General features: G+C 42.2%; 195 protein-coding genes, 1 pseudogene and 1 other annotated feature (2 of these 197 running past the window's edge). Of the genes and pseudogenes, 39 read left to right on the top strand and 157 right to left on the bottom strand.

Features of this window, described 5'->3' with window-relative positions:
- Positions 1 to 1,470 (top strand): annotated as a pseudogene (locus IGI86_RS02900) (helix-turn-helix domain-containing protein); it begins 17 nt to the left of the window's first position.
- A 160-nt stretch (positions 1,471 to 1,630) separates the two neighbouring features.
- Here the strand turns inward: IGI86_RS02900 and IGI86_RS02895 are convergent.
- The 13 genes from IGI86_RS02895 to IGI86_RS02835 form a co-directional block, all read right to left on the bottom strand.
- The gene (locus IGI86_RS02895) at positions 1,631 to 1,993 is read right to left on the bottom strand and encodes a DUF7006 family protein (RefSeq protein WP_077453629.1); all 363 of its coding nucleotides are present in this window, start codon (positions 1,991 to 1,993) and stop codon (positions 1,631 to 1,633) included.
- Between the two features lie 53 nt (positions 1,994 to 2,046).
- Positions 2,047 to 3,507, bottom strand: coding sequence for a helix-turn-helix domain-containing protein (locus IGI86_RS02890; RefSeq protein WP_081119042.1), 1,461 nt, complete (start codon positions 3,505 to 3,507; stop codon positions 2,047 to 2,049).
- A 14-nt stretch (positions 3,508 to 3,521) separates the two neighbouring features.
- Positions 3,522 to 4,619, bottom strand: coding sequence for a non-hydrolyzing UDP-N-acetylglucosamine 2-epimerase (gene wecB, locus IGI86_RS02885; protein ID WP_430617733.1), 1,098 nt, complete (start codon positions 4,617 to 4,619; stop codon positions 3,522 to 3,524).
- Between the two features lie 31 nt (positions 4,620 to 4,650).
- Complete coding sequence (locus IGI86_RS02880; RefSeq protein WP_413132625.1) at positions 4,651 to 5,682, bottom strand: glycosyltransferase family 4 protein; 1,032 nt, start codon at positions 5,680 to 5,682, stop codon at positions 4,651 to 4,653.
- On the bottom strand, positions 5,679 to 7,094 hold the full coding sequence (locus IGI86_RS02875) for a lipopolysaccharide biosynthesis protein (RefSeq protein ID WP_140966640.1): 1,416 nt from the start codon (positions 7,092 to 7,094) through the stop codon (positions 5,679 to 5,681). The genes IGI86_RS02880 and IGI86_RS02875 overlap by 4 nt, the downstream gene beginning before the upstream one ends.
- A gap of 8 nt (positions 7,095 to 7,102) precedes the next feature.
- Positions 7,103 to 8,356, bottom strand: coding sequence for an O-antigen ligase family protein (locus IGI86_RS02870; RefSeq protein ID WP_269924645.1), 1,254 nt, complete (start codon positions 8,354 to 8,356; stop codon positions 7,103 to 7,105).
- Positions 8,353 to 9,099: a WecB/TagA/CpsF family glycosyltransferase gene (locus IGI86_RS02865; RefSeq protein ID WP_156237224.1), complete on the bottom strand. Its 747-nt coding sequence runs from the start codon at positions 9,097 to 9,099 to the stop codon at positions 8,353 to 8,355. The genes IGI86_RS02870 and IGI86_RS02865 overlap by 4 nt, the downstream gene beginning before the upstream one ends.
- Positions 9,099 to 9,746 carry a sugar transferase gene (locus IGI86_RS02860; RefSeq protein ID WP_140966643.1) on the bottom strand — a complete coding sequence of 216 codons (648 nt, stop codon included), beginning with the start codon at positions 9,744 to 9,746 and terminating at the stop codon, positions 9,099 to 9,101. Before IGI86_RS02860 ends, IGI86_RS02865 begins: the two co-directional genes overlap by 1 nt.
- A 13-nt stretch (positions 9,747 to 9,759) precedes the next feature.
- Complete coding sequence (locus tag IGI86_RS02855) at positions 9,760 to 10,401, bottom strand: CpsD/CapB family tyrosine-protein kinase (RefSeq protein WP_081119035.1); 642 nt, start codon at positions 10,399 to 10,401, stop codon at positions 9,760 to 9,762.
- The gene (locus IGI86_RS02850; RefSeq protein ID WP_077453638.1) at positions 10,401 to 11,135 is read right to left on the bottom strand and encodes a YveK family protein; all 735 of its coding nucleotides are present in this window, start codon (positions 11,133 to 11,135) and stop codon (positions 10,401 to 10,403) included. The genes IGI86_RS02855 and IGI86_RS02850 overlap by 1 nt, the downstream gene beginning before the upstream one ends.
- 40 nt (positions 11,136 to 11,175) lie before the next feature.
- The gene (locus IGI86_RS02845; RefSeq protein ID WP_430617732.1) at positions 11,176 to 12,429 is read right to left on the bottom strand and encodes a nucleotide sugar dehydrogenase; all 1,254 of its coding nucleotides are present in this window, start codon (positions 12,427 to 12,429) and stop codon (positions 11,176 to 11,178) included.
- Positions 12,426 to 12,920 (bottom strand): hypothetical protein, encoded by a 495-nt coding sequence (locus IGI86_RS02840; RefSeq protein WP_008377972.1) that lies wholly within the window; start codon positions 12,918 to 12,920, stop codon positions 12,426 to 12,428. The genes IGI86_RS02845 and IGI86_RS02840 overlap by 4 nt, the downstream gene beginning before the upstream one ends.
- A gap of 76 nt (positions 12,921 to 12,996) precedes the next feature.
- Complete coding sequence (locus IGI86_RS02835) at positions 12,997 to 16,605, bottom strand: immunoglobulin-like domain-containing protein (protein WP_429968632.1); 3,609 nt, start codon at positions 16,603 to 16,605, stop codon at positions 12,997 to 12,999.
- A 660-nt stretch (positions 16,606 to 17,265) separates the two neighbouring features.
- On the opposite strand from IGI86_RS02835, the gene IGI86_RS02830 reads away from it, so the two are divergent.
- Positions 17,266 to 17,469, top strand: coding sequence for a hypothetical protein (locus tag IGI86_RS02830; protein WP_005232004.1), 204 nt, complete (start codon positions 17,266 to 17,268; stop codon positions 17,467 to 17,469).
- A gap of 196 nt (positions 17,470 to 17,665) precedes the next feature.
- On the opposite strand, the gene IGI86_RS02825 is transcribed toward IGI86_RS02830, so the two are convergent.
- Positions 17,666 to 19,156 (bottom strand): helix-turn-helix domain-containing protein, encoded by a 1,491-nt coding sequence (locus IGI86_RS02825; RefSeq protein ID WP_008377968.1) that lies wholly within the window; start codon positions 19,154 to 19,156, stop codon positions 17,666 to 17,668.
- Between the two features lie 180 nt (positions 19,157 to 19,336).
- Here IGI86_RS02825 and IGI86_RS02820 point away from each other — a divergent pair, with 180 nt between their 5' ends.
- Positions 19,337 to 19,912 (top strand): recombinase family protein, encoded by a 576-nt coding sequence (locus tag IGI86_RS02820; RefSeq protein ID WP_005232006.1) that lies wholly within the window; start codon positions 19,337 to 19,339, stop codon positions 19,910 to 19,912.
- A gap of 166 nt (positions 19,913 to 20,078) precedes the next feature.
- Here IGI86_RS02820 and IGI86_RS02815 read toward each other — a convergent pair whose 3' ends face one another.
- Complete coding sequence (locus tag IGI86_RS02815; protein WP_430617731.1) at positions 20,079 to 22,739, bottom strand: bacterial Ig-like domain-containing protein; 2,661 nt, start codon at positions 22,737 to 22,739, stop codon at positions 20,079 to 20,081.
- 297 nt (positions 22,740 to 23,036) lie between these two features.
- On the opposite strand from IGI86_RS02815, the gene IGI86_RS02810 reads away from it, so the two are divergent.
- From IGI86_RS02810 to IGI86_RS02800, 3 genes are all read left to right on the top strand, one after another.
- Complete coding sequence (locus IGI86_RS02810) at positions 23,037 to 24,542, top strand: helix-turn-helix domain-containing protein (protein WP_086333014.1); 1,506 nt, start codon at positions 23,037 to 23,039, stop codon at positions 24,540 to 24,542.
- A 458-nt stretch (positions 24,543 to 25,000) separates the two neighbouring features.
- Positions 25,001 to 25,867: a LysR family transcriptional regulator gene (locus IGI86_RS02805; protein WP_008377960.1), complete on the top strand. Its 867-nt coding sequence runs from the start codon at positions 25,001 to 25,003 to the stop codon at positions 25,865 to 25,867.
- Between the two features lie 504 nt (positions 25,868 to 26,371).
- A complete protein-coding gene (locus IGI86_RS02800; RefSeq protein WP_008377957.1) occupies positions 26,372 to 26,524 on the top strand; it encodes a hypothetical protein in 153 nt (50 codons plus the stop codon).
- A 51-nt stretch (positions 26,525 to 26,575) separates the two neighbouring features.
- Here the strand turns inward: IGI86_RS02800 and IGI86_RS02795 are convergent, their stop codons facing one another.
- The 4 genes from IGI86_RS02795 to IGI86_RS02780 all read right to left on the bottom strand — a co-directional run bounded on the left by IGI86_RS02795 (position 26,576) and on the right by IGI86_RS02780 (position 29,640).
- Positions 26,576 to 27,109 (bottom strand): IbrB-like domain-containing protein, encoded by a 534-nt coding sequence (locus tag IGI86_RS02795; RefSeq protein WP_034871891.1) that lies wholly within the window; start codon positions 27,107 to 27,109, stop codon positions 26,576 to 26,578.
- Positions 27,036 to 27,527, bottom strand: a complete 492-nt coding sequence (locus IGI86_RS02790) for a hypothetical protein (RefSeq protein ID WP_050790962.1) — start codon at positions 27,525 to 27,527, stop codon at positions 27,036 to 27,038. The genes IGI86_RS02795 and IGI86_RS02790 overlap by 74 nt, the downstream gene beginning before the upstream one ends.
- Positions 27,528 to 27,563: 36 nt before the next feature.
- Positions 27,564 to 28,871: a DUF3440 domain-containing protein gene (locus IGI86_RS02785; protein WP_008377955.1), complete on the bottom strand. Its 1,308-nt coding sequence runs from the start codon at positions 28,869 to 28,871 to the stop codon at positions 27,564 to 27,566.
- 244 nt (positions 28,872 to 29,115) lie between these two features.
- Entirely contained in the window at positions 29,116 to 29,640 is a 525-nt protein-coding gene (locus IGI86_RS02780; protein ID WP_430617730.1) for a hypothetical protein, read from the bottom strand.
- A 954-nt stretch (positions 29,641 to 30,594) separates the two neighbouring features.
- On the opposite strand from IGI86_RS02780, the gene IGI86_RS02775 reads away from it, so the two are divergent.
- Positions 30,595 to 30,783, top strand: a complete 189-nt coding sequence (locus tag IGI86_RS02775; protein WP_005227564.1) for a hypothetical protein — start codon at positions 30,595 to 30,597, stop codon at positions 30,781 to 30,783.
- 413 nt (positions 30,784 to 31,196) lie between these two features.
- Here the strand turns inward: IGI86_RS02775 and IGI86_RS02770 are convergent, their stop codons facing one another.
- On the bottom strand, positions 31,197 to 32,123 hold the full coding sequence (locus IGI86_RS02770) for a LacI family DNA-binding transcriptional regulator (protein ID WP_008377949.1): 927 nt from the start codon (positions 32,121 to 32,123) through the stop codon (positions 31,197 to 31,199).
- A gap of 225 nt (positions 32,124 to 32,348) precedes the next feature.
- Positions 32,349 to 33,356 (bottom strand): AraC family transcriptional regulator, encoded by a 1,008-nt coding sequence (locus tag IGI86_RS02765; RefSeq protein ID WP_430617729.1) that lies wholly within the window; start codon positions 33,354 to 33,356, stop codon positions 32,349 to 32,351.
- Positions 33,357 to 33,530: 174 nt separating this feature from the next.
- Between IGI86_RS02765 and IGI86_RS02760 the strand changes: the two genes are divergently transcribed.
- Together IGI86_RS02760 and IGI86_RS02755 are read left to right on the top strand one after the other, a co-directional pair.
- Entirely contained in the window at positions 33,531 to 35,867 is a 2,337-nt protein-coding gene (locus IGI86_RS02760; protein ID WP_430617728.1) for a family 78 glycoside hydrolase catalytic domain, read from the top strand.
- Positions 35,860 to 37,074 carry an MFS transporter gene (locus IGI86_RS02755; protein WP_430617727.1) on the top strand — a complete coding sequence of 405 codons (1,215 nt, stop codon included), beginning with the start codon at positions 35,860 to 35,862 and terminating at the stop codon, positions 37,072 to 37,074. Before IGI86_RS02760 ends, IGI86_RS02755 begins: the two co-directional genes overlap by 8 nt.
- Before the next feature lie 78 nt (positions 37,075 to 37,152).
- On the opposite strand, the gene IGI86_RS02750 is transcribed toward IGI86_RS02755, so the two are convergent.
- The 4 genes from IGI86_RS02750 to IGI86_RS02735 form a co-directional block, all read right to left on the bottom strand.
- The gene (locus IGI86_RS02750) at positions 37,153 to 39,510 is read right to left on the bottom strand and encodes an HAD-IC family P-type ATPase (protein WP_430617726.1); all 2,358 of its coding nucleotides are present in this window, start codon (positions 39,508 to 39,510) and stop codon (positions 37,153 to 37,155) included.
- 365 nt (positions 39,511 to 39,875) lie between these two features.
- Entirely contained in the window at positions 39,876 to 40,607 is a 732-nt protein-coding gene (locus IGI86_RS02745; protein WP_430617725.1) for a class I SAM-dependent methyltransferase, read from the bottom strand.
- A gap of 274 nt (positions 40,608 to 40,881) precedes the next feature.
- Positions 40,882 to 41,394 carry a ClbS/DfsB family four-helix bundle protein gene (locus IGI86_RS02740; protein WP_005232023.1) on the bottom strand — a complete coding sequence of 171 codons (513 nt, stop codon included), beginning with the start codon at positions 41,392 to 41,394 and terminating at the stop codon, positions 40,882 to 40,884.
- Between the two features lie 27 nt (positions 41,395 to 41,421).
- The gene (locus IGI86_RS02735; protein WP_086372615.1) at positions 41,422 to 41,838 is read right to left on the bottom strand and encodes an effector binding domain-containing protein; all 417 of its coding nucleotides are present in this window, start codon (positions 41,836 to 41,838) and stop codon (positions 41,422 to 41,424) included.
- Between the two features lie 93 nt (positions 41,839 to 41,931).
- On the opposite strand from IGI86_RS02735, the gene IGI86_RS02730 reads away from it, so the two are divergent.
- The 3 genes from IGI86_RS02730 to IGI86_RS02720 all read left to right on the top strand — a co-directional run bounded on the left by IGI86_RS02730 (position 41,932) and on the right by IGI86_RS02720 (position 43,959).
- Positions 41,932 to 42,840 (top strand): helix-turn-helix transcriptional regulator, encoded by a 909-nt coding sequence (locus IGI86_RS02730; protein ID WP_034878067.1) that lies wholly within the window; start codon positions 41,932 to 41,934, stop codon positions 42,838 to 42,840.
- On the top strand, positions 42,830 to 43,399 hold the full coding sequence (locus IGI86_RS02725) for a helicase (protein ID WP_430617724.1): 570 nt from the start codon (positions 42,830 to 42,832) through the stop codon (positions 43,397 to 43,399). Before IGI86_RS02730 ends, IGI86_RS02725 begins: the two co-directional genes overlap by 11 nt.
- A 98-nt stretch (positions 43,400 to 43,497) precedes the next feature.
- Positions 43,498 to 43,959 (top strand): GNAT family N-acetyltransferase, encoded by a 462-nt coding sequence (locus IGI86_RS02720; protein ID WP_430617723.1) that lies wholly within the window; start codon positions 43,498 to 43,500, stop codon positions 43,957 to 43,959.
- A gap of 122 nt (positions 43,960 to 44,081) precedes the next feature.
- On the opposite strand, the gene IGI86_RS02715 is transcribed toward IGI86_RS02720, so the two are convergent.
- Positions 44,082 to 44,924 carry a class I SAM-dependent methyltransferase gene (locus IGI86_RS02715; protein ID WP_430617722.1) on the bottom strand — a complete coding sequence of 281 codons (843 nt, stop codon included), beginning with the start codon at positions 44,922 to 44,924 and terminating at the stop codon, positions 44,082 to 44,084.
- A 380-nt stretch (positions 44,925 to 45,304) separates the two neighbouring features.
- Positions 45,305 to 45,448, bottom strand: a complete 144-nt coding sequence (locus IGI86_RS02710) for a hypothetical protein (RefSeq protein ID WP_341873062.1) — start codon at positions 45,446 to 45,448, stop codon at positions 45,305 to 45,307.
- 502 nt (positions 45,449 to 45,950) lie between these two features.
- Between IGI86_RS02710 and IGI86_RS02705 the strand changes: the two genes are divergently transcribed.
- Positions 45,951 to 46,442, top strand: coding sequence for a PH domain-containing protein (locus IGI86_RS02705; protein ID WP_034878068.1), 492 nt, complete (start codon positions 45,951 to 45,953; stop codon positions 46,440 to 46,442).
- Positions 46,432 to 47,901, top strand: coding sequence for a PH domain-containing protein (locus IGI86_RS02700; protein ID WP_429966990.1), 1,470 nt, complete (start codon positions 46,432 to 46,434; stop codon positions 47,899 to 47,901). Before IGI86_RS02705 ends, IGI86_RS02700 begins: the two co-directional genes overlap by 11 nt.
- A 112-nt stretch (positions 47,902 to 48,013) precedes the next feature.
- Here the strand turns inward: IGI86_RS02700 and IGI86_RS02695 are convergent, their stop codons facing one another.
- The 8 genes from IGI86_RS02695 to IGI86_RS02660 form a co-directional block, all read right to left on the bottom strand.
- Positions 48,014 to 48,976 carry a transketolase family protein gene (locus IGI86_RS02695; protein WP_429966989.1) on the bottom strand — a complete coding sequence of 321 codons (963 nt, stop codon included), beginning with the start codon at positions 48,974 to 48,976 and terminating at the stop codon, positions 48,014 to 48,016.
- A 3-nt stretch (positions 48,977 to 48,979) separates the two neighbouring features.
- Positions 48,980 to 49,837, bottom strand: a complete 858-nt coding sequence (locus IGI86_RS02690; RefSeq protein WP_005232060.1) for a transketolase — start codon at positions 49,835 to 49,837, stop codon at positions 48,980 to 48,982.
- 22 nt (positions 49,838 to 49,859) lie between these two features.
- Positions 49,860 to 51,224 (bottom strand): PTS ascorbate transporter subunit IIC, encoded by a 1,365-nt coding sequence (locus tag IGI86_RS02685; RefSeq protein ID WP_086299099.1) that lies wholly within the window; start codon positions 51,222 to 51,224, stop codon positions 49,860 to 49,862.
- Positions 51,225 to 51,240: 16 nt separating this feature from the next.
- Entirely contained in the window at positions 51,241 to 51,522 is a 282-nt protein-coding gene (locus IGI86_RS02680) for a PTS sugar transporter subunit IIB (protein ID WP_005227537.1), read from the bottom strand.
- Entirely contained in the window at positions 51,519 to 53,558 is a 2,040-nt protein-coding gene (locus tag IGI86_RS02675) for a BglG family transcription antiterminator (RefSeq protein WP_430617721.1), read from the bottom strand. Before IGI86_RS02675 ends, IGI86_RS02680 begins: the two co-directional genes overlap by 4 nt.
- Before the next feature lie 363 nt (positions 53,559 to 53,921).
- Positions 53,922 to 55,184: a PTS sugar transporter subunit IIC gene (locus IGI86_RS02670; RefSeq protein ID WP_005232072.1), complete on the bottom strand. Its 1,263-nt coding sequence runs from the start codon at positions 55,182 to 55,184 to the stop codon at positions 53,922 to 53,924.
- A 14-nt stretch (positions 55,185 to 55,198) separates the two neighbouring features.
- Positions 55,199 to 55,924 carry a glucosamine-6-phosphate deaminase gene (locus IGI86_RS02665; RefSeq protein ID WP_008377914.1) on the bottom strand — a complete coding sequence of 242 codons (726 nt, stop codon included), beginning with the start codon at positions 55,922 to 55,924 and terminating at the stop codon, positions 55,199 to 55,201.
- 2 nt (positions 55,925 to 55,926) lie between these two features.
- A complete protein-coding gene (locus IGI86_RS02660; protein ID WP_008377912.1) occupies positions 55,927 to 57,252 on the bottom strand; it encodes a 6-phospho-beta-glucosidase in 1,326 nt (441 codons plus the stop codon).
- A gap of 145 nt (positions 57,253 to 57,397) precedes the next feature.
- On the opposite strand from IGI86_RS02660, the gene IGI86_RS02655 reads away from it, so the two are divergent.
- Complete coding sequence (locus tag IGI86_RS02655; protein ID WP_005232077.1) at positions 57,398 to 58,150, top strand: MurR/RpiR family transcriptional regulator; 753 nt, start codon at positions 57,398 to 57,400, stop codon at positions 58,148 to 58,150.
- A gap of 205 nt (positions 58,151 to 58,355) precedes the next feature.
- Here the strand turns inward: IGI86_RS02655 and IGI86_RS02650 are convergent, their stop codons facing one another.
- The gene (locus IGI86_RS02650; RefSeq protein ID WP_005227522.1) at positions 58,356 to 59,684 is read right to left on the bottom strand and encodes a PTS sugar transporter subunit IIC; all 1,329 of its coding nucleotides are present in this window, start codon (positions 59,682 to 59,684) and stop codon (positions 58,356 to 58,358) included.
- Between the two features lie 145 nt (positions 59,685 to 59,829).
- The gene (locus IGI86_RS02645) at positions 59,830 to 60,543 is read right to left on the bottom strand and encodes a GntR family transcriptional regulator (RefSeq protein WP_008377910.1); all 714 of its coding nucleotides are present in this window, start codon (positions 60,541 to 60,543) and stop codon (positions 59,830 to 59,832) included.
- A 167-nt stretch (positions 60,544 to 60,710) separates the two neighbouring features.
- Here IGI86_RS02645 and IGI86_RS02640 point away from each other — a divergent pair, with 167 nt between their 5' ends.
- Complete coding sequence (locus IGI86_RS02640; RefSeq protein WP_430617720.1) at positions 60,711 to 62,135, top strand: glycoside hydrolase family 1 protein; 1,425 nt, start codon at positions 60,711 to 60,713, stop codon at positions 62,133 to 62,135.
- Positions 62,136 to 62,653: 518 nt separating this feature from the next.
- Here IGI86_RS02640 and IGI86_RS02635 read toward each other — a convergent pair.
- Complete coding sequence (locus IGI86_RS02635) at positions 62,654 to 62,758, bottom strand: putative holin-like toxin (protein WP_017144486.1); 105 nt, start codon at positions 62,756 to 62,758, stop codon at positions 62,654 to 62,656.
- 367 nt (positions 62,759 to 63,125) lie between these two features.
- Between IGI86_RS02635 and IGI86_RS02630 the strand changes: the two genes are divergently transcribed.
- Together IGI86_RS02630 and IGI86_RS02625 are read left to right on the top strand one after the other, a co-directional pair.
- Entirely contained in the window at positions 63,126 to 63,959 is an 834-nt protein-coding gene (locus IGI86_RS02630) for an AraC family transcriptional regulator (RefSeq protein WP_008377906.1), read from the top strand.
- Positions 63,952 to 64,371, top strand: a complete 420-nt coding sequence (locus IGI86_RS02625; RefSeq protein WP_005232083.1) for a DUF2000 domain-containing protein — start codon at positions 63,952 to 63,954, stop codon at positions 64,369 to 64,371. Before IGI86_RS02630 ends, IGI86_RS02625 begins: the two co-directional genes overlap by 8 nt.
- A gap of 194 nt (positions 64,372 to 64,565) precedes the next feature.
- Here IGI86_RS02625 and IGI86_RS02620 read toward each other — a convergent pair whose 3' ends face one another.
- The 3 genes from IGI86_RS02620 to IGI86_RS02610 form a co-directional block, all read right to left on the bottom strand.
- The gene (locus IGI86_RS02620) at positions 64,566 to 65,108 is read right to left on the bottom strand and encodes a DUF3267 domain-containing protein (protein WP_005231440.1); all 543 of its coding nucleotides are present in this window, start codon (positions 65,106 to 65,108) and stop codon (positions 64,566 to 64,568) included.
- Between the two features lie 58 nt (positions 65,109 to 65,166).
- Complete coding sequence (locus IGI86_RS02615; RefSeq protein ID WP_008377898.1) at positions 65,167 to 65,484, bottom strand: hypothetical protein; 318 nt, start codon at positions 65,482 to 65,484, stop codon at positions 65,167 to 65,169.
- Positions 65,485 to 65,943: 459 nt separating this feature from the next.
- On the bottom strand, positions 65,944 to 67,068 hold the full coding sequence (locus IGI86_RS02610; protein WP_223273077.1) for a GGDEF domain-containing protein: 1,125 nt from the start codon (positions 67,066 to 67,068) through the stop codon (positions 65,944 to 65,946).
- 136 nt (positions 67,069 to 67,204) lie between these two features.
- On the opposite strand from IGI86_RS02610, the gene IGI86_RS02605 reads away from it, so the two are divergent.
- Positions 67,205 to 67,948 carry an EAL domain-containing protein gene (locus tag IGI86_RS02605; protein ID WP_061053741.1) on the top strand — a complete coding sequence of 248 codons (744 nt, stop codon included), beginning with the start codon at positions 67,205 to 67,207 and terminating at the stop codon, positions 67,946 to 67,948.
- A gap of 373 nt (positions 67,949 to 68,321) precedes the next feature.
- Here the strand turns inward: IGI86_RS02605 and IGI86_RS02600 are convergent, their stop codons facing one another.
- The 32 genes from IGI86_RS02600 to IGI86_RS02445 form a co-directional block, all read right to left on the bottom strand.
- Positions 68,322 to 68,669, bottom strand: a complete 348-nt coding sequence (locus IGI86_RS02600; protein WP_016611346.1) for a DUF7006 family protein — start codon at positions 68,667 to 68,669, stop codon at positions 68,322 to 68,324.
- Between the two features lie 125 nt (positions 68,670 to 68,794).
- Positions 68,795 to 69,190 carry a hypothetical protein gene (locus IGI86_RS02595; protein WP_061053740.1) on the bottom strand — a complete coding sequence of 132 codons (396 nt, stop codon included), beginning with the start codon at positions 69,188 to 69,190 and terminating at the stop codon, positions 68,795 to 68,797.
- Positions 69,191 to 69,363: 173 nt separating this feature from the next.
- Positions 69,364 to 69,693 (bottom strand): LPXTG cell wall anchor domain-containing protein, encoded by a 330-nt coding sequence (locus tag IGI86_RS02590; protein ID WP_008377889.1) that lies wholly within the window; start codon positions 69,691 to 69,693, stop codon positions 69,364 to 69,366.
- Positions 69,694 to 69,727: 34 nt separating this feature from the next.
- Positions 69,728 to 70,291, bottom strand: a complete 564-nt coding sequence (locus IGI86_RS02585; protein WP_008377887.1) for a hypothetical protein — start codon at positions 70,289 to 70,291, stop codon at positions 69,728 to 69,730.
- Between the two features lie 25 nt (positions 70,292 to 70,316).
- The gene (locus IGI86_RS02580) at positions 70,317 to 70,835 is read right to left on the bottom strand and encodes a hypothetical protein (RefSeq protein ID WP_034871937.1); all 519 of its coding nucleotides are present in this window, start codon (positions 70,833 to 70,835) and stop codon (positions 70,317 to 70,319) included.
- Between the two features lie 39 nt (positions 70,836 to 70,874).
- Positions 70,875 to 75,452 carry a hypothetical protein gene (locus IGI86_RS02575; RefSeq protein WP_430617719.1) on the bottom strand — a complete coding sequence of 1,526 codons (4,578 nt, stop codon included), beginning with the start codon at positions 75,450 to 75,452 and terminating at the stop codon, positions 70,875 to 70,877.
- Positions 75,453 to 75,825: 373 nt separating this feature from the next.
- Positions 75,826 to 77,301 (bottom strand): helix-turn-helix domain-containing protein, encoded by a 1,476-nt coding sequence (locus tag IGI86_RS02570; RefSeq protein ID WP_430617718.1) that lies wholly within the window; start codon positions 77,299 to 77,301, stop codon positions 75,826 to 75,828.
- Between the two features lie 235 nt (positions 77,302 to 77,536).
- Positions 77,537 to 79,774: an ATP-binding cassette domain-containing protein gene (locus tag IGI86_RS02565; protein WP_086332997.1), complete on the bottom strand. Its 2,238-nt coding sequence runs from the start codon at positions 79,772 to 79,774 to the stop codon at positions 77,537 to 77,539.
- A gap of 360 nt (positions 79,775 to 80,134) precedes the next feature.
- Positions 80,135 to 80,716, bottom strand: a complete 582-nt coding sequence (locus IGI86_RS02560; protein ID WP_086332996.1) for a GNAT family N-acetyltransferase — start codon at positions 80,714 to 80,716, stop codon at positions 80,135 to 80,137.
- Positions 80,717 to 80,882: 166 nt separating this feature from the next.
- Positions 80,883 to 81,359, bottom strand: coding sequence for an SAM-dependent methyltransferase (locus IGI86_RS02555; RefSeq protein WP_081118989.1), 477 nt, complete (start codon positions 81,357 to 81,359; stop codon positions 80,883 to 80,885).
- A gap of 86 nt (positions 81,360 to 81,445) precedes the next feature.
- The gene (locus IGI86_RS02550; RefSeq protein WP_430617717.1) at positions 81,446 to 82,264 is read right to left on the bottom strand and encodes a MerR family transcriptional regulator; all 819 of its coding nucleotides are present in this window, start codon (positions 82,262 to 82,264) and stop codon (positions 81,446 to 81,448) included.
- Between the two features lie 178 nt (positions 82,265 to 82,442).
- The gene (locus tag IGI86_RS02545) at positions 82,443 to 83,342 is read right to left on the bottom strand and encodes a PEP phosphonomutase (RefSeq protein ID WP_086332994.1); all 900 of its coding nucleotides are present in this window, start codon (positions 83,340 to 83,342) and stop codon (positions 82,443 to 82,445) included.
- Between the two features lies 1 nt (position 83,343).
- Positions 83,344 to 84,624 (bottom strand): PTS cellobiose transporter subunit IIC, encoded by a 1,281-nt coding sequence (gene celB / locus IGI86_RS02540; protein WP_086332993.1) that lies wholly within the window; start codon positions 84,622 to 84,624, stop codon positions 83,344 to 83,346.
- Positions 84,625 to 85,331: 707 nt separating this feature from the next.
- Positions 85,332 to 86,075: a hypothetical protein gene (locus IGI86_RS02535; RefSeq protein WP_008377866.1), complete on the bottom strand. Its 744-nt coding sequence runs from the start codon at positions 86,073 to 86,075 to the stop codon at positions 85,332 to 85,334.
- A gap of 483 nt (positions 86,076 to 86,558) precedes the next feature.
- Entirely contained in the window at positions 86,559 to 86,894 is a 336-nt protein-coding gene (locus IGI86_RS02530; RefSeq protein WP_034857870.1) for a nucleotide pyrophosphohydrolase, read from the bottom strand.
- Between the two features lie 291 nt (positions 86,895 to 87,185).
- On the bottom strand, positions 87,186 to 88,115 hold the full coding sequence (locus IGI86_RS02525) for a DUF5655 domain-containing protein (RefSeq protein ID WP_430617939.1): 930 nt from the start codon (positions 88,113 to 88,115) through the stop codon (positions 87,186 to 87,188).
- Positions 88,116 to 88,165: 50 nt separating this feature from the next.
- Complete coding sequence (locus tag IGI86_RS02520) at positions 88,166 to 91,078, bottom strand: AbiH family protein (protein WP_429946411.1); 2,913 nt, start codon at positions 91,076 to 91,078, stop codon at positions 88,166 to 88,168.
- Between the two features lie 7 nt (positions 91,079 to 91,085).
- Positions 91,086 to 94,235 (bottom strand): type I restriction endonuclease subunit R, encoded by a 3,150-nt coding sequence (locus tag IGI86_RS02515; protein ID WP_086332991.1) that lies wholly within the window; start codon positions 94,233 to 94,235, stop codon positions 91,086 to 91,088.
- 12 nt (positions 94,236 to 94,247) lie between these two features.
- A complete protein-coding gene (locus IGI86_RS02510) occupies positions 94,248 to 95,465 on the bottom strand; it encodes a restriction endonuclease subunit S (RefSeq protein WP_086332990.1) in 1,218 nt (405 codons plus the stop codon).
- A complete protein-coding gene (locus tag IGI86_RS02505) occupies positions 95,455 to 97,050 on the bottom strand; it encodes a type I restriction-modification system subunit M (protein ID WP_086332989.1) in 1,596 nt (531 codons plus the stop codon). The genes IGI86_RS02510 and IGI86_RS02505 overlap by 11 nt, the downstream gene beginning before the upstream one ends.
- Before the next feature lie 491 nt (positions 97,051 to 97,541).
- On the bottom strand, positions 97,542 to 100,235 hold the full coding sequence (locus IGI86_RS02500; protein ID WP_430617716.1) for an AAA domain-containing protein: 2,694 nt from the start codon (positions 100,233 to 100,235) through the stop codon (positions 97,542 to 97,544).
- A gap of 157 nt (positions 100,236 to 100,392) precedes the next feature.
- Complete coding sequence (locus tag IGI86_RS02495; protein ID WP_086332988.1) at positions 100,393 to 100,740, bottom strand: DUF6176 family protein; 348 nt, start codon at positions 100,738 to 100,740, stop codon at positions 100,393 to 100,395.
- A gap of 278 nt (positions 100,741 to 101,018) precedes the next feature.
- On the bottom strand, positions 101,019 to 102,410 hold the full coding sequence (sufB, locus tag IGI86_RS02490; RefSeq protein WP_005232103.1) for a Fe-S cluster assembly protein SufB: 1,392 nt from the start codon (positions 102,408 to 102,410) through the stop codon (positions 101,019 to 101,021).
- Between the two features lie 29 nt (positions 102,411 to 102,439).
- On the bottom strand, positions 102,440 to 102,934 hold the full coding sequence (gene sufU / locus IGI86_RS02485) for a Fe-S cluster assembly sulfur transfer protein SufU (RefSeq protein ID WP_430617715.1): 495 nt from the start codon (positions 102,932 to 102,934) through the stop codon (positions 102,440 to 102,442).
- On the bottom strand, positions 102,912 to 104,156 hold the full coding sequence (locus IGI86_RS02480) for a cysteine desulfurase (RefSeq protein ID WP_096742202.1): 1,245 nt from the start codon (positions 104,154 to 104,156) through the stop codon (positions 102,912 to 102,914). The genes sufU and IGI86_RS02480 overlap by 23 nt, the downstream gene beginning before the upstream one ends.
- Positions 104,153 to 105,457, bottom strand: coding sequence for a Fe-S cluster assembly protein SufD (gene sufD, locus IGI86_RS02475; RefSeq protein WP_016619703.1), 1,305 nt, complete (start codon positions 105,455 to 105,457; stop codon positions 104,153 to 104,155). The genes IGI86_RS02480 and sufD overlap by 4 nt, the downstream gene beginning before the upstream one ends.
- 13 nt (positions 105,458 to 105,470) lie before the next feature.
- Positions 105,471 to 106,244 carry a Fe-S cluster assembly ATPase SufC gene (sufC, locus tag IGI86_RS02470; RefSeq protein ID WP_005232112.1) on the bottom strand — a complete coding sequence of 258 codons (774 nt, stop codon included), beginning with the start codon at positions 106,242 to 106,244 and terminating at the stop codon, positions 105,471 to 105,473.
- A 304-nt stretch (positions 106,245 to 106,548) separates the two neighbouring features.
- On the bottom strand, positions 106,549 to 106,899 hold the full coding sequence (locus tag IGI86_RS02465; RefSeq protein ID WP_016611353.1) for a type II toxin-antitoxin system PemK/MazF family toxin: 351 nt from the start codon (positions 106,897 to 106,899) through the stop codon (positions 106,549 to 106,551).
- Entirely contained in the window at positions 106,892 to 107,116 is a 225-nt protein-coding gene (gene mazE, locus IGI86_RS02460) for a type II toxin-antitoxin system PemI/MazE family antitoxin (RefSeq protein ID WP_371860490.1), read from the bottom strand. The genes IGI86_RS02465 and mazE overlap by 8 nt, the downstream gene beginning before the upstream one ends.
- Before the next feature lie 186 nt (positions 107,117 to 107,302).
- Positions 107,303 to 107,845, bottom strand: coding sequence for a GNAT family N-acetyltransferase (locus IGI86_RS02455; RefSeq protein WP_430617714.1), 543 nt, complete (start codon positions 107,843 to 107,845; stop codon positions 107,303 to 107,305).
- A gap of 113 nt (positions 107,846 to 107,958) precedes the next feature.
- Complete coding sequence (locus IGI86_RS02450; RefSeq protein ID WP_086316848.1) at positions 107,959 to 108,444, bottom strand: hypothetical protein; 486 nt, start codon at positions 108,442 to 108,444, stop codon at positions 107,959 to 107,961.
- Between the two features lie 91 nt (positions 108,445 to 108,535).
- Positions 108,536 to 109,303 (bottom strand): helix-turn-helix domain-containing protein, encoded by a 768-nt coding sequence (locus IGI86_RS02445; protein WP_430617713.1) that lies wholly within the window; start codon positions 109,301 to 109,303, stop codon positions 108,536 to 108,538.
- Positions 109,304 to 109,404: 101 nt separating this feature from the next.
- Between IGI86_RS02445 and IGI86_RS02440 the strand changes: the two genes are divergently transcribed.
- Positions 109,405 to 110,937, top strand: coding sequence for an alpha-N-arabinofuranosidase (locus tag IGI86_RS02440; protein ID WP_430617712.1), 1,533 nt, complete (start codon positions 109,405 to 109,407; stop codon positions 110,935 to 110,937).
- A gap of 246 nt (positions 110,938 to 111,183) precedes the next feature.
- On the opposite strand, the gene adhE is transcribed toward IGI86_RS02440, so the two are convergent.
- The 8 genes from adhE to IGI86_RS02400 form a co-directional block, all read right to left on the bottom strand.
- A complete protein-coding gene (gene adhE, locus IGI86_RS02435) occupies positions 111,184 to 113,775 on the bottom strand; it encodes a bifunctional acetaldehyde-CoA/alcohol dehydrogenase (RefSeq protein ID WP_010748754.1) in 2,592 nt (863 codons plus the stop codon).
- A gap of 381 nt (positions 113,776 to 114,156) precedes the next feature.
- Positions 114,157 to 114,675, bottom strand: coding sequence for a GrdB-related putative oxidoreductase (locus tag IGI86_RS02430; RefSeq protein ID WP_008376052.1), 519 nt, complete (start codon positions 114,673 to 114,675; stop codon positions 114,157 to 114,159).
- A 17-nt stretch (positions 114,676 to 114,692) separates the two neighbouring features.
- Positions 114,693 to 116,048: a PTS cellobiose transporter subunit IIC gene (celB, locus tag IGI86_RS02425; protein WP_034872054.1), complete on the bottom strand. Its 1,356-nt coding sequence runs from the start codon at positions 116,046 to 116,048 to the stop codon at positions 114,693 to 114,695.
- 68 nt (positions 116,049 to 116,116) lie between these two features.
- Positions 116,117 to 116,449 (bottom strand): PTS sugar transporter subunit IIB, encoded by a 333-nt coding sequence (locus IGI86_RS02420; protein WP_086372588.1) that lies wholly within the window; start codon positions 116,447 to 116,449, stop codon positions 116,117 to 116,119.
- A gap of 39 nt (positions 116,450 to 116,488) precedes the next feature.
- Positions 116,489 to 117,436, bottom strand: coding sequence for a N(4)-(beta-N-acetylglucosaminyl)-L-asparaginase (locus IGI86_RS02415; protein WP_087664850.1), 948 nt, complete (start codon positions 117,434 to 117,436; stop codon positions 116,489 to 116,491).
- A gap of 124 nt (positions 117,437 to 117,560) precedes the next feature.
- Entirely contained in the window at positions 117,561 to 118,862 is a 1,302-nt protein-coding gene (locus IGI86_RS02410) for a Sapep family Mn(2+)-dependent dipeptidase (RefSeq protein WP_430617711.1), read from the bottom strand.
- 25 nt (positions 118,863 to 118,887) lie between these two features.
- Positions 118,888 to 119,616, bottom strand: coding sequence for a GntR family transcriptional regulator, LSA1692 subfamily (locus IGI86_RS02405; RefSeq protein WP_430617710.1), 729 nt, complete (start codon positions 119,614 to 119,616; stop codon positions 118,888 to 118,890).
- Between the two features lie 26 nt (positions 119,617 to 119,642).
- Positions 119,643 to 120,485 (bottom strand): YitT family protein, encoded by an 843-nt coding sequence (locus tag IGI86_RS02400; RefSeq protein WP_005227341.1) that lies wholly within the window; start codon positions 120,483 to 120,485, stop codon positions 119,643 to 119,645.
- Positions 120,486 to 120,732: 247 nt separating this feature from the next.
- Here IGI86_RS02400 and IGI86_RS02395 point away from each other — a divergent pair, with 247 nt between their 5' ends.
- On the top strand, positions 120,733 to 121,164 hold the full coding sequence (locus IGI86_RS02395; RefSeq protein ID WP_005227339.1) for an Hsp20/alpha crystallin family protein: 432 nt from the start codon (positions 120,733 to 120,735) through the stop codon (positions 121,162 to 121,164).
- A 130-nt stretch (positions 121,165 to 121,294) separates the two neighbouring features.
- Here the strand turns inward: IGI86_RS02395 and yajC are convergent, their stop codons facing one another.
- Complete coding sequence (yajC, locus tag IGI86_RS02390; RefSeq protein ID WP_005232170.1) at positions 121,295 to 121,636, bottom strand: preprotein translocase subunit YajC; 342 nt, start codon at positions 121,634 to 121,636, stop codon at positions 121,295 to 121,297.
- Positions 121,637 to 121,719: 83 nt separating this feature from the next.
- Positions 121,720 to 122,865: a tRNA guanosine(34) transglycosylase Tgt gene (tgt, locus tag IGI86_RS02385; RefSeq protein WP_005227333.1), complete on the bottom strand. Its 1,146-nt coding sequence runs from the start codon at positions 122,863 to 122,865 to the stop codon at positions 121,720 to 121,722.
- A gap of 198 nt (positions 122,866 to 123,063) precedes the next feature.
- On the opposite strand from tgt, the gene IGI86_RS02380 reads away from it, so the two are divergent.
- Positions 123,064 to 123,774: a DUF975 family protein gene (locus tag IGI86_RS02380; protein ID WP_005227331.1), complete on the top strand. Its 711-nt coding sequence runs from the start codon at positions 123,064 to 123,066 to the stop codon at positions 123,772 to 123,774.
- Positions 123,775 to 124,224: 450 nt separating this feature from the next.
- Here IGI86_RS02380 and queA read toward each other — a convergent pair whose 3' ends face one another.
- Complete coding sequence (gene queA, locus IGI86_RS02375) at positions 124,225 to 125,256, bottom strand: tRNA preQ1(34) S-adenosylmethionine ribosyltransferase-isomerase QueA (protein WP_194187897.1); 1,032 nt, start codon at positions 125,254 to 125,256, stop codon at positions 124,225 to 124,227.
- Between the two features lie 352 nt (positions 125,257 to 125,608).
- Between queA and IGI86_RS02370 the strand changes: the two genes are divergently transcribed.
- From IGI86_RS02370 to IGI86_RS02355, 4 genes are read left to right on the top strand one after another with little or no spacing between them, the layout of a single operon-like run.
- Positions 125,609 to 126,784, top strand: a complete 1,176-nt coding sequence (locus IGI86_RS02370; protein WP_005227327.1) for a betaine/proline/choline family ABC transporter ATP-binding protein — start codon at positions 125,609 to 125,611, stop codon at positions 126,782 to 126,784.
- A 3-nt stretch (positions 126,785 to 126,787) separates the two neighbouring features.
- The gene (locus tag IGI86_RS02365) at positions 126,788 to 127,423 is read left to right on the top strand and encodes an ABC transporter permease (protein ID WP_005227319.1); all 636 of its coding nucleotides are present in this window, start codon (positions 126,788 to 126,790) and stop codon (positions 127,421 to 127,423) included.
- Positions 127,423 to 128,343, top strand: coding sequence for an osmoprotectant ABC transporter substrate-binding protein (locus IGI86_RS02360; protein ID WP_008376082.1), 921 nt, complete (start codon positions 127,423 to 127,425; stop codon positions 128,341 to 128,343). Before IGI86_RS02365 ends, IGI86_RS02360 begins: the two co-directional genes overlap by 1 nt.
- Positions 128,344 to 128,347: 4 nt before the next feature.
- Positions 128,348 to 129,010 carry an ABC transporter permease gene (locus IGI86_RS02355; RefSeq protein WP_005227316.1) on the top strand — a complete coding sequence of 221 codons (663 nt, stop codon included), beginning with the start codon at positions 128,348 to 128,350 and terminating at the stop codon, positions 129,008 to 129,010.
- Between the two features lie 130 nt (positions 129,011 to 129,140).
- Here IGI86_RS02355 and IGI86_RS02350 read toward each other — a convergent pair whose 3' ends face one another.
- From IGI86_RS02350 to IGI86_RS02310, 9 genes are all read right to left on the bottom strand, one after another.
- Entirely contained in the window at positions 129,141 to 131,966 is a 2,826-nt protein-coding gene (locus IGI86_RS02350) for an endo-beta-N-acetylglucosaminidase (RefSeq protein ID WP_430617709.1), read from the bottom strand.
- A 175-nt stretch (positions 131,967 to 132,141) separates the two neighbouring features.
- A complete protein-coding gene (locus IGI86_RS02345) occupies positions 132,142 to 134,082 on the bottom strand; it encodes a glycoside hydrolase family 127 protein (RefSeq protein ID WP_429966962.1) in 1,941 nt (646 codons plus the stop codon).
- A gap of 49 nt (positions 134,083 to 134,131) precedes the next feature.
- Positions 134,132 to 134,764 carry a DUF624 domain-containing protein gene (locus IGI86_RS02340; protein ID WP_060792627.1) on the bottom strand — a complete coding sequence of 211 codons (633 nt, stop codon included), beginning with the start codon at positions 134,762 to 134,764 and terminating at the stop codon, positions 134,132 to 134,134.
- Positions 134,765 to 134,768: 4 nt separating this feature from the next.
- On the bottom strand, positions 134,769 to 135,662 hold the full coding sequence (locus IGI86_RS02335; RefSeq protein ID WP_016609627.1) for a carbohydrate ABC transporter permease: 894 nt from the start codon (positions 135,660 to 135,662) through the stop codon (positions 134,769 to 134,771).
- A 12-nt stretch (positions 135,663 to 135,674) separates the two neighbouring features.
- The gene (locus IGI86_RS02330; RefSeq protein WP_060792628.1) at positions 135,675 to 136,598 is read right to left on the bottom strand and encodes an ABC transporter permease; all 924 of its coding nucleotides are present in this window, start codon (positions 136,596 to 136,598) and stop codon (positions 135,675 to 135,677) included.
- A 102-nt stretch (positions 136,599 to 136,700) separates the two neighbouring features.
- A complete protein-coding gene (locus IGI86_RS02325; RefSeq protein ID WP_430617708.1) occupies positions 136,701 to 138,287 on the bottom strand; it encodes an extracellular solute-binding protein in 1,587 nt (528 codons plus the stop codon).
- 121 nt (positions 138,288 to 138,408) lie between these two features.
- Positions 138,409 to 139,959 (bottom strand): response regulator transcription factor, encoded by a 1,551-nt coding sequence (locus IGI86_RS02320; protein WP_430617707.1) that lies wholly within the window; start codon positions 139,957 to 139,959, stop codon positions 138,409 to 138,411.
- The gene (locus IGI86_RS02315; RefSeq protein ID WP_086294500.1) at positions 139,934 to 141,577 is read right to left on the bottom strand and encodes a sensor histidine kinase; all 1,644 of its coding nucleotides are present in this window, start codon (positions 141,575 to 141,577) and stop codon (positions 139,934 to 139,936) included. Before IGI86_RS02315 ends, IGI86_RS02320 begins: the two co-directional genes overlap by 26 nt.
- 40 nt (positions 141,578 to 141,617) lie before the next feature.
- Complete coding sequence (locus IGI86_RS02310) at positions 141,618 to 142,517, bottom strand: helix-turn-helix domain-containing protein (protein WP_060792630.1); 900 nt, start codon at positions 142,515 to 142,517, stop codon at positions 141,618 to 141,620.
- Between the two features lie 120 nt (positions 142,518 to 142,637).
- Here IGI86_RS02310 and IGI86_RS02305 point away from each other — a divergent pair, with 120 nt between their 5' ends.
- The gene (locus IGI86_RS02305) at positions 142,638 to 143,903 is read left to right on the top strand and encodes a glycoside hydrolase family 27 protein (protein WP_005227309.1); all 1,266 of its coding nucleotides are present in this window, start codon (positions 142,638 to 142,640) and stop codon (positions 143,901 to 143,903) included.
- A gap of 123 nt (positions 143,904 to 144,026) precedes the next feature.
- Here the strand turns inward: IGI86_RS02305 and IGI86_RS02300 are convergent, their stop codons facing one another.
- The 10 genes from IGI86_RS02300 to IGI86_RS02255 form a co-directional block, all read right to left on the bottom strand.
- A complete protein-coding gene (locus tag IGI86_RS02300) occupies positions 144,027 to 146,027 on the bottom strand; it encodes a glycoside hydrolase family 31 protein (RefSeq protein WP_430617706.1) in 2,001 nt (666 codons plus the stop codon).
- A gap of 33 nt (positions 146,028 to 146,060) precedes the next feature.
- Entirely contained in the window at positions 146,061 to 146,987 is a 927-nt protein-coding gene (locus IGI86_RS02295; RefSeq protein ID WP_430617705.1) for a helix-turn-helix domain-containing protein, read from the bottom strand.
- A gap of 137 nt (positions 146,988 to 147,124) precedes the next feature.
- Complete coding sequence (locus IGI86_RS02290; RefSeq protein WP_005232191.1) at positions 147,125 to 147,391, bottom strand: DUF6171 family protein; 267 nt, start codon at positions 147,389 to 147,391, stop codon at positions 147,125 to 147,127.
- A 4-nt stretch (positions 147,392 to 147,395) separates the two neighbouring features.
- Positions 147,396 to 148,841, bottom strand: coding sequence for an alpha-N-arabinofuranosidase (locus tag IGI86_RS02285; RefSeq protein ID WP_430617704.1), 1,446 nt, complete (start codon positions 148,839 to 148,841; stop codon positions 147,396 to 147,398).
- Between the two features lie 10 nt (positions 148,842 to 148,851).
- Entirely contained in the window at positions 148,852 to 150,474 is a 1,623-nt protein-coding gene (locus tag IGI86_RS02280) for a glycoside hydrolase family 43 protein (RefSeq protein ID WP_430617703.1), read from the bottom strand.
- An 18-nt stretch (positions 150,475 to 150,492) separates the two neighbouring features.
- Entirely contained in the window at positions 150,493 to 151,449 is a 957-nt protein-coding gene (locus IGI86_RS02275; RefSeq protein WP_429947010.1) for a glycoside hydrolase family 43 protein, read from the bottom strand.
- Positions 151,450 to 151,464: 15 nt separating this feature from the next.
- Positions 151,465 to 151,881, bottom strand: coding sequence for a hypothetical protein (locus tag IGI86_RS02270; RefSeq protein WP_008376104.1), 417 nt, complete (start codon positions 151,879 to 151,881; stop codon positions 151,465 to 151,467).
- Positions 151,882 to 151,889: 8 nt separating this feature from the next.
- On the bottom strand, positions 151,890 to 152,741 hold the full coding sequence (locus IGI86_RS02265) for a carbohydrate ABC transporter permease (protein WP_005227285.1): 852 nt from the start codon (positions 152,739 to 152,741) through the stop codon (positions 151,890 to 151,892).
- 12 nt (positions 152,742 to 152,753) lie between these two features.
- Positions 152,754 to 153,644 carry a carbohydrate ABC transporter permease gene (locus tag IGI86_RS02260; RefSeq protein ID WP_176257025.1) on the bottom strand — a complete coding sequence of 297 codons (891 nt, stop codon included), beginning with the start codon at positions 153,642 to 153,644 and terminating at the stop codon, positions 152,754 to 152,756.
- Between the two features lie 46 nt (positions 153,645 to 153,690).
- A complete protein-coding gene (locus IGI86_RS02255; protein ID WP_430617702.1) occupies positions 153,691 to 154,941 on the bottom strand; it encodes an extracellular solute-binding protein in 1,251 nt (416 codons plus the stop codon).
- Between the two features lie 315 nt (positions 154,942 to 155,256).
- On the opposite strand from IGI86_RS02255, the gene IGI86_RS02250 reads away from it, so the two are divergent.
- Positions 155,257 to 156,147 carry an ArsR/SmtB family transcription factor gene (locus IGI86_RS02250; protein ID WP_008376111.1) on the top strand — a complete coding sequence of 297 codons (891 nt, stop codon included), beginning with the start codon at positions 155,257 to 155,259 and terminating at the stop codon, positions 156,145 to 156,147.
- 71 nt (positions 156,148 to 156,218) lie between these two features.
- On the opposite strand, the gene IGI86_RS02245 is transcribed toward IGI86_RS02250, so the two are convergent.
- From IGI86_RS02245 to IGI86_RS02195, 11 genes are all read right to left on the bottom strand, one after another.
- Positions 156,219 to 158,042 carry an APC family permease gene (locus tag IGI86_RS02245; RefSeq protein WP_430617701.1) on the bottom strand — a complete coding sequence of 608 codons (1,824 nt, stop codon included), beginning with the start codon at positions 158,040 to 158,042 and terminating at the stop codon, positions 156,219 to 156,221.
- 217 nt (positions 158,043 to 158,259) lie between these two features.
- Complete coding sequence (locus IGI86_RS02240) at positions 158,260 to 160,965, bottom strand: YhgE/Pip domain-containing protein (protein ID WP_275626415.1); 2,706 nt, start codon at positions 160,963 to 160,965, stop codon at positions 158,260 to 158,262.
- A 15-nt stretch (positions 160,966 to 160,980) separates the two neighbouring features.
- A complete protein-coding gene (locus IGI86_RS02235; protein ID WP_223347157.1) occupies positions 160,981 to 161,205 on the bottom strand; it encodes a hypothetical protein in 225 nt (74 codons plus the stop codon).
- Between the two features lie 47 nt (positions 161,206 to 161,252).
- Complete coding sequence (locus IGI86_RS02230; RefSeq protein WP_422708578.1) at positions 161,253 to 161,927, bottom strand: HAD family hydrolase; 675 nt, start codon at positions 161,925 to 161,927, stop codon at positions 161,253 to 161,255.
- A gap of 46 nt (positions 161,928 to 161,973) precedes the next feature.
- Positions 161,974 to 162,774, bottom strand: a complete 801-nt coding sequence (proC, locus tag IGI86_RS02225; protein WP_008376116.1) for a pyrroline-5-carboxylate reductase — start codon at positions 162,772 to 162,774, stop codon at positions 161,974 to 161,976.
- Positions 162,775 to 162,835: 61 nt separating this feature from the next.
- Positions 162,836 to 163,537, bottom strand: a complete 702-nt coding sequence (locus tag IGI86_RS02220) for a GntR family transcriptional regulator (RefSeq protein ID WP_005232219.1) — start codon at positions 163,535 to 163,537, stop codon at positions 162,836 to 162,838.
- A 43-nt stretch (positions 163,538 to 163,580) separates the two neighbouring features.
- Positions 163,581 to 166,007 carry a DNA translocase FtsK gene (locus tag IGI86_RS02215; protein ID WP_430617700.1) on the bottom strand — a complete coding sequence of 809 codons (2,427 nt, stop codon included), beginning with the start codon at positions 166,005 to 166,007 and terminating at the stop codon, positions 163,581 to 163,583.
- Positions 166,008 to 166,171: 164 nt separating this feature from the next.
- Entirely contained in the window at positions 166,172 to 166,975 is an 804-nt protein-coding gene (locus IGI86_RS02210) for an amino acid ABC transporter substrate-binding protein (protein WP_005232224.1), read from the bottom strand.
- A gap of 13 nt (positions 166,976 to 166,988) precedes the next feature.
- Positions 166,989 to 167,621: an amino acid ABC transporter ATP-binding protein gene (locus IGI86_RS02205; RefSeq protein WP_005227272.1), complete on the bottom strand. Its 633-nt coding sequence runs from the start codon at positions 167,619 to 167,621 to the stop codon at positions 166,989 to 166,991.
- Between the two features lie 12 nt (positions 167,622 to 167,633).
- The gene (locus IGI86_RS02200; protein ID WP_005232226.1) at positions 167,634 to 168,278 is read right to left on the bottom strand and encodes an amino acid ABC transporter permease; all 645 of its coding nucleotides are present in this window, start codon (positions 168,276 to 168,278) and stop codon (positions 167,634 to 167,636) included.
- A 308-nt stretch (positions 168,279 to 168,586) separates the two neighbouring features.
- Positions 168,587 to 168,821, bottom strand: a binding site (T-box leader).
- Positions 168,822 to 168,947: 126 nt separating this feature from the next.
- On the bottom strand, positions 168,948 to 170,102 hold the full coding sequence (locus tag IGI86_RS02195) for a cobalamin-independent methionine synthase II family protein (protein ID WP_430617699.1): 1,155 nt from the start codon (positions 170,100 to 170,102) through the stop codon (positions 168,948 to 168,950).
- Positions 170,103 to 170,228: 126 nt separating this feature from the next.
- Between IGI86_RS02195 and IGI86_RS02190 the strand changes: the two genes are divergently transcribed.
- Positions 170,229 to 171,149 carry a LysR family transcriptional regulator gene (locus IGI86_RS02190; RefSeq protein ID WP_430617698.1) on the top strand — a complete coding sequence of 307 codons (921 nt, stop codon included), beginning with the start codon at positions 170,229 to 170,231 and terminating at the stop codon, positions 171,147 to 171,149.
- A 128-nt stretch (positions 171,150 to 171,277) separates the two neighbouring features.
- On the opposite strand, the gene IGI86_RS02185 is transcribed toward IGI86_RS02190, so the two are convergent.
- The 5 genes from IGI86_RS02185 to IGI86_RS02165 all read right to left on the bottom strand — a co-directional run bounded on the left by IGI86_RS02185 (position 171,278) and on the right by IGI86_RS02165 (position 178,706).
- The gene (locus tag IGI86_RS02185) at positions 171,278 to 173,644 is read right to left on the bottom strand and encodes a phosphoketolase family protein (protein WP_430617697.1); all 2,367 of its coding nucleotides are present in this window, start codon (positions 173,642 to 173,644) and stop codon (positions 171,278 to 171,280) included.
- Between the two features lie 196 nt (positions 173,645 to 173,840).
- Positions 173,841 to 175,265: an L-arabinose isomerase gene (araA, locus tag IGI86_RS02180; RefSeq protein ID WP_034878099.1), complete on the bottom strand. Its 1,425-nt coding sequence runs from the start codon at positions 175,263 to 175,265 to the stop codon at positions 173,841 to 173,843.
- 19 nt (positions 175,266 to 175,284) lie between these two features.
- On the bottom strand, positions 175,285 to 175,980 hold the full coding sequence (locus IGI86_RS02175; protein WP_005232231.1) for an L-ribulose-5-phosphate 4-epimerase: 696 nt from the start codon (positions 175,978 to 175,980) through the stop codon (positions 175,285 to 175,287).
- Between the two features lie 19 nt (positions 175,981 to 175,999).
- Complete coding sequence (locus IGI86_RS02170) at positions 176,000 to 177,595, bottom strand: xylulokinase (RefSeq protein WP_430617696.1); 1,596 nt, start codon at positions 177,593 to 177,595, stop codon at positions 176,000 to 176,002.
- Between the two features lie 4 nt (positions 177,596 to 177,599).
- Positions 177,600 to 178,706 carry a GntR family transcriptional regulator gene (locus tag IGI86_RS02165; RefSeq protein WP_430617695.1) on the bottom strand — a complete coding sequence of 369 codons (1,107 nt, stop codon included), beginning with the start codon at positions 178,704 to 178,706 and terminating at the stop codon, positions 177,600 to 177,602.
- 165 nt (positions 178,707 to 178,871) lie between these two features.
- Here IGI86_RS02165 and IGI86_RS02160 point away from each other — a divergent pair, with 165 nt between their 5' ends.
- The 3 genes from IGI86_RS02160 to IGI86_RS02150 all read left to right on the top strand — a co-directional run bounded on the left by IGI86_RS02160 (position 178,872) and on the right by IGI86_RS02150 (position 181,963).
- Entirely contained in the window at positions 178,872 to 179,711 is an 840-nt protein-coding gene (locus tag IGI86_RS02160) for an SHOCT domain-containing protein (protein WP_422705424.1), read from the top strand.
- Positions 179,712 to 180,041: 330 nt separating this feature from the next.
- Positions 180,042 to 180,746, top strand: a complete 705-nt coding sequence (locus IGI86_RS02155) for a helix-turn-helix domain-containing protein (protein WP_008376141.1) — start codon at positions 180,042 to 180,044, stop codon at positions 180,744 to 180,746.
- A 107-nt stretch (positions 180,747 to 180,853) separates the two neighbouring features.
- Entirely contained in the window at positions 180,854 to 181,963 is a 1,110-nt protein-coding gene (locus IGI86_RS02150) for an ABC transporter ATP-binding protein (RefSeq protein ID WP_008376142.1), read from the top strand.
- A gap of 129 nt (positions 181,964 to 182,092) precedes the next feature.
- Here IGI86_RS02150 and IGI86_RS02145 read toward each other — a convergent pair whose 3' ends face one another.
- The 5 genes from IGI86_RS02145 to chvE form a co-directional block, all read right to left on the bottom strand.
- The gene (locus IGI86_RS02145) at positions 182,093 to 183,613 is read right to left on the bottom strand and encodes an alpha-L-fucosidase (protein ID WP_430601341.1); all 1,521 of its coding nucleotides are present in this window, start codon (positions 183,611 to 183,613) and stop codon (positions 182,093 to 182,095) included.
- 220 nt (positions 183,614 to 183,833) lie between these two features.
- Positions 183,834 to 184,169 (bottom strand): PTS sugar transporter subunit IIB, encoded by a 336-nt coding sequence (locus IGI86_RS02140; RefSeq protein WP_005232241.1) that lies wholly within the window; start codon positions 184,167 to 184,169, stop codon positions 183,834 to 183,836.
- Positions 184,170 to 184,181: 12 nt separating this feature from the next.
- Positions 184,182 to 185,378 (bottom strand): multiple monosaccharide ABC transporter permease, encoded by a 1,197-nt coding sequence (gene mmsB / locus IGI86_RS02135; protein WP_005227258.1) that lies wholly within the window; start codon positions 185,376 to 185,378, stop codon positions 184,182 to 184,184.
- A gap of 1 nt (position 185,379) precedes the next feature.
- Positions 185,380 to 186,909, bottom strand: coding sequence for a multiple monosaccharide ABC transporter ATP-binding protein (mmsA, locus tag IGI86_RS02130; RefSeq protein ID WP_005232243.1), 1,530 nt, complete (start codon positions 186,907 to 186,909; stop codon positions 185,380 to 185,382).
- A gap of 146 nt (positions 186,910 to 187,055) precedes the next feature.
- Positions 187,056 to 188,156, bottom strand: a complete 1,101-nt coding sequence (chvE, locus tag IGI86_RS02125; RefSeq protein WP_086372573.1) for a multiple monosaccharide ABC transporter substrate-binding protein — start codon at positions 188,154 to 188,156, stop codon at positions 187,056 to 187,058.
- A 232-nt stretch (positions 188,157 to 188,388) separates the two neighbouring features.
- Here chvE and IGI86_RS02120 point away from each other — a divergent pair, with 232 nt between their 5' ends.
- Genes IGI86_RS02120 through IGI86_RS02110 form a run of 3 tightly spaced genes read left to right on the top strand, consistent with a single transcriptional unit; the run spans position 188,389 to position 192,383 of the window.
- Positions 188,389 to 189,393 (top strand): ABC transporter substrate-binding protein, encoded by a 1,005-nt coding sequence (locus tag IGI86_RS02120; RefSeq protein ID WP_194199303.1) that lies wholly within the window; start codon positions 188,389 to 188,391, stop codon positions 189,391 to 189,393.
- Between the two features lie 10 nt (positions 189,394 to 189,403).
- A complete protein-coding gene (locus tag IGI86_RS02115; RefSeq protein ID WP_430617694.1) occupies positions 189,404 to 190,852 on the top strand; it encodes a sensor histidine kinase in 1,449 nt (482 codons plus the stop codon).
- A complete protein-coding gene (locus tag IGI86_RS02110) occupies positions 190,830 to 192,383 on the top strand; it encodes a response regulator (RefSeq protein ID WP_430617693.1) in 1,554 nt (517 codons plus the stop codon). Before IGI86_RS02115 ends, IGI86_RS02110 begins: the two co-directional genes overlap by 23 nt.
- A gap of 77 nt (positions 192,384 to 192,460) precedes the next feature.
- On the opposite strand, the gene IGI86_RS02105 is transcribed toward IGI86_RS02110, so the two are convergent.
- Positions 192,461 to 194,533 (bottom strand): DNA topoisomerase III, encoded by a 2,073-nt coding sequence (locus IGI86_RS02105; protein ID WP_005232250.1) that lies wholly within the window; start codon positions 194,531 to 194,533, stop codon positions 192,461 to 192,463.
- Positions 194,466 to 194,843: a DUF1033 family protein gene (locus IGI86_RS02100; RefSeq protein WP_005227251.1), complete on the bottom strand. Its 378-nt coding sequence runs from the start codon at positions 194,841 to 194,843 to the stop codon at positions 194,466 to 194,468. Before IGI86_RS02100 ends, IGI86_RS02105 begins: the two co-directional genes overlap by 68 nt.
- 312 nt (positions 194,844 to 195,155) lie before the next feature.
- Between IGI86_RS02100 and IGI86_RS02095 the strand changes: the two genes are divergently transcribed.
- Positions 195,156 to 196,016, top strand: coding sequence for an AAA family ATPase (locus tag IGI86_RS02095; RefSeq protein ID WP_429947001.1), 861 nt, complete (start codon positions 195,156 to 195,158; stop codon positions 196,014 to 196,016).
- A gap of 496 nt (positions 196,017 to 196,512) precedes the next feature.
- Here IGI86_RS02095 and IGI86_RS02090 read toward each other — a convergent pair whose 3' ends face one another.
- Genes IGI86_RS02090 through IGI86_RS02070 form a run of 5 tightly spaced genes read right to left on the bottom strand, consistent with a single transcriptional unit; the run spans position 196,513 to position 199,772 of the window.
- Positions 196,513 to 197,265 carry a class II aldolase/adducin family protein gene (locus IGI86_RS02090; protein ID WP_061053679.1) on the bottom strand — a complete coding sequence of 251 codons (753 nt, stop codon included), beginning with the start codon at positions 197,263 to 197,265 and terminating at the stop codon, positions 196,513 to 196,515.
- Between the two features lie 17 nt (positions 197,266 to 197,282).
- The gene (locus IGI86_RS02085) at positions 197,283 to 197,534 is read right to left on the bottom strand and encodes a hypothetical protein (RefSeq protein WP_008376154.1); all 252 of its coding nucleotides are present in this window, start codon (positions 197,532 to 197,534) and stop codon (positions 197,283 to 197,285) included.
- A gap of 28 nt (positions 197,535 to 197,562) precedes the next feature.
- A complete protein-coding gene (locus IGI86_RS02080; RefSeq protein WP_430617692.1) occupies positions 197,563 to 198,954 on the bottom strand; it encodes a PTS galactitol transporter subunit IIC in 1,392 nt (463 codons plus the stop codon).
- A gap of 36 nt (positions 198,955 to 198,990) precedes the next feature.
- Complete coding sequence (locus IGI86_RS02075; RefSeq protein WP_005227245.1) at positions 198,991 to 199,290, bottom strand: PTS sugar transporter subunit IIB; 300 nt, start codon at positions 199,288 to 199,290, stop codon at positions 198,991 to 198,993.
- Positions 199,291 to 199,310: 20 nt separating this feature from the next.
- Positions 199,311 to 199,772 carry a PTS sugar transporter subunit IIA gene (locus tag IGI86_RS02070; protein WP_429961691.1) on the bottom strand — a complete coding sequence of 154 codons (462 nt, stop codon included), beginning with the start codon at positions 199,770 to 199,772 and terminating at the stop codon, positions 199,311 to 199,313.
- Between the two features lie 281 nt (positions 199,773 to 200,053).
- Between IGI86_RS02070 and IGI86_RS02065 the strand changes: the two genes are divergently transcribed.
- Together IGI86_RS02065 and IGI86_RS02060 are read left to right on the top strand one after the other, a co-directional pair.
- The gene (locus tag IGI86_RS02065; protein ID WP_008376158.1) at positions 200,054 to 200,815 is read left to right on the top strand and encodes a DeoR/GlpR family DNA-binding transcription regulator; all 762 of its coding nucleotides are present in this window, start codon (positions 200,054 to 200,056) and stop codon (positions 200,813 to 200,815) included.
- Positions 200,812 to 201,768, top strand: a complete 957-nt coding sequence (locus IGI86_RS02060) for a 1-phosphofructokinase family hexose kinase (RefSeq protein ID WP_430617691.1) — start codon at positions 200,812 to 200,814, stop codon at positions 201,766 to 201,768. The genes IGI86_RS02065 and IGI86_RS02060 overlap by 4 nt, the downstream gene beginning before the upstream one ends.
- Before the next feature lie 124 nt (positions 201,769 to 201,892).
- Here IGI86_RS02060 and mnmA read toward each other — a convergent pair whose 3' ends face one another.
- Entirely contained in the window at positions 201,893 to 203,011 is a 1,119-nt protein-coding gene (mnmA, locus tag IGI86_RS02055; RefSeq protein WP_026008140.1) for a tRNA 2-thiouridine(34) synthase MnmA, read from the bottom strand.
- Between the two features lie 368 nt (positions 203,012 to 203,379).
- Between mnmA and IGI86_RS02050 the strand changes: the two genes are divergently transcribed.
- On the top strand, positions 203,380 to 204,093 hold the full coding sequence (locus IGI86_RS02050) for a C39 family peptidase (protein ID WP_429961689.1): 714 nt from the start codon (positions 203,380 to 203,382) through the stop codon (positions 204,091 to 204,093).
- Between the two features lie 86 nt (positions 204,094 to 204,179).
- On the opposite strand, the gene IGI86_RS02045 is transcribed toward IGI86_RS02050, so the two are convergent.
- The 25 genes from IGI86_RS02045 to IGI86_RS01925 form a co-directional block, all read right to left on the bottom strand.
- Positions 204,180 to 204,698, bottom strand: coding sequence for an Asp23/Gls24 family envelope stress response protein (locus IGI86_RS02045; RefSeq protein ID WP_005232258.1), 519 nt, complete (start codon positions 204,696 to 204,698; stop codon positions 204,180 to 204,182).
- Positions 204,699 to 204,754: 56 nt separating this feature from the next.
- Positions 204,755 to 204,949, bottom strand: a complete 195-nt coding sequence (locus tag IGI86_RS02040) for a DUF2273 domain-containing protein (protein ID WP_005232259.1) — start codon at positions 204,947 to 204,949, stop codon at positions 204,755 to 204,757.
- Positions 204,950 to 204,960: 11 nt separating this feature from the next.
- Complete coding sequence (gene amaP / locus IGI86_RS02035; RefSeq protein WP_005232260.1) at positions 204,961 to 205,524, bottom strand: alkaline shock response membrane anchor protein AmaP; 564 nt, start codon at positions 205,522 to 205,524, stop codon at positions 204,961 to 204,963.
- A 205-nt stretch (positions 205,525 to 205,729) separates the two neighbouring features.
- Entirely contained in the window at positions 205,730 to 206,335 is a 606-nt protein-coding gene (locus IGI86_RS02030) for a metallophosphoesterase (protein ID WP_430617690.1), read from the bottom strand.
- 41 nt (positions 206,336 to 206,376) lie between these two features.
- Positions 206,377 to 207,222 carry an aldo/keto reductase gene (locus IGI86_RS02025; RefSeq protein ID WP_430617689.1) on the bottom strand — a complete coding sequence of 282 codons (846 nt, stop codon included), beginning with the start codon at positions 207,220 to 207,222 and terminating at the stop codon, positions 206,377 to 206,379.
- A 177-nt stretch (positions 207,223 to 207,399) separates the two neighbouring features.
- On the bottom strand, positions 207,400 to 207,741 hold the full coding sequence (locus IGI86_RS02020) for a DUF1831 domain-containing protein (RefSeq protein ID WP_005232263.1): 342 nt from the start codon (positions 207,739 to 207,741) through the stop codon (positions 207,400 to 207,402).
- 68 nt (positions 207,742 to 207,809) lie between these two features.
- Entirely contained in the window at positions 207,810 to 208,949 is a 1,140-nt protein-coding gene (locus tag IGI86_RS02015) for a cysteine desulfurase family protein (RefSeq protein WP_140965109.1), read from the bottom strand.
- A 199-nt stretch (positions 208,950 to 209,148) separates the two neighbouring features.
- Complete coding sequence (gene manA / locus IGI86_RS02010; RefSeq protein ID WP_170920124.1) at positions 209,149 to 210,102, bottom strand: mannose-6-phosphate isomerase, class I; 954 nt, start codon at positions 210,100 to 210,102, stop codon at positions 209,149 to 209,151.
- A 45-nt stretch (positions 210,103 to 210,147) separates the two neighbouring features.
- Entirely contained in the window at positions 210,148 to 211,164 is a 1,017-nt protein-coding gene (locus tag IGI86_RS02005; protein WP_430617688.1) for a serine hydrolase domain-containing protein, read from the bottom strand.
- A 119-nt stretch (positions 211,165 to 211,283) separates the two neighbouring features.
- Positions 211,284 to 211,985, bottom strand: coding sequence for a DUF624 domain-containing protein (locus IGI86_RS02000; protein ID WP_005227228.1), 702 nt, complete (start codon positions 211,983 to 211,985; stop codon positions 211,284 to 211,286).
- A gap of 37 nt (positions 211,986 to 212,022) precedes the next feature.
- Positions 212,023 to 213,654 carry an extracellular solute-binding protein gene (locus IGI86_RS01995; RefSeq protein WP_430617687.1) on the bottom strand — a complete coding sequence of 544 codons (1,632 nt, stop codon included), beginning with the start codon at positions 213,652 to 213,654 and terminating at the stop codon, positions 212,023 to 212,025.
- Between the two features lie 65 nt (positions 213,655 to 213,719).
- On the bottom strand, positions 213,720 to 214,613 hold the full coding sequence (locus IGI86_RS01990; RefSeq protein WP_430617686.1) for a carbohydrate ABC transporter permease: 894 nt from the start codon (positions 214,611 to 214,613) through the stop codon (positions 213,720 to 213,722).
- A 22-nt stretch (positions 214,614 to 214,635) separates the two neighbouring features.
- The gene (locus tag IGI86_RS01985; RefSeq protein WP_005232278.1) at positions 214,636 to 215,550 is read right to left on the bottom strand and encodes an ABC transporter permease; all 915 of its coding nucleotides are present in this window, start codon (positions 215,548 to 215,550) and stop codon (positions 214,636 to 214,638) included.
- 410 nt (positions 215,551 to 215,960) lie between these two features.
- The gene (locus IGI86_RS01980; RefSeq protein WP_008376185.1) at positions 215,961 to 216,782 is read right to left on the bottom strand and encodes a VOC family protein; all 822 of its coding nucleotides are present in this window, start codon (positions 216,780 to 216,782) and stop codon (positions 215,961 to 215,963) included.
- Positions 216,783 to 216,957: 175 nt separating this feature from the next.
- Complete coding sequence (argB, locus tag IGI86_RS01975) at positions 216,958 to 217,719, bottom strand: acetylglutamate kinase (RefSeq protein ID WP_061053674.1); 762 nt, start codon at positions 217,717 to 217,719, stop codon at positions 216,958 to 216,960.
- 35 nt (positions 217,720 to 217,754) lie between these two features.
- Complete coding sequence (gene argJ, locus IGI86_RS01970) at positions 217,755 to 218,945, bottom strand: bifunctional glutamate N-acetyltransferase/amino-acid acetyltransferase ArgJ (protein WP_194187881.1); 1,191 nt, start codon at positions 218,943 to 218,945, stop codon at positions 217,755 to 217,757.
- A gap of 78 nt (positions 218,946 to 219,023) precedes the next feature.
- Complete coding sequence (gene argC, locus IGI86_RS01965) at positions 219,024 to 220,046, bottom strand: N-acetyl-gamma-glutamyl-phosphate reductase (RefSeq protein ID WP_315040949.1); 1,023 nt, start codon at positions 220,044 to 220,046, stop codon at positions 219,024 to 219,026.
- Positions 220,047 to 220,192: 146 nt separating this feature from the next.
- Positions 220,193 to 221,338: an acetylornithine transaminase gene (locus IGI86_RS01960; protein ID WP_301389301.1), complete on the bottom strand. Its 1,146-nt coding sequence runs from the start codon at positions 221,336 to 221,338 to the stop codon at positions 220,193 to 220,195.
- A gap of 204 nt (positions 221,339 to 221,542) precedes the next feature.
- Positions 221,543 to 223,423 (bottom strand): ABC transporter ATP-binding protein, encoded by a 1,881-nt coding sequence (locus tag IGI86_RS01955; RefSeq protein WP_061053672.1) that lies wholly within the window; start codon positions 223,421 to 223,423, stop codon positions 221,543 to 221,545.
- Complete coding sequence (locus tag IGI86_RS01950; protein ID WP_008376197.1) at positions 223,420 to 225,147, bottom strand: ABC transporter ATP-binding protein; 1,728 nt, start codon at positions 225,145 to 225,147, stop codon at positions 223,420 to 223,422. The genes IGI86_RS01955 and IGI86_RS01950 overlap by 4 nt, the downstream gene beginning before the upstream one ends.
- Positions 225,140 to 225,808: a TetR/AcrR family transcriptional regulator gene (locus IGI86_RS01945; protein WP_005232294.1), complete on the bottom strand. Its 669-nt coding sequence runs from the start codon at positions 225,806 to 225,808 to the stop codon at positions 225,140 to 225,142. Before IGI86_RS01945 ends, IGI86_RS01950 begins: the two co-directional genes overlap by 8 nt.
- 266 nt (positions 225,809 to 226,074) lie before the next feature.
- Positions 226,075 to 227,106 carry an LPXTG cell wall anchor domain-containing protein gene (locus tag IGI86_RS01940; RefSeq protein WP_034872070.1) on the bottom strand — a complete coding sequence of 344 codons (1,032 nt, stop codon included), beginning with the start codon at positions 227,104 to 227,106 and terminating at the stop codon, positions 226,075 to 226,077.
- A gap of 128 nt (positions 227,107 to 227,234) precedes the next feature.
- Complete coding sequence (locus IGI86_RS01935; protein ID WP_016619647.1) at positions 227,235 to 229,247, bottom strand: glucose PTS transporter subunit IIA; 2,013 nt, start codon at positions 229,245 to 229,247, stop codon at positions 227,235 to 227,237.
- Positions 229,247 to 230,155: an N-acetylmuramic acid 6-phosphate etherase gene (gene murQ, locus IGI86_RS01930; protein WP_042890168.1), complete on the bottom strand. Its 909-nt coding sequence runs from the start codon at positions 230,153 to 230,155 to the stop codon at positions 229,247 to 229,249. The genes IGI86_RS01935 and murQ overlap by 1 nt, the downstream gene beginning before the upstream one ends.
- Positions 230,148 to 230,686, bottom strand: partial view of a DUF871 domain-containing protein gene (locus IGI86_RS01925; protein WP_034878114.1) — the 3' portion only. The gene runs 526 nt beyond the window's last position; the window shows 539 of its 1,065 coding nt (coding positions 527–1,065); its start codon lies off the right edge, out of view; its stop codon occupies positions 230,148 to 230,150. The genes murQ and IGI86_RS01925 overlap by 8 nt, the downstream gene beginning before the upstream one ends.

Below are 230,686 nucleotides of genomic sequence, written 5' to 3'. Positions count from 1 at the left end.
AAAGTTTTTCAGAAATCGATCATTGATTCGAAAAATACAGTTACTGAGTGAATTTGAAAAAAATGATACTTATAGCTTAAAAGGCTTAGCAACGATCACCCAAAGCAGTAAGCGAACCCTAATCACTGACATTCAAACGCTCCGCGAGTTCTTCAAAGATTCTCTTGCGATTCACTCAACAAAATTTGGGTATTCCATTGAAGAAATTGATCCCGACGGTTATTTAAAGCAAAAACAGCTTCTTGTCAAAGACGAACCCATTTTTCAACTGCTAGAAAGCTTTTTTTTCAACGAAAAGTATTCTTTACTTGATTGGAGTCTCGCATTAAACTTATCCGAGCAAGCACTGTTGAATTACTTTAAGAAAATCAATACTTACTTAGCACCTTTTCACTTGCAAATCGCCACAAATCCCGTCGTATTGATTGGTTCGGAAATCAACGTTCGCCAGTTCTTTTTTGTTTTTTATTATGAATCAGCGATTAACGTAAACACACTGTTCCCCTCGATTGACGTGCAAAATACTGTGATAGAAATAACTCGATGCTGGCAGGATAAAACCCAACTGGCTTCCGCCTTTTCCTATTTCTCTTATATTCTCTATATCGCTATTGAACGCAACAAAAATGGCTTACAGGTCCATCTTTCTGCAGAGCTGAAAAACTTTTACGACCAAAGCAAGCCATTTTTTCAATTAGAATCTTTACATGCCATTATTGAACGTTTCTTTGATTGTACGTTTCCTGAAGAAGAAGTCATCTTTTTATTTATCTGTCTGATTTGTCGGCAAAAAATCAACCAACCTGCCCTACTAACAAGTGAGCTTGTTTGCGAACAATGGCCTGAAATCAAACAACTAGCCCATGACTTTTATAAAGAAACTCGTGGCTCATCATTTGATGAAAGTAAGGACTTAGTATGGTTAGAGAGCTTTTTCATCCGACTGAAATTAAGAGAGCTACTCTCTCCAACAATGAATGTCGCCATCGATGATTTAACGCAATTCGTCAAGGAAAAATTCACTGATGAATACCAAAAAAACCAATTTTTTTAAGCCATCACGAACTTGTCAAACGATTCTACGATCCGACTTACCTAGATGATATTTGCGTCAGTCTGACGCTGCATATGGAAGCGATCAAAGAAGAAAATTGGGGGCGGCAACGAACGATCGCGATCATTTTCGAAGGAAATGAGTATGCTTGTGAATATGCGGAAAGTATCATCCGAAAATACTTGGCACCTTTTCATACGCTTTATTATCCTGACGCCGGCGAATTATCACCAAAATATCTCCAAGAAAAGAACATCGATCTACTGGTCACCAACTATTCCGAATACACCACAGAGTTTTTGCTTGAAGTGGAATGCGTGTTGTTGAAGTCATTTCCTGACGCTACCGATTGGAATCGACTACTTAAGCAAATCAATCCACGAATCTTGCGTTTGGTTGTATTAGACAATGTGTAAGTCAGATCGCTAGATTTTTCTTCCTATATACGTATACAACATAACGCTCTTCAGATAATCAGTTATACCAAACGATGCTAACTTTTTTCCAAATCAATCAAACACGATGATATATATTAGTTAAACTCTGACCGTCTTGATCGATCAGAGTCTATCTTTACTATTTTTCGCTGAGATAAATCAAGCCATGTGGCGCTTTTTGATTCGTCCCAATCCCTGCCATTTGTCTGTAATAAACATTTTTGTCTTTTTTGATCATTTCGACGATCTCTTCTTCTGCTAATTCGATTTCCTTAAAAAAATCATGTCGAAAAAAATCTAAAAACATTTGTAACTGAGCATCGATCTCTAACAAATCAGCGATTTGTTGGAGAACATTCTCGTATTTTGTATAACAAATTTCTTTGAATCGTGTCTGCAACTCGGTGCACACCTGTTTGATCAAAGGATATTCCTGTAAGTAACAAAGCTCACTATAATTTTTCAAATAGGCTTCTGGTGTCACATGTCCTTTTTTCATCATGATTGCATCATTCCTATCTTTCATCTGAATATATTTTTGCACATAGACAAGGGCTAAAGTTTAAAATCGATCAGTGACATGAGTCTGCGCCAATCAGTTGAGTTCGGGATTTTATTGAATAATAAATAGACTCCTGAACAAGAAAAATTCGACATATGCTCGTTATAATTGGTAACGATAATATCAAATTGGTTCGCTTCAAAATAGCCAGGATTAATATCTAACACATTAGGAAAATAGAGTTTTTGGTAGCTGCCAAGATACTTACGTGCTGTGACTTGAATCCGTTGAGAAATAAATTGATTTCCTTCCAATAGAAATGCGATTTTTTTGGGCTTTCCCCAGTACAATTCTTTGACACAGTCCATGTGAATCGTTAAGACTGCGCTGATATCCACGATCATTTCTAAAGACAAGCCTTTTAGATGCTTGAATTGCTTTTGTAAAAACGTGGTGTTTTGTGCCATCTCTTCGGGAAATTGTTTTTTAACAAATGAAATCAAATCTGGAATCACTTTATTCAAGACCGGGGAAAGTTTGTTCTTTAGTAAGACTGTAGCAAAAAAGGAATGAATCAAAACCGTGCTGTATTCAAACGCATAGGGCGGTACCACTACTTCCTTTAGATAGCGTTGGGTTAATTGCAGGATCTGAGAATCTCTGCCTAGCTTGTTGCAAAAATTTCTTTCCATCTCAATATCAAACACAGTCCGCTTCCCCATAGATAAAGCATAAAAGTAGATGATTTCTTTTTCGGCGATCGTTGTTTGTAAATGATGCGACAGCATCGTCTTTAAATTTTTCAGCTCGAGATAATACTCTTTGCGAAACTGTTTTACGATGGCTGGATCGATCGTGACGTAATGCCCATGAGAGGTTCTTTCTAAAATGATATATAGCATGTAACTGATTTCCTCAAAGGCGAGATTAGAGAAATTGCTGTCGAATTCTTCTTTTTTTAAATTTAGACCGATCTCATGAATAATCAACGGTGGAAATACGGTATGAGGAGTACTGTCGGATTCATAAAAAAAATTCAGAAAAAAGTGCCGGATATTGACTTCTGCTCCCACGAGATCGACGGTGGTTTTGTTCAACGTCAATTGATATTGCGCTAAAATGGGATCAATCTTTCTGAAATAACGCATCAGTGTGGCAGGAGAAATAAACAAAATGTCTGACCATTCATTGATTGTCAATATTTCACCTAAGAAAATGCTCTCAAAGATGCGAAACAATGGTTCATTACTGATTAAATTCCGCTTTTTTTCTAAGTAGCTCTCTGCATCAATAATTTGTAACTGATACCCACTATTTGTTGTCTCCATTTCAATCGAGGCTTCGAAGTAATCCTTTATATTTTGTAGATCTTCAATAATGGTTCGACTAGAGCTTTTGATCACTTTTGACAACCCACGAATTGGTACGTGAGAGGCATGCTCCATGTGTTCTAGCAGATGTAGCCACCTTAGTGTCGTTTTACTAATGACAAAAGATGATTGGAATTGTCTCATAGATTCGCCTTCCTCTACTCGAAATAACTTTTTAATTCAGCCACGATCCGCTCGCTCGCTTGCCCGTCTCCATAGGGATTCTTGGCTTGTGCCATTTGTTTGTACGCTGCCTTATCTGACAATAAATGAACGATTTCTGAATACACACGGTCTTCTTGAGTGCCAATCAGTTTCAAAGTCCCTGCTACCACCCCTTCTGGGCGTTCCGTCGTTTCACGTACGATCAAGACGGGGATACCCAAGGAGGGTGCTTCTTCTTGAATCCCTCCTGAATCGGTCAAAACAAGGTAGCTGCCTGCCAGTAACTGATAGAATGCAGGGGCATCCAATGGTTCAATCAGTTGAATGTTTTGCTGCCCTTCTAAATAGTGCTGGGCAAGTGTACGGACGCGGGGATTTTTATGCATGGGAAAGACGATCGTCAGATCTGGATAAGCAACAGCGATGCGTTTTAGTGCACGAAAGACTTGTTCCATGGGTTGCCCAATGTTTTCTCGTCGATGCATCGTAACTAAGAGGTTTTTTTTCTCTATGATTGGTTTTCGCTCTTTTTTTTGTGCCAACGTATGGTACAAAGCGTCGATGGACGTATTGCCCGTGACTACAATACGGTCTTGTGGGTGGCTTTCTTTTAAGAGATTGGCACGGCTTTGATCCGTCGGTGCAAAGAGAAAATCCGCTAGTTGATCAATCAACCGGCGATTCATTTCTTCCGGAAACGGATCATTCTTGTTACCTGTTCGCAGCCCCGCCTCCACATGACCAATCAAGATCTGCTGATAAAAAGCGGCCAGCGCAGCTGCGACTGCCGTCGTCGTATCGCCATGAACCAACACCACGTCTGGTTCTTCTGATTGAAAAATACCTTCGAGTCCTTCTAGAATACGACTGGTGATACTAGACAAGGTTTGATTTTCTCGCATGATAGCCAAGTCGTAATCAGGGGTCAGCTCAAACGCCGCTAATGTTTGCTCAAGCATTTCTCGATGTTGCCCTGTCACGACGATCTTCGATAGAAATCGTGGATCGTTTGCTAGTTTCTTGATGACCGGTGCCATTTTGATTGCTTCGGGTCGTGTACCAAAAATAGATAATACCTTTATTTTTTGCATCTTACTTCTCCTTTTTTCAGCAATTTGTGCATTAATCAAGTTGCTTTTTGTAGATCTTCTGCCAGCGCTTCATATACGCCGTTAAGGCATAGTGTTGCTCAATCGTTGCTCTGGCTTGTTGACTGATCTTGATTCGTTCTTCCTTGTTAGCTAACAGTTCACTCAATGTCTCGATCATTGCTTGAGTATCACCGGCAGCTACTAGGTAGCCATTTTCACCTGAGTGGATCAACTCCGGGATTCCCCCGACATTGGTCGCTACATTGGGGATACCTGCTGCCATGGTTTCTAAAATCGCCATCGGCAAGCCTTCGTGATAAGAAGGGAGAAAATGGACGGCAGCCTTGCGAAAAACAGCTGGTAACGCATCGGTTGCTACCCACTCATTTAAGAACACATTGGTCAGGGCTTCTTCTTGGAGCTGCTGGGCAACTTGTTGATTTTCTTGATCCCCAAACAACATAAAGCGAACCTCAGGGAAGGAAATAGCCATTGCTTTGGCAACTGCCAACAGATCAAAACTGCCTTTTCTTTGCCCGATCCTGCCAAGAGTAATGACCCATTTTGCGGTGGGGTCATAAACGGATTCCTCCGGCACCTCTACGGCATTTGGCAAGACCTCGATCGAGGTATCCGTAATTGTTTGGTAGAATGCTGCCCAGCTGCTACTTAGTACTACAAGCTGATTCACCCGTGATAACGTAAAACGGACCCACCACTTTGCCCATGAAGGACTGTTTTGATAAAACTGATCAAATTGCGAAGCATGCATATGAAAAATCGTCTTGCAATGTTTTGGTGCTAGCAACAACAGCAAACTCTTGCGATAGAAACTGCCCTTTTGCGCGACGTGGAAATGAAGGATCTGGCACCTTTCTTTTTTGATATGCCGACGAAAGGTAAGAAACGCTTTGAACTGCGTCCAATATTTTCCTTTTTCCGACCAGGTCGTATGAATGATGAAACGCACGTCCTCTGGCGCTTGTGCTTTTTGGAAATTATGAATGACCGTTGCGATCCCCCCTTTTGCTGCTGGATCTGGACCGATAAGTAAGATATTCATGCTTTGTTGATTTTCCTTTCTTGTACAAATCTAGTTACCTGCTTTAGTTCCTTGCGATAAAGAACAACGACGAAGAGCATCAGCAGCAAAACGAGGCTCTTTTCCAGCCAAAGAGTCCGATTGAATGCCGTAAACAGCGCAAAGCAATACAGCATGATCGAAAGGCTGATTTGGCGTTTGACTGAGAATCCCTGCCAATAGGTCATCGAAAAATATGTACGGGCAAAAAAGAAGACCAAGTACCCTAATGCCGTAGCACAAGCCGCTCCTGTGGCGCCAATTGTCGGTACGAGTAGGAGATGACCAAGGGAGGCGGCTAAGACCGCCAGCAAAGAGGCAGCAATATTCAAATGACTTTTCTTATAAAAAACGATCCCGAGATTGGTCGTTTCACTGATCGTCATCATCAAGGGATAAAAACATAACAAGGGAAACAAGTACTGGGCCTCTGAGTAGTCTTGCGACAATAAGATGACGATCGTTTCTTTGAAAAAGACCATCATTAAAAAGAAAATCGCCAAGACGAACATGATAAAGTGACTGACTCGTTCGTAATAAATCAATGGTTTGCCTTTTTTGAACCATTCATAGGAGGTGGGAATCCAAAAATTGGCAAAACTAACTTGTAGAATCATCAAGGCACTTGCCACTTTGAATGCAGCCGTGTAGATGCCCAAAGCGGCAAAATCAGCAAAATAGCGCAGCATCATTTTGTCGATAATCATTAATAGGCTATAGAGAAACGTACCGACCACGGTTGGCAAGCCAAAACGACTTAGCTTCTTGATCAGGTTGCGATCGATTTGGCGAATGAGCGGCCTAAAAAGCGCCAGGTTTGCCAGAACCAACAGACAATCACCGATGATTTGTCCTAGAAGCATGCCATAGACCACCGTAATGAACGTCGGCGGACCAAAAAAGAGAAACAGCAACGTGATGAACAAGACCATGAATTTCACCAAAATACTGTAAACGGAGAACTGGATCGCTTTGTTTTGCATTCGAACCGTTAATAAAAGAAACCGTTCAAAAATCAGTAGTCCCGACGAGAGAGCAAATAAATAAATCGCACGGGTGTACTGTGGAGATTCAAACAAAAGCTGCGAAAACGGTGCGGCAAAAACCACTAGGATCAGCTGGAAGATCAGCGATCCGAGCAACGGGACGAGCATCGCTTGTTGCAGCAACTCGCGTTTGTTTTCGTGGTCATGGTATTCCCTCGTGAAGGCTTGGTCGAAGCCGAGATAGATCACGTATATCAAAAAGGTCTGTGCCAGGAAAAACATACTGGTCTTCCCATATTCTTCGGGTGTCAAAAAGCTGGTCGTTACGGGCAAAAGCACCAGGTTTAAAACCGCCGAACCTAACGAACCGAGGGAGAAGAAGCCCAGCCTCAAAAGTAATTTTTTCAATCAGTTGTTCACTCTTTCTCTGTTAAAATAATGCCTCCACAAATCAATCCTAAAAAGGTGGAAGACAATGCCGAATACAAAACATGCCCAGCAAAAAAACTATAAAAAAGCACCACGATCAAGACAAAGCTATAAACCGATCGCTTTTTCGGCTGAAAGGCTAAGTAAACAAAATAGGCGAGCATCAGCAGCAATAACGCTATTCCTAGTAGGCCTTGCCCGAAAAGGGTGTCGAAGAAGTCCATTTCAATTAAGCCAAGACGACCAAAGTGGGCCAACCGGTATTCAAAGCCTTGGCCAAAGATCATGGTAAAGTGACGAGCCTCATCATTTAAGAAGGCGTTCATCCCACCAATCAAAAAATCACTTCTTGAACTAGAAAATAAGCGGATCAAGTCTCCATCGAAAAGATGATAAAAATACACCATGCGTAGATAGGTTCCTTCGACGGCTTGGATCAGCAATGGTAGTCCTTGAATAAGCAGCCAAGCAATCGTAATAAAACTCATAAACCAGATAAACAGTTGTTGCAGGAATGCTTTACGATCAATCCCTAGCACCAATCGGATTAAAAGATAGAACAAGACACCGACACCATAAAACACGCCGGTTTTCGTACCGACCAAGACCAAACAGACGAAATTTCCAGCGAATAAACTAGCCAAAAACAACGAAAACTTATGGGTCTGTTCTTTGATCGAAACAATTAGTGCCTGGACTGTAAAGGTGATGGAAACAATAAAGGCAAAGCTCGTATCATTATTGGCAAAGAAATAGCCTTTATACCCAGCATCAGAATTGTCATAAGTTTGGTAGCCTAACCCTAAAAAATAAGGAATCAGTAGCCCCAAGGTGAAGCAGACACTAATAACAATAAACAAGCTGTCGTAGTGCAGTTTGGAGAAGTCGTTTTTTCGTTGATAGACATAATAAGGAATCAGTACCCATAAGAGGTATTTGATATACACCGATAGATCCTCAATCACCCATTGCCAGCTGTACTCCAAAAAAAGCGCTTGTAACAGAAAAAGCGTAAGTGTCACAGCGATAAACCCATACGTTAAATACGTATAGTAGCTAAGGGGAATCTTTTCTGTCACGATCATAATCACTAAGAACAAAAAGAAAAGCAGACGGTAGAACACGCCAACGGGAAAAGGAATGCCCAGACTTAGAAATAAACCGTTTAAGACGTCGATTATCGGAAAAATGGCCACAATCCCCAGAAAGAAGCGGTGATGGCTTTGCTGTTTTGATTTCATGCGTTTCTTCTTTTTTCTCCCCACACATACTGTAAAAAGCGCAAATTTCCTATGATATAGCGATCAAACATCCTAACTGGCTCTTGAGCAAAGCGATAAAACCATTCCAACCCTGCCCGCTGCATCCACAAAGGTGCCCGTTTGGTTTTGCCTGCGACGATATCAAAGCTGCCGCCAACCCCCATCGCAAAGGGCACTTGCAATACTTCGCTGAATGTATCGAGCCAAATCTCTTTTTGCGGACTAGAAAAAGCGACAAACAGCAAGTCTGGTTTCGTCCGTGCAATCTCTTTTGCCACGTACAATGATTCGTCTTCGGAAAAATAACCATGGTGAAAACCCGCTATGTTGAGGTCGGGATAAAGCTGTTGGTCATGTTTGACGACGGCTTCTACGACTTCCGCAGTTGCTCCTAAGTAATAAGGCCGCCAGCCTTTTTCTGCTGCAAGCTTGACGAGTTCGCGAAAAAGATCGATGCCCGTTACCCTTTCTGGTACAGGACAACCTAAATATTTCGCTGCCCAGACAATCGACTGGCCATCAGCCGTGATCAAAGCTGCCCGATTGACGATCGATCGCAACGAGGGATCATTGCGCATCAAGTTTATTTTTCCCGCGTTAATTGAAACATGTTGTGCGGGGCCCCCTTGTTCGATCATTGCCTCGATTTTAGAAATGGTTTCTTGAAAACTTAGAGAATCTAGATTGCTTCCTAAAAGTGACACACGTGTTTGTTGCTCCATTAGAATGCTCCTTTGGGTAAGAAAACAACGCCAATCGTTTTCATAATAATTTTCAAGTCCAATAACCAGCTTAGGTTATTGATGTAATAAAGATCCAATGCGACCATCTCCTGAAAGCTTAATTCGTTTCGTCCACTGACTTGCCACAACCCTGTGCAACCGGGTGTGACAGACAATCGTTGCTTGTCTTTTTCTGAATAGCTGATGACTTCTCTTTCTAAAGGAGGACGGGGACCAATCAGTGCCATCTCCCCTTTCAAGACATTGATCAGTTGGGGCAATTCATCAAGACTCGTTTTTCTCAACAAACGGCCTAGCCGCGTCACTCGTGGATCTTTTTTTAGTTTAAACATGGCCCCTTCAATTTCGTTTTTATCAAGATACTGTCCTAATAATTGATCGGCATCAGGTACCATCGTTCGAAATTTGTACATCACAAACGTGGACTCATTTTTCCCAACACGGACTTGCTTAAAAATGATCGGTGCGTGCCAGTTAGAAAATTTGATCCCTATACAAATCAGCAGTAACAGCGGGCTAAGGATGACTAATAAGCCCAAGCTAAAGATGGTTTCTATTGATCGTTTCCAACGTACATAGCCAGTAACCCGAACTGTTGGCTGTTTGTCTAAAGCGGGTCTTTCCACAAAGTTCCCCTCCTTAATAATAGTAATTTTCGGCTGTATCCGTGCCATTCACGACGACACCTAAGATGTTTGCGTTGACAAGGCGCAGTTTTTTGACGGCATTTTTTGCGGATTGCTTGTTCGTTTTATCCGCATGAACAACTAAAAGTACACCATCAACTTTCTTGGCTAAGATCAAGGCATCAGAAACGACATTGACTGGTGGTGTATCAATAATGACCACATCGTATAGTTGTTTGACCTCTTGCAAAGCTGCGGTCATTTTCGAAGAAGCGAGCAGATCATTGGGATTTGACATGATAGCTCCACTAGTAATGATTGAAAATTCGCAATCTTCTAAAATCACTTGTTGGACACAGCTTTCGATGGAGACAGCCCGTCGAATATAATTGGACAAACCCACATGCATTTCTTGTGAAAACAAATGATGTTGGGTGGGCTTACGCAGATCCGCATCAATCAATAAGGTTCGGTTGCCTTTTTGGGCATAGGCGACCGCCAAATTTGCTGAGACCGTGGATTTTCCCGTACCGCTTTCTCCTGAAGTAATCAAAATCGTTTGGGCATCTTGTTGTTGGCATAAATAGTCGACATTTTCGCGAATCAATTTTACTTGTTCGCTGATGATGGAGTAATTTTCCTTCATGCTACGCATCACACACGCTTCCTTCCTCTAAGGCTTCTCGACTGGATGGTTTTAAACGAAGCAACTCGTTTTTCTTTGCTTATCTCACCGATGACTTTTACCCCTAAGACCTCTTCGATTTCAGTATTTGAAGCAAAACTGCGCTCAAAAACCAACAGGAGGAACACATACGTAAAAGCGAAAAGAAGACTTAAAAAAGCGGTCAAACTGTACAACAAAAATTTGTTTGGACGAGCTGGCGTTTCTTGCGGTAAAACGGCTCCTTCTGCCAAAATCGTGACATTATCAATGTTCATGATCTTAGGGATCTCTTCACTAAAAACATTTGCGGTCGTATTGGCGATCTTCGCTGCGATCTTTGGACTTTGATGGTAGGCATTGATCTCAATGATCTGCGAGTTAGTGGCATTCGATACACTCAAAATCTCTGACAGTTCAGCCACATCATAGCTTCCCTCTAGCGCCTCACTGACTTCATTTAAGATGCGAGGACTCATGATGATGGTGCTATAGGTACTGACGAGCTGAAGGTCTGCCTGAATCGTCTGGTTTTCCAGACGATTGCCAGCTGTCGTTTCTGACTGACTAATCAGCAACTGTGCACTTTTTTGGTAAATGGGTTCAGCAAACAGGGTTAGATAAAGCAACATCGCTAGTAAGGGAACACTAATGATCATGAGGATCCAGCCTATTCTTTGCTGAAAAACTTGCTTCAATTTTTTTGTGTTTATTTCTTTATTCATTGGTTTTCCCTTTCAATAACATAAATAGCAATCAAACCATTTACTGGGCGCTTGGTAATGCCCCAAGAGAATAGGCGGCATCGAACCTCGTTTTATCTGTCACAATATTTTTCGTGTCAAAAACGATTTTTTGTTTCATCGCTTGAATGGCGGCTGGCGCTATGTCTTTAAAAGCATCATGGTCACAGAGGATCAATGCCAGATCACTGTCTGTTAGTGCTACTTCGAGATGTGCAACATCAGAAGTGGCGACATAGGGGTCATAAGTGGTGACTTGCAGTGCTTTCTTTTGTTTCAGTCTTTTGGCGATCTCAATTGCCGGACTTTCTCTGGCATCGTCAATATTGCCTTTATAAGCCAACCCTAAGACCGCGATCTTGTTTCCGCCATGGATTGCTAAAATCTCTTCGACTTTTTTTATAATGAATTCAGGCATCTCTGTATTGATCATCCGCCCCAACTGAATCAACTTTGCGTCTTCAGGTGCTGCCGCGACAACAAAATACGGATCGACTGCTAAGCAATGACCGCCGACACCAGGTCCCGGTTGATGGATATTGACCCGTGGATGCTGATTGGCTAACTCAATCACTTGGAGTGCATCAATGTTTAGGCGATCCCCAATTTGGACCAATTCATTGGCTAGTGCAATGTTCAAGTCGCGATAGGTGTTTTCCATCAATTTCGATAGCTCAGCGATACTTGCAGAAGTCTCCAGCACGTTTCCTTTGACGAAGGACTGATAAATGCGTTTGCCTTGTTGGGTGCAAGCGCTCGTCATGCCACCAATGATTCGATTGTTCATCACCAGCTCTTCAAAGATTTTCCCTGGCAAAACTCGCTCTGGGCAATGCAACAAATAGAGATCTTCTCCAATGGTATAACCTGCTTTTTCAAAAAATGGTCCAACGATGTCTTCCATCGTGCGGGGTTGAATGGTCGATTCAACAATGACTGTGTTGCCTTTTTCAAGATAGGGTAAGATAGCAGCCATCGCCGCTTTCACGTAGGACAAGTCGCAACTACCAAATTGATCGGCGATATTTGGCGTTGGTACGGCAATAATAAAGACATCCGCTTTTTCTGGTACCAACTGTGCCTTGAATGTCTTTTTCGCTAAAGCTTGTGCTAGATAGCGATCAATGTCGGGTTCTTCGATTGGTGCCTGACCTGCTTGAAGTGATTGAACGACTGTTTCAGACACATCAACCCCAACGACTTCAATCCCATGGTTTGCAAAAGTAAGTGCTGTGGGTAGCCCGATATACCCCAATCCAATAACGTTTACCTTCATTCGCTCTTAACATCCCATTCTGCTAATTGTTCTTCACCGGGTTTATAAATCAGTTTTTTCGCCACTTGTCCTTCTTCTAAAGCAAAGGAAACTTGTCCAGTGATGGTTTCACCTACAGCGATCTCATTGCCAAACATCGCCATGGTATGATCAAGTTCAAGAAATTCTCCCTCTTCAGTTTCTAAAAGAAAATCAATCGAACCTAATCCTGCGGCAACTGACCCCATGTTTTCTGCTGTGATGGTAAATGTATGTAAAACTTGTTCCCCATCTTCTGTTTTCTTTTGATTGATTTCTTGTTTGTCGATGATGATCTTTAATCCACCAATGATCGATTGCGGCTCGGCATTGCTTTGATCCGTGATTTGTTCGATTGGTTCGCTGCCTTGGGTAGTATCCGTCTTTGCTTGGTCATCCGTCGAGCAAGCCGCTAAAAAACTCCCCATGAGGGCAAGGCTAAAGAGGCTAACGATTTTTTTCTTCATGTTCATTTGCTTTCTCTCTTTCTATCAATGAAGAGCCCCTTGCAACAGGCAAGGTACAAGGGGCTCTCGTAGTTTCTGTTTCTTATTCTGTGATTGAAACGGTTGCTTGTGCAATCTCTCGTGTACTTAAGTCAGCAAAGCGATGCAATGCATAGATCGTCATCTGGCTGTCTTTTGTCACACTGTTGGCTTGTTCTTGGTTCAAGTAGGCGGTAAAGGTACCATCCGCAAAACCGCTCACCCACAGGATCATGCCATCAATTTCAAGTCGAGCAAAGTTGATGTCATCGCCTGTATAGGTCCCCGTAATGGTTCTGTCTCCCAGCTTGTATGGATTTGGCGTAATCGTTCCAGTAAATTCTTTATCGATAGTGACTACACTGCGATCCAATTCGGTGTCTACCGGACGGCCACTAACAACCTCCCGATGGTAAGCAACCAATTCAACTGTTTCCGCATCGCGAATCAAGTCGCGGGTCGTTTGATTGACAAAGTAAGTAAACGTCTGGTTTGCGGTGTTAAAGGTGCCTCCCCATGAAATTGAACGTCCATCAACGATCAAGTTGGCGAAATTCACATCGCCTGTAAAGGTTCCAGTAATTTCACTCTCTGTCACTTTGAAGGCTACTGGTTGAATCGTGCCTGCTGCTTTGACGATTTCTATCGGCTGCAACACCAGCTTATGATCAATCGTTTGTCCATCGACTGTTTCACGATGGTAGGTTTGCAATTCTACTTTCGTTGCCGTTCTGATCTGTTCTCTAAATTGTGCGTGAACAAAGAATTCAAAGCGGCCAGTTTCTTTATTGAATGTGCCACCCCAGTTCCCTACTGACTGTCCATCAATCACTAAGTTGGCAAAATTGATATCTCCCGTAAAGGTTCCCGTAATCATGGTATCGGTGTAACTGTATTGATCCGGTGTGATCGTCCCTTGAAGTTGATCAATCACTGTTACTTCTTTGGTTTCTAGCACTTCGATTGCTTCCGTGTTACCGTTAATTTGGCGGTTCAACGCTTGGATCTCAACTTTATCGCCCGCTTTGATTCCAAGATTCGCTACATAAAACGAGAAGGTGCCATCGGCATTGAAGGTACCACCCCATGCATTAGAAGGCGTGCCATTGATCACTAAACGTGCAAAATTGACATCACCCGTAAAGGTCCCTGTAATCATTGTTTCGCCAACACGATATTGATCCGGTGTGATCGAACCAGCCAAATCTCTAGTTAATTCAACGGTTGTCCGATCAAGTACTTTGCCATATTGATCCAAGGCTTCGATTTCTACGACATCATCTACGGATTGGATGCGATTGCCGATAAAGAATTCAAACGAACCATCAGCAAAATTCCCACCACGAACGGATGATCCATTTACATACACACGGGCAGATACAACATCACCCGTATACGCCCCTCTCAGGAACTGATCGGCCGAAGAAACATTGTAGCTTGCTGGTGTAATCGTGCCTTCGGTGTTTGCTGGATCAGTGACAACGATCGTTGAAGCAATATTTGATTGCAATCCATCGATGCTTGCTTGAGCGGTAATAATGGTTCCCGCTGCTTGCGGATCAATCTCTACTTCAAAATTACCATCACTATCGACAGTCGCATTTTTCGTTTCAGAATCGCCTATAGTAATTTCCACATGTGCATCTGGTTCGGCTGTTCCGCTAACGGTAGTGGATGTGGTTGTCACCTCATTCAATGTTGTTTCGGCGATCGTTGCTCGATCAACCATGGTTTCTGCAATATTTGATGAAATGCCATTTAAGGTTGCTTGGGCGGTAACTACCGTACCAGCTTGTTGTTTCTCAATCGTCAATGCATAGATGCCATCACTACCCACTCGTCCATTCGCAATGATCGTGTCACCGGCTTTGATCGTAATCTCAGCATTCGGCTCAGCCGTTCCCGTCACACTTGTGGAGTCAGTATTTAGCTCGGAAATCGTTGTTTCGGCAATCGTTTCTTTTTCACTATCCTCTACAACTGTTTCTGCAACCGATTGAATACCATTGGACGTTGCGGTAACAGTCACTTTTGTTCCAACTGCTAATGGTGCGTTCGGAATCGCAAATTGATAAGTTCCATCACTTGCAACGCGTCCCGTTAAACTTCCTTGTCCTTCAATAGTGACTGCTAAATCGGCATTTGGCTCAGCTCGCCCCGTAATGTGCGTTGAGCTTGTGGTTAAGTCGTCAATGGTCGTTTGTTGAATCGTTGCGGTATCCACAAAGTCACCAAAAGCGATTTTTCCGATTTGAGAACTATTGAATGTTGCGTTGAAGATTGAGTCATTGGATTCAATTCGCGAAGTAACTTGTTTGTTCGTATAAGTATTTAGTGAGAAAGAACCTTGTCTAAACTCTGGATAATTAAAGCTGGGCTCTCCTGAAAAATCAGCTGATCTTCTCCAAGTTTGCATTCCTGTCGATGAGTGGATCGTGTAGTTCGTTGTTCCTGGATAGGACCCAATTGCGGTTCCATTCGTATGATTGTTTTGGATTCGAACATTTGATCCTTCGTGGAAAGTGCTTGATTGTCCAACGTTTACCGTTGAATACGTGCTTCTTCCCACGACATCCAGTGTTCCCCCAGATAATACGGTCAAAGCACCTCGCAACCCCAATGCTTCTTGTGTTTTTTGCGTATTTGGCGCACTTGTGATCTTAAACGTTGCATTCGAATTAACTACTACGCTTGAGGCACTTCCTTCGATCAAGACTGCTTTTGCTGTATTTGAAGGATTGTTTTGAGTAACGTCTAATAAACTGCCTTCACCTAAATCAATTCGACCACCACTTGCAAGATAAATCGCACGAGCTGTTCCATTGTTATTTGCAACTACAGAAGCACCACTGCCGATATTCATTCGGACATTCGAAGTAGCCCAAATCAAGGAACCTGCATTTAATCGGTTTTCGCCAAAGAAATTAGCTGAAGAATTGCTAGCGGCTAAATAGAGTAAGCGCCCCGTTGCATGACTATTTTCATGAGTAACGTTTGTGAAGGAAACACTGGACGTTCTATTTTGATAGATCGTATTTGTTGCATGAGCCACGATTCTCACATTTCTGATACTTAATCCTTGATTTACCGTATTTCCATACAACCGAACATTATTCCCGAAGGTTAACGTATGACCATTACCTTCAATCGTTTTGGTCGTCCCTGTCCATGTCACACTACTGGTCATCGTGATGTTATTGGCTAAGCTGATTTGTGTAACCGTCGCATTGGCTAACGCTGTCCGTAATTCAGCATCAGATGTTACTTGGACACTTGCCCTTGTTGAACGGGTTTCAGCAGCGTCTTCTGATGATTCGTTAGAATTACTTTCTGAGGTTTCTTCATTTGGTGCATCCGCTTGTTCATCATTTTCTGCGACTTCATTATTTTCTGAAGAGTTCTCAGTAGAAACTTCTGTTTGAGCTTCTTCACTTTCAGTAGGAGAACCCTCTGTTTCCTGAACTGCTTGCTCATTGGTTGCTGTATGGTCATTTTCTGTGCTTTGAGTTGCTTCACTATCTAATAATAAATTTGGAGCTTCTATTCTCTCTTGTGTCACTCCTGAAGAATTATCAGTTTTTTCTGTCGCCATCGCATTTATTGGCAACGCCGATAAAGTTAAATGACTAATCAACAATAAACCTGTGACTTTTTTACTAAATTTGTTATTCATAAGTAACTCCTTTTTCTCTATTCTTTCTCTTGTACTTTAAAGATTCATTTCACGTTTTTATCAGTCACCCTTTCTTACTCCCTCGAAAAAAATCAGTTATAGCTCTTATCGGAACAACCTATTCGATACAAACTCTCTAAAAACCTAAATTAGAGCTATAAAATAATGCTTTTTTGACGAAATTTTATCGTTTTTAACGAGATTAAATTTACCATGGTTGATCATCAATCGATAAATCAAGATTTGCAAACCTGTATGAATAAATTGATTTTCATTTTCTTTTTAAATAAGGCATTTTAAAAGTTTGTGCAAAAAAAAGTGTTATAAAAAAAGACGATTCCTTATCATTTAAAAAGGATCGTCCATTTTTGTTATTACCTGTAACCACTTGACTCAATACGATGGATACAAGGTTTCTGCCTACTAATTCTTAGTATTATCACAAACATTTTTAACAACAGTTCCTTTCAACAGAACGCTTCTTTTCTTCAAAAAAGGTCCCAAAAAAAGCAAAATAAAAGAAATTGTATGTAATTTTACACATCTTCTAAAAAAATTCATTTTTCTTTGGTATACTAAACATAGATCTGCATATCATTAGATTTACGTTGCCCGTTAGTGAAGTTTCAGGCAACGTTTCTTTATGGGGGATAGATAAAAATGGAAGAGAAAAAGATTTTTGAGAAGCGGTGGTTATTAGCTACCAGTGAACAACGAGAGAAATACCATGCCTTGATTGCCTCTTACCCTTCGATCGAATGGACATTCAAAGAAAAAAGCTACCTTTTATGGCTTTGTCAGTTAGATAGTGATACGTTCAAAACCTTTGAAGCAATTTTTGATAAACTAGTAAATGCCAACTAACTGTTTCAACGTAGGCTGTTCTTTCACCAAAATAACCCAATCTTTTGGTATTCAGGAACAGTGGGCCTATTTTCAGATAACTCCCTTTTTTATTAGATGAACGAATAAAAGCCGCAACCGTTGATCGCAACGGTTGCGGCTTTTCCTTTTAATTTATCCACACATGTCCTCGTCATGCTCTTTTTCAACACGTATATTAGGCTGTGGGAGCGTTTAACGCTTGCCCTAACTGAGGATCGATTTTTTCAATCACTCTTTGCCAATCTTGATGATCGGGGATTGCTTTGAGCAAAAGATAATCAGTCGATAAGATGAACTCTGATAAATATTCACTATAATTTGTAACCACAAGATCAATGGCATTTCCCTTCAAATAATCGGTCGTCAATTCATTGATTTTTGGAAAAAATACCAGATGATCATTGCCGACATAACGCAAAAAGCGCGCACGAATCGTGTGACAGGCATAGAGATCACCTTCTATTATCAATGCGATCCGTCTGACTTTTTGAGCATAGAGCTCCCTGATTGCTTCACTGTAAAGGGTCAGTGCCGCACAAATATCTACCAGATACTCCTGCTTGATCCCAAGAATCGCTTGGTGCTGCTTCATAAATGCCAGATTCCTTTGATAAGCGGCAGAACGATGCTTCTGCGCTTCATTTTTTACTTCTGTTAGCAAGTGATTTAAAACGGGCGCCAGTTGCTCATTGATTTTCTTTGACAGGAAAAAGGCGTGGATCATCGTCTTGACCCGTTGGGGCTCTTGAAAGGAAATGCCCCATTCTTGAACGAAGCGCTGACTCAGTTCTTCGAGTTCAGGATACAGTCCAAACGATGCAACGAATTGCTGCTCTTTTTCAGGCTCGGTCAAAGTCCGTTTCATCACGGTCACTAAATAAAGCCACATAATTTCTTGTTGCGGCAGTCTTACTCGGTATAGCGCTTCGATTTTAGGTGCTAAGTCATTCATTACGGCAAATGCCTCATGGGTTTCGATGATTTTTTCCAACGATTGAGGAATCTGAACCGTCTTTCCCAATTGGTAACGCTTGATCGCAATATACAAGCTATAATAAAAATCACTCGGAGAAACGCCTGTATTCACCAGCTCTGCGGGCATTTCTGAGAAGACATCACTGACTAGTGCAATCAGTTCTTTGGGGGGCAATAGCGTATGAGGGGTGACATCTGATTCATAATAAAAATCTTTAAAGAACTTGCGAATATTGGCTTCGGAGCCACTCAAATTAACCGGTTGCAAGATCCACTCCACATGATACTTTCGCAACGTCACAGAAGCAGTATTCAAATAACGACGCATCGTACTTTCTGATACATACAAGCGCTGCGCCCACTCTTCAACCGAACAGAATTCACCGTGGAAAATGGCTTCCACGATTTGATACATTCCTTCTTCTGCAACAAGCTCCTTTTTTTGGGACAAGTATTTTTTCGGATTCGTTTCCCTAAAATGATAGCCATTGGCTACAAGCGAAAATTCGGCTGCCTCTTGTAGATAGGTTTTCAATTCTTTGATATCCGAGCTGATCGTCCGTTGGGTCACATCAAGTTTGTTTGCTAAACTTGCGATGGAACAAGTCCGTTCTCGCTCAAAAGTATTTAACATTTGAAGCCAGCGAACGGTCGTCTTATTTAGCATAAAATTTAACTGCAATTCTCTCATTTTCCCCTCCGTGTTTCTTCCTCACCGACTAGTGTCTTTACTATAGTACAATATTTAGGTGCATAAAAAAACCTTCCTATTTCCCAAATTCACATTAAGAAGCTTCTTGAATGTGTACTTAAGTGAACAAACAAGGTATTCTCTATGTAGACTTATTTTTGTGCAACTGGAGGAATTCGTATGACAAATATGGTTTATGGGTACGCACGTGTCTCCACAAGACAACAGGATCTCTCGCGTCAGTTAGATTTACTTGACCGGTATGAGTGCAATAAAATTTATACGGAAAAGATCAGTGGTGTTCGTGCGAATCGTCCTGAATTAAATAAATTAAAAAAACGAGTGAAAGAAAACGATAAAATCATCATTGAAAGTTTCTCGCGACTAGGAAGAAGTACCAAAGATCTCATTGATCTTGTCTACTTTTTTGAAAAAAAAGGAGTAAAGCTTATCAGTATTAAAGAAAATTTTGATACGCAAACCCCACAAGGGAAATTGATGATGACTGTTTTCCAAGCCTTTAGCCAATTCGAACGAGACATCATCGTCGAACGGACCAAAGAAGGCTTAGAATCCGCTCGTGCTAGAGGAAATATCGGTGGTCGCCCACGAATCGATCCTGGACTGATTCAACACGCATTGAACCTTTATCAAAAAGAAGGAAAAGCTGTTGTGGATATCTGTGCCCAAACAGGGTTAAAACGATCAACTTTTTATCGTTATCTTAGTCTGGAAAAAGAGGAAATCGTTTCATAAATACAAGTGCTGGCTAAACTTAGTACTCTCGGCTGCTCACTATATAAATAAACAGGACGAACATTGCTGATGTTTGTGATTGCTTTTTTGTTCTCTCTTAAAGCAATTCATCCAGCTTGTTCGTCCTGTATGTTTTATTCTTCTAGCTCTTTTGTCGATCCTATTGTTATTTTCTCCATGATTTCTTACGGTACAAGAGCACCAACCCGCCGATTAAGAATAGGATACCTGTAACACTTAGCAAAACACTGCTTGTTTCTCCTGTTTTTGGCAGTTGCTTAACAGTGGATTGTTTGCTTGCTTTGATCGGTGTTGTCTGTCCTGTTGCTGAGGGGTTGTCTGATTGTTCTGATGGACGTTTTTCGTTTTTCTCATCATCGTTTGTTTCTGACGTCTCTGTCTCAGGACGTGCCTTAATTGGTTCTTCTGTTATTGGATCAGACGCTTCAGTTTCAGGAAATTCAGTCCCAGGCGACTCACTTTCCGGGCGATTTTCTTCTGGTACTTCTGTTGGCGTTTCGTCAGGTGTTTCGCTGACTTTTGCTTGTATAGTAATCACGGCATGGGCAATCACTGCTCCGTAATGGTAGGAAACCGTGTATTGACCGACTATGTTGTTGTTCACTGTGCCATTGACTTCTACTTCTGAAAAGGCTACTTTTTTGCCATCACGATCGGTGGCAGAATCAAAGTTTGTTTCTGGCAACCATTCATCGCCTTGCTTGATCGTTGAATCGTGGACTTTTAGGGATGTTTCATCCGCTTTGACGGTGATAGTGGCTTTGCTTTCTACACCACGATAAATGTAAGTGACCTCGTACTCGCCTGCTTTCGTTGTGTCTGCTTTTCCTGTAACGGTGATATCTTCAAAATCAACAGGTTTACCATCCCGATCTGTTGCGCTATCGAAGTTGTCTTTGGCTGTCCAGTTTTCCCCTGTGTACAACTCGCTATCGTGGACTTTGACTGTAGTTTGATCGGCTTTGACGGTGATAAGGGCTTTGCTTTCTAAGTCATGATAGCTGTATATAACTTCATACTCGCCTACTTTCGTCGTATCGACAATCCCTGTGACAGTGATATCCCCAAAATCAACAGATGAACCGTCTCTATCTGTTGCATTATCGAAATTATCCTTAGCTGTCCAGTTATCCCCTGTGTACAACTCACTATCGTGGACTTTGACTGCCGTTTGGTTGGCTTTGACGGTGATAGTGGCTTTGCTTTCTACGCCGTGATAGCTGTAAGTGACCTCGTACTTTCCTGCTTGCGTTGTATCGACAGTCCCCGTGACAGTGATATCCCCAAAATCAACAGATGAACCATCTCTATCTGTTGCACTATCGAAATTATCCTTAGCTTTCCAGTTGTCCCCTGTGTACAACTCGCTGTCATGGGCAGTCACCTTGGTTTGGTCAGCTTTGACGGTGATCACAGCTTTTGATGCTACTCCATCATAACGATAAACTACCTCATAGGACCCCGTTTTTTTAGTATCTACGCTTCCTTCAACGTTCACATCCGCAAACGAAACTGGGTTGTTATCCCGATCTACGGCTTGATCAAAGTTATCTTCTGAGGCCCAGTCATCGCCGACGTATATCGAAGAATCATGAACCTTAATCGCAGTGAATCGTGGTTTTACGAGTATCGTTGCTTCTTTACTCACATGATTCAATTGATAACTGATTTTATACGTAGCGGCTTTGTTAGTATCTACTTGTCCGGAAACACGACCACCCTCAGCAATAAATTCCTCATAAGTCAAAGTTTTGCCTTCTTTTGAAATAGCTTGCTCAAAATTATCCGCCGCTGTCCATGTATCCTGTTCATAAATAGTGGTATCTTTCACGGTCAGATCGGTATAGTCAGTCGGTGCTTTTTGATAGACGTACGTCACCGTTACTTCGCCACGAGGAAGAACACCTTTTGCATTCGTTGGCAGTTGACTGGTATCAAGGATGTACCCCGGAATTTGTGGAATAAACGCACTTGTAGAGACATCATAAGGCTCATTGGTACTATCATTGATCGTTTGGTAAGGATAGATCTCCATACCAGTCTCATCCACATATTTAATGGTCAGATGGCTATTTGTAAAGCGAATATTATATGTTGCTGTAAACAAAAGGTTACCGTTAGCGTCGGTATATTCTAAAACCGCTGTTAGACCGTAATAGTTGATCGTAAAACCTGTGAAGCTTGTCCAAGATATATTTAATTGATTGGTACCAGTCACTTCACTTGTATACCATAGTCCCACTAGCATGTATACCTTATCCGTTTTGTAGACATAAAAATCTTCTGTCAGCTGCGGGTCTTGGTATAGTGTTTGGTGTGCGTATTTTTCCGGGATTGGCAAATCCAAAACCAGTGCTTTATACTTGATCGGATCATATTCTACAGTCAGATCGTAGTTGAAACTCTCGATACTCTTCGTTGATTCTGCAGCGAGAGGTTGACTATCCGTAGATTCTACATTGGTTTCAGCAGATGGGGCAGTAACTGAAATTTGAGTTTTTTCTGCAGCATCAGCTGCGTTAGATTGATTTGTTTCTGAGTTTGAAGTGGTGGTCACCACTTCACTTTTGGTTGCTTCAGAAGATATGACGTCAGCATTTCCTTCTTGGGTATCTGTCTTTTCTCCTGTGTTCATGCTTCCTGTTGAATCTGCCAGCAAGGGAACCGATGAGTCTATGAATGGTGTTTGCTGCTCTGTTTGTTGTCTTTCTGTTGCCTGAGCGATCGGCCATGTGCTTGGAAAGGTTGTCCCTAAAATCAGCATCCCTATTAAACCACTCTTAATTATAACTACGCGTTTTTTCATTTTTACTTTTTCTCCTTTTTCTTTTTCCAAACTTTATTCACACTTACTTCCGTTCCAATCTGTCCAAATTTTGGTTGACTGCAACTGGCAGGGGTGTTTTCTATAAAATAACTCCCTTAAATGACTGTCCTTCGCAAAAATATGTGGGCGCCGCATCTTTAACATGAATTCCTTCAATTTTCAAGGGATAAGACTTCTTGAATGGCCCAGAGTATTATATAATTTACTTAAAACGAATGGTTTTTATATTCGATCGCTGATCGCTCCCACAGGGTCTTGAAAGAGGTGGTGACATCAATGTTAGAAAATTTATCCATCAACTTACATCGAGATAAGGCATTTTCTCGTCAAGTAAAAATTCTGCAAGTGCTAAATGCAGCACCCGCAGGGTATCACCCGCAAGAGTTGGCGACATTATTGGGACTTTCCTTGCCTACAGTCTCTAAAGAATTAAGTATTTTAAGCGACAGTTTGCCGGAAGATCTGGTCAAGATCAAACTTTCTGGATCCAACATCGTTTCGATTGAGTATGCACCAAATGCTTCAATCAATTCTGCCATTCAGCTTTTGGGCATGGAAACGTTGGAGTTTAAAATCATGTCTAGTATCATTGATAATAAAAAATACTCTATTCACCGAGCAACGATCGAATTTGGCTATTCCCGCAGTCATCTGTTGCGAACGATCAGTTATATGAACAAATCTTTACAAACCTATTCTGTGACCATCGCAACGAATCATCTTGATTTTATCGGTACCGAAGCCGATATTCGCTTTTGTCTGTTTGTCTTTTTCTCCGCTTATGGCGATAGCACGATCTTAGATAAAGACAGCCCTGCAGATGCGCGTCTTCTGGTCCAAAAAGCAAAAGAAGCCAACAAAAAAGATTTGCATTACAGTCATTATCGACTTGCCCTATGGCTAAGTATTGCCAAGCGTAGGTGGCGCTATTCTTACTTTTTGACATTGCCACCGTCTTTAGAACGCAATCTATTAGAGAAAGAACGCTTCGCTGTTTTCTCAAAAATATTAAACGAACATTATTTGAAAAAATATCGGATCATCCACTTGCCGCAACAAGAACTCCTTTGGATCTTCCTCAATGCTCTCCACTGCATTTCGTATAGTACGATGGATATTAATGGGGAAAGCGAGGCGGATTACATTTTTCACCATACAGAGAAACCAGAAATTCTCGCAGAAGTTGCTGCCTTTTTAAAGAAACCTGGAATAGCTATCCTTCCTGCAGCATCACACAAAATCATCGCATATCTCGTAAATCTCCGCTTGTTAACGATGATTTCTGCGAATTACGAATTTGCCGATCCCCAGATCAAAACCTTTGTTGAAGCGACATTCAAGACGGACTACCTTGCTTGGAATAAATGGTTGAAACAGTTTAATGAACAAAGTCGTTTCTTTTCGTTTACTCACTTAGAGCATGTCGCAGTTACGTTGACCTTGTTAAGCGAACTTTCTTCTAGCAATCAGTTGAAAAAGCATCTCAAAGTGGCCTTTGCTTTTCAAGGTGGTGCTGGATTAGATGCCTTTTTAGCCGCATCAACAGAGCTATTCAAAAATGACCATACAGAAATCAGTTATTTTTTTGAAGTGGCTCCTGATGAACAAGAATTGATCCATCGAGAAATTGATTTGATCGTTAGCAATTTTGACTTGCATCTGAAAAGTAACACCAAATTTCAGCAACTACGAATTTCCAATGTTCCTACCCTTTCGGACTGGACGATCATCCACAAAACGATTGAACAGCTGATTCAGCCAAGAATCACACCGATTCATTGACCTAAGGCAACTGTCGGCCTTCTTGAAGGAAGCGCCGTCAGTTTTTTCATTGCATGGTTTGCTATTTTAGTCCTTTCCTAAGTATCCATTTTTCTTTTCTCTTAGCGTGTCTATTTTTTTCACATCCGAAAAAAATCAGACCTTTTTTCAAGATTCCTCTCCTAACAAACGCTTTTCTTTTCAAGCGCAGCGTAAAAATTCATTGTCTTGTTTTCGTGTGCTGCTCGTAATCCCTGAAAAGTTGGGATGTTTGGTGTATTTTTTATGATAGAAATTTTAGCAGCTACTCTTAGCACCAAATGTGAAAAGCGTTATTTTAAAAGCAAAGAAACATACGATCAAAACAGACTGCATGTTTTAAATAACTTTTGTATCTATTTTTTTTATTTACTAGAAAAAAAAGAAATCTTCTCCCCGCTCCTTTTTTGTATAATAGTTAAAAAGAGAGGGGGACCAATGTGGATTTTATCAAAGAGCTGCACTCCTTTAAAACGATCGTTGAAGAAGGTACGTTTACGAAAGCTGCTGCTAAATTAAACTATGCCCAATCGACGGTTACGAACCATATCAAAAAGTTAGAAGAAGAGTTAGAAGTAGCGTTATTTTTGGAAGGAAAAAGCAATGTACTCACGTTGGAAGGTGAATTGTTGAAACAGGCGGTTCCTGGTCTGATCGCTCAGTGGGAGGAGGTCAAAGAACAGTTGCTCAATGCTTCGAACACAGTCGAATATTCTTTACGGATGGGCATCGTCCCCCCTTATGACATGTTGATTTTACCGGAGCTTCTCCATGTATTTTCCCACCAATACCCAAAAATAAAATTCGAGATCATGGTGGGATCCACGCTGGCATTAGCCGATGCATTAAAAGAAAATCGTATTGATTTTGCGTTATGCTCACTTCCTCACGAAGATTCCTTTGTCTATGAAGAACTTTTACAAGAAGAAATCTGCTGCATCACTTCGATCACGAACCCATTGATCATTAAGGAATTAGCCGACCTTACAGGAATCCATCTATACAGTTCCGGCGGTGACTGTCCTGCACTTAGAAATATCGAGGGCTACCTTGACCAGTGTGTACCTTCGCTCCAATGGGAATATGTCAGCAGCAGCACGACGATTCCTTATTTGATTGAACAAACAGGCTTCTGCGGTCTAGTCCCGCGTTCGATCATTGATCAAACATGCGCTCAAGTAAAAATTTTATCACTGCCTTTACCGAATCTCCGCATGACGATTGGCTTACTGTCAAAGCAACCATTGACACTTTTCCCGAATATTACAAAAAAGTTTGTCTTTGAGTTAAAAATGCGCTTACTGTAATTGTTATAAAATCAGTTTGATCACGATCGATTTTTATGCAGTTATTCTTCAAAAAAAAAAATGATAGTATTTATTCTAGCAGCAAAGAAGCAGCGTGAAAACAAATAGCCGCACAACCTCTTTCTGTTCTACAGACGTTGTGCAGCATAGCTTTTCATTTCGCTTATTATTATTCAATCAGATGATTGCCTCTTGTTTCGCCACTCACTTTTTGTTATCATTTTACTTTTTTTATGCAAACTGGTACGATTATTCATACTATCCGCAGGAGATAAAAAAGCCACTGTTGTTCTTTACATTTCAGAATTTTTTACCGATTATAAAAAATAGAAACGTTCTTTCATCCTTTCCAATGTATACTCTACTTTGGAAAAGAACAATCACCAAAAAAGGCTGGACTTGAAAACCGTTCGATCATGTTTTTAGTAGCAGGCAGTTATTGCTCAAGGAGCCTATTTTTGCAATTGTCAGAAAAAATAGACGATGAGAAAAGGAGGAAAAACTATGTTTATCATTGAAGCGATCTTCAGCTTTCTAAGAGACACATTAGGTGTGATCCTGGCCATTCTCTTAGGGACGCTTTGTTTGTCGATGGTGATCAATCTGATCGTTATCGTTGTAAAAAACACCTATTCAAAATTTAAAAAGAATTATTAACGAATCGCTGTCTTCTAATAGATAGCTTTTTTAGATAGTTTTTTCAACCTCTCAGGTCTCTTTTTTGCCTTTATAGTATCTTTTTTCAAACTCAATCCAAGATTTGCTGAATTCATGGTTGGAAAAGGCACTTTTTAAGCCTGAGCGCTGCTTAAAGCGAAAGACCTCTTCGCGGTCCATCCCCAATTCCTTGGCAATTCGTTCATCCGACCACTCGTTAGCGACCAACTGCTGCACGATGTTTCCCATCTTCTCGATGCCATGGGTACCACGTGCTCGATTGTGGCGAATCGTTGAAGCGATGCGATTCTCAAAAGGCTTATCGATCACTGTGACCGGAACGCTTGGCAACGCCAGGCGGTCTTTTGCTACGACATACCGATGAAACCCATCGATCAAAATATACTTGTCCTGCTCCTTATCGTGGTAACAAACCAGTGGCTGCGTAAAGCCATCTTCCCGAATCGACAGTTCCAGCAAATCCATCTCTGGAGCAGCCACGGTGTTGGGATTATACGTATTCGCGTGAATCTTGCTGACTGGGATCAGCTTCGCCGCTAACACTGGAAAATCGATATCGCTCATGAGGTACTACACTCCTTTTTAGAAATGAATAATTTTTTGTTTGTCGATAGACCGCAAACCCTTTTGACTCCAAAAGTGCAATTTCACTAGGCTGGTTACTAGAAGCGAGAATCTCTGCTTCTGGGTAATTGCGGCTGATATCCACCAACATTTTCCGTAAAAGAAACTTTTTAAATTGAGCAGTTGGATCTTTTTCATAAAATTCCCCTAGCTCCACTTTATTGACGCCTTTTTCATAATAAGAAAAAGCGGTCACCCGTTTTTCGTCATCAAGAATCACATACCAGTAGCAGTTCTCATCATTGACTAAGTACGGAAATTGCTGCTGATACACCCGTTCCGCAAAAAATGCCCCCATCAATTGATAGAATTGGCTTTTCTTATACGGTGGAAAAAATAAAACCAATCGTTCGTTCACAAAACCCTTCCTCTCTAGGGACACATTCGTCCATCGTTAGGTGATTTTTTTCGTTAAATACTCATATTTGGCATTCAATTTTTTTAACTGATACTTGGGTAAATGCTCGATTCCCAACGCCGCCCCAAAATCGACCGCCAACTCATACAATTCCGTCTCATCTTTTTTCGTCAGACTGTATTGTCGCGTGCTCAAAGAAAAATCATTTTTTTCTAACGCACGAGCGATCCCTTTCCAGTCATGCCAGAGTACTTCGTTTTTCAGCCACTCCTTACGTTTGGTCACATCGGGAATGTCTTCCACTTCGATTCCGTGCTTTTCTCGATAATGATCAATCAAGATCGTGATTTTGCGGTAATAATGGTCCTGTAATTTCTTTGAATAAAGTCCAATTGATTCCAGTAAAAAGACCGCATACTCTTGCCAAGTCATATGACTTGGCTTTCTCGTATTGTAATGCGCCAATAATCCCGTCTGGGCATACAATCGACCAAAATTGGCTCCTGACACGCGGTTGACGACCCGTTCCCACGTTTCCGGTTCCACCAGAGCATATTGATATAAGCCTTTTCGTTGCTGCATACCATAAGGCTGACAGATTCGCATTTGATGAATCGGAACGCCATGATCATATAATTTTTCATAAAAGCCATTTATCGGCCAGTCAAAATGGGCATAGGCGCCCCAGACATCTTCTGTCTTCCAATCATAGATGGGGTAAAAATTGACGACCATGGAATCTGCTACTTGCCGTTTGATCCAGCATTGCTTCCGAAAGTTATACTTTGGCGAAGTGATCGACCGATATCGGTATAGACTTTCCTGTGTTCGGATGCCAACGCCACAAGCAACGGGTTCACACTGATGATAGTTTGCGTACCAGTGAGCAAAGTTTCGTAAGAACTTATCTGGATTCATATTTGCACTCTGATAGATTTCCATCAATGATTCATCTAAATCAGCAAGTGAAATCGCATCTTTTGGCATCATCTGTACCCACTTCTCACGTTCTTGTTCATCCCACATCAGCCATTGTGGCTGAAATACGCTAGTGTTGTTGTCCTCGTAAAAGGGCAAACAGAAGTGAAAGGTTTGATTGATAGTTGGTAACGCTTTGATTTTTTCCATGAACGTTCTCGTAGCATCATAATTTGCCTCGATATCTAAAATCAGCAGATCAAAAGTTTTCTTTTTTTGTCGGGCGACTTGGTCAGCCAACTGAATCATGGCACCGCTATCTTTTCCACCACTGAAAGAGAAATAAACATGGGGAAAGGTATCAAAAATATATTCCAGGCGCGTCATCGCCGCTTCCAGCACATTATCCTTACAATATTTCTTCATAAAAGCTCATGTCCTCATTTTATTTGTCCTTTTTTTGAATAAGTATTACATTCTAGTATAAAGTTTCACTTAGCTTCTTACAAGGACTTAAGGGAGATTTTGCATTCGATACATGCAAATAATTGTTAGCTATCATTGCAATGTGTTCCCCATTGTTCACTACTATTCCTAGTAATCAAGAAAAATAGTGGGAAAAAATAGTAGAAAAATTCCTTCTGAAACAAGTTTTATTGCTTTTCTTGATTCATTCAGCCAAAAGGGTTTGAAGGACTTTTTCAATACGCTTCACTTGTTTTTCATTGAAGTGGGACAGCCATTCTTGATCCGCAAGTAAACGCTGAATCTCTTGCTGAAGGTCTTTGTATCGACTGGCTTCCTTGATGTTTTCAGTCATCTTCAAGAAATTACTAATTTTTTCTCCTTTAGGCAGCAGTACATACTCTTGCTTGATCCCTTCAAACTTGTCTTCATGATCAATCACCAAAAGTTGACTGATCAAATCATGAGCGATCCACCGATGATAGGAGTTTTTATGGGTATGCAAGGCCCAGATCCGTTCCCATTCATCATAAATCAGCTCAGGGTTTTTAACGGCTACTTCTTTAATGATCAAATAACTATTAAAATACTCATTGATATGATTTTGACCATCAACGATATTCTCCACTAGCCTCTCTCTTATCTTTCGATCATCGATCGCCGTTTGCACAAACGGTTGGGGATCAAAGGATGTTGTCTGGAAATGACCTGCGATTTCTGGGTAGTCCATGCTTTCACCTTCTTTAAAAATTATAAGATTATTTTACAGGTTTGAACCTCTAAGTTTATTTTAACAGAATCTATGTGCGAAAAAAGTGGCTTTTATATTCCCCTTCTTTTATCAATCATCCATTCTGATAATGTAGGTAGACTAACGCCACTTTGAATATCATACTTTTTGGAAAACCCAATTTAAAATTGAAAACAGCTGGAAAGAATCCTTTCGATCCTTTATCCACTAACACTGCTATCTATTGATTTCTTCCGTTCGTCTATTGAGCGCTAGGAAAAGTGCAAGCTTCCTTTTATATCCTTTTCTGAAAGGAGCCCTTCACAAGAGAACCTGCTAGCAACTACTTTCTCGTTAAATTCCCAATGTCACTGACACAAAAAAGGAAGTCCCGCGTTCGGGACTTCCTAACGTTCTTTTCTCTTCAAATACTATTTCACGCATAGCTGCGAGATGCTGGATCACGCGTCCTTTCTCCGAATACCTCGGTCGGTAGGCATTTTGATCCATTGTTCTGGTGGACGCTTTCTGATTTTTTTTGGTGCAAACATCAGTTGAATAGTTCTTTTGACAAAGTTATTTCGGTATACGTTTTCCATAACTTCCACGCCCTTTTCAATTGATTTAGGAAGCGGTGACGTCGATCCTTCTTCCTATTTTTATTATAAGCCCCAATCCGGTACAAAACAAACAATTCAGCTGCTGTTTTCTCCCATTCGTTTAGATGAAATCTGTGGTTGCTGCTAAAAAAAGAGGTACATATTCTTGAATAAAGTTCAATAAGCCACCGCATATTTATTGAAAAAAATAATGAAAAATTGCAGAAAAAAATCGAAACTACTCGAGACAAACGCCAAAGGGCTGTGTTTTTGAATGAAAAATCGTTTCACTTTACTTTTTCTTAAATTTTAATTATTATTCTTTTGAAATAAGAATAATGAAGGAGATAAAAACATGGAAAAATACCAAGTGTTCCCTGGTCAAAACTATCAGGCAAATGTTATTGGCTTTACCGGTTTACAAGAAGTTAGTGTGATTCATGTTTACGAAAATACTGCAACTGTTCTAATCAAAGAAACAGCTGAAACAGGTGTTGCTAAGCTATGTAATTTTCTAGTTGGTGCCACACAATTAGTTAGTTGATCCTCTTTTATTAACCAAAACATGAGGAGCCATTTGCCATCCAACATGTTGTAGGAAAACGATTTGAAAGTAGTCCTTTGTGAGCTTGCTCTTTTCCTATTCATCAATTACAGCAGTATTTTTATTTATCTACTCAATATCTCTCTACTTTATATATAAATAGTGTTAGAATGAACAAAAGGAAACGTATCAGGCTTCCCCCAAGAGAATCTTCCCCAAGTACTCTTGTCTGATACGTTTCCTATTTTTGTGGCGAAAAAGCCACAGACCAATGGTAGCCCTTTACTCTGTGAAAAGCAAGCATTCAAAATTGATTTTTTCTTTATTTTTTTATTTTATCTCCTCAAATTCCCTTTAAAAATCAGGCAAAAACACACCTCTCGTAATAAGGTGTGTTCTTTTTTTGACAATGATTATTCACGAATAATAAGTTCATAAGGCAGAATGATCTGTTCTTGTTTTCTTTCTTGAAACAAGCGAAAGGCTTCTTTGCCGCACTGATTCAGATGAAACTCAACGGAAGAAAAATGCAGCATTTGACTGATAAGCAGGTTTTCTTGTCCAATCACGATGGGTGCTGTCCCGTGGGAGTATTGATTCAAAATCATTGCTGCGATTTCGTCTCCATTTGTGATCACCCCATCGATTCCTCGTTCTTTAAAAAAGGCTGCTGCGGAAATCCCGTCTTGTGCTTTGATACAATCCCAATAAATATCGGCTTCCGAAAAAGCAGGAAACAGCTCCTTGGCTTTTGCGATGGTATTGACTGAATTGCAGCTAAGCCGTTTGCTGCGCCCGAGCGTCAGTCCCAAACGTTTTACGCCTTGTTCTTTTAAATAATTGATACTAGCTGTCACAGAGCCGACCAAGTCGATCGCAACGAAAGGAACAGCAGTACCGGTCGAATTTTCACAAAAAACGATCGGTCCTTTTTCCATGTAGGGATAAAACGTCTCGATATGATTTGCACGGGTAATAACGATCAATCCGTCAAACCCTTTTGCAGCGAATTCTTCTAGATATTCTAGTTCCAATTTCCGATCAAAATTGGTCGGCAATAACGTCACTTTGTATTTTTTAGCAAAGGCTTCTTCCATAATGCCATTTAGAATCCCATCAAAAAAGGCGTGATTGACAAACGGCACGATGACCCCAATATTATAGGTTTTCCCCGAGCTGAGCTTTTGGGCGATCTTATTCGGTTTGTAATCCAGTTCTTCCATCACCGCCAAAATCGCTGCTCGCTTTTGCTCATCGACATAAGGATGGCCATTGATCACACGAGAGACTGTCGTGATCGAAAAACCAGTGATTTTGGCTATATCGCGTATCGTTGCCATTTCCTTCATTCCTATCTGTTTGTTTTACGATTGACCTAAGTCTACCATAGAAAATTTACTGATTCACTTTCGATAAATTTTCTGAAAAGGTCCTTTGGTTGATTGTACGGTATGAAACGAGTTTCATAGCAAGACTATTGCCACATTATTTTTTCTTTAACTACTACATAGCATACGAAAAAACTGCTCAACATTTCTAGAAGAGCAGTTCTCTTTGATAAACGCTCAATTCATTTCTCTAAACTGCTTTGGTGAACTGCCCGTTACTTTAAAAAAATAGCGATAAAAATTACTCAAATCCCCATAGCCGACGAGCTCAGCAATCTCTTGGATAGGTAAGCTGGTTTGTCTTAAATAGACTTTTGCTTTGCTGATTCTCATCTCCAATACTAACTGAGAAAAAGTTTTTCCCGTTTTATTTTTTAGAATACGCGCAATTTGCCGCTGACTATAATTGAACTTGTTGGTTAAATCGACAATAGAGACTTCCGCAAAATGAGTCTGCAAATATTGAAGCATATCGATTGTTTCTGACTCCTCTCCTGCTTCAGTATCTAGGCTGACTTGATTGGTTTGAAACCCTCTTAAAAGCTTGATAAAAAAGGTATCGAGAATGTTCTTCAGCATTCTTTGAGAATAGCCATCCGTTTTGTTGATCTCTTCTGTCATTAATAGAATGTCGTCCGTCAGCCCTGCTGTGGGGAGTGTATGAAAATAAAGAAATCGCTTGCTGTTTTCATAAAGCGCATTCAGGAAGAAGTGCGACAAAATATCTTTATCCTCTAATAACCCAAAGAAAGAAGCGTTGAAGGTGCTCTTGCGAATTAAAATATTGACTGCTTCCAAGCCATCTGAAAATCCACTGATTGCGTGGATCGTCCGTGGTGCAATTACTACAATGTCCCCTTCCTTCAATTCATAGGTCTGATTTTCAAAAAAATTATAACAGCTACCTTTTACCACATAGATCATCTCGAAAAATTCATGTGCATGATAATTTGCTGGTAGATAGCGAATGTGTTTGATCACTTGAATGTCAGCATTTTCTTCGATCAAGTAGTGCTCCGAGAGTTCTGGTCTGAATTCCGCGAAAATTTGTTCTAGGATCAGTCGTTTGCTAGAAGCTAAATTTTTGGGAATGACTTTGTCATGAAACGGTACCTGGAGTTCTAATTCTGGGCAAGCCAAATAAACCTCTTTTAATGCTTTTTCAAGAATCGTTAGTGTCGCCATTGTGAAATCCTCCAATGTCTTTTTTTACTAATCGGGTTGGCAATAATAGCTAAGACACAAAAAAGAATAGCGCTTACAATTTAGGTATCAAAAACTTAGTAGTAATACTAACAAGCCATTAAAAGAATTGCAAGCTTCATTTAGGGCAAATTTTGAAAGAAAGAAGGACCGTTTATGACAAAAAATTGGCAAGCGACTTGGATCGAACCGCAGCAAGAGCCAACTCGAAAAGAACCACCATTCAGTTTGGCGGATATGTTTTCAGGAAAAAAAGTTGTGCAGGATCCCCCCGAAGAAAGGTTACTCCCACCACATTATTTGAAAAAAATATTCACTATTGAAAACAAGTCTATCAAACAAGCATCCCTTACGATGACGGCACATGGCATCTATCAAGCAAAAATCAATGGACAAGCGGTGTCAGAAGCATTATTTGCGCCAGATTATACCTCTTACACGCAGTATCTTCAATATCAGACCTACGATGTGACTCACTTGTTAAAAGAAAAAAATGTTTGGTCGGTAACGTTAGCTGATGGCTGGTACGCCGGCAGGGTCAGTGTCAGTGGCGGCAGTGCTCAATTCGGTGATCGACTAGGTATCTTAGGAGAAATCGAAATCCACTATACCGACGGTACGCATGAAATCATTGTGACCGACGAAGATTTTTTTAGCAGCCACGGCAAATACGTCTACAGTGATCTTTTCATTGGTGAAAAACAAGACTTACGTTTAGAAAAGGAAAACTGGGAAACCGATTTTGACCTAACTGGATTTACGAAAGTGTCAAAAGCAGATTATGGCTTCGACCATTTGACTCCTCAAAGAGGACCGCAAGTCAAACGTCAAGAAAAGCTTGCAGCAAAGGGTATTTGGTGGGAAAAAGACGCAGTGATCGTAGACTTCGGCCAAGTGATCGCAGGTCGCGTCCAGTTACAGATTCCATTGGCTGATGGACAGGAAATCACCATTGAGCATAGCGAAGTGCTCGATCGGGAGGATCATTTTTTCAATAATATCGTTGGTAGAAACAAAGACCAAAAAGATGTGTTTATTGGCAATGGCCGTGAAGCCTGGCTAGAGCCTGACTTTACCTTTCACGGATTTCGCTACATCAAAATTGACGGGCTTGACGTCCTGCCAGATAAACAGTCTGTTTGGGCATACGCCATTTACTCTGATATGAAAACAACCGGCTCTTTTACTACATCCAATCCAAAAGTAAATCAGCTGATCGAAAATATTCAATGGAGTCAAAAAGGGAATATGCTATCGATTCCGACAGATTGTCCACAACGGGAACGGGTCGGCTGGACAGGTGACATTCAAGTGTTCGGTCCAACAGCAACATTCTTTATGGATGTTTATGACTTCTTAGGGCGGTGGCTAGACAATGTCCGCTTGGAGCAACAAGCAGATGGACAAATCGTCGACTATACCCCTGCCCCCCGAGATTATTTTAAAGGAGAGTCACTCACTGGTTCTTTGTCTTCTGCTGGTTGGGGCGACGCAATCGTTTTACTTCCTTGGACATTGTATCAACGGTACGGCAAGTTAGAGATTTTAGTCGAAAATTATCAAGCCATGAAGCGCTGGCTCTCCTTTAGTCGAAAAAGCGCCGCTGGGGACAAGACGGATGACAAACAGTATTTATGGGATACAAAGTTTCATTTTGGTGACTGGATGTTTCCTAGCTTCATGATCGGTAAGGACGCTAAAGGTCCGATGGAAACAGCATTCGTCACGAAAGACCTTTTCGGTACGGCTTTTCTAGCACATTCTTCTCAACTTTTTGCTCAAATCAGCCAGCTACTGGATGAAGAGGAAGAAGATTGGAGTGATTTTAGTCATAAAGTAAAAGCAGCTTTTCAGAAATATTACTGGCGCGATGATCACCTTACCGCTGATTTTCAAGGAAGCTATGTGATCGCACTGGCGTTTGATCTTTTAGACGAAACAGCGTCAAAAGCTGCAGCAGCAAGGCTAACCGAGCTGATTATTGCAAACAATTATTGCTTAGACACTGGCTTTTTATCCATCCCTTATCTCCTTGACGTTCTTTGTGATTATGGCTATCAAGAATTGGCACTGAAGCTCTTACTACAAGAGGAATGTCCTTCTTGGCTTTACGAAGTCAATCATGGGGCAACCACGATTTGGGAGTCATGGGCATCGATTCAACCTGATGGTACAGTCTGTAATTTTTCTTTCAACCACTATGCATTTGGTTGTGTTGGGGATTGGCTAGTGAGACGTTTGGCAGGATTGCAAGTAACAGAACCCGGTTTTACTTCTTTTACAATTTCACCGCTTGAGCAAACCGCGATCTCAAGCTATCACTTGAATTATACAACCGCATACGGTGACATTGAAATCGAACGGAGCAATGACCAATTCCATTTAAGTGTGCCACAAAATACGAAAGCAATCTTCCAATATGGAGAGACCTCAAAAGATTTAACATCTGGAAAACATCATTTAACGATTAAAGGAGAGAAAATATATGAGTAAATTGAGGTTAAAAATCGGCATCATTAGTCTGAGTTTTATGAGTATGAGTGCCTTAGTTGTGACTAATGCTTACAGTGCCATTATTGCTGATTTTCCTAATGAACCGATTGCGAAGATTCAAATGATCGGTACGATCCCTAGTTTAGGGTCTTTGATTACCACCCTATTCGTAGGAATATTAGCGATGAAATGTCCAAAAAAAATCTTAGCTCTCTTCGGAATCCTTTTAACAGCTATTGGAGGATTAGTCCCTATCTTCTTTCATTCAAGCATCAATCTCCTATTGGGGTTTGCGCTTATTTTGGGCATTGGGATTGGTTTTATGAATACACTCAGTCCTATGTTGCTCTCAGAGTACTTTGAAGGAGAAGAACGAGCCGGCTTAATGGGTATCGGAACAGCAATTACTTCGTTAGGCTCCGTTGTAATGATGCTGGGTGGCGGTTTGTTAGGTGCCTCAAATTGGCAAAATACCTACTATATTTTTCTAATAACGATCCTGATTTTCTTATTGTTACTAGTGAATCTGCCTATGGATAAAATTCCTAAACAAACTGCAACTGACAAAAAGAACCAGTCAACCTCAGCCCCCATTGATGTTTTAAAATCAATGAGTAAACTGATTTTTGTTATTGCAGGACTCGCATTCTTCATGTCATTTATTTACACAATTTATCCAAGTAATCTCTCTATTTTGATCAACCATAAAGAAATTGGCGGTACAAGTACGACTGGATTAGTCAATGCAATTGGAACAGTCGGTGGGTTCATTGCCGGCTTCAGTTTGAAATACATCAATCGTGTGACAAAAGATAAAACACTTGCATTAGGATTTCTATCGTTAGCTTTGACGTTTCTGATCAGCCGTTTTTCTTCAACGGTACTGACCATGTCGATCGGTGCTATTCTCTCAGGATTTGCTATGGCTATGGTTATGGCTACCATTCCTTACTATATCTCATTGAAGGCACGACCTTTTGAGATTGCAATTGCTATGTCAGTGTTCCAATTTTTGAACTCACTGGGCGGTATTTTCTCGCCTATAATCCTGAGTTGGTTAACGATTAATCCGGGTGAACAAGCCTTTTTATTCGGTGGAATTGCTTGCGTAATCCTCAGTCTGATCGTCTTAGTAACCAATATCGGCAAACGCGCATTGAATCAAGCTCCCCTAGACAAGGATTCTCTTTCACAAGTACAGTCTTAATAAGATGATTTTCTAAAGCTCCTCTTTGCAAAAAAAAAGCCTGAAATGATGGATAACAATCATTTCAGGCTTATTCTATTAGTTTTGCACTTTCTGCAGCGCTCGTTTCTTCGTATACCTTCGCATCAGTAACTCGATGCCCTTATCCGCAAAGCGTTGCATATAGGCGGAAAAATTCAACAAGGCAATCAAGAGAATGAGGTTGAGATAGCTGGTATTGCCTAGGTTAAATAAGTCACGACCGACGATCAAGGCAGCAAAGTACAAGATCTGGGTGCTGAAAAAAATCATCGTTCGATAGCTGTTGATCGCTGGATAGACTTTTTTCTGGATCAAGCGATAGTTCCAAGCGGTAAAAATAATGCTCATGATCGATAGAGCTTTGCTGCTACTGTTGAACCAATAGCCAAAGTTGATGATCAGCAGAGTTCCTACCGTAATCGTCAATGCTGTTGGAAAAGCATTTTTGAAAATCGTTGTCATAAAGTCCCCTTTGATCCGATTGAAGTCTGGTTCAAAGTTTAAAAAGAAGGTCGGAATGCCGACAAAGCAGGCATTGATGATTGTTAATTGGATCGGCTCAAAAGGATAGGTCGTTCCTGATAACAACGTCCCCATAGTGATCATGATGGAGAATAAGACTTGCACTAGCACCAATGAACCTGAGCGAGTAATGTTATTGATTACTCGGCGGCCTTCATCCATGACCGATGGCAAAGCATCGAATTGATTTTCCAAAAGCACCAAATTTGATACTTGGCGCGCAGCATCGACACCGGAAGCCATCGCGATGGAGCAGTCGGCTTCTTTCAGCGCCAAAACATCATTGACGCCATCGCCAGTCATCGCGACAGTATGCCCTTGTTCTTTCAAGAAGAGTACCATTTCTTTCTTTTGTTGCGGCGTCACTCGACCAAAAATCTGATAGTTGCTGACAGCTTCTTTTAATTCGGCTGCAGTTAATTTTGATACATCGATAAAATCAGCAGCCCCTGGTAGATTGACTTTTTTCGCGATTTGACTGACTGTCACTGGATCATCGCCAGAGATGATCTTGCATTGGATTGCTTGTGAACGAAAATACTCCAAGGTCTCTTTGGCATCTTCACGGATCGTGTCTGACAGTAAATAAAATCCTAACGGTTCAATATCCGTCGGCAGTCCTGCCTCCTCATAGCCTTGCGCACTGTGCGCCAAAACGATCACCCGGTAGCCTTCTTCTGCCAGCTGTCTTTCCTGTTTTAAGACAGCTTCATGGTTGGTTCCCAGTAAAATCGACGCAGCTCCGATGAAATAAGTGCCTTGCCCTTCAAACGTGACGCAACTGAATTTGCGGTCAGATGAAAAGGGGACGACTTGCTGCATCTGGTACGTCGTTTTTTCTGAAAAAAAGGTTCGTAGCGCCATTGCCGTTGGGTTCTGATCGGGTAGCTGCGCCATTAAGTTGCCGGTGATTTCTGCCAACGGTGTTTCCGATTGAAAGGAAATCGTCTTTTCCACCGTCATCTTGCCTTCGGTGATCGTGCCGGTTTTGTCTAAGCAAAGAACATCGACCCGTGCCAAAGCATCAATGCAGTTCAATTCCTGCACCATCACTTTTTTGCGCGCCAGGTAGACGGCACTGATGGTCAATGTGACACTGGTCAATAAAAACAAACCTTCGGGGAACATCCCTACAGCTGCCGCCACCGTCCGTAAGATGGCGGTGTTGAAAGCCGCATGAGAGAAATAGAACTGTTTGACAAACAAGAGGGTACATAACGGTACCAAAATCAAGCTGATCCAACGAATGATTTTATTCAAACTGCCTTGGATCAAGTATTTTTGTCGTTTGATGGTCTTGGCTTCTTTGTTGATTTTTGCGATATAGTTATCAGCGCCTACGTGGATCACTTGGCACAACGCTTCACCAGCAGTGATAAAACTGCCAGAAAACAACTCGTCTGCCGGCTGTTTGTGGATCGTATCCATTTCACCAGTCAGCAAGGATTCATTGACTTCTAAAGATCCTTGAATGACTTTGGCATCCGTCGGCACTTGATCCCCGCTTTTCAGTCGTAACACATCATCCATTACGAGTTTGTGGATCGGCAATTTCTCCAGCTTACCATCCCGATAAACATCGGCTTTGGCAACTTTTAGCAGTGCCAGCTTATCTAGCGTTCGTTTGGAACGAACTTCTTGAAAGAGATTGATGATCACATTGCTGAAGACAACAAAGACGAACAAACCGTTTTGATAAGAACCGGTCAAACAGACGAGAAAGAATAGGACACAGTTGATTAAATTGAAAAAGGTAAAGATATTGGTAAACAGGATTTTCGGGTACGTATTCGTCGTATCCTTTTTTGTCTTATTGACTTGACCGCGCTGCACCCGCGCCTTGACTTCCCCTGACGTTAAGCCAATGGTTTGGTTGTTTTCGATGATCCTCACCCTTTCTAATCATAGTCATTTACTTTTCGTTTGCTGAATATTCAGCAAACGTGCATCGGACTAGGTAATGGTCTTGCGTTTTTTCTATAAAACCAATTGGCGGCGATTGCGTAAGTTACGCCATCATCTATCGGCTTTTTTCCGTAAAAAACAAGTACTGTCTAAAATATAGCACACCCTTTTAAGTAATGGCGTTTCATTTTTGTCACCTTCGCGTCACTTTAGCAATTAAAATAACAGTTTATTTTGTTAACTCACCCCACTACACATCAAGTGATCACAGGCTTCATCGGTTGTTTCTTACGATGACACAAAACAAAAAAACAGCTGATCTTCACAGATCAACTGTTTAACAATTCTTTAAGTCAGCTTTTTCTAGCAGCTACTAGCAGCATCATTGGTCGGCGCATTTCGTCTTTCATTCCCGGTACTTCCAGTAATTCTTTTGGCGGCTGCGGCTCAATCACTTTTTCTAAAATGAAGCCGTTTTGCAATAAGGTCATTAAATAGGTTGTCAGGGTACGATGGTATTTCGTCACCGTTTCACCTAAAAATTGCGCTTCCCGCTTGCCTTCATAATAGTAATGATCGACTGGGAAATGCTGGATTCCCCCCTGCCTATCATACTGCCAATCTTGCGATCCTTCCGCAGTATAAACCGGATGCTCCACCGAAAATACGAGTACACCACCAGGTTTCAGCCAGACCGATATGCTTTTGATCAATGTTTCGAACGTTGCCACATAGTGAAACGCCAATGAACTTAAAACAACGTCTATTGTGGCTGGAGGAAGTGTCACTTCTTCCATTGCGACACATTGATACGTTATTTTCGGATCAGGGTGCCTTTTCTTGGCCTCCTCGAGCATCCGTTGAGATATGTCAGTTCCTAGTACTGCTGCCGCTCCATGGTTTACAGCATATTGGCAATGCCATCCATACCCACAACCTAGATCAAGCACCTGCTTCTTTTTAAAATCCGGCAACATTTGTTTTAGCGTCTGCCATTCTCCAGCTCCTTGCAGGCCTTTTTGTGAACGAGTCATTTCACTGTATTTAGTAAAAAACGTTTGGTCATCATATTTGTTTTCTTTCATCATTTGTTCCTCCCATGTAAATCGTTTTTTGCTGGTCTTGATCTACATGGGCTTAGGCAATTTTTTGGGAAATAATGCCACCACACATCAGCTTTTTCCTCCTTGCTCTGATTAACGCCATCATAGCACGATTTTCAGTCTCTCACAATTGATAGCAAGTCGCTGGCGCTTCTTTGCCATTGTTTCTCAATAAACCGTTTTTTTATGTACAGCAAAAAATCACACTATGAAAAGGGTGTGATTTTCCTGTTCGATTCATTCATTTCTCTATTGATCAATGCAGTGCTTCCTTTTTCCATTTTCGGATTTTCGTTCGGAAATTGGTAAAGGGTGCTACTGTATTGATATGGATCCATTTATAGACTGGCCACTGTGCTTTGGTGGTTGCCCAATCCCGTTGCCCTGCTTCAAACAATTCCTGATCGGATAAGCCCTCGATCCACTGGCAAAGGGCCGTCACTTTTTGGTCTAAGAGCTCTTGCTGCTGTGCTAAGGTCAAACTGCCATATGTCTGATAAAAGGATTGATACAATCCGCCAAGGTTGTTCCATTTATACCCTTCAGCAGGTGTGTGAACGCTCATCCCTTGTTGTTCCTGTGCTTCCCATGACAATAACAAACTGACCCAGCCGATTTGGTAAGACAAGTTTTCTGAAGGCGTCTTATCGACCCCAGCTGTTCGCTGATTTCGTAACGCTTCGGGAATTTCAACAAATTCTTGGCGAAATTTTTGGTAACGTTCTGTGATCTCTTGGATCAAGTCTGCTTTGCTTTCGTACTGTCTCATTGACTGTCCTCCTATTCAGGAAAATGGTTACTCTTTGTCGCTTTCTTCAATGGCGATAAAAATCGTTACTTCGCCGTCTGGCGCATACTGTTCAAAATCAAAGGAATACTTGCGCTGTAGCTGCCGGTTTTCTTCCTCTGACCAGATTTGACGCCAAGTAGTCAGAATGCCCTGCGCATCGCGCCGATCGATCGGATACTTTTTCCAAGTAAATTTGTCTGTATCAAAGTCTTCTTGCTCCGTTTCTTCGCAACAAAGCGAAACGGCATAGTCTCCTTGATAGTTTGACTCATACCCGTGGTAAACGCAAGCGATGACTGTTCCTTTTTCTGCGGCTTTCTTGACCGCCTCGCTGTTTTTCTCCCATAAGCCAGTGATTTTTGCTTGAATCGCTGGATCAGTAAAATTATTGGTTCTTTCCGTTGCCATTATCGAAAATTTCATTGGAGTTCCTCCTTCTTTGTCTTTATGATACGATAGAAACCTAGACACCTTCTGTCAGTGTTTTATCATCTTTTTATAAAAGGAGTAACCCCAGTGAGCACGACACGCCTGTTCGGCCTTATCTACCACCTGTTGAATCATGAAAAAGCAACCACTTCTGAATTAGCCAAACAATTTGAAGTCTCGACTCGCACCATCACAAGAGATATCAATACCCTAAGCAGTATTGGCGTACCCATCTATACCGAAACGGGTCGAAATGGCGGCGTCTATTTGTTAAGCAGTTTTGTATTGGATAAAGTGTTATTATCAGAGGAAGAACGGAAAAACCTGCTTTTGGCGTTGAAAGGGATTCGCCAGTTGACGCCACAGATCAGCGGAGAATCATTGGCAAAACTGCAATCCTTATTCCAGCAAAACGATGCAGACTGGCTAGAAGTTGATTTTTCCACTTGGCATCGGCGAGAAAACGGCAACGACACGTTTGATTTATTAAAAAAGAGTATTTTAACGAACCACGTGATCACCTTTGACTATATCAGTAAACAGGGACCGCAAAAACGCGTCTGTCAGCCTTACAAACTGCTTTTTCGTTCGCAAGCATGGTATCTGCAAGCCTTCGACCAGCAAAAGAATGCCTTTCGGACATTTAAAATCAGCCGTATGAGTCAGGTCCACGTCACTGAACAGCATTTTTTTCCGGTCACTGCGCCTAATTCTGCCATTGAATTGACTGTTGACACCTATCCCGCTCGTCTATTCTTTCAAGCCGACGTTCTTTATCGGGTATATGATGAGTTCGATCATCAGGATATTACTTTGACGGAGGAAGGCACTGCTGTGGTTACCGTTGATTTACCCGAGGAAAGCTGGGTGGTGCCCTATTTGTTCTCTTTTGGAAAAAGCCTACGCATTTTAAGTCCCCCTCGACTAAAGAATCGTTACCAAGAAGAAGTTGCTGCGATTTATGCCAATTTGACTGAGAACGAGGGTGCGAACTGATTTTTCAAGAAATGGATCCCTATTGAAAGGAGTGTTTGATTTGAAAGAAGTGATCGTAGACTATGGCGGGGTTTCGCTAGCCCGCCTTTGCCAGCAGTTGGAAGAACAGCAGATTCACTTAAACGCGTATGCCAACCAGCTCTTGCGCCATCCCCACCTCTCCCTCAGTGCCGATAAACAGCGTACTACTTGTGTGATTGTTTCCCTTAAAGAACTGGGACTCACACAAGGTGGCTCGTTGACGGAGATTTTTGCAGCTGCACCTTCTTATGGACTGACCGATTGTACATTGGAAATGGCCTTACACTTTCGCCTCAGTTATCATCAACTGGCAAATAGCACCGGACTGAAATCCCAAGGAAAAGCGCCAGCTGCCGCAATCACGATCGCTTCTATGCCTTTGGAGAAAACCGATGATTTCCCCAAAGGACTCTACGTTCGCCGCATCGATGGTTGTGACTGGTTGCGAGGCTATACTTGCGATGCACGCCACCAGTTTGCACCGGATGACCTGTTTTTGTTTCAACGACGAGACCCGCTGTCAGAGACCTTCAACTGAAGGGGGAACAAATAGTTACCAATCAAGCGTCCCCATTTCCCCTTACTGCAATCATTCTGCAAGATAGGGAGAATCCAAAAGGACGAAAGGAGAAATAGATGAACTTAATACCAATGAAAGACAGCGACTACGCTGCCTACTTAGCCAATGCTGTTTTCGAATACGCCAATGACAAAGTCCAAGCAGGCACATGGGCCAAAGACGAGGCCCTCTCCCTCGCCAAAGAAAGCTTTGCTTCTTTACTTCCTCAAGGGACTGCCACTGAAAACAATCACTTGTTTTCTTTATTTGCAGCTGATTTTAGTGAACCGATCGGGGTGATTTGGATCAACACAGCTGCCCAGAAAGCCTTCATCTATGACTTTATGATCGAGGAAGACCAACGAGGAAAAGGCTATGGCACCAAAGCGTTACAAGCTTTGGAAAAGTGGGCGATCCAGCAAGGCATCACTGAGATCGGCTTGCACGTTTTTGCCCATAATCAATCTGCGTATCAGCTATACAAAAAAATGGGCTATTTGGAAACAGATATTACGATGGTTCGACGTTTCGCTGAATGAGTGGTGTTGAATAGTCCCAATCATTAGTACGAAAAAATTGATCGATCAGTTCCGAGCCAAACAAAAAGAAACGACGAAAAATCGTCGTTTCTTTTTGTTTCTATTTACAGAAAACTATTCTTTCAGATAGGGAATGGTTTTTTCAGTAGCATCGCCATTGTCGAGCCTTCTTCGCTATAAGGACTACCTTTGACATCGCCAAATACCTCACAGATATCAAAGCCTGCAGCCTGAACTTCCCTCAGCAATGCATCTTTTGTAAAATAGGTCGTCCATAAGTAATAATTTGTGGTCTCACCTTCTGCTAAAATCGTTGTTTGCTCCAGCAAGACGTGATCAGGATATTTCCATCGTTGATATAGCACAAGATGGGGCTCCCCCCGCCAAAACCCTTCTGATTCGTGACTTTCCCAGGTCTGCTCTTCATTAAGCGTTAAAAACTGTGCAATCGTAAATACATCGAACAAAAATCTGCCACCCGGTTTTAGATGCGCCAGCACATTTTTTAGCAGTAGTTTGCGTTCCTCTGGATTTAAGGCACCATAGTCGCAATAAATCAAGGTAATAAAATCAAATTGCTGAGGCAATGCCATCTCCAAATAGTTATCAAATAGATAGGTAATATTTAGTTCCCGCTTATTCGCAGAATCTCTCGCATAGGTAAGGGATCTTCTGGAGTAATCAACGCCTGTCACTTCATAGCCCAGCGCTGCAAATTTTTCCGCGTAGATCCCTGGTCCGCAGCCGATATCAAGAAGTTGCGTCTGTTTTTCTGGCGGAACAAGGCGACTGATCCATCGAACGGATTCGTTGATAAAGTCAACCTTTCTACTAGCTCCCTCAAAATCAGGATCCAAATGAGCCTTTAACATTTGCTTGGAAATATACGCATCGTCCCAAAACGCCTCTGCCATTTTTTTATAGAGCGGTGGCCGCTCGATTGCCTTTCTCAATTCTTGGTACATCTTATTTTCCCCTTTCAAAATAATTGAAAAACAAAAAAGACCGCAGATTTCACTCTGCGGTCAACCTTCAAACGATGAAGATCGAAAAGCGAAGAGTAAAATAAAATCAATGATAGGCACTTCAAATAAAACTGCATGCAGTCAATTTTTTGCCTATGAAATTGATTTTATTTACTCTTTTCCAGTCCTACCCCTGTTAACGAAGGAATAACAGCAGATAGGCCGGAGCCATCACCTTTTTCTCTTGTTTTTCTGCTTTTAGTTTAGAAGGCGCTAGTCGATTTGTCAATGGGAATCGCCTGCTTTCCTTCGATAAAAGAAGTTCTTACTGCAATTCACACCTTGCCTAACAAAAAAACTGCATCAAACTACGTCTTTGCTTACTGTCGCCTGCTGATTTTTTCAACAGGAAGCTGGATCTCAGTCAGCCCTTCCTCTTCACTTTCTTTATTCCAAATACCATCAATATAGCTTTCACGAAAAGGCACTTTGATTCGATAGCCGTTGTTTTCAACAAACTGGATAACTGCAGCATAGGCTTTCGGAAATTCTGCATAGGCTCCTCTATGGACCGTACAAACTGCTTCTGGTACTTCTTCTATCTGCCACTATCTTGTGATGTATAAGAAACAGCCCCCCTCACTTTATCTCCACCAATCCTATTGGTCAAAAATAGTACGACCAGCGGTATTCCAATACCAAAAAGGTCAGTTGATCAATTGTTTTGCGTCCATTGATTTCTTTTGACAGCCCAGCAACCTCGATCATTTTCTACAGAAATCGCCCTATTCTACTAAAGCATACTGGCTCCTCTTGAGGGAGAGTCAATAGCAGATTCGCTTTTTTCATGACGAACAAACTCATGCTCATTGGTTAGCCAAACGTGGCTTTTTCTTTTTTGTACCTATTCGCATCAATATTTAAATCACAATTAACTATTTTTAATTCCTAACCTTGTTTTTTTCTTCTATCTCCACTATATTTGTGGGTAACCCTATTTATTTCTATGTAGAGAGGATGTTTCCCTTGAATTATCCCTTATTAAATGAACAAATGCCTCAAACCATCATTCGTGTTTGGCGGTTGCGAAGGATTACGTCACTGATTATTTTCAGCCTGATTTTCGCTGCTTCTTTTTGGTTTCTAGCCACGCAAAACTGGCTGCATTTCTGGGTGATCACGCTTTGGTCAAGCTTATTGGCGCTGACTTTGATCAGCCATCTGCTTTCTTTTGTGCTAATGAGCTACCGTTACAAATTCCATCGCTACGAGATCCAAGAAAATGATATCGCCATTCAACACGGCTATCTATTCCGCAGCACCACGTATATTCCGATCCGCCGAATCCAGCATATCGAAACAGACCAAGGGATCTTTTTGCGAAAATACTCCTTAGTCTCCTTACAGATCCATACGGCTGCCACCAACCACACCATTGAAGGCCTACCAGTGGCGCAAGCCGAACGCTTGCGAGAAACCATTATGACTTTAGTCGAGGTGGTCAAAGATGATCTATGAAAAACAACGACTGCCGTTGCTGTGCATTGGCCTTTACTGGTTCAAAAATTGCAAAAATTTTCTGGTACTAGCGTTTCTGCTTGTATTCAAATTATTCAACGACGCCCCTTCTTTGCCGATGATTCTGGGCGGCATTCTGCTATTTTTACTGGTCTGTCTGATTTTTGCGGTACTGTCTTACACCCGCTTTACCTTTCAAATCGATCAAACAAGTGTGCTAGTCAACAAAGGACTCTTTATCCAAAAACAAACGATTTTGCCGTTTGAACGCATCCAAACGATTCAAGAGAATCATTACTTTTATTTACGTCCGTTTAAACTAGCTGAAGTGAAGCTGGAAAGCGCCGCAAGTTCAAGTGGCGAAGCCGAAATTCTTTTCCCAGCATTGCCGCTGGCTCTCATTGCCTCCATCGAAGCGTCAAAAAAAGCAGCTGCGACACCACAAGAGCCGACTGCCCAAGCAGCTAGTGGAGAAGAACCAACCAATAATTACGCTACTGTTTTTTCGGGTGAGGAAACAGCAAATCCGCCGTTAGAAACATTCACTTTGAAATTCAAGGAGATTTTCTTGTTTTCTATCACTGATTTTTCTGTTTTCACCTTGGTTCTAGTCATCGGCTACAACGTGATCGACAACATTCCCAATCTCTTTACCTATGCATCGGAATTGCAACAACTCGGCCTTTTATTAGGTGCTGCGCTTTTGCTAGGACTGCTGATTTTGTTTTTCTTCCTTGCGATCGCTAGAAATCTTTTCCGCTATTATGGCTTTACGGTGGAAACGAACCAACAACAGCTGCTGATCACGCAAGGCTTGTTTTCTAAACGACACCAAACGATTCCCCTCGCTAGGATCCAAGGGCTAAGTGTCGAACAAAATCTTTATCGCCGAATCTTTCATCTAAGCTCCGTCAAGTTACTGCTGGCTGCTGGCAGTTCTTCAGAAAGCGATGATACGGTCTATCTGTTCCCCATTTTGAAAGAGGCGCAGCTGACCGAAACATTGGCCCGCTTTTTACCTGAATGGTCGTTTCAACAAACCGCTCTAGTGAAAAATCCGCGACCCAACTTTTGGTACTTTTGCCGTTGGCCACTGCTTATCGGGCTGCTTGTTGTAGGAATCTCCGCCTTCTTTTTCTGGTGGTTAGCGCTGATTTTCTTCGTGTTCTTTGGCTCCTTCGTGTTATCAAGCATCTGGCGGGGCAAAATACAAGGGTATCAATTTTTAGATAACCATGTATTGTTGTGTCAAACGATTCGCGGCTTAACAAAGGTGACCGCTTATCTGAAGAAAAATAAAATCCAAGATTTCACCGTCACCACGACGTATTGGCAGCACAAAAAAGGTCTGGGCAAGTCACAGTTGACCATCAAAACCGAAGATACCTTCACCGAAAGTAAGCTTTTCTACTTCCCATTAACCGAAGCAGAAAAGTTACGGCGCTGGTTTTTGTCGTAGTTCATAAAAAAACGTCAAACAGCAGAACTGACGCGTTGTTTGACGTTTTTTGCAAGTCCTGAAATAAATGAGAAGGAAGCACCAACCATTGATTCGTTGATGCTTCCTTTTTCTATCCCTTGACCTTCCCCTCAACGATTTGCTGCTTGATTGAAGCAGCATCTAAGCCATATTCTTTTTGCAGGAAATCGGGTGTGCCGACTTGGCCAAATCGTTCGTTGACACCAATACGTTTTAAGGGGACAGCACTGCCAGTTTCAGCAAGCACTTCGGCGACGGCACTCCCTAGTCCACCGGTGATAGAATGATTTTCGATGGTGATGACTTGCCGTTTTCCCTGAACTTCGCGGATGATCAATTCTTTATCGATCGGTTTGATGGTGAACATGTCGATCACTTCGCAGCTGATTCCTATTTCTGCTAATTCTTCTGCCACTTGCAGTGTTTCAGAAACCAGTTGGCCACTGGCAATCAACAACAGTTCATCGCCTGGTCTTAAAACATTGCCTTTTCCTAGTTCAAAGGTCGAGCCTTTTTCATAAATCGTCGGAACCGCTTTCCGATTGCCTCGTACGTAATGAATGCCGGATAATTGGCTAAAGGTGTTTATGATCCATGCCATTTGGACTTCATCCGCTGCATCGCAGACGATCGACTGGGGAATCATTCGCATCAAAGCCACATCTTCCCATGTCGTATGGGTGCCGCCGTTGTGCCCGACTGCAAACCCTGGATCAGAACCGTAAATATTGATCGTATTGCCGCCATAGCCGCCAGAAATAAACAACTGATCGAATACCCGACGCGTCGCAAATGGCCCAAAGGTGTGGATAAAAGGTGTATAGCCAGTTAAACTCAAGCCAGCCGCAACGCCAACCATATTGGCTTCCGCGATCCCCATGTTGATAAAGCGTTGGGGATGTTTGTTGGCAATCGCTGTCCAGCCGCTGGCAGAGCCAAGGTCGGCATCCAACGCAACTAGCTGGTTATTTTCATCCATGAGTTCCACCAATGTGTCAACGACACATGTTCGCAGCTCTTTACCAGCAGCAGTGGTTTTGCTTAATGTAAACATGCCTTAGCGTCCTCCTTCGATTTTTATCGTCAATTCTTTGATTGCCGCTTCTGCCGCTTGATTGATTTCATCCGTGGTAAACTTCACGGAGTGATTGGCATCTAATTCTTCAAAGAAAGGAATGCCTTGTCCTTTCACGCTGTCCAAGACAATGCAAACCGCTTGGTCTTCGATCGCTTTGCAGCGCTCGATTGCCTCATCAATGGCTTGCATGTCTGCTCCTGGAACTTTTTCTGTATAAAAGCCAAATGCAGTCATCTTCTGCTGGATGTCAAAGGGATCAAGAATGTCTTTGGTTGGCCCATCTAGCTGTTTTTTATTGTCATCAATAATGACGATACAGTGATTCAGTTTGAAGTGGGCAATGTATTGGAAGGCTTCCCAGCACTGTCCTTCATTTAGTTCGCCGTCCCCGACGATCAAATAAACAAAATTGTCCTTCCCTGCCAAGCGCAGACCCGTCGCGATCCCGGCAGCCATTGAAGTCCCCTGCCCCAGTGAACCTGTGGTGGCATCAACCCCCGGCGTTTTCCAGCGATCCGGATGGGAAGGCAGTCTCGTGCCGCCCTCATTGATCGTCCATAACCACGACCGATCAAAATAGCCCGTATTTGCTAATGCGCTGTACAGTGCGGCGCCAGCATGTCCTTTTGATAAAACGAGTCGGTCACGATCCGCCCACTGTGGATCTTGTGGATTGACCCGCAGCTGTTTGCCGTACAAAACGGCTAATAATTCAACAATTGAAAAGGAACCGCCCAGATGGCCTTGCCCCATTTTCTTGATGCTGCAAAGGGTATCTAAACGAATCTTTGCCGCTAATCTTTCGAGTTCGTGGTATTCTTGTTCACTGATTGCCACTATTTATCCCTCCATCCTCTATTTATTCAGAAACAGATTTTGCCCGGCTGTTTTTCTTGAAAATCGTCAATCCGATCAAGACCGCGACTACCGCAATTATCCCTGAGAAGATGGCGATTTGACCGCCCATATTGGCTAAGTTTCCTAGGAAGATCCCTGCAACTCCATAGTCGGTATCAGAGAAAGTTGATCCTTGGAACCCAAGATCCCCCATGACTGGCATCAACAAGATCGGCATGAAGCTGATAATGATCCCATGAATAAAGGAACCAATCACGGCGCCTCGCACACCACCCGTTGCATTGCCGTAAACACCTGCTGTTGCGCCACAGAAGAAATGGGGAACGACACCTGGAATAATAACGGTTGTTCCTGTGAAGACCATGATGATCAAACTAACGATCCCACCGACAAAGCTGGTTAGAAAACCAATCAGAACAGCATTTGGCGCATAAGGAAAGACGATCGGGCAATCCAATGCAGGAATCGCATTAGGAACAAGCTTTTCGGAAATCCCTTTAAAGGCTGGTACGATTTCTGCCAAAATCAGACGGACACCAGCTAAAATCACAAAGACACCAGCGGCAAACGAACCAGCTTGCTGCAACGAATAAATGATCGAGTTCGTGCCATTGCTAAGATTTTCTGTAATAAATTCACTCCCAGCAAAAATTGCTACGATCACGTATACAATAGCCATCGTAATCGTGATACTAACAGTAGAGTCCCGCAAGAAAGACAGGCCTTTCGGAAAATTGATGTCTTCGGTAGATTTTTCCTTATTGCCGACGTATTTCCCAATCAACCCGCTCAATGCGTAGCCGAAGTTCCCCGTATGCCCCAATGCGACGGAATCATTTTTAGTAATTTCTCGAGTAAACGGTTGTGCGATCGCTGGGAAAATCGTGTTACAGATCCCTAACGCTAAGCCGCCAAATAAAACTAGATTAAAAGTATTCATTCCAGTAACGCTCAAAATCACCGCAATCATGCAAGCCATATACAACGTGGCATGCCCAGTCAAATAAATGTATTTAAAGCGAGTGATACGGGCAATCAAAATATTGAAGGCCATTCCGGCTAACATAATAAGTGCGGTATAGGTGCCGTATGTCGTCAACGCTAGCGCAACGATCGCTTCGTTATTAGGTACGACCCCTTGCATGTTAAAGGCTGCTTGGAACATCTCCCCAAATGGCGCCAGAGAGCTTTCGATCACCCCAGCCCCGGCAGTGACCACGAGAAACCCAACAAAGGTTTTGATGCCCCCTTTGACGATCGTGGCAATGTCTTTTTTCTGCAGCACATTCCCCAAAACGGCGATCAGCGCAACTAAGATCGCTGGGGTACTCGCGATATCAACAAGAATATCTAAAAATTCGTTCATGACTGTCTACTCCTTTTTATAGTAATCCTTTTTCCTGACAAACGGCTTGAACCTTTTGCTTCAATTCATCGAGATCGATAATACTGTCTAACACCACGATCTCACCTAGATGCTGCGCACTATCGGCTAAATCGCCACCAACAAAGAAAACATCCGCCATATCGGGTGCGGCACTTCCTAAATCATAATGGGACACTTCCACACCTGAGACACCCAATTCATTTAAAACAGAATTGATATTCATCTCCACCATAAAACTTGATCCTAATCCTGACCCACACACTGCTGCAAATTTCATTTTTCATCTTCTCCTTCTCTGATCACTTCAATTATTTGATCCGCAGTGGTTGCGGAAAGTAACGCAGTTAGTTTTTCATTATTCGACAAAATTTTTGTTAAACTCGCTAACGCTTTTAGATGGAGCTCATTGTCAACCGCCGCCAAACATATAAACACTTGAATGGGGTGTTGCGGATCATCATTTAAAAGCACTGGCTCTTTGACTTTTAATAACGACATCCCGATCGCATTGACCCCATCTTCTGGACGCGCATGGGGCAAAGCGATGCCTTTTCCAATATGGATAAAAGGACCGTGATCTACCACTTTATTGATCATGGCGGTTATATACTGTTCCTCAATTTTATTGGTCTTTTTTAATGGCGCAGCAGCTTCTCGAATGGCTTCTTGCCAAGTCAGCGGCACCTCAGTAAATTGGATGGTTTCTGCTGTTAATAAATCTGATAACATCGGACGTTGGTCTTCCCTTCTATTCAATTCTCGATTGATTTTTCTTTGCAAAATTTTTCTCAGCTTTTGCTTACTGATGCCTGCTTTTAAATCAACATAGGGCAAAATCACTTCTAACACATCGTCAATGGAATGCAAACCAGTTTTTGAAGGAAAGAATGCCGCTTGTACGTTTCTAAGCAGTTCATCCTTCTCAATGGGCGTCATAATCGGATTGATCACATAACATGGTCGTTTGGTTTTGATCGGGGCACTGGAAAAAATCAGATCAATCTCGTCATTGAAACGAACATTTTCATACTCTTCGATCGAACGAGCCGGAAAAAAATGGATCTGGGGAAACAGTTCCTTTAATTCTGATTCCAAAATCAAGGATGAACTGATGCCGCTTGGGCAGACAACTAATGCATTCAATTGGAAGTAATCACGTTTGGCCTTTTGTTTACTGATTTCTCCACCAAACAAAATCGTAAAATAACCGATTTCTTCATCAGGGATCGTACCGACTAGGTCTTCTAAAGAACCCAGTGCTCGTCTCGTCAGTTCAAACAACTCATTGTATTGCAGCTTGATTTCTTCAATCAGTACATTCTCCAGTGGAAAACCGTAGCGGATTCGAAAATACGCCGGGACAAGATGATAGAATGTGTTCATCAAAAGGGTGCGATAGTCCACAAACTCGATAGCTGCCAGCCGTTCCATTTCATGAATGATCTTACTGGCACATTCCAATAAAAACTCTAATGAAGTATCTTCGATATCTCCTTGCAGAATCGTTTTCAACAGGATCGTTACATAAAGTTCTTCTGTTTTCCGATCTTTGATGGCAGGAAATTCTGCTAAAAACTGCTGACTAACTTGATGGACATGCAGCGACTGTAGCAGCGATGTTTCTGTCTCCGCTAAAGAAACAGACGTTTCTGCCATCCGAAAGGATAAATAATTAAGAAAATAAAGCATTTCTTCGAAGCGGCTCGGTACGATCACCAGATTGAAGGCAGTCAATGTTGCGGACAAACGATCTCTTATTTGAATATACATCGTTTTATTCTGCTCATAGATTCCCTCAAATAAAAGCAAATTCCCATTTTTCGTATTGGATAACGCACTGACTTTTCGAAAAGCAAGAGCGCGAATCTGATATTCCTCTCCCTCTAGATAAAAGCCATATTTTCGAGAGTACAATAGTTGAATCTTGAAAGCTGCAAGTTCCTCTCTGATCCCCTTTAAATCCTTCAAAATCGTATTTTTACTGACATAGAACAGCTCTTGAAACTGGTAGACGGATAAGTCTTTCTCTGCTGAAAAAGTCAGAAGATAAATCATGGACCGCCGCTCTTCTTCCGAAAAAAACAACGTGTTCTTCTGGACATCGAAAAGAATTTCCGGCCATTTTCGTTGAATCAGTGAAGGAATCAAAACTTCTCCCTCATGAATCATGATTCGTTGATTCAACCGCTGTTCAGTGATTTGATTGATTTTGGCAATCTCCGCCAAAAAATCCTCATCCCTCCACTTCGTCAAATCAAGAAACGCCTCAATATTTGGTTCTGAAAACAGATACGTCAATTTGAAATGAATCATATTTGCTACCCCCACCTAAACTATAGCTTGCACAAAATGAAATCGCCATCATTTCTCGGCACAACTGAAACTCCGTTTTTTTAAAACGATGGACCGAAGAGGAGATTTCAAGGATTACCATAACATCCAATAAAGTATTCGAGAAGGTTTTATTGATAGAAGCAAATGATAAAAAATACAACATTAAAAAAAGCGAATCATTTACTGATTCGCTTAGATAATGATGCTATTTGTTGTTTTATTATTGAAACTATCAGAATCATGAAGGACAATCGTCTTTTTTCCAATATACTTTTTTAAAGTTATTTTCTAATACCTAAAAATACTTATCTTAATGAATGATGGAAAATAGGCTTCTTCTATCTACTCACTTATACTCACAGGAATCGTTGTTCCCGTTTCTTGCGCCTCTGCGGTTTCATTTTTCACTTGCTGCTTTTCCAATATTTTGAAAAATGGCATATAAATAAAATATGAAATGAAAATCGATACAAAAGACCAAACGGCTGCTCCAATACTACCATTAGTAGCTAAATAAGGACCAATAATAGGAGGAATAGTCCATGGAACTTGAATAACAATCGGTCCCACTATACCAATATTCATTAAGATATACGTACCGATACATAGGACCATAGGCGTTGCTATAAACGGAATAAGCATTACAGGATTCATCACAATAGGCAAACCAAAAATAACCGGTTCATTGATACAAAAAATAGCTGACGGCAAAGATAATCGTCCAATCGACTTATACATCTTACTTCTGGAATGGAGCATATTTAACACTAGACCGAGTGTTGCTCCAGTTCCGCCTAAACACATAAAGACAATCCAAAATCCATCGGCAAAAACATGAGGTACTTCTGCACCACTTTGAAAAGCTGCCGTATTATCAGCAAGATAACTTAGGAAAACAGGGGTCGCAATTCCAGACAAAACATTGTCTCCGTGGATTCCACATATCCATAGCAAACAAACGAGAAGTGTGTATAACAGCATGCCTGGGAGTGTTCCCATCCCTTGCATTAAAGGTTGGAAAACAATAGTAATGATTTCATTGATATCAACCCCTAATAAAGTTCTGACGATCCATATAACGGTCAGAATAAATGCCCCTGGGATTAACGTTGCAAAAGAGGTTGCTACAGTGGGCGGCACACCTTCTGGCATTTTTATTACAATATTATGAGTGACAAACCATTTAAAAGCATGAGTGACAAATACCCCAACAATGATCGCGGTAAACATACCACTAGCACCAAAATTAGCCAAATTTATCGTCCAGTCATCGTTTAATGTTGCTAGAAGAAAGCCGATAGTTGTGAGCATCGAATTAGAAATAGCATCAACACCAAACTCTTTTCCTAAATGATAGCCTATGCCAATGGCAGATATCAGTCCAAGGATTCCGAACGTAACATTGACTGGTGCATTCAACTGCGGCCCCCAATTTGACACAAAATCCATCCATGACTGTATTGGAAAGTTACCAATGATTAGGAAGATACTTCCAACAATAGTAAAAGGAATCGTCATGGAAATCCCATTTCTTATAGCAACTAAGTGTTTACTATTGCCTATTTTCAGCAATATAGGCAATACCTTGTTCTCAATGACCTGCATCTTTTTTCCTCCTTTTAGTTCACGACTTCCTTATCAACCACCAATACAGGATCTTTGTGCAACCATAGAGAAGTAACTGGACACTCTTTTGTAATCGTACCGCATAGAAATTGTTGTATCGCAGATTTCTTTTTTGCCCCACTAGCTTGTACGATCATTGTTCCAGATTGTAATAATTGTCCTATCCCTAACGTAATTCCTTTCGTACGATCAACTTTCTCATCTGAAAAATATTTTTTCCCAACACTTTGGGTTGATTCGTCTAAGTTCACTATATGAGCTTTATCTTCGAAGGACGAACCAGGCTCATTAAAACCTAAGTGCCCATTTACTCCAACCCCAAGCAAACTCAGTGTTAATCCTCCATTCTCCTCGATAAATTTATCAGCTTTTTTGCATTCCTCATTTAAATCATCGGCTAAAGGATCAAATGTGTGAAGTTGCTTTAGGTCAATAGGAACCCGATTGAATAAGTTTCTTTTCAAATAAGATATACAACTGCCTTCATTTTTCGGATCGATTCCAACCCATTCATCTAGTTCAATAAACTTTGCCTGGGATAAATCTATTTCTTTATTGATTGCTGCTTCTGCAATGATGTTAAGCGTTCCTACGGGTGTATCACCACCTGCAAAGCAATATAACCCATTTGGCTTTTCTTTCAAGACATCTAAAATGAGTTTTGCACAGATCTTACTGACTTCCTGGTAATTTGCCTCAACATAGTATTTTACTTTCATTGTCATTCTCCTTTAAAAAAATTCGGCAGATATTCTTTGTGTGCTAAAAGCATTTCATCAAGTAGTTGCTTTGCTGTCCTATCACTTGGAACTAAGGGATTGATCGTCATCGCTAATAAAGCAGTGTTATAGTCTCCCGTAACAGCTGCTTGGGCCGCTATACGTTCAAAAGACTTAATTTGTTGAACTAGTCCTTTGATAGGAATAGGTAATTCACCTGTAGTCAAAGGGATCGGTCCTTGTTTTGTAATCAAACAATTTACTTCAACCGCTGAATCACAATCGATATCACTGATGGCACCATTATTTCTTGTATTGACCGTTTGAATATCACGTTTGTCATTATAGATGGAATTAATTAAATTACATGCTGCTTCACTATAATAAGCGCCCCCACGTTCTGACAATTGAGGTGGTTTGATTGCTAGATGTTCATCTTTATAAAGTTCAAACAACTCATGCTCGATTTTCTGCACAACTTCTGCACGAGTTCCTTCTTTCTTTGCTGATCGTTTTTGCTCAGACAACATAGTAGCTGTTTGATAGTAATACCTTAAATAGCCGATGGGAATCATGCCAAGTGTTCGGAAAAAATTTGGTTCCCATTCTAAATCAGCAATGTTTTTCAGACCAACTGCATCGCCAGTATCTTGCGTCATCAATGTAAGTACTTTTTGGGTCACATCAATCCCTTTATGATAAATCTTTTTCGCAAAAACCATATGATTTAGCCCAGTAAATTCAACATATAATTCTTCTTTGGGTACTTTTAATGTTTCTGCAATGCCACGTTCTATTCCAATTGGTCCATTACACAAACCTACTACTCTACGCATATTGCTATGGCGTAAGACAGCTTCTGTCACCATGCCAGCTGGATTAGTGAAGTTGATCAGCCATGCTTCTGGGCAAAGGCGCTCCATATCTTTCACTATTTCTAAGATAACAGGAATCGTGCGTAATCCTTTAAAAAGCCCTCCTGGACCATTCGTTTCTTGTCCAATCGTGTCATATGTTAAAGGAATTCTCTCGTCTTTCGCTCGCGCTTCCAAAAGACCTACACGAAATTGCGTCGTAACGAAGTCCGCATCCTTTAATGCCGCTTCACGATCAAGAGTCATATAAATTTTCATTGGAAGGTTCGCTTTTTTTACCATACGTTTAGCAAGTTCCCCAACTATTTCTAATTTCTCTCTTCCTTGTTCAATATCCACAAGCCATAATTCTGAAATCGGTAATTCAGCATATCGTTTAATAAATCCTTCTATCAATTCTGGTGTATAACTTGATCCACCGCCAATTGTTGCAATTTTTATTCCTTTATCCATCCTGAAACACTCCTTTAACTTAACTACATGGTCAGTATAGATTATTTTTATCCCCTTAAATACCGCTTTTAAGTAAACGGTTACAAAAACAGACGATTGACACCGGTTACAATCCTGTTACAATTTGTAACAGGAGGGGATTACTATGTTGTTTCTTGACTATCAACCAGACTTAAATGAAACGGATATTGAGGTATATAAAGCAATTATTTCAGAGGTAAATGCAGTTGCTTCCATGAGTATTCGAGAATTAGCTGAGAAAAGTCATACGAGTACTGCCAGCGTATTACGCTTTTGTAAAAAATTTCGCTGTACCGGTTTTTCTGAATTTAAAATTTACCTTAGTGCGTATCTCGAATCTCTTAAAGAAGAAAAAGAGGTAAAAACACTTGATTTTGAGAGTGAACTCTTGAATTTTTTAGCACGAACACAAGACAAATTCTTTGAAGATAAATTTGATGAGGCAGTTCACTTATTGATGGAAAAAGAGCTGATTATTTTTATTGGCGTAGGCTCCTCAAATGTTGTTGCTGAATATGGTTCTCTTTATTTCTCGTCACTATTTAACATGGCGATTCGCATTGAAGATCCTAGTAATTATCCTATTAATTACCTATCCACTGAGTTAGCAAAAAAAATGTGTATCGTCGCTTTATCCGTTTCCGGCGAGACCACAGAAATCATTCAATATTTAAATCATTTGAATCTATCAGAAAGCTCAGTAATAGGAATTACCAGTAGCTCTAATTCAACACTTTCTAAATTAGCTGATATTTCAATAACCTATAATATTTCGCTAGAAAAAATTAATGAAGCTGATATTACAACCCAGATACCGGCAATGTATATTATTGAAAAGTTAGCCAAAACCGTGAGAAATAGAATGGAAACTCAATAGATTTGTATAAAAAAATTCTTGCTAATAAATTCTTCAGGTAATTCTTTCCGTCTAAACACAAGTTCACCGACCGATATTTCCACAAAAAAAGAGACTCACATACATCTATGTGGTCTCTTTTTGTTATATAGATTTGTTCAGTTTATTTGTTTCACTTACCTTTGGTTTGAAACGACTTCAAAAAATCTTGTGAAGTTTCCTCTTCTCAATCATTTGCCTCTTCATTTCCTATTGTTGAGGTAACTTTTTCATCGATACGTAAAAATGGTAAGTAGATAAAAACACTCACAGCAATGATCGCAATTTGTAAGACTGATGCTCGCCAATCGCCACCAGTTGCTAAAAATCCAGATATGACGGGAGGAGTGGTCCAAGGTATCTGCACGACTACATGATTGATCAAACCAACAGCTGTCGCAAAATATGCAACTGTTAGGGAAAAAATCGGCGCCAATACAAATGGAATAATCAAACTAATATTGAAAACAATTGGTAAACCAAAAATGATTGGTTCACTGATATTAAAAAGTGCTGGAGTTACGGATAATTTTGCAAAGTCTTTGTAATCTTTACGACGACTAAAGATAAAAATAGCAATTAGCAAAGCAATAGTATTTCCTGACCCTCCCATAACAGCAAACGTATCTTTAAATGCCATGTTTATGATATGTGGAATATCTTCCCTATTCGCATAAGCAGCCATATTCTCTTGCATATTTTGAATCAAGAACGGATCGAGAAGTGAACCTGATATCACTGCTTGATGAATTCCAAACCCAAAAAAGAGATTTGCAATTGAGGTAATTAAGAGGAACCCTGGTAAACCTGTCGTTACCCTACTTAAAGGCCCAGTGATTAGAGTAGTAATCAACGAATTAACATCCATATTGAATAATTGATTGACAGCAAATGAACCAATTGCGAAGGTAGTCACGGTAATCATGATTGGAATAAGGACGTTAAAAGACTTCAACACAGCTGGAGGGATATTTCCTGACAATTGAATTTGTAACTTTTTATTATTAGATAACTTAATAAAGAGTTCCGTAGCAGCTAAGCCCACAAAAATTCCAACGAACATTCCTGACGCACCAGTATGAGTGACAGGAATAACCCCACCTACTTCCAGCGCTTCTTGACTTCCTTCTGGTGTAAACATCGTCATCATAGGGGTGAGAACAATAAACGTTGAAATAGCGACTAGAACAGCAGCAATATGATTTGTATAATTTCTGCTAACACACATATGATAAGAAACTGCCGCAACAACTAATAGTGTCGTTATACTTAGCGTTCCATTACTGATGGAAGTCCCGATCTCTTGAATCGTCGTTAATGTTGCTGGATCAATAATATTTCCCATAAATCCTGTTGGCTCTAAAATAACATAGTTGATCAATGTAACAAATCCCGCCAACATCATAAAAGGCATAAAAGTGGCGAAAGCATCCCTTAGTGTTCGAAGATGAATCTGGTTCCCTAACCTTGTGGCTATTATTCCGAACTTTTCAAAAATAGCATCTTTTTTACTCATAATTCCAATCAGTCTCCTTTTTTAGTTGTAAGCGATTGCTTATGGGATGATCATACACCAGCTCTTCCGAAAAGTAAATATCTTTATTTAAAATTATATATCTTTTTTTGAAAGTCAAAAAAAGACCAACGAAATTCGTTAGTCTTCACTTCTCAACAAAAACTGCTTCAAAAATAAAATCTTTGTATAAATGTCTCGAAAGAGAATATTCAAACGGTATACCAGAAGACAATGACACCACTTTGTCTACCTCTATCATAAACTCGCCTGGTTTTACAGAAAGAATTTCCGCATCGAAATCATTTGCCACATCCCCTTTGATCCAAATATGGGAAGATTTAATCTCTAGACTAAGCTCATTTGTAATGTAGCCATATACAGAACGTTTCAAATGCTTTGGTTCTAACCCCGGTATAACAGAAAGTGGCATAAACGTTTGCTCAATAGAATAAGGCTGTTCATCAATAAAACGACTTCTAATAATATTATAGACATACTCTTTTTGATTTATTTCTAAAATTTCTGCAACTTCATTCGATGGCAACTCAATTGAGAACGTATGGATTTCAGAAGTCACATGTTCTTCCCCTACTAAATCAAAAAGACCTTCATTTGGTCCAAACACTTTCGAATTATCAATTGGTCTGCGTAGAACTTCCGTTCCAAATCCACTACGTGTTCGTAAAACTCCCTCTGATACTAGCATATCAATACCTTTCTTCACAGTGAGCTTACTTGTTTGATACTCATGCGCAAGTTCATCGCCCGTAGGTAATTTTTCACCGATTTGATAGGTTCCATTGGCAATTTTTTTCTTTACCTCCGTATAAACCTCCATATATTTTGGCTGTTTCTTCATAACTTACTCCCTCATACTCATCTCTATTACTTATACTTTAACATAAAAATTGTCTTTTTACAGCTAAAACCATACCCACCATAAAAAGATATATATTTTTAATAAAAAGTATTTATTTATATCAAAAGCAATGTTACACTGTTAAAAACGAACAGGAGGAAACGATAATGTCAATACATACTCAGTTAACATTTCCAGCTGACTTTTGGTGGGGATCCGCTTGGTCAGCAGAACAATCTGAAGGGCGTGGAGAAACAGGAAAAGCAGAGACCGTATGGGATCGGTGGTTTCACGAAGAACCTCATCGTTTTTATAAACGAATTGGACCTAGTATTACGACAGACCATATCCATCGTTACCACGAAGATATTCAATTGATGAAACAAACCGGGCACAATTCATTTCGGGTGTCTATCTCATGGGCACGAATGTTTCCAAATGATGGGGTTGGTAAAGCGAACGAGAAAGCGATAGCCTATTATCGAGATCTTTTTACCGAAATGAAAAATAATAATATCAAAGTTTTTGCGAATCTCTATCATTTTGACATGCCAGCAAAATTACAAGATAAAGGGGGATGGGAATCACGTGAAGTTGTTGAAGCTTATGTAAATTTTGCTGATACCTGTTTTCTAGCGTTTGGCGACTTAGTTTATCATTGGTTCACCTTTAACGAACCTTTGGGGCCAATCTTGGGCTCTTATTTAGAAGATTTTCACTATCCAAATCTCATTGATTTTAAACGTGGTGCTCAAGCAGCGTTCTTTACCATATTAGCCCATGCAAAAGCCATTCAAACTTTTAAAAAATACCAGCTATCTAGCAAAATCGGAGTAATTCTCAATTTGAGTCCGACTTTCCCAAGAAGCCAAAATTCAGCAGATAAAAAAGCAGCAGAAATTGCGGATCTTTTTTATACTCGTAGTTTCTTAGATCCCATGGTCAAAGGAGTATTTCCAGAAAAACTAGTCTCTTTGCTGGAGGAATATGACCAATTACCCGTTGATTTCAATGACACAGACCTAAAAATTATTGAAGAGAATACCGCGCAGATACTTGGTCTAAACTACTATGAACCACGCCGTGTCAAAGCAAGAACTTCTGCCGTTAATTTAGAAAGTCCATTCTTACCAGAATGGTTCTTTGAAACGCATATTATGCCTGGTCGTCGAATGAATGAATATCGTGGATGGGAAATCTATGAAAAAGGAATTTATGATTTATGTATGGACATCAAAAATAACTATGGAAATATTGAATCCTTTATCTCAGAAAACGGTATGGGTGTTGCTAATGAAGAACGGTTCATGGATGAAAATGGTCAGGTGATTGATGACTATCGCATTGAATTTATCCAAGATCATCTCGCCTATTTATGGAAAGCAATTCAAGATCGCTGTAATATAAAAGGGTATCATCTATGGACATTCATTGATTGTTGGTCATGGATCAATGCATATAAAAACCGCTACGGCTTAGTTTCTTTAGATTTAGCCACACAGAAACGTACAATAAAGAAAAGTGGCTTGTTTTACAAGGAACTAAGTAAGCAAAACGGTTTTTCCTACGATCTCGAGCGATTGGTAGATTAGCATTCACGAATATGATCGATAGTGATCTGTATAGAAGAAACCTGTTGCCACAACTCCTCTCTAGCACCTTTTAAGAAGGCGACAGGGTTTTATTAGTAAAAAAATAACCGTTTCCTTGCTAAAGTCGACGGTTATTTTTTTGTTATTTTTCACTGTGGCTAGGATACGAAAGAGCAGCACGGCAATAAATGTACCAGAATTTATCTGGAACTTATTAGCCGCTAGTTTCGATAATAATGCTTCCCTTTTCTTTAAACATTGCATTCGTTTTTAGATGTTCGAACACTTTTCAAAAATGACTACATCGAACACCTTATTCCAATTGAGAATAAGGTTTTGCCTATGTCGCTTATCGATTTTGTTTGAAAATATCCTTGTTAAAGTTGAAAAATCACTCTCTTCTTGCTATACTAACTATGTAAAGAGGAGTTGTTGCCACAACCCCTCTGCAGCGCCATTTAAGACGGCGACAGGTTTTTTAACTTAAAAGATAACCGTTTCCCTGTTAAAGTCGACGGTTATTTTTTTTTGTCATTTTTCACTGCGGCTAGGATACCAAAGATCAGCATGGCGGTAAATGTACCAAAACTGATCATTAGCCCGATTGCTTCCGCTGTGGACAAAAAGGCTTCTCCTTTCTGAAGAGTTAGTACTTACATTCATAAGCACCACCACCTTTCAAAGATAGCCACCGTCACAAACTTTACTGCAGTCAAATGGTACCATACTTCCATCAATAAAACTTTCAAATGCCAAGGATTTATCGTTATTTTTTTCACGGTGCATGGTCTATTTGCTTTGATTCATTCCATAGAATCGTCAAAATAACCTGCTGTTCTTTCTTCAAGGCTGATCCGCTCTTTCCCGACATTCTCCAGTCCCTTTTCTCAGTCCCAATCAAGGGCCTCCATCAAGAAAAATAGTCAAAAGTCAATATCATTCTATTCACCAAAAACCACTTTTGTTATAGTAACAAAAAGGAGAATGCAGATGAGAAATGAACGAAAAATCATTCAAGATAGCACCCTTGGTGTAGAGGCTTTATTATTTAACGGCATCCAGCAGGAGTTTCCTAACCATTGGCACGAATATTATGTGATTGGCTTGATGGAAGCTGGGACGCGTCAATTCACCTGTCAAAATACCTGCTATATCGTTGAAGCAGGCGACTTGATTTTGATTCCGCCAAAGGCTGCCCACCGCTGCCAGCAACTCACGGAGGAAAAGCTGGTTTACCGCAATATCCACTTAACCCCGGAGAACATGGCGGTACAAGTACAAAAAATTTTTAACACTCAATTGACGCCGCACTTTCCTGAACCGGTCATTCGCCAAGTGAAAGAAAAAGAGGAATTTCATGCAGTGCACCAGCTGTTGCTGTCGGATCGCGGCGATGAGTTTGAAAAGCAAGAACGCTTTACTTGTCTCCTTCACGACCTGCTTGTTCAGTATGCGGATTTCACCCACGAACAAACAGATCCGGTTTCAAATAAAGCCGCAGCGGCAAAAGCCTATATCGATCAACATTATGCCGAAAAATTGTCCTTGAGTGAATTAAGTGACGTTCTTGGAATGAATCAGTACGTCTTGATTCGGCAATTTACCAAAGCGTATGGGCTGTCGCCGTTTCAATATTTAAGTACGGTGCGCATCAGTGCTGCCAAGAAAAGACTGGAAGCACAAGAAGCAATTGCAGAAGTCGCTTTTCTGACAGGTTTTAGTGACCAAAGTCATTTTACCCGTATCTTTAAAAGCTTGATTGGGGTCACCCCCAAAGCTTACCAAACAATTTACCAAGAAGATGGAGTGAGAACGTATGAATAACCAAGAAAAATGTGTCATGATTATCGATGAACAATTACCGATTGGCTTAGTTGCAAATACTGCAGCAATTTTAGGCGCAACCTTAGGCAAATTGTTTCCCGAAGGAATCGGAGAAGATATTTACGATTCGACGGGCAGAAAACACCTTGGCATTGTCAACTTTCCCATTCCTATCTTAAAAACGAACAAGGAACAGTTGCAGACCATTCGTGAATCGATCAGTCAGCAAGCAGATCCAGAAGTAACCATCATTGATTTTTCCGACGTTGCTCAGACCACCAATTCTTACGAGCAATACCGTCAGACGCTTGAGACGATTCCCACAGAAACACTGGCTTATTTTGGTCTTTGTTTAAAAGGCAAGAAAAAGAGTATCAATAAAGTCGCTGGTAGTTTGCCGTTGTATCGGTAAAGCGCTAGTAAGAAAACGGTCGTTTAAAACAAATTTTCTTTTTGTCGGCCGAACAGTCTTCTTGCTATATACGTTATTTATAAACAGTCCTACAAAAAAACAAACACTTTTGAGGTGTTTGTTTTTTTGTAAGAGATTTTCTAGCATACATTTTCTTGCTCTTTGATTTTGCCAAGATCAATTGAAAAAATAAACTACTCTCCTTGATAAATATTCAACCCCACTTCAGTATCTTCTACACAACTGTTCGCTGGTGCTTTAACAATCAGAAAAAGAAAGTAAAAGTCTCCCACACAAGAAGCGGCATGTGCGGCAGCAATCAAGGTGAAAAGAGATGCCGTCAACCAGCCAAATAAATAAAATAGAAAGAGACCCACAGAAATGCCAAGGAATGGCGCCAATAAAATGATGGCAAATTTCCCTTTTGAATAAAAGGAATGGGGACTCGTGGCATATGCTACCCCATTTTTGAACCCAAACTTTACCTTCCCTTTAGGGTCAAAAAGCTTGAAGAAGGCACCATGGATCAATTCATGAATAATGATGAGAATAAAATACGCAACCATTAAGAGCAAAAGATCGAAAATAAACGAAGTTTCAGCATTTGACCCATGACCACCTAAGACAAAGAGTGTAAAGAACACATAGAAAAAAATAAAACTAGGGATCGCCGCGAGATTCAATCTCTTTATTGTTTTTTGATCATCCATTAAATTGATTTGTTTGAGTAATTTCATCGCTGTTCTCCTTTTCTTTTCGACATTCTTCTTAGTACGTGATTTCTATGAATTCCCTTTACCCAACCAATAAGAGCAGCAAACACAAAACCAGTGCCGTTAAAACGAAGAGGAAATTGATCGTTTCTGGCGCACCTTCGATCCTTCTCTTTAATGGCGGAGGACGAAAACTTGGATTCATGCTTTTCGTTTGGTAGTCCACGCTGCTTGATAAAAAGCTGTCGGAAGGGATCATAAACACCAAAAGAACGCCATAAATAATGGATGCAGGAATCAGGAGTGAGCATTTGGCTAGGTAACCAATCAGTAGACTCACGATCAAAGGAATAGCTACGTACAAAGCACTTTGGTACAGTGTTCGCCGAATTGGTTTCATAGGGAAGTCTCCTTAGTCAGTCTTCGTTACACACAGGAAAAAAATAATTTTATTTACTTATCAAATAAATATACCATTGCTTTCTAAGGGTGTAAACACGCAGAAAACCAATTCGATGCTGCCAAGTGCGGCTACCCAATGCTTGGTGCAAAAAAAGAAGTGGTTTCTTCCCACTTCTTAAAAAGCACTCTCCTTGCCTTTCTATCCTCGCTTAACCTCTCAAGATAATCGGAAACCGTTTAGTAAACCGTTATACTTACCAGATTGCTTCCCCTCTTCCTTTTGAAAAAGCTACGACGCTGGACAAAGAAGCCTGCGAACATTGTCTCTTTATTAAAACTTCTTCTGAAAAGCATTCGTCTAAAAAAATCATACGGCCTTGTCTTTCCTTTTGGTTTCCTACAACACCCAATCTACTTGAGAAAAGACTGCAGAACCTTCTTTAGAAAAGCAAGCGTCTCAAGAAAATATGATCGTGCGGTTTCTGCCCTTCCTTTTGGCTTCGTACAATGCTTGATCCGCTTGATAAAAGATTTCTGAAATGTCTAACGTAGGACCTGCTTCTGAAATCCCTGCTGAAAAGTAAAGGGTCAGTTGTGTTCCCTCTAGTTTCAACTGTTCATTACTTAAGAACAAATGAAATTCTTCAATAATTTTTTTCACTGACACGGAAGTATTCTCTTTAAATAGGACTAAAAATTCTTCGCCACCATACCGATAGACTTCGATTAAATGGGAAGGACTTTTTTGATAGAGAAATGTCGTCAGTTTATCCGAAAAGAAGGTTAAGGCTTGATTGCCGATTTGATGTCCATGGTGATCATTGATCTGCTTAAAATGATCTAAATCCATCATCACCACGACCAGCTGATCCTTCTCGTTTATCACCAATTTTGAAATATCTTCGTTCAAACTACGGAAATTTTTTACCTTCGTCAACTCATCATAATTGCGCTCAATGATCTTCGTATTGATTTTTTCGAGAAAGTTTTTTTGATTCTGCAGATAATACTTCCATAAAGAAACGATTGCCACTGATCCAATCCCTAAAGTGACAGCATCCCAAAGACCAACTTCACGGCGATGAAAAAGCAATGCATTGACCATCGGCGAGACAACCGTAACCACAATCGAAAATAGATAAAAGACAGTATGATTTGTCTGTCCGTAAAATCTTTTCTTTAATAAGCAAGTAATGATTAAAATGATGTAATTTAATCCGATAATAAAGAGCATGGCTCCCCATTCGAATTTATTGATCAATGCAAAAAAAGTTAGCAAGATGACGGGGACCAGCCCAATCAGATATATTTTTTCTTTGAGGATACCAAAATAATAAATAAAGATTGGAATCGTATATTCATACGCAACATAACCGATACTGTTCAAAGAAAATGATATAATAAAGTAGACTTGCGAAATGAACAGAACGACACCGATAAGAATTTTAAATGACAAGCGTAAATTCAATTCTTTGAAGTTCTTGATAAACAGATCATACGAAATGAGCAAGCTTACAACTAAAACAGAATAGATCGCAGCATAAATCAGATGGACAAACACACTATTCCTTCTTTCTTTCATAGATTTTTCTTTAAAATCCTTCGCCCATGATTTTGAAAGGCTCGATTCTTTAACAATGCAGGTAAAGAACTCGATCTTCCTTTCCTGCACTTCATGAAACCAAAAATAAAACTACCCCAGAAAGGAGCAGAAACCAATGTCTGAGAAAATAGAACAAGAACTCTTATCGATATTTCCTCAATTATATTTTGATGCCCAGCCTATCTTTCAAATGAAAGCAGATAGTCAGAAAGTGATTGGCTACGAATTATTATTGAGAAGTACCGAAAGAAATAGGTTTCCCCTTTCCTTCTTCCAGCAAGTGATCAAATACAAAAAGCTACACACTCGCTTACTGCAATGGTACCGAAATGAAATTTTCAGCTTACTTCACCCGAATGAAGAAACAAAAATCAGTCTTAATATCCACCCGCAACAACTCAGCTACCCAGAAACCTTTCTGATGTTAGCTGACTTAGCACCCTACCATGATCGTATTTTGATTGAGATCACCGAAGACGATACGGAACCTTCTATCGCCTGTGATCCCAAGTCTTTTCTTATGAACAAAATCAACCAAATAAAAAAGATGCGCTTTTCTGTCGCATTGGATGATGTAGGGACAGGCATTCATTCACTGACAAATATTGCACCGATGCTGGATAAAATCGATGTGATCAAATTTTCGCCTATCTCGTTGCGAGTGCTGTCCCAAAAGGAGATTTTCTTTTTGATCGACTTCTGGCGAAATATCGCCAGCAATCGTAAAATCCAATTTATTGTCGAAGGGGTCGAAACCTCGGATATCCATGAGTACTTGCTTGAAGAAGAGATTTTTCTTCAACAAGGGTTTTATTTGGACAAACCTTCCCCAGCTAATCAATTAATGCGAAAAAAATAGCCATCGCGTCGTTTATTTTTCTCACTATACGCGATTAAAAATAAACGAATATTAAAAAAATGAACAGATGCCCTTCAAATATAACACAAATAATTTTATTTGCAGAATTTTTACTGATTCGGCATCGTTTTAACGGTGATTTTACATGAGAGGGAGTAGAAACCAAAGCAAAGACCTTTTTCAGATAGATGAATAGACAAAAAGCATTCAAGAAACCAATTCCTGAATGCTTTTTGTCTATTCACCCTTTTTTTCGATACAAACCTTCTATTTCAATCGCTCACCTTTACTAATTGCAGAAACATTAAAAATACTCATCACTTCTTACCAAATCGTTTTGCTAGAAGTGATTCCGGCTATTCCCCTCCTTGATTTATCTCACGTTGAAAACCAGAGAATGCTTCGTTTCCATACCTAGATTGTAACCGCACAATTCTTTCAGATAAAAGCGATAATCTTTTTCGACGATTCGGATGATCTCGTCATCGGAAAAATCGTCAAATCGCATCATTTCTGTGACTAAAACCAGTTTGGCATCGATTCCCAGAATATCTGGGGTGATCGCCCAAAATGTTTCTGGAGAAATCCCTGCTACCAATTGATCAAGTAACGTTAATTGCTTTTCTACATAAGAGGCTAAGGCACCATTTTCACGATTGGAATCCGTAAATTTCTTTTGAAATCCATCAAGATATTCTATCTTTGAAGTAAATACAGTCAAGCTTCTTTGCTCCTTTCTTTGAGGGGAACAAGCCCCCTTATTTTCTTCCTAAGTCTCAGCCTATTCTTTCTCGTTATCTATTCACTACTTTTTCTAGCTACTGAAAAAACACCAAGGTCCAGTAGTCAATGAAGAATATCCAGCAACCCTCTGACCAGCTGCTTGTAATGCTCTTTTTGATCCTTCGCCTCATCTTCTGCCTTGATTGAAAGACTTTGCTCAATTGCTTCTTGAGGCATCAACAAATGGGTGTTCAAATTTGAGATGTACGAGACGCATTCTTCCAACAACTGATACTCTTTTTGTAGGACACTAGGTACTTTATACGTACGAAAAATGAACAAATAGCGAGCATTCGCTTTTATTTCTTCTATGTGATTATTTTCTAATAAGTAACGCATCTTATCTATTTGTTCCCCTTGGGGATAGGGGCTAGAATCTGCAGTCAGCAGATGATAATAGTAGCCAATATATTCACTATTTATGATGGTTCTTTCAAACGCTTCTTTCCTGATCTTCATCTTCTGTATCCTTTCAAAACTATCACTGACCTCACTTATACAGCGTTTGTGGTATCACTAAGGACTGCTTACCTTTTTGATTCATTTTTTATCCGCTCTACTCTTTCATTAAAAAAGAGAAACTGTAAGTTTTCCTCACAGTTTCTCCTTTACGCTTCTAGCGATGACGATAGTTAAGGAGCGACGCTTTCACCGTGCTTCTTTTTTCTTGTCGCTGCAATGACAAACAGTACTAAGAGTGCATACCCAAGGATGATCAAACGAGTGGTGTTTGAAGAACCTGTTTGCGGTAATTTCCCTTGTCCGATTTGAGAAGCATCTGCGACGATCGTTTTCTTATTGTCATCGTCTGCTTCTTCCTCTTCCTTCGCTGTTTCACCAATTCGACCAGTCACAGTGACCTGCCCTGTTGTCGCCTCTGCGACAACGGTTTCTGATAGATCCCAGACAGTCAGAGCCAGTAATGCAGCGATGAAAAAAATGATTCTTTTTCGTTTTTTCATACGATAGATCCCTTCTTTACTGGGATTTCAGTTTTTAGTCTTCCTCTACATCCGGCGCAAAACTCAAGACCAATTTGAAACTTGGGTTTGATTCTTCTGATGCATTGACAGGTGTTGCTTCACCAGTGAACGCAAACGTCCCTTCATTCGTTCCTTGGTTGCCTTCAAGGGTAAACAATTCTGTTTCTGTTACAGTTGGTGTGCCGTTTTCAAACAACTCAATCCCGTTTACGTTTAACAAGTCTACTTCAGACATATTCAATGGTGTATCAACACCTGCAACAGAAGCGATCACACCAACTGCTGAGTTATTTGTCACCGTGTACGTAGGCGAAACGATCTCTGTATGACTTGACGCTTCTGTCGTATAGAACAAAGCAGTCGTTGGAATCGTTACATTGATCCATTGGTTCAAATCATCGGGATTTGGTCCAGGTGTTGTATTATCGAATTCACCGATGATCCCGTTTACTTGGACATCTCCTGACGTATCGCCTTCACGTCCGTCAATAGTTTGTGTCGCAAAAGCGGTGGTGCCGCTTGCGATTACTCCTGCGATCGTTGCTGTACTTAGAATAGCTGCTACAAATTTTTTCATTTTTATTTCCTCACTTTTCCTTTTTTTAATTCTTAACGATAATCGTTAATTCAGCTTCAGTGACCCCTTGTTTTTCTTTGCTTTCAGGGTCATAAATATTGATGGTGGCTTTGGCAGGATACTCGCCTTTTGCCAATGGTGTCGCCAAGGCGACATTTTCAACAAATTGATTTGGATAGATCGCACCGGAAGAATAGATGACTTCCCCGCTCGACAGTAAAGAGATATCCACGGCGATTGGGTACACATTGGTGCCTGGATTAACGATTTCGATGGATCCCGTGCTTTGACCATCTTCAAAAATGGCTTCTGGATTGATTTGCAGGGTGAAATAATTCGCATCTGCAATTTCCTGCGCCCGTTCAGATAATCGCTGATCGGTGGCATCGCCAGATTCAGGCAAAAGGTCTGCACTGATCAACGGAACTGCTTCTTTTGATTGATAGAAATAGTACCCGAGTCCACCGGCAAGTACGGCCAATAGCAACAACCACCAGAGCCATTTCCGTCGTTTTTTGTTTTCGGTTTGATTCGTTTGCTCCAATGGATTCACCTCCTTCACATTTGGTACGATCTTTTTTTCTTAGTCTCGTGGAACAAAGCGTAAGACGATGCGATAATTCGGTACAAGCAAGTCTTCATAATACCCGCCTTGATCGGCTTCTGAATCAACGACCCACTGGGGATAGTCCCCATAGAAATCCCCCGTTAAAGAAATCGGCACGCGGCTTCTTTCTTCTAAGCGAACCAAGTGTTGTTCTTCCATCGCTTCATAGAGTTGAATCTGGGTTTCTTCCGTTTTTAGGTTCAATCGCAACAGCGGGGTTGAGATATCGTCATAAGTAAGGGTTGGGTCTTCCTCTTCGCTTTCACTTTCAGCGTAATCGAGGGGATCTTCTCCCTCTTCTAACAAGACGATTCCGGCACTATCATCGATCGCCAATTGATTGATATAGGTATCCACAGCAAGTGGCGATTGATTGCGGATCTCATACGCTTGGCTTTCAAAATTACGATTCGATTCCGCCGTATTGTACAAGGATTCAAAGACCATTTTGGTCGGGATCGTCACTCGCATATGCTCCAGTTTCGATGTCACATCGATACCGATGGTCATCTGGTAGGCTTTATTCCCCACCTCAAGAACAGCGAAGTAACTGCCGTCTTCGTCCACTTCTCGTGTAAGATCCGTTTCTACGATGCGAAAGTCATCCGTCATATCCGCTTCCGTCAACACATTTACGGCTTGCGCGCGACTTTCTTGAAGGATCAAAGCATCTAATTCTTCTTGCGTGCTTAATTCATTAATTTTATAGCGATCTAAAGTGATATTGTATGCTTCAAAATTCAAACCTTTAATCACGGTTTGACGAGCGGTCACATCGACATAGGTCTCAATCGAAGGTTTCGATAAGAAAATCGACACTTCTGTCTCTGTTTCCAATCGCTCATTTTCTCTTAAGGGAATGCGGAAATAGCGATACAGCTGATTTTCATCCCGATAGTCGCCCCATTCGATTCGTTCAGAGTTTTTGTCCAATTCGACGATTTCTCCATCGGTATTTGTATAAGAGATCAAGGTGACATCGGTATCCTCGTACATGGAACCAGTGATTTCAGTCGACTGATCACTCAATGCATCAATTCTGGCAATGAGGCCTTCTGGTTCTGAAAAACGAATCTTATTGAAGTTATTCTTAGCAATCACTTGGTAAATATCCGTTTGTTTTTCCAGACTTTCCAAAGAACCCTCTAATTGCTCGCCACTCAGTAATCTGGAACGCGCTTCGCCATTTCCTGTGCCGCCATAAGGGAATGTATTCCCCCCATTTCGATTGATTCGCATCGTTCCGGAAATATTGATAAATTCTTCTGTTGGTTCATCTAAAGAAGCATTTTCCCAAACTGCTAGTTTTTGACTCGCAACATTGATTCTCAAACCGTTCGCAACCGTATTTTGTGCAGATCGGATCAAACGCTGCAATTGCGCATTGGCTTGACCAGTTCTTGTCGTAGGATGACTAATTTCAAACAAATTCACATTGTTTATATTCAATCGTGCATTGGCAAGTCTGAAATAAAGAACTTCAGATTTATTTCTTATGGTTTCCAATACAACCGTAGAATCTTCTCCTGCCGAAAATGAATTCCGCACATTGACTAACGGGCGATTGATAAATTCCGCCGATGTTCCCATGCCTGTCCGATTATCGGTCATGGAAAAATTAGCTCTGGCCCCTACTGTGATATTCGCAAATGAATTCGAATGATTGCTTGAGGCATTGCCTCCCGCCTGAGTATTTAAACCTCTCGCAACACCTTTAAATGTTGCCTCATCATTGAGAATGAAATTAGAGGAAGTCGTTACTCTAAAGATTCCTCCAGATTGATCCACGTCGAGGGTAGCCCCTTTACCAATCCGAACAAATGAATTACTAGCAGTCAACCAAATAAATCGGGAATCTGAAGTCGTTCGATCTCTTCTTGACGTCATGGTAGCATTGTCTTGCAACTCCACTCTTTGTGATACTCGGATTCTGGAATAATTTTGACTTGTTGCTGAATTTTGAATCGCCGTCGTTGTTGGCTCTGTCAAATGCACTTCAGCATGTTGCGCAAGCGTAACTGAACGAACAGTGGTGTTTCCTGTCATTCCTCTAGCAGCGTTTATTCTCGTATAGGAATTTTCGCCGAATAACAGATCTGTTGTTCCGACTCCCTGTAGAAATCGTCCACCAGTATCAACTTCGACTTTACTTCCTTCTTCCATCGTAAATTTCGAATTCGCCAAGGTTAAACGAAAAACGGCTCGTGCAGCTTGTCGCGTTGTATGATTGACCGTTACTTCCGCTTCACGACCTAGTTTGATTTCTTCTCTAAACCGGAAAAAATCAACATTTGCATTGCTTCGTCCAGAAACGGTGATTTCAGAGTGATCGCCCACATGCAACCGGCGAATGGTTGAAGAAGCAGCAGATGAGGTACCACCGGTAAAGCCTTGTGCGGTTTGTAGGCTGATCGTATTTGCTTCACCAATATAGATATCTGTTGTGCTGCGACCAGTCACCAATGGTCCTACTTGATTGAGGGTGATGGTTGCATTTGCTTCTGACAAAAATTGTGAAGCCGTCGACGTTGAACCCAGTGCAATGAAAGGATTGGCTGCTGATGATGTGCGAGAATAATTGATCGCTGCTTTTTCTCCTAGGAAGAAACGTCGTTGCACGGAAAAAGAATTGGCTGCTGTGCTCGTTGAATGCTCAGCAACATTGATTTCAGCCCCTTCAAGCAGCTCAAATTGATCGACCATCGTTCCAGCGGTAAAGCCATTCCCTAATACGCCCGTTAGTTTTGAGTATTTCCCTAAAGTGACATGGGACAAACTTGCGTTGATAAACGCCCCTCGCTGGTTCACGGCTATTTCAGAATAGTCACCAATGGTGATTTTCCCGTTGCTTGATGCTAAGCCGATGACAACATTCGATGTACTTGCTGAAGAGGTCGTTCGCGTTCTCGGCACGTCAATTGTTGTATGACTTCCGATTTGAACCGAAGACGTTGCGAAAAAGGTTCGATACGCTTGACCAACAGTGGCATTACTAGGTTCACTTATGGTTATATCCACCTGATCACCAATCGCAATACTGTTGACTGCTACGTTGCCATTAAACCCGTTGCTATGCTGATTGTTCATTTTCACGTGGTCTTGAATCACTATCGTGGTACTAGCCACACCCGTAAACATCGGTCCATGCTGCGATATTCGCGTTTGTGTATTCTCCCCAAAATCGATGGAGGAATTTACACTTTGGAGCTGGATAAAAGCTCCGGTCGTTGTGCCCGTCCGCGTTCCTTCAATAATGGTAGGTTGGTCCGCGGTACTATTTTCAACGATGAAGCGGTGTCCGACATTGATGGCGGGCGTCCCGCTGACCGTCCCGTACTCAGATAGTTTTAACTGACTCCCTGCTTGTAACCTTACTTCGCCTAGCGTGCTGGTGGAATTACCAGAAAGCCCCTGTCCCGTGCCAACATCTAGTGTTGCCCCGGTTGCTAGCGTCAACCGACTATCTTGATTGGCATTTGGTAGAGAAACCATTGCGCCAGATTGGCGAATCGTGGTCATACTTCCTTGACCAAAATCAAGGCTTGCTGCGGTACCTGTCATGTGAAAGACAGTGCCAGTATTGCTGTTGGTACTTCGGGTGACAGAAATTTCAGCTTGGCTAGCCACTGCTACTTGATTCATTTCAAAGATTGGTGTGGCATTTGATGAGCGATGATTGATCGTCAATTGGCCTTCGACCAAGAGTCCTTCAGCCGTGAATAACGTTGGAATGGAAGACGTCGCTGTCGTCACCACATTGGTTCCTTTGAAATGAAGATGTGCTTGGTTGTTATTCACCACGCGTCCTGCGGTAGTGGTCAGCTCCAGTTGGGTATCTTCAAAGGTAATCGTTGAAGCCCCAGTTGTTTGAGCCAGCCCTTGCGCCGACTGAATGCCTTGTTGTTGCACCCCTTGCCAAGTCAGTTGAACAGGTGCCGCAAACTGCATCAGGTTCTCTGCCGCCGTCTGCGAAACGATCACAGGTGTATCATGACTACGAAAAGTAACGTCTGCCCGTTGGATACCACTGATTGGCTCAGTTAATGCCAAGTTGTTGGCAAAAGTAAGCACCAAGGATTGATCATTGGCGATTTCTTCGTAATGATACTCCGTGCCATCTTCATCGGTGAAGGATTCCCCAAGTAAAATTGCCCGCAATTGCGCCTCACTTGCTACAGTCAATGCGACCGCTGAAGCTTCAGCATCAAACCTTTCGATTTGCTCATTCTCAGCTTCTGTTTCCGCTTCGTCTTCTGAGCTATCTGGCGTTTCTGCTTCGGGCAGTGCTTCATTTTCCTCTGCTTCTTCTTGGCTAGCTGTCGTGGAATCATCCGTGGCTTCCGAAGAAGATTGTTCTTCACTGCTTTCTTCGGTTGTTTCTTGGTCTTCCGATCGATCAGCAGAATTAGTGGTTTCCTCAGTTGAGGAGTGTTGCGTCTCTTCAGAAAGTGACTCTGTTTCTGCATAAGCAACTTGCTGGAACGCCAGCGTCGTGTTGACCGCCGTGCTGCTTAGTAGGAATACTGCAGAAAACAATGTAAGTAGTTTCATCATATCCTCCTTTCTTCAAGTCTTTGGTGCGTCAAGAAGGTTGAAGCTAAGAAACAGCCTCCTCCTTTTCACACAAAGTTGTCTCAATATTCTTCGTTTTTGGGGGAACGACAAAAAAAGACATTTGGACGAATCAAATGTCTGAAGAAAGTTGTTAGATTGGGTTTTTGTAAAATAATATCTACATACGAGTTCCGTTTTCTTAAAAACGAAGGTTATTGAGACGAAAAAAACTGTAAGTGTATCACGCGTGGTCCTTACTAAACTAAGAATAGCGTGGTGCTTTAGCAAAAGAAAATCATTATTTTCATAAACACCTGAAATAGATGAATAAATAACCTACCTCTTTCACTGTGTGAAAGGTACGGGAATGGGTTTAAAAAAGCGGTTTTTGATACGGGTTTATTTTCCGTTCAAGATGTTCCCAATCTCGATCATCTGGAAGAGATTTTAATAATAAATAATCTGTTTTGACTTTGTAATCGACGAGATAGCGATTGTAATTGGTCACGATCAAATCAATATGTGATCCATTTAGCGTCTTCTTTGTTAAATATTGCAGCTGCACAAAGGTCAACTCGTGCTTGCTGCCAAACCGCTGGATTGCTCGAGTTTGAATGTGCTGGCACACAAAATGATCTCCTTCTAGGAGAAAATAAATGGTTTTTGCTGGTGCGTAATAATCGAAAATCAACTCGCTATAAATTGTTAAACTGACACAGATGTCTTCTAAGTAAGCACTAGACAAAGAGAGTTTTTTGCTCTGCTCCTTAAGAAATTGTAAGTTCTTTTGATAATTCTCGCTGTTGGAACGCATGATCACTTCTTTGATATCATCCATTTCCTTGTTCAAAACCGGCGCAATCGCATGGTTTATTTTCCTCGATAAAAAGAAAGAACGTAAAAACGTCGCCACCGTAATGGCTTGCTCTTTGGGCACATCATGGTTCTGCAGAAACAATTCGGCCACGTTTGCAATCGCTGTACCTTGATGAAACTGACGGTAAAATTTTTGCTCTCGTTCTTCTTGATCCAAGGTTCGCTTACACAGGGTGACCAAGTAAATCCAAGCAAATTCTTCTTTGGGCAACTGGGTCTGATAGATTTCTTCAATGCCTTTTTTCAAGGAATAAAGTTTGGCGAAACTATTCCCTTTATACGCTTGCCTGACCAGTTCTTTGGGCACAGTGATATGATAGCCAAGGCTCGCGCGTTTGATGGCAATATAAAACGTATAGTAAAACGCTGCGGGGGTCGCCCCAGATCCGATTTCATAATAGCCGAACTTGTCATCCAATTGCCCTAAAATCAAGTCATGCAATGCTTGGTCTGGGACCAATGTATAGATCGTTTCGACCCCTTCATAGTAAAAATCTTTGAAAAACTTACGTAAGTTGGCTTCGCTTCCTTCAATCGTTAAAGGATTGGAGGTCCATTGTAAGCCATAGCTTTTCAAAATAGGGTTGCGCTGATTAAGTAAGCGCCGAAATGTACTCTCTGAAAAATGGTAATGATGTGCTAGCTCATCCACCTTAGCTAACTTGCCATGAAAGATATTCCCGATAATTTCAAATAAGCATTCATTTTTTAACAAACTTTGTTTTCTTTTTTGATATTCTGCAGGCTTTTTCTCTTCGAAAACAAACCCGCTATTGCCGGAAACAAGAACTATACTGTCCCCAAAATATTCTTTCATGTATTTGATATCATTGGCAATCGTCCGCTGAGTTACCTGATTGCGCTCAGCTAAGTCGCCAATCGTAAACACCCGATCTCGCTCAATCGTACTCAACAGCCGAAACAACCGCGCGGTTGTGCGGTTGCTGATGAAGGCCAATTGCAGCTCTCTCATCCACTCCACTCCTTTTTCAAGAGATTCTTTTCTATACTATTACATAAATAGACCACTATTTGGTAATTATATACTCAAATTTACAGTATTTTTATCAAAAAACCTACTAATAATGAAAAAAATAGCGTTCTGAATTTTATTTTCTAACTTGTAATCGCTTCTTCGATGGAATGAAAAAAAGCCGCAAGCAACACTCGATGAAAAGAGCTACTTACGGCTAGTCTTGGCTTTTTCGTTAAAATAAATACTGCGCAGTAATCGACGATTGACAATTGATCAGTTGGTCTGGGGTTCCTTCGTACAAGATTTCACCACCGCGAATCCCACCATCAACACCGACATCGATCAGCCAATCCGCTGCTTTCATGACCTCAAGGTTGTGTTCGATAACGATCACCGTGTTGCCTTTTTCTACTAATCGTTCGATGATCGCCAAAATGCTTTTGATGTCGGCCATGTGCAATCCGGTCGTTGGTTCATCCATAATGTAGATATTGCCTTTTTTGCTTAATTCTTTTGCTAACTTCAGTCGTTGGCATTCACCGCCAGACAAGGTATTTAATGGCTGTCCGAGGGTCATGTATCCTAGACCTACAGCCAAAATCTGTTTTAGTTTTCTTTGAATCGCTTTTTCCTCAAAAAACTCCACCGCTTCCGTGATACTCATGGCAAGGACTTCATCGATCGACTTGCCTTTCAAGCGATACTGGTAGACTTCTTCTTTAAACCGTTTGCCGCCGCATGCCTGACACAAAACCTCGACGGAATCCATAAAGGACAGCTCCATCTTGATGGTCCCGTGGCCCTTACACGTTTCACAAGCACCTTCGGAATTGTAGGAAAAAAGACCTGCTGAAACCTTGTTTTCTTGCGAAAACAACTTGCGAATGTCATTCATGATTCCTGAATAGGTTGCAGGATTAGAGCGAATATTCCCCGCCACCGCTGATTGATCGATCGTAATGGCTTCAGGGTATTCTTTGGCAAAAACACCATTTACCAAACTGCTCTTTCCAGAACCAGCGACACCGGTCACCACCGTAAATACCCCTAATGGCACCCGCAGTGCTGTATTTTTCAAGTTATGCAGCGTCGATTTTTTCGTTTCGATAAACTGTTGGCTTCTGCGAGGGGCTTCTTTGAAATCCACCATCTGTCCAAAGGCTTTGCCAGTCAGTGTATCTGATCGCAGCAAACCTTCAAAGGTTCCTTCGTAAGTAATATAGCCGCCATTTTTTCCAGCTTTAGGACCAACATCGATAATGTGATCGGCTGCTTTAATGACATCTGGGTCATGCTCCACTACGATGACGGTGTTCCCTTTGTCCCGTAGTTTGACTAACAATTCATTCAATCGATGGACATCCCTTGGATGCAGCCCAATACTCGGTTCATCAAAAATGTAGATCACATCGTTCAAGCTAGAAGACAAGTGTTTGACCATTTTTACCCGCTGACTTTCCCCACCAGAAAGCGTCGTTGTTTCACGGTCTAAGGAAACATAATCCAACCCGATATTGATCAGATCAGTGATTCTCGCTTGGATGTTTTGAAGCAGGGGTTGGACACTCTCCTCCGAGATTTCTTGAAGAACCGTCAATAGTTCATCCACTTGCATCGCCAAAACGTCCGCAATCGAATAGCCCGCGATTTTACACGCGAGTACTTGTGGATTGAATCGCTTTCCCTGACAGTCAGGACACTTCTGCTCATTCATGAAAGAAGCGATTTTCTTCTGCGTAGCAGCGGAGCTTTCATTGCCACCTTTGATATTGGAGCGATTAAAACGAGCGACTAAGCCTTCATAGGTGGAACTCATGCCTTCCATATACAAGGAATCGATTTTTTCTCCTTGGGCATACAAAAAGCGGTTCATTTCCTCTTCGCTATATTCTTCCAACGGCTTGTCATTGTCAAAAAAGCCCGTGTTGGTGAAGGACTTCAGTAGCCAAGAACCGACTTTGTAGCCAGGAAGCAGGATCGCCCCTTCGTTCAAGGACTTTTCAAGATCCAGTGCCTTTTCTAAATCTAACCCGACGATCCGCCCAATCCCTTCGCAAGTGGGACACATCCCATGAGGGTCATTGAAGGAGAAATTCCATGCAGGACCTAAATACGGTTGACCAAGACGAGAAAAGAGCAAGCGGATCAAAGGATTGATATCTGTGATCGTCCCTAATGTGGAGCGGGAATTGCCGCCTAAACGGCTTTGATCAACTACTACCGCCATCGAAAGATTGTCGATGGCATCGGCATCTGGCTGGCTATATTTTGGCAAAAAGTTGCGGACAAATTTCGAAAAGTTCTCATTCAGCTGTCGACCAGCTTCTTGTGCGATCGTGTCAAAGACGATCGATGACTTGCCAGAACCAGAGACACCCGTGAAAATCGTGATTTTTCTTTTGGGAATCTTCAAGTCAAAGCCCTTCAAATTGTTCTGCCTGGCGTTGTGGATCGTAATGTATTCCTGCATGCTATACCCTCCCAGATTCTATTGAATTTTTACAGTGAGCGACCATTATAGCACAAACATTCTCGCTGTTTCTCGGAATTTTGTAAAAAACTATGTTTATTTTATGTTTTGTTCTCAATGTTGGAATAGCAAGGATAGAGGGCTTATGCAATTTTTCAATAACTGTTGCATAGGAAGGAATTTAGAGTGCGAACGAAGTTAGAAGATAGAGCGAAGAAGGAGTATTTTGAATGACCTTAAATTGCTAAAAGGTAAAAAACAGTCCATTTCCCCTTGCTTGCAAAGTGAAATGGACTGTTTTCATGAAATAACCTTTAATCGTTTGAAGCCGAATGTTAGAGATCGGCCAGATCAGCCAGATCAGCTCAATACAGTTGACGGAAACATTTTGATCAATGTCACCGTTTCTTCTGCCCCATAATCCCCTTCGGCATATAAAGCAAGATACTCTTCCAACAAATAGTCAGCAAGGTCTTGGGTAGATTGCGTAAAACCAGCCTTTTCGTAAGATCTGACTGCAGGGATATTTTTTCTCGACGGCCGCATCATCAATTTTTGAATGCCGAATGTTTCATGTAAATGATCACCGAGGGTGACGATCGCATCGGTACCAAATCCTTTGCCGCAATGAGCTTCTCGATTCAACCAGATATCCAATTCTGCTATGCCGTCTTTTAGATGAGACGAGGAGTAACTAATAAAGCCAATAGGTTCACCTGCATGTAGAATCAAAAAGCCTCTGCCATCTTGCGGTTGGGCACCAGTAAAGTAATACTCTTGATAGTCCTCAAAAAACTCTGCTTCAGTGGCGATCGGTGCATTAGGATAAGAAGGTGGTCCAGAATGATACTTTGTGGTTTCAGAGTGAAAACACCATTGATAGACCGCTTCTTTATCTTTGATTTCCGCAGGGGTTAAAGTGACTTTGTTTCCTGTTAGCATGTGGTGTACTCCTTTCGCTCTTCCTAATGTTCCCCCCAATTATAGCGGAGGATATCCCTTAAAAACAAACCGCGTTTTTTCTTTACTTGAATCGAACATCGACATTGCTTAAATTTTCATTGTTGCGCCAACAATCTTCCGATTGATTCCTCTATTTTTTCATCCTCTAAAAATTAAATTCATTTTCCCAATTAAAATCAGCAGATTCTTCTAAACTGTTCGGCCAATGATGGCACCAGGAAGGAACTCTGGGCACTTCTACTCGATCCAAACTTGGTGTGTACGGTTTGATATCTATTAGTGGCGTTTGGTCGTTTGCATCAATATAAGGAATAGAAAGAATTCCTTTCTCAACATCGACTGATAATACTTGAACAACACTTAATGCAATTGGATTTGGTCGGATGGGTGATCTCGTAGCAAAAATCCCCATTTTTTCAGGCGCATGTTTATAGGGTTGCTCAGCATCCAAAATCATTCGATACTTTGCATCCGCAAAATCACTGAACCACCATACTAATTGAAGGTGACTAAATCCTTCAATCCCTGCTAAAGCTGGAATATATTCTTTCTTAAGCTTGAGCAAGCATCCTTCCTCATTGTTTTGAATGATCCCAATCGGTTGTAGTTTATATTCTGTCATTTTCTTTCCTCCATTTCCTCTTTGTGCTCTCAGAATAGTGCCTGACACAGTGTGAGAGTCAAGAAAAAACAGAAAAAATCTGCTACTCAACGTTTTATGAGCGGTATTTGTATTTCAGTCAAATAATTACGTTCTTCCTTCTCATTCCAAGGACCGCGATGCACGATTTGCCTGTCTGGTCCGTCCATTTGGTAATAAGGATGTTCTTGTAGCCACTCAGCCAAGGACAAATAGACGTTGGCTATGTTGGAGAATGCACCGTACACCATCGTGCACGCCATAATTGGCACTGCCTCCGTTTCGTAGATGGAAAATACTTTGGAATCTACCTGCAGGCCTGCTTTCACTTGCACACACAATTCAACATCGACATTTTTTTCTTTAAACTCTTGGTCGTGATAAATCGAAAATGATTGTCCGAAATTCTTTATTTTCTGATTTTCCATAAAAGTGGCTAGTTCTCTCCACAGTTCCTCTTCAGAAAAATAATTTGGTATGACTTTGCGAAGGGAGAGCACATGATAACTCGGGACTGCTTTCATTGTAACCTGATAACGGCGCTCTGTTCGTTCCTTCGTCAATTCTAATTTAGCCACTTCTAGTTTGATTAATTTTTGTTTTTCCACCTCTATAGTTGTCTCAATTTCATCTTTTTTTCTTTCTAATTGTTCTGCAAGGAAGTCCTGCTCTTGGTTTTTCAGCAACACCGCAATTTCTGCTACACTAAAGCCGCTATCACGTAAATAGAGTATTTTATTGAGTTCAGGCAATTGAGCAGCCGAATACAGTCGATAACCAGTAAACATATCAATCCTATCGGGCTTTAATAGACCCATCTCATCATAGTAACGCAACATTCTGATACTCACTTGAGAGAGCTTTGAAAATTCACCTATCTTAAACATACGCACCTCCGATAGATTTATTATAAAAACACTTTATCCACACTTCAATGCTACTCACTATAAAAAACCGAAACAAAGAGTTCACTCTCTGTTTCGGTCTTGCTTCATTATTCAACATTCAACGAAAAATTCTTCTAACACTTCTTGCATTTCATAGTCATGTGCCGATTTGTTCCACCTATCGATTCACTGAGACGGCCATTCGGTGATAGGTATGGCGCTTACCTCTGATGGCGATGGATAGTTGCAAGATGTTCTCGGGATCAGCGGTCCCAGAAAAACCCGCATCTCCGATATGATGAAGGTCGCAACCGGCACGTTTGCTAGTCAATGCCAAGGCACGGATCGTGCCTATATCTGCACCTTCTTGTGTAGTACCGATGGTGCCCATGACCAACTTCTCTTTTTGGTGGATAAAGGCCACTAGATCACTCATGTGTTGTTCACTCAGCCCAGGAATCGTGCCCGCAATGGGTACAAGAATAACATCGGCTCCAGCTTGAATGAACGCAGACGCAATTTCTTCATCTAACACGGGTTCATTGACACCAGCTCCGTGCATTTTTCCAGCAATAATGATCCCAGAGAAAATGGCTCTTGCTTGTTTGATTGCCGCTGTGATTTCCTTATTTGAAACGCCAGTGGAAGGATTTCCTGTCAGACAGATAAAATCAAATCCAAGTGCTTCTGCACGAGCCATGTTTTTCTTTGTTGCCAAACGCCCAGTAGCGATAGTTGTCAACTGTTCCATCTGTTCCGCACAATCGTCGACAGGCTCAAGATTGACCCCAATAGGCCGCCCCGTTAAGCACTGCAAAAAGCGAATCGGGTCATCCGTTGTCGGTAAACCTTTGATAGCGCCGTTTTCGCAATCAAAAAGGTTCAGCAAAATCAAATCCGCCCCAAATGCAGCGACGAATTCAGCATTAGTGATTCCTCTAGACATCGGATCGATTTGGACATCATTTTCTGCTACGATCGTCCGACCGGCACTTCCTCGGATACTTTCCAATAGTTGGTCTTTATCAAATGATTTAAAATCAGCTGCCGTGCAATTCAATAATCGTTTTGTCTTCATTTTATGCCCCACTTTCTGAACCGAGTTCACTGGCTAATGTCCGATTATCTAGCATTTTGAAGAATGGATAATAGATGGCGATAGAAACCGTCAGATTCACCAGCTGTAAGATTGCCCCCGAAATATGTCCGCCTGTGGCTAGATAACCGCCGATGATTGGCGGCATCGACCAGGGAACCAAAACGACGGCAGGTTGGACGATCCCCATGGCAACTGTCGTATAAGAGATGACATAGCACACGACCGGCGTCAGAATATATGGGAACAAAATCAATGGATTCATGACAACAGGCAACCCAAACATGATGGGTTCATTGACATTAAAAACCGTTGATGGAAATCCGAGTTTCCCCAACTCTTTTAAATACTTACTTTTACTTCTGACTAATAGCAAGATCGCCAAGCCCAAAATCACCCCACTACCGCCAATCCAGACAAAGGTATTCATAAAGGTATAATTGATGATATGCGGAATCGTTTCGCCGTTTTGAAAAGCGATCCGATTTTCATCGATCATTTGAATCCATGTCGGCTGCAGGACGCTCAAGACCAAGTCCCAACCGTGGATGCCCACTGACCAAAACAATGACGTAAACATAATGGCAAATAGACCACCTATAAAGCCTCCGCCAATGATCGATAAAGGTTGTCCCACAAGGCTGTACAGCAGATCATGAACATTCGTGTTGCCGAATGATTCCACTAATAAACGAATCACCCAGAAAAGCGAGAGGCAAAAGAATGAGGGGATCAATGCAATAAAGGAGCGACTGACCGCCGGGGGAACGTTTTCTGGCATGCGAATCACGATATTCTTTTGTACGAATAATCGGAAAATCTCCGCCGTGATTAGACTAGTGATGATTGCTACGATCAGCCCGCGGCTACCAAGATAAGACATTTGAATGCCGCCATCTTCAATCGGAGTGACTAAAAGAAAAACCGACGCTGCCAATACACCGGCAGATAAACCGCTGACGCGGTAAGTGGTTGCTAAACTATACGCAATAGCAAAGGAATTGAACAGCGCCATCACACCAAAGGTCACTTGGACGACAAAGTCTAATTTGCTGCGCCATTCCCCGCCAAAAATACTAGTAACAAATAGGTTAAAGCCTTCCCATGGAACGTTGGATAAAATAACAAAAATGGAACCGATAATAATCAAAGGCATCGTGGTGACAAGTCCATCACGGATGGCAACTAGATGCTTTTCACTGCCAATTTTCATTCCCCATGGCAGCATTTTTTCTTCCATAAATTTCTTTAACGAATCCTTCATAAGCTTCCTCCTTAACCTTAAAAGATCGCTGAAAGAGTGCGTTCAGGTATCTTTTCGAAGTGTGAATAGAAACCAAGGCTTGCCACCTTCAAGAACCTAGGATTGAAGTGCTGATCGCCAAAACGCTATTGCTATGAACACAGTAAGAACGCAAGGCATTGGATTTCTCAACTATGACTGCCTATTTTCCATGCAACTGTTCTCAACTGATCTTCACACCTTTTATTTGCCGCAAACGATCCTGCGCATGAACCGTTTCAAACGACAAAAAAGGCATTGGACAAGATTGTCCAATGCCTTTGGCATAGCAAAATAAGCGTCCAGCATCCCACGGTTTTTGCCCAAAAACCTGCCTGAATCTACTAGAAATCGACAAGGAAATCGGGTACAATAAACACGTTGATGCCTTTGGCGATCAACTATGGCAACTTGATTGGTCATCCGTCTTAAGGGTGTGACTGATCAGGGCCTCGTAAATCTGTTGGCGCAGAGATACGAGGTGCCTATTTTTTTGGTTTCTATTCGCTTACATTTTATAGAATGTTTTTGGGAAAAGCAAGCGAACATCGTAACAAAATTGTAAATAATGGTCAAAAAAATAAAAAACTATTGTGATTTGTTCGATTGAAATAGAAAATAGTAATTACTTTGCGTATTTATAAAAAAAGGAGGACCGAATCATCCATGATTCAGTCCTCCTTTTCGCGTTAGACAAATACAAACAAAATTCCAGAGCAGATCGTGCCTACCAATAGCCCACGAATACTGCCTTCCCCTTCATTGGGTAACTCAAATTTGATGATATTCACCAGCAAAGCGCCGGTGATCAAGGCTTCAATGATGACCACCAAATAGTAGGGCAATGATACAAAGAGGGAGAACGCCGCTCCCGCGAAAATACTGAAGGAAAGCACAAAGCGGCCATATTTGTTATAAAGGGCACCATGATGGTGATAGAGCAACCAATCGTTCATGAGAAAGTGCAAACCAAAAGCGATAAAGTAGGTCAAAATGTAGAAACGCTCTGATAGCGTATTGGCAATCACGATATAGCCGATCATAATATTATAAATCACATGAAAAGCGATATCCGACCAAAAAAAGGCGTTTTTGGCACTGGTGATGTCTTTCTTTTCTAACACCATAAACGTCCGCTCATCGATTTTGTAGATCACGTAACTGAAGACTAAGCCAAACAAAACGATGCCATAGACCCCATGACTATAAAAAATCCCCGAGTCCCAGCCAAATTCATCAATCAACACCGTTTGAAAATACGCCAAATGGGGCAATAGATGAACGATCGCATAGGAGATTCCTACCCCAGCGGCAAAGGAGCTCATGTATTGCACGTTTAGTTTTCTGGATGAGATAACATTTGAAAATAGATGGATGAAGATAAACCCTAAAGTGATCATGCAATTCACAAAATTGTTTGTTAAATACGTCATTGTTTTCTCCTTCTTACATTCCGTTTACAGCATCGTTTAATCGCAATTTTCAATAACAAAGTCTTTTTAATTAGTTATTTTTGGTTATTTTCATGAAATATTCTTGTTTACTATACAGTAAGTGGGCTTGGGGGGCAATAGGTTTTTTAGGTTTTTGGGGAGAAATCTTTTTGATAGAAAACGCCCTTCATTGTTGCCGATTTTTTCCCGATGATCTTGTCTTCATTTTCGGATAGGATAATCTTGTTTTTGCTCGAGCAGACAGTAGGTCTAACTTCATTTTTTATAAAAAATTGGGCTTATTTGAAGTTATCTTCAAATTTCCGAAAAAATGTAACCAATTTGAAGTTATCTTCAACTTTCTCAATTATGTCAGATTTTTGACGTTCGTAACCAATCACTGATGAATTCAGAAAGCCATTGTTGCTACTATTCCATCAAAAAAAGAAGCAAGAACTTGCAACGTCCTTGCTTCTTTTTTTGTTACAACTCATTATACTTCTTTTTCGAATCTTTACTTTCTTTTACCGGATACTTCATGTTGTTTTTTTCCAGCTTTTCTTTGATGATCTCATCAATATCAAGACCCAAATTGTCTGCCAGCATATAGGAATAAATCAGAACATCGGCAATTTCTTCTTTTAAATGTTCGAAATCTTGAGTGGCTTCTTTAGGTGTTTTCCATTGAAAAATCTCCAACAATTCGGCGGCTTCGATGGAGATAGAAATAGCTAGATCTTTTTCATTATGAAATTGTCGCCAATTGCGATCATCTCGGAATTTATTGATCCGTTCCATTGAAGAGGGTTGGTTTTGCATGGTAGGTGTAGTTCCTTTCGTTTTTTAGGGATAAGAGTTTTTGATAGAGAATTGGTTTTTCATATATTTACTTAGAGTGCATGTAATCTATTTTGAAGCAAACGTGTTTGAAATAGCAGATTTTTTTACATTCTCTATGTAATATGACTCTTATTTTATACTAAGTCTCGCTATAATCTTGAAAAGACCTTCAAGATTATAGCGAGACTTACACGTATTAAATTTCAGAATTTAAACTAAATGAACCGATACTCTATTAGATAAAAATCAAAGAAGAATGCCCGTCATATACTATTCTCCTTGTTGATTTTTATAGTTCATCCAAGACTGTTTAATCAAACTAGCAATATACTCAATCTCTCGATTATCTTTTATAACGATCTCATAATCCCCGTTTCCCCAATGTCCGATTTCACTCACATTTCTCGCCACATTTCGTGAATCATTTAACTGACCTGTCTTTAGATTAATCCAAATTTTCAAAGCATTTTTTTGGATTTGAATATCAACGATGTTTCGCTTGAGTTTAAACGAATTGTATAACTTCACAGCTTTTACCTTAATGTCGCTATCCCAGCTCAATATAATTTCTTTTAATTCTAAATACAATTCTTGAATCTCTTCTGATCCTTTTAGCAGGTGTTCTTGCTCTGTATAAATGCTTATTTCTTTCGATAGCCCTTGCTCAGAAGACGCCTTTTCTACCTTCTTAATTGGTTCAATAGTGCTGTTTGTTTTTGTTAAAGATTCTATATTGATCAAATTATTTTTGTACTTTTTCGCAATGACCAACTCGATAGGTAGATTGGGATTGTTGACTGCTCCGTATTGATAATTTGTATACTCATTAGCGACAAAAATAATACGTGTCTGAGACCAATCAATCTCGTCAATTCGTTTTAAATTTTCTGGATAACGCTCATTGTACTTAAGTACAAATTCACCCTTATGAGCCAATAATGTATTAAGATAGGCATATCCTTGGTCAATGACACTGTATCTCTTTCCTTTTTTATACTCTATAATCACAAAACTTTTTGTATCAGGATCATAGGCAACAGTATCTAAACGAAAATTCCCTACAGGAAACTCAGAGGCTACAAAGAGTAAATTAAACAAAATCTCTAAGTTTTCTTCGATAATGGCTTGTAACTGTTTTTCTTTCACAAAAACTTCTTCTTCAATCTCTTCCATTTTTTGATTGCTTAATTGATAAAGCACCAAGTACTTGTCCTCCTTTGCAGCTATTGAATGTTGTTTTAAAGTAACACTTATACTTCGAGTTCTTCTTTAATAAAAATCAGTTTATTCTCAAGTACTGACTGCCAATTGTGTTTTAATTCTTGCGAATATTTGAAGATATTACTCTCAGGGTGTTTCTTTTTATATTCCTCAAAATCTTTATTTTCGATAATTTTTCTTAAATTAGGGATTGTATCCATTCCTTTTTTATACTGCATACTAGATAATTCTAGGTCTTCTTCAGAAACACACCATTCGTGAGAAAATTCACTTAAAATGCTAGCTACTTCATTACCAAAGTATTGTTGTTTCAGGTTGTTTACTACTTCTTTATCGATAGGACTAGTTATGCTATTTAAAATTTTATCGTATAAATCAATGATGAACTCTTTCTTATCTTTTTGTTTCAAGAGATTGATTACCTCAGATTTTGTAATGTTTCTTTTTGAATAATCAATTATAGAATTAGTTATTTTAGAAATCTTAAAATTTTCTGAAGTCTCCTGTATAGCATGCTTCCCTATATTCTTACCATAAATCAGATGATTATCTTCATACTGAGACGATTTTTCTTTTTTATCAATTCTGCCTAAAAAATTTCCATCCGTTACTTTTAAGGATTCATGAGTAGTCCCATATTTATGTGACGCTTCCTTTGCCGCAAACTTTCCTGTATCTGCACTATCTATTTCGGGCGCCACTGTTTCTCCCTCTTTAGGGTAAGTAGTTGCTATTCTTTGCTCCAAAAAATCCAAAAATTTACTATCCTCTTCTTCAAATGAGAGATTCGAAATTTCATCATACCAGTTTTTAAATTCTTCCAATACATTGTTCGAAGCATATATATCATTATTAAAAGTAGCTAACAACGTTTTTCTCACTATATCCTTTGTTTCCGTTAAGAATGTTTGGGATGGATGTGGCTTATACGTATTATAATATTCTTCAATTGATATGTTATGACCATCAAGAATTAATTTGATATTTCGAGAAAAAATATCCACAAATACATCGATATCAATTTGGGAGAAATCTGTAATATTGTCTGCACTATTTAATTGCAAAATTTGAAATTTTGGAAATCCCAGTGATACCTCAGTATTCTTTAAAATTGATGAGAGCTTGAGCTGTTCTCTAGGGTAACCTACAATTGTTATTTCTTTGATTTTATCTCCCACTGTTAGCTTTGGAAAAGATGCTGCGGAACAATCAATAAACAAGATCTCTAAATTTTTTAGATACCCTTCAATTGAATGAATATCTGTATCGGAAAGTGTAATTGACAAGTCGATTAAATTCTTTGCTTGTTCAAACATAGAATTATCAAAAATAATATTCGTATTTGTATCAATAACCAATTTTTCAACAGAATGTTCCGCGTTACTAGAACCAAAACTAACCGACTTTTCTAAATCTTCTGGATTAAATATACAATCTCTTACTTCTAAACGTGTTAAAGATTCACACACGGATAAATCAACTTCCTGATAGTCATTATTCAACAAAGTACAATCATCTAGTGTTAAATGGCTTAATCGTTTGGATTTGTCTAATAAAATTTTTAAGAAGCCAATATCAATGCCTGTTTTTTCAAACGACACTCGTTCTACAGATCCTAAAAGGTCAATAAATGCTTTAGAACTATTAAAATTTTCGAAAGCACACTCTTCTAGTTCTCCTGAAAATGACAATTTCTTTACTGATATCTTTACTTTTTTTTCATACAGTTTATTTATTAATTCTACAACTACGTTAATATTATTCGGTGTAATAGCTAATTCAGATATATGTTTAAAGCTAAAATGACATGTAGTTAAAGATAGGTTTCTTAAGATCTGTTCATTTGGAAACTTATTTTCCATGAAAGGCAAAATTGTCTCATACTTATTATAATTATCAATTAGCACATCTTTGTCTTCAAATAAAATTTCTACAAAAGGAACTAAAGTAACTTTTTCTATAATAGATGAGCCTAGTCTTTTTATGAGCTCTTCCATTTTTGCAGCATAATCGTTTTCGTAGTAAAAAATAAAAACCCTTTTAGCATTCTTCAGTATTTTACTTAAAAAAGTAAAATCACTTCCCTGCAAAGAATGTCCCATTATGTACAAATCAAAGTCATCTTCTTTTTTGTTTAACTCCTCCATGATGGTTTTCCTTGTAATATTCAATTTGTTATTTTCCTTAATTCTAAATAACTTATCATTTAATAATGATCTTGAATAATGGATATTTGCCGTATCCTCTCTGTCAGCAAATCCTCCTCCAAAAAGAATATTATCTTCATCAATGCTTCCATGAATGTGCGCAATTCTGTTTTTAGCCTTTCTAATCTGATTATTAGCTACTCGGTTTTTGAGCTTATCATCGATACTACTGTCTTTCTGAACTTTTTCAAATATGACATCCTCAACAATATCCTCTAATGTTTCTGTATAGTTAAAATTAATAAAAAAAGTATCATCGTCACTAAGAAGTTCTTTTATGACAGGATTTATTTTCATTGAAAACTTTTTAAATGTTGAATCATTTTGGACTACAGTATTTTGTTGCAACCATCGCTGGTATTCATCAGAAATATAATCATAAAAATCTTTTTCCAATTTTTTTATTGCATCATTGATCACTGTGATTTCAAAGGAATCATGTAAGTCCTCATGCTGAGACATACGTTTATTAACCTTTCTAACCGTCTCTTCATATAAACTTTCAAAATCAGACCAATTCAATTTAAAGTTTTCATAACTTCTTAAAAAGAGACGGTTATATTCATACAGTTCCAGATCTTCAATAAAGTGATTTCTATCTTTTATATAATCAATAAATTGTTCATAAGAACTTTTCAATCCAATACTTATATCAAGACCATTTCCTACAATCACAATTTTATTTTTAGCTTCATTATTGTCTTGTATTGTTTCAGTTTGTTCAACCATTTCCATTCTTCACCTACCTTAGCTCATTCTCAAGTGGTATCAATGTATCGTCTAATACGAGTCGCCAAGCTCGTTTCATTTGTTGCGGGTATTGAAATGGTTTTGCATTTGGGTGTTTTTCTTTGTATGCCTCAAAATCTTTGCTTTGAATAATACCTTTCATATTCGGAATGGGATCTTCTCCAACAACATATTGGATACTTGAGTAGTGCAGTTCATCAGTGGAAACATTCCACTCTCTTGCAAACGCATGAATCATCTGATCCCTTGCTTGCACAAAAAATCGTCGTTTGATCGCAAAAATATCTTCTTTCTCATCAAGTTCTCCAGAATCTATTGAATTTAAGATTTGACGATACACTTTTTTGACACATTCAGTTTTGTTTAACTTCTTCAGAGCTTTCTCTATTTCCTCGCGCACATCAGAACTATTCGCTGCATAGGTACCTAATAATTGATCGATATACGAGGAGTCGATATCATATAGTCGAATTGAATTATCACTATAAAATTCAATAGCTGAGAAATTAATATCCTCTTCTTCTTCGTATTCTTCTATCAGTGATCCTTTCACCGTCTCATAAAATCCAACTTGTTCTTCTAAGATTGATATTTGTTCTTTTAGAACTTCCGATTGTTCCATTTCTTCATTGTAATTGTCATATGTGACCAATGCCTCATAAGCTTTGTTCAGCTCTTGGAAAGCTTTCACATAATCTACTCGGGTTTCTATCGGAGTATTTTCCGTTGTTCCAGGTATTACGGTAAATGTTTGTAATTGCTTATATGCTTTTTCAAAGCGAGCTTTTGATTCTTCATAGGTTGGATAAATCAACCCGGATTCTTCTTGTGCTTCTGAATATAGCTTTGTAGCTTCCGCCACATTATATTCCATTGTCGCGGGTTTTCTAAATGTAACGACTAGCCCTTTCTTCTTCTCGGGATATGTACGATTCGTTCGAGAAAAGGCTTGAATCAATCCTGCATATTCTAGGTTTCGATCAACAAACAATGTTTGAATCGTAGGGGCATCAAACCCTGTTAAAAGTCGATCAACAACGATCACTAAATCGATTTGCTTACCAAATTGCTTAAATTCTGCTCGTTTCCGTGCTAAACGATTATTGATATCTCCGTTATAGCGTTCAATTTCTGCGATTGACCATACTGTATGGTAATACTCATTGTATTCTGAAATAATTCGTTGCATTTCATCTTGCTTTTCTTTGGCACTTGCGGCGTTTTCATCCATTGAGTACGTAATGGCAATTCGCGGAAAATCTGGATCATCCATCGTTCTTCCTTCACGAATCGGTTGATCAGGAAATTCTTTTTGAAGCCAATCTGATTCTTTCGTCATTTCTTTGATCGCTCGATAGTATTGCTTTGCCATCTCAATGGAGCTTGTTGTCAAAATAGCCGACTTTGTTGGTCGTCCATTTCTAAAATCGAATTTTGTATAGGCATTATTAGGACGAAAGATTTTATGGATCACTTTCTGAATATGATCCTCTGATTCATAAACAATCGGCTCAATATAACTCTCCTTTTTCATTTGATCCATATTATCCACGATCAAATTGATTTGTTCAGGAGAATATTTGGCATATTTTTCAACTTCAAGTAATTTCTGGTGAATTCGATTATCTAATGATGTGGGTTCAATGGTATTTTCATGCTCTACTTGAAAGCCCAATACTGAACCATCTTCTAAAGCATTTTTGATTGTATAGGTGTGCAAGACATCCCCATACTGATCTCGAGTAGTACGAGCCAATTGTCCTTGGGCCTGCTTCTTATTCACTTCAAAAATTGGCGTTCCTGTAAATCCGAACCAAGTAGAGTTTGGAAAGAACTGCTTGATTTCCTCCATATTTTCAGCGCTTAAAGCTCGGTGGCATTCATCCACGACAAAAACAATATGTTGCCCAATCAGCTTTTCAAATCGCTTGGTTCCATTCTTTTCCTCTTGTTTTTTTGCATATTTTAGCGCTGCGTCCAATTTCTGGCGGGTAGTAATAATAATGACGTTGGCATTTGCATCAGCCAAAAGTGTTCTACCTAGCTCTTTTGCATTACCAGTTCCCACAATTAAACTATTGGCTTTCGCATCTCCCGAAGATGTCCCTGTATTAAATTCTGAGGCAAATTTTGTAAATTCATTGGTGGTTTGATTATCTAAGTCCTTGCGATCCACCAGCATAATCGTACGATCAATACCAGACTTGCGTGCTAAAAGTTTAGTTGAAACAAAACTTGTCAACGTTTTTCCTGAACCAGTAGCATGCCAAACATAGCCGGATTGATGCTTATTCGCCGCCACAAATAATGCCTCGATCGCATGTACCTGATAGGGATGTAAGACCATTAATGTTTTATTGTCTTGATCTTCGCTCACAATCGTGTAGTTAGCGATAAGCCGATGCGCATCTGGGATATTCAACACTTGCTTACAAAATTCATAAAGATTATCTACTTTTTTGTTGTCTCTTGTCCGCCAACTAAACAAAAATTTCCGATGCATGTCTTTGGGCATCGCATTGGCAAAATAGCGTGTCGTTTGCTCGTTTGAGACAACAAACAATTGAAGCGTCGAAAAGATGTTATTACGAAAGACACCTTCTTCAGCATATTTTTTTACTTGGTTAAAGGCTTGAAAAACACCGTCTTTTGCAGTGACCTGCTTTAATTCAATTTGAACAATTGGCAAGCCACTGATCAATAATGTCACATCAAACCGGCGGTCACGTGCGTCTGCACTACTGTCTTGTTTGGCAATTTGATTCACAACTTCATATGTCGATAATCCTCCACCTACGTCTTGGTTTGAATAGAGAATCAACGAGATTGATCCTAAAGAAGCATCTTCACGATCAATCTTGATTCGAGCGATACCATTTTCTCCTTTTAACCATTTCGCTGCATCAAAAGGCGTTTGAGTTTTTAATAACAATTCTGTTTTAATAGTTTCAAATTCTTTATCAGTTAAAGGATGTTCGCCAATTTCTGAAAGATTATTGTGCGTGATCTTCTCACGAAAATTTTGCCACAAATCTGCTTCGGACTTTAACTCTGGTCGGTAGACCCATTGATTGTGTCCTTCGCCTAGTATATGAATCAGGTGATTTTCTACTTCTGCTTCGTCACGATGCTTTATTTTCATTCCCGCACCTCCTTAGACAAATAATTTTTGCAGGAACCCTTTTTTGGTTTCTTTTAACAAATCTAGCTCACGCTGATGAAGAGCGATCGTGTCGTCGAGTTGTTTGAAGAAAGTTCCGATTTTTTGTTGTTCTTCGATATTTTTTGGAAATAACAGCTTCAAATCTCCAAATTCAGAAAAACTTATAGACTTACCATCTCTAATTCCAAATGTTACTGTTTTTAATGATTCTATAAAAGTGAATGTTTTAAACTTAACTTTCCAAAATAAACTATCTTGGTTATTTATATTTTTGGGGATAAATACAGTATATGCAGGACTAGTAATACCTAACTTATCAGAGAGTTCAAATCCACCCTGAAAAGACCGCAAACTAATTATAAAATCACCTTGATGTACAACCTTATAGTTCTTAAGAGTTGTCTTATCGTACTTAATATCGATACCCAACTGATCTCTGTATACTACACCAGAATCTTGTGTAACTGATAGGACTGGGAGTTCAGGTTGATTCTTATCGACTGTCGGTACAAAAATTTCTTTTGCTTTACGCTGTTCCCATTCTTCAGTAAATCCCGGGAAACGAATTTCTGGAACTTTTTCTCCTTCTTTGGGAAACATTTTTTGTAAGAATCCTTTTTTGGTTTCTTTTAGTAGCTCTAGCTCACGCTGATGAAGATCGATCATGTCGTCGAGTTGTTTGAAGAAGGTACCGATTTCCATCTGCTCATTCTTAATTGGAGACGGTATAATTACATCAGAAACAATTTGTTTATTTAATCCTCCTCGAGTTCCATCACCCGATGAAATTATACGAAGCTCTTCATAGCGCTTAATCAAATTTTGATAGATGAATTCATAATGAAGATCATTATTTGGGACAATTGCTGCAATTGATTGGTTTGTCGTAAGTTCAATGTTATTAACTGCAACGGTCCCGCGAGTTTTCCCTTGCCCTGCTAATGCAATTAAAACTGAATGCTTCTTTACCCAACGAGCGCTAGAATTATTTAGACCTTCTTCGGAAATCATGTTATCTGTTCCATCAAGACGTCTTTTATTGACTTCACCTGATGACATCCAAGGAATTTTTTTCGGCTCCCAGTACTCAGATATTGATGTTTTTGGAGTTCCACCAGTCAAAATTTCTGCATACTCCCCTAACTTACGCTGTTCCCATTCTTCAGTAAATCCCGGAAAACGAATCTCTGGTATATTCTTATTCGTCATGTTTAAACACCTCTAACGCACCTTGAAGCCATTCTTTATTTTCGTCATTTGTCTCAAAAGCAGCAATGGTAGAAAATAACTCTTTTTCTAATGCGTGCTTTTCTTGACGAATCTGTTTGACTTCATTCCCTACATTCTTCATATCAATACTTTCTTCTTCTTCAAATGTATCAACATAGCGAGGAATGTTTAAGTTAAAATCATTTTCTTTTATTTCATCAAAACTGGCTAAATAAGCATATTTATCTTCAGTTGCTCTATTTTTGTACGTCGACACAATTTTCTCTACATTCTCAATCGATAATTTGTTTTGATTTTTCCCTTTAATAAATTCTTTGCTGGCATCAATAAACAAGACATCGCGTGTTTCACGATTCTTTTTCAAAATAATCACTGTTGTTGGAATTGATGTGCCAAAGAAAAGATTTGCTGGCATTCCAATGACTGCATAAATGCTACCATCTTCAAGTAATTTCTTCCGAATAACCCCTTCAGCTGCACCACGAAACAGCACGCCATGAGGCAAGACAATTGCCATCGTTCCAGAATCTTTTAAATGATAAAAGCCATGAAGGAGAAAAGCAAAGTCAGCTTTAGATTTTGGCGCTAGTTTTCCGTATCGGTTAAAGCGCGAATCATCTAAAAAGGTTGCATCTGCTGACCATTTCGCTGAATATGGAGGATTCATAACTACTGAATCAAATAAATACGGCTCATCTGTTGGCCAATCTTTATTTAGCGTATCGCCGTTTCTCAAATTCATATCTTCTGCGTCTACACCATGAAGAATTAGGTTCATTTTTGCTAAATTAAAAGTTGTGGTATTCATTTCCTGACCGTGATATTTCACATTCTCAGGATACTTCAAATAATTCCGTACATTCAGCATTAAAGAGCCTGATCCCATCGTCGGATCAAAGACGCTGAATAATTTTTTCTCTTCTTGATCGATGGTCACGATTTGCGCCATCATTTCAGAAACCTTTTTTGGTGTGTAGAATTCGCCAGCTTTCTTTCCCGCTTCGGAAGCAAATTGGCTGATTAAGAATTCATAAGCATCCCCAATCACATCACCGTCATGCCCTAATACATCAATATCATTCAGTTTCTTTAATACTTCGGTTATTGTGACATTTCGTTGCTGGTCATCTGAACCAAGTTTTTTTGATTGTAAATCGACATCATCAAATAACCCATTAAATTGCTCAAACTTTGAGGACAACTCAGTAAAGCCTTTGTTCAAATCATTTAACTGAAAGATATTTTGTTTTGCTTGATCAGCTAACACATTAAACAAACGATTGGGTTCGATTTCATAACCTAAAGTATCTACAATCGTTGCTAACAAATCTTCCCTTGAATCTTCATCTGCTAGTAACTCTTGATACAATTTCGTCTGTTTTTCAACCTCGTTATATTCTTCTAAGGATTCATCTGCTAATAAAACAACTTGTTGTAATAATTTATCTGAAAGATATTTGTAAAAAATCAAACCTAAAAGATAGTTTTTATATTCTGATGCGTCCATTTTGCTGCGAAGATTGTCCGCTGCACTAAATAATCGCTGATTAAGTTCTTGTCCCACGATAAGCACACTCCTAATAATAGTTATACTCTCTAATTTTATCACTAATAGCTTTAAAAAAGGCGACATTCAATAAATTTTCTTGGAATTTTAGAGGCATCATGTTGGGAAAATAATAGTAGAATATTCCAATTAAATATTGCATAAAAAAAGCTGTAAATACCTGCCACAAAGTATTTCCAGCTTTTAAAATTTTTATTAACCTACACTAAAAGGATAGTTTTTTCTACAAGTTTCAACAGTTTCCAAATGCTGTTAAATCACCATCCGTTATTTTGGCTGGTGCCATGTAATTCTGATGTTTTTGGGGGAATTGGTGCTAGTTTGGGTGTCAGTAATCAAATAAAAAATAATCCATAACTTCATTTTTCTTAGAGACAAGAGTGTTTCACTTCAAAAGTTTTTCTGTAAAATGAACTTCTAATTATTTTAAATGAGTCATAATTCTATTAACATAAATCACCGTTTAGAAGTTGTGCAAATTTTCTAAACTAACTTTCTTCATCATTCTGGGTACTACTCTTGATAATACATTCATTTAAAAAAACTTTTATTTTCCTCTCAATATTACCCTCAGTTGTTTTTAACCTAAGCAAAGGAATAGCAGCCTTTTCTAAAATAATATTTTTTACCGCATCACGTTCTTGTTGCACCTTAGCATCATGACTACCCCCATCTACTTCAATCACGCCTATCGGATTCTTTCCGACCTTATAATAAATGACAAAGTCACAGCTCGCTTTTTGTTTCATAAATTCTATTTCTCTATCAGTAAATGAATTATTTTTAATTGAGACAAGTTGAATCAAATTGATCTGCATATGAAACATTAAGGAAGTAAATTCAGCTGTCATTAAAGTATCCCTAAGTAGGACAGCCATAATCTGCTCAGATTTGAAATGTGAATCCTTTAAATTCAATCGAGTATTTAACTTTTCTAGAGAACGATCATATTCTCTATACAATAAATCGAATGCGGAGATTACCGGGCTATCATAGACATATTCATCTGAAGCATAGTATTTAATATATCTAACTAAAGCTGCCAAACTTTGGTTGTTTCTTGTAAAAACTTCATTACCAGTTACTAAAGTAAATTTGTTGATGGCTCTTGAAACAGCTACATTCACCAAATGTGGATCATCAACAAAATCAATAGATTTTCGGCTACTTTTTTTCTTATCCAACACTGTTGAAAAAATAACCTTTTTACATTCTCTACCTTGGAATTTATGAATTGTTGCTTTAGCAAACTCTTCTGGTAAATACTCTTCAGCTAAATTGACTTGATTATTATAAGGTGTAATAAATCCGATATTTTTTTCACCAGACCAACCAATTTCCACTAGAGACTCAATTTCTCGCAGGTTAGCTCGGTTTCTTGTATGATTTCCTTTAGATGTGATGATTAGCTCAATTGAAGATTCGCCTCCATCCATAGTCATGGGTATTAGTTGATTATCGTAAAATTGTTGATTACAAAACTGGAATATTTTAGGATGACATCTATAATGCTCCTTCAGCAACGTTACGGGCACTTCCTCCTTGAACAGCTTAACAAATGAATCTAGCAAACTATATTTCGTACAATCATAATACTCTGAAGGAGAGACAATTTCAGTCTTTTCGGGTATATGTGGGAGCTGTTTACGATCACCTACAACAATAATATTTTTTGCACAGCCCAGACTCAAAATACCTGGAACGATATCTTGCTGCGACGCCTCATCAATAATGATGTAGTCCAATATTGCTCCATCTGCTATCGAGTTAATAATCGAATGTGTACTACTTCCAATCACAGGAAACCGTTTAATAAAATTACTGAAATCCTTTCTATAGTTATCTACGGTGAAATTCACATTTGCTGGAATCGATTTTGATAACCGCTGTTTAAGATACTGCATTGATTTATTCGTTAAATCTTCTAATAATTTTTTGAAATTTTCTTTTTCCAAAACATTTTTATATTTTTGTAATTGCTGCTCTTTTTGTTGCAACATTTTTTCATAATAATGAAACTGTAGGGAATAAGTAAAATTTATTCGTTCAGTATAAGTGTCTAAAAATTTAGTCCTAAATATTCTAAACTCTAACAACAAACGGAATCTTTCTTTAAAAGACAAATTTTTTTGAGAAAGATAATTTATATATGCAAGTAAATCAGAAGTTTTCTCTGGACTCAATTTATATCTATCAACATCAATTAAATCTACAAGTACATTTTCCTCACGCCATTCTTCTAAGTGCTTTTTTTCAACAAGCAGCTCACTGATTTCTGCAGTCAACTGTGCTACTTTATTTTGTGCAGTTAGACTCGTTTTCACTCTTGTCAAAACATCATCAATTTCCTCTATAGAAACGGCTACAGAATCCGAGCTATAACGTGGTACTTCTCTCACTCCTGCAAAAAATTCTGTCTTATTGTCTGAACTCCCTAATTTAGCAATAAGGTAGTCTAGTTCTTTTTTAGCCATCTTCTCATACACATTTTCAACTGCTGGATTATTATTTGAAACAATTGCAACAGATTTTTTATTCACTAAAATGTTTGCGATGATATTTAAAATAGTTTGTGTCTTTCCTGTACCCGGAGGTCCTTCAATAATACTAATTTGAGAGGAAAAGGTATTTTCAACAGCTTCTAATTGACTCTCATTCAACCCAAATGGAAAAATAAAATGCTCCAAAGAATCTCTAACCTCATTTTTACCATAACAATACGAATGCAAAGCTGTTCCTTTATAAGGAGTAATTTTGTTCAATTGTCTCTCTATATTTTCGGCCATAGGTTTATTTGTTGGACTAGCATGGCGAACACGCTCTTTTACAATTTCAGTAAAATAAGAAAATGTATTCTCATTTTTCAAACCAGAACTCGCAATAATACTTACATTTTCCGACCTCATGATATACTTTTTTTGATCATTTGGATAATTTACAACAACATACTTATTCCCATATTCAGTCGCTTTATCTATTTGTTGATAAATATTTTCTTCTCTATATAAAAGACCTGCTTGTATTTCTTTTTGTGGTGTTATCTTGCAGAAGTCTAACGGTTTTGTAAATGACTTACCTGATGGAAAATCTACAGTCACCATCAATTGATTTTCTTTACTCCAGAGTCTCCAATCTGTAATTTGGTTCGTTTTGTTCTGTCCATTCATGTATATAGAAAACATTATGTACCACCTCACTTATAATCTGCGTGAAAAAATTTAAATAATCCATAACTCTACTTTTTAATATACTAAAATTAAATTGACTACATCCAATATATTCACTAACAACCGCTCTAATATCTTATGAAATCTATTTACTTAATATCTAAAGTCATCTTCATTTCACATTACTACGTATTTTTTCAGGAATCATCACCACTTCAGTTGTCAAATCGATTGGTTTGTATGTAGAATCTATGCATTCATCCCAATATTCTAAATGTTTTTTATCAATCCAACTTTCAAAATTCTCAACAGGAGTTCCACCTTCTCCTTGTATAGAATACCAATACAAAAATTCCTCACCATTGAGTTGTTCTCTAAAGATTGTCTCAACAAACATTTTTTCGTTTTCTAATGTTAGCAATGTTTCTTCCATATGCTCATTTAAGAACGACATCCATTCATCAACTATAGCCGTTTTTCCTACTTTTACCTTAAATCTTGTAAGTTCTGTTTGAAGCATGATATCCTATCCTTTCATCGTTTTCTTCTAGTATATCACTATTGACATTATATATTTTCAATCTCAAAGAAAGTAATACGAAAAAGTATCTTGTTTTTATTTATCCTATACATTTTTTCGTTTTCCTCTGAAAGATTTTCATTACTTAAACCATTTTCACCATAATAATCTACTTATCCATTTCTCATTGGTGCTACTTTGGTTCTTACTTTCTACACGCCCAAATAAAAAAAGCCAGAAACACCTGCAAATAGGCATTTCTAGCTTAATCAATTCAATTACCCCACAGACCCTTCCATCTCATAACTAATCAACCGGTTCAATTCGACTGCGTATTCCATCGGTAATTCTTTGGTGAATGGTTCGACGAATCCCATGACGATCATTTCGGTTGCTTCGCTTTCGGAGAGGCCGCGGCTCATTAGGTAGTACAGTTGTTCTTCTGAGATTTTGGAGACTTTGGCTTCGTGTTCTAAGGACACTTGGCTGTTGTGGATCTCATTGAATGGAATGGTATCGGATTTCGATAGGTCATCCATGATGATGGTGTCACACTCGATATGGGAGATAGAGCCTGCGCTCTTCTTGCCGAAGGTGACTTGTCCACGGTAGTTTACCGCACCGCCATCTTTAGAAATTGATTTTGAGACGATGGAGCTGGAGGTGTTTGGTGCATTGTGAATCATTTTTGCACCAGTATCTTGGATTTGGTTGGCACCAGCAAAGGCAATGGAAAGCATCGTGCCCCGTGCGCCTTTGCCATCAAGATACACGCTAGGGTATTTCATCGTTGTTTTGGCACCTAGGTTGCCATCGATCCATTCAACGGTAGCACCTTCTAAGGCTTTGGCCCGTTTGGTTACTAGGTTGTAAACATTGTCTGACCAGTTTTGAATGGTGGTGTAGCGGCAGTAAGCGTCTTTTAGGGTAAAAATTTCAACGATGGCTGCGTGCAAACTATTGCTTGAATAGGTTGGGGCGGTACAGCCTTCAACATAATGGACGCTGGCGCCTTCGTCAACGATGATCAATGTTCGTTCGAACTGACCGGTATTTTCGGCATTGATCCGGAAATAGGTTTGCAATGGCACATCGACACGAACGCCTTTTGGTACATAGATAAAGGTACCACCTGACCAAACGGCTGAGTTTAAAGCAGCAAGCTTGTTATCGGTTGGTGGGACTAATTTTGAAAAGTATTGTTTGAACAGCTCAGGGTATTCCTTCAAGGCTGAATCGGTATCGGTAAAGACGATGCCAAGTTTTTCAAACTCTTCTTTCATGTTGTGGTAAACGACTTCTGATTCGTATTGGGCAGAAGCGCCGGCCAGGTATGCCCGCTCGGCTTCTGGAATACCAATGCGCTCAAAGGTCTCTTTGATTTTTTCTGGTACGTCATCCCAATCACGGGCAGGACGATCACTTGGTTTTTGGTAATATTTGATGGCATCAAAATCGATGTCAGACAGGTCTGGGCCCCAGTTTTGCATGGGCATCTTGTTGAAGGCTTCAAGAGACTTCAAGCGGAACTCAAGCATCCATTCTGGCTCTTGCTTGACCCGTGAGATTTCACGGACGATGTCTTCGGTCAATCCTTCGCCGGTACTAAAAACAGGCTGCACGTCATCGTGGAAGCCAAATTTATATTCTTCTAATTCGGGTACACCCATGGTTCTCACTCCTTTTGTAGTGCGGTTGTCTATTCGCTGGTTTCTTCAGTATCAGATTCATTGGCGTGGCTGTGACTGACAGATGCTTGTGTACTGTCGGCAGCAATGGCTTTTTCTAATGCTTTCCAAGCTAAGGTCGCACACTTGATGCGTGCAGGAAACTTCGCCACACCCCCAAGCATGGAAGCATCGCCTAAACGATCGCTTTGGGGAATGTCGTTTCCTTGGACGAGCTCAGAAAACAAGCCTGATAGTTCACCAGCTTCTGCTAGTGTCTTACCGATAATCACATCCCCCATCATGGATGCACTGGCGGTACTGATGGAACAGCCTTCGCCAGTAAACGCGATGTCTTTGATGGTGTCTCCTTCGACAGCGAGCTCCAAGTGGATCACGTCGCCACAGGTAGGGTTATTCAATTCGACTTTGTACGTTGAATCATCCAAGGTGCCTCGATGATGTGGGTGGCTGGAATGATCCAGAATGACTTGTCGATACAAATTATCTAATTTCGTTAGTGCCATGTTGGAAAAACTCCTTCGTCAGCTTGATGGCGTCAACCAGTCGATCGGCGTCCTCTCTTGTATTATACAGGTAAAAGCTGGCCCGTGCAGTCGCTGGGACTTGCAAATAGCTCAAGAGAGGTTGGGCACAATGATGACCTGCCCGTACCGCGATGCCTTCCATGTCTAAAGCGGTGGCAACATCATGAGGATGGATGCCTGCTAGATTAAAGGCGATCACTCCCGTGCGTTTTGCTGCTTCTTGAGGACCATAGATGGTCAAACCTTCAATGGCTTGCAGTTTGGGCAAAACGTAGGCAGCTAAGTATGCTTCATGGGCGTGGATGTTTTCTAAGCCGATTTCTGTTAAGTAATCCACCGCTGCACCTAAGCCGATCGCGCCGGCAATATTTGGTGTGCCCGCTTCAAATTTCCACGGCAGTTCTTTCCACGTGCTTTCTTGCAGATGGACAAAATCGATCATTTCACCGCCAAATTCGACGGGCTCCATTTGATCCAGCCATTGCCGTTTGCCGTATAAGACACCGATGCCAGTTGGTCCGCACATTTTATGGCCAGAAAAGGCATAGAAATCACAATCCAGTGCTTGGACATCAACTGCCATATGTGGAACAGCCTGAGCACCATCCACCACCATGACGGCTTGGTGCTGATGCGCCAATTTGGTTAGCTCTGCAATCGGATTGATCACGCCTAAAACATTGGAAACGTGCGCGATCGAAACGATGGCGGTTTTGTCTGTGATCTGTTTCTTGGCATCTTCCATGTCCAAGGTGCCTTCTGGTGTCAACTGGATATATTTCAAGGTAGCTTTTTTCCGAGCAGCTAATTGTTGCCAAGGGATGATATTGGAGTGATGTTCCATATAAGAAATCACGATTTCATCGCCTTCATTGACAAAACGGTCGCCGTAGCTGCGGGAGACCCAATTTAAACCAGTGGTCGTCCCTCGAGTAAACAGCACTTCCGCCGTCTCACTCGCATGGATAAAACGGCGAACCTTTTCTCGTGCGCCTTCATAGGAATGGGTCGCCCGTTCTGCGAGGGTATGAACCCCACGATGAACGTTGGCATTGTCTTGATGGTAATAATCGGTGATTGCCTGCAGCACCGCCTCTGGTTTTTGCGTAGTGGCGGCATTGTCGAGGTAGATCAATGGTTCGTCATTTACGAGCTGATCCAAGATGGGAAACGCTTGTTTCACTTTTTGGGCATCGATCATGCGAGCAACTTCCCTTCGATAACGGCAACCAATTCTTGTTGCACTTCTTTGACTGGGATCGCAGTCAAAACGGATCCTAAGAAACCACGAATCACCAAACGTTCCGCTTCTTCTTTGCGCAACCCACGACTCATCAAGTAGTACATTTCTTCTGGATCGACCCGTCCCACACTGGCTGCGTGTCCGGCTGTTACTTCGTGCTCATCGATCAAAAGGATTGGGTTAGCATCGCCACGAGCCTGGTCAGAAAGCATTAAGACTCGGCTTTCTTGTTGCGCGTCCGCCCCTTTGGCTCCTTTTAAAATGTGTCCGATACCGTTAAAGGTTAAGACGCCGCGTTCTCTGATAACGCCGTGTTGCAGGATATGACCAATGGAATGCGGTGCTTTGTTGGTTACGCGGGTATCGATCCCTTGTGTTTGGCGTCCAGCACTGATTGCGACCGCTTTGACTTCCGAATGCGCGCCTTCGCCTACAAGATCAGAATCAAAGTCTGCCACGACGTCGCCGTCATTCATGACTCCGATCGCCCAATCTACCATCGCATCTCGTAATACGTAGCCGCGACGATTCATGTACGTAGTAATGTTGACACCTAGCTGATCAATCGCAGAGAATTTGACCTTCGCGCCTGCTTTGGCAATTACTTCCACTACGATATTGCCTGACAGTTTTTTCGCTTGGTCGCCTTTGGTTTGGAAACGTTCCAAATAGCTGAACTCACTGTGCTCATCAGCAACGATCAAAATGTGTTTGAAGAAATGCGCTTGGCTATTGCCATTGTGGTAGAAAATCGCTTCAAGGGGTTCTTCGATCACCACGTTTTTTGGTACATACAAGAACATGCCGCTATTCATAAACGCCGCATGTGCTGCGGTCATTTTGTCTTCGTCCATTGGTACTGCTTTGGTCATATAGTATTGATTAACCAACTCTGGTACTTCTTTCATTGCTGTAAACAAGTCGGTAAAGATCACGCCTTTGTCGATCAACTCTTGCGGTAATTGCTCAAAGATCGTGGTGTCATCGAACTGAACGAGGGTCGGATGGTTATCCATCGCGTCAAAGGCAGGAACTGCGCCTGCCACTTCTTCTTCTGACAAAGCGTACTCACCAGCAAGTGCTTGTTCGTCGATATTGAACAATGGCCAACGCTCGTAACGCACGCGCTCGATTTTTGGAAATGCAAGTTCATCCACTTTCGCAAGGGCTGCTTGGCGTAATTCCAACATCCATTCAGGCTCTTCTTTTAACGCTGAAAAAACGTTGACTTGTTCAAGATAATCCTGTAATTTTGCCATTTACCTTGCCTCCTTACGCTTCTTCTTCTTTGTAGTCGATCCCTAACTCTTTACTGATCCCAGCATAGCCTTCTGCTTCTAGGCGTTTGGCTAAGTCTGCCGAACCGGTCATCACGACACGGCCTTCCATCATGATATGAACCACGTCTGGTGTGATGTAGTTTAACAGACGTTGGTAATGGGTGATGATCAAAGCGCCAAAGCCTTCGCCGCGCATTTCATTGACGCCTTTTGCTACGACTTTCAAGGCATCGATATCTAGACCAGAGTCGATCTCATCCAAAATCGCAAAGGTTGGATCTAGCATCAACAATTGTAAGATTTCATTTCGTTTCTTTTCTCCACCGGAGAAGCCTTCATTCAAATAGCGTTCCGCCATTTCTTCGGGCATATTCAATAAATCCATTTTTTCATCTAATTTTTTCAAAAAATCCATGACAGAGATTTTGTCGTCTTCGTCACGTTTGGCATTGATCGCTGCCCGCATAAATTCCGCATTGGTAATGCCTGGAATTTCACTTGGGTATTGCATCGCCAAGAACAGACCTAAACGAGCTCGCTCATCCACTTCCATTTCCAAGACGTTTTCGCCGTCGAACAAAATTTCCCCTTCTGTCACTTCATAATTCGGGTTGCCCATGATGGCAGCGGACAAGGTTGATTTCCCTGTACCGTTTGGTCCCATGATGGCATGGATCTCTCCAGTTTTTAACACTAAGTCAACGCCTTTTAAGATCTTTTTATCTTCGATTTGGACGTGTAGATTTTTGATTTCTAAAACTGACATTTCTTTCCCTCCAGTATCTTTTCTTTCTCACTATTTTAGACTAATTGAGAATGAACTTCAAACGCTATTCCCGACTTTTTTAAAATATTTCTAATCTGTACATTGGAATTATTATAAAGTATTACATAGAGATAGTACATGGTTATTGTTCAGAAAGTCGACTATTTTTGAAATTTTACTTTTATCTTTCAACTATCTTCTTTTCTCTATTGTTGAAACCTTGTATTCTTAGGAAATCAAAGTGAAGGACCCTCACTCGTTTTTTGTGAGGGTCCTTCACTTTTTCCATCCTGCTGTTTTTTAACTATAATGGAAAATTAAAGTTCATCATAAAATGCTGTGCAACGTTAATCAGTTCTTTTTTTGATAGTTTCCCTAAAATTTCAATCTTTCTACCGTCACGCTCGGAATAATCTAGCGTATAAACTTGCTTTGTATTTACTTTACTCCCAGGTTTCAATTTATCGTGTTGAATATCGACAAAGTAAGGACGCTTCCTATCTGTACTCGTTATTGGACAAACAATGATCAAATTTGAAGTGTAACTGTACTCATCCCTGCTGATGACTAAAGCAGGCCTGCGCTTTTTGATTTCACTCCCTTTCGAGGGATCAAAATCAATAAATACAAGAGTCCCTTGTTCGAGCCTATTCATCAAGCTGCCTGCCTTCAACAATAAAATCAGCAGCTAGCATATCTTCTTCATCAACAAATTCTTTCTCTTTCGCAGCTAAAAAATAATCATCGATCTTAGGAATCAAGGAAATCGTACCATCGTTTTCTTTGCTGATAAAGTAGGTCTTACCAGCAGGAATCTCAAACTTACTTGCTAGCGTGACCATTACCGCATTTCCTTGCTTTCTTGTTTTCACTGTATCCAAAACAATCACCTTTCCTTCATAACATATATAGTCTATTTTACTACGTAATTACTGTAATTACAAAATACAGCTAGGAGATCAGCCCCTTTTTTACTAGGTACTTTACTATACGCAAAATGCATCTGATCAATCATCAACAACAAAAGAGGACACGAAAAAATCTCGCATCCCCTACCTTCACTTCTGCTGTGCCCATTCTTCTCGCAAGATGCCATACTTGATGGAATCATAATAGGTGCCTTCCCAGAAACGGACTTTGCGGATCTGGGCTTCTTTGGTTATCCCTAGCTTTTCTCCTAGTTTCATCATGCGGTGATTGCCCGACCACGTGGTATAACCAACACGCTGGATATGAGGCTGTGATTCAAACAACTCATTGATCCACTGGCGAATTACTTGGCTGCCAATCCCTTGATTCCAAAGGGAAGCATCATAGATGGCTATCCCGAATTCCAACCACTGCTGCAAGGTATTGTCTTCCCAATAAGCGGTCGCGATCCCTACGATTCTTCCTTGATAGCTGATCGCTTTACGTAACGGGTTGTCGATACAGCTAGCGCCAAACCCCGTTCGAAATTCTTCCCACGTCAACACGGGGTCTTGGAAATACGGTCCGTCCCATTTTTTCCATTCTAAATCTGCCTTAGGCCCATAGCTGATCGACCAAAGTTCAGCAATCATTTCTTCCGTAATCGGTTGAAGTGTGACTGTTTCTGCCATCTTCAAGCCCCCCTTTCTCCTAAAGAAAGTCGTCTCCTTAAACGGTTCTTCACACATTGTGAAGCGCCGTTTTTTTGGTACAAGTGATTCATGTTTTGATTGACGATCAGTGCTTATTTCCCGAAAAGCTTTTGGAGAAATCCTTTTTTCTCAGAGACTTCCTTTGTTTCAGTCACCTGAAGCGGTCCAGTTTCCTTCACGACTTGCTGAAAGCCACGATTGTCTTGCAGCAACAGACCGTTTAGTTCCAGGATCCCAGACAGACTGCCAATCATCCGCCGCACTTCTCCCGCACTTTTGCCGAAAAAGCGCTGGTCGTCATTTGCTTCGGCTTCTTCCAAAATAACCAGCAGCTGCTGGATGCTTTGATTTTGTTCACCTAAGACGTACGACAACTGGTCAACTTCCACTGTTGTAGTTGCCGCTGACGGTACTAAATCTGTTATGAGCTTTAAGCTATCTAAATAATCCTTTAAGTCAAAAATGAACGTTTGTGCCGCTTCATTATTCATTAATTGGCTTTGACTCAATTTTCTTTGTAGCGCTTCCAATTCACTTGAACGTTTAGAAAGTTCGCTTACGATCATTTCTATATCCATATGCCACCTCCTAATGACATTGTCCCGTTTTCTCTTTCATCCGTCAAGAATTCGTCGGACTTTTTTCAGCGTTTTTACCGATCAGACCTGCCTATTGCTCCTGTTGGTACTTTGATGGTGCGCACCCATAGCGCTTCGCAAAGAGCCGATTAAAATGGTTGATGTTTTGGAACCCTGATTGAAACGCCGCCTCTCGAATCGTTAGTGTTTCGTTGCTGCGTAGATAAAAAAACTTTTGAAACCGAGCTTGCAATAAATCTTCTTTGGGCGTGGTATGAAAAAACTGTTGATAGAGCTTGTAGAATTGGCTTTTACCGATGGAAAGCTCTCGGCTAAACTGGTAAAAATCCCATTGCTGTTCGCAATTGACTAACATTTTCAACCGCATCGCTTGAAACAGTTGATAGTGTTCATTTTGTGGTTGCGGGATGCTTTCTTCAAAATTGCGTTCAAGTAAGACCAATAGATTTGTCATATACGCCGCAATCAATTCTTGCGTGTGCCGTTGTGGCAACAAGGATTCATGATTGATCTTTTGGATCAATTTGTTGATTTGTTGAATGTTTTTCGGCTGGAACAGTTGGTTGCAAGGGATCGCATAGGTTTCTTCGATCACCTGATCCGTTTGAAACTCAACAAAGCTATTAAAAAAATCTTCTTTGCCACGATAATCTTGATAGACGGTTGGAGGAAAAAGAATGCAGCTACCTTTTTCACTGGTTTCTTGATGACCATCTTCAAAAGTGAAAACCATTGGAGACAACGTCAACACGAAAAGATAATGCTTTAAGCCAGAGGGGCGATAAATATGATCGGAAACAGCATTGTGCATTTGAAATCCTGAATAGGTTACGTTCAACTTCTCACTCCTTCCTACTTGCCTTTAGTATAAAGAAAACGGACAAAACGTCAATAGAATAAGACAGAATGTAGTGTTTATTTTCAAGGACTATCGCTACAATGAAAGAAAAGAAAGGGGTTGCAACATTGAAGAAAACTACGATGTATTTAGACAAACACTTTATTTTGGCACCAGTCGACGAACGGATCTATGGCTCTTTTGTGGAGCACTTAGGGCGCTGTGTGTACGAAGGGATCTATCAACCAGAAAGTCCTTTTGCCGATGAGCAAGGCTTTCGTCAAGATGTCGTTACCTTGATCAAGCAGTTGAATGTGCCGATCGTCCGTTACCCAGGAGGCAACTTCGTCTCTGGGTATAAATGGGAAGATAGCGTCGGACCTAAAGAGCAACGGCCAGCAAAAATCGATTTGGCCTGGCGGGTGATCGAGAGCAATCAGTTCGGCTTAAACGAATTTATGGATTGGACCAAAGAAGTCAATACGGCACCGATGATGGCGATCAATCTTGGGACACGAGGAATCGAAGCAGCGAAAAACTTGATCGAATACACCAATTTAAAAGGCGGCAGCTATTATAGTGATCTCCGTCGTACCCATGGGGTGGCCGATCCTCATGACATCAAACTTTGGTGTCTAGGCAATGAAATGGACGGCCCTTGGCAAGAAGGACATAAGACAGCCGATGAATATGGCCGTCTCGCAGAAGAAGCTGGCAAAGCGATGCGTCTGGTGGACCCAACGATCGAAACCGTTGCTTGTGGTAGTTCTTCTCTCACGATGCCGACCTTTGGCATGTGGGAAGATACAGTATTAAGTCATTGTTACGATCAAGTCGACTACATTTCCATGCACCAATATTATGGCAACCGTAACGACGATAGCCAAGATTATCTAGCAAGCAATGTCGCAATGGATCAGTTCATCAGTCAAGTCGCAGCGATCTGTGATGCGGTGAAAGCCAAACGCCGAAGCAAGAAGACTATCAATATTTCCTTCGACGAATGGAACGTCTGGTATCACTCAAATGAACAGGATCAAAAAATTGAACCTTGGAGTCAACACCCACCACAATTAGAAGACGTCTATCACTTTGAAGATGCGTTACTCGTCGCAAGCATGATGATCACGATGCTTCATCACGCAGATCGCGTTAAAATCGCCTGCATGGCACAGCTGGTCAACGTGATCGCACCGATCATGACTTCCGATACTGTCGCTTGGAAACAAACGATTTTTTATCCCTATGAAATGATCAGCAACTATGGTCGCGGTCACGTGTTGCATAGCATCCTTCGAGGAGCTGATTTCGATAGCAGCCACGGAAAAGCTTCTTATGTGGATGCCATTGCGATCGAAAACGAAGATGACTATTTGACCTTTTTCTTGGTAAATAAGGATTTGCAGGATGCCAACGAATTCACTTGCGACTTGCGTCAATATGATTCATTGCAAATCGCTACCCATCAAGTGTTGCACCACCCAGACTTGCATGCCGTCAATACCGAAGCAACCCCGAACAACGTTGTGCCCGTCAATGGAAAAACAGCGGAATTGAATGACGGCATTTTGCGTGTCGTCTTGGAAAAACAAAGCTTCCAGATGCTACGCTTGAAGAAAAACGGCAGCAAGTAACGAGCCTATCTGTTTGAGCAAAAAAGCAGCAGCCTTGGTGACATCCTGAAAAAATGAGACTTTTACGGAGTGGAGACATCCACTCCTTTTTTACGATCCACCGCCCTGTTCAATTGCTATTTTTCGCATTCTTAACTGATCTGGGCAAGAAGGCGGCAACTGCCAGCTTACTTTCTCAAAAAAATGAGACGACAAAAGAACACCCTGCGGCAGCTAAGATACCGCAGGGTGTTCTTGATTCATTGTTTAGCCGTTATAGGCATCAACGATGATTTGTTTCAATTCAGAGATTAGTGGTTCTTTTGGATTTGCTGTTGTACATTGGTCTTCGTAAGCCAATTCAGCCATACGATCAACTGTTGTATCTAGTGTTTGTTGAGTGACGCCTTGCGCTTTCAAGCTCATGTCGATACCAACAGATTGTCCTAATTCGTAAACAGCTGTTGCCAATGCTTCAACCAATTCAGCCGTTGTTTTGCCTTTAAGGCCTAAGAATTTCGCAATGTCTGCGTAATCTGTATCGGCACGGAAGAAGTCATATTTAGGGAACATTGCATGTTTTTGTGGGTCTTTGGCATTGTAACGGATGATGTGCGGTAAAAGAATCGCATTTGTACGTCCGTGAGGAATACCATATTCACCACCGATTTTGTGGGCTACTGAGTGACAAATACCTAGGAATGCATTGGCGAAGGCCATACCTGCCATTGTTGAGGCATTATGCATTTTTTCGCGAGATTCCATATCAGGTGTTTTCACTGATTTTTCTAAGTAGTCAAAGACTAACTTGATTGCTTGTAAGCTCAATCCACGAGTGTAATCAGATGCCATTACTGACACATAAGATTCGATCGCATGAGTCAAAACGTCCATTCCAGTGTCTGCTGTAACAGAAGCAGGTACTGACATTACGAATTGAGGGTCAACGATTGCAACATCTGGTGTCAATGCGTAATCAGCTAATGGGTACTTCACGTGTGTTTCACTGTCAGTGATAACCGCAAATGGTGTTACTTCAGAACCAGTACCAGACGTTGTTGGGATACAAACGAATTGCGTTTTTTCTGGTTTGTCGATCTTGTAGGTCCGTTTACGGATATCTAAGAATTTTTGTTTCGCGCCGAAGAATGAAGTATCTGGGTGCTCATAGAACATCCACATGCCTTTGGCAGCATCCATTGCTGATCCACCACCAAGGGCGATCACTGTATCTGGTTTGAAATCAACCATCATTTTTGTTCCAGCGTAAACGGTGTTTGTTGATGGGTTTGGTTCTACGTCAGAGAAGACTTCGATTTTCACGTCATTTTTACGACGAGCAAGTACTTCACGAACCGTATCGCAATAGCCGAATTGAACCATACCAGGGTCACAAACGATCATGACACGTTCAACGTTTTCCATTTTCTCCAAGTACATTAGAGAGTTCTTTTCAAAGAAGATTTTTGGTGGCAATTTAAACCATTGCATATTATTTCTCCGTTTCGCTACAGTTTTCACGTTGATCAAGTTCACAGCAGAAACATTTCGTGATACAGAGTTTTTCCCGTATGAACCACAACCAAGTGTCAATGATGGAATCATTTCGTTGTAGATATTTCCGATACCACCTTCTGCAGATGGTGTGTTAACTAAGATACGGCAAGCTTTCATGCGTAGGCCGAAGGCTAATTGCAAGTCTTCGTTTTCAGTGTGGATCACCGCTGTATGTCCTAGTCCGCCTAAATCAAGCATTGCTTCACATTTTTCGAACGCGTCTTCTGTGTTGTTTGCTTTGATCATTGCTAAAACTGGAGAAAGTTTTTCTCTTGATAGTGGGTAATCAGCACCGACACCGTCAAGTTCAGCGATCAATAATTTTGTTCCTTCTGGTACGTTGATGCCTGCTAATTTCGCGATTTCCATTGCTGAATGTCCAACGATTGCTGGATTTACGGCATATTTTCCTTCGTTCATCACGGCATCTTCAAGTTTTTGTAATTCTTTTGCTTTTACAACATATACTTGATGTGCTTCAAATTCTGCTTTCACAGAGGCATAGACTTCTTTATCAACGATCACTGCTTGTTCAGAGGCACAGATCATTCCGTTATCAAAGGTTTTTGATACGATCAAGTCATTGACTGCTCGTTTCACTTTCGCTGTTTTTTCGATATAGGCAGGTACGTTCCCTGGTCCAACACCTAATGCAGGTTTACCAGTTGAGTATGCTGCTTTGACCATGCCAGCGCCACCAGTTGCTAATACGATCGCAATTCCTGGGTGGTTCATCAATAAGCCAGTCGCTTCGATTGATGGATGTTCGATCCATTGCACACAGTTTTCAGGTGCCCCAGCAGCGATGGCTGCATCACGAACGATACGTGCAGCTTCTGCTGAACATTTTTGTGCAGATGGGTGGAAAGCAAAAACGATCGGGTTACGTGTTTTCAAAGCGATCATTGCTTTAAAGATCGTTGTAGATGTTGGGTTGGTTGTTGGTGTTACCCCACAAACGACACCAACTGGTTCAGCGATTTCGATCAAGCCTTTTTGTTTGTCTTCATTGATCACGCCGACTGTTTTGTCATGTTTGATACTGTTCCAAATATATTCTGAAGCGTACATGTTTTTGATTGCTTTATCTTCATAGATACCACGGCCAGTTTCTTCTACTGCCATTTTAGCTAAAGGCATGTGTTTGTCTAATGCTGCCATTGCCATTTCATGAACAATGTGGTCCACTTTTTCTTGATCAAAGCTTTCCATTTCTTTTAACGCCACATTTGCCTTCGTTGCTAAATCGTCGATCATTGCTTGTACGTCGATTGTCACTTCTTTTTCCAATGTCTTAGCCATTGTTTGTCCTCCTAGTTTTTAAACATGTTTTGTTTGTTAACTACTTCACATACAAATCATACAACATCTTTTTTTGTTTGTAAATAGTTTTTGTGATTTTTTTCACAGTTTTATTAAACTCCCTTTAAATTAAGCGTTTTCAAGAGCTTTTAAGGAAAAGAAGTGGACAAAAGTTTCGGTTTTTATTAAGAAAAATGTCATGTGCTCAGTTGAACAATAGGTTAAAAAATTTTTGTTCACTTTTGAAAAAAATCACTCTTCCTTCTACTATTTTATCTAAGATTGCCGTATACTCCCTCTAGTATTCTGCCCTTCTTTCAATGGCTATTAGTGTCTATTGAGGACAAAAAAACGACCAGCCATCGCTGATCGTCTTTCTCTTTAAAACAAATCCTCTTGGTCTACTTCTGTTAGAGGCTTCCCGTGGGCAAGCTGGGAAACAACGTGCGCCATCTTTTTGTAGGAATCATTCAATCCAATCCCACCTTTTTTCGGCATCTTCAAAATATAGATGTCTTTGGCATAGATTGCCACTGCTGGGTTTTCCTCTGACATCGCTGCAGCCCCTGGAATTCCTTGCGCATTGAATACTTTCGTCAATCCTGCTGCCATTTCGCCAAAATTAGGATAATGCATCGCAGGTCCGCAAAGAACGGCATCTGCTTCAAATTTTTTGGCAAACCCCACAAATTTTTTATTCACTTCTTCTTGATGCTCGTGATAATATTGGTCACCACAATAAAGCGTTGCAACGATTTGTGCGTCTTGCTCTTGAAAAAGTGGATTCAAGGTTCGACCTGGACCAAGGGCAGCTTTTTTGCCGCTTGGCGGCAACTGAGCATTTTCATCACTTCCCATCCCTGCAGTGACATGATTAAGAATCAAAATTATTTTTTTCATGAGCGGTGCCTCTTTTCTTACAGATCATCAAAATCGAAATCATCAAAATTGATTTCCTCTTCTTCTTGTTCAACGGCATCCGCTTCTTCTTTTAGATATTGATTATCTAAGACTTTGATAAACGGGTAATAAATAGCCATTCCTAAGAGGATCAACAAGACTTGTAACACGGCCGCTTGCCAACCACTGACTAAGAAACCAGAAATAATCGGTGGCGTGGTCCATGGCAGCTGAATTCCATTGGTATAGTTGACTAACCCAAGATCCATACAGAAGTAAGAGATAATAATATTGATCGTTGGCACTAAAGCAAAAGGAATCAGCAGAACTGGATTCAAGACGATTGGTAACCCAAAGATGATTGGTTCATTGATCCCGAAAATACCTGGAATCAACGATAACTGTGATAGTTTTTTGACCCTTTGGCTTTTACAGACTAAGATCATGACTAAAATCAAAGATAATGTCGAACCGCCCCCGCCAAAGGTCGCGAACATGTCTTGAAATTGACCGGTGATGATGTTAGGAATTTCTGCGCCATTCTTGAAAGCATCTAAGTTTTCAATAGATAATGCCCGTAAGATAGGGTTGAAGACGGCACCGACCACACTGGAACCATTGATCCCAAAGAACCAGAAAAAATGCAAAAATAGGTAAGCTATGATCATGGCACCTAAAGTATTTCCTAAACTTAACAACGGTGTCTGTAAGAACTTAAAGAGGATCTCTTGGAGATTGCCATAAGACGTCAAGTTGGCTAACCAGTTGGCGATCATAAAAACCGTCACGATCACAAAACTAGGAATCAATGCCTCAAAGGATTTCACCACGGTTGGGGGAACACCGTCAGGCATTTTGATCGTCCACCCTTTGCGTAATAACGCAACGAACATTCTGGTGGAAATCAAGGCAACGACCATCCCTAAGAACAAACCGCTGGAACCCATCCACCGTAATGGCAGGCTGCCAACTTCATACACTTCCGTAGAGCCTTCTGGTGTGAAAACGGTCGTAAATGGTGTCACGATAAAAAAAGAAACGAGTGAAATAATGGCTGCTTGCATGGCATCAACTTTAAACTGTTTTGCCAAACTATACCCGATCCCACCAACGGCTAAAATCGTCATAATGTCAAAGCTGGCTGTTGCTGGCATATTCAACATCGTTGCCCAGTTGTCTCCCAGTAAACTGCTCATCATCTCGTTCCAATTTGGAATCGGAAAATTGGTCAAGACTAAAAAGAGTGACCCCACGATCAACAACGGTGTGGATAATAAGAAACCATCACGAATCGCAATCAAGTATTTGTTTTCACCGATCGTCTTTGCCATCGGTGTTAACACTTTTTCTAACCAGTTTAAAAATTTCTGCATTTTTCTTCCTCCCATCTGCGTGCTATCTGGCAGATAACACGTAGTCCCCTGTTACTCCAACACTTTTATTACTTTGCTTTGGCTTTTTTGATCAAGCTTAAGGCATCTTTCAATGCTCGTTCGCCATCCATCATGCCGTATGCTTCTGCCGCGATCGTGCCGACTGGAATCCCCATTGGCTCGAAAGTTGCTTTCATTTTGCTATCTAAGTGTCGTACTTGTGGACCTAACAAAATAGCAACTGGTTTTTCTTGTTCGACTTTTTCTTCTGCATGGATTGCAGGGAATGCTTCGATCGTCAAAGGCATGTTGTGCTTTTTGACGACTTCCATCATTTTATTGACCATGATACTCGTTGACATTCCAGCTTCACAAAACAAATAGATTTTTTTCGTTGCCATATCCATTCCTCCAATGTTTGTTTTTCTCAATCGCGGTTGTTAGACCGGCGCTTTGATTCGTTCTTCATACGCTTCCAACCATTCTTTCGTAATAGGCTCGATCATGGTTGTCTGCTCAGGACCTGGCGTTGCCATAAAAATAGCTGGCGCTTGATTGGTGGTTGCGACACTAAAGGTAAATTCTACATTGGTTGCCACGCCCCAGCGCCCCTGTTTATCTAAGGCGATCAGCGAGAAGGCGCCGGCTTTGCCATAGCGCTTCTTCAATCGCGCTTCAAAGTCGTAAACGGCTTGATCACATGCTTCTTGCGGTGCTAGCCCTTCTCCCATCAAACGGACGATTTCGTAGGAAAGGCAGCCTTTCATCAAGTCTTCCCCTAACCCTGTGGCAGCGGCACCGCCGATTTCACTATCCACATAAAAACCAGAACCAGATAAAGGTGAATCGCCGACACGACCGCTTTTTTTCATAAATAAACCAGAACTAGAGGTTCCTGCTGCCATACTTTGGTGTTCATCTAGCGCAACTACTCCCACTGTATCGTGGCCGTCATAGGGATCGAGGTTGTTGGCAGCGATCTCTGCTTTGCGCTTTTCCCAAATGGTTTTGGCTCGCGGTGTCAGCATCGCTTTGGGCTGGAATCCTTCGGCAAGCGCATAAGCGACCGCTCCTTGGCCGATCCGAAAACTATTGAATTTTTCCTCACTTAGGCGGCGTGCCACGGAAATAGGATTTTCCACATCGACGATCCCAGCGACGGCACCAATTTTGAAGGTATCACCATCCATGAAGGCAGCGTCCATTTCCAACACGCCTTCTTCGTTGGGCAGCCCGCCATACCCCACCGATTTATAAAATGGATAATCTTCCACTGCTTTAATGGCTGTTTCTACTGCATCTTGGCAGGAGCCTTGTTGTTCTAATATTGATTTAGCAGCGAGCACGCCATCGTGTGCCATCCGCCATGTAGCAATCATTCCCCACATAAATATCCCTCCATTTTTCATAGCGCTTTCAAGTATATTCTATACGGTATATACTACTATGTCTATACTAAAAAAAGAGTTTCTCAAAAAAATTGGAAAAACTCTTCTTCGTTCGCGTCTTCGCTTATTTTGTCAGTGCTTGTAAACTGCGCAAATAAATTTCAAGATTCATCCGCAGATCGGCAACCGCCATGTATTCATCTTGGTTATGAGCGATCCCTTTTTGCCCTGGAAAAGACGGACCAAAAGCAAGGATGTTTGGCATTTTGCGGGCGTAGGTTGCTCCTGTAGTCGTCACGGGGGTTGGATCATTGCCCGTTACTTGGTGATAGATCGTCGATAGCGTTTGGATTTCGGGGGCATCTTTTGATCGGCAGAACCCCGGAATGCTGCGAAGGATCGTAAGACTTGCCCCTTTTGGCAATGCCTTTTGCACCCCAGCGAGTACTTGTTCCTCCGTTACCGATACCGGATAGCGAAAGGCCACTTCTAACGCTAGTCCACTGGCGGATTTTTGGAGAACCACAGGGGTCAAGATCAACTTTCCTGAATCAGCATCTTCTAGTACCAAATCAATGCCTTCGCCATAGTGCTGCTGGTGAAAACTTTGGGCGATCCACTGCAAAGCTGCTTGCAAGGATGGTGTCGCTGCTAGTTGCGGTGCTGCTTGCTGGGCAAGCTTTGTAATGGCATTGTCCCCTAGCTCAGGGGCATTGCTAGGGGAACGTTTGCCTAGTGCTTCAAAGGACTGGCTGCCTACGGTTACCGATAGGTGGTCTGGTACATGATCGCGGAATTGATCGCCAGAAAACGCCGCTAACAGCTGCTGTTCTTGGGCGGGCAATGGAAAATCAAGTTGCACATTGACGACACCTCGTTCGCCGTAAACCACTGGATACTTGCAGTCTGGCGTAAAACCAAAACGCGGTGGCTGCTCAACCGCTAGATAATGCGGGATATCCGACATGCCGCTTTCTTCATCTGTACCGAAAATGATCCGCAGCGGTAATTGCGGTTGATGACCAAGGTCTTTCAATAATTTCATGGCAAACAAACAGCTGATGATCGGGCCTTTGTTATCTAAGATCCCTCGGCCATAAAAGTTGCCGTCTTTTTCAGTTAGTGCAAAGGGTGGGTAGCTCCAGCCAGAACCTGCCGAGACGACATCCAAGTGTCCTAACACACCGATATAGTCGGTATCCGTTGGTCCCCAATGGGCATAGCCGATCGCATCATCAATGACCGTTGTTTGAAACCCGTATGCTGCGCTTTTTTCCATGACGTATGCTAACACTTCTCGTGGTCCTGTGCCATAAGGCGCATGGGGCCCCGGCTCACCTTTGACGCTTGCGATCTGCATCACTTCGTCCAAAAGCGTGAGAAATTCTGGCCAATTGGCTTCAATACTTGCTGTGAGTGGATCCATTGTCTTCACCTCTAAAGGATTGATTTTATTTTTGACGCACTAATGTATTTTTGAAGGTGTATTTGTCTGCTCGGTAATAGGATGTATCGTATAAGATCGGTTTGGCTGATGCGGAATAGGTCATCGAATGGACCAAAAGCATCGGTTCCTCTTGAGGCACCTGTAAAAGTTTCGCAATATCGGCAGGACTTTTCACAGCTTCCACCTCTTGATGGGAATAACCAATCTCGATGTTGGCTTCAATGACTTGATATAAAGACGACTCTAATTGAGCTTTCGTGAGTTCTGCGGTGCCTTCTTGCAGATAGCGTTTCAGTACGTAAAGATTTTCCACCGTCATCGGCTCATCATCAAAGTAACGCAAGCGCACCAAATAAACGATCGGTTCCTTGCCATAATCGCCAAACAGCTGACCAATCTCTATCGGGAGTTCTTTGACGGTTTCGATATGCAAAACTTCCGTACGGGTCTTTTTCCCTTGGATCTTGGCGGTCTCGGTAAAACTTTGGAGGCCGCCAGAGCCGCTTTGGATCTTGGGCTGTTTCATGACATAGGTTCCTTTGCCTTTTTCTTTCACTAACAAATTCTGGGCAATCAATAAATCGATGGCTTTGCGCACCGTTAAACGGCTGCACTGAAATTCCTCTGCTAAATCATAATCGGAAGGAAGTTTTTGGCTCGTCACGTACGTACCTTCATGAACCCGTTGCGCAATCTGCTGGGCAACTTCTTGAAATACTGCTTGTTTTTTCAACGTCTCTCCTACTTTCTTTCACTTTGCTACCATTCATAAAACGATCGATTGGCACTGACGCCAGAAGAAACACTGACAAACGCTTGTTCATCGATTCCTTGGATCATGCCTTCGACGGTCTTGAGTTCTCTATGGGAAATGACAAGTAATAATAGTTTTTTCTGTTGATGATCAAATCCACCTTCGACATCGTTGATGACCGTGATGCCTCGCTGCAAGGCACATTGCAGCGTCGTAATGACGGGTTCTGCTTTTTCTGTAACGACCAGCAGCTGCACACGCCGCTGCTTCAGGTTGACGTAGTCGACCATCCGCCCACTGATGAAGAAGGAAATGGCACTATAAAAAGCATAGGGCCAGCCAAAGATCAGCCCGGCTGCTAGCTGCAAACTGACATTGAAGCCGATAAAGAAACTGCCGATACTTCTACCAGTGGCTTTTTTCACTAAAATCCCTAAAATATCAAGCCCACCCGTTGAAAAATCGTCGTTCAATGTCAAGCCCACCGACACCCCGTGCAGCAATCCGCCGAACACGGCACAGATCACCGGATCGGTCGTTAAAGCAATGACCGGTACCACCTTCATCATAACAGAAGACAGGACGACGGTACAAACCGTCATGATGGTAAATTCTCGATCGATTTTGACCCAAGCAACCGCTAACAATGGCGCATTAAAAAAAAGCACCAAAAGCGGGATCGAAAGCTGCAGATTCAACTGCTCGTCTAAAAGCTGCGACAACAATTGCGACAAACCAGTGATCCCACTCGCATAAATATTTCCCGGCAGCCAAAAGAGATTTAAAGCAATCGACGACAACAATGCATAGATCAAAGCAACAAGCATTCGTTTTCTATAACGTGCCATGTTTTTCCTCCTCCACTTCGCTTTTAGTATATATCATTAAGTATATACTGTCACGCGAAAAAAGCAGGAGAAATGAAGGCGGAAATGGAAACAAAGCAATGTAAAAAAACGCCAAAATCAAGGAGTAAAACGTTGGTATAAAAGGTTTTTTAAGATTTTTTTAAAGCGAGTAAATCACTTGAAATTCGCTAAAAAATGAATAAAATAAAAAGTGTAAAAACAAAAGAATAAAGAAAGGATGATTCTTATGACACATGAGATTGTGCCACGCCGCTCAGATTCATACAGTATGACACCTTTTGATTTCTTTGAAGATTTTGGCCGCAGTTTTTTTGATGGGTTTCCATCGAACCTGATCAAAACCGATATTCACGAGAATGACAAGGAATTTCTCGTTGAAGCAGAACTGCCTGGCATCCCTAAGGAAAATATTCAAGTAACCTATGAGAATGGGGTTTTAACGATTACGGGACAACACCAGACGGATCATGCGACCGAAGATGAAAAAGGACGTCTGGTTCGCAGCGAGCGCAGCTTGACAAGCGTTCGGCGACAATACCTGTTAGAAAACGTCAAAGAGGATGAAATCAAAGCCTCTTACGCTGAAGGAATTTTGAAATTGACGTTGCCAAAAGATCAAGGCAAACAAGCGTCAAAGAAACTGATTCCGATCGAGTAGCGAAGGCAATCAAAACACTGCAGCAAAACGAGCGATCTCTGTTTTGCTGCGGTGCTTGTTTTATTTTAGAAACTGTCCGACTACTAAAAAACGCACCATCGCTTCTGAGAAAGCGACGGTGCGTTTGTGCTTATTCTTTGGTTTCGTCTTGGATGCTCGTTGCGTCTTCGACATCAGCTGGTTCGATTTGTGTTTCAACGGATGCAACAGTTCCAGGTTTCACTGTGCGGATCGCTGAACGATCAAACTCTAAGAAAATTCCTTCACAGTCGATGATCACGGTGCTTTTTTCTGTGTTGACTTCAGAAAGAACGCCGTGGAGTCCGCCGATGGTTACGACTTCATCGCCAGCTTTCATATTTTCTAAAAGATTTTTACGCTCTTGCTGTTGTTTCTTTTGTGAACGACTCATAAAGAACCACATTGCCACTAAAGCAACCAGCATAAAGAGCATTGGTAAAGATTGTGCCATTTTTTTCACCTCGATTTATTTTCTTTCCTATAAGATACTTTATCAGAATTCCTCTATTATTCCCACCATTTTAGTAGAGAATGTTAGAAATTCCTCGCATTTTCCTTGTTGAACCCATACTCTTCAATAAAATGCTCACGGAACTCCAACAAGTTGTCATCCATGATGGCTTGACGGACATTTTTCATCAGATTCAATAAGAAGTAGACATTGTGGTAAGACGTCAAACGCATACCAAAGGTTTCATCACATTTGATCAAGTGGCGGATGTACGCACGAGAATAGTTTTTACATGTATAGCAATCACACTTCTCGTCAATTGGTCGAAAGTCACGGGCATATTGCGCATTTTTCACGACTAAACGACCTTTTGAAGTCATACAGGTACCGTTTCTTGCGATCCGTGTTGGTAAAACGCAGTCGAACATATCGACACCGCGAATCACGCCATCGATCAAGGAGTCAGCTGCCCCAACGCCCATCAGGTAACGTGGTTTGTTTTCTGGAATCCAAGGAGTCGTAAATTCCAACACGCGATTCATTTCCGCTTTTGGTTCGCCAACTGACAGGCCGCCGATAGAATAACCTGGGAAGTCCATACTAATCAAGTCTTGGGCACTCTGCTTGCGCAAGTCTTCAAAGCCTGCACCTTGAATGATCCCAAACAAGCCTTGACGATCTGGATTGGCATGAGCTTTCAAGCCACGTTCTGCCCAGCGAGACGTCCGTTCCACCGATTTTTTGACGTAGTCATAGCTTTCATCAAATGGCGGACACTCATCAAAACTCATCATGATATCTGATCCTAATTTGTTTTGGATATCAATCGCTTTTTCAGGAGATAAAAACATTTTCGACCCATTCAAATGGTTTTTGAAATGGACACCTTCTTCGACGATGTTGCGCATTTCGGCTAATGAAAAGACTTGGAAACCACCTGAATCTGTTAAGATCGGTTGATCCCAATTCATAAATTTATGTAAGCCGCCTGCTTCTGCAACAATGTCTTCTCCTGGACGCAACCACAAGTGATAGGTATTGCTTAAAATGACGCCTGCACCCATTTCTTTCAACTCTTCAGGGGCAAGGGTTTTAACCGTTGCTAATGTGCCGACTGGCATGAACATTGGCGTTGGAAAGGTTCCGTGAGGCGTGATCAGTTCGCCTAAACGGGCACCGGTATGCTTTTCTTTCTTTATCAGACGATAACGAATGGCTGGTTCCGTCATTCATTTCCCTACTTTCTCTCTAAACTCAATTAACTGTGCAACGCTATCTATGATAAGGGTTGCCCTTACATTTTGCAAGGAAGTTTAAAGAAACTAAGAGTATTTTCTCCTAGTTATGCGAAACATCTATTACTTTTTTTTGAAGATTTAGCGAAAGTTTGCTATCATGTTATTTATATTGAAGGGAGGTTTTTTGAAATGAAATCAAATAGAGAACTAAAAGCAGAAGCAAAAGCAATCCTGAGAGGCCGCTGGAAAGACAGTGTTTTGATGTGTATTGTACCGACTTTGATCTCGATCGCTATCGCACTCGTCATTATCGTTCTTGCTGTTATTCCATTGTATCAAAGCGGTATGTTTAATGATCTTGGTTCCACTGACGCAGTCAATTCCGCAGGAGGAAGTGGCAGCGGCAGTGGTGGCGGTTTGATCAGCGGTCTATTTTCTGCCTTATTCGGTGCTGGGATCTCTTGGACTTTCCTTGACATTTTACGCGGTAAGAAGCAATCGATCCAGCCTTTTTCTGATGTCTTTCGCGGCTTCAGTGGCGCTTTCGTGTTAGGGATCATCGTCATCTATATTCTGTCGACTATTTTCACGACGTTGTGGACGTTCCTGTTTATCATTCCTGGGATCATTAAAGCTTATTCTTATTCTCAAGCATATTTTGTCTTTTATGATACCTATGAAGAAACGGGCATGCGGCCAGATTTTCTCAGCTGCATCACAGGTAGCCGTCATTTAATGAAAGGCTACAAAGGTCAACTGTTCATCCTTGATCTGAGCTTCATCGGCTGGCACATTTTGGCCATCATGACAGCAGGAATTGGCTACTTATGGTTGACGCCATACATCAGTGCAACCAAAGCAGCATTCTATGACAATCTGCCTAAACGAGCACTTGCTTAAAAGATCGGTTCGCCGGTCTTTTTTTTTGAAGAAAAGAATCGTTTTCTTTTGCAAACGCTTCCGTTTCGTGTTATAGTATACGTGTAAGGAAGGTAGCAACTCTGTTGGTGGTTTTCGTAAATATCGCAAACTCAATCTACTAAAAGTTGTTGAACGTACAAGTTTCACCTAGTACCAAACGTGTAAAGTAACAAGAAGAAAAACGTAACAAGGATCGAACATTTCCATATCGAAAAATGATACGTCTCATTTTGTATCGGAATACACGAAACATGTGTAAGTTTGTAAATGAAAACAAATTTTCGAGAAACATTGCTTTGCATGGACCACAAAAAGCGACCACCACTTATACCTTCCTCTAGTAGTAAGCTGGGCGACAAAAAAAGCAGTTCTAAAAGTTGAGAAATTGATTCAACTTAAAGAGCCGCTTACGTCGCTCAGTTTTTTTGTTTATTTTAAGAACATCGCATCGCCAAAGCTAAAGAAGCGATATCGCTCATCAATAGCATGCTGGTAGGCAGAAAGTGTTAGGTCGCGTCCTGCAAAGGCACTGACTAACATCACTAAGGTTGATTTTGGTAGGTGGAAGTTGGTAGAAAAAGCTTCCACGATTTTAAACTGATAGCCTGGCGTGATAAAAATACTCGTCCACCCACTATCGGCTTTGATTTGCCCATCAAACTTGGTCCCAATGGTTTCTAATGTACGGATCGAAGTCGTTCCGACTGCAACGATCTTGCCATCATTTGCCCGAACATCGTTCAATTGTGCGGCAGCTTCTTCTGTCAAACGGTAAAATTCGCTGTGCATCTCATGATCAGCGATATTATCGACACTGACTGGACGAAACGTTCCTAAACCAACGTGCAAAGTCAGATAAACCAGCTTGACGCCTTTCGCTGCAATCTGCTCTAGCAATTCTGGGGTAAAATGCAAGCCGGCAGTTGGTGCGGCCGCTGAGCCGTTTTCTTTGGCATAAACCGTTTGATAGCGGTCTGGGTCTTCTAGCCGTTCTTTGATGTAAGGCGGTAACGGCATTTCGCCAAGTGATTCCAGAATCTCTAAAAAGATTCCTTTGTATTGAAAACGAATGATCCGGCCGCCGTGATCGAGCTCTTCTTCCACCACTGCCTCTAATCGTCCGTCGCCGAAGGTGATCTTCGTGCCGACTTTGGCTCTTTTGGCTGGCTTGATCAAGGTTTCCCACGTATCCCCTTCAATATTGTTCAGTAAAAGGATTTCCAGATGGGCACCTGTTTCTTGTTTTTCGCCATAGATACGAGCTGGTAATACCCGCGTATCATTCATCACCAAGGCATCCCCTGGTTCCAATTCATCAATGATGTTATAGAAGTGCTTGTCCTCAAATTTGCCAGTCTCGCGGTCAACCACTAATAAACGGGAACTTGAGCGATCACTTAATGGCGTTTGGGCGATCAGTTCTTCCGGTAATTCAAAATCAAAATCTTCAGTTGTAAGCATGTTGTTCCTCTCTTTCCCTAAATTCTTCTCTATTCTAGCATGTTTTTATAAAAATTGAAAAAACAGCTTTTAATTCTGCCCTTTCTTAGAAAAAAATAAAAAGACTGCTGCTAAGGCCTTCAGCAAAAAAGTCTCCTTTTTCCCAATGAAAAATAACGACATATTTCCGCTGCTTCTTTTCTCTATGCATCGCTCCTTAATTTGGACTTGCTTATGGCGCTATTTTCAGTTTTGTCTATACAATTATGAAAAAAATGGGCAGATTATTTGAATAACACGTGACTTTTCGGCATACTTAGTACAGATTATAAGCCATTATTCAGATTGCTTAAATAAAAATAGAGGTGACATCATGATTGAGTTTCAGCAGGTATCCAAAATTTACAAAGGTGGTAAAGTCGCTGTTGAAGATGTGAATCTTTCCTTTGAAAAAGGCGAATTCATTTGCTTCATCGGGACAAGTGGTAGCGGAAAGACGACTTGTATGCGGATGATCAACCGTATGACGGATCCTTCTAAAGGAAAAATCTTGATCAATGGAAAAAGCGTTACAGAGATCAACCCAGTGGAATTACGCCGTCAAATCGGCTATGTGATCCAAAGCATCGGTTTGATGCCCCACATGACGATTCGGGAAAACATCACATTGGTTCAAAAATTGTTAAAAGTCAGCCAAGAAGAACGCAATAAAACTGCCGAGCGCATGATCGACTTGGTGGAATTGCCGCGAGAAATGCTCGACCGTTACCCCAACGAATTGTCTGGGGGGCAACAGCAACGGATCGGTGTTGTCCGTGCCTTGGCAGCTGACCAAGATGTCATTTTAATGGATGAGCCTTTTGGCGCACTAGACCCAATCACTCGTGACTCCTTACAAGATTTGGTTAAAGACTTGCAAGAACGGCTTGGAAAAACCGTCGTCTTCGTTACCCATGATATGGACGAAGCATTGAAGCTTGCTAGCCGTATCGTGATCATGAGTGAAGGAAAAGTCATTCAATTTGATACACCAGAAAATATTCTGCAACACCCAGCAACACCGTTTGTGGAAGAGTTGATCGGTGAAGACCGCTTGTTACAAGCAAAACCTGACACGACGCCAGTCAAAGACGTAATGTTAAATACCCCGATCGCTATCACACCAGAAAAATCCTTACAAGAAGCGATTCACTTGATGCGGGAAAAACGGGTCGATACCTTGCTTGTTACCGACAATAGCAACGTGCTAAAAGGCTACATCGATGTCGAATCCATCGACCGCAACCGTGGCAAAGTTACTAGTGTCGGCGATATCTTGAACAAAGATGTCTTTTTCGTTCGCGAAACCGCCTTGTTGCGGGATACCTTGCAACGCATCTTAAAACGCGGCTTAAAATATGTCCCAGTAGTAGATGCCGACAAACATTTAGTTGGGATTTTGACCCGTGCTTCCTTAGTTGATATCGTTTATGACGTGATTTGGGGCGATGAGCCATCGATCATGGAAGCCATTGAGTCGGCGAAACCTGAAGAAACTGAGGAGGTCTAGCGCATGCAAAGCTTCTTTAATGAATATGGCGGCCAATTGGTCACCAAAAGTCTTGAACATTTGTATATTTCCTTTGCGGCTTTGCTCTTAGGGATTCTTGTTGCCGTACCGATCGGTGTGATCTTGACCCGTTTCCCCAAAGCAGCAACGATCGTGATCGGCATCACCAGTGCGTTGCAAACCGTGCCTTCTTTGGCCCTATTGGCATTGATGATCCCGATTTTAGGTGTCGGAAAAGTCCCTGCTATCGTCGCTCTTTTCATTTATTCCTTATTGCCGATTTTGCGAAATACCTACATTGGAATGAAAAAAGTCGATTGGAATTACCGCGATGTTGCCAAAGGGATGGGGATGACCAACTTGCAGTCGATCATCAGTGTGGAATTACCCCTAGCGATCCCAACGATCATGGCAGGGATCCGCTTATCGGCCGTGTATGTTTTAGCCTGGGCTACCTTGGCTTCTTACATTGGTGCCGGTGGACTTGGTGATTTGATCTTTAGCGGACTAAACAATTACCAACCGCCTTTGATTTTTGCTGGAACGATTCCAGTGACGATCTTTGCTTTATTAGCTGACTGGTTACTGGGTTTGTTAGAAAACAAACTGACACCAGCTGCCTTAAGGGGGGATGCGTAATGAAAAAAACTTCAAAATTAGCGCTGTTGTTTTCCTTAAGTGTCGCTTTACTGTCCGGCTGTTCCTTTCCCGGTTTAGCATCGACTTCTGATGAGAATACCGTGGCGATCACAGGTGGGATCACTTCCGAAGCCCAAATTCTTGGCGCGGTGGTTGCCGGTATGGTCGAACACTATACGGATAAAAACACAACCGTCATTAACAACTTAGCAACAACGACCATCAATCACCAAGCGATGATGAATGGCGATGCGTCGATCTCAGCTGCCCGCTACACAGGAACTGACTTGACCACTACGTTAGGGTTGGAACCAGAATCTGATCCGCAAGCCGCCTTTGACAAAGTCAAATCAGAATTTGAGAAACGATACCAACAGACTTGGTTCCCATCTTACGGCTTTGATAACACATATGTCTTTCTTGTCAGGAAAGACACTGCTGAAAAATACGGATTGGAAAAAGTCAGTGACTTGAAAGATGTCGCAGATCAATTGGTCGCAGGGGTCGATACCGCGTGGATCACACGGGTCGGCGATGGGTACGATGGCTTCCAGGAAGCCTATGGATTCTCTTTCCAAAATATCCTACCGATGCAGATCGGTCTCGTCTATGATGCTGTTGATAACGGAAAAATGGATATCGTTTTAGGATACTCAACCGACGGCCGGATCGGCAGTTACGATCTCGTGATGCTGGAAGATGATCTAAACTTCTTCCCGCCTTATGATGCCGCACCGATCGTCGATGACAAATTATTGAAAGAAACACCTGAAATCGGCGATGCCCTGAACAAATTAGCAGGCAAAATCGATACCGAAAAAATGCAAGAATTGAATTACCAAGTGGATAATGACCTTCTAGAACCAACGGTAGTTGCCGAACGTTTCTTAGAAGAAAATAATTACTTCGAAGGAGAGTGACGAAATGGCAGACATGAATTTATTCCAACAATTTCTTTTCTATTTTCAAGAAAATGGCGGCTATGTTTTTGCCCAGTTCATTCGTCACTTCTTGATTTCAATCTACGGGGTACTTTTTGCCTCGATCGTCGGCATTCCAATCGGGATCTTGATTTCTAAAAAAATGCGTTTGGCAGATTGGGTGATTCGTTTCGCCAATATCATCCAGACGATTCCATCTTTAGCGATGATCTCGATTTTAATGATCGGCATGGGCTTAGGTGTGAATGTCGTGATTTTAACGATTTTCCTTTATTCTTTGTTACCGATCATCAAAAATACCTATACCGGCATGCGCCAAGTCGACCGCAATACGTTAGATGTCGGCAAAGGGATGGGGATGACTAGCTGGCAACGATTGTATATGATCGAATTGCCATTGTCTGTTTCGGTGATCATGGCAGGGATTCGAAACGCCTTAGTCGTGGCGATCGGTATCACCGCTATTGGGGCTTTCGTTGGTGCTGGTGGACTGGGGGACATCATCATCCGTGGAACCAATGCGACGGATGGTGCATCGATCATCTTAGCCGGTGCTTTACCAACTGCCTTGATGGCGATCATTACGGATCTTGGATTGAGCTTTATTGAACGCCGCTTAGATCCAGCCAGCCGTACGTCACGCTAAACTTATTTGCAAAAAGCAAAAGCCGTTGTGACCATTTATTGGTCGCAACGGCTTTTTGGGTTTGGTCATTTTTCAGAAAAGCATGCTTCAGACGCTTCCCTTCTTAGGTTTAACGCCCTGCTCTTTTTCGCTATTTATCCATTCCGTATACTTCGACTTCATAGATTCGGGCTGCCGAATCTGCTCCTTGTGTTGGTTTATCGATACTGATTTTTACATATTGCACCTTCTGGACGGCAAACGTATTGGTGCTATTGCCGGCTTCATTTTTCAACGTTCGTGAAACTGGCTCATAGTCTTTGCCATCTTCACTGACGAGCACCGTATACGCCCGCGTATTCATGTCTGGACCTTCTCCACCAGCCTCCGCATGAGCGAGGCGTACTTCACTGACCGTTTGTGGCCGACCGAGATCGATCATCAACTCATGAGGCGCATTGCCTGTCGCACACCACTTCGTACTCAAATCACCATCGAGGGCAAAAGCCGGTGCTTCGGCATCATTGACAAACGATGAAGCAGTTGCTTCGGCATCTTTTGAAAGCAGCAGCAACTCTTTCGGCGCATCAGCAGAAATCGTGATCAATCCCGCCATTTCCAGAGGGGTCTCTCCTGCTTCATTTTTGGCAACAAGCGTGACTTTGTAGGTACCTGGTTCCGAATAGGTCACTTGGGGATTTTCTTCTGTACTGCTCGTGATATCGCCGCCTTCAAACGTCCATTCGAATGCTTCAGCATTCGCAGATGAGGTATTCGTGAAGGTGATCGTTTCACCCGGTGCCGCCAAGGTTTTAGAGGCTGTAAAGGCCGCTTTTGGCAGCTGATTGTTCGGCCAAGTGATCTCCACCGTATCTGATAGCTTGCCACGATTGCCATAGCGATCCACTGCCACCACCGCGAACTTGGTTTTCGTCCCTTTTGGACGTTCAACGGCATTCAAATAGTGGTTGGTTGCTGGCGTAGCTGCTAAGAAAGAGCGTGAGCCGTCATCGTTCAATTGGTAGATCTCATAAACCGCAGCTGTCTTGTCCTTGGCAGCTTCCCACATTAAACGGACACCCGCATAGTTGCCCTCTTCCTCATCAAAGAGCACATCCTCAACCGTCAATGCTTCGGCAGCGAATTTCTCCGCTTTCTGATCTCCGATCGTTAATTGCCCTAGATTCAACTCATAGACATCACTGGTCTCTTCAGTGGTTATGTCATAACCGATCGCTGTCACTTCCCCTTTGATGTCTTTCAATGAGTAAGTAATCGTCGTCCAGTCTGCTACGACCTCTTTGTCTCCTTTGATTGTTTGTGTCGAACCATCGGCTAAGGTCACGACCAAATCAAGAGTTGTCGGTACCGTTGCTTTGACAGTCGTCGTCAGCTTCGTCTTTTTCGTCACAGGAAATGCTGTCTGATACAATGCCATGTGACTGGTACTGCCTTTTGTCATCTGTCCACGTAGTTTCAGTGCATTTCCGCCATTATAGGCATCCGCATAATTGATTGATACAGCCAAATCATTGTCTTTTCCATGGTCAAAGACCCAACGATAGGTCGGCAAAACAGCTTGCAAGCTTCGGTTGTTCCAATTGCGGCTGGACACTTTTTCTCCCTCGATAAAATAGTTGTAGCCATTCCCCAGACTAAAATTCGTCACAAAAGGCAGCTCTGTGATAGCGGTCTGTTCTAGGGCATAGGTGGAGATCCCAGGCCACTCTGTCGCTTCTGGCAGCTGGCTTTCCCGAGGATCACCCGTGTTATTGACCCAAAAAGCATTCTCTTTGCTTTGGAAATCATCCGGCGTACTAGCAGAAGAATAGGTCCAGCTAGGTACATACAGGCCCAATGAGGTATAAGGAACGCCTTTTTCATCCGTAAACAGATCCCAGCGCACAGGCGTTGAATAGCCATTTTCTTGCACATCGATCCCAGCAAAAAGATCGTAAGGATCGACACCGATTTCACGGGCTTTTTCATTGGAGGCCTTCAACAGCTCTTTGTCCGCCAGTTTGTCAGTGGTCCACCAGAAATTCAAGAACATACTATCTGCCAATGGGTTCATCTCTGCATCCACTAAATAGGCTTTGTTCTTATCCGTCAAAGCGTTTTGCCAATCCATTTTCCCATCACTCGTCATGGAATCATACCACATGATCTCTAAATGCTCGTCGGTTTGTTCTTTGAATTGGGCGATCAGTTCTTGCATCGCTTTGGCGTGGCTTTCATTTAGTCCTTTACCATCAGTCCCCGATTGTTCAACACCTTCCGCTGCATCATCAAAACTAGTGACCGCCGTATCGGTTTCTTGGTTGATGAACCAGCCATCAAAGCCATACGTATTGGCAACTTCGATCATTTTTTCTACGATCGGAAAATTGCCGTCCTCATCCTTAGCTAAAAACGTATCTAGCCATTCCAGCTTCCCACCATGGGCAGTTTGCGGAAAGAAGATCGTTCCTAAAACCGGCACGCCATTCCTATGAGCAGCATCTGTCACATCAGGACTTGGTGGTACGATGATCCCTTCGCCAGAAGAGCCGCCCCAATAAACCAATTGATCAATGTATTGCCAATAAGAAAAGACATTGGCATCAAAGGTATTGATCCCACGTGGTGCATTGCCGCTCGTACTGCTATTCATGATCGAAAGCGCCACGACTTTGGTTTCTGCCGTTTGCGTGTCATTCATCTTCGGCAACGTCTCTTTAGCTGCCCGCTGCGCTAATGGAACAACGCTGGTATTGTATTTCGCATCTGGATCTTTTTCAAAAGACCATGCCAACAAATCCTCTGGGAACCAATAAGACGACTCCGGCTGATTGTCCATCGCTTTTTCCAACGTACTTTTGGCTGTTTCCTGGTAAACGACTTTTCCAGTTGTCTTCGCCTCACTTTGGGTGCAGCCGCCGATTGCCGCTGCCAACACCAACAAAGATGCGCCAACTTTACTGATTTTCCTTGTCACACTTCTTCCTCCTTGTTTTACATAAACCCGCCAACATTCCTACACTAAAACGATAACGCTTTCAAAGGTAGGAATATAGGAACAAATTAAAGAAATCATGCAACAAATCCAAGAAGGTTGAGTTTAGAAAAAAAAGAGCCTCCTTTTTGGGAAGCTCTTTGGCCCTGCTTACTTCTTACTCCTTTCCAACGAGCGGCAGCCAAACGCGCATTTCGCCTATGCCCCGATTGCCCCATAAATGGTATGGGATCAGTTGCCACGTACGAGGTATGACCGTTTCCGCTCGTTCTTCGTAAAGGGTTGTTCCCGACCATTCTTCGCTTTGGTAGCCTTTGATCGCCAAACGTAAAGTAGTTGGCAACAACGTATCCTCTTTCGCAAAGGTCGCCTCCAGCGCCTGTGGGTCGATGCGGCAACGCCAGAGTGCTTGACCATTGTCGGCTTCTTCTATGCAATACACGAAGGGGCCACGTTGCAATGCGACTTGATTGATGTCTTGAATAACTTGAGGATTCGCACGCAAGATTTGCAATGGTTGTTCAAAACGGATATTGACCGTCACGTTTTCGACTGCCTCAAAGATGATTGCCTCGTTCGTCTCCTGCCATTCGTGTTCACTATCGATTTGAAACTTACTTAGTCCGTTAGGTTTGTGGATGATGAGCGTCTTTGGAATGCCTTGATAGCGAATCGTGAGGTCCTCTGTAAAAGGAAACCCGCCCGTTTGTTCAAACGTAAATTGGTCAGGTTCTTCTAAACGGCTTGCTACAAATAAATTCACGTAAAGCTTCTCTTGATCGCAAGTGTAAACCAAGCGCTGCAGCGAAGCGACCATCCGTGCAAAATTGGGCGGACAACACGCACAACCGAGCCAATCGGGTCGTTGGGCTTTGACGTGACCTTTGCCAGGATTTTCTTGATCTCGTTGGGGATTGACCTCCAAAGGATTCACGTAGAAAAAGTGTTTGCCGTCAATTGCCGCACCAGAAAGGACGCTATTATACAACGCTCGTTCCATCGTCGCTAAATATTTTGGTTCATTGGTTAGTTTGAATAGCTCAAAAGAAAATTGGACCAATGCAATGGCTGCACAGGTTTCACAATACATCGTATCATTTGGCAAATCATAGGGACCGACAAAGGCTTCCCCGTGAACGGTTGAGCCGACGCCACCGGTCACATACATTTTCTTACAGGCGATGTCTTCCCAGATCGCTTCGCAAGCATCGATCAATTCTTGATCTTGGGTATGCTGGGCGACTTTTGCCATCCCGCTTGCCATATACAGCATTCGTACCGCATGACCTTTGGCTTCATGCTGCTTTTTAGGTTGATCGTAGGCTTGTAAATAGGTGAGGTCTACCCTTGGCGTTTCATCTGATAAGCCATCCGCTTGGTTTTTCAAAATTTCTTTTTCGTAAAAGGCAGGATCTTCCCCACGTACTTCAAGAAAAAAATCAGCTAATGTCAAATAGGTTTGTTTACCAGTGTATTCATACAAACGCACCAGCGCCAATTCGATCTCTTGATGGCCATCAGCACCTTGAATTTTTCCAGACTCCCGCCCAAAATACGTGCAAATATTGGCGATATTTTTCTCTGCCACGGTCAGTAATTTATCCTTGCCTGTTGCTTGATCATAAGCGATAGCCGCTTCGACTAGATGCCCGGCACAATAAAGTTCATGACTGAAATACAGCTGACGGTATTTTAACTTCGGTCGGGTCAATTGAAAGAAGGTATTTAAGTAGCCGTCCGCTTCTTGCGCAGCAGCAACTAAGTCAATCACTTCATCTACTGTCTTTTCCAATTGCGGATCGCTAGTATTCAACAAGCTATACCCAGCCGACTCGATCCATTTGTAGACATCACTATCTTGGAAAAACCAGCCAAAATGTTCCCCTTCTATTTGCCCTGCAGCGATGCGAAAATTCGCCAATGCATGGCTTTTCCCAGCTGGCAAATTGGGATCTTCCCGTTCTGCTTGAACATCTACATCGATTTCATCATTTAGGACTTGGTATTGGTAAGGAATCGTTTCTTTGCGAACAAGCTCTTGGTATCCTTGCCAAAACTCGTCCGTGAGCTGGATCTTGTTTAATGCGAATTCTTTCATTTCGTTCTCCTGTTCTTTTATTTTGAGATTTTATGGTAAATGTACGAGCTTAGACAGTCGTATGCTTTTTTTCAGGTAAAAAGACATACGCATCTTTTTGTTTAAACAAATTAAGTTGAAAATAAACCAGCGGTGTAACACCAAATACGAAGAATAAACCCGGTAGTAGGTAGTAGCAACAGCTGATCCCGACCATAAGGACGAAAATTTGACCGGTCAATCCAGGTTTGCCAAGCATTAGAATCAAACTTTTTTTAAGCATGGGTTTCCAAGCTCGTTCGTGTTGAAAAAACCAAAAGAGATTGGCTAAAAAAAGGAGACTAATCACTATCAGAAGTTGGATCAACAAATAAACGGTTGTATCGGCTTCGGTAAAGACATAGTGTCTCATTAGCATCAAGTCAATCGAAAAAAGGGCTGCTAAAGGAAGGATAAAGAGTCCTAATCGATTCATTCTCCAAAAGTTTTTTCGAAAGCTTTTTGCAAAGGACTGAAACAATTTTATCGCATTTGCTTCTTGATATTTTTCATCATTGCAAAGTTCGTAAACCGCATTGGTTGCTGGCAATAGTCCGAAAAGAACTAAGCCGAATAAGGTAAACAGCAGCCAATAGCAATGCAACAGAAATAACAGTAAGCCTTTTTTCCCAATGCTCACATGTAAATCGACTAGCTTATTCATGTACTCACCCTTTCATTGCACCAATCATGACTCCTTTATCAAAGTATTTCTGTAGGAAAGGATAGATCACCAAAATCGGTAAGGTCGAAACAATGATGGCGCCATATTTGATCTGATCTGCATATTGTTGTCCGTAGCCATCACCCAAAGCGCCCGCACCACCTGCAGATGCTTGATTTGATAATAAAATATCTCGCAGAACGATCTGTAAAGGTTGTTTTTCGTAGTCGCGAATAAATACGAGTCCTGTAAAGAAATCGTTCCAATGTTGGACCAAATAGTAAAGACCCACCACAGAAATGACTGCTTTGGATAGCGGTAGCGCTACAGTAACAAAAAATTTTGCATAGGAGCAACCATCTAGAGCGGCTGCTTCATAGAGACTATCCGGAATGCTTGTCTCAAAAAAGCTTCTTGCAATGATCAAATTATAGACATTGACTGCCGAGGGAATAATAAAGACCCACATACTATCGATCAACCCCACATCTCGATAAAGTAAATACGTAGGGATCAAGCCACCATTGAAAAACATCGTAAAGGTAAAGAGAAACATCAAAAGTTTTCGAGGTTTAAATTCCTTTCTTGATAAGGCAAAAGCTGCGGGCAAAGTAAAAATTAAATTGACCGCCGTTCCTCCTAACGTATAAATCAAGGTATTGCGATAGCCCGTCCAGATCCTAGCATCTTGTAAAATTTTTTCAAAACCAAAAAAGCTGATATTCCTAGGAAAGAGTGTGACTAATCCTTTAGAAACCATGTTGGAATCACTAATTGAAGCGATGACGACAAAAAAGAGCGGATAGACGACAATCAAAAAGATACTCAAGCAAAGTATGATGATTGCTAGGTTAAAAAGAAGATCTGATTTAGGTTTGTTTGTTAGTGATAGATTCATATAGCCACCCCTTTACCATAAACTACGGTTCGTGTATTTTTTCGAAAGACCATTTGCTAAAACTAAAAAGAGAAAATTAATGATGTTATTGAATAGCCCGATCGCTGTTGAATAACTAAATTGACTGTTTAAAATCCCAATTTTATACACATACGTAGAAATGACTTCTGAGACGCTCAAATTCAAACTATTTTGCATCAGGAAAATCTTCTCAAAGCCAGCATTTAAAACCCCACCCATATTCATAATCAACAAAATAACCATCGTTGGCACTAATGCTGGTATATCAACATGGAGGATTTTTTGAAAACGATTGGCGCCATCGATATCTGCTGATTCATAGAGTTGCGTATCGATACTCGAAAGTGCCGCTAAGTAAATAATGCTGTTCCAGCCACAGTGCTGCCAAACCTCAGAAATGACATAGACGGGCACGAACGTACTGTCGCTCCCCATTAAGTTGACAGAAGAATCCAAGTTCAAGAGGTTGACTAAAACACCTGTTTCTGGTGAAAGAAAGACTTGCAATATCCCTACCATCACGACCGTAGAAATGAAGTGAGGTAAATAAACCGCAGTTTGCATGACTTTTTTTCTTTTAGGGTTTCTGATTTGATTGATGATCAATGCCAATAAAATGGGGGCAATGAACCCAAAAATCAGCGTTGTCACACTGATCCGCAACGTATTGACTATCACGGTTTGGAACATCGGGCTTTCGAAAAATTGTTGGAAATACTTGAAACCGACAAATTCGCCACCAGTGAGTCCCTTCGTAAAGTCGAATTCCCGAAATGCTAGTTGGATACCATACATTGGTATGTAATTAAAAACCAAAATGATCGCTAATGCCGGTAAAACCATCAACCATAGCTGCCATTGTCGCCTGAAATGAGAAAGTAGCCGATTATTTTTTTTCACGAGAACTGTGTCCATGATCTTCACTCCTTTGATAGATTTAGGTAAATAGCTGGTCTTTGTTATTCAAGCATGAACTTGCGATTGCTTTACTCAACTCTGACCAGCCTCACCACTCACTTAATTCCCGTAATATTGATCAAATCCTTTTTGAACGATCTCGATATTTTGATCTAAGCCGCTATTTTGCAAGGTTGTGACATATTGCTCCCACTCATCTTCAATGCCGCCTTTTGTCACCCATTTAGCAAATTTTGTCATTGCTTCATTGAGGATCGTTGTATTGTTGTTTGCTAGTGTTGTGGCATCCTCATTACTAAATTTCAAGAGATTGAATGGTACTACTTGTTCTTCAGGAACGATTTTATCCACGTAAGGATGCAACACTTCATCTTGGACCTCATTCGCTTTCATATCTGCGCCAAGTTCGACATCAAGAGCGTCTGAAATATACATTGGACTATTGTCCGCCCAAGTTGTTGTCCACTTCCATGTCCCTGGATCGACATTTTCATCTGCAGGTGGCAAGACGCGGTAAGTGTCCCCGTCTTTTTCGATGTTAGTGCCCAATGACCCAAACAATGCTTGGATTCCGATTTCTGGATCGTATAGCGCATTGACGAATTTTAAGGCTCCGTCCATATTTTTGGTTTGAGAGGAAACAACGGCAAAGTTTACCCCATAATTAAGCGAGGTTTCATAGCTCCATGTCGGTTCCACTCCAGCTTTTTGAATCAATGGTGCCATTGATGTATATTGATCTGCTAACTGATTACCAAATCGGTCTGAAGCTTCCCAGCCCCAAGTAAAACCGACTTTTGCCGTCTCGCCTTCTCCTCTACCAGTGGACTGATAGGCACTATAATCTTGAGAAAAAGCCTTAGGATTAATCAAGCCAGCTTCCCAGCACTTGTTCAAAAATTCCACTGTTTCTTTGTAACGCTCATCAACAAAGAAGTTGCCTACCTGTCCATTTTCAGCAAAGTAGCCGGTATTTCCTCCTTCTGAAACAACGATACCCGTACTTGCTAAAAGCTGCATTGGTTGGAAATAGCCAAAACCGCCGGTTCCAACTGGACTCCAATCCATTGGAATTTCATCGCTAGCATCCCCATCTCCATTCGCATCGTTTTCTTTGAATGCGACCAACACTTCGAATAGTTCATCCCATGTTTCAGGTACGTCTAACCCAAGATTGTCCAGCCACGTTTGATTGATATATTGACGAGAAGCAGATTTAGGCCAAAAACGCTGGTATTTTGGTAAGCCATAGATCTCTCCATTCAGTTGAGTAGCAAGTGCTTTTGTTTCTGGTTTTTCTTCAAACATCTTTTGAACATTTGGCAGGGCATCTAAGTGATCAGATAAATCGGTGAACAAGCCAGGAAACTTCGCAAATTCCGCATCCGTCACAACATTTGGTCCCAGAATCAAATCGGGAATATCTCCAGAAGCCAACATTGGGGCTTTTTTCTGATCCCAATCAGCGGAAACTTCCTCCCACTTTATGGTCAGCTCAAGTTCTTCTTCTAGTTTGTTCAACCACTCAATATCTTTGTTCTTTTGCGTCAAGCCATGTTTTACCACTAACACATTTAACTGATTGCTTGACGATTCTCCATCTCCCTCACTTGAAGAACCTCCCCCGCATCCAGAGAACAATCCGATCAATGCTGCGGAACAAAACACCAAACCTAATTTTTTCATTTTCTCATCCCTTTCACTCTTGTTACACTAAGTATAACGCCGAAAATGAAAACGCTTTTATTAACAATTTTTACTTCTACTCTCTTTTTTTTACTCGCCAACCATTTTTACATGATTCTCCTCATTCATAGTCCATAATGTTGCGGTTAAACTGATATGGAGAGACTCCTACTCGTTCTTTAAAAACACGGAAAAAATAATTATAGTTCGCAAATCCGCTTTGTCTTGCTACTTCATTGACACTACAAGACGAGGTACTCAACAATAGTTTTGCATAATCGATCCGCAACTCAGACAAGTATTTTGAAAAAGACTGTCCCCATTGCTGCTTAAACACCCTACTTAAATAGGAATAATTTAAATCAATCGCTTCGGCGCAGGTCTGCAAGCTTATCGGTTCTTTGAAGTGTTGATGAAGATAAAGAATACATTTTTTTACCGGCTCGTCAACAGGCTTAAAGACTTCTTTTTGGAAATTTTTTACACTTAATGAGATGGCTTCAAAAAAATCTGCTTCGATTCTTAGTAACGTATCGAACTGTTGATAATAATTGATTTGAATCATCGTTTCCATCGGTTGTCTAAAGCTATTACTCATCGCTAAACTGATTTGAAAATCGATTTGTGCAATTAATTCTAAAGCCAGCGAACGTGCGACCCGTTTTTCTCTTATATACTCAAACAGTTTTTTACTATAATATTCGATGTTTTCTGGTTCGATGTATTTGGTATAAAAATAGATTTTTTTCAGATACAAAGCGATCTCATGCTGTTGAAAGACGTTTTTACTGCATTCTTGGCTTGAAAAATGCAGCAACTCATTCGGACGTGAAAAAAAGAGTAAATCTGAGATTCGTTCATCGCTCTTAAATAGTTCTAATACCTCCGACAGTTGATTGCTTACTGGGGATCGCAGGAGAAAAAGTTCAACATCTAGTAAGCGCTTAGCAGCATGGTAGCACTTGGTTTTGATCGTTTCCAAGTAATCATTGATCGCTTTATAGGATTTGATTTTTGCAAACGAGTAAAGCATAAAAAGCTTCCCATCATCAGTCACGAAAGAGAGCATTTCTATGGTTTCATTCTTTGTGTCTAAAATCAATTGCTCTAAAACAGCGCTCACTTTTCGTTTATACTTTTCTTTGTCCCAAACATTTTTGCTGATAGAGATAGGTATCATAACAAGTCCTACCATTTTTTCAGTTACAAAATGCGGATACTGTTGCATCAAGAAGCTTGTATTTCCATGAAAAAAGTCTCGTAGAGAGGGTGTCTCGTAAGCAGGCGCAGCCATTGGCTCGTCTGTAAAAAAATTGATTTTTTTCAGCGCTTCCGAAATCACTTCCTCGCTCAATTCATGTTTCAAAAGATAGTCAACGACCCCATATTTCATGCTACCACTCGCATAATTAAAGTCGGCGTAGCCACTCATCACGATCACTTTAGTCGTGCGATCGATCAGTTCCAATTGTTCTAAAAAGGCTAAGCCATTCATAATTGGCATATTCATGTCTAAAAAAATGAGATCTACAGAATAAATCTCCAAATAATTTAACAACTCGTAAGGATTTGCCGTACTGAGTACAATTTCAAATTGAGGGAAATTTTGTAAAATAGTACTTATTTTGTTGCGTGAAATCAACTCATCATCTAAGAGGGCTATTTTCTTCATCGTCTTTTTCTCCAATCATAGGAAGCTCAATAATGACTCGGGTGTAAACCCCTAACTCTGTTTCATATGTGATCCCATAGTCTGGACCATAGTAGAGCTTGATTCGTTTATCGATATTATGGATACCAATTTTCGAATAGTGTTTTCCATTGCTTTTTTCTCGCTCGTTTATCTGTTTTATCGCTTCTTCTGTTAGTCCATTGCCATTATCTTCAACCATTAAACAAAGCTTATCTCCCTTTTTTTCTCCACTTATTTTTATTTGCCCTTTTTCGCTATTCGTTCCAACAAAATTGTGCAAAATGCTATTTTCAACAATGGGTTGCAAAATAAATCGAAGGATACGGCAAGATAAAATCGCTGGATCAAGCGCCCAATGAACATCAAAGCTATCAATATAGGCAACTTTTTGGATGGACACATAGCTTTTGACATGGGCTACTTCTTCAGACAAAGGAATCAAGTCTTGTCCCTTATACATCGTGGCATGCAACAATGATACAAGTGATTTCGAAAGATGGGCAATATTGTTAGCCTGTTGTAATTCAGCCATCCAGGTAATCGAGTTTAGCGTATTGGACAGAAAATGGGGGTTGATTTGAGCTTGTAGAAAGTCGATTTCAATTTCTTTTTTCTCTTTTTCTCTGGCTTTATTTTCTTCCATTAAAGTATTGATATTGGCAACCATCGAATTAAAGACTATACTCATTTGTTTTAATTCGTCATTTCCTTGAATCTCAACAGTGGTCGATAAGTCCTTATTCTTGACCCGCTCCATTGCTTGGTTTAATTGATCGATTCGTTTCGACAGTTTTAATATAATCAGCGTAGCCACAAAAATACTCATGCTGACGATCACGATACACAGGAAAATCATCAGTCGCAAATTCTGTGTCAACGGTCCCAAAAATGGTTTTTTGGGGAGATGGAGATGAAACCACGCTTCGACTTCTTCACTATAGAATGATTTCTCATACAAATTGGCTTGGTCTTCATCAATGGTGCCAACTTCAGCAAGCACCGTTTGCTTTTGATCTAACAAGGCGATCTGCGTCCCAGCTGGGAGGTTTTCTAATTGATCATTAAGAAACTCGCTTGTATGAAGAAATCCCACCAAGTGCCCTAGGACTACTTGCCCGACTTTGATTTCATTTTTGATATAAACAGTCGAATCATCAATTTCTCTTGCATAAGCGGCCTCATTGGTGTAACCAATCAACGTTTCTTCAACAACTGGATCAACTAACCCAAACGACATCAACCGATTTTCTTTGGAATAAATCGCCATTCCCAGCAAATAAGGTTGAAATTGATACAATGGTTCCACGATCTCCTTCAATTCCATGGTCAGTTTGATGCTCTCAAAGGTGTCTCTCGTAATCCGTGGTTGTTCACTGGCCTCTTTCAACGTGTCGTAGCCATCCATAATCAATTTATAATTGATATGATTAAGATCCGTACTGATCGTATGGATATTACGTAAAATAGAGACCTCGATCTCTTTCGCTTGGATCTCCATATTTTTATCAATGATCTTATTCGCGGTATTAGAAAAAAAGAGAATGATCAGTGACGAAGTAACGACATTCGCAATAATGATCGTTACCATAAGTTTCATTTTTATCTTCAATCGCTTCACACTTTCTAACTATCTGTCTTTACTTCATTCTTAAAAAAGCTGTATGTTCCCCTAATATATGTTGTCCTGCTTCTTCTTTGATTTGATGGGTGTAGATTTGACGATAAACTTTAGGACTCATGCCTTTTTTCTGTTTAAAGGTATTGGTAAAGTGCTGCCTACTGTTGAATCCTGCTTGAGCGGCAATTTCGACGATTGGCAGCTGACTATTGCTTAGTAAAAATGCTGCCTGCTTCAGACGCTCACTGGTGAGAAAATGGTTGACCGTCACTCCCAGTTGCTCATGAAAGAGTTTATGCAAGTAGGCTTTCGTAATCCCCACAGCCGCTGCGATTTGGGAGACTTGAATATCTTCATCAAAATGCTGTTGAATATAGTTGACCGCAGCGTTCACATAGCAATTGCCCCGTTTGGTTTCTTTCGTACGTAATGAAAAGGCTAATTCCATCAACATCCGCTTAAACAAGAGCTCGATCGTAAATTGCCGTTCAGCAGACGGTTGCTCTTGAGTATCATCGATCATTAGCAGCTGCAGCAATGACTTGATCGCTTGTCCAAATTGGCGGACATCGCGACTTTTCGCGTAAGGCTCATTCAATTGTACATTTCCTTTGATGTATGCAAAAACATCACGAACACAAAGGCCGGACGGTGTCTCACTCAGAAGAAATTCAATATTCAGTAAGGTGCAGGAATCTCCTTCAACGAGTAAGGCGTGTTCCACAAACGCGTTTATGAAAACGAAATCATTTCTTTCCAGAACAATTACTTGATCTTGCACCTTTATCTTACACTTCCCTTTGGTCACAAACATGATCTCACACGCTGGGTGTTGATGTGGATCCATGGAAAAACGCTCAAGGGCAACACTATAGTATGCTGTAATCTTCGCATAGTTTGTTTCTTGTGGAAACACCATTGATCAACTCCTTTTTCATTCGTTGACGATTTCTTTCTTTTTTATTTCTAGTAGACAAAACTTTCCCTCTCTTTTTTATTGCTTACTATACTATAAGAAAAACGTACTAGGAGGAAATCAATGTCTTTTTTACATTTTGCACAAACACCCCCAATGGGATGGAATTCTTGGGACTGCTATGGCGCTTCTGTAACCGAAGCAGAAGTGATCGCCCATGCAGATTTTATGGCAGAGCATTTGAAAGCTTATGGTTGGGAGTACGTCGTCGTGGATATTCAATGGAGCGAACCAGAAGCAAAGTCTACAAGGTACAATGATTTTTATCCGTTGTGTATGGACGACTATTCTCGCTTGATTCCTGCTGAGAACCGTTTCCCTTCAGCAAAAGATGGCGCTGGTTTCAAAAAACTTGGTGACTATCTGCATCAAAAAGGGCTGAAGTTTGGTATCCATATCATGCGCGGCATTCCACGACAAGCAGTTCATCAAAATACGCCGATCAAAGGAACAGATAAACGGGCACGGGACATTGCTATGAATTCAATCTGCCCTTGGAATTCCGATATGTATGGGGTCGATGTTTCATTGCCTGAAGGACAGCTTTATTATGATTCTTTGCTCGAATTATATGCTTCTTGGGGTGTTGACTTTATAAAGGTGGATGATATCGGCGATTCGAAAATTTACGGTGATGCCCATAAAGCAGAAATCAAAGCGATTCGCCGTGCGATCGATCGATCGGGTCGAGAGATCGTCCTTTCTTTGTCTCCCGGACCAGCTGCCCTCAAAAATGGTAGTTTCTTTCAAAATCATGCCAATATGTGGCGCTTGACGGATGACTTTTGGGATCATTGGGACGCCCTTTACGCCATGTTTGACCGAGCAGCAGAGTGGGCACCTTTCGTCCGTCCAGGTAACTGGCCTGACTGTGATATGCTGCCGTTGGGTCATATCGGCATTCGGGCAGTTGATGGTGGCGGTGGTGATAGCTGGACACGTTTTACGGAAGACGAGCAATACTTATTGATGAGTTTATGGACGATCTTCCAATCTCCATTGATGTTCGGTGGTACTTTACCAGACATCGATCCCTTTACGTTACGTTTATTGACGAATACTGAAGTCTTAGAAATGTATCGAAGAATCCATACGAAAAAAGAGTTCTATCGTGATCAAGAGTGGATCATTTGGGAGGCGTTGAGCGACACAGCCGTCTACTATGCCATTTTCAATGTTTCTGATCAAACGCAAACCATCCCAAAATCGATCGCTGCTTTACTACCAATTAAAAGCGGCACTGAGTTATGGCAACAAAAAGAACAAACAATTGCCGATGCTGAGGTTCCTACTCATGGTGTCTTGTTACTCAAAAGCCCATTACAATAGTCCTCTCAATGAAAGCAACACAATGTGCCGAGCACATTGTGTTGCTTTTCTATTCATATGGTTCTTACCCTCTCAACAAGGTACCTACTAGTCTTACAAACAACTCACCGTAACCATTTCCAGTTACACTTCATGAATCAAGTAACTCTGTTTTCCCTCTCGTAAAAAGATTGGTAAGGAATCAATTTGTGCCTGTGCGACAATCCATTGTCCACCTTCATAGATAGTTCCATCTCGAGCATCGGTCCATTTTGCTCCTGTTGGCAAATATACCTCACGCTCAGTAGCATGCGCTACAACGATGGGCGCTACTAGAATATCAGAACCATAGAGATACTGTGTTGTCAGTTCCCATGCCTGGTGATCCTCTGAAAATTCATAAAAAGTTGGGCGAATGACTGGCGTTCCTTTTTCATGAGCTGCGCGCATCAATTCACGCGAGTAGTCCCGCATCAATTCACGAATTCCAATAAATTTTTTCATAATCTCATAGTTCTTTTCCCCAAACGTCCATATTTCGTTAGCTGCTCCGGTTTGCTCTGTTTCTTCACCATCTGCCTTGAAGATTTTTTTATGGGGAGTACGTGAACCATGCAATCGCATGACTGGACAAAAAGTCCCATATTGAAACCAGCGGATCAATAAATCTTGAAAATCTAGACTTGTCACAGAACCACCATGAAATCCGCCGATGTCACTTGTCCACCACGGGATGCCTGCCAACCCCATTTGCATGCCAGCAACGATTTGGTTGCGAAAGTCTTGGTAAGTCGAATGAATATCGCCGGACCAAACCAATGCCCCATATCGTTGGCTGCCCGCCCAAGCACAACGAACCAATTTGATTGAATGTTCTTTTTGTGAGGAGGCTTCTCCCTCATCAAAACCACGAACATACTCACGGGGGTAAATATTGCCTTTTTGCAGCACACTCCCTACATAATAACGATAGGAATCATAGTCATACGTACCAAATTCTGGTTCAGCCTCATCCAACCAAAACAAGCGAATGCCGTTATTGACATAATTTTTTGATACTTTCTCCCAGACATAGTTTCGAGCTTTAGGATTTGTTGGATCATAAAAAATGTTATTCCCATGAAACAACATCTGCACATCAATGCCGCGATCCGTTTTGACTAATAAGCCTTTTTCTTTCATCTCTTGAAAATTCTCACTACGCGTGTCGATTTGGGGCCAGATCGATACCATTAGCTCGATTCCATATTTATCTCGTACTTCTTCTGCCATCGCCTTGGGGTCTGGAAAGAAATTTTCATCAAAGCGAAAATCACCACAGCGCGGCCAATGATAATAATCGATCACTAGTACATCAACGGGAATGTTCCGCTCTTTGTGTTCCCTAGCGATCGCCACTACTTCCGCTTGTGTCGCATAGCGAAGTTTACATTGCCAAAATCCTAGACCATATTCGGGCATCATAGGTGCCCGTCCTGTCACTTGGCTAAATTGTTCTTCGATTTGAGCTGGTGTCTCTCCAGCAGTGATCCAGTAATCCAATTGCTTCGTACTTTCGGCACGCCATTCGGTCGTATTTTTACCAAAAGAGACCGAACCGATTGCTGGATTGTGCCAAAAAAAGCCGTATCCTTTGTTTGATAAATAAAAGGGGATCGAAGCTTGTGAATTTCGATGCGCTAATTCTAAATTACACCCTTTTAGATCAAAAATATCCTGTTGATATTGCCCCATACCATAGATTTTCTCCTCATGATTGGCTTCGAAAGTAGCTTTTAGTTGAAAATCTCCTCCAATAATCGACTTGAAAAACCGCGCCTTTTTCAAGAGCGCACCGCCAGATGCTGCTTCTTTCAAAATCACTTCACCTTTTTGATTGTAAAAAGTGATCTTGCCATAGTTGTTCCAGCCTGACTCTTTGGTGACTACTGCGTGGATTTTTCCATTACCGATAGATCCTACATCCCCCTCAATCGCAACCTCGGCCTTAGAATCTTGTGTTAATAATGCACAGCAGGATAAATCTAGTTCACCAGACGGTGCACTCACCACCCGCAAACTGTTCGTGCCCCAAGCAATAATGCGCACGACTTCATTTCCATTTTGAAATTCGAGGTAATTCTCACCTATTGAAAAAAACGACATTTTTGAACCCTCCTTTTTTTCAGTATAGCTGGATTACAGAGGGCTATCCTTCGATTTTATGGCGTGTTCTATCGTAATCATGTCATTTTTCCGATATTGTGTAGGGGTCTCACCAAACATCTTTTTGAAGCACACAGAAAAATGATTACTATTACAAAAACCGACAGCTTGAGCGATCGCCACCATGGTCAAATCAGTCTCTCGCAACAATTCTGCCGATCGGATCAAGCGATAATGATTTAGATAAGCCATTGGGGAAGTTCGAAATGATTGTTTAAAAAATCGTGTAAATTGCTCTTTACTTAAGGAAACAGAATCGGCTAAATCTTGCAATTGGATCATTTCATGATAATTAGTATGAATATAAGATAAAACCACTTTTTCCCGTTTTTCTTGGAGGCGCTCGCTTGATTTTTTTGCTGGCTGGTCGGTCCCAACTTCTAATAGATATGACAAGAGTTGGATAACGATCCCTTTCAGACGTAATTCACGATAGGACGATTTCCCCATAAAGCATTGATCAAATAGTTGAAACAAGGTGAGACTTTGTTGACTTTTATCTGGAAAATCCACATAAGAAGTAACACATTCTTGTATCAAAAAAGGGTCGATTTGTTGGCTTTGAATTCTATCTGATTGCCGACTCGTAATTAATTTTTCAGAAAAAACGATACATGAAAAACGGCAGCTTTGTTGTGCGATTCGATAGGCAGTGTGTAAAGTATTGGGAGGAATCAGTACGATCGTATTTGCCTTAATCTTGCGTGAGACTCCATTAACGACTAATTCTAGCTGTCCTTGATGGACACATAAAATTTCGATTTCTTTATGCCAATGTGGCACAAAAAAGAATTCTCGCCAAACACTCACTAAATTAGGATAATATGCTAATGGGAAATCTTCCGTGCCATGATTCGCAGCTTCATAATAAGTAAGCGCTGCGGGTTGATTTATTTTCATTGAATCACTCGCTCACTTTCCACTTTATTAACATTGTTTTTCGTTTAATCATAGCGTATCTACAACGATTATGTAAGCGTAATCAAAAAAATGTTTTATCTGTTGATCCTTCTGACCAATTGAAACAAACAGGACAGCTACTTGACGAGCTGTCCTGTTTGTTCCCACATTCCTGCAGGACAGTTTTTCTTAGCTAAATTTGCGCGAAACCGATAAAAGCAGCCGCATTTGGTACAGGTATGATTCAATCGCAATGGACAAGTCTCACAAACAACGATTCTCCTACTGACGATCTCCGGCGAAGCCAAGTCGCTTTCTAAAGAAAGTTGTTCTGCAATCAAGGATTCAATGTCTTCCTGTGCTGCTGCAGCAGCATCTTTCACTTCGCATCCTTTACAAGTCATGGGATCAGACTGTCAATGAGATCGTTAGAACACTCATTGCTGGCACCCGCAAGCTGACTTTGTTCTCTTTAACATCGTAAGCGGTGAAGTCTTGGATCACCACATCTTCAGGATGATCAAAATCATTGTGTGCGTTCATTTTGTCCCCCACGATATAACGAGCTTCTTTCACTTCATTGATCGCTGTTTCCAGGGAGAAGGATAATTCTTCCGTGCCTTGGGTAGCAAAATTACAAACCGATAGATGGATCGTATCTTCTTTTTTCGAAATCGTATACGTAATGGTATCACTGCTAGTTCCATGGCTATCAATGGTTTCAGCATCTTGATGGACTTTGTACAAATCAAAGACATGATAGCTTGGGGTTTTCACCATTTGTTCGCCATCTGTCAAAATCATCGCTTGCAGGACGTTGACGGTTTGTGCGATATTTGCCATATGCACTCGCTTGGCATGTTTATGGAAAATATTCAAGGTGATCGCTGCGACCATGGCATCACGAATCGTATTTTGTTGGTATAAGAAGCCTGGATTCGTCCCAGGTTCTGCTGAGAACCAAGTGCCCCATTCATCAACAATGATCCCCACACGCTGTTCTGGGTCATACTGGTCCATGATCGCGCTGTGGCGGGTCAATAATTCATCCATGTAGGCTGCTTTTTCACAGGTCACTTGCCACTCTGCCTCATCAAATTCCAAGGCGCTACCTTTTTCTTCCCAGCCCTGCGGATGAACGTAGTAGTGCAAGCTTAGGCCGTCCATCAACCAATGGGCGTTTTTCATCAGCGTTTCCGTCCAATGATAGTCTGCGACATTCGCTCCGCCAGCAACTTTGTAGATTTTTTTGTCACCGTATTGGCGGACATAGGTTTGATAGCGGCGATACAGATCCGCATAGTACTCTGGCCGCATATTGCCGCCACAGCCCCAGTTTTCGTTTCCTACGCCAAAGAATTTCATTTCCCACGCATCTTCATGGCCATTTTCTCTGCGAAGATCAGCCATCGGAGAAATGCCATCCATCGTAATGTATTCCACCCATTCCGACATTTCTTGCACCGTTCCGCTGCCGACATTACCGTTGACATACGCGTCACATTCCAGCTGCTTGATCAATTCAAAAAATTCATGGGTCCCGAAATGATTGTTTTCAGTCACGCCGCCCCAGTGAGTGTTGACCATCGTTTTGCGGTTTTCTTTAGGACCAATCCCGTCTTTCCAATGGTATTCATCGGCGAAGCAGCCGCCTGGCCAACGTAGCACAGGGATTTGAATGTTTTTCAGTGCTTCAACCACATCAATCCGCATCCCATTTTTATTTGGGATCGGCGAATCTTCTCCAACGTATAATCCTTCATAGATACAACGGCCTAGATGCTCTGCAAAATGACCGTAGATATATTTACTGATCGTTGTTCCTGATTTTGTGTTTTGAATGTTAATCGTCATTGTTATACTCCTATTCTTTGATTCCCCAAATGGATTCATTATTATCGCCAATCGTTGAAAACGTTAATTTTTGCTGCTCAAATTCTGTTATTTCCTGACTTAATAAGATACCTTTGAAGGTCGCTTTTTCAAAAGTCAATGCCAAGTCTCCCGCATCGTACGTCCAAGTTCCGGTCAAGTCACCAGTAACGCTTCCATCTTTTTGAAGCTCGACTGTCTGCGTTTTTAGCATGGTCGTTCCATTGTCGGTACCATGGTTAATGATTTCATAGCGTCCGATAATGTCATCTTCTGACAAAGCATATGCTATTTGTTCATTGCCTCGATACTCGTAGGGTGCTGGAACTGGCCAGCCCTCCTCATTCATATACATTCTGTTGACCCGTACTTCATGGGCTTCGGTTCCATTGTTAAAGCGCGTATGGTACACCAAGGACCACTGACCATTCTCATCGATGATCGCCGAATTGTGTCCCGCTGCTCGATACCCCATTTGTTGAAACGAGAATTGGTAGTTGCCAATCAATTTGATGCCGTAGTTTGAATTTTGGTCCCCTTGTTCGAAGATTGGGCTATTTCCTTGGGCATCAAGGTAAGGTCCTTCTGGTTTTTCAGCGCGAAATAGTCGCATATTGTAACCACCTTTTGCTGCTAAACCACCATAAGTGACGAACAGGTAATAATAATCGGTTTCCTCATCATAAACAATATAGGGACCTTCTCCTGATTGATGATAGCCGCCAAAAAGCTTGATCCCGAAATAGCGATCAATGATACGCCCATCTTCCGTCGTGCTATCTTCCCCAGGATACATTGGTTTTCCAGTGGCTGGATCAACTTCTAATAAAAAGATACCGCCAGACCAAGAACCATAGGTCATCCATAGTTTCCCTTCTTCATCATAAAACAACGCTGGATCAATGGCGTTTGGCGCATAATCGGTGTTATACGTCAGACCATCTTCGATCGCCCAGTTTTCACTGAACCCACTGATTTTCCCCTCTTTGATCAATTTCGCCAAATGGGTATTTTGATAGTTGGTATTGCGTTCACTACCATCTGTCGAATCTTTTTCTGTAAAGCCAGAATAGACCACGGTATCCGCATAGCTATAGGGTCCTTCGATTGTTTTAGCTACGGCCAATCCAATCGCTGAACGCCGCCACGTAGAACTAGCTGAGTAGTAGAGCATATAGGCTCCTTTGTCTCCATTTGACCATTCATAATCAGCATTCCAAATGACATCTGGTGCCCAAAGGCTGTAACCACCTTTTGAATCGGCATCATCGTAGCCTGCCCATTCAAAAGTCTCAGCTAGATTTTCTTTTGTGTTACCATAGATCATATTGTCTTCCATTGATTCATATTCGTGAGTGAAAGGTACTTCCCAAGTTTGTAAATCTTCTGTTTTCGCTTGGGCGAGATGCGAACCAAATACGTAAAACAGCTCTTGGTCACCAACATGAATAGAAGTAATCGATGGGTCATGAATCGACACTCGATTTTTTGTCGTTGTTTCCCACTCCTTTTGTGAAAGTTGCTCAGCAGCATCTCCTGTTTGACAGCCAGCAAGAAATAAACTAGTAAAAAAAACGGACATGGTTAAACAGAGCATTTTTCTTTTTGTATTCATTTTTTCCCTCTCTTTTATCTATCCTTTGACTACACCGGGTTCGCCAAAATCAGGCAATCCATTTTTCTTCCAAGTAAACGGTTGGACGTACGCATGTCGATTGGGATTTTCTAAAGGATTACTGTAATCATTTTTTTCTGGTCTTGCATGATACACTAAGATATCTTGTTTCCCTTCCTCATCGACTGTAAAGGAGTTATGTCCTGGTCCGTATAGGGAATTTTGTTCAGAACTTGAAAAGACTGGTTCCTTCAACTTATGCCAAGAATACCCATTCAATAGATCACTATCCTCATCTGCCCACAACAGTCCCATCGCGTAGTTTTCATCCGTCGCACTGGCTGAATAAGTAATGATCACTTTTCCATTTCTAATCAAAGCAGCTGGAGCTTCGTTCACTTTGAAGCCGATTTTTTCCCATTCATAATAAGGAATGCTCAGCAGAATCTGCTTTCCTTGCAATGTCCAAGGATTTTCCATCTCTGATAAATAAAGATTGGAATTGCCTGGAATGTTTGGATCTGCTTGTGCCCAGACATAATACAATCGGTTCCTATGTTCAAATACCGTAGCATCTAAACTGAAACTCTCAAATTGCGTCTCGATCTGTCCTTTTTCTACCCACTCGCCTGCAAAGGGATCTTCATTCGCATTTTCGATCGCAAACATCCGATGATGATGCTGATCATTTCTGACTTCTCCATGATCTGCAGCAGCAAAATAGATGTACCATTTTCCTTGAATAAAATGAATCTCTGGTGCCCAGATCAGCTCACTCATGGGGCCTTCGGCATGAGCCGTCCAGATGACTTTCACTTCATTGTCAGCCAGACCTTTCAAGGTTTTCGCACGCCTTAATTCGATTTCCTGATACCCTGGTTTTGATCCAGTGAAGTAATAATATCCATCGGTATGCTTGTATATCCATGGGTCTGCACGTTCTAATACAATCGGTTCCAAATAATTTTCTGCCATAAATTCTACACCTTCTTAAAAAATTCCATTTTCCGTTTTTAGTATTTTTATTGCTTTGTTTTTAGACATATACATCGTCGTAGCTAGTAAATAGAGGACGACACCGATCACATCATAGATGATCAAATGGATGATGACACAGGCGATCATCCAACGTATCGTTCCTTTGTTTATTTGTTTGTCTCGCATATTCTTCGCGTTGATCCAACTGATAACGCCCATCAAAATCGTCGCTAACGCAACGATCATAACTACCTTCGATATCATTCCTACCAGACTTGACTGCAAGTATTCATACTGATTTTGATTTTGAAATGCTGCGATCCCTTGTTCTTCAAACCAAGGATAATACCCAAACATCGTTACGAGACCAATACAGACATCCCAGACCGCACTGGCACGTAGTAAATTTCTTTCCAATTTTCGATTCATGATCTTCACTATCCTTTTATTCCTGCATTTAAGTTCATAGATTCAATGAAGTATTTTTGAGCAAATAGAAACAGCATGACGGTTGGAATGATCGCAATCAATGCCGAGCCCATCAATTGACCAATCATTCGGTAGTTGCCATAAATGTCTTGTAGTAATAGCAAACCGGCTGTAATCGGCATCTTACTAACATCCGTATACACGATCACTGGCCACAAGAAATCATTCCATGAGCCTGTGAAAGAAAAGAGGCCTGCAACGATCAACACAGGTTTGATCAAAGGAACGATGATCTCTGCAAAAATTGTAAATTCATCTGCACCATCCATTCGTGCTGACTCGTCAAATTCAAGCGGGATACCTTTCATAAACTGTCGCACAAGAAAGATATTTCCCATCCCTGCTAAGCCTGGAATGATCATAGCAAGAGAAGAGTTGACCCAGCCGAAGGTTTCAATGATTTTGTAAGACGGGATCAAATTCACTACACCGGGAAACATCGAGATCCCCATCAAAAGATAAAAGATACGATCACGGTATTTAAACCGCATTCTGCCATAGCCATAAGCGGTCACTGAAACAACGATCACAACTAAAACAGTGTGCGTGACTGCGATAAACATTGAATTCCATAACCACTGCATAATTGGTGCAGTAGACGTATTAGTCAAAATCGCTACATAGTTATCTAATATCCAGTTTACGGGTAATAAACGAAACCCAGTAGAGACGATTTCGGTTTGAGAACGAAAAGAAGTGGCGAAGCTAAAAATCAGTGGAATAACCCAGATGATACATAAAACGATCAGAAACAAATATGCGATGACCATACTAGGTATATGTTTCTTTTGTGTATTCATTTTTTTGCCCCCTTAAGTATTGCTTCTATCTAAAAGAAAATATTGAAATACGGACACACACATAATGATCAATCCTAAGATGACTGCCATTGCCGAAGCCATTCCGGCAATTGATTCTCCTTGACTAAAAGCCAGTGAGCGGATATACATCATCAATACAGTCGTGCTTTGGTTTGGACCTCCACCTGTCATCATCAAAGGCTGTGCAAAGACATTAAATGCTCCAGCAGTTGTCATCACGATCGTATATAACAGTGGAAAGCGAATAGATGGCAAGGTCACATTCAAGAATTTTTGGAATGCTCCAGCTCCGTCGATCTCTGCCGCTTCATAAAGGTCTTCATTGACACCCGCTAAAGCTGAGCGATAAATGATCATGTTACCACCGATCGCTCCCCAAATGCTGACAACAAAAATCAAGATCCATGCATAGGGTTGTCGCGAAGCCCAAGAGAAATCGAACCCAAAAATATTATTGATGGCACCTAATCGAGAGTGGAAAATCAATGACCAGATCAAAGAACCTGCTGAAACAGAGATAAGACCTGGAATATATAGAATTGCTTGAAAAAGTCCTTTCAGCTTCACTTTTTTATGTTGCAATGCAGCTGCAATCATCAGTGGAATGATGATTTGTAACGGCACCATGATCAAAACGAAAATAAAGGTATTTTTCAAACCATTCCAAAATTGGGTATAGAACGTCGAGGAACTATCAAACAATAATGTTTTATAGTTGTTAAAACCGACCCAGACTGGATCAGAGATCAAATTCCATTGCGTAAATGAAGCATAAATACCATAGATCGTTGGAATACATACAAAAATAATAAAGAGTACCATGTGTGGTCCAATGAATGCGATCGATGCCCAGTTAATGCTCTTTTTTTTCATTCCTTTCATTCCCTTCTAAAAATTGGAAAAGGGGATAGAATTATCCCCCCTTCACTTATCTAGCTACTTCTGCAATCTTATCTTCGACATATTGTTGCATCGTTTCTAATCCTTCATCCATATCTAATTCACCGTAAGCGATATCTATACTATAAACATCTAATGCTTCTAAGACATAAGAGAAATAAACGTAGTCAAAGATGTAAAGTGTTTCTTCTTCCTCTGGTGTAGAAGTAAAGAATGATTGTGGGTATTGTTGGTAATCATCACTTTCTAAAATATCTTTACTTGCAACGATTTGACCGGCTTTTGCCCATTCGATCGAGTTTGTACGAACAAATTCTAAAAATTGTGCGATTACTTCTTCTTTTTCTTCTGTTCTGCTTTCACTCTTCAACATGCCAAACATATGAGAAGCTGCTCGGTTGGTTGCGATGTCATCTGAAGTCGAATAAATATTTGTTACGCCCCAATTCAAGCCCTCAACCGCATCATGAGCGGTAGAAGTCCAAGTACCATCTGTTGATAAGAGTACGTTTCCGCCTTGGAACATCAAATACCCATCTTCTCCATAAGGTGTCATCAGGCCTGCATCTGTTAACGCTTTAATTCTTTCTAACGCTTCTTTCATTTCTGGCGTATTCACCGTCGGGTTCCCAGCATCGTCAGAAATCGCGCCGCCTAAGTTACGGATTTGCGCTAAGATAACCCAAGAAAGTAACGCATTATTTACGACATAATCGCCTTCTTCCATCTGCCCTGCTAATGACATCATTTCATCAAACGTCACGATGTTATCGTCTAACCAAGAAGTGACATTGTATTTTTCTAAAAGATCTTGATTGTAATACATGGCACTGGCATGGATATCTAATGGGATCGTATATTGAGTATCGCCGATTTTCCCTGCATTCCACGCCGTATCTAAATAATTGCTTTCTTCTAACTCAGGTTGATAAGAAACCAGACGATCAACCGGATCAATAATATCGGAATTGACAAATTCCTCTACTTTATAAGAATGCATCAAAGTCAAATCTGGAATCCCACTTTTAGAACTTACGACCGTACTTAATTTAGTGTACATATCAGACGTGATCACATGATTGATTGTATAATCGGAACCTGATTGTTCATTGAATTCATTTACGATCTGATCCATATAAGCGCCATCATCACCAGTAAGGGGTGACCAAAAATTAATCGTGTATTTTTCTTTTTCCGCTGCCTGATAACGATTAAAACCAATAAGGGCAACTGCAACGACTGCAACTAAAGCACCAATAATAATAAGTTTCTTCTTCATGTTTTTCCCTCTTTCATAGAAATTGAATTTTGGTCTTTGAAGCCGAACACGCCTATCCTCCTTCTCTTATTTGCTATCCCAGCATTTATAATTGCATTATTCATTTCTAGCGTTTGCAAACACTTTCAATTTACAAATAAATCATAACTTGATTTGTAATCGCTGTCAACAATATTTTGATTAATTTATCAAGGATAATATCTATATTAATTAATAAATATATTAATAACTAGCGAAATAAACAACGCTATTTACACAAATTAGCAAATATGTTAACATTCAAGTAAATCAAACAGTTTAAGCGGAGGTGACACGATGCAATTAGAAATCAATCAAGAAGCATTGCCTGTCTATGAGGCACTTGCCAGTAACGTGCGAATCAAAATCATTCAATTGCTGGCTAAAAACAAGATGAATGTCAAAGAGTTGGCACAAGAGTTAGGCTTAAGCAGCGCTATCATTACGATGCATATCAAAAAATTAGAAGAAGCCAAAATCATCAAAACAGAGCGTGTAGGGCAAAAAAAGATTTCCAGTTTGAGAGTGGATCATATCGATATCAACTTTCCTGAGAAAATCTTTAATGCCTTTGATACGAAAGAAACGGCGATACCGATCGGTCATTATACAAATTATTCGGTAGAACCAACGTGCGGGCTTGCTACTTCAGCTGATTTTGTGGGAATGGTAGATGAACCGAAGTTTTTCATGGATCCCCGACGAATGGATGCCCGCATCTTGTGGTTTACGAAAGGATTTGTCGAATACCAATCGCCAAACTTCTTAGCAAAAGAAGAAAAACTCGAAATGATGGAGATTTCAATGGAGGTTTCGTCTGAATTTCCTTTTTCCAATAACAACTGGCCTTCAGACATCACCTTCAGCTTAAATGGTGTGGAGCTTGGTACATGGACTAGCCCAGGGGATTTTGCAGACATTCGTGGAAAGTATACACCGGATTGGTATCCAGACAATCTTAATCAGTACGGGTTATTGAAGACGATCCGCATCATGGATCATGGAACCTACATGGAAGGTGTTCCTCTTTCCGACATTACGATCAAGGATATACCTGCCTACGAAGATACGTGGCATTTAAAAGTGGAAGTCAAAGAAGATGCCGAGCATGTCGGCGGTTGTACCCTCTTTGGCAAGGGGTTTGGGAATTACGATCAAGATATCAAACTAAAAATGTTTTATAGCTAAAAAAAACGCTAGTCTTAGCGGCTGACCTAAACATTTCTTTTGGGAATCAGGTCGCTAAACTAGCGTTTTTGTTATTTTTTCAAATGGTAACTGTACGTACTTACAATGATGTTTTCACGCCAAGAGAGTCTGAAACGCAAGCGCAGGCTTGTTTGGTTGTGCAAAATATTTTGCCAGCGACGTCTTGGGACAAACTGTGGAATGATGACGGTCGTTGTGTAATTGTGTTTGGCTGCATTGCGGCTGACTAGATCCACATAACGTAAGATGGGATTTTCAATCGAACGATAAGAAGAATGAACGACGGAGAAACGCACGTCTGGGAATTTTTGCTTAAATTCTTGTTCGATTTCTTTTTCTTTCTTCACATCTTCATCCAACGATACGTGCATCGCTACGACATAATCACCAATCGATTGGGCATAGTTCAATGCGCCGATATTTACTCGGGTAACATTTCCGACTAAAACGATCACAGTATTTCCTTCATAAACATGTAGTGCTTCTTGTTTTTCCAACCGCAGCTGTTCTGCGACTTTCTTATAATGATCATGGATCTTGTAAAAGATATACAAGAGGATCGGCATGATAATAAAGAATGGCCAAATATCGCCTAAGCGATACACGAACAAGATGGCAATGATCGCAAAGGAAATCAAAGCCCCAACGATGTTGGCGATCGATTTAAAGAACCAGCCTTTGCCTTCTTTTCTCCATTTGATCACCATTCCGCTTTGGGACAAGGCAAAAGGAATAAATACCCCAATGGAATACAAAGGAATCAAACGCTCGGTCGATCCTTGGAAGATAAACAATAATACGATGGAACCAGCAGCTAAGGTGATGATCCCGTTTGAGTAGCCGAGACGATCCCCACGGTCTTGATACATGTGTGGCATATATTTGTCTTTGGCTAAGTTATACGCCAACACGGGGAAGGCGGAAAATCCTGTATTTGCGGCAACTGCTAAAATCAGCGCTGTGGCAAATTGCAAAACGTAGTACATAAACCCATGACCAAAAACAGCAGAGCCGATTTGAGATAGGACGGTCACTTCTGCTTCTGGTACGATACCGTACCAATAGTTGATAAAAGTGATACCGACGAAGAAGAACCCTAAGATCGCAGCCATGATCGTCAAGGTCGCAGCTGCATTTTTCGCCCGTGGTTTTTTGAAAAATGGCACCGCGTTACTGATCGCTTCGACCCCCGTCAAAGAAGAGGAACCTGATGAGAAAGCCCGTAAGATCAAGGCTACGGATACCCCAGGCACGACAGCGCCTGGCAGTGCGGTTGCATTCAACGGTTGCGCACCCGTTACGATATTGTACAAACCGACCACGATCAAGACTGTGATCACTGCGATAAAGGTGTAGACAGGAATCATCAAGAAGCTAGCTGATTCTCGCAACCCTCGCAGATTCATCATCATGATCAAGATTACGATCACGACAGAAATGGCCACTTGATGACCGAACAACGCCGGCACAGCTGAAGTGATGGCTTCTGCCCCTGCTGAGACGGATACTGCCACTGTCAGCATATAATCGATCAATAGAGAGCCGCCGGCAATCAGGCCCGCATTTTTCCCTAAATTTTCACTACTTACTACATATGCCCCACCGCCGTGAGGGTAAGCATGAATGATCTGGCGGTAAGACAAGGTCAATGAAATCAAAAGAATAATAACAAAAGCAGCGATCGGCAATGAATACCAGATAGCAGCAGCGGAAAGTGCCACTAATACGACAACGATCTGCTCTGTCCCATAAGCAATCGAAGACAAAGCATCAGAAGATAGCAACGCAAGGGCCGCCGTCCGGCTCAGTTTTTGTTCATCATTCTCTGCGGATTTCAATGGACGTCCGACCAACAAACGTTTCAAATACTCCACTTTTTCTACACTCCTTTTCATGAAAAAATCCTTCGTTAAACTTGTAACGATATCCTCACAAATATTGAATTATCAAGACTGTATGCTACTCTTGTAACCGCGAAAAGTCAATGAAAATCAGATGAAAAAACGACCCTTTTTCCCTCTTTTGATTATTAGAAATTTCACGTGATGGCACAAAAGCAGAAAGAACAAATGCTCTTTCTGCTTTAAGATTTTAGTGGAAGAAATGACTTTCTTTGGAAATGTCACTTAGTTTCTTCGTAGAGTTGACTAGATAAGGATACGCGTACGTACCGACGATCCCAAAGACTAGGAACAAAATCGTTAAAATGATCAACTGCGGGATAGCATTTGGCCAATAGATCCCACCGGCTGATTCTCTTAACAGATTGACCGCATGAGTAAACGGCAGTAGCGGATTAATGAATTGGAAGAACTTCCCAGAGACTTGGATTGGGTAATTTCCTCCCCCACCTGAAATGGAGAGAACCAAAATAATGATGGCGATCCCTTTCCCGAGGTTTCCGAACAGTCCCGCCAGTACGTAGACGATCATCATAAAGGCGAGTCCGACGAGTAATGCGAAGAAGACACTGTACACAGGGTTGTGGACATCGACGCCTAATAAAAACATATTTCCTAGGGTCACGATCAAACTTTGGGCGACTGCCATCGTCAAGAACGTCAGCATCCGTGCCACAAAGGTTTCACGTTGTGTAAAGCGTTTTTTGTCTTTCTTCTCTAAATGATACTCCGTTGTAGCGACACTTGACAATAATAATGCCCCTACCCACAAACACAATGCGGTATAAAATGGTGTGCTAGCTGAACCATTGTTGGCGATTGGGTAGATTTCATTGCTTTTTAATTCCACTGGTTGTTTGAAGAAGTCGGCTTCATCCGTGGCATCAAGTTTCAATAATTTGATGACTTCCCCGAGATCGACTTCATTTTCTCCTGCTCGGATCGCATCAGCGGCTTTGTGGATGCCTGCTTTGATACTTGGCCAATCGTTATTGATTAAATCGACAGCCGCATCCAAGGCTTTTTCAACTTCTGGCAGTTTTTCATCCACCATCGCCATCGTAGAACTGATTTCTGATTTGATGGTTGGCCAATCGTTTTGCAAGAAGTCTACGGCCAGCCCTAATTTTTCTTCGACAACTGGCAATTCGTTGTTGTACAGGTCGGCTCCTTTGTTGATGGCATTGACGATTTCATCCATATGACCATTCAGCATCGTATTGGCATCGTGCAATTCTTGCTTGATGGCAGGCAATTCTTTTTGGTATTTTTCCAAAATCGTCACGGCATTGCTGACCACTGATTTGGTGGAAGACAGCAACGAGTCAAAATCGATTTCTTGGGCTTTTTTCAAGACATCTTCGGCTGTGGTGATGGTTTCGATTAGTTTGGTTAGGATGTCGTTGATGGTTACAGTGATTGAATCAACATTGATGCTGTTCATGAGATCAGCGATGTTTTGAGCAGCTGCGGTAACTTGATCGAGGTACGCTGTAATTTCATCAACAGACCCATTTTGAACAAGGTTATTCAATTGCGATAAGCGGTCAGATAAAACTCCTAGCGATGTTTTAGCATTGCTTAGTTGCGTAATGATACCTTCTAAATCGGCGTTACTACCGGAATTCTGAATATTGGTTAAAAAGGCAATCAAGGAATCCAAGGCTGCTTGTTGTTGCTGGATGTTCTTTTGAAAGTCAGTGATCGTTGCACTGATTGCTTGACGCTCTTCATCCGTTAGTTCATTGTCAGCTAGTGCTTGACGAATCGTACTTGTCAGCCCAGCAGTAGTTGTTGCCACTTGACTGATCGACTCAATCGTCACCTTCACACTGCTAGAAATACTTGGCAGGGCATCTTGCAACTGTTGCGCCCCATCTTTGGTCGCTGTGGCGAAGCTGGCGGCTTGGTCGCCTAGTTGTTCGATCTGTGGTAACGCGGCTTGCACTTGTTCGATGACTTGCAGTCCTTGTTTGGCGGTATCGATGCCGTCCGTCATGGTGCTGGCAATGTCATCAAAATCATCATCGATCATCTTCAATTGTTTGCCGGCATTTTGGATCTCTGGGATCTTCTCTTGCAAGGTCAAAATGATGCTGGCTTCTTTCTTCAATGTCGGCAGCTTATCATTTAGGCCAATCAGTTTTTCCCCCATAGCATCCACTTGCGGAATATAATCGGTAAATTCTTCGGCTTTTGCGATCTTTTCTTTGATTTCTGGAAACTTATCATGCAAGGTGACGATCTCTTTCGTATAACCGTCGATCGTAGCCAAATTGTCATCGGTATCTAAGATCATGGATTTGACTTTGTTGATGCTGACTAAGTTGGAATCAATGTCATAGCCGATTTCATTGAAGACTTTTATTAACGTAGAGCTGGCGGTTTCAATAAAGTTCTGTGAGATCTCTTCTTGAAGACTACTGGCTCCTTTCTCGGTGATTTTTGGTGCGATGGCGTTGATTTTTTGGTTGCTGTAATACTCAATGGTCGGTTTTTCAATTGTCCCGCTGGTAAAGCTGATCAGATCATCTGAAAAATCAGCTGGCAGATAAATACCGGCGTAATACTTTCCTGATTTGACTCCTTCTACCAAGTCCTCTTTTGAATCCACGAAACGCCAGCCTAACTGTTTGTTGTCATGGAGGGTGTCGATGACTTCATCACCGATATCGATATGCTTGCCTTGAAATTCTGCCCCTTTATCCGCACTATACACGGCGATTGGCAATTCACTGGTGTTGCCATATGGATCCCAAAGTGCTTTGATATTGAACCACGCATAAAGCGAGGGTAAGATCATTAAGGCAATGATCAAAAATGCAGAGATTGGATTGCTGAAAATTCGTTTCCAGTCCAGTTTATATAAATAGAAAACATTCTTTAGTTTATTCATTTTTTTCTTCCCCCACTAGTTCTTCGTCGAAGGATAATTTACCATGTTTTTCCCCCGCCGCCAACGGCTACGATCGACCAAGAAAAGTCCTTTTGACAAATGGACGTTTTTGTCAAAATGAAACCCCTTTACTTTTTGTTTTTTTTCGCTTATTGTTAAACTTTCTTTAACTTTACCATGATGGCGAAAAACAAACCACTCATATCCTTTGAACTGTTTTTTTACCGGTCTTTTCTTCACAAAAAAAACTTCCTTTTTCTGCAACGAAAAGGAAGTTTTTTTAGGTGTTATTTCAGTTGATCCTTTGCCAATAAATCATACACATATTTCAGTGAGGTGTCTTCGCCATATAACTGAAGTCCGGCCTTCTCTTCTGGGGAGTAGACTTGATCAAAACTTTGATCGGGAATCAACACGACATCGATCTCCGCACGTGTCGCAGCTGTTGCTCCCACAAGAGAATCTTCCATGACTAATGCTTTTTCTGCTGCGACTTGCGCTTTTTCTAAAGTCAGCAAGTAAGGTGCGGGATCAGGTTTATGGGCGGAGACATCATCGCCAAAGGTCTGATAGTCAAAGTCCTGCAACAAATCGAAATGCGCCAACAATTCAGAGGCTCTTTTTTTCATCGTCGAGGTGGCTAGTGCCGTTTGGAAGCCTTTCTCCCTAGCCAATGCGATGGTTTCTTTCGCATAGGGTTTAGTTTTGAAGGTGCCATCAGTTATTTGCTGGGCAATATAGACTTCCCGTTCTGCTCGTAATTCCTGCACCCGCTGCTGACCGCCTACGAGGTCGGCTAATTTACTAGCCGTCTGTTGCCAACTTTGACCACGCCAACCAAAAATATCAGCGGCTGTAATCGGAAGCTGATACTTTTTAAATAGCGCCAACCACCCATCAAAATAGACTTTTTCAGTATCGACTAACAATCCATCAAAATCAAAAATCAAAAGTTCTTTCATAAACGCTCCTTTGTTTTGCTAAGATTTTCCCCTCACTCACTGGGTATCAAGACATTTCCCGACTTTTGTCAGCAGCTGCTTGCACTGCTTTGATGACAGCCGCACGAAAGCCATTTTCCTCTAAGGTTTTGACTGCTTGGATCGTTGTGCCCCCAGGCGAGCTGACACGATCCTTTAAGACACCTGGGTGTTCCTTCGTCTCTAGTACCATCTTCGCTGCGCCTAATACCGCTTGAGCAGCAAATTCATACGCCATCGGCCGCGGCATACCTTCTGCCACTGCTCCATCTGCCAAAGCTTCAATGAATAAATACGTGTAGGCTGGCGAAGAACCACTGACACCAATGACTGCATCGATCATGCTTTCTGGTACTTGCTCGGCTTTCCCAAGGCTTTCAAAAAGTTGTTTGACTTCGTTGGCTTCGGCTTCCGTTACTTGACCGTTGGGGCTGATAGAAGACATCCCTTCGCCGACAAGTGCGGGGGTATTTGGCATGACCCGCACGATTTTGTGCGCACCGATGATTTCTTCCATTTGCGCGATCGTCACACCCGCGGCAATGGATACTAGCAAATGTTCCTCAGTCAATCCTGCTTTTAAATCAGCAAGCAAGCGGGGAAAGACAAAAGGTTTGACTGCTAAGACGAAGATCTCTGCTTTTTCTGTGACATCCGCCAGCTTAGTTGTCCCAGTGATCCCGGTTTCTTTTTCTAATTGTGCCAAAGTCGGCTCGTAGCGATGGTTATAAACCAAGATCTCTGCTGGTTCATACAGCTTTGCTGCAATCAAGCCATTAATGATAGCTTTTGCCATGTTACCGGCTCCTAAAAAGGCGATTTTTCTCATGTATTTCACGCTCCACTTCTGATTTTGGTACCACTTTTTGCTAAAAAAGCCTAATCAATGACTAGGCTTCAAATTCGATCATATACGGATGCAAGGCAGTGTTATAGATCCCTTCTGTATATTCTACCACTTCTCCTTGTAGATCATACGAATAACGGGTTCGTTTCAAGGCAGCGACCTCCGGCGTGATCATAAACTTCTGTTGCTCTTCAGTCAACGTCGTTGCCACAAACGCATCTTGAAAGCGATCGATGATCATTCGATGTTCATCCAATAGGCGATACAATGATTTTTCTTCAAAGACCTCGATGGAGGTTCCCTTTAGTTGCTTTGGCAAATGGTACTCATAGTAAATAAAAGGTTGGTGGTCAAAATAGTACATGCGACGTAAACGCATGACTTCTTTGCCCATCAAAGAATACGCAGGGTGTTCAGGCGCAAGTTCGACTAATTCATAGCTGAGGTTTTTCTTTGTGTATTCCTTGCCGGTCTTTTCAAGCAATTGGCTAAACGTCGTGCCTTTTGACAGCTTGTTGTAGGGGCGATTGCTTAAAACCGTCGTCCCACGTCCGCTGCGTTTTTCCACATACTCATCTGCCGCTAACAATTCGATGGCTTTGCGGACAGTGATCTTGCTGACATTGAAGGTAGCTTCCAATTCTGTTTCCGTCGGTAAAAATGAACCAATCGGGTAGCGACCCGACATGATGTCTTCTTTGAGCTTATCGGCAACATCACGGTAAAGAATGTGTTTGCGTTTCATTGCTATCTCGCCTTTCTCTCATTGGATTGGTCTGGTGTTCTCCTTATTCATCAAAGGTAGGAATGTCTTCTGGTTGCGGCTCGATCAAGACTTTCCGTGGCTTGCTGCCTTCAGAAGGGCCAACGACGCCTTGATCTTCTAATTCATCCACTAACCGAGCCGCTCGGTTATAGCCGATGCGAAAACGTCGCTGCAAGAGAGAAACGCTGGCGGTCTGCATTTCCACCACAAGGGCTTTGGCGTCTTCGAACAGCTCATCTTGTGGTTGTCCGCTGCTGCCGGCACTCGTTTCTTCCTCAGTGACCATCATTTTTTCTTCATAATTGGCTTCTTGCTGATCTGTCACGAATTCAACCACTCGTTCGACTTCTTGGTCGGAAATAAAGGCCCCTTGGACCCGAATCGGTTTGTTCTCACCCATCGGCAGATACAGCATGTCGCCGCGGCCCAGCAGTTTTTCGGCCCCGTTCCCATCAATGATGGTCCGAGAATCGACACCGCTGGAAACAGCAAACGCCATCCGTGATGGAACATTGGCTTTGATGATCCCTGTAATGACATCCACACTTGGTCGTTGCGTTGCTAAGATCATATGGATACCAGCTGCCCGCGCCATTTGTGCCAAACGAATGATGGCATCTTCGACTTCGTTGCTAGCAACCATCATCAAGTCAGCTAACTCATCAACGATCACCACAATGAATGGCAAGATCGGACGATTTTCGCCATCTTCTAAATTCTTATTGATTACTAAATCGTTGTAGCCAGTAATATTTCGGACCCCAGTTGCCGCAAATTTTTCGTAGCGTTCTTCCATTTCCTTGACCACTTTTTGCAACGCTTGCGCCGCTTTGCGAGGATTGGTCACAACGGGTGTCAAGAGATGGGGAATCCCATTGTAAACATTTAATTCAACCATTTTCGGGTCGATCATCATCAGTTTGACTTCATGGGGTTTTGCCCGCATCAAAATACTGGTGATGATGCCGTTGATGGCTACGGACTTCCCGCTCCCGGTCGATCCGGCAATCAAGAGATGGGGCATTTTCGTTAAGTCTGCCGTTTGGACACGGCCAGAAATATCGCGTCCTAAAGGTACTTCTAATAGTTTATCTGGATGATCTGGTTGGGCTTCGATCACTTCTCGGAATGAAACCATGCTAACTGCGCTGTTTGGAACTTCGATCCCAATCAATGATTTCCCTGGGATCGGCGCTTCCATCCGCACATCTTTGGCGGCCAAGGCTAAGGCGATATCATCGGTCAACCCGACGATTTTGCTGACTTTGACCCCTACTGCTGGTTGAACTTCGAATTTGGTTACTGCTGGTCCTAAGCTAGCTTTGACGACTTTTGCGTCAACACCGAAGCTTTGGAAGGTGGTTTCTAACACACCAATATTTTGTTCGATCTTTTTGTACTCGCTGCTTTGATCCGTTGAAGGGATCGAATCGAGTAATTGCGCTGAAGGCAATTCATAATCACGATTTTCAGCTTCTTCCGAAATCTCAAATTCCAATACTTCACCATCGTCATCGAGGATCTCCCCGTCTTCATTGACCTTTTTGCTTGGTCCCGGTTTGTTTCCCGCTGGATGTGGTGCTTGAGCGGCCTCTGGTCCCGCCGCTTGCGGCAATTCTTGGAAGTGGTCGATGGGTACAAAGCTCAGCTGCTCTGGTTCAAAATCAGCTGGCGCTTGCATCTGCTGTTCTTTTGCTGATTTTTCGTCTTCTGTCATTGGTCGGACTTGATTCTTTTCTTTGATCTCCGCCATGACTGCTGCTCGCTCGGCTTCTTTCGCCGCTTGTTTCTCTGCTGCTCGTTCCGCTTTGCGGGCTTCTCGTTCGGCTTGCTTTTCTGGAGAGCCTTCTAACAACCGCTGCAGCTTGTCACCAGCTACTTGCAGGTGCTCAACTAACTCGTGGCTGCTCATTTGGCTGAACAAGAACGCCCCGATCAGCATGAGTAAAACAGCGATGATGTAGCTGCCGATCTGGGAAACAAGAAAATAGGTCGCCCCATAAAGCATGGCGCCAATCATTCCGCCCCCGACATTTTGGGTCACTTGGCTGCGCCGGATATCGCCTAACAGCGTCATCCACGTCGTTTGGAAGACATTGGCTTGTTCTCCCACCACATTACTAAAGATTTGCGCATGGAGGATGATCAGTAAGCCAAAATACACCAATACACAGCCAATCACTCGCCGAATACTCTTAAACCGAGCATCGGTCGTTTTGATCGCTAACCAGACACCATAAGCGGCTAGGGCAACACTCAAAAATTGGTACGTGTTTCCGCCAACGATCCGAAACCCGTTGGCAATCAAGGTTCCTAAAAAACCTAAATGGAAAAAGCCAAATATCGAAAACAAGACAAAGAGCAGGCCGACACCGACCAGCATTAATTTCTCTTGCTGTTTTTGTTGTTTTTTTGTTTTGCGTTTCTTTGCGCGTTTTTTTTGCGCCATTTCTATCCCTCTTTTCATCTTTCCCTATTATAACGAAAAAAGAAGGCGAACAAAAGTTTTCCTGTGAGAAATTTTGGTTAGCTGTTGGAATTTAAGCGAAAATTTCTTAAATGATGAAAAAAACACCAGCTGCTAAGCAGCCAGTGCCTCTTGTTGACTTGTTTTTAGTTTGGTGTGACGTCTTCGCCAAACCACTTTTCAGAGATTTCAGCAAAGGTACCATTGTCTTGCAATTCTTTCAAACCATCGTTGATTTTATCTGCCATGGCTTGATCGTCTTTACGCACACCTACAGCAAAATCTTCTGCTTCAAAAGGGCTTTCGATTTCGTTGAAGTCATCGGTTTTGCCTGTTTGAGTCAAATAATATTCTGCGTAGACGCGGTCGATCAAAAGACCGTCGATCCGACCGTTTTCTAGATCGATAAAGGCTTCATTAAAACTGGCATACAAGGTTGCGTCATTGCCGTCTACAAGATCCTTCAAAACTTCCGGTTGGTTATTGAAGGTCTCATAACCAGAAGAACCTTCTTGGGCACCTAAGACTTTGCCCTCCATATCATCGAAGCTAGTAATGCCGCTTGATTTCGCTGTGACCAAGACTTGTTTATTTTCCATATAAGTATCTGTAAACAATACTTTTTCTTCACGAGCTGCGGTTTTGGTATACCCGTTCCAGATCATATCGATGGTGCCATTGCTTAGTTCGGTTTCTTTCATGGACCAGTCGATTGGTTGAAATTTGACTTTGGTTCCTGTTAGATCCAAAATCGCTGTGGCTAAATCCACATCAAACCCAACGATGTTGCCTTGGTCGTCTTTAAAGCCCATCGGTACGAAGGTATCGTCTAGGCCGACGATCACTTCTTCTTTGTCAGCGGCACTGGTTGTGGTGTCATTGCTGCTGCCGCACGCCCCTAATAAAAATACACTTGCTGCTGCGATTCCCGTTAATAGTAATTTTTTCATTTTGTTCTCCCCCTTATTCTCCTGCTACTTTTAATAATTGATCGCCGATATTTTCGGCAAAAACCAAATCATGGGTCACCACGATCTGGGTCACTCCTTCTTTTTTCAGATCCAAGATCAGCTGCTCGACTTGCTGTCTCAAGCCTGGATCTAAGGCGCTGGTAGGCTCGTCATAGGCCAACACTTTGGGATTCATCGCCATCGCTCGTGCGATAGCCACCCGTTGCCGCTGCCCCCCGGACAACTGGAAGGGGTATTGAGCTAATAGGTCACTTAACCCTAGTTTTTCTGCCAACTGTTCGGCTTTTGCTGTATACGCGGCTTTGTCTTGTTTTAGCACCATTTTTGGTGCCAAAGTGATGTTTTCAAAAACCGACAAGTGAGGAAACAATTGGAAGTCTTGGAAGACGACACCGACGACTTGTTCTTGTTCTTTTGTATCGGTGGGATCAAAGGCTTTGCCATCCAGTAAAAAGCTTCCAGAATCGATCGTTTCTAACCCAGCCAGTGTCCGAAGCAAGGTGGTTTTCCCGCCACCGGAAGGACCGACCACCGCTAAGATACTGCCGTCTTCGATCGTCAGGTCTAGCTGATCGATGACTTTTTTGGCGCCAAATGATTTTGATACTTGTTTTAGTTCTAACATATGTGGTTCCTCCTAACGGTAATAGTCCAGTTTGGTCTCGATTTGTTTTAACAATAACGTGAAGACGCCCGTCATCACCAAGTAGATCAAGCCGACCCCAACTAACGGAAGCAAGGTACTGTCTCGCTCCATGGCGATTTTTCCGATTCGCATCACGTCTGACAAGCCCAAGATGTAGACGAGGGATGTGTCTTTGACAAGATTGATGACTTCATTGCCGACAGATGGCAGGGTGATCTTGACGACTTGTGGGATGATGATTTTTTGGATCGTTTGGATTGGGGATAAACGCAAGACTTTCGCAGCTTCGTATTGTCCGGCTGGAATCGATTGGATCCCCCCACGGAAAATCTCAGCAAAATAAGCAGCGTAATTGATAATAAAGGCGATCAAGGCTGCTTCAAAGCGGTCAAAGACGATCCCTAAGATCGGTAGACCGTAGAATACGAAGATCAACTGCAGCAATAAAGGCGTTCCTCGCATCAACCAAACGTAGACTTGCACGATCAATTTCAAAATACGCAGGCGACTGGCTAAAACAAAGGCAAACAAGATGCCTAAGGGAATGGACCCGATTAAGGTCAGTGCGAACAATTTAACGGTGATTCCGGTTCCTGAAATTAGTTGGGGCATAACATTGACTAAATACTCAAACATGGTGACTTCCTCCTTGATAGGTTTCAATTTCGCTTGGCAGAAAAACAGCTTAGCGACGGCTTACTCCGACGCTTATGTGGCGCTGTGCGTTGGCTGGTGAGGGCAACTGGCAAGTTTCATTTTTCTAAAAAAGAAAAACAAAAAAAGCGCACACTGGCATTTGCCAGAGGACGCTAGATACGTGGTTCCACCTCAATTTGCCTTTCCTTCACAGGAAAAGGCCTCGTGCAGTCTTTGTGATCCTTCCACTTTCGGTTTTCGGTGAGCCGCAAAAAAAGAGAAAAAAAAACGTCCCCTAGCCATTACAGCTAAAGGACGTTATCAACGCGGTTCCACCTTTGTTTATCAGTGCTTCACAGCAACTGAACTCAGAAAGTCATCAATCAATGACTGCTGCTGTAACGGGCAAACCCGGTCTCTCCTACTTTTCTTTCGGAAAAACGACTCCAAGATGTGTTTCACAACCATGCGTTATCTCTTTGCACCAACCAGAGACTCTCTTCAAACAGCAAGCCTTGCTACTCTTCTTTTCGATGTCTGTTTCATTAAGTTGTGTCTTACTTTACTAGCTCTTAAAGAAAATGTCAAACATTTTTTCTGAAATTTTCGAAACTTTGTGGAATGCACCGATTTCGAGGGGAAGATTCAGGGAAAAGAAGACGCAACTGCTTAACCGAAGTATGCTTCAGCTAAGGCTTGCCCTTGCTTGATTTTTGCCCATTGCTGCTCAGTCGAAAGCTCATTGCCGCAGTCACAAGAGGCAAAGCCGCATTGATGAGAAAGATAAAGCCGATCCTTAGGAATGATTTGACTAGCTTTGTCTAATAAGGCGATCACTCGCTCTTCATCGTCTAATGTGGCGGTTTTGCTGGATAATAAGCCTAAGACAACTTCCACTTCTGAACGATCTTTCAGCGCTTCTAAAGCCGAGATATCACCGGCACGGTCATCGTCCCACTCTAGGAAAAAGCGGTCATAATGCTGATCACGTAAGAATTTTTCGGCGATCGCTTTGTAGGTACCACTGGCTGCCGCGCGGCTTTGGTAATTGCCGCGACAATTGTGGGTCCAGACTTTTAATCCTAATTCGTGGGCGTAATCAGCGACTTCGTTGTTGATCGCCACGAATTCATCGGCTAACGCTTCTAAGCCGTCATTGCCTTGGGTGAAGAAGCTCTTGTCATTGTCTTCAGCAAATAGTTCCCATAAACAATCATCGAACTGAACGATCTCACCACCGGCTTCTCGGTATTCCTGCAAGAATTCCTTGTAGGCGTTAAGCAGCCCTTCCCGCAAGGCTTCTTTCGTTGGATATACCTGACCTTCACCAACGAGGTCGTTAAAGACAGTCAGCTCGGTAAACGCATGGGCAGCCCCCCAGACGGTGATTTTGACTGGCAGGTCGCCAGCTTGGCGTTTGGTTTCTTTAAACAATGTCAAATAATGATGGTTTTTGCCAGATAATGGTTCTGTGATCCGGATGCCGATGTCTTTACGCGTTTCAAAATGTCCACCGTCCAAATCTTCAAAGGCATACCCATGATCGGAGATATAGCGCTCAACGCCTTTTAATCCCCAGAGAAAATCCAGGTGCCACATCGAGCGGCCATGTTCGCCATCTGTGATGACTGTAATGCCGTGTTCTTTTTGCGCTGCAATGATGTCAGCGATCGCTTTTGCTTCCGTTTCTTGGTAGCCAGAAAACGCATCATAAAACGGGTAGCGGATGTCCTCCCGATGCTCGATTTGATTTTTGTAGTCCAATAAATCTTGTGGTCGTAACAATGACCCCACAAGCTGAAATTTGTCTGTTGCCATATCCATTCCTCCTATACAAAGTTTTCAAAATTGTTAGATTTATTCTAGCAAACATCTTATACTATAGATAATACTTATAAACTTATATATTCCATAGGCAATACCTATAACACAAAAAGGAGGTTGCTTCCCATGCGTATCCAGCAGCTTGAATATTTGGAAAAAATCGTAGAGACCGGCTCTTTCAATGAAGCCGCCAAACAGCTTTTCATCAGTCAGCCCTCCCTCTCTCAAGCCATGAAAGAGTTGGAAAAAGAATATGATCTGCAGCTGTTTTACCGCAGTAAATTAGGGGTGACCTTGACCGATGATGGCCGTTCCTTTCTCAATTATGCTCGAAATGTTTTAGACCAAGTCAATCTCTTGGACGAACGCTTTCGCAAAGACAGCCATCGCAAGCATGTTTTCAGTGTTTCCGCACAACACTATGCCTTCGTCGTCCACGCCTTCGTGGAACTGGTCAAACAGTTAGGGGAAAATGAATTTCAATTCACCTTGCGGGAGACCCAGACACAAAATGTATTGGATGATATCCAGACGTTTAAGAGCGAATTGGGGGTCATTTATCTGAATGATTTCAACACGACGGTCCTCACCCGTTTGATCCACGAAAAAGACCTGCAATTCATTCCTTTATTTGAAGCCAAACCCCACGTCTTCATCGGCCGAGAAAATCCACTGACTCAGAAAAAAAGCATCACATTAGCTGATTTGGAACCTTATACCTATTTGTCGTACGAACAAGGGGAAACCAATTCCTTCTACTTTTCTGAAGAGATCTTAAGCACTTTACAACGCAAAAAACACATTCGCATCAGCGATCGTGCCACGATTTTCAATTTGATGGTGGGTCTCAACGGCTATACCATCAGCTCTGGGATCATCAGCAGTGAGCTGAATGATGAAAAAATCGTTGCGATTCCTTTGGAAGTCGATGATGCGATGACACTAGGTTACCTCAAACACAAGAAAATGGAACTGAGTGAGATGGCTTTGGACTATCTCGCCTTGTTGAAACAGCATATCAAAAATTACGGTTTCGACGTCTTTTAAAAAAACGATCCGCAGACAGTCGGTCGGGCTTCCTTGGTAAGGCGTCCCGACCCTGTTGCGGATCGTTTTGTACTGTTTGTTCTTCTTCTGTTCTTAAATTATCTTTCGCTGATGTAGTGGAGAAAAAATCAACGCAATGGTTTCCATTCCCACTCTTCGACTTCGGCGATATCATAGCCGTTTTCTCGAATAAAGTCATGGTGATACGCAACGGTGTCTGCCATTTTTTTGGCAAAGTCCGTTGCTTTTTCTCCATAGACCCATTCGGCGGCGTCTTTGGCTAAGTGGAAGCGATCCAATTCAGAAAGGATCCGCATATCAAACGGTGTCGTGATGTCGCCATTTTCTCGGTACCCATGAATATGAAGCTGTTGGTTGCGACGGCCAAAGAAGATGTCGCGAATCAGTCCTTCATACCCGTGGAAAGCAAACACGATCGGTTTGTCTTTCGTAAAGTAGGCTTCGAATGCTTCATCGCTCAACCCACGAGGATCGACTTCTGGACGACGCAATTTCAATAGATCGACCACATTGATGAAGCGGACTTTCAACTCTGGGAAGGCTTCAATCAGCAAGGAAACAGCAGCTAATGCTTCCAAATTCGGTTCCGTCCCGGCAGCTGCGATCACAATGTCCGGTTCTTGTCCTTCATCTGTCGATGCCCAGTCGATGACTTTCAAGCCATCTTTGACAAGCACTTTCGCTTCATCCGCCGAATAAAACTGCGGACGTGGGTGTTTCGAAGAGACCACTAGATTGATCTTTTCTTCAGAAGCGAGCGTTTCTGCCATGACAGCCATCAAGCTATTGGCATCGGCTGGCAAGTAGACCCGCACAAAGTCGGCTTTTTTCTCTGCAATATGGGTCATGATCCCTGGATCTTGGTGGGTGTACCCATTATGGTCTTGTTGGAAGACCGTTGATGAAGCGATCAAATTCAATGAGGGGTACGGGTTGCGCCAGTCAAGATCATGGGCTTTTCGTAACCATTTGAAGTGCTGCGTGATCATAGAATCAACGACTCTTAGGAATGACTCGTAGCTGGCAAAGAAGCCATGACGCCCCGTCAGCACATAGCCTTCCAAGAAGCCTTCTGCTTGATGTTCTGATAATTGTGAATCAATCACACGGCCCACTGAAGACAGCCATTCATCATAATCAGGATGTTTTGGCTCCAACCATTGGCGGTCCGTGACTTCGAACACATGGTTCAACCGATTGGATTTGGCTTCATCTGGGCCAAAAATGCGGAAGTTGTCAGGATTTTCTTTGATGATGTCACGGGCAAATTTTCCAAAGACCATCATATCTTGGGCAGTCGTTTCCCCTGGTGTCTCGATCGCAATGGCATGTGCTTGCCAATCTGGCAAGCGTAGCGGTTGCGGATCGATCCCCCCATTGGTGATCGGATTGACCGCCATCCGCTGCTCTCCTTTTGGTGCCAATTCTTGAATCTCAGCGTTGATGCGGCCGTTTTCGTCAAAAAGCTCTTCTGGACGATATGACTGCAGCCAATCCGTCAAAGCATCCACGTGTTCCATATGTTTCGCATTGACAGGGATCGGCACTTGGTGAGCACGGAAGCCCCCTTCAATCGGCTCGCCATCCCAGACTTTCGGTCCAGTCCAGCCTTTCGGTGTGCGAACGATCAAAACTGGCCAATGAGGCATAGCGGCTTCTTCCGCAGAACCTTTGCGGGCTTCTGCTTGGATCGCGTGGATCTGTTCGATGGCTTGATCCATTTTCTGTGCCAATTGCGGATGAACGGTTTCTGGATCGTCCCCTTCTACGAAATAAGGGGTCCAACCCATGCCTTCAAAATATTTCGTGAGATCTTGGTCACTTTTACGAGCCAAAATCGTTGGATTGGCAATCTTGGCGCCATTCAAATGCAAGATAGGCAAAATTGCGCCATCATTGACTGGATTGATAAAGGTATTTGAAAACCAGCTGCCCGCTAATGGTCCAGTTTCGGCTTCGCCATCACCGACCACTACTGCTGCAATGACATCGGGATTGTCTAAAATAGCTCCGGTAGCGTGGGCGATGGAATAGCCTAGCTCGCCGCCTTCATGGATCGAACCTGGCGTTTCAGGTGCCGCATGAGAAGCGATCCCACCTGGGAAAGAGAAAGTTTTGAATAAATGTTTCATCCCTGCTTCGTCTTGGGTGGCTTTTGGATAGATCTCGCTGTAGCTGCCGTCTAAATAAGCATTCGCAACCATGACTTGTCCGCCATGGCCCGGTCCTTCGATATAAAACATGTTTAAGTCGTACTTATTGATGACGCGATTGAGATGGGTGTAAATAAAATTTTGTCCGGCGATCGTTCCCCAGTGACCAATTGGATTCACTTTCAAATCTTTTTCTTCGATGGGGCGGCGCAATAAGGGATTGTCTTTCAAATAGATCTGACCAACGGAAAGGTAGTTGGCTGCTCGCCACCAAGCGTTCATTTTCTGATAATACTCTGGTGTATCGTAGGTTGTCTTCATTGTGCTCCTCCTTTTAGTCCATTGTTCCACTCTTACATAAAAGTCTATGCCCCCTATATTTAAAAGTCAATTTTGCTGATTGCTGGTGCTTTCAAGGGTTTGCTTGCCCGCACTTTACAGCCAGAAGGCAAGAAAGCTTAAGAAAAACGCAAAGAAACCGCCGGCATCGCCAACGGTTCCTTTTGTGATTGGGTACTTATTTGATCGTTACGTATTCCAATCCTACAAGTTTCGCCCATGTTTCGATCTGATCAGAATTTAGGACAAGTGAGACAACTGTGTGATGGCCACCGCCTGTTTCGATCCACTGTTTGACGCCATCGTGGAAGTTTGGTTTTGGCGTCCACATTACTCGTGCAACCGGTAGTTTTGGTGCTTCTTCAGTTGGCTCAAAGGCATCGACTTCATTGATCAATAATTTGTAGTGAGTACCAAAGTCGGCCATCGAAACCACGACCCCTTCGCCGCCTTGGCCGTCAAACACGAGCCGGGCTGGGTCTTCACGATCCCCCATCGACAATGGCGAAACCACGATTTTTGGTTTGCTGGCTGCTAATACCGGATCGACTTCCATCATGTGGGATTGCAAGATGGCTTCTTTTCCTGGTGTCAGCTCATAGGTGTAGTCTTCCATAAAGCCAGTCGCTTTATTGTGAGCCATGATTTTCATCAAGCGGTCAATAGCGGCTGTTTTCCAGTCCCCTTCACCGGCAAACCCATAGCCTTCTGCCATCAAGCGTTGTACAGCTAAACCAGGCAACTGCTGCATACCATACAAGTCTTCAAAGTTCGTGGTAAATGCCGTATAGCCGCCTGCTTCAAGGAAGCGGCGCAGACCGATTTCTTGTTTGGCTTGTGCTTTGACATGACGTGCCCACTCTTCTTTGTCGTAATCGCCATAATCGAAATCATACAGCTGGCTGTATTCTTCAAAGAGTGCATCGATTTCTTCGTCAGTCACCGCATCGACAACTTGTACCAAATCGCCGATCCCAAAATAATCAACGGTCCAACCAAATTGGATCTGTGCTTCGACTTTGTCGCCTTCCGTCACCCCAACGTTACGCATGTTGTCGCCAAAACGAGCGACTTTAATTTGGAAGCTTTCATTGTAGCCGACTGCCACGTCCATCCAAGCAGCAATTTCTTTTTGGATGGCTTCATTTTTCCAATAACCGACAACGATTTTGTTTTGCTTTTTCAAACGGGCATTGATAAATCCGTATTCTCGGTCACCATGAGCCGCTTGGTTCAAGTTCATAAAGTCCATATCGATGGTTTCCCATGGAATTTGTTCATTGTATTGAGTGGCAAGGTGCAGCAATGGTTTTTGTAATAATTTCGTGCCGCGAATCCACATTTTTGCTGGTGAGAAGGTGTGCATCCAGGTGATCACCCCAGCGACTTCATCCCGATAGTTGACTTCTTTCATGATTTTCGTAATCGTATCGGCAGTAACAGCGAGTTCTTGTAAAACAACTGGATAAGGCAGCTTTGAGCTGTCATTTAAGCTTTTGACCATTTCTTCTGCATGATCCCGTACTTCTTGTAATGCTTCTTCTCCATATAAGTGCTGTGATCCTACGACGAACCAAAATTCTTTTTTCCCGATTTCTAACATTCTACTTGCTCCTTTTTCGTTATTTTTGCCCGTAATAGGCATTTTCTCCATGTTTGCGTAAATAATGTTTGTCTAAGACCCGCTGCGGCAATTCGGGTGCGTAACTGTTGAGCTGGTGCGTGATAAAATTCATCTTAGCGACTTCTTCTAAGACAACTGCGTTCATCACCGCCGCATCCGCCGTTTTGCCCCAGGTAAACGGTCCATGACCGTGAAGCAAGACACCAGGAATTTCTTCTGGCGTGATGCCGCGTTCCTTAAAGGTTTCGACGATCACCTGTCCTGTTTGTGCTTCATAGCCTTCATCGATCTCGGCTTGCGTCAAAAAGCGGGCACAGGGGACTGCTCCATAAAACGTATCGGCATGGGTCGTGCCCATCGCTGGCAGATCGAGTCCTGCCTGAGCCCAGCTCGTTGCCCAAGTAGAATGGGTATGGACGATCCCACCAATTTCTGGAAATGCTTTGTATAAAGCGGCATGCGTCGGCGTATCGGAGGAAGGATTTTTTGCTCCTTCCACTACGTTGCCTTCAAAATCACAAACCACCATATCACTGGCTTGCATGGTTTCATAGTCAACACCGCTAGGTTTGATGACAAACAACTGCTGTTGGCGATCCACTGCTGACACATTGCCCCAGGTGTATTTGATCAATCCTTGCTTCGGCAATGCCAAATTGGCTTGAAAGACTTCTTCTTTTAATCCTTCTAACACAAAATTCCCTTCTTTCTTTTTAAATCAACGCATCGATTGCCGCTTGCTCGATCGGCAACCCTGCTTGGTAACGTTGGGTAAAGACGGTGAATCCCTGAATGTCCGCTTCCGTTGGGGCTAACGTCACGCCGTGGTCATTTTTAAACACTTGATCTGCTAAGAATGCTGCCAAGGATTGTTCTGGCGTGTGACGGCGAAGGTATGCTGCTAAAAGGGCGATCCCCCAGGCGCCGCCTTCACCAGCCGTTTCCATGACCGTGACTGGGGCTTCCATGACAGCTGCCAAGACACGTTGGGCAACTTCTGGCGTCTTGAAGATCCCCCCGTGACCAACGATTCGATCAATGGCGACGTCTTCGGCTTCCAGAATCTTCATCCCGATCTTCATCGCACCAAAGGCACTAAATAGATGTAAGCGCATGAAATTTGCTAAAGTAAAAGAACTCTCTGGCGATCGGACGAAAAGCGGCCGTCCTTCAGGGATCTTAGTGATATTTTCACCAGAATAATAGCCATAAGAAAGCATCCCGCCACATTCTGAATCCCCTTTCAATGCTTCGTTGAATAAGGTCGCAAACAATTCTTCCGTGGAAAGTTTCATTCCAGCTGCGTCGGCAAATTCGCGGAAAAGTTTGACCCAGGCATTGATCTCCGAGGTACAGTTATTCGTATGGACCATCCCCACCAAATCACCAGAAGGCGTCGTGACCAAATCGATCTCTGGATACACTTGCGTTAAGGGTTCTTCTAAGACGATCATGGCAAAAGCCGACGTCCCGGCTGAAACATTCCCGCTTCGCTGTGCCACACTATTCGTGGCAACCATGCCAGTGCCCGCATCGCCTTCTGGCGGACATAACGGGATGCCGGCTTGCAAGGTACCGGTTGGGTCGAGTTTTTTTGCGCCTTCTGCCGTCAATGTGCCGGCTGGTTCGCCTGCTGTCAACACTTGTGGCAAAAGGTCTTTGATCTGCCAAGGATACCCCTGACTGCTGATTTGCGCATCAAATTGCTGCAGCATATTCGCATCATAGTTTTTTGTCGTACTATCGATTGGGAACATCCCAGATGCATCACCGATTCCGATAACTTTTTCTCCTGTCAGCTGCCAATGGACATAGCCGGCTAAGGTAGTGAAAAAAGCGACCTCTGGTACGTGGGCTTCTTGATTCAAAATCGCTTGATACAAGTGCGCGATACTCCAACGCTGCGGGATGTTGTATTGGAACAATGCCGTCAAAACTTTTTCTGCTTCTTCCGTGATCGCATTGCGCCATGTCCGAAAAGGGACCAACAGCGTGCCTTGCTGATCAAAGGCCATATAGCCGTGCATCATTGCAGAAAAACCGATACTGCCGATCGTCGTCAAAGGTACCTCGAATTGCTGCTGGATATTGTGCGCCAACTCTTGGTAGCTGGCTTGCAGTCCTTGCCAAATCGCTTCTAGCGAGTAGGTCCAAATCCCTTGCTCCAATTGATTTTCCCATTCAAAGCTGCCAGAAGCGATCGTCTGAAACCGCTCATCGATCAAGACAGCTTTGATCCGTGTCGAGCCTAGCTCGATCCCAAGAGACGTGCGCCCGTCAATAATTGCTTGCCTTACTTGTTGCGTCATCTTCTTACTCTCCTTTTTGGTTATTGACTGAACCGCGAACGATCAGCTCTGGTTCAAAATAAAAGTGTTGTGCTTCTGTTGCCTTCCCTGTAGTGATCCATTGTGCTGCCAATTCCCCCATCGCTTCTTTCGGGTGAGTCAGTGTGGTGATCGTCGGTGTGGACAAGGTGCTAAGGGGCGAGTCATCGTTTCCTACGATCGAAAAATCAGTAGGAACGTTCTTCCCAGCAGCCGTCAATGCTTGAATCAAACGATGCGCGATCTCATCGTTGTAACAAACGATGCCTGTGACTTGATTATCGGCAGCCGTCAAGCGCTGGATCGCTTGTTCAATAACGGCTTCTTTCGTCTCCGTCGTATACGTCAAGACGTCTTCTGCTGCAAACGTCCGCTTGGCTTGGGTCAACGCTTTGACAAACCCTTTCATCCGATATTTCCCTTGTAAGTCATCGATTTTCGTGATCATCATCAACTGCTGATGCTGTTGTTCTAATAGATAATTGGTTGCTAAAAAACCAGATCGTGTATCGTTGACACAAATATGCGGCAAGTCTAGTTCTTCGTAATAGGCATTGATCATGACGAGAGGAATCCCAGCTTCTTGGAGTGCGACATAATAGGCAAGATTCGGGTTATACTGGCTGCTCTTAGTTGGTTCAACGATCACCCCGTCTACCCCTTGATCCATCATTTGCTGCAAGCACGCTCTTTCTTGCTCATGGTCATTGTTGGTTGAGCCTAAAAGCAGTGAGTAGCCTTGCTCCCGCAATGTCTGCTCCACGCCACGCATGATCGATGGGAAAATATAATCAGACAAATAGGTCATGATGATCCCAATCGTTTTGCGGTTTTTATGATTGACAGTCTCAGGTTTTGAAACGTAGGTACCTGAGCCCCGTTCTTTTCTTAAATAACCTTCATTGACCAAAACAGCGATCGCTTGGCGCACCGTGTGGCGGCTATAATGAAATTCTTCCTGTAAGGTTGCTTCTGAAGGGATCGCATCGCCTTCTTGATAGGTGCTTAAGCGGATCTTTTCTCTTAAGATATCCGCTAGTTGTTCGTACTTATTCGCCATTTTCATCCCATCTTTCAAAAGTTGTCCGTACATCTACGATACCAAGAAACCGCTTCCTTGTCAATTGCTGCTATACTAATTTTTCTGAAAAAGTAATAGAGAAAAAATTCCAAACGATCATTCACCTATATTTTACTCATAATAAAAATAAATAAGATTAAATTTGTTGTATAATTGAATAAATAGTTAGTTATTTCTATGAAGGAGGCAAACACTTTGACGAGAAATATGAATGAAAATCGTGAGGCGCCAATCATTCTTTATTCAAAAAAATATCGAGAGAATCGCAAACACGAGGCTAGTTGTCGCTGGTTTATTACCAGTAAAGGTGTTTTGATAAACCATACCCATCCAAAAATCCCAGATGAAAAGATTCCCATGGCAAAAATTGCCGATGTGGAATTACATATAGGCAAAGGTCTCTTAGTGGACTACCTCCGCCTGCAGGTACCAGGTGATCCTCATCTGCTTTATTTCACCAATCGAATCGATGCCCAAAAAGCCTATGATTTTTTAACCACTCGCCTTGCAGTACTTGGCGGGCAATCAGCCAAAAGTTACGTGGATGAGGAGGCTGGTAAAATCAAATTACTGTCTTATCATTATCGTGAGGCTTGGGCCATCACAGAAGATACGCTCACGATCATCGACTACAAAAAGAAAGAAAAGCAGGTTTTGCAGATTCCCCAGATCACCAGTGTCAGTCTGAAAGAAGTTGCCGAATCTGGTCTTTGGAAAGGCAATGGCTTCTTGGAACTGTATATTGGCGGCGGGGCAATCAGAGAAACCCAGTCTCGCAGAAGGACGGAACCAAACCACTCCCTTTGCTTTGCCGAAAAAGACCTGCTGATTGCTCGGATCATACAGCGCTATCTCACTAACTTCCCCCGTGAGCATGTGATGCTGCCCCCGCGACCAACTGTAAACACGACGGAACAGGTCATTGCTGAACTTCGCGAACTGAAAATGTTGGTCGATGAAGGAATTCTGACTGAAGAAGAATTTGCGTTGAAGAAAAAACAACTATTAGGATTATAGAAGCCATCGCTTCGGGGAAAAACCAGCCCTCCTGCCATGCGAAGGCAGAGATTTCGGTGAAGGGCTGTGCTTTTTTTCTGGGAAAATTTTGAACGGTTTTTTTAGAACATGCTATACTAAATGAAGAATACGTAGAGTATCTCAAAGGAGGTCTTTCTCATTTTTTCTTTTAATGACATCAAAGCGCGTTTCCCCCAGGCAACGCTGCATGACAAAGTATCCACAACGAAGGACATCGAATCCATCGCTTTCGGCAAAAAATATATTTGGCTGCCAACTGACCAATTAAGTGCCAGTGAAAAACTGCTGATCCAACTGGGAAACGGCTCTTTGCAACCAGAAATCGACAACCGAAACCATCCATGGTATCCGATTTTATTTGAACATCAGCCCGTTCAAGACCAAACGTGGGTCCGAATGCTGCAAGTTCATTTCACCCGAACCATTGACTCCTTGCAATCCGAATGGCTCGCAGAGATTCAGCAAATGCTCCCTAGCGTGGTGGATCTTTTTTTCCTCACCGAAGACCATGCGGTGATCGTAGAAAAACAAGACGACACTAATTTACCCATCGAAGATCTCGACGGCTTATTCGTGGCTTTGGATATGGATTTCGACTGCTATTCTCAGCTGTTCGTCGGTCCCTTCCATCATCCGCGCCACGATTTCACTACCTTATGGGCAAGTGAGTCTACCCTGTTCAAAAATGAGTTAAAAACGAAAACCACCAGTAAAAGTATGGATCTGCCCAAAGTGGTCTTTTCTCTTTTTCGCAATGGCTTTTCCGAGTATATTTCCTTGTTTCGTACCTTATATCTAGATTGGTTTGAAGAAGAGACCGAAACGATCATTCAATCCCTGTGGCGCAATCAAGGCAATGCAAGCTCCACAGCCAAAGAACTGTTCATGCATCGGAATTCTCTCCTATATAAGATCGATAAGTTTCAAACACTGACGCGCTTAAATTTAAAAAATATGGATGATCTGCTGCTTTGCTATTTATTGATCGATCAGTTCACCCATCAGAGCAATTAAACAACCTGCACAAGAAAACGTTTTTTTCTTGTGCAGGTTTCCGTTGCGCATTCGAAGCGTTTTCATTTATGCTATTCATGTAAACTAAATGGAAAGAGGTAATCCCAATGGTAGAAATGGCCTTAAAAAATATCCACAAAAAATATGACAATAATGATGCGTATTCGGTAACTGATTTTAATTTAGATATCGCGGATCGCGAATTTATCGTTTTCGTTGGACCTTCTGGTTGCGGAAAATCAACAACCCTTCGAATGATCGCTGGTTTAGAAGATATTTCTGAAGGCGAATTGAGCATCGGTGGAAAAGTAATGAACGATGTAGCACCAAAAGACCGCGACATCGCGATGGTTTTCCAGAACTACGCATTGTATCCCCATATGACTGTTTTTAACAACATGGCATTTGGTTTGAAATTGCGTAAATACGACAAAGAAGAAATCAAAAAACGCGTAGAAAATGCCGCTGAGATCTTAGGTTTGACAGAATACTTAGATCGTAAACCTGCTGCCCTTTCAGGTGGTCAGCGTCAACGGGTTGCCTTAGGCCGTGCCATCGTTCGTGATGCCAAAGTCTTCTTAATGGATGAGCCGTTGTCAAACTTAGATGCGAAATTGCGGGTTGCCATGCGTGCGGAAATCGCAAAATTACACCAACGTTTAGAAACAACGACGATCTATGTAACCCATGACCAAACAGAAGCGATGACCATGGCTGACCGGATCGTTATCATGAAAGATGGTTTCATTCAACAAATCGGTTCACCAAAAGAAGTCTACAACACACCGAAAAACATTTTCGTTGCCGGCTTTATCGGTTCACCAGCAATGAACTTCTTCAATGTTACGTTGAATAACGGTATGATCTCTGATGGTCAAAGTTTGAATTTACGTATTCCTGAAGGCAAGAATAAGATTCTTGTTGAAAAAGGCTACGAAGGCAAACAATTAGTCTTTGGTATTCGTCCAGAAGATATCCACAGTGAACAAATCGCATTGGAAGCTTCTCCTGAAGCAACTGTACGTGCCGAAGTGGTCGTATCTGAACTATTAGGTGCAGAAACAATGCTTTATACACGTGTAGGTGCGACTGAATTTATCTCGAAAGTTGATGCCCGCGACTTCCACCGTCCAGGTGAAACAGTTGATTTAGCTTTCAACATCAACAAAGCGCATTTCTTCGACAAAGATTCAGAAAATGTCATCACACTTCCTTAATTTGTAGTTACCATGCACTGTTCTCGGATTTGCCCCCTAGGCAGTCGCATTTAACTAATATCCACTTTTATTCCTTATTTGTATCCCTCAAAAACAGACAGTCAGCCGACTGTCTGTTTTTGGGTTACTTTATTCTTCCTGAGGCACATAGCGCGCGGCCATGGTTTGAATGATCGGTGTTTGCCGAACTTGAGTAAAAACGATTTTGACAGCAGACACGCCGACCGCTTCAAAGCTGATGATTTTTTGATAGCCGATCGTCACTATTTCGGTCAGTAACTGTGGTCCTGCTACAGTTTGCAGAAAAATTTTTGCTTTTTCTACCCGTTGCCCATATTGAATCGCTTCCTTCAATACAAGTGAATTGATGACGACCGGTTCTGCAAAATGTAGGGTCAGCCATGGCCGTTTGTCTTCCAAGTCCGGTTTCCAATACTGGCCAAACGCTTGAGATAGTTGGAGCTTATCCATTCTGCTGGACACACTGGTTGAAGAGCTCGCAAACGTGCCGTTCCTTTCAGTCGTCACCTCTTTCAATTGTTTAATCGAGTGACCTAATTGCTGCAATGCCTTTTGATCCGTTGGATGGATCATACCATCCGGCATCGGCGACACATTAAGTAGAAAAGAACTATTGCCCCCAACGATCTGCTTGTAAAAAGACCAGAGCTCAGCGCCGCTTTTTACTTGTTGGTCTTCTGATGGATGATAAAACCAGCCGGGGCGAATCGATAAGTTGACCTCAGCAGGGTACCAAGCCAATTCGGCAGCTTCTTTAATGCCGTACTTTTTCAGCGCTTGTCGGCTTCCTAAATCGATTTCCATACTGGAAATCGATTGCCGAAACGCTGTGCTATCGGCTTTTTGCGAATGACTCGCTGTTTTTTCAGCATCCTTTAATGCTGCTGGCACCACACTCCATTCTTGAAGTCTGGTTTGCCCCGCTTCGTTTCCTACCCAACGGACATCCGGTCCGCAAACCGCAATCACTGCATTGGGTTGCAGCTCACGAATCACTTGATAATACCGTTCCCAATCATAGTTTTGGCGTTTTCCATTGGGTCCTTCACCATTGGCCCCATCTAACCATATTTCGAATATATCACCATAATTGGTTAAAAGTTCTGTCAACTGCGCCGTATAAAAATCATCATAGACTTGCCCCATTCCATAACAAGCTTCATGCTGATCCCAAGGCGATAAATAAATGCCGAATTTCAGGTCTGCTTGACGGCAAGCATCAGAAAGTTCTTTCACTAAATCACCTTGACCATTGCGCCAGGGCGTTGAAGCGACTGTGAAAGCAGTGTGCTGGCTTGGCCATAAGCAAAAGCCGTCATGATGTTTGCAGGTCAAAATGATTCCCTGCATACCGCTTTGCTTCATTGTGGAAACCCATTGATGACAGTCTAGCTTTTGCGGGTCAAATACCGTTGGCGACTCATTGCCGAGCCCCCATTCACGATTGGTCATCGTATTGAGACCAAAGTGGATAAAGCCATAAAATTCCAACTGCTGCCACTGTAGTTGTCGTTTACTGGGGCGAATCTGGGTAAGTTCTGCTGGTTCGATAATCTGTTCCTCCATTCTATGAGTTGTTTGCTGCTTTAAGGAAACAGATACAAGATCGATTCTTGACTGTTTCCTCATTGGAAAAGATCCAACGCCTTTACTGTACTTCCGTCATCTGTACGCTCACTGGCAAACGAAGTACAGGAACTGACTGAAGCACCATTCAATCGACGGGTCTTCCCTATCAGGTGATCAAACTACTTTACGATAAAAAGAGTAGTGCTTGCTTGGGGGATTCGCAAGGCACTACTCTAAACAACATATTCAAACGCTAAAAGACACATCTTTTTACGCGAGCCTAGTGATCGTTTTGTAAGAGGGTCAGGCTGTCTGTAAGGACAGCTTCGCCATCTAACAGCTCGTAATCTGTTTCTTTGATTAATTTATATGGCACCGCTTTGACCATGAGAAAGTCTTTTAATCGATTGACTTCGTACTTCGACTGCGGACCGATCAACAAAGCATCGACTGTTTGCTGCTGCAGGATCTGTTCAGCAATGATGGCTGGTGCCGAATAGATATGCACAGCTAGCCCTTTTTCATCTGCGGCCCGCTGCATGTTTTTCACTAAGAGACCCGTAGTGATGCCGGCGGTACAAATCAATAAAATCGTCTTTTGTGCTTGGTCCTCCATAAACAGGCCCTCCTACGAAATTTTCTTTTTCTTATTGTAGATATCCAGCACGACAGCCAGCAGCAAAATCAACCCTTTGATGGCTTGCTGCCAATCGACACCGACCCCTAAGATCGACATCCCATTGTTTAAGACACCCATCACGAGACCACCAACGATCGCCCCCATCACAGTACCAATACCGCCTGAGGTAGAAGCACCGCCGAAATACACTGCGGCCATTGCATCTAATTCCATTGATGTTCCCGCTTGCGGTGTGGCTGCATTCAACCGAGCCGCTAAAACCAAGCCCGCCAAAGCTGCCATCATCCCCATGTTCACGAAGACCCAGAAGGTGATTTTCTTCGTCTTGATTCCCGAAAGTTCGGCTGCTTTTTTGTTGCCGCCGGTTGCATAGATTTGACGACCAGCAACGGTTTTGTTAGTCAAAAAGCCATAAGCAGCCACGATCACCCCTAAGACGATCAAAATGATCGGATACCCTTGATAAGAGGCAAAGATATAGGTAGCGCCGAGAAATACGACCGCAGTAAAGACGGCTTTAAAGGCAAAGGCTGCCATTGATTCCACTTCAAAAAGATTTTTTTTGCGACGCTCACGGGTCCGCCATTGGCCTAAAATCAGGATGCCCGTGATCACTACACCTAAAATCATGGAAAGTAAATGGATCTGACCGCCTGCAATATCTGGCAAATACCCAGTAGAAATTTGTTGGAATGCCTTGGGAAACGGCGCCAATGATTGACCCCCTAAGACGACTTGGGTCAGTCCTCGAAACATCAGTAAACCAGACAAGGTCACGATAAATGCTGGGATACCGACATACGCGACCCAGAACCCTTGCCAGGCACCGATCACTGCGCCCATCAGTAAGCAAAGAGGCACTGCCAGCCAAGGACTGATGCCGTTATTGACCATTAAGACGCCTGCAATCGCACCGACAAACGCCATCACGGACCCTACGGATAAATCAACGTGTCCTAACAAGACGACCAAGAGCATACCAGCTGCCAAAACGAGAATATGACTGTTTTGCAACACGAGGTTGGTGATATTCAGCGGCCGCCAGAAAATCCCGTCGGTCATGAGCTGAAAGGCCACCAGCAGCACTGCTAAGATAATGATCATACTGTATTTGCTAAAGATTTCCAGTGCCTTTTCTTTCAGCGAATGGCTGCGTTCTTTTTTTAATTTATTGGTTGTTTCCATCTCAAACCCCACTCTCTTCTAATGTCATTAGATTCATCAATCGTTCTTGGTCCGCCTCTTCCCGCAGGACCTCGCCAGTGAAGCGGCCTTCGTTCATCGTATAGATTCGGTCACACATGCCTAATAGTTCTGGCAGCTCCGAGGAGATGATGCAAATGGCTTTGCCAGCTGCTGCCATCTCTTCGATGATCGTATAGATTTCGTATTTCGCCCCGACATCGATCCCACGGGTCGGTTCATCTAAAAATAAGATGTCTGGTGTGGTCATCAGCCATTTTGCCAAAACGACCTTTTGCTGATTCCCGCCGCTCAAGCTGCCGACGTTTTGATAGATCGAATTGGTTTTCGTCCGCATTTTTTTGCGGAATTCTTCAGCCATCGTGACTTCTTTTTCTTTATCGATGACCCCTTGGCGGCTGATTTTGGCAAGACTAGCAATGGTGGTATTCTCGCGAATATCCATCAGCAGATTCAAGCCCAACGCTTTTCTGTCTTCCGACACATAGGCTAACCCATTTTTGATGGCGGTTGGCACGTCTTTGACAGAAATCGGTTGGCCGTCTTTATAGACTTCCCCCGAAATCGAACTGCCATAGGAATGACCGAAGACACTCATGGCAAACTCTGTCCGTCCCGCACCCATCAAACCGGCGATGCCGATGATCTCTCCTTTGCGGATCATCAAGTTCAAATTTTCATTCACCACACGGGTATGGTCGATTGGATGATGGACCGTCCAATTTTTGACTTCAAAAAACGGTTCACCAATAGCGGGTTTCCGCTCTGGGTAACGATTGGTCAAATCTCGCCCAACCATGCCGCGAATGATACGCTCTTCAGAGATTTCGGCCCCGCTCAGCGTCTCGATCGTTTGCCCGTCTCGTAAAATCGTGATGCGATCCGCCACATTGACGATTTCATTCAGCTTGTGGGAGATAATGATCGAGGTGATCCCTTGGTTGCGAAACTCTTTGATCAGCTCTAACAGATTGGCACTTTCTTCTTCATTCAACGCCGCGGTTGGTTCATCTAAAATCAACAATCGGACGGATTTTGAAAATGCTTTGGCAATTTCCACCAGCTGTTGATGCCCGACACCGATTTGTGAAACCAGCGTATTCGGGTCTAATTTCAAGCCAACGATCTTTAAGAGGTTATCTGTTTTCTTTTCGGTCAGATCCCAATCAATAATGCCGTGCTTGGCTTGTTCATTTCCTAGAAAGATATTTTCTTTGATCGACAGGTAAGGACTTAAGGCTAACTCTTGATGAATAATAACAATTCCTTTGTCCTCACTGTCCCGCAAATCTTTGAACTTGCATAACTCCCCTTCATAATAGATCTCTCCATCATAGCTGCCGTAAGGATAGAGTCCGCTTAAGACATTCATCAGCGTGGACTTTCCGGCGCCATTTTCTCCACACAGTGCGTGGATCTCTCCTCGCTCGATCGAGAGGTTGACGTTATCAAGGGCGCGAACCCCTGAAAACTCTTTGACGATGCCTTTCATCATCAAAATATTATCTGCCATGTTCTTTCACCCTTTTCCTTTTTATGTAAAAGTGATGCGCTCCCTTTGCAAGAAAAGCGGAAAGAACGAATACTGGGGATGATTCGTTCTTCCCTGCTGCTTGAGGGGAAACTAGCATCTTTTCTCGCTGGATCTGCACTCCTTGCTTAAATGCCCAGCTCTTCTTCTGTATAGTAATCGGTATCGATCAGTTCTTCTTTGTAGTTGTCGCTATCCACAGAAACGGGATTTGACAAGTAGGTTGGTACGACTTTGACGCCATTGTCATAGGTTTCAGTATCGTTGACTGGCACTTCCTCGCCATTGGTGATGGCTTCGATCATTTCGATCGTGTTTTTCGCTAACACTCGTGTATCTTTAAAAATCGTTTGGGTTTGTTCGCCCGCGATGATTGATTTCACTCCTGCCACCGTCGCATCTTGACCGGTGATCACAGGCAGTGGTTTATCAGAGGAACCATAGCCCACACCTTTAAGCGATGAAATGATTCCTAGGCTGATTGGATCATAAGGTGAAAGAACAGCATCCAATGTTTGATCCGTATAGTTGGCACTCAATAAGTTGTCCATCCGAGCTTGCGCGGTTGAACCATCCCAACGCAAGGTAGCGATTTGGTTGAAGTTGGTTTGACCGGAAGGAACGACTAGCTGTCCGCTGTCAAAGTATTGTTGGAAGACCGAAAGGACCCCATTATAATTGATCAGTGCATTGTTATCATCTGGAGAACCGCCGAATAATTCAATGTTAAATGGTCCTTCACCGTCTTTAAGGCCTAATTTGTCTTCAATATAAGACGCTTGCAGCACGCCGACCCCAAAATTATCAAAGGTGGCATAATAATCGACGTATTCCGAGTTCATCAGTAAACGGTCATAGGCGATGACTGTGATGTCTTCGTTATGGGCTTTTTCCAACACGTCCGTCAGTGCCGAACCATCGATCGAGGCGATCACTAAGGTATCAACACCTTTGGTGATCATGTTCTCAATTTGTGCCACTTGGTTTTCTACTTTGTCTTCTCCATATTGCAGGTCAGTTTTATAGCCAAGCTTCTCTAATTCCTCTACCATATTGTTGCCATCTGCGATCCATCGTTCTGCCGATTTGGTCGGCATCGCGATCCCAACAAATCCTTTGTCTCCGTCACCGTTTGCCCCGCTATCTGATCCATTCCCACAAGCTGCTAACAATCCACCAACCAATAAGGTGGATGCTAGGACGACCAATTTACCAAAAGTACCTTTCATTGTGATCCCTCCATGTCTTTTTCTTACATATTCAGTATAGCTAGTTAAGGAATCGCTTACATTTAGATTTTTTCGAGGTTTCTTGGATTTCTTGAGAAAAAACGGCCCAGTTACCCCCTTTTCTCTTCGGAATCTTGGATTTTTTAAGATTCCCTTGGTTTTTATTTGATTTGATATTTTGTGTAAAGCGCTTCCGTATTTTTTAGTAGAATAGACCATAGAGGTGAAAAAAATGAGGAATATAAAAATTGGGTTGTTCGTCTGTTTGTTTCTAGCTTGCTTGGCTGGTTGCCAAGCAAACAAAGAAACAACCACTGAAACAGCGGAAGAAAGTATTGTGATCGGTTTTTCCCAGTCGGGAACGGAAAGCAGCTGGCGTAAACGCCATACGGAATCGATCCGCACTGAATTAGAGAAGGAAGGCTATGAAGTCCTTTATCGTAACGGTTATATGAATCAAGAGCGACAGATCCAAGATATCCGTAATTTTATCGTGTATCAAGTCGATGCCATCGTCTTTACCCCCATTCAGGAAAACAATTGGGAACCGATTTTGGAAGAAGCGGCCCAAGCTGGGATTCCCGTTTTCGTGGTAGATCGACATGTCAATGTCAGCGATCCCTCTTTATTTTTGACCCATATCGGGCCAAGCTTCAAAGCCGAGGGCAATCGTGCAGGTCTCTACGTTAGTAATTATTATAAAGAGCATGAGAACAAAACAGTCAATGTTTTAGAATTGACGGGACTGGATGCTACGTCCCCGACGTATTTGCGCTCAGAAGGGTTCCGAGAAACCATCAAGCGTGATTATGCCCATAACAATGTGACGATCCAAGTCGTAGACGAATTAAACGGCGATTTCATCCGCCGTAAAGGCAAAGAAGTCATCGAACAATACATCGAAGCAGGCAAAATGGAACAGATTGATGTCTTGTTCAGCCACAATGATGAGATGACGTTGGGTGCCCTAGAAGCCTTAGAAAAAACCGATATTGAGCCGGGGAAGGATTTAGTGATCGTATCGATCGATGCTCAAAAAGAAATGATCGATAAATTGAAGCAAGGAGTGGTCAATTGTGTCGTTGAGTGCAACCCAGATGCCGGGGTGTTCGTCAAAAATGCCATCTCTCGCTACTTGGCTCGCGGCGCCGATGCCATTCCTCGTGAAATCTATGTCCATGAAACAGTTTTTTCCAGTGACATGGATTTCGATCAGATTCCACCGAGAAATTATTGAGGAGATGAAGATGAAAACAAAAAGTATCAAGGGCATCTTTCAACAGACGAATAAACTGATGATCCTCGTCGCCTTTATTCCCCTCGTACTAAGCAGTGTGTTTTACTCGCGGCAGATTTTCATTTACCAAAATACCATCAACAATATTGAAGAAGCCAATCAACTATCGGAAAAAGTCGATGCCATTGTCTTGGAGGAGATGTGGGACTTAGTCTTTGGCCAAAAAACCGTCGAACAAGTCCAAGAAACCAATGTAATTGAGGAATTGAGAAGCGACCTGCAACACATCCAAGAAAATACCAGCACTGCGAAAGAGCTCAATATTTTAGCGGTCGCCTTTCGGACGCTCGATTCTTTAGAAACCTATCAGCAACAGTTGATCGACAATATTCTCAAGGATGAGCCGGTGGAAAAAAACCAATACGTCATGATCCAAGTGGATTCGGTGATCGATTTGCTATCCGATATTTTGCAGCAATTCGTCGGGGTAGAGATCAGTTTAGCCAGCCAAACCAATCACGAACTAGTCCAATCGGTATTGTTACTGATCCTTTTTCAAGTCGTGTTGCTTTTGATCATCTTTGCTATCATCAATAAAAACCGGCGCTTTGTTCGGGACAATCTGCAAGACCCATTGGATCGGTTATTAGATCTTTCTAACGAACTATCCCAAGGACATTTGAGCTACCGAGCAGAACTGCCAGAAACCCCAGAGCTGCGGACCTTGACGAGTAGCTTGAATCGAATGGCAGATGACTTGACCCGGCTCTTGGAAGAAAATGCCTTGAAGCAGTATCACTTAGCCCAAAGTGAGGTGCGGGTCTTACAAGCCCAGATTACCCCACATTTCATCTATAATAGTTTAGATGCGATCGTTTCTTTGATTGAAGCTGCCCGTTACGAGCAAGCAACGGAAATGACCTATGCGTTGTCGGATTTTTTCCGTATCTCCTTAAGCAAAGGGCAAGACTGGATTCCTTTGGAAAAAGAATTGCGGCATGTGGGCGATTACTTGAAGATTTTGCAGATTCGCTATGGTAGGATGCTGTCTTACACCATCGAAGATCAAACCGTCAGTCCAGAACTGCAGGTTTTGAAAATGGTCCTGCAGCCCCTAGTTGAAAACGCCGTTTATCATGGCACCAAGTTTGTCCGTCGCGTCGGCATGATTCGAATCACAGTGTCAGAATTGCCTCACCAGATTCAAATGACCATCAGTGACAACGGCATTGGGATCGACCCTGACCGTTTGGAGGAGATTCGTCGTAACCTTAAAGAAACCACTGATCCCGCCTCTGAGAGCGGCTATGGCCTATATAACGTCTATCGCCGTCTCCAGCTGAACTACGGCAGCGAAGCGCAACTGACGATCCACAGTCAATACCAAGAAGGCACCACGATTACCGTCACAGTACCAAAAAGGGAGGAACCCAACCATGTACAAAGTGTTCATAGTTGAAGATGAACATCTGATTCGCGATAGTTTGCGTCACCAAATCATGACTCTTGCCAAACAATACCCGATCGTTTATAGCGATGAAGCCGCCGATGGCGAATTGGCGCTGGCTTCGATCCTTGATCTGCGTCCGGATATTATTATCAGCGATATCAAAATGCCGTTTATGGATGGCTTGGTCTTTGCGAAAGAAGCCAAAAAATTATTGCCGCAAGTTCGCATTATTTTTGTTAGCGGCTTTGATGATTTTGACTATGCAAAAACGGCACTGCAGCTGCAAGCAGACGATTACTTACTCAAGCCCATCAAAAACGAAGAATTAGAACAAGCCATCAAAACCGTCGTTCAACACTTAGATGAACAACAAACCACCCATCAGCAATTATCCAAAGAAGACGATTTATTCGAAATGGAAATCAAAAAAAATCACTTTCTGAATCATCTCTTTAAACAAAAGATCACGATCTCAGAAGCTTTTTTGCAAGCAGAAGAACTGGGACGGCGCTTTTCAGGCAAACAGTTTTGTGTGCTGTTAGCAAAAACCCCCTTCAATCAAAGTTTTTCTGACTACACTCGCTTTAGCCAGCAGCTGACCAAAGCCTATGAGCAAGATGATGCCGTCTTGTTCTCCAGTGTCTCTAGCCGCTTCATCAAGTTTTTACTTTTTGACCATGACCGAGAACAAGTTTTAGAAAAAGCCTATCAGATCGCTCAAAGCCTCGTTCATGGTTCTGGGGAAGAAGTGGCAGTGGCGATCGGACCTATAGCAGATCGTTTCTCGGGCATCCCTCTTTCTTATCAGAAAGCTCGTGACATGCTAAAAACCTATGGCAGCATCCGCAAGGAAAAAATCATCAGCTATGAAGATGACATTCGGGAAGGGGAACTGTCCCCCACCAATCCTTTCAAAACCGATCTTGCTTCAAGACTGGCAAATGCTGGGAAACAGACGATCCCTGAGCTGACCGATGAATTGATGGCGCCTCAAGGGACCGTTGAGCGAACGCAAATGTACCGTTTGTTCGTCTTGGTCGAATTGCTGGCATTATTGCAGAAAAAAGACAGTCATTCGCTGCCCCAGATCGTTCAGCACGCCCATGACTTAGACTATCTAGCGGCATTGACCCATGAGCCAGAGAACTATCAAACGACTCTGGCAGAACTGTTGCCGCTATTGACCAAACAACCCATCAATCCTGCAATGGCGAAATATCAAAGCGTCATCAATCAAGCCAAAGCCTTTATCAGTGAGCACTTTTCTGATCCCAATATTTCCTTAAATGTAGTTGCTGAAAAAGTTCATTTGAGTCCGGCGCACTTCAGCACCATCTTCTCGCAAGCCACTGATTCTACGTTTATCGAATACTTGACCGAGCAACGATTGACCTTAGCTAAGGAACTGCTGTTAACGACAAATCTACGGCTATCTGAGATCGCCTTTGATGTTGGCTATAATGACCCAAATTATTTTTCCTTTTTGTTCAAGAAGAAAGAAAGTATCTCACCGAAAGAATACCGTCAAAAAAATGCCTAGTTGAATGAATGGATACAAAAAAAGAGTGAGGGACAGCAAAATCGTCCTCACTCTTTTTTATTTTCTACCTCATTCAGTTATTTCTTCTCCATAGCAGCTTTTAAAGCAGCTGCTAATGGGCTTTCTTGCGGTTCTTCTTGATTGATTTTATTCATCAAGCGGCGTTCTTCGTGTTTCGACAGCTTTTTGCTGCGCTCTTTTTTATCCGCCATTTTTTCGGTGGTCCCATCGAATTTACAGCGGAAATAGGCGCCATTTTTGCCCTCAATGATCTCCATCTTTCGGTGACATTGCGGGCAACGTCGGTTTGAAACTTTCGGGTCTTTCCGACGACGGTACTTGCAGGTGCCACTAGAACAAACATAGATCTTGCCATCACGGGTATTTTTCTCCCGCAATGGTTCGCCGCATTCTGGACACCGTTTTTGGGTCAATGAGAAATCTTGGTACTTGCTTTCGCTTTGCTTGATTTCTTTGACCAGTTGTTTGGTGTCTGCTTCGATTTGTGCGAGGAAGGTTTGGGCAGAATAGGTGCCTTTCGCAATGGCTTCCAGTTCCTTCTCCCATTTTTCCGTCAACTCTGGTGTCACCAAGGAAGGATTGACTAAGACTAACAACTGCTTGCCTTTTGGCGATACTTGCAAGCCGCTTGGGGTCCGCTCCATCAGCTCAGATTTGATCAGCTTTTCAATGATCTCCGCACGGGTTGCCGGCGTACCGAGACTATGTTTTTCCATTTTACCTAAAAGAGTTCCTTCATTCAACGGTTTCGGTGGTGTGGTCAACTCTTTCTGGATGGTGAACTCAGGCTTGACGGTACTGCCTTTTTGCCAAGCTATGTCACTGGTTTCTTCTTCAGAAGTCGTTTTCCATCCCGCTTCTAACACGGTATTGCGGTTGAATACAAAGGTTTCTGAACCAAAGGTCACGGTCACTTTCTGCTGCTGCTTTTTATGGGGTTTCGCAAAGAGCATTAAGAAACGACTAACGATCATTTGATAGATCCGTTGTTCATCGGTAGTTAATTTTTCATAACGTGCCCGCTGTTCCGTTGGCAATAGGGCATGGTGATCGGTAACTTTTTTATCATTGAAGACAGCTTGCTGCACCACTTGTCCGCCATTTTTCAAGTATCCTTTGACTTCTGGGGCAAAATCCGCAACTGCCTGCAGGCGTTCCTTCATGGTTGCCTTCATATCATTAGTCAAATACTTGGAATCCGTCCTTGGGTAAGTGACGATTTTATGGGTTTCATACAAGCTTTGAACAAGCGACAAGGTCTTCTTGGCTGAAAATCCATAACGCTGATTGGCTTCTCGTTGGATCTCGGTCAAATCGTAGGGCAATGGTGCACTTTCTGTTTTGACCTTTTCTTCGATCGCTGTCACGCGACCATTTTGTTGACTCATTTGCTTGACCAATGCTTCGGCGTCGCTGCGTTCTTTTAGTTGATAGGGATTTTTTTGCTGCAGGCGGGCCTTGGCATCGCCTACGTTTAGGGTAATCACATGATAGGTTTGCGGACGGAAACTCTCTATTTGCATTTCCTGACTGCGCACCAAAGCTAAGGTAGGGGTTTGGACCCGACCCGCACTAAGATTGTCTTGATATTTGACCGTCAATGCCCGCGTGACATTCAACCCTACCAGCCAGTCGGCTTTTGCCCGCGCAAGGGCGGAGTAGTAAAGATTGTCGTAGTGCTTGGCTGACTGCAATTTTGCAAAGCCTTCTTTGATGGCTTTAGGGGTTTGCGAAGAAATCCACAAACGTTTGACTGGTTTGTCAAAACGAACCCACTCCAAAATCCAGCGAGCGACTAGCTCCCCTTCTCTTCCCGCATCGGTAGCGATCACGACTTCCCCGACATCTTTTCTTTGAGCCAATTGTTTGATGGCTTTTAGTTGATGACCGGTTTTTGGCAACGGCTTGATCCCGATGGACTTAGGGATCATCGGTAACGTTTCCATCTGCCATGATGCCCACTCTTTGTTTAAATCTTCAGGCATTTTCAAGCCCAATAAATGACCAAGGGCCCAAGTAACGATCGCCTTGGGTCCTTCGTAATAATTTTTATGTTTTTGCTCACAGCCCAAAACTTTGCTGAGGTCTTTGGCAACGCTTGGCTTTTCCGCTAGAATTAGTTGTTTCATAAAAATCTTTCCTGCTTTCGTCGACGACTTGCTGATATTCTTTGAGCAATGCCAGTCCAATATATTGTTGGAGGTAATCGTCGCATTCTTCGCACCAGCGTTCGTCTTCTTCATTCCAAAAAGCCGTCATAAAGTTTGATTTTGCATTTATGTACGAATACTCTTCTCTGATTTCTTGCCATTTTTGTTCATAAAATGACTGCGCCTCGCTGAAAGTTGCAAATGTGAACGCCTCTTGAATATCTGACTGCCATCCCTCAAAAAACCACCACGGTTCATTGTCCCCATACATGACTACTACTTGATACATTCCATTGCTCCTTTCACGATTCCTTCCCCATATTAGTCACTTTTACTTAAACTTGCAAGGAATAAGTTTCAGCATTTAAACATCGCTTAAAGAATTCATTAAACCTTCGTTTTTTTGTACGTTTTATCGGTTGCTTAAGATTACATCATTTCTATGCCCTTATAGTCTAGCACAGAAGTTTCCTGTTGTGAATATAACAGGAAAAGATTAAAAAAATATCAAACAAGATTTATTTTAACCTCGCAAAAAAAAATTTATCTGTGATGGATATGCTACAATAATGGCAACCATGAAACTGCCAGGAGGTGCCCCATGTATCTCGAACAAATCACTTTTCCCGATCAAGAAACCGAGTTTGATTTTTTCCTTTCTATCCAACGGACTGTCTATGATTCTTACTACCCTTTTCAGATTCTCAGTGCCCGCCGTTTTCAGCAGATCGATTTTGAACCAATCACGATTTTATATGGCGGCAATGGTTCTGGCAAAACCACTGCATTGAACGTGATTGCCGAAAAGATCCACGCGCAGCGCTTTGCTGCGTATAATCGGTCGAATTTTTTCGAGGACTATCTATCCTACTGTTCTGCTCGTAGCAACGACGAACCGCAAGAAAAAGTGCTATTGACCAGCGATGACGTCTTTGACTTCATGCTTGATATTCGAAACTTAAATCAAGGGATCGATCATCGCCGAGAAGAAGTGTTTCAAGAATACTACCAAGCAAAGTATGCGGACTTTCGTTTCACAGGTTTTGACGATTACCATGAATTGAAGAAAATCAATCTCGCACGATCCAACACACAGTCCAAATTCACCCGCAAGCACTTGATCGACAACGTCCGAGAATATTCCAATGGTGAAAGTGCCTTTCGCTTCTTTCAAGAAAAAATTCGTCCCAACAGTCTTTACTTATTAGATGAACCAGAAAATTCCCTTTCTGCTGATCGCCAGCTGGAACTAGTGCAGTTACTGGAAGATTTTGTCCGCTATGAACAGTGCCAATTCATTATTGCTACCCATAGTCCTTTCGTTTTATCTTTAAAGGAAGCCAAAATCTATGATTTGGATCAAACACCTGTCGATGTTCGGAAGTGGACGCAGTTAGCTAGTGTCCAGCAGTATTACCGCTTTTTTCAAGCACATCAAGCCGAGTTTGATGATCGATCATGACCAAAGCAAACCATTTTCCGTCAAAGATTTCTTTTGGCATTTTTTTCCGCTACACTCACACAAAGACCAAAATCAAATTGATCAGAGCAATATAGAAGGCGACAACTCCCGCAATTTTGCCTCACTTGACTTCTGCTTGGTTATACTGATCGGAATGCTCCGCAATCTGAGCGGACAAAAAGTAGAACTTTTTAAAACAATCAAATACCCTACTAAACCAAATAGTACGGCTAAGGCAAGTTCGTTGATTTGGCTTGAAATGACCTGATTCTGATGAAGCATTACCACCCCTACGGCACTAACGTCCCCTCATTTCATGAGGTTGGCTCTTGTACGATTCATGCCCCTCCCCCTTTCTTTTAAAAATGCCAATGCATCAAAAACATTAATTTTCTGACTAAATTATAGCATATTTTGAATAAAAAAATAAAATCCAAGAACTCGTAAACGAATGTTCTTGGATTTTTATCAATCGAAAAAGATGATTACTTGCTGGCTAATCACCACCAGCAAAAATTTCTTCTTTATTATAAATCGGTGTATGTTTTTTCAAGTCTTCAAGTGTTCCTACTTGTCTCCCTTTGGAGTAAAAACCATCTAACAAGCCTAAAGATTGAAAAATCGTTTGCTTATAGGCAATTTCCGCATTCCATTCCGTGGTATCTAGTATTTGCAAAGCTTTATGGATTGCTTCGATGCCAGATGCTCCTGGCGCACTGATCAGTACCCCATGACTGTTGAGGAGCAACATATTCGGTAAGGCGAGTTGTTCTTTTTTCATGTAATCAGAAACTAATTCTGCTAATTCTGGTGAGCAATTAGGTTCAAAGTCTAGTACAGGAATATAGCCAATTTTTTGGGTCGCTTCTGTTAAGTTAGGCATATCCAATCCGGCGGTTGCCCAAAACATCGAGTGAGGAGAATGGGCATGTAAGACTGCTTTTATCGCTGGATTCGTATCATAAACCGCTTCGTGTAAGTTGATTTCTCGTGTCAGCTGACCAACCCCATCAATCACTGTTCTCGTATGAGGCTCAACGACTAAAATCTGGGCTGGTGAGACCTCTCCTAAATAGGCTTCTGACATCATAGTTGGTGTCATAATAATGTATTCTTTTCCAGTTTCATCGGTTGTTTTAAAAGAAAAATTACCGCCTGCAACATTTGTATTCTTCCGGGTAAAAATCAATTTTACGATTCGTGCTAAATCTTCCCGTTCTCTTTCAAAAATCATCCGTCCATCTGACATATTCAAGACCACCTTTTTTATTTTTCAAACGTTTTGTTGCGTAAGATTGTTTGTACAGCTTCCCTTACTTTAGCTGCTTCTTCCTCTTTTTTCTTTTTTCGTTCATCGTATTCTTTAAAAAGTACTGGACTGCCATATTTGTATACACAGACTGCTAGACCAATCGCTACGACATTAAATAGGTACTGTTGTGTCACCAAAGCTAAGAGATAGCAGCCAATTGCTAGAAAAAGAAGCAATTGCCATTTTATTTTTTCGCTCTTTCCCATTCCTGTCGTCCTTTCCTTTTTGAAAATATTAGCCATTCGTCGCACGAACTTGCGTCGATTGGGTCCCTTGTTCTTCATATCTTTGACTTGGTACTTTTACCTTGCTCATATATTTATACAACCAGACAAACATTGCGATAAACACAACGGAACCGACGATACCCAAGATGTTTCCTTTAAACGCTTCTGCAAATAAAATTCGAAATTCTGGTCCTTCGATCGAAGACCAAGTGATTTGCTGCCCTTTTTGTATTCCTTCTACTGCGCCGGTTCGATCTGCTAAGCCCGTTAGGATCGGCGTCAAATACGTAGCTGCATATAGATAGATTGGCATCGAAATAACCCCCATGATCAGCATACGAACCAAGTTTCCGCCGGTGAGCAATAATCCACCTACTGCGATCGAATAGTTAATGATTCCTGCTAAAGGCAACACAGCATTTCCCGGCAAGATGATAGCATAGCCAATAAAGACAGGTACCAACAAGATAGCAGTGACCCAAATCTCAGAGCGACCAGCTAATACGGGCCAATCTAACCCAATGTAAACTTCCCGATCTTTAAAGCGTTTTTTCATCATTTCCGACATTGCATCAGCCAGTGGTGAGAGAGACTGCATAAACATTTTTGAGATCATTGGGAACAAAGCCATTGCAGTCGCGATTTGAATAGCTAAGTTCAATGAGCCTGACACGCCATAAGCTGCAGCTAATCCCAAGCCCAAACCAATGAGAAAGCCCATCACCGAATTTTCAGAGAAGATACCGATTTTCTTTTTTAAGGCTTTGGTATCGGCCCGTCGATTAAAGAAAGGAATTTTATCCATAATCACATTGATCGGTAATAAAAGCACTGCTGAAATATTCATCAAGTGGGTCACTGTTACTAAAGGAATACCAGTCAAATCCTCAATGTGGCGTTGGAACATATCCCCCATTTTAAGTTCCAAGATAACCTGTACGATGGCGGTGATAAACCCAGCAAGTAAACTTCCACTGATAAAGTAGACCAGATAGGCAGTCAGCGCTTTGCCCCATACATTCCACATATCGACATTCAACGTCTTGGTCCAGTTCAAAATCAACATGACAAAATTCACGCTAAGAACGACGGCAAAGAAAACAAATGCATAGGACCATGACCAGGTGATACTTGCCGCTCCTGTCCACCCTAAATCTAGCGCAGGCAAGTTCAAGCCAGTATTTTTTGCCAATGCTTCGGAAGCTGGACTAACTGCATTTGACATAAAGCCAATGACCATAGACATCCCAGTAAAAGCAATACCTAACGTGATTGCAGACATAAAGGCTTTTTTGAATTTCATCCCTGCAACCAAGCCTAGGATTAAAATGATTAGCGGCACAAAAATAGCGGAACCTAAACCTAAGATATAATTGATAATGTCTTGAAATACTTGCATTTTTTTCACTTCTTTCTTTTGATAGGATGTTTTGTACTAGCCAATCAATTCTTTGATTTCTTCATAAATCGTATCCATACCCATACCGGTAAGAAACGGAATCCCAGCAAAAACGTGTACACCTAGCTCAGCGGCTTTTTCCAATACTTCATCATCTGGCTGAGCAACATACACATAAATTCCTGTCGACGGCAATTCATTTTGGATCGACTTGTAATCAACTGCTTCAACGGGGAAATCGATTCCGTCATCTTCAAGCATTCCAGCAATTTTACTTGCGATCGTTTGACTTGTTGCAACCCCACTTCCACATGCTACGATCAATCTTCTTTTCATCTTAAATTCCTCCAAAAATTTTATTTTGTATACTGTGTAACTAGCTGATAAATTGCCTGCACTTCTTGTGTTTCAATGAATGCCTTTACAAATCCTTCATCCATAAATAATGCCATTAACGATTGCAGTAAGCCGACTTGCTCTTTTGGTTCTTTGATTCCTAGAAAAAAGAGATCCTTGACCTGCATTTCTTGACTGTCGCCCATTTGCTTCATCTTCACCTCGTTTTTCAGACGCACGATCGCAATAAAAGGCTTTTCGACATACGCTGGTTCTGAATGAGGCAAGCCAATATTCAAATACTGTGTAATCAGTCCAGTTGGAAAGGCTTGTTCTCTTGCTAGTAATCCTTCTAGATACTGTTCATTCACAAAACCTTGTTGCTGTAATCGTTTGGCTATTTCTTCAAATAGTTCTTTCAACTCCTCTCCTTCCACATCGAGAAAAATTAACCTTTCATCAAACATGCTCGTATAGCCCACAATTCTTCCTCCTTGTTCAACTTAAATGATAAATATTGTTAAAGTTTGTTAAAATGTGTTTTACAATGTAAATATACAATAGTTAATTTTTCTTGTCAACGCTTTCTTTTGGTATTTTTTTCAAACTGATTCCTTTCACCAATACACGAAACTACCAAACTTTAACAAAGATGAACATTTTTCCTTGCTTTTTCCAAAAGTAAATGCTATTAATTAATGTATAAAGAACACCGATAAAAAAGAAACTTAAAAAAAATCGTTAATCAACCAGAGGTGAAACTATGTTAAAGAAAGAACGGCAAGAAAAAATTCTAGCGCTAGTGAATCAACACGATTACTTATCCATTGCAGAAATAGCCAAAACATTAGACGTTTCCGATATGACCATTCGTAGAGATATTACAGAGTTAGCGAATCAATCTTTATTGGTAAAAATCTATGGTGGCGCACAAAAACTCGAAAAAATCGAACACGAGCTTTCTACTCAAGAAAAAATCGATACGAACGTTGCCGAAAAGAAATTCATCGGAAAAGTAATGAACAGTATCATATCAGACAACGATACTATCTATATCGGTGCGGGAACTACGATGCTCCACGCTTTACCTGAACTAAAAAAAGCAAACTTATTCGTGATCACAAATAGTTTACTTGCTTTTAATTATTTGATTTACAACACAGACTATCGTGTCTTATTGACCGGTGGAGAATTTTCCCGCACGACGGAAGAATTTTATGGGGAAACAGCAGAGAAGAGTTTTGAAAATCTAAATATCGATATCGCTTTTGCTGCTACAAATGGGATTTTTGAAAATAATATTACCACTGCAAATCTTGTTGAAGGTTCGATTCAACGAGTCGCATTCAAACATTCCCGCAAAAAATGCATCGTTGCAGATAGTTCCAAGTTTAATCGCTCTGACGTTTATACCTTCTACTCGCTTTCAGATATCGACTATTTGATCACTGATGATAAACTTTCTGAGACTACTTTTGACTATTATCGTTCCTTTACAGAGATCCTCAAGGAGGAACAAAAATGATTTTAACCATCACAATGAACCCTTCCATGGACTACAACTATCTTGTTCCTTCGCTAAAATTGGATCAAGTAAATCGGGTAGATAACCCACATACATCAATTGGAGGAAAAGGCATCAATGCTGGCAGAGTCATCGCACAATCTGGGGAAGCCGTTTTATTGACAGGTATTTTAGGTGGACCTGTAGGCAAAACGATCCTTGATTCTTTACTAGCCGAAGAACGTTATGTATTGGATTTCCTCACCATCGATGGCAATTCTCGCAATGCGATCACGATCATGCATGACGGTAACACCCATACAGAGCTAGTAGAAAAAGGACTTTATCTGTCGGAGGAAAACGAACAACTTTTTTACCAACACCTTGCAGCAATAATTGAACAACACCCCATCACGGTCGTCTGTATTTCTGGATCAGTAAATTCTGATAATGGACACTTTCACGATCAGTTGCTTCAATTCATTCGTCAATCATTAGGTGAACAAGTCCCGATTCTCATGGATATAGCTGGGAAACAACTAAAAAATTGTTTGACTCAAACGAATGCTCGTCCGAATTTTATTAAACCAAATCAACAGGAATTAGAAGAACTAATGGGTCAAAAATTGCATTCATCGCAAGACATTTTCTCTGTCTTAGAGAGCACTCTCTTCGAAGGGATCGACACCGTCATGGTTTCTCAAGGCGGCGATGGGGCAATCGTTAAACACCAGTCGACTTTTTTTAAGATCGAGATCCCTAAAATCGCCATCGTTAATACGACTGGTTGTGGTGATTCAACCGTTGGTGGTATGGCTGTTGCATTGAATAAACAGTATCCAATGGAACAAGCATTGATCTATTCGATGGCTTGTGGCATGTCTAATGCGCTTTCGAAAACAAACGGTACGATCGATCCTGCACAAGTCGCTGCATTTAGCGAAAAGATCCACCTTTTCAAGATCAAAGAATAAACGGCTACCTATTTTTTTGGTTCTCTTGATTACGCAAAACATTCGTTGGTACAAAGAAAAAAAGCCCTAGCTAAGTACAACTGATTGGTTCAGTGTTCTTAGCTAGGGCTGATTGTGTTAGTGGTTAAACATATTGTAATTCTTTGGCTTCTTTGTAGGCTGCATCGATCAAACCGCCGCCCAAGCATTCCATCCCGTCATAAAAAACGACTGCTTGTCCAGGAGTGATGGCGCGTACTGGTTCGTCAAAAATCACTTCTGCTCGATCTCCATCTAATAGACGCACCGTTACCGGTACATCTTGTTGACGGTAGCGGAATTTTGCTGTGCATGAAAATTCCGTTCCGCGGTCTTGTTCTGTAGTAAAGTGGATTTGGCTTGCTTCCAAGCGATCTGCATACAATGCGGGATGATGGAATCCTTGCCCTACATACAGGGTGTTAGTGGCTAGGTCTTTTCCAACTACAAACCATGGTTCTTGAGTGGCACCGCCGCCGCCAATGCCTAAGCCTTGACGTTGTCCAATGGTGTAGTACATCAAGCCATCGTGTTGTCCTTTGACTTCACCATCTAATGTAACCATATTGCCTTTTTTCGCTGGCAAGTAATTACTCAAAAATTGTTTGAAATTCTTTTCTCCGATAAAGCAGACACCAGTGGAATCTTTTTTCTTGGCTGTTGCTAGACCTGCCCGTTCAGCGATCGCTCGTACTTCTGATTTTTCCATGCCACCTAATGGGAACATGGTTTTGCTCAATTGTTCTTGTGACAATTGGCTTAAGAAATACGTTTGATCTTTGTTGTTATCCACGCCTCGTAACATATGAGTCACGCCGTTTTCATCAACAGTCACTTGCGCATAATGGCCAGTTGCTACATAATCGGCACCAAGATCCATCGCATAATCCAAAAAGGCTTTGAACTTGATTTCCTTGTTACACATGACATCTGGATTTGGCGTCCGTCCGGCACGGTATTCTGCAAGAAAATATTCAAATACACGGTCCCAGTATTCTTTTTCGAAATTCACTGAATAATAAGGAATCCCGATTTGCGCAGCCACTTTGGCTACGTCTTTGTAGTCTTCTGTTGCGGTACAAACACCGTTTTCATCGGTATCATCCCAATTTTTCATAAAGATCCCGACAACATCATACCCTTGTTCTTTCAGCAAAAGTGCTGTTACTGACGAGTCTACCCCGCCACTCATTCCAACCACCACACGGGTGTTTTCGTTAGACATGATCGTTTCACCATCATTTCAATTATAGATTCTGAAATCATCTACGATTTGAAGGTCGCAACTTTTCAGTAATTTGCATTATACAACAAAACACAAAAAAGTTCACTGTTTGCTGTCTTTTCTTAAAAATTCCTTTTTTAGAAAAGACATCTGGAGAGAAGTTGCTGTTCGTTATTCCACCCACTCAGCCAAATAGAGGAAGCGCTGCTTTTGTGTCTGTCATCGACAGCTGTCCAAACAGTAACAACTTACTTTTCAAATGGTGGTTGTCATAAAATCGTATGAAATTCTTCAGGAAATGCAGAAATGCTCTTATTAGAAAAAGACTATACTTCTCTTAGATATTACTTTACGAGGAGGGGCATTTCATGCGATTGCACACAAGGATATCGAAAACGAGGAGAAATGATGGGAAGAAAGAAAAGAGCCTTGCACTGCTGCTTTTTCTCATCGGTGGTGTTTTTGTCATTCATTACGTGATTGATCAGGTCAGGGATGCTGCGTTTGATCAGACAGCGCTTGTCTCAAAACAGTTCACTCGCCAAGCCAATCAAGCGATTCAACAAGCGATGGCAGACACGCAGCAAGTGCCGTTGATTGTACAAACCGATCAACGCTGGGGCAATAACACGTATGGATATGGAGAAGAGCAAAATACGTTTGCGGCAAACGGATGCGCTATTGCTTCTTTAGCTATGATCGATTCTTTTTGGACAGATCGTCCGCCGAATCCTGACAAACTATTGGAGTGGGCTGGCGATCAATTTTATCTTCCCAAACAAGGAACGAGTTGGCAAATCTTTCCTCAGTTTGCCGAAGCTTTTGGTTACCAATTTGCCGATTTAGGGGATTCATTTGAGGCTGCCTATGAGAAAATGACACAAGGCATCCCCGTTGTGGTCTCGGTTCAAGCAGGAACCTTTACGACATCCGGACATATTATGGTATTGGCTTTGAACAAAGAAGGAACGATTCAAGTATTCGATCCTAATGATTCCCCCGAAAAAGCCCATTATGAGAAAAGCTATCCTAACGATGTCTTTCAAGCAGAAGGAATCCATTATTGGAGCTTTTGGCTTTGATGTTCTGATCGGCTGAAGCTGCAAAAATACACCTTTTGTGGGACAAAAAAAGACTAGCCGAAGCTAGTCTTTTGCTTATCTTGTTATTATTGAACGCGTGGTTCGTTGTTTTCTTGAATACGCGTCGTTGTCCGGTTGAAGGCACCTTTGGCTTTACGTGTTTGTTTTGACGCAAAGTCGCCAGTTGTTTCTGCCGCACTGCTTACTTTGTCTTGAACTGTTTCAGAGTCTTTTTCGAATTGTTCACGTGTTTTGACATCTGCTACATTCACGTTTACTTCGATGACTTCTAAATTCGTCATTTTGTTGACTTGTGTTGAAACAACCTCTTTGATTTGGTCGTAAATCGTGGTCATGTCGCTGCCATATTCTGCAACGATATCAAGATCGACTGCCACTTGTTTTTTCCCAACTTCAACGTTGATCCCTGAAGTCACATCATCGGTGTTGACTAATTTACCTGCAATATTTGAGAAGAAACCGCCATCGACTGTTAAGAGTCCGTCTACAGATTCTAATGCAATGCCTACGATTTTTTGAATCACTTTATCTTCGTAAGTTAATTCTCCTTTAACACCTGTTGTTGGTTTTGTTTGGTTTTCCATCGTACATTCCTCCTACTATAATCTTGATATAAATTAAACTAATAATGTTACCAAAGTTAACGGCGCGGTCTTTGAAATTGTTCAAAGAATCCGACTTCTTTGAGATAAAATCCCAGATACGTACCTAGTGCCGTAAATAGCACCAGCAGTATGGTTTTCAAAAAGCCGATCGTTAGAAACAGGATCGCTAGGATCAAACCGAAACCTGCAAAGATAAGCGGGATCTTATAGTGGTAGAACCATTCACTCATACCTGTTCCTCCTAAACTACACGCGGTTGGTCATGGGCTGCTGGCGTTTCTTGCGTATCTTTTAAAACAACTTCCGTTTGGATATTGCTTTCGATACCGAAAAGCTGCTGCAGACTGCTGCTGATCTCACCAACCAAAGCTTCTTGTTTTTGCGGGATGGCTGCTGTTTGTTTCATTTCTCCATCGATTTTTACCGCTACTTTATTCTTGACGATTTTGATTTTTACCGATGGCTGATGGATGAAATCTGCTTGTTTCACCCGCTCGAGCACAAAATGCTCTAACGCCTTCTTCTGAATCACTAAATCGCCTGTCTTATGGGGAATGATCAAGCGGTCTGAGCGTTTTGGATAAAACAAAACGACAAAGAGTGCGATCACTGTAAAAATAGCAAAGCCAACAGATAACCAAAAGAGCAGCATACTCATGGAAGATCCGACCCAAGGATATTCATCCAAAGGAATCAAGTAAACAGGCAATGAAGCCGCTTGCTGATTGGCGATGATCCCAAAATAAAAGACAAGTAAGAGTAAAAGTAATCCGATGATAAAAATCACTTTAGAAATCTTACGCATTGGCAACCTCCTTTACTGCTTTCTACTTAAAGCATACACATTTCTTAAATATCCATCAAATAATAACTCTTGGAATCGATTATTTTTTACATATAAAGTTTATTTTTATCAAAAAAATTTCCTTAATCAAAGCTTGCTGTCAAAGTCATCACAAAAAAAGCAAGCCACCCGAATCTGTTTGGATGCTTGCTTTTCTTGTTATCTGTTAACGAGCTAGCTTGGCAAGTTCTTGTTGTTTTGCATGATACAGCACCGCCAGTTCATTTTCGGAAACTGGTCGACCGAAGGGACGCGGCTGCGGCAGAAACGCCAATTCCGGCGCATCGACTCCTACGTTGAGATTCTCAGCGATTGGCACACTGTGATGATGGATATGCCCATGCAGATTGCGGCTGTTTTTGGTGATCCCCAGCAGCATAGGATAATGGGTCAGTAAAAATTGCTGGTGAGCAAACTTCAGCAAGACACCGACATCTTCAAACGCATACTTTTGGGCTCCCAAACAACCAGGATCATGCTTGCGCAAGTACGCAAAGAAAGCCCGGGTATCATGATTGCCTTTGATAAAAACGATTTTGCCCTGCAGCTGTGCTAACAGCGCCGCAATTTCTGGAAAGCCCGCTTCGTAATCAGGGTGCATCGCGACATCCCCTAAATGATAAACGACATCTTTATCCGCAACCACCTCATTCCAGCTGGCGATCATCGTTTCATGCATTTGCGTCACTGTCTCAAAGGGGCGTGGGGCAAAGTCATTGTCCCCGAGCAAGGCTGCATGAAAATAATGGGTATCAGACGTAAAAAATTTCATAGTCGCTCCTTACTTTACTGCTTTTTCTGTGATCTGTGTCTTTAAATCATCGCTAACGGCTGCTTTTTCGTCGGTGCAGGAAAACGTGCATCGATTATCGCCAATTCGCTTTTGGAAAAAACGATTTTGGCAGCTTCAATGTTCTGCAGCATATGCAGCGAGTCACTGGTTTGGGGGATCGCTAAGACGTGGGGTTGTCGAAGGGTCCATGCCAAAAGCAGCTGAAAAATCGTGCAGCCTTTGTCTTCTGCCAGCTCTTTCACCACTTCATCATTTTTGAAGTGGTGCCCTAGCCGATCGCCTTGAGCAATTGGTGAGTAGGCAATCACCGGAATCTCAGCCTCTGCCTGCCAAGGCAAAAGATCGTATTCGATCCCCCGGGAACCTAAATTATAGAGTACTTGGTTGGCGGCACATTGATCGCCGTTTTCTAACCGCAACAGCTCCTCCATATCTGCCACGTCAAAATTAGAGACGCCCCATGCACGAATCTTTCCAGAGGCTTTGGCAGCTTCTAGTGCGTCAACTGTTTCTGCTAACGGCACATCCCCTCGCCAGTGCAACAGATACAGATCAAGATAGTCGGTGCCTAAACGCGCTAAGCTGCGGTCTAAAGCTTTTGGCAATTCATCGGTGGAGGCATTCCAGGGATAAACTTTTGAAATCAAATAAAGATCCCCTCTTGTAAAGGGCTGGATCGCCTTACCAACTAGCGTTTCTGCGTTTCCCTCGCCGTACATTTCTGCGGTATCGATGACAGCCGCTCCGGCTTTGATGCCCGCTTGCAGCGCATCGATCTCGGCTTTTTCCTTAGCTGGGTCATCCCCCATATGCCAAGTCCCCATTCCAACGGCTAACACGGATTGCTTGTTTAAGGTTCGTTTCATCTGGATTCCTTCTTTCTCGTCTCAACGTATCCACTTTCTGAGAACGGCTTAGGTTTGTTTTCTTTAGTATAAAAAGAAACCGGCAAAGATACAAAAGAAGTGTATCAATCCCTTGCCTGCTTGGCGGAGTGACACACTTCTTGCCCTTTGAACGGTATAGCTGCTTTTGACAAAAGCTTACGCTTTGACAAACAACCCGCGGCTGATAAAACCATCCATTAAAAAGTAAAATTTTTCTTGCAGCATTTTGTGCTGTTCATCTTTGAAAATATTGACTGCTTTTAATCCATTGGCTGTCGTGATCGACATCTTGAAGGTTTGCAGATCTTTTGCAACAGTGATTTTTAATTTAAAGCCTTCTTTGCTTTGGGGTGTTGCTTCAAGGCCACGAATCAATTGGAAGTTGCCGCCGTTCGTTTCTGTAAAGCCATTATCCCGCAACGTATATTTTTTTGCTTCAGGAGCAATGCGGTATTGGGTTGCTGCGCCTAAAACGGTTGCTGTTGTTTCAAATGCCATGTTCTTCACCTCTTTAACATCATTTCTTTCATTATAAATAGTTTTCAGCGAGATTGCTAGCTGTTCTCCTACTTTTTCGTTGCTAAGACAGTTTCTGCTAATAGCTGAGCAAATGCTTCGATTTCCGCCAATGTGTTGCCATAGCCAAAGCTGACTCTGACCGATTCCCGGATAGCTGGATGCTCTTTGCCCACCATCGCTTCTAGCACATGGGAGGGTTCCACATTGCCCGCCGTACAAGCGCTGCCTGTGGAGATGGCGGCCCCTTTTAAGTCCAATTTCATCAGCAGCAAGTCACTGCTGACTCCTGGGAAACGTAGATTCAAAATATGCGGCAATTTGTGTGCTGGATCACCATTCAACTGAACATCGACGCCTTGTGCTGCTAAGGTATCCATCAGTACATCGGCAAACGTTTGATATTGTTCTGCCGCTGCTTGCTGCGCTTCGGGGGTATGCAAAGAAGCTGCTTTGGCCATTCCCATGATGGCTGCCAAGTTTTCCGTCCCTGCTCGCCGTTTTTCTTCTTGTTCGCCACCGTGGAGTAGCGAAGGTAGCGACAAGCCATCTCGTTTATACAAAAAGCCGATCCCTTTTGGTCCGTTGATTTTGTGAGCCGAAATGCTTAGGAGATCAATGCTATTTTCATTGATTTCAAGCGGGATTTTGCCATAAGCTTGCACGGCATCGGTATGAAAAACGGCGGGATGCTCCCGTAAAAGGGCGCCAATTTCTGCAATCGGTAACAAATTGCCCGTTTCATTGTTTGCCGTCATTATGGATACTAAAATCGTATCGGGACGTAAGGCAGCCTCAACTTCACTGACGGCCAATTGCCCCTTTTGATCTACGGGCAAATAGGTCACCTCAAAGCCTAAGCCTTCTAAATAGCGCATACTCTCAATGACCGCCGGATGTTCGATCTGGGTCGTAATGATATGTTTGCCTTGTGCTTGTTTGCTAAGGGCTGTACCGATGATCGCTGTATTATCACTTTCGGTACCTCCACTGTTAAAAATGATCTCATGTTCCTTGACCCCTAGCTGCTGAGCGATCGCTTGACGAGCCAATTCTAATTGGGTGTGGGCATCTCGACCATAATGATGAATGCTTGATGGATTGCCAAAAAATGTCTGCATCGTCTCACTCATCACTTTGATCACTTCTGGGTGCAGCGGTGTCGTTGCTGCATGATCTAAGTAAACCATTCTTTTCACCTATCCTTCATTACTGCCATTATAACAAATCTTCCTCAGACGTCTATCGTGAGTGTCCATACGAAAAAACCTGTCAGTCAAAAGCGGAAAAATCGCCAATGATGACAGGCAGCTGAACGAGTTCAGCCTTACGAAAAATCAGGAACGTGTGCTGTTTTGCTTGTGCGAATCACGTCACTTACTGATCGTTTTATTTTTTTCCAGGTTCAGAGGCAATGACAGTCAATTCACCAACCAATTCCCATTTCTTGATCGGGTTTGGCAAAATGCAGCTCGTGCCCATTTTTAGTTCATAGGAATGACCGTCGATCATCAAATGCCCATACCCATCAATCACGGTCATCAAGGTATAATCGGCCTTTTGTGCCAAAGATAATTTCCCACGTACTTCCCATTCATACACATTGAAAAATGGCGTTTCAAGATAGGTAACGACTGCTGATTGTCCTTGTTTGACTTCACGGATCGATAATTCTGGCGTCCGTGCAGGAATCGTCGTCACATCGATTGATTGTTGGATATGCAGCTCCCGTGTTTGTCCTTGATCATCAGTACGATCATAGTCGTACACCCGATAAGTCGTATCCGAGCTTTGTTGGGTTTCTAAGATCATGATCCCTTTCCCAATGGCATGGATCGTTCCACTTGGCACGTAGAAGAAATCGCCTTTTTTCACAGGGACTTTTGTTAACAAATCATCCCAACGACCCGCTTCGATCATTTCCGCAAGTTCTTCTTTGGTTTGTGCGTGGTGGCCATAAATGATTTCCGCACCTGGTTCGGCATCAATAATGTACCAGCATTCCGTTTTCCCTAATTCCCCTTCATGGGCTAGCCCATACGTGTCATCAGGATGGACCTGAACGGATAGATCATCTTCCGCGTCTAGAATTTTAATTAATAATGGAAAGACTGGTTCGTCTGAATGTCCAAACAGTTCTTGATGGTCTTGCCAAAGATCCGCCAATGTTTTGCCTTTAAACGGACCATTTTCAATGACGCTCACCCCATGAGGATGCGCACTGATCGCCCAATCTTCACCGATTTTGTCACTCGGTAAATCAAAACCAAAAACAGAATGCAGGCGACTGCCGCCCCAAATTTTTTCTTGAAAAACAGGTTTCATAAACAATGGTTCCATAATTGTTCCCCTCTCTAGTTGTTCGTGCATATTATAGCATGAATCCGCTTATTCGGCAGATTCTTTTAAGTAACATTGCAGGATTTCGTCACGATGACCCAAGTAGCTTTCTCGATGATCCACTGGATGGACCCGATTCGATAAGAAAATAAACGCTTTTTTGTTAGGGATATCTACTGCGAGAAACGTGCCTGTATAGCCTGTATGAAATAATTGGTACGGCGCACCCAATAAGTCCCAGCCATAGGTGCGGGGCTTTGTGCTTTCAGGCGTCTGTCTCTGAGCCAGCGCCTGCATCACTTTTTCTGAGAAAAACGGCGCCCCTTGCTGCTGACCATTTGCCAGTAACAGTTGAACGAACAGCGTCAAATCATCCACGGTAGAAAACAACCCGGCGTTGCCGGCATGGTTTCCCAGCACTCGTGCTTTTGGGTCATGGGTGATTCCTCTAAGGATACTGCCGTCTGGCTGCTGCTGGGTAGGCACGATCAATGGCAGCTGTGAAGGAGGAAAAGGCGGAAAGCCGCTGTTCTTCATGCCTAAAGGCGTCAAGACTTCTTCTTGAAAAATCTCGGTCACTGATTTTTGATACAGCTCCTCCAATAAAAAGCCCAGCAAAATCGTACCAGTATCCGTATAGTTGACCGTTTGACCGATCGTATCACTGCTTTCAAGCTGCAAATACGCCTTGCGCAAAGCAGCAGCACCCAACTGGTCTCGATGAGGAATCCACGTGTTGATGGCTGCCGTATGCGTCAGCAAGTGCTTGATCGTTACCCGATCGTCTTTAAACGCTGGCAACCAACGAGTAAGCGGTGCCTCCATCTCGATTTTCCCTTGATCCCACAATTTTAACAGGACGGTGGTTGTACAAATGACTTTCGTCAATGAGGCTAAATCAAACAAATGATCTTTCGTCATAGGTTCGGTTTTCGGAAGAAGCGCTGCCTGTCCGAATACCTGGGTCTCTTGGGTTTCACCAGCGATAAAACGCAGCACCGCTCCTGGGAAAACGGTCGGCATTTTTTCTTGAATGAGCTGTACTGTTTTTGGGTACATTGTCATCGTTCCATACTCGCTCCTTTCAGGCTTGTCTTGCTTCTAACTTTAGCACTTTTTGCCAATGAAAAAAACTACCCATTAAGGATAGTTTTCAGATTTTTTTCTAATCAGTGTTACATAGATTACTCATCGGCTGGTGCAGCTTTTGCTTGCGCCTTTTGGATGATTCTCAAATAACTGTAACACGCACATTGGCTACCTAGTCCCCCTACGATCAATCCCGCGAGTAAGGGATTGATCAAGACGAGCAGTAAAGCGAGGCCACTCAACAGCCCTAGCAACATCAGTGTCTGCAACGGTGCCCAAAAGATGATGAAAAAGCTTTTGATCAAGGCGAGCCGCATGGGTGCCGCCAAATGCACACTGTCGCAGATAAAATACAGCAACCACACGAGTAAAATGATACTTAAAAACAAATAGCCGACAGCCAATAAGGGCAACTGAAAGGAATCGATTTGGCGATAAGAGCCTAACAGCAGCAAAGCGAGACTACCGAAAAAGAGGCCTGCGGCAAAACTGCGCCGATAATTTTCCCGATAGAGCCGCCAAAAGGTCCCTCCGATGGCCTGTCGTGGTTCTTGATAGTACAACCAGCGCCGCATGACCCCAAATAAAGCAAAGGTCGCTGGCAAAAGAATGCTAGGAAAACTAATGATCAAACCAACCAAAGAGAAAAGAAACTGACGAGGAGAGCTGGGGAAAATCAGCCCCAAAGCTAGCAATAGAACGGGCAGATTGAACAGTAACCAGTAGCCATTCAAAAGCAACATACTAGCTATCGCTTGACTGGCACCATACCAACGATACCATCGTTCATTTCCCATCAGTCCGCCTCCTTTCTCTAATCAGCTGATTTACCCTCTAGCGGGCTAAGTTTTGTAGATTTTGCTGCCATTTCTCTGTTTGATAATCCAGCAACTCTTGATAGCCCGCTGCTTGTGCTTGGGCTTCCGCCTCAGCAAAGATGGCACGCACTTCTTCATCGCTGTCAGCAAAGATCGCTGAAGCATTGGCTTCTTCAAAAATATCGTTGATCCGTTGCTGAATGATTCCTTCTGGTGAGTCTGGCATCGGGTTGATCGCCGCAAATTCCGTGTCGTCTTTTTGCGTGTCCCAAGTAATAGCATGCTGCCATTTCGTTGCCCAGTTCATTTGATCTTCTGGAAGATTCAGTTCAAATTTTGTTTTGGTATTGTCTAAAAAGGCGGAGTTGCCGTTCCATTGGAAACTTGAAGTTGCTTGCTCAATCTCCGAAACGCCTGCACTGTCTTCTGCATAGGCATCCGTAAATTGCGTATAGCCTTCTTCGTCAAAGCCATCCCAATACTGGCCTTCTGGACCAAACATCAAGATCGATTGGCCCAACGGTCCTGTCAACCAGTCTAAGAAGGCAAAGACTTTTTCTGGGTCTTCTGCATTTCTAGTAATGACACTGACATTCCACCCTAGCATTTCATAGGAACCTGGGAAAATATTGTCAGGATCTAGTCCTGGTTTTGCAATCGGCTCGATATAGAAATACCCCGCATCTGGGTTTTGCTCTTGTAAGATATAGTGGGCATCGCGAGCATGGTTGGACGGGCTGGCAGCCGCATAGACAGCTACGCGGCCGCTAGTTACTTTTTCTGCAACCATATCCGCATCTTGGGTCAAGGGATCTTGGGTCATCAAGCGCTCACGGTACAATCTTGACGCATATTCAATCGATTCTACGTAGTTTTCATTGGCAAAGATCGAGGTCAACACGTCGCCTTCAGGAACAGCGCGAATGCGGATATCTGCTGGTGAACGCCCTTCTGCAAAGGCGGAGTATAAGACATTGATCCCTTGTCCGCTGACATCTGTTTCAAATGGAATAACATCAGGAAACTCTGTTTGAACTTCTTTCAAATACTCATAAAGATCATCGGTTGTTTTCAATTCTGGCGCACCTAAAGCATCATGGATCTCTTTATTGACGACATAACCGGCATTCCCGAAAGGCTCCGAGCTATACCAGTTGGGAAATTGATAGAGCTTGCCGTCTTCTGAACGAAGCATGTTCAGGATGTCTTCTCCCGCCCATTCTTTCAAGTTCGGATACTTATCCAAGTAATCATCAAATGGCACTAAGGCACCCGCTTCTCGCAGCCGTTCCACATCCGACCCTCGATCAAGCCAAATAAAATCAGGTAGATCATCGCCAGCGATCATTGTGCTTAGCCGCTGTGCTGCATTCCCGCCACCATCGATTGCGCGAATATCTACCTTGGTCAGTTCTTTGATAGCAGCAGTTGCTGGATCATCTCCCCAACGATCCATCGTGTACCAGTCATAATTACCAAACATCGTGATCTCCAACGGTTCACTGCCTAATTCAAAGACCTCCGAACTGTCACGGTCATTCGCTGCCGCCCCATCACTTTCTTTTGTCCCTGACTCACTGCCGCAAGCAGCCAGTAAGAGACTCATCGCAGTCACTGACAGCACGCCTTTTAATACCTTTGCTTTCATTCTTTTATCCCCTTTCAACGTTTCGTTCCTTCTCTCCTCTAATCAAGAGAGTTCCTCCTGCTCTGCTAATCTTTCAACGAACCAATCAATACACCTTTTACAAAATACTTTTGGACAAACGGATAAACCATTACGATCGGCAAAGTCGCCACCATCATGATCGCCATCGACAAGGATTTTCCTGTGACACCAGTCATTTTCGCCAAACGTGCTGCTGAGCCAGAATCGATTTGACTCATTTGCGAACTCACCGTGTTCGAATTCAAGACTCGTTGCAAAAAGGTCTGCAAGGGAATCAGATGATCTGAAGTAATGTAGATGCTTGGCATAAACCAATCATTCCAATGCCCAACGGCGGTAAATAGCGACAAAGTGGCAATGACTGGACCTGATAACGGCAAAATGATTCGGAAAAACGTGCCCCAATAACCACAACCATCAATTTTCGCTGAATCTTCCAATCCTTTCGGCAGTTGCTGAAAGAACGTACGGAAGATGATCATATTCCAAACACTGATCAGACCAGGAATGATCATTACCCAAAAAGAATCCATCAGTCCAAGTGAACGTACCACTAAAAAAGTTGGAATCAAGCCGCCGCTGAAGAACATCGTGAGGATGAAAAAAATCGTAATAAATTTTCGCCCTATCAGTTCTCTTTTTGACATTCCATATGCTGCCATCGCTGTCAGCATGATCGATGAAAACGTCCCGATCACTGTCCGTAAGACACTGATGAAAAAGGCATTCATCAAGCGCTGATCTTGAAAGACGATCTGATAGTTTTCCAACGTGAATTCTCTTGGCCAAAACGTGATCCCACCAGTCACCGTGTCACGTCCAGAATTAAAGGAAATCACCAGCGAATTCCAGAAGGGATAAAACGTCAAGAATGCAAGCGTTATCAAGAAGAGGTAAATAAAAATCATCATCGCTTGGTCGCCCCAATTTTTCTTCATTGTTCATTTCCTCCTCTGCTGATTACCATAAGCTGTGACCCACTTTGCGTGCGAAAAAGTTTGCTCCGCTCAAAAGAGTGACACTAATGACTGCTTTGAACAAACCAACAGCTGTTGCGTATGAATATTGAGAGTTGCTGATCCCTACCCGATACACATAGGTATCAATGACATCCGCCACATTTCTAAGAGCTGGATTGCTCCCCAGTAAAAGCAAATCTTCAAAGCCCGCATTCAACAAGTTGCCAATTTCTAAGATCAAGAAGATCGTAATGATTGGAACGATCGAAGGCAACGTGATCAAAAAAACTTGCTGAAATTTCGTCGCACCATCTAAGGATGCTGCTTCATACAACTGCGGATCGATCCCAGCAATGGCTGCCATATAGACGATCGAGCCAAAGCCAATCGATTTCCAAAGATTTGTCGTAACGATGATCGTCCAGAAATAGCGAGGGATCGATAAAAAGTTGATTGGTTCATCGATCAGGTTTAAACTTTCCAAAGCAATATTTAAGCTACCGTTATCCATCGATAAAATCGACATCGTAAACCCCGCCACGATCACCCATGATAAAAAGTGCGGGAGATAAGTAATCGTCTGCACCACACGTTTGAATGCAACGTTCTTGACCTCGTTAAGCATCAACGCCAGCAAAATCGGTGCTGGAAAACAAATAGCAATCTTTAGCACACTGATCATAATGGTATTCCGTAAAATTTCCCAAAAACGTGGTTCACTAAAAAAGCGCCGAAAATTATCAAAGCCGATCCATGGACTGCCTGTCATACCTTCAAAAATATTGTACTGTTGAAACGCCATCAAAATCCCGTACATTGGGATATAGCTAAAAATGCCTACCAGTAAAATCGCCGGCAGTACCATCATCTGAAGATCCCACTGAGCAAAATATCGGTGTATCCACTTTTTTTCCATCACATCTACTCCTTGTCTTCCCGTTACTGCTCACCACCAAAAGAAACCGCATACATTAATAACAACAAATAACCTCTGCGTCCAGAGCCATCGAATCTCGATTCTTTTTTATTATAAATTAAGAATAACCACAATTCAATATAATGTTTGCGATTTTTGAATCATAATGGCTATTATATTAAGTTTTAAGACAGGCGTTTCAAATATTAAATAACTAAATAAGAAATTCAAAATAGATTGGACCTGTTCTACTAATGCAGATAAACTACCGTTTTTTCAATGATTGGTCTTCGAATCGATGTAACAGTTTTTTACACTCTTTCGTGCGAAATAAAAACAAAAGTTTCTTTTTTTGACAAAAAAAAGAAAAAGCAGAGAATAGTCCTCTCTGCTTTTTCTTTCAAAACACTTTATTTTTTAACGATAAACCACCATTCGATACCGATCGCATCGTAGGTCGTCAACAATTGCCGTTTTTTGTCGATGAAAAACTCTTGGTTCTTCTCAGACAAGTGTTTTTCCAATGTATCGATATCTTCTTGACTGATGGAGATTTTCAAGAAGTCTAAGCCAAGCACCTCGTGGCTCGGTAAGTCGATCGTACCACCTTGTGCTTCAGTCAAGCCAACTTGGAAGTCACCATCATTGAGGATAAATTCCTTTGTTTCGGCTTCTTTTGTTTTCAATCCTAAGCTTTCTTCTAAGAAAAGCTGCTCTTTGGCTAAATCACTGACGTTTAAATACAGCTTGCCAAAATGAGCCTCTTTTGATAAGCCAGCCGCTTTTGCAGGTGCCGCTTTGATCAATTCTGCTTCGTCTTTTGGTACCACAGTTCCTGCGGGTGCTGTAAATAAGACTTCGATTTTGTTTCCTTCTGGATCAGCTATCAGGAAGCCTAATTGATTCGCTTCATAACGAGCTTCTTCGAAAGCAATCGCTTTTTGTTGGGCATTGCTCGCGATAGTTGCCGCTTCTTCTAGCGAGGATACGGCTAAAACGATGCGCTGCATCTTTTTGATCTCACCGAAATGGTCGTTGGCACGCGGGCTTTCTTCCAACCATAAAACTTCTCTATCTAATCCTTTTAGACCAAAGATGGCCAACTCATTTTCTTCTCTTTTCAGCTCAAAGCCAAGTACATCGCGATAAAAGGCAATCGCTTGATCGCGGTCTTTTACCCGAATTGCAACAGTCAGCAACTTCGTACTGCTCCCCAATAAGAAATCTGTCATTGTTTCTCCCCCTACTTACATATGTACTCATTGTACTGATAAAACGAAATTCTAGCAAATGAAATCCCTACCTATTTTATTCTTTTTTTAGAGAAAATAAGAAGAAAAGCACAGAAAAGTCAGAATTTTGCATTTTTATAAGTAGAGAGGTGGCGTTTAGGTGTCGCTAATGGCTTCAACTATAGACAGCTGCTGCTGGACTTGCCGCGAGGATCTGGGTTCCTAAACGATCGATCCGATCGGTGATACAAACGGCAGCTACCCCTGCTTTTAAGGCTTTCTGAGCACTTTTTAGTTTTGGCAGCATGCCGCCCGTGACTACTTCTTCGGCGATCAGTTGGGGGATCTCCTCAAAAGAAACAGCCGACAACCACTTGCTTTCTTGTTTGATGCCAGGAACATCCGTCAACAAATACAGTTTTTCGGCTTGTAAGCTGGCTGCGACCTGACAAGCCACTTCATCCGCGTTGATGTTCAACCATTGCCCATCTGGAGTAATTCCTAGTGGGGCCAAAATCGGAACATGTTTTTTCTCTGTCAAGAGCTGCAGGAAAGCAGCGTTGATTTGTTGAACCTTCCCTACTTGACCTAATTTCTCCTCATCGATAACTTCTCCTTGGATCAGCTGATCACAACCAGCATTCAGTCCCACGGCATGGAAGCCAGCTTGCTGGAAAGCAGTCGTAATCAGCGGTTGAACTTGTCCCAGAAGGACCATTCTAGTTACTTCAAGCGTCTGGGGATCGGTCACCCGCAGGCCGTCTTTGATCGTGACTGTCAACGCCATTTTCTCCATCATTTCTGAGATGTAGTGACCACCGCCATGGACGATGACCACTTTTTTGCCCGCAGCTTGCCAATCTGCTATCGTCTCAAAGAATGACGGGGTTAAATTTTCTGAGGCGACACCGCCGATTTTTACTACGATCGTTTCCATCTACTCGCTCCTTTTTGTCTAGTACCTGATTTGTTTCAGGTATGATATAGTGCGTTGATTTTCACATAGTCATACGTCAGATCACAGCCCCAAGCGGTGCCAACACCTGCTCCTTCTTTCAGCTCAACAGCGACTTTGACTTCACTTTCCGCCAACTGTTCTTGCATGATGGTTTCGTCAAAAGCTACAGGTATCCCTTGGACAAAGACGGGAATGTCGGCTAGTGCGATCGATACCGTTGCTGGATCGATGGGTTGCCCACTATAACCCACTGCACATAAGATACGCCCCCAGTTTGGGTCTTTGCCAAAGAGGGCTGTTTTGACCAGCGGCGAACCAACGATGGTTTTGCTGATCATTCGGGCTGCTTCATCCGTCACAGCTCCACTCGTGTGAGCTTCGATCAATTTGCTGGCGCCTTCTCCGTCCTTCGCAATTGCTTTGGCTAGCGCGGTCAGAACTGCTTTAAGCATCCCTTTAAACTCCTGATAAGCTGGCGTGTCAGCTTCAATCGTTGGATTTTTGGCTAACCCGTTGGCTAAAACTAACACCATATCATTGGTGGATGTATCGCCATCGACCGTGATTTGATTGAAAGTAACGTCGGTTAATTCTTTCAGCAGTGCTTGCAAGAGTGCTGGAGCGATCGCCGCATCTGTCGTAACAAAGGCCAGCATCGTGGCCATATTGGGATGGATCATACCAGACCCTTTGGCACAGCCCGCAACAGTCACCGTTTTGTCAGCGATTGTTGATTGGATGACACTGCTTTTTTCAGTCAGATCCGTCGTCAAAATCGCTCTTTGGAATTGGTGGGCATCCCCTTGCCTGTTTAGTTGCTGAATCCCTGCAGTGATTTTTTCCATCGGTAAGCTCTTGCCAATGATTCCGGTGGAGGCTACCGCAAAGGCTTCGGGACTCGTATGCAGCTGGTCTGCTGCCAATTCTGCCATCTCTTGTGCATCTTTTAAACCTTGCTCCCCGGTACAAGCATTGGCATTGCCCGCATTGACGATCACGCCTTGCAAGGTGCCTGCTTGCATTTTTTCCTTTGTAACGAGAATGGGTGCCGCTTGTACTTGATTGGTGGTAAAGACTGCCGCAGCACTGGCTGGCACTTCAGAGACGATCCAACCAAGATCGACTTTCTCTTTCTTCAGACCGCAATGCAGACCGTCGGCAAAAAAACCTTTTGGGGTTGCGATCGTTCCTTCGATTTCTTTCATTTTCTTTCCTCCTACTGCCACCTTTTTGCGGATTGTCCACTGGCTGACACGAGTATTCTCACGTGTCTGTTGGCTATTTTATGGGTATAACGGAGCTTGCATAAGACCGGTCGTTTCTGGTATCCCTGCCCATCGATTGAAGTTTTGGATCGCTTGGCCAGCAGCCCCTTTGCCTAAATTATCGATCACTGCGACAACGGTCAACACTTGGGTCAGCGGATTGAAACATAGGCCAATGTCACAAAAATTCGTTCCCGTCACTTGCCGCAGCTCGGGCAGCTTTCCTAACGGTTGCACTCGGACAAACGGATGGTCTTGATATGTTTTTACGTACTGCTCATAGATGTCCTCTTGCGAAATCGCGTCTTTGAGAGGCGCATAAAGCGTCATAAAGATCCCTCTTTTGACAGGCAGTAAGCTGGTAGAAAATTGGATCGGCGGCATTGCCTGATCCCATTGTTGAAACTGTTGCATGATCTCGGGAATATGCTGATGCTGATTTGGCTTATACATCGTCATGTTATCCGCAGCGGTTGCAAAGTGACTGCTGTCGGTCAATTTCTTACCAGCACCCGATAAGCCCGACTTGCCATCAAAAATCAACGTGCCGCTGAATAGTTTTTGCTGAACCAACGGCGCAGCCACTAAAATGGCAGCAGTCGCATAACAGCCTGGATTGGCGATCAAATTGCCAGGAGTCGTTGCAAACTCAGGCAGCGAATAGGTCGCGTGTGCCAACAACTCGGCAGGGGCAGCTTCTTGGTGATACCATTTTTGATAGCTATCCCGATCCTTCAATCGCAGATCACCAGAAAGGTCAATCACTGGAAAGTCATTTGCGACAAAAGTCGCTGCGAGTTCTTTGCTGATTCCAGCAGGAGTCGCAAAAAACACGAGTTGATTTTCCTTTTGGATTTTTTCTGCATCAAAAGGTTCGATCAACCGCTCTGTCAGTCCAATTAAATGAGGATACAAAACTGATGAATTTTCATGCATAGAATGACTATGCAAGGTGCCCACCTCCAATTGGGGATGCTGCTGGATCAAACGAATCAATTCAATTCCGGTATACCCTGTTACACCAACGATTGCTGCCTTCAAACACGTCACTCCTCAAAAGAATTTACTTAAGATTATAAGAAACTCCCATCGCTCTGTCAATGATTATTTATAAAACTATTCAAAATAAACTCACTGTTATTCGGTTTTTATAAGAAAAAATGCCCAAAAAATCTATTTTTATACAATTATGCTAAGATCGCTTGTAAAATCGCCAAGGCTGCTTGCGTTTCCTCTTGCGAGATCGTTAAGGGTGGCAGCAAGCGCAAAACCTTGGTTCCCGCCTTTAATGCGAGGAGGCCTTGGTTCCGCAGTTGGGTCAACACGGATTGCAAGCTTTCCGAATCTGCTAATTCGATACCGATCATCAATCCTTTCCCACGAATCGCCTGCACTTTAGATAATCCTTGCAATCCGTCGAAAAACTGCTGCTGGCGCAATTGAACATTGACTTGAATGTCCTCTTCTTGCAACACACTGCAAACGGCACTAGCAGCGGCCATCGCTAATTTATTGCCACCAAAGGTCGAACCGTGACTACCTGGTCCAAAAGCCGTTTGCAAATGACTTTTGCCTAGCATCGCTCCGACAGGGATCCCGTTACCAAGCCCTTTGGCTACGGTAAAAAGATCAGGTTCAATGCCGTATCCTTCAAACGCAAACAGCGTTCCTGTCCGTCCCATCCCGGTTTGGATCTCATCCACCACTAGCAGTGCTCCCTGCTCCTGACAAAGGGCTGCCACGGCTTGGACCCATGCCACCTCAGCAGGGATCACGCCGCCTTCGCCTTGGATCAATTCTAAAAACACGGCTGCCGTATGCTCATCTAAAACGGCTTGCAATGCCTCAAGGTCATTAAAGGGTACATACACCATCTCTGGTACCAGCGGACCAAACCCATCGTGAATACTGCTTTGCCCAGTCAAAGACATCGCGCCAAAGGTCCGACCGTGGAAAGATTGTTCAAAACTGATGACTTTGCTACGGCCAGTCGCTTTGCGAGCCAGCTTTAAAGCTGCTTCGTTCGCCTCAGCGCCGCTATTACAAAAATAGGCCAGATACGGCTCGTCTGATACGTTCTTTTGGTTTTGGGTCAGCTTTTGGGCAACTTCTTCTTGTAGTTGGCTGTCATATAAATTCGGCACATGCCAAATCTGCTCTGCTTGGGTCATCAAAGCGGCTTGCACTTTGGGATGTCCATAACCGAGATTGACAACCCCGATACCGCTCGTTAAATCTAAATATTGGTTCCCTTGCGAATCTACGACATAGCTCCCGCTGCCTTGCTGGATATCGATGGGCAAACGGCTGTAATTAGGAAAAAGATGACTCATTGGTTTCACTCCTTGTCTTGGATCATTCGAAATTATGTATTAATATACATTTTTATCTAGATAATTGCAATGAATATTTAAAATAAAGCCATATAAATTCATAAAAAAAAGAAAGCAGTGACAATCACTGCTTTCTTTCAGTCAACCTTTGGCGGTCTGTTTATCATCATTTGGGGAAGAATTTCTTTCATTACAAACAGTGGATCACGCCACTTCTTCTGAAAATTGACTGTTATAAAGGTCTGCATAGAAACCGTTTTGCGCCATCAATTCCTCATGGTTTCCAGTCTCAACAATAGATCCGTGATTCATCACGATGATATTGTCAGCATCACGAATCGTAGAGAGACGGTGAGCAACCACAAAGCTGGTCCGATTTTCTAACAAACGCCCCATTGCTTTCTGGATCAAGATCTCAGTCCGCGTATCGACACTAGAAGTTGCCTCATCCAAAATCAAGACGTCCGGATCCGCTAAGAAGGCGCGGGCGATCGTGATCAGCTGACGTTGACCTTGGGAGATGTTGCTGGCTTCTTCATTCAAGACCGTATCATAGCCTTCTGGCAATTTGCGAACAAAATCATCCACATGGGCAGCCTTCGCCGCAGCAATCACTTGTTCTTTGGTCGCTTTTTCATTTCCATAATGAATGTTGTCATAGATGGAGCCGGTAAACAACCACGTATCTTGCAGCACCATCGAGATATTACTACGCAATTCATCACGAGTCAAGTCTCGGGTATCTCTGCCATCATAACGAATGCTACCGCCAGAAACATCATAAAAACGTTCCAAGAGATTGATCAGCGTGGTTTTCCCAGCGCCGGTTGGTCCTACGATAGCCACCATCTCACCAGCTTTGACATCCAAATTAAAATCGGTCATCAATAATTTGTCTGGGGCATAACCAAATTGAACATGATCGAAACGAACTTTGTATTCACTGTCTTCCACTGGTAAACCAGAAGGCTCATCATTCATTTCTTCTTCATCCAAGACTTCAAAGACCCGTTCGGCAGATGCAACGGTTGATTGGATGGTGTTTAGCAAACTAGCGATTTGAGTGATCGGTTGAGAGAATTGATTGGTGTATTGCAAGAATGCTTGCACATCCCCTAACGTCATGTTCCCATTCGCTACCTTGATTCCACCAAGGACAGCCACGAAGACATAGCCTAAGTTTTTAATGAAGTTCATCAAGGGCATAATAATCGCTGAAATAAATTGGGCTTTCCAACCAGCAGAATACAGACGGTCATTTTCTTCTTCAAAAACGACTTGATCGGCAGCTTCATGGTTGAAGGTTTTGACTACTGTATGACCGCCGTAAGTTTCTTCGACTTGGTCATTGAGCAATCCTAAACTTTTTTGTTGGGCCGCAAAGAATTTTTGCGATTTTGGTGCGACGATCATCACGACGATCAAGCTTAAAGGAACCGTTGCTAAAGCAATCAAAGTCAGTTGCCAACTGATCGTCAGCATCATCCACAAAACCCCGATAAAGGTCACGACACTCGTAATAAATTGGGTCAAGTTTTGTTGCAGGGTACTTGCGATATTATCCATATCATTGATTGCCCGTGACATGATATCCCCATTTGAGTGAGTATCATAGTAAGAGATCGGCAAGCGGTTCATTTTTTCATCTAAGTCTCGACGCAGCTCATAAACCGTTCGTTGAGAGACACGGGTCATAATAAACTGTTGTAGAAAGTTGAAGACGGCTGAAATCACATACATGCCGATCGCGATCAAAATGATTTGACCAACTTTCTCAAAATCGATAGGAAATTCTGTCACCTGTTGGCCGGCTTGCATCTGCTGCGTACCGATCATGACCCCTTTAAAAATTTCAGTGGTCGCTTCCCCTAAAATTTTCGGTGTTTGGATTTGGAAGATCACGGCTGCGATCGCTAAAACGAAGACGGCAATGATAGCGATGGAGCGTTTCGACATGTACCCGAAAAGCCGTTTGACCGTCCCCCAAAAGTTTTTTGGTTTTGGTCCTTTGGCACCGATGTTACGGCCCGGGCCGCCACCCATTGGTCCGCCACGGTGTTGTGTTGTTGTTTTCTTTTCACTCATGCAAGATCCTCCTCTCTCAATTGTGAAGAAACGATTTCTTGATAGGTTTCATTGTCTGCCATTAATGATTCATGGGTCCCTTTCCCTACGAGTTGTCCTTCATCCAATACTAAGATCGTATCGGCATCCATGACGGTGCTGACCCGTTGGGCAACCACGACCATGATGCTGTCTTGCATGTCGCGTTTCAGCGCTGCTCGTAAGTTTGCATCGGTTTTGAAGTCCAATGCGGAGAAGGAATCATCAAAGACATAGACATCTGCTTGTTTCACTAACGCACGAGCAATCGCTAAACGTTGACGTTGTCCACCAGAGAAGTTGCCGCCGCCTTGTTCTACACGGCTATCTAAGCCATCTGCCAGTTCGGAGACAAAATCTTTGGCTTGGGCGATCTCTAATGCTTGCCAGATTTCTTCGTCTGTCGCATCAGGTTTTCCATATTTCATATTTTCACGAATGGTACCGGAAAACAGTACCGCTTTTTGCGGAACAAAGCCCACGACTTCTCGTAGATTATGCTGGGTGATTTCTGCAATATTGACCCCATTGATTTTGATTGCACCAGACTCCACATCGTACAAACGAGGCAAGAGATTGACTAGTGTCGTTTTCCCTGAGCCCGTCCCACCGATGATGGCAACAAAATCACCAGATTTTGCTTGGAAGTCGATATCTTCCAACGCCAATTTCTCAGCGCCTTGGTAGCGATACGCCACATGGTCAAAAGTCAAGGTTGCTTGATCCCCTTGTAAGCTCAATGTCGCTGGTGTTTTTGGATCGAGAATTTCATCTTCTTCATTTAAGACTTCGTTGATCCGATCAGCTGATGCTTGGGCTCTTGGCACCATCACGAAGATCATGGACAGCATCATAAAGCTGATCAAAATTTGCATCGCATAAGTCATAAACGCAATCAGGTTCCCGACTTCTAAGGTCATTTCGGCAATATAATGACCACCAAACCATGTGATGGCAATGTTCGTTCCACTCATGATCAACGTCATCAAAGGCATCATCAAGGCCACGATGGTATTTACTTTGATCGCGGTGTGGGTGTAATCTTTGTTGGCTTGATCAAAGCGGTTTGCTTCATAATCCGTTTTGTCAAATGCCCGAATGACCCGGACCCCCGTCAAGCCTTCACGAAAGACTAAGTTCAAACGGTCGGTTTTCTTTTGCATACTTTTGAATAAAGGAACGGCAAAATACATAATACCGCCGACTAATACTAGCATGATAGGAATAACGACTAAAAAGATCCGTGTTAACTGGGCATCTTTTTGGTAGGCCAAGAAGCTCGCCCCAATCAGTGTGATCGGTGCATTGATCATCATACGTAAAAACATTTGCGTCACCATTTGAATTTGGTTGACGTCGTTGGTGGTCCGCGTGATTAATGATGCGGTCCCAAATTTATCGAAAGAACGAGAAGAAAAATTCTCAACTTTTTGGTAAATGTCCGAACGTAGTTTTTGTCCTAATTTTTGTGATTCTCTTGTTGCGAAATACGTATTTCCTAAAGCGGCGATGATACTGATCAATGAAAAGCCGATCATGTAAAAGCCGGTTTTCCAAATGTAATCAATGTCCCCTGTCGCCACCCCATTGTTGATAATATTGGAAGTCAATGTCGGTAGATACAAATCAGAAACGACTTGGATCACCATAAACACCACTGCCATGATTATGGAAATGACGGATACGCGTTTTATCAGCTTAATCATAGGTTTCCCCTCTTTCTTTTTTTGCGCCCTCTCTTAACCAGCGGACTTTACTGTTGAAATCAGCGATCGCTTCGGCAGGATCATAGTCTGGATCAAATGCTGATTGGCGATAGGCTTCGGCAATCGTCGAAAAGACGGTATGCATCAGCAGCTGGATCAGCATTTTCAACTCATGGTCGTCTTTGACTTTCAATAAATCTTTGTCGACCTCTGACAAAAAGATGGCTTGCTGCTTCTGCCGATCGGCTTTGTGTTCTTGATGCATCTTGTGCTGCATCTCTGGCACGACTTTATGGAAGGAACGATAATCCATACTCATAAATAAATTGCGGTAAAAGTTTGCGTTTTTGCCTTTGAAAACCTCGGCGATCATCCGTGAAAAGTACCATTCGAACCCCGCAAACAGATCCCCGTTTTCATGTTGGATCGATTTCAGCAGATCTCGCTGACTATTTTTTTTCAACGTATGGAAATAATAGTAATAAAGATCTTCTTTGTTTTCGAAGTATTGGTAAAAACTCCCGCGAGGAATCTCGGCATCTTTGATGATGTTGGCGATCGAGGCGTCTTTCAACGGCAGCCTTGAGAATTCTTTTTTCGCCGCATTTAAGATGCGCTTTTGTTTTTCTGGCGGCAAGTGAAAAAATGTATCGGTCGGCATCACAAGCAACTCCTTTCTAATTTAAAATAAATCACAGCTCTCGATATGACACGTTGTCATATGACACTGTGTCATTATACACCCCTCACCAGAGAATGCAAGAATTTAAATTTGACTTTTTTATGAAGGAATCGATTCTGGTCTTTTTATAAAGGGCGTTATTTGAAAAGAAATAACCAATGAAATTTCTGAAAACAAAAAACCTTCGTTTCCCTGATGGAAAACGAAGGTTGCTATTTTTTCATTCCGCCGATTATAAATAACGGTCATTTTTTCTTTCGGCGCCATAAAATCAAGAAAACGATCAGCAGCAGGATAACACCGGCGATCAATAAGGTATAACTTGGCGCTTCATTGGTTTTAGGTAATGTTTTTTCGCCATCGGCAGTAGCGTTGGCCTCTTTCGAAGAAGTCGTTGTCGCTGTTTCTTGGGCTGTCGTCGAAGTTGCCGTCGCTTCTTCAGTCGTACTCGTTTGCGTGCCTGTAGGCAGATACATGGAATCATTTGCCGCTTGAATGATATAAGAGATCCGTCCGGGGACAAAGGCACCTGGATCAACTTGCATCTCTTGTTCCATCTGATTCAAATTGGTCAAAATTGAAATCATCCATTCGTTGGAAACGGCTTGATTCAAATGTAAAAAGACTCCGTCTGCTGGATAGACGACCCTTAAATATTCCTGCAACTGATCCACGACAGGAATCAAGTCAGCAAAACTGGCGTAGCTATTCGCATCAAAAGCCAGTTGCGGCTCAATGGCTTCCCAGGATAACGTCTGATCGACAAACAAGGCACCGATGATTTTTGCCAAGTAAGCAATATCAAAGCCCATCGCATCACTAGAATAACGTAACGCTAGGCGATTGCCATTGGTCAATTCTTCATCTGTCAACTGGTCCAACTGTTCTTGGGTAAATGCGGTCACACTGCCTTCAGTGATCCCTTGGGTTAAGGCGCTACGAAGCGAACTAGGTTCATCGGCTAACGTGTTGATCTCATTGACGTTTTGCGTCCCTGTCTCTGCTTGGATCGAGGCAATAACGGCTTCGGAATCGACTGGCTCTTGATTCTCGTCAGCTGTAGTTTCTGAAGTAGCGGATTGATCCGTTTCTTGGTTTTCATCTGTACTTTCTTGGGCAGAATTTTGAATCTGCTCACTGTCTGTTTGCCCTTCTGATGAAAGCGTCTCGCTAACGGCAACCGGATTGTCACTTCCACTCGTAGCCGTTTCATCTGCATGAACCATCATTGGTGAAAATGCCAGCGTCATTAGTCCGAACCAAATTATTTTTTTCATCATCATTGCCTCCTCGAATGGGATTTCTCCCTTTGTAACGAAACTGTAACATAAAGGCCTCGTTTCCGCAATCAATTTAGTAACTTCTTAAAAAAAACCTCCATCTTTATCAGATAGAGGTTTTACCATTATTTTATCGTTGCCACATGCATGACTGCTTGACCTGCGTTTGTTTCCGCGATCGGTAACAGTTCAACGTTGGCTGCTTGGTCCATATTGGTGATAATGACAAGCATCTCAGAAGCTTTGCCTTTAGCCGTCAACTGCGCCAAATCGACTTGGGCAACTTGGGTGGCTGGTGTCACCGCTTGGCCTTCCTCCACCAGGATCTCAAAAGGTGCTCCTTGCAATTCGACGGTGTCGACACCCATGTGCAGCAGAATCTCTAGCCCGCTAGCAGTCTTGATCCCCAATGCATGTTTCGTTGGGAAAATCGTCGTGACGGTTCCTGCTGCTGGTGCAAAGATCGCCCCATTGTCTGGCAAGACGAAATACCCGTCGCCCATCATTTTTTGCGAAAATACCGGATCACTTGACGCGCTGATCGATTTTGTCGTACCTGTTGCTACTGCGTATAAGGGTGTATCGATCGTTGTTGCTGATGAATTTGCTGCCGTTTCCTTTGCAGCCGTTTCACTCGTTTCTTTTGGTTGCGGTTGCACAGTGACGGTTGCAGCTGGTTTTGCCTCCTCTGCCTCAATCCCTTTGACTGCTTCTAAGCGATCTTTAGGAATCCCAAAGAAGTAGGTGGCAACGAAGCCGCCAGCATAGCCTGCTAACAAGCCGAAAATATAGCCCATCCAACGGCCGTTGGCAATCAATGGAATCAAAGCTAGCCCTGATGGTCCAATCGCCGTTGCGCCGATATTTGTCAAAGCGCCAATGACCGCACCACCGATCCCACCACCAATACAAGCAGTGATAAATGGTCGACCTAATGGCAATGTCACTCCGTAGATCAATGGTTCGCCGATACCTAAGATCCCAACTGGCAATGCACCTTTGATCATTTCAGAAAGCTCTTTGTCTTTACGTAGTCGTACCCATAAGGCGAAAGCTGCTCCGACTTGACCGGCACCAGCCATGGCTAAAATCGGTAATAATTGCGTGCTGCCTGTTGCTTCGATCATTTGGATGTGGATCGGGGTCAAAATTTGATGCAAACCAAACATGACCATTGGTAGGAAGGCCGCCCCTAAGACAAACCCAGAAAACGCACCGCCCACATTCAAGACCCAAGTGATTGAACCGACTAAGCTGTCAGAGATCAGACCTGCCAATGGCATGATCAAGAAAATCTCCGTCAAACCGATGATCAACAAACACAACGTCGGAGTCACGATAATATCGATCGCTTCAGGAATCACTCGATGCAGCACTGCCTCTAATTTCGCCAAAAGCCATACAGCGAAGATCACACCGATGATCCCTCCTTGGTTGGCAGCTAAAGCTTCGCCGGTGAACAAGTTTTGGATCGGGGCTTCTGGGTTCATACCGGTCAGCAAGATGATCGAACCGATCACTCCACCAAGGGTTGGATTGGCTTTAAAGACCTGCGCAGCATTGACCCCAGTAAAGATTGCTAAATAGGTGAACATCCCATTTCTTAGGACGTTTAAAATCATGACATAATAATTCCAAGTGTCTCCATCTAAATTTCCAGCAGTGATCATGTTGGTCAGAACGGAGGCGATCCCTGCAACGAGTCCTGCACCAACGAAGGCTGGAATCATTGGAACAAAGATATTTGAAATGTCTTTCAGCAGCGACTTCAATGGTGATGATTTTTGTTTGGCTTTTTGGGCTGCTTTCATCTCTGCCGTTTTTTCTGATAACGCCTCTTTGCCTGATTTTTGCTGCGGGATCTCTTGCCCTAAATCAACACCGGCTTTTGCCACCATTGCGTTGGCTACTTTGTTGACTTTCCCTGGTCCGATAATGACTTGCAGCTGCTCGTCATTGACGACACCCATCACGCCGGGAATCTCTTTTAACCCTTGTTGATCGACCTTGTCGTGGTCGCGGACGGTCATTCGTACGCGAGTCATACAGTGATTGACTGTTTCTACGTTATCCATTCCGCCGGCTTCTTGAAAAATCTTCTCCGCTAACTCTTCTACCGTCAGTGTTTCTTTTGCCATTACTTTTCTCCTCCTAACGCCGTTTTGACAAACCCTTGTGCCGTGGCAAGTTTTGCTTGTGCTTCGTCTTTCGTGCTATCCGTCAACAGCATCACGATCGCCAATTTGACATTCTGATCTGCTTCTTCAAATGCTGCAGCGGCTGTTTCATAATCAGCTTCAGTTGCCTGCATGATGATCCGTTTTGAGCGTTCCACCAATTTTTCGTTGGTCGCTTTCACGTCGACCATCAAATTATTGTAGACTTTACCGATCCCTACCATCGATAACGTCGAGATCATATTCAAAATCAATTTTTGGGCAGTTCCTGATTTCAAACGAGTCGAACCCGTCAGAAACTCTGGGCCACAATCGACTTCAATTGGAAAGCTGGCATGTTGAGAGATCTCCGCATCTTTGTTACAAGCGATCGTAGCTGTTGTGGCACCAAGCTCATTGGCGTAATCAAGAGCCCCAATCACGTAAGGCGTTCTACCACTGGCAGCGATCCCGATCACCATGTCATTTGGGTTCAACTTCAGATCGACAAGGTCTTGTTTCCCTAGCGTTAAGGAGTCTTCTGCTCCCTCGACAGCAACCGTCATCGCTTCTTCACCACCGGCGATCAGACCGACCACCATCTCAGGTGATACCCCAAAGGTTGGGACACATTCGGCCGCATCCAAGACGCCTAATCGACCACTTGTCCCAGCGCCAAGATAAATCAAGCGTCCGCCTTTTTTAAAAGCAGCGATAGTTTGTTCAATCACTTTTTCAATACTAGGAATTTCATTTTCCACCGCATAGGCAACTTTTTGATCTTCTTGGTTCATTTTTTGACACGCTTCTAAAATTGTCATTTCATCTAAATTACTCGTTTCGCTATTGCGTCGTTCAGTCGTTAATTTGTCTAAATTGATTTTATTCATTGGAATCATCTCTTTCTAATTTAAATCGCATCCCTGCTTTGATTTGTTGGATCAACGGCAGATCAGCTGGTATCACCTGAGCGGCGAGGTTGACTTTTGGGTCTGCTGGCAAAGGACGTTTGCACACTTGAATCTCTCCCATATAGCGCAAATACTCTTGGTTATCGATCGTCACAGCACCAATTGTCCGCTCTTGACTAAGTTCAGGTTTGACTTCTGGAATGGCATTGAAACGGGCATCAGCACTGCGCAAGACATCCCGAGCTTCATCGTAACGATTCTGGTGATCCCCTAGTACGTGTTCAAAGTAAGTAGAACCAAGATCTTTGACCCGCAAAACGATCCGCGCTTCTTGCAGATACGTCGCAAACTGCTGCGCACTTTTTGCAGAAACCATCCCATCACCAATGTAAACAGCATCAACTGAGCCAGTAGCCAACAAGTCGATCGCTGCGGCAAAAGGCGACCAGTTGCGGTGTCTTTCCAGTGTGGGTAATCCTTGAAATAACGGTCCGCGTTTCTTGGCATCTC

This window comes from Enterococcus sp. AZ188, assembly GCF_050544075.1.
In the GTDB taxonomy this organism is placed as follows: Bacteria; Bacillota; Bacilli; order Lactobacillales; family Enterococcaceae; genus Enterococcus_D; species Enterococcus_D entomosocium.
The sequence above is the reverse complement of the archived record's forward strand: the minus strand, read 5'-3'. Positions and strand labels throughout refer to the sequence as shown.

Coding starts and splice junctions, on each gene's coding strand:
- IGI86_RS02760 (WP_430617728.1), top strand. CDS start 33,531: ATGACAAAAAATTGGCAAGCGACTTGGATCGAACCGCAGCAAGAGCCA.
- IGI86_RS02895 (WP_077453629.1), bottom strand. CDS start 1,993: ATGATGAAAAAAGGACATGTGACACCAGAAGCCTATTTGAAAAATTAT.
- IGI86_RS02765 (WP_430617729.1), bottom strand. CDS start 33,356: ATGGCGACACTAACGATTCTTGAAAAAGCATTAAAAGAGGTTTATTTG.
- IGI86_RS02850 (WP_077453638.1), bottom strand. CDS start 11,135: ATGAATAAAGAAATAAACACAAAAAAATTGAAGCAAGTTTTTCAGCAA.
- IGI86_RS02110 (WP_430617693.1), top strand. CDS start 190,830: ATGTACAAAGTGTTCATAGTTGAAGATGAACATCTGATTCGCGATAGT.
- mmsA (WP_005232243.1), bottom strand. CDS start 186,909: ATGGCAGATAATATTTTGATGATGAAAGGCATCGTCAAAGAGTTTTCA.
- mmsB (WP_005227258.1), bottom strand. CDS start 185,378: ATGGAAACAACCAATAAATTAAAAAAAGAACGCAGCCATTCGCTGAAA.
- IGI86_RS02015 (WP_140965109.1), bottom strand. CDS start 208,949: ATGGTTTACTTAGATCATGCAGCAACGACACCGCTGCACCCAGAAGTG.
- IGI86_RS02640 (WP_430617720.1), top strand. CDS start 60,711: ATGTCAATACATACTCAGTTAACATTTCCAGCTGACTTTTGGTGGGGA.
- IGI86_RS02360 (WP_008376082.1), top strand. CDS start 127,423: ATGAAAAAAACTTCAAAATTAGCGCTGTTGTTTTCCTTAAGTGTCGCT.
- IGI86_RS02415 (WP_087664850.1), bottom strand. CDS start 117,436: ATGTGGGGAATGATTGCTACATGGCGGATGGCACACGATGGCGTGCTC.
- IGI86_RS02715 (WP_430617722.1), bottom strand. CDS start 44,924: ATGTACCAAGAATTGAGAAAGGCAATCGAGCGGCCACCGCTCTATAAA.
- sufB (WP_005232103.1), bottom strand. CDS start 102,410: ATGGGTGTACCCGAATTAGAAGAATATAAATTTGGCTTCCACGATGAC.
- IGI86_RS02775 (WP_005227564.1), top strand. CDS start 30,595: ATGGAAAAATACCAAGTGTTCCCTGGTCAAAACTATCAGGCAAATGTT.
- IGI86_RS02800 (WP_008377957.1), top strand. CDS start 26,372: ATGTTTATCATTGAAGCGATCTTCAGCTTTCTAAGAGACACATTAGGT.
- IGI86_RS01940 (WP_034872070.1), bottom strand. CDS start 227,106: ATGAAAAAAATAATTTGGTTCGGACTAATGACGCTGGCATTTTCACCA.
- IGI86_RS02115 (WP_430617694.1), top strand. CDS start 189,404: ATGAAAACAAAAAGTATCAAGGGCATCTTTCAACAGACGAATAAACTG.
- IGI86_RS02535 (WP_008377866.1), bottom strand. CDS start 86,075: ATGACGTATTTAACAAACAATTTTGTGAATTGCATGATCACTTTAGGG.
- IGI86_RS02345 (WP_429966962.1), bottom strand. CDS start 134,082: ATGAAAGAATTCGCATTAAACAAGATCCAGCTCACGGACGAGTTTTGG.
- IGI86_RS01955 (WP_061053672.1), bottom strand. CDS start 223,423: ATGAGTGAAAAGAAAACAACAACACAACACCGTGGCGGACCAATGGGT.
- IGI86_RS02300 (WP_430617706.1), bottom strand. CDS start 146,027: ATGTCGTTTTTTTCAATAGGTGAGAATTACCTCGAATTTCAAAATGGA.
- IGI86_RS01950 (WP_008376197.1), bottom strand. CDS start 225,147: ATGATTAAGCTGATAAAACGCGTATCCGTCATTTCCATAATCATGGCA.
- IGI86_RS02555 (WP_081118989.1), bottom strand. CDS start 81,359: ATGACAGAATATAAACTACAACCGATTGGGATCATTCAAAACAATGAG.
- IGI86_RS02870 (WP_269924645.1), bottom strand. CDS start 8,356: ATGAAATCAAAACAGCAAAGCCATCACCGCTTCTTTCTGGGGATTGTG.
- IGI86_RS02025 (WP_430617689.1), bottom strand. CDS start 207,222: ATGAAACGAACCTTAAACAAGCAATCCGTGTTAGCCGTTGGAATGGGG.
- IGI86_RS02150 (WP_008376142.1), top strand. CDS start 180,854: ATGGTAGAAATGGCCTTAAAAAATATCCACAAAAAATATGACAATAAT.
- adhE (WP_010748754.1), bottom strand. CDS start 113,775: ATGGCTAAGACATTGGAAAAAGAAGTGACAATCGACGTACAAGCAATG.
- IGI86_RS02840 (WP_008377972.1), bottom strand. CDS start 12,920: ATGAACATGAAGAAAAAAATCGTTAGCCTCTTTAGCCTTGCCCTCATG.
- IGI86_RS02290 (WP_005232191.1), bottom strand. CDS start 147,391: ATGACTTGTAAAGGATGCGAAGTGAAAGATGCTGCTGCAGCAGCACAG.
- IGI86_RS02215 (WP_430617700.1), bottom strand. CDS start 166,007: ATGGCGCAAAAAAAACGCGCAAAGAAACGCAAAACAAAAAAACAACAA.
- IGI86_RS02090 (WP_061053679.1), bottom strand. CDS start 197,265: ATGTCAGATGGACGGATGATTTTTGAAAGAGAACGGGAAGATTTAGCA.
- IGI86_RS02020 (WP_005232263.1), bottom strand. CDS start 207,741: ATGGCATTTGAAACAACAGCAACCGTTTTAGGCGCAGCAACCCAATAC.
- IGI86_RS02145 (WP_430601341.1), bottom strand. CDS start 183,613: ATGAGGAAACAGTCAAGAATCGATCTTGTATCTGTTTCCTTAAAGCAG.
- IGI86_RS02050 (WP_429961689.1), top strand. CDS start 203,380: ATGCGATTGCACACAAGGATATCGAAAACGAGGAGAAATGATGGGAAG.
- IGI86_RS02190 (WP_430617698.1), top strand. CDS start 170,229: ATGCGTATCCAGCAGCTTGAATATTTGGAAAAAATCGTAGAGACCGGC.
- IGI86_RS01980 (WP_008376185.1), bottom strand. CDS start 216,782: ATGACAGATTTCTTATTGGGGAGCAGTACGAAGTTGCTGACTGTTGCA.
- IGI86_RS02330 (WP_060792628.1), bottom strand. CDS start 136,598: ATGGACACAGTTCTCGTGAAAAAAAATAATCGGCTACTTTCTCATTTC.
- IGI86_RS02120 (WP_194199303.1), top strand. CDS start 188,389: ATGAGGAATATAAAAATTGGGTTGTTCGTCTGTTTGTTTCTAGCTTGC.
- IGI86_RS02100 (WP_005227251.1), bottom strand. CDS start 194,843: ATGTATCAAGTAGTAGTCATGTATGGGGACAATGAACCGTGGTGGTTT.
- IGI86_RS02590 (WP_008377889.1), bottom strand. CDS start 69,693: ATGAAAAAACGAAAAAGAATCATTTTTTTCATCGCTGCATTACTGGCT.
- IGI86_RS02230 (WP_422708578.1), bottom strand. CDS start 161,927: ATGAAAGAACTTTTGATTTTTGATTTTGATGGATTGTTAGTCGATACT.
- IGI86_RS02545 (WP_086332994.1), bottom strand. CDS start 83,342: ATGAAGACAAAACGATTATTGAATTGCACGGCAGCTGATTTTAAATCA.
- IGI86_RS02890 (WP_081119042.1), bottom strand. CDS start 3,507: ATGAGACAATTCCAATCATCTTTTGTCATTAGTAAAACGACACTAAGG.
- IGI86_RS02315 (WP_086294500.1), bottom strand. CDS start 141,577: ATGAAACTTATGGTAACGATCATTATTGCGAATGTCGTTACTTCGTCA.
- IGI86_RS02655 (WP_005232077.1), top strand. CDS start 57,398: ATGTTGTTTCTTGACTATCAACCAGACTTAAATGAAACGGATATTGAG.
- IGI86_RS02680 (WP_005227537.1), bottom strand. CDS start 51,522: ATGAAATTTGCAGCAGTGTGTGGGTCAGGATTAGGATCAAGTTTTATG.
- IGI86_RS02500 (WP_430617716.1), bottom strand. CDS start 100,235: ATGTTTTCTATATACATGAATGGACAGAACAAAACGAACCAAATTACA.
- IGI86_RS02240 (WP_275626415.1), bottom strand. CDS start 160,965: ATGAATAAACTAAAGAATGTTTTCTATTTATATAAACTGGACTGGAAA.
- IGI86_RS02695 (WP_429966989.1), bottom strand. CDS start 48,976: ATGTTTACATTAAGCAAAACCACTGCTGCTGGTAAAGAGCTGCGAACA.
- IGI86_RS02040 (WP_005232259.1), bottom strand. CDS start 204,949: ATGAGTGAATGGTTCTACCACTATAAGATCCCGCTTATCTTTGCAGGT.
- IGI86_RS02585 (WP_008377887.1), bottom strand. CDS start 70,291: ATGAAAAAATTTGTAGCAGCTATTCTAAGTACAGCAACGATCGCAGGA.
- IGI86_RS02575 (WP_430617719.1), bottom strand. CDS start 75,452: ATGATGAAACTACTTACATTGTTTTCTGCAGTATTCCTACTAAGCAGC.
- IGI86_RS02205 (WP_005227272.1), bottom strand. CDS start 167,621: ATGTTAGAACTAAAACAAGTATCAAAATCATTTGGCGCCAAAAAAGTC.
- IGI86_RS02410 (WP_430617711.1), bottom strand. CDS start 118,862: ATGGATCCACTCACAGCAAGTATTGAAGCCAATTGGCCAGAATTTCTC.
- IGI86_RS02280 (WP_430617703.1), bottom strand. CDS start 150,474: ATGAATACAAAAAGAAAAATGCTCTGTTTAACCATGTCCGTTTTTTTT.
- IGI86_RS01990 (WP_430617686.1), bottom strand. CDS start 214,613: ATGAAGAAAAATTGGGGCGACCAAGCGATGATGATTTTTATTTACCTC.
- IGI86_RS02255 (WP_430617702.1), bottom strand. CDS start 154,941: ATGAAGAAGAAACTTATTATTATTGGTGCTTTAGTTGCAGTCGTTGCA.
- IGI86_RS02340 (WP_060792627.1), bottom strand. CDS start 134,764: ATGAATAAGCTAGTCGATTTACATGTGAGCATTGGGAAAAAAGGCTTA.
- IGI86_RS02810 (WP_086333014.1), top strand. CDS start 23,037: ATGTTAGAAAATTTATCCATCAACTTACATCGAGATAAGGCATTTTCT.
- IGI86_RS02450 (WP_086316848.1), bottom strand. CDS start 108,444: ATGGATATAGAAATGATCGTAAGCGAACTTTCTAAACGTTCAAGTGAA.
- IGI86_RS02770 (WP_008377949.1), bottom strand. CDS start 32,123: ATGGCAACGATACGCGATATAGCCAAAATCACTGGTTTTTCGATCACG.
- araA (WP_034878099.1), bottom strand. CDS start 175,265: ATGTTAGAAATCGGGAAAAAAGAATTTTGGTTCGTCGTAGGATCACAG.
- tgt (WP_005227333.1), bottom strand. CDS start 122,865: ATGACGGAACCAGCCATTCGTTATCGTCTGATAAAGAAAGAAAAGCAT.
- IGI86_RS02660 (WP_008377912.1), bottom strand. CDS start 57,252: ATGGATAAAGGAATAAAAATTGCAACAATTGGCGGTGGATCAAGTTAT.
- IGI86_RS02865 (WP_156237224.1), bottom strand. CDS start 9,099: ATGGAGCAACAAACACGTGTGTCACTTTTAGGAAGCAATCTAGATTCT.
- IGI86_RS02565 (WP_086332997.1), bottom strand. CDS start 79,774: ATGCAGGAATACATTACGATCCACAACGCCAGGCAGAACAATTTGAAG.
- sufC (WP_005232112.1), bottom strand. CDS start 106,244: ATGTCAGTTTTAGAAATCAAAAATCTACACGTCCAAATCGAAGATAAA.
- IGI86_RS02510 (WP_086332990.1), bottom strand. CDS start 95,465: ATGACGAATAAGAATATACCAGAGATTCGTTTTCCGGGATTTACTGAA.
- IGI86_RS02395 (WP_005227339.1), top strand. CDS start 120,733: ATGACACATGAGATTGTGCCACGCCGCTCAGATTCATACAGTATGACA.
- IGI86_RS02610 (WP_223273077.1), bottom strand. CDS start 67,068: ATGAAAGAAAGAAGGAATAGTGTGTTTGTCCATCTGATTTATGCTGCG.
- IGI86_RS02005 (WP_430617688.1), bottom strand. CDS start 211,164: ATGACAATGTACCCAAAAACAGTACAGCTCATTCAAGAAAAAATGCCG.
- IGI86_RS02270 (WP_008376104.1), bottom strand. CDS start 151,881: ATGAATCGAAAATTGGAAAGAAATTTACTACGTGCCAGTGCGGTCTGG.
- IGI86_RS02275 (WP_429947010.1), bottom strand. CDS start 151,449: ATGGCAGAAAATTATTTGGAACCGATTGTATTAGAACGTGCAGACCCA.
- IGI86_RS02220 (WP_005232219.1), bottom strand. CDS start 163,537: ATGAAACGCAAACACATTCTTTACCGTGATGTTGCCGATAAGCTCAAA.
- sufU (WP_430617715.1), bottom strand. CDS start 102,934: ATGGCACTAACGAAATTAGATAATTTGTATCGACAAGTCATTCTGGAT.
- sufD (WP_016619703.1), bottom strand. CDS start 105,457: ATGGCAAAATTACAGGATTATCTTGAACAAGTCAACGTTTTTTCAGCG.
- IGI86_RS02310 (WP_060792630.1), bottom strand. CDS start 142,517: ATGGTGTTTCCACAAGAAACAAACTATGCGAAGATTACAGCATACTAT.
- IGI86_RS02570 (WP_430617718.1), bottom strand. CDS start 77,301: ATGAGAGAGCTGCAATTGGCCTTCATCAGCAACCGCACAACCGCGCGG.
- IGI86_RS02855 (WP_081119035.1), bottom strand. CDS start 10,401: ATGCGTAGCATGAAGGAAAATTACTCCATCATCAGCGAACAAGTAAAA.
- IGI86_RS02285 (WP_430617704.1), bottom strand. CDS start 148,841: ATGACGATTAACATTCAAAACACAAAATCAGGAACAACGATCAGTAAA.
- IGI86_RS02820 (WP_005232006.1), top strand. CDS start 19,337: ATGACAAATATGGTTTATGGGTACGCACGTGTCTCCACAAGACAACAG.
- IGI86_RS02665 (WP_008377914.1), bottom strand. CDS start 55,924: ATGAAAGTAAAATACTATGTTGAGGCAAATTACCAGGAAGTCAGTAAG.
- murQ (WP_042890168.1), bottom strand. CDS start 230,155: ATGAATAAAATCAATTTAGACAAATTAACGACTGAACGACGCAATAGC.
- IGI86_RS02685 (WP_086299099.1), bottom strand. CDS start 51,224: ATGAACGAATTTTTAGATATTCTTGTTGATATCGCGAGTACCCCAGCG.
- IGI86_RS02000 (WP_005227228.1), bottom strand. CDS start 211,985: ATGGGAAATGAACGATGGTATCGTTGGTATGGTGCCAGTCAAGCGATA.
- proC (WP_008376116.1), bottom strand. CDS start 162,774: ATGAGAAAAATCGCCTTTTTAGGAGCCGGTAACATGGCAAAAGCTATC.
- IGI86_RS02670 (WP_005232072.1), bottom strand. CDS start 55,184: ATGCAGGTCATTGAGAACAAGGTATTGCCTATATTGCTGAAAATAGGC.
- IGI86_RS02630 (WP_008377906.1), top strand. CDS start 63,126: ATGAGAAATGAACGAAAAATCATTCAAGATAGCACCCTTGGTGTAGAG.
- chvE (WP_086372573.1), bottom strand. CDS start 188,156: ATGAAAGGTACTTTTGGTAAATTGGTCGTCCTAGCATCCACCTTATTG.
- IGI86_RS02075 (WP_005227245.1), bottom strand. CDS start 199,290: ATGAAAAGAAGATTGATCGTAGCATGTGGAAGTGGGGTTGCAACAAGT.
- IGI86_RS01960 (WP_301389301.1), bottom strand. CDS start 221,338: ATGAGTCATCTTTTTCCTAATTACAGCCGTTTGCCCATCGATATCCAG.
- IGI86_RS02745 (WP_430617725.1), bottom strand. CDS start 40,607: ATGAAAGAAAACAAATATGATGACCAAACGTTTTTTACTAAATACAGT.
- IGI86_RS02420 (WP_086372588.1), bottom strand. CDS start 116,449: ATGGCAACGAAAAAAATCTATTTGTTTTGTGAAGCTGGAATGTCAACG.
- IGI86_RS02830 (WP_005232004.1), top strand. CDS start 17,266: ATGGAAGAGAAAAAGATTTTTGAGAAGCGGTGGTTATTAGCTACCAGT.
- IGI86_RS02520 (WP_429946411.1), bottom strand. CDS start 91,078: ATGGAAATGGTTGAACAAACTGAAACAATACAAGACAATAATGAAGCT.
- IGI86_RS02365 (WP_005227319.1), top strand. CDS start 126,788: ATGCAAAGCTTCTTTAATGAATATGGCGGCCAATTGGTCACCAAAAGT.
- IGI86_RS02480 (WP_096742202.1), bottom strand. CDS start 104,156: ATGATCGATGCCCAAAAAGTGAAACAAGCGTTTCCCATCTTGGATCAG.
- IGI86_RS02195 (WP_430617699.1), bottom strand. CDS start 170,102: ATGGATATGGCAACAGACAAATTTCAGCTTGTGGGGTCATTGTTACGA.
- IGI86_RS02650 (WP_005227522.1), bottom strand. CDS start 59,684: ATGAGTAAAAAAGATGCTATTTTTGAAAAGTTCGGAATAATAGCCACA.
- IGI86_RS02815 (WP_430617731.1), bottom strand. CDS start 22,739: ATGAAAAAACGCGTAGTTATAATTAAGAGTGGTTTAATAGGGATGCTG.
- IGI86_RS02045 (WP_005232258.1), bottom strand. CDS start 204,698: ATGGAAAACCAAACAAAACCAACAACAGGTGTTAAAGGAGAATTAACT.
- IGI86_RS02380 (WP_005227331.1), top strand. CDS start 123,064: ATGAAATCAAATAGAGAACTAAAAGCAGAAGCAAAAGCAATCCTGAGA.
- IGI86_RS02355 (WP_005227316.1), top strand. CDS start 128,348: ATGGCAGACATGAATTTATTCCAACAATTTCTTTTCTATTTTCAAGAA.
- IGI86_RS02755 (WP_430617727.1), top strand. CDS start 35,860: ATGAGTAAATTGAGGTTAAAAATCGGCATCATTAGTCTGAGTTTTATG.
- IGI86_RS02605 (WP_061053741.1), top strand. CDS start 67,205: ATGTCTGAGAAAATAGAACAAGAACTCTTATCGATATTTCCTCAATTA.
- IGI86_RS02185 (WP_430617697.1), bottom strand. CDS start 173,644: ATGAAGACAACCTACGATACACCAGAGTATTATCAGAAAATGAACGCT.
- IGI86_RS02740 (WP_005232023.1), bottom strand. CDS start 41,394: ATGAGACAGTACGAAAGCAAAGCAGACTTGATCCAAGAGATCACAGAA.
- IGI86_RS02625 (WP_005232083.1), top strand. CDS start 63,952: ATGAATAACCAAGAAAAATGTGTCATGATTATCGATGAACAATTACCG.
- wecB (WP_430617733.1), bottom strand. CDS start 4,619: ATGCAAAAAATAAAGGTATTATCTATTTTTGGTACACGACCCGAAGCA.
- IGI86_RS02140 (WP_005232241.1), bottom strand. CDS start 184,169: ATGGAGGACCAAGCACAAAAGACGATTTTATTGATTTGTACCGCCGGC.
- IGI86_RS02105 (WP_005232250.1), bottom strand. CDS start 194,533: ATGAAACAACTAATTCTAGCGGAAAAGCCAAGCGTTGCCAAAGACCTC.
- IGI86_RS02455 (WP_430617714.1), bottom strand. CDS start 107,845: ATGGCAGAAACAGTCACACTTCAACCGATTACGGAAGAAATGATTGCT.
- IGI86_RS02325 (WP_430617708.1), bottom strand. CDS start 138,287: ATGAAAAAATTAGGTTTGGTGTTTTGTTCCGCAGCATTGATCGGATTG.
- IGI86_RS01985 (WP_005232278.1), bottom strand. CDS start 215,550: ATGGAAAAAAAGTGGATACACCGATATTTTGCTCAGTGGGATCTTCAG.
- yajC (WP_005232170.1), bottom strand. CDS start 121,636: ATGGCACAATCTTTACCAATGCTCTTTATGCTGGTTGCTTTAGTGGCA.
- queA (WP_194187897.1), bottom strand. CDS start 125,256: ATGCTTACAACTGAAGATTTTGATTTTGAATTACCGGAAGAACTGATC.
- IGI86_RS02700 (WP_429966990.1), top strand. CDS start 46,432: ATGATCTATGAAAAACAACGACTGCCGTTGCTGTGCATTGGCCTTTAC.
- IGI86_RS02495 (WP_086332988.1), bottom strand. CDS start 100,740: ATGCTTCAAACAGAACTTACAAGATTTAAGGTAAAAGTAGGAAAAACG.
- IGI86_RS02295 (WP_430617705.1), bottom strand. CDS start 146,987: ATGAAAATAAATCAACCCGCAGCGCTTACTTATTATGAAGCTGCGAAT.
- argJ (WP_194187881.1), bottom strand. CDS start 218,945: ATGAAAGAAATCGAAGGAACGATCGCAACCCCAAAAGGTTTTTTTGCC.
- IGI86_RS02320 (WP_430617707.1), bottom strand. CDS start 139,959: ATGAAGAAAATAGCCCTCTTAGATGATGAGTTGATTTCACGCAACAAA.
- IGI86_RS02065 (WP_008376158.1), top strand. CDS start 200,054: ATGTTAAAGAAAGAACGGCAAGAAAAAATTCTAGCGCTAGTGAATCAA.
- IGI86_RS02735 (WP_086372615.1), bottom strand. CDS start 41,838: ATGAAATTTTCGATAATGGCAACGGAAAGAACCAATAATTTTACTGAT.
- IGI86_RS01995 (WP_430617687.1), bottom strand. CDS start 213,654: ATGAAAGCAAAGGTATTAAAAGGCGTGCTGTCAGTGACTGCGATGAGT.
- argB (WP_061053674.1), bottom strand. CDS start 217,719: ATGGAAACGATCGTAGTAAAAATCGGCGGTGTCGCCTCAGAAAATTTA.
- IGI86_RS02080 (WP_430617692.1), bottom strand. CDS start 198,954: ATGCAAGTATTTCAAGACATTATCAATTATATCTTAGGTTTAGGTTCC.
- IGI86_RS02165 (WP_430617695.1), bottom strand. CDS start 178,706: ATGTACGGACAACTTTTGAAAGATGGGATGAAAATGGCGAATAAGTAC.
- IGI86_RS02560 (WP_086332996.1), bottom strand. CDS start 80,716: ATGCTAACAGGAAACAAAGTCACTTTAACCCCTGCGGAAATCAAAGAT.
- IGI86_RS02265 (WP_005227285.1), bottom strand. CDS start 152,741: ATGAATACACAAAAGAAACATATACCTAGTATGGTCATCGCATATTTG.
- IGI86_RS02845 (WP_430617732.1), bottom strand. CDS start 12,429: ATGAAGGTAAACGTTATTGGATTGGGGTATATCGGGCTACCCACAGCA.
- IGI86_RS02440 (WP_430617712.1), top strand. CDS start 109,405: ATGAAAGAAAAGAAAGGGGTTGCAACATTGAAGAAAACTACGATGTAT.
- IGI86_RS02335 (WP_016609627.1), bottom strand. CDS start 135,662: ATGAATCTATCACTAACAAACAAACCTAAATCAGATCTTCTTTTTAAC.
- IGI86_RS02400 (WP_005227341.1), bottom strand. CDS start 120,485: ATGGCACGTTATAGAAAACGAATGCTTGTTGCTTTGATCTATGCATTG.
- IGI86_RS02620 (WP_005231440.1), bottom strand. CDS start 65,108: ATGAAATTACTCAAACAAATCAATTTAATGGATGATCAAAAAACAATA.
- IGI86_RS02515 (WP_086332991.1), bottom strand. CDS start 94,235: ATGAAAATAAAGCATCGTGACGAAGCAGAAGTAGAAAATCACCTGATT.
- IGI86_RS01935 (WP_016619647.1), bottom strand. CDS start 229,247: ATGGCAAAAGAAACACTGACGGTAGAAGAGTTAGCGGAGAAGATTTTT.
- IGI86_RS02085 (WP_008376154.1), bottom strand. CDS start 197,534: ATGGGAAAGAGCGAAAAAATAAAATGGCAATTGCTTCTTTTTCTAGCA.
- IGI86_RS02305 (WP_005227309.1), top strand. CDS start 142,638: ATGTCTTTTTTACATTTTGCACAAACACCCCCAATGGGATGGAATTCT.
- IGI86_RS02825 (WP_008377968.1), bottom strand. CDS start 19,156: ATGAGAGAATTGCAGTTAAATTTTATGCTAAATAAGACGACCGTTCGC.
- IGI86_RS02465 (WP_016611353.1), bottom strand. CDS start 106,899: ATGAATAGGCTCGAACAAGGGACTCTTGTATTTATTGATTTTGATCCC.
- IGI86_RS02785 (WP_008377955.1), bottom strand. CDS start 28,871: ATGAAGAAATATTGTAAGGATAATGTGCTGGAAGCGGCGATGACGCGC.
- IGI86_RS02200 (WP_005232226.1), bottom strand. CDS start 168,278: ATGTTTGAGTATTTAGTCAATGTTATGCCCCAACTAATTTCAGGAACC.
- IGI86_RS01945 (WP_005232294.1), bottom strand. CDS start 225,808: ATGCCGACCGATACATTTTTTCACTTGCCGCCAGAAAAACAAAAGCGC.
- celB (WP_086332993.1), bottom strand. CDS start 84,624: ATGAAGGATTCGTTAAAGAAATTTATGGAAGAAAAAATGCTGCCATGG.
- IGI86_RS02675 (WP_430617721.1), bottom strand. CDS start 53,558: ATGATTCATTTCAAATTGACGTATCTGTTTTCAGAACCAAATATTGAG.
- IGI86_RS02210 (WP_005232224.1), bottom strand. CDS start 166,975: ATGAAAAAATTACTATTAACGGGAATCGCAGCAGCAAGTGTATTTTTA.
- IGI86_RS02250 (WP_008376111.1), top strand. CDS start 155,257: ATGCAATTAGAAATCAATCAAGAAGCATTGCCTGTCTATGAGGCACTT.
- IGI86_RS02595 (WP_061053740.1), bottom strand. CDS start 69,190: ATGAAGATCAGGAAAGAAGCGTTTGAAAGAACCATCATAAATAGTGAA.
- IGI86_RS02060 (WP_430617691.1), top strand. CDS start 200,812: ATGATTTTAACCATCACAATGAACCCTTCCATGGACTACAACTATCTT.
- IGI86_RS02530 (WP_034857870.1), bottom strand. CDS start 86,894: ATGCAAAACCAACCCTCTTCAATGGAACGGATCAATAAATTCCGAGAT.
- IGI86_RS02795 (WP_034871891.1), bottom strand. CDS start 27,109: ATGAGCGATATCGATTTTCCAGTGTTAGCGGCGAAGCTGATCCCAGTC.
- IGI86_RS02835 (WP_429968632.1), bottom strand. CDS start 16,605: ATGAATAACAAATTTAGTAAAAAAGTCACAGGTTTATTGTTGATTAGT.
- IGI86_RS02030 (WP_430617690.1), bottom strand. CDS start 206,335: ATGAAATTTTTTACGTCTGATACCCATTATTTTCATGCAGCCTTGCTC.
- IGI86_RS02160 (WP_422705424.1), top strand. CDS start 178,872: ATGAAGGAGGCAAACACTTTGACGAGAAATATGAATGAAAATCGTGAG.
- mnmA (WP_026008140.1), bottom strand. CDS start 203,011: ATGTCTAACGAAAACACCCGTGTGGTGGTTGGAATGAGTGGCGGGGTA.
- IGI86_RS02720 (WP_430617723.1), top strand. CDS start 43,498: ATGAACTTAATACCAATGAAAGACAGCGACTACGCTGCCTACTTAGCC.
- amaP (WP_005232260.1), bottom strand. CDS start 205,524: ATGCGTAAGATTTCTAAAGTGATTTTTATCATCGGATTACTTTTACTC.
- IGI86_RS02430 (WP_008376052.1), bottom strand. CDS start 114,675: ATGAAAAAAATAATTTTGATTCTTAATCATGTCACTGCAGGGATGGGA.
- IGI86_RS02550 (WP_430617717.1), bottom strand. CDS start 82,264: ATGTTTAAGATAGGTGAATTTTCAAAGCTCTCTCAAGTGAGTATCAGA.
- celB (WP_034872054.1), bottom strand. CDS start 116,048: ATGCAGAAATTTTTAAACTGGTTAGAAAAAGTGTTAACACCGATGGCA.
- IGI86_RS02260 (WP_176257025.1), bottom strand. CDS start 153,644: ATGAAAGGAATGAAAAAAAAGAGCATTAACTGGGCATCGATCGCATTC.
- IGI86_RS02645 (WP_008377910.1), bottom strand. CDS start 60,543: ATGAAGAAACAGCCAAAATATATGGAGGTTTATACGGAGGTAAAGAAA.
- IGI86_RS02780 (WP_430617730.1), bottom strand. CDS start 29,640: ATGGACTACCCAGAAATCGCAGGTCATTTCCAGACAACATCCTTTGAT.
- IGI86_RS02170 (WP_430617696.1), bottom strand. CDS start 177,595: ATGACGCAACAAGTAAGGCAAGCAATTATTGACGGGCGCACGTCTCTT.
- IGI86_RS02095 (WP_429947001.1), top strand. CDS start 195,156: ATGTATCTCGAACAAATCACTTTTCCCGATCAAGAAACCGAGTTTGAT.
- IGI86_RS02615 (WP_008377898.1), bottom strand. CDS start 65,484: ATGAAACCAATTCGGCGAACACTGTACCAAAGTGCTTTGTACGTAGCT.
- IGI86_RS02370 (WP_005227327.1), top strand. CDS start 125,609: ATGATTGAGTTTCAGCAGGTATCCAAAATTTACAAAGGTGGTAAAGTC.
- IGI86_RS02880 (WP_413132625.1), bottom strand. CDS start 5,682: ATGAATATCTTACTTATCGGTCCAGATCCAGCAGCAAAAGGGGGGATC.